Origin of the sequence: Thiomicrospira sp. S5 (genome assembly GCF_003991075.1) — a bacterium.
In the GTDB taxonomy this organism is placed as follows: domain Bacteria; phylum Pseudomonadota; class Gammaproteobacteria; order Thiomicrospirales; family Thiomicrospiraceae; genus Hydrogenovibrio; species Hydrogenovibrio thermophilus.
The window spans coordinates 804,015-1,034,700 of sequence record NZ_CP014470.1; the positions used below are offsets into that span (position 1 = coordinate 804,015).

The 230,686-nt window shown below is 52.0% G+C and carries 203 protein-coding genes, 5 tRNA genes and 3 rRNA genes (1 of these 211 running past the window's edge); 106 read left to right on the top strand and 105 right to left on the bottom strand.

The window, feature by feature from the left end; genetic code table 11:
* Positions 1-49, top strand: the final stretch of a protein-coding gene (locus AYJ59_RS03625; protein ID WP_127119256.1) for a YajQ family cyclic di-GMP-binding protein. It extends 437 nt beyond the left edge of the window; the window shows 49 of its 486 coding nt (coding positions 438-486); the start codon falls outside the window, past its left edge; its stop codon occupies positions 47-49.
* Between the two features lie 192 nt (positions 50-241).
* The gene (locus tag AYJ59_RS03630) at positions 242-1,549 is read left to right on the top strand and encodes a hypothetical protein (protein WP_127119257.1); all 1,308 of its coding nucleotides are present in this window, start codon (positions 242-244) and stop codon (positions 1,547-1,549) included.
* A gap of 22 nt (positions 1,550-1,571) precedes the next feature.
* Here the strand turns inward: AYJ59_RS03630 and AYJ59_RS03635 are convergent, their stop codons facing one another.
* The gene (locus tag AYJ59_RS03635) at positions 1,572-2,120 is read right to left on the bottom strand and encodes a YbjN domain-containing protein (protein WP_127119258.1); all 549 of its coding nucleotides are present in this window, start codon (positions 2,118-2,120) and stop codon (positions 1,572-1,574) included.
* Positions 2,121-2,263: 143 nt separating this feature from the next.
* Between AYJ59_RS03635 and argB the strand changes: the two genes are divergently transcribed.
* Together argB and AYJ59_RS03645 are read left to right on the top strand one after the other, a co-directional pair.
* Positions 2,264-3,178: an acetylglutamate kinase gene (gene argB / locus AYJ59_RS03640; RefSeq protein WP_029938852.1), complete on the top strand. Its 915-nt coding sequence runs from the start codon at positions 2,264-2,266 to the stop codon at positions 3,176-3,178.
* A gap of 35 nt (positions 3,179-3,213) precedes the next feature.
* Complete coding sequence (locus AYJ59_RS03645) at positions 3,214-3,969, top strand: sulfite exporter TauE/SafE family protein (protein WP_029938851.1); 756 nt, start codon at positions 3,214-3,216, stop codon at positions 3,967-3,969.
* A 99-nt stretch (positions 3,970-4,068) separates the two neighbouring features.
* Here AYJ59_RS03645 and AYJ59_RS03650 read toward each other — a convergent pair whose 3' ends face one another.
* The 3 genes from AYJ59_RS03650 to pyrE form a co-directional block, all read right to left on the bottom strand.
* Positions 4,069-7,575 carry a methyl-accepting chemotaxis protein gene (locus tag AYJ59_RS03650; RefSeq protein ID WP_127119259.1) on the bottom strand — a complete coding sequence of 1,169 codons (3,507 nt, stop codon included), beginning with the start codon at positions 7,573-7,575 and terminating at the stop codon, positions 4,069-4,071.
* Between the two features lie 92 nt (positions 7,576-7,667).
* A complete protein-coding gene (locus AYJ59_RS03655; RefSeq protein ID WP_127119260.1) occupies positions 7,668-8,207 on the bottom strand; it encodes a SixA phosphatase family protein in 540 nt (179 codons plus the stop codon).
* Between the two features lie 32 nt (positions 8,208-8,239).
* Positions 8,240-8,881, bottom strand: coding sequence for an orotate phosphoribosyltransferase (gene pyrE, locus AYJ59_RS03660; protein WP_127119261.1), 642 nt, complete (start codon positions 8,879-8,881; stop codon positions 8,240-8,242).
* A 274-nt stretch (positions 8,882-9,155) separates the two neighbouring features.
* On the opposite strand from pyrE, the gene AYJ59_RS03665 reads away from it, so the two are divergent.
* Entirely contained in the window at positions 9,156-9,653 is a 498-nt protein-coding gene (locus AYJ59_RS03665) for a hypothetical protein (RefSeq protein WP_029938847.1), read from the top strand.
* 108 nt (positions 9,654-9,761) lie between these two features.
* On the top strand, positions 9,762-10,859 hold the full coding sequence (locus AYJ59_RS03670; protein WP_127119262.1) for a hypothetical protein: 1,098 nt from the start codon (positions 9,762-9,764) through the stop codon (positions 10,857-10,859).
* A gap of 8 nt (positions 10,860-10,867) precedes the next feature.
* Here AYJ59_RS03670 and ppx read toward each other — a convergent pair whose 3' ends face one another.
* From ppx to yidD, 3 genes are all read right to left on the bottom strand, one after another.
* Positions 10,868-12,382 (bottom strand): exopolyphosphatase, encoded by a 1,515-nt coding sequence (gene ppx / locus AYJ59_RS03675; RefSeq protein WP_127119263.1) that lies wholly within the window; start codon positions 12,380-12,382, stop codon positions 10,868-10,870.
* Between the two features lie 175 nt (positions 12,383-12,557).
* Positions 12,558-14,669, bottom strand: coding sequence for a polyphosphate kinase 1 (gene ppk1, locus AYJ59_RS03680; RefSeq protein WP_127119264.1), 2,112 nt, complete (start codon positions 14,667-14,669; stop codon positions 12,558-12,560).
* Positions 14,670-14,842: 173 nt separating this feature from the next.
* On the bottom strand, positions 14,843-15,151 hold the full coding sequence (gene yidD, locus AYJ59_RS03685; RefSeq protein ID WP_127119265.1) for a membrane protein insertion efficiency factor YidD: 309 nt from the start codon (positions 15,149-15,151) through the stop codon (positions 14,843-14,845).
* 165 nt (positions 15,152-15,316) lie between these two features.
* Here yidD and AYJ59_RS03690 point away from each other — a divergent pair, with 165 nt between their 5' ends.
* On the top strand, positions 15,317-16,651 hold the full coding sequence (locus AYJ59_RS03690; RefSeq protein WP_127120363.1) for a dihydroorotase: 1,335 nt from the start codon (positions 15,317-15,319) through the stop codon (positions 16,649-16,651).
* On the opposite strand, the gene AYJ59_RS12925 is transcribed toward AYJ59_RS03690, so the two are convergent.
* Positions 16,641-16,844, bottom strand: a complete 204-nt coding sequence (locus AYJ59_RS12925; protein ID WP_164730730.1) for a hypothetical protein — start codon at positions 16,842-16,844, stop codon at positions 16,641-16,643. The genes AYJ59_RS03690 and AYJ59_RS12925 overlap by 11 nt on opposite strands.
* Here AYJ59_RS12925 and AYJ59_RS03695 point away from each other — a divergent pair.
* From AYJ59_RS03695 to AYJ59_RS03705, 3 genes are read left to right on the top strand one after another with little or no spacing between them, the layout of a single operon-like run.
* The gene (locus AYJ59_RS03695; RefSeq protein ID WP_127119266.1) at positions 16,843-18,045 is read left to right on the top strand and encodes an EAL and HDOD domain-containing protein; all 1,203 of its coding nucleotides are present in this window, start codon (positions 16,843-16,845) and stop codon (positions 18,043-18,045) included. The genes AYJ59_RS12925 and AYJ59_RS03695 overlap by 2 nt on opposite strands.
* Positions 17,963-19,486: an NAD-dependent succinate-semialdehyde dehydrogenase gene (locus AYJ59_RS03700; protein ID WP_257791234.1), complete on the top strand. Its 1,524-nt coding sequence runs from the start codon at positions 17,963-17,965 to the stop codon at positions 19,484-19,486. Before AYJ59_RS03695 ends, AYJ59_RS03700 begins: the two co-directional genes overlap by 83 nt.
* Positions 19,486-20,268, top strand: a complete 783-nt coding sequence (locus tag AYJ59_RS03705; protein ID WP_029938839.1) for an EI24 domain-containing protein — start codon at positions 19,486-19,488, stop codon at positions 20,266-20,268. Before AYJ59_RS03700 ends, AYJ59_RS03705 begins: the two co-directional genes overlap by 1 nt.
* Positions 20,269-20,363: 95 nt before the next feature.
* Here AYJ59_RS03705 and AYJ59_RS03710 read toward each other — a convergent pair whose 3' ends face one another.
* From AYJ59_RS03710 to ppnN, 6 genes are all read right to left on the bottom strand, one after another.
* Entirely contained in the window at positions 20,364-20,813 is a 450-nt protein-coding gene (locus AYJ59_RS03710) for a hypothetical protein (RefSeq protein ID WP_029938838.1), read from the bottom strand.
* Position 20,814: 1 nt separating this feature from the next.
* Complete coding sequence (locus tag AYJ59_RS03715) at positions 20,815-21,441, bottom strand: TetR/AcrR family transcriptional regulator (protein WP_029938837.1); 627 nt, start codon at positions 21,439-21,441, stop codon at positions 20,815-20,817.
* A gap of 109 nt (positions 21,442-21,550) precedes the next feature.
* Positions 21,551-24,673: an efflux RND transporter permease subunit gene (locus tag AYJ59_RS03720; protein ID WP_029938836.1), complete on the bottom strand. Its 3,123-nt coding sequence runs from the start codon at positions 24,671-24,673 to the stop codon at positions 21,551-21,553.
* Positions 24,670-26,037, bottom strand: coding sequence for an efflux RND transporter periplasmic adaptor subunit (locus tag AYJ59_RS03725; protein WP_029938835.1), 1,368 nt, complete (start codon positions 26,035-26,037; stop codon positions 24,670-24,672). The genes AYJ59_RS03720 and AYJ59_RS03725 overlap by 4 nt, the downstream gene beginning before the upstream one ends.
* Positions 26,038-26,179: 142 nt before the next feature.
* Entirely contained in the window at positions 26,180-27,388 is a 1,209-nt protein-coding gene (locus AYJ59_RS03730; RefSeq protein ID WP_029938834.1) for a DEAD/DEAH box helicase, read from the bottom strand.
* 69 nt (positions 27,389-27,457) lie between these two features.
* The gene (gene ppnN, locus AYJ59_RS03735; RefSeq protein ID WP_127119268.1) at positions 27,458-28,834 is read right to left on the bottom strand and encodes a nucleotide 5'-monophosphate nucleosidase PpnN; all 1,377 of its coding nucleotides are present in this window, start codon (positions 28,832-28,834) and stop codon (positions 27,458-27,460) included.
* A 38-nt stretch (positions 28,835-28,872) separates the two neighbouring features.
* On the opposite strand from ppnN, the gene AYJ59_RS03740 reads away from it, so the two are divergent.
* Both AYJ59_RS03740 and AYJ59_RS03745 read left to right on the top strand, forming a co-directional pair.
* Positions 28,873-29,976 (top strand): AI-2E family transporter, encoded by a 1,104-nt coding sequence (locus AYJ59_RS03740; RefSeq protein ID WP_127119269.1) that lies wholly within the window; start codon positions 28,873-28,875, stop codon positions 29,974-29,976.
* Positions 29,977-30,155: 179 nt separating this feature from the next.
* Positions 30,156-31,253: an MBL fold metallo-hydrolase gene (locus AYJ59_RS03745; RefSeq protein WP_127119270.1), complete on the top strand. Its 1,098-nt coding sequence runs from the start codon at positions 30,156-30,158 to the stop codon at positions 31,251-31,253.
* 172 nt (positions 31,254-31,425) lie between these two features.
* Here the strand turns inward: AYJ59_RS03745 and AYJ59_RS03750 are convergent, their stop codons facing one another.
* The 3 genes from AYJ59_RS03750 to AYJ59_RS03760 form a co-directional block, all read right to left on the bottom strand.
* Complete coding sequence (locus AYJ59_RS03750; RefSeq protein ID WP_127119271.1) at positions 31,426-34,251, bottom strand: bifunctional diguanylate cyclase/phosphodiesterase; 2,826 nt, start codon at positions 34,249-34,251, stop codon at positions 31,426-31,428.
* 200 nt (positions 34,252-34,451) lie between these two features.
* Complete coding sequence (locus AYJ59_RS03755) at positions 34,452-35,327, bottom strand: SMP-30/gluconolactonase/LRE family protein (RefSeq protein WP_127119272.1); 876 nt, start codon at positions 35,325-35,327, stop codon at positions 34,452-34,454.
* Positions 35,328-35,663: 336 nt separating this feature from the next.
* Positions 35,664-37,295: a 2-isopropylmalate synthase gene (locus tag AYJ59_RS03760; RefSeq protein WP_237260367.1), complete on the bottom strand. Its 1,632-nt coding sequence runs from the start codon at positions 37,293-37,295 to the stop codon at positions 35,664-35,666.
* 376 nt (positions 37,296-37,671) lie between these two features.
* Here AYJ59_RS03760 and AYJ59_RS03765 point away from each other — a divergent pair, with 376 nt between their 5' ends.
* Positions 37,672-38,142: an Lrp/AsnC family transcriptional regulator gene (locus tag AYJ59_RS03765; RefSeq protein WP_206197895.1), complete on the top strand. Its 471-nt coding sequence runs from the start codon at positions 37,672-37,674 to the stop codon at positions 38,140-38,142.
* Between the two features lie 99 nt (positions 38,143-38,241).
* On the opposite strand, the gene AYJ59_RS03770 is transcribed toward AYJ59_RS03765, so the two are convergent.
* From AYJ59_RS03770 to AYJ59_RS03790, 5 genes are all read right to left on the bottom strand, one after another.
* Entirely contained in the window at positions 38,242-40,314 is a 2,073-nt protein-coding gene (locus AYJ59_RS03770; RefSeq protein ID WP_029938827.1) for a BCCT family transporter, read from the bottom strand.
* A 303-nt stretch (positions 40,315-40,617) separates the two neighbouring features.
* The gene (gene folE2, locus AYJ59_RS03775) at positions 40,618-41,568 is read right to left on the bottom strand and encodes a GTP cyclohydrolase FolE2 (RefSeq protein ID WP_029938826.1); all 951 of its coding nucleotides are present in this window, start codon (positions 41,566-41,568) and stop codon (positions 40,618-40,620) included.
* Between the two features lie 167 nt (positions 41,569-41,735).
* Entirely contained in the window at positions 41,736-42,776 is a 1,041-nt protein-coding gene (locus AYJ59_RS03780; protein ID WP_051673426.1) for a CobW family GTP-binding protein, read from the bottom strand.
* On the bottom strand, positions 42,760-44,100 hold the full coding sequence (locus AYJ59_RS03785) for an FAD-dependent oxidoreductase (RefSeq protein ID WP_127119273.1): 1,341 nt from the start codon (positions 44,098-44,100) through the stop codon (positions 42,760-42,762). Before AYJ59_RS03785 ends, AYJ59_RS03780 begins: the two co-directional genes overlap by 17 nt.
* 119 nt (positions 44,101-44,219) lie before the next feature.
* Complete coding sequence (locus tag AYJ59_RS03790; RefSeq protein ID WP_127119274.1) at positions 44,220-44,573, bottom strand: ArsR/SmtB family transcription factor; 354 nt, start codon at positions 44,571-44,573, stop codon at positions 44,220-44,222.
* A 234-nt stretch (positions 44,574-44,807) separates the two neighbouring features.
* Here AYJ59_RS03790 and AYJ59_RS03795 point away from each other — a divergent pair, with 234 nt between their 5' ends.
* From AYJ59_RS03795 to folM, 5 genes are all read left to right on the top strand, one after another.
* Entirely contained in the window at positions 44,808-45,773 is a 966-nt protein-coding gene (locus AYJ59_RS03795; RefSeq protein ID WP_127119275.1) for a permease, read from the top strand.
* A 70-nt stretch (positions 45,774-45,843) separates the two neighbouring features.
* Positions 45,844-46,428, top strand: a complete 585-nt coding sequence (locus AYJ59_RS03800) for an MTH895/ArsE family thioredoxin-like protein (RefSeq protein WP_127119276.1) — start codon at positions 45,844-45,846, stop codon at positions 46,426-46,428.
* A 69-nt stretch (positions 46,429-46,497) separates the two neighbouring features.
* Positions 46,498-47,523 carry an ArsJ-associated glyceraldehyde-3-phosphate dehydrogenase gene (locus AYJ59_RS03805; protein WP_127119277.1) on the top strand — a complete coding sequence of 342 codons (1,026 nt, stop codon included), beginning with the start codon at positions 46,498-46,500 and terminating at the stop codon, positions 47,521-47,523.
* An 11-nt stretch (positions 47,524-47,534) separates the two neighbouring features.
* Positions 47,535-48,743 (top strand): organoarsenical effux MFS transporter ArsJ, encoded by a 1,209-nt coding sequence (gene arsJ, locus AYJ59_RS03810; RefSeq protein WP_127120365.1) that lies wholly within the window; start codon positions 47,535-47,537, stop codon positions 48,741-48,743.
* Positions 48,744-48,862: 119 nt separating this feature from the next.
* Positions 48,863-49,570, top strand: a complete 708-nt coding sequence (folM, locus tag AYJ59_RS03815) for a dihydromonapterin reductase (RefSeq protein ID WP_127120366.1) — start codon at positions 48,863-48,865, stop codon at positions 49,568-49,570.
* Positions 49,571-49,615: 45 nt separating this feature from the next.
* Here folM and hemH read toward each other — a convergent pair whose 3' ends face one another.
* Positions 49,616-50,734 (bottom strand): ferrochelatase, encoded by a 1,119-nt coding sequence (gene hemH / locus AYJ59_RS03820; protein ID WP_127119278.1) that lies wholly within the window; start codon positions 50,732-50,734, stop codon positions 49,616-49,618.
* Between the two features lie 213 nt (positions 50,735-50,947).
* On the opposite strand from hemH, the gene AYJ59_RS03825 reads away from it, so the two are divergent.
* From AYJ59_RS03825 to AYJ59_RS03885, 13 genes are all read left to right on the top strand, one after another.
* Positions 50,948-51,955 carry a YbgA family protein gene (locus AYJ59_RS03825; protein WP_127119279.1) on the top strand — a complete coding sequence of 336 codons (1,008 nt, stop codon included), beginning with the start codon at positions 50,948-50,950 and terminating at the stop codon, positions 51,953-51,955.
* A gap of 195 nt (positions 51,956-52,150) precedes the next feature.
* Positions 52,151-52,360 carry a cold-shock protein gene (locus tag AYJ59_RS03830; protein ID WP_029938814.1) on the top strand — a complete coding sequence of 70 codons (210 nt, stop codon included), beginning with the start codon at positions 52,151-52,153 and terminating at the stop codon, positions 52,358-52,360.
* 498 nt (positions 52,361-52,858) lie between these two features.
* On the top strand, positions 52,859-53,710 hold the full coding sequence (gene purU / locus AYJ59_RS03835) for a formyltetrahydrofolate deformylase (RefSeq protein ID WP_029938813.1): 852 nt from the start codon (positions 52,859-52,861) through the stop codon (positions 53,708-53,710).
* 9 nt (positions 53,711-53,719) lie between these two features.
* A complete protein-coding gene (locus AYJ59_RS03840; RefSeq protein ID WP_029938812.1) occupies positions 53,720-54,961 on the top strand; it encodes an FAD-dependent oxidoreductase in 1,242 nt (413 codons plus the stop codon).
* 9 nt (positions 54,962-54,970) lie between these two features.
* Positions 54,971-55,240, top strand: a complete 270-nt coding sequence (locus tag AYJ59_RS03845; RefSeq protein WP_127119280.1) for a sarcosine oxidase subunit delta — start codon at positions 54,971-54,973, stop codon at positions 55,238-55,240.
* On the top strand, positions 55,230-58,115 hold the full coding sequence (locus AYJ59_RS03850; protein ID WP_127119281.1) for a 2Fe-2S iron-sulfur cluster-binding protein: 2,886 nt from the start codon (positions 55,230-55,232) through the stop codon (positions 58,113-58,115). Before AYJ59_RS03845 ends, AYJ59_RS03850 begins: the two co-directional genes overlap by 11 nt.
* Complete coding sequence (locus AYJ59_RS03855) at positions 58,112-58,600, top strand: hypothetical protein (protein ID WP_127119282.1); 489 nt, start codon at positions 58,112-58,114, stop codon at positions 58,598-58,600. Before AYJ59_RS03850 ends, AYJ59_RS03855 begins: the two co-directional genes overlap by 4 nt.
* On the top strand, positions 58,590-59,924 hold the full coding sequence (glnT, locus tag AYJ59_RS03860; protein ID WP_127119283.1) for a type III glutamate--ammonia ligase: 1,335 nt from the start codon (positions 58,590-58,592) through the stop codon (positions 59,922-59,924). Before AYJ59_RS03855 ends, glnT (AYJ59_RS03860) begins: the two co-directional genes overlap by 11 nt.
* 30 nt (positions 59,925-59,954) lie before the next feature.
* Positions 59,955-60,854, top strand: a complete 900-nt coding sequence (locus AYJ59_RS03865) for a class II glutamine amidotransferase (protein WP_127119284.1) — start codon at positions 59,955-59,957, stop codon at positions 60,852-60,854.
* A gap of 199 nt (positions 60,855-61,053) precedes the next feature.
* Positions 61,054-61,731, top strand: coding sequence for a protein glxC (locus tag AYJ59_RS03870; protein ID WP_127119285.1), 678 nt, complete (start codon positions 61,054-61,056; stop codon positions 61,729-61,731).
* 29 nt (positions 61,732-61,760) lie between these two features.
* Positions 61,761-63,083: an FMN-binding glutamate synthase family protein gene (locus tag AYJ59_RS03875; protein ID WP_029938805.1), complete on the top strand. Its 1,323-nt coding sequence runs from the start codon at positions 61,761-61,763 to the stop codon at positions 63,081-63,083.
* A 10-nt stretch (positions 63,084-63,093) separates the two neighbouring features.
* A complete protein-coding gene (gene folD, locus AYJ59_RS03880; protein ID WP_029938804.1) occupies positions 63,094-63,948 on the top strand; it encodes a bifunctional methylenetetrahydrofolate dehydrogenase/methenyltetrahydrofolate cyclohydrolase FolD in 855 nt (284 codons plus the stop codon).
* 154 nt (positions 63,949-64,102) lie between these two features.
* Positions 64,103-64,795: a type 1 glutamine amidotransferase gene (locus AYJ59_RS03885; protein WP_127119286.1), complete on the top strand. Its 693-nt coding sequence runs from the start codon at positions 64,103-64,105 to the stop codon at positions 64,793-64,795.
* Between the two features lie 66 nt (positions 64,796-64,861).
* Here the strand turns inward: AYJ59_RS03885 and AYJ59_RS03890 are convergent, their stop codons facing one another.
* The 5 genes from AYJ59_RS03890 to AYJ59_RS03910 all read right to left on the bottom strand — a co-directional run bounded on the left by AYJ59_RS03890 (position 64,862) and on the right by AYJ59_RS03910 (position 68,086).
* Positions 64,862-65,314: a GNAT family N-acetyltransferase gene (locus AYJ59_RS03890; RefSeq protein ID WP_029938802.1), complete on the bottom strand. Its 453-nt coding sequence runs from the start codon at positions 65,312-65,314 to the stop codon at positions 64,862-64,864.
* A 122-nt stretch (positions 65,315-65,436) separates the two neighbouring features.
* Complete coding sequence (locus AYJ59_RS03895; RefSeq protein ID WP_029938801.1) at positions 65,437-66,690, bottom strand: ammonium transporter; 1,254 nt, start codon at positions 66,688-66,690, stop codon at positions 65,437-65,439.
* 24 nt (positions 66,691-66,714) lie between these two features.
* Entirely contained in the window at positions 66,715-67,053 is a 339-nt protein-coding gene (locus AYJ59_RS03900; RefSeq protein ID WP_029938800.1) for a P-II family nitrogen regulator, read from the bottom strand.
* 223 nt (positions 67,054-67,276) lie between these two features.
* Positions 67,277-67,873, bottom strand: coding sequence for a helix-turn-helix domain-containing protein (locus AYJ59_RS03905; RefSeq protein ID WP_029938799.1), 597 nt, complete (start codon positions 67,871-67,873; stop codon positions 67,277-67,279).
* 136 nt (positions 67,874-68,009) lie between these two features.
* A tRNA-Arg gene (locus AYJ59_RS03910) sits at positions 68,010-68,086 on the bottom strand.
* Between the two features lie 192 nt (positions 68,087-68,278).
* Here AYJ59_RS03910 and AYJ59_RS03915 point away from each other — a divergent pair.
* From AYJ59_RS03915 to AYJ59_RS03935, 5 genes are all read left to right on the top strand, one after another.
* Positions 68,279-69,850, top strand: coding sequence for a pyruvate kinase (locus AYJ59_RS03915; RefSeq protein ID WP_127119287.1), 1,572 nt, complete (start codon positions 68,279-68,281; stop codon positions 69,848-69,850).
* A 167-nt stretch (positions 69,851-70,017) separates the two neighbouring features.
* Positions 70,018-71,865 carry a sensor domain-containing diguanylate cyclase gene (locus AYJ59_RS03920; RefSeq protein WP_127119288.1) on the top strand — a complete coding sequence of 616 codons (1,848 nt, stop codon included), beginning with the start codon at positions 70,018-70,020 and terminating at the stop codon, positions 71,863-71,865.
* 134 nt (positions 71,866-71,999) lie between these two features.
* Positions 72,000-72,386: a glycine cleavage system protein GcvH gene (gene gcvH / locus AYJ59_RS03925; protein WP_127119289.1), complete on the top strand. Its 387-nt coding sequence runs from the start codon at positions 72,000-72,002 to the stop codon at positions 72,384-72,386.
* Positions 72,387-72,494: 108 nt separating this feature from the next.
* A complete protein-coding gene (locus AYJ59_RS03930) occupies positions 72,495-73,691 on the top strand; it encodes a class I SAM-dependent rRNA methyltransferase (RefSeq protein WP_127119290.1) in 1,197 nt (398 codons plus the stop codon).
* A gap of 11 nt (positions 73,692-73,702) precedes the next feature.
* Positions 73,703-74,866 (top strand): hypothetical protein, encoded by a 1,164-nt coding sequence (locus tag AYJ59_RS03935; protein ID WP_237260368.1) that lies wholly within the window; start codon positions 73,703-73,705, stop codon positions 74,864-74,866.
* A gap of 19 nt (positions 74,867-74,885) precedes the next feature.
* On the opposite strand, the gene lysA is transcribed toward AYJ59_RS03935, so the two are convergent.
* Both lysA and lptM read right to left on the bottom strand, forming a co-directional pair.
* Positions 74,886-76,151: a diaminopimelate decarboxylase gene (gene lysA, locus AYJ59_RS03940; RefSeq protein ID WP_127119291.1), complete on the bottom strand. Its 1,266-nt coding sequence runs from the start codon at positions 76,149-76,151 to the stop codon at positions 74,886-74,888.
* A complete protein-coding gene (lptM, locus tag AYJ59_RS03945; RefSeq protein ID WP_127119292.1) occupies positions 76,148-76,414 on the bottom strand; it encodes an LPS translocon maturation chaperone LptM in 267 nt (88 codons plus the stop codon). The genes lysA and lptM overlap by 4 nt, the downstream gene beginning before the upstream one ends.
* Before the next feature lie 157 nt (positions 76,415-76,571).
* Between lptM and AYJ59_RS03950 the strand changes: the two genes are divergently transcribed.
* Both AYJ59_RS03950 and AYJ59_RS03955 read left to right on the top strand, forming a co-directional pair.
* Entirely contained in the window at positions 76,572-77,246 is a 675-nt protein-coding gene (locus tag AYJ59_RS03950) for an alpha/beta hydrolase (RefSeq protein ID WP_127119293.1), read from the top strand.
* Positions 77,247-77,321: 75 nt separating this feature from the next.
* Entirely contained in the window at positions 77,322-78,254 is a 933-nt protein-coding gene (locus AYJ59_RS03955) for a PilZ domain-containing protein (RefSeq protein ID WP_127119294.1), read from the top strand.
* A gap of 44 nt (positions 78,255-78,298) precedes the next feature.
* Here AYJ59_RS03955 and AYJ59_RS03960 read toward each other — a convergent pair whose 3' ends face one another.
* From AYJ59_RS03960 to AYJ59_RS04010, 11 genes are all read right to left on the bottom strand, one after another.
* Positions 78,299-78,724 carry a hypothetical protein gene (locus AYJ59_RS03960; RefSeq protein ID WP_029938790.1) on the bottom strand — a complete coding sequence of 142 codons (426 nt, stop codon included), beginning with the start codon at positions 78,722-78,724 and terminating at the stop codon, positions 78,299-78,301.
* A gap of 17 nt (positions 78,725-78,741) precedes the next feature.
* Positions 78,742-79,686 carry a PilZ domain-containing protein gene (locus AYJ59_RS03965; RefSeq protein WP_127119295.1) on the bottom strand — a complete coding sequence of 315 codons (945 nt, stop codon included), beginning with the start codon at positions 79,684-79,686 and terminating at the stop codon, positions 78,742-78,744.
* 359 nt (positions 79,687-80,045) lie between these two features.
* Entirely contained in the window at positions 80,046-80,327 is a 282-nt protein-coding gene (locus tag AYJ59_RS03970; RefSeq protein ID WP_127119296.1) for a FeoC-like transcriptional regulator, read from the bottom strand.
* 15 nt (positions 80,328-80,342) lie between these two features.
* Positions 80,343-82,655 carry a Fe(2+) transporter permease subunit FeoB gene (gene feoB, locus AYJ59_RS03975; RefSeq protein ID WP_127119297.1) on the bottom strand — a complete coding sequence of 771 codons (2,313 nt, stop codon included), beginning with the start codon at positions 82,653-82,655 and terminating at the stop codon, positions 80,343-80,345.
* Positions 82,652-82,906, bottom strand: a complete 255-nt coding sequence (locus AYJ59_RS03980; RefSeq protein WP_029938786.1) for a FeoA family protein — start codon at positions 82,904-82,906, stop codon at positions 82,652-82,654. The genes feoB and AYJ59_RS03980 overlap by 4 nt, the downstream gene beginning before the upstream one ends.
* A gap of 77 nt (positions 82,907-82,983) precedes the next feature.
* The gene (gene metW / locus AYJ59_RS03985; protein ID WP_127119298.1) at positions 82,984-83,598 is read right to left on the bottom strand and encodes a methionine biosynthesis protein MetW; all 615 of its coding nucleotides are present in this window, start codon (positions 83,596-83,598) and stop codon (positions 82,984-82,986) included.
* Complete coding sequence (gene metX, locus AYJ59_RS03990) at positions 83,595-84,755, bottom strand: homoserine O-succinyltransferase MetX (RefSeq protein ID WP_127119299.1); 1,161 nt, start codon at positions 84,753-84,755, stop codon at positions 83,595-83,597. Before metX ends, metW begins: the two co-directional genes overlap by 4 nt.
* 99 nt (positions 84,756-84,854) lie before the next feature.
* Positions 84,855-85,421, bottom strand: a complete 567-nt coding sequence (locus tag AYJ59_RS03995) for a YggT family protein (RefSeq protein ID WP_029938783.1) — start codon at positions 85,419-85,421, stop codon at positions 84,855-84,857.
* Positions 85,422-85,442: 21 nt separating this feature from the next.
* Positions 85,443-86,279, bottom strand: a complete 837-nt coding sequence (gene proC / locus AYJ59_RS04000) for a pyrroline-5-carboxylate reductase (protein ID WP_029938782.1) — start codon at positions 86,277-86,279, stop codon at positions 85,443-85,445.
* A 134-nt stretch (positions 86,280-86,413) separates the two neighbouring features.
* Entirely contained in the window at positions 86,414-87,691 is a 1,278-nt protein-coding gene (locus tag AYJ59_RS04005; protein WP_029938781.1) for a Glu/Leu/Phe/Val family dehydrogenase, read from the bottom strand.
* A 139-nt stretch (positions 87,692-87,830) separates the two neighbouring features.
* Positions 87,831-90,605: a methyl-accepting chemotaxis protein gene (locus AYJ59_RS04010; protein ID WP_127119300.1), complete on the bottom strand. Its 2,775-nt coding sequence runs from the start codon at positions 90,603-90,605 to the stop codon at positions 87,831-87,833.
* A gap of 398 nt (positions 90,606-91,003) precedes the next feature.
* Between AYJ59_RS04010 and AYJ59_RS04015 the strand changes: the two genes are divergently transcribed.
* On the top strand, positions 91,004-92,020 hold the full coding sequence (locus AYJ59_RS04015; RefSeq protein ID WP_127119301.1) for a hypothetical protein: 1,017 nt from the start codon (positions 91,004-91,006) through the stop codon (positions 92,018-92,020).
* Positions 92,021-92,180: 160 nt separating this feature from the next.
* Here the strand turns inward: AYJ59_RS04015 and AYJ59_RS04020 are convergent, their stop codons facing one another.
* Positions 92,181-92,870 carry a YggS family pyridoxal phosphate-dependent enzyme gene (locus tag AYJ59_RS04020; protein ID WP_127119302.1) on the bottom strand — a complete coding sequence of 230 codons (690 nt, stop codon included), beginning with the start codon at positions 92,868-92,870 and terminating at the stop codon, positions 92,181-92,183.
* Between the two features lie 236 nt (positions 92,871-93,106).
* Between AYJ59_RS04020 and ppk2 the strand changes: the two genes are divergently transcribed.
* Together ppk2 and AYJ59_RS04030 are read left to right on the top strand one after the other, a co-directional pair.
* Positions 93,107-93,898 (top strand): polyphosphate kinase 2, encoded by a 792-nt coding sequence (gene ppk2, locus AYJ59_RS04025; RefSeq protein ID WP_029938777.1) that lies wholly within the window; start codon positions 93,107-93,109, stop codon positions 93,896-93,898.
* A gap of 35 nt (positions 93,899-93,933) precedes the next feature.
* Entirely contained in the window at positions 93,934-94,161 is a 228-nt protein-coding gene (locus AYJ59_RS04030) for a hypothetical protein (RefSeq protein ID WP_029938776.1), read from the top strand.
* Between the two features lie 74 nt (positions 94,162-94,235).
* On the opposite strand, the gene AYJ59_RS04035 is transcribed toward AYJ59_RS04030, so the two are convergent.
* The 6 genes from AYJ59_RS04035 to AYJ59_RS04060 form a co-directional block, all read right to left on the bottom strand.
* A complete protein-coding gene (locus AYJ59_RS04035; RefSeq protein WP_127119303.1) occupies positions 94,236-94,823 on the bottom strand; it encodes a hypothetical protein in 588 nt (195 codons plus the stop codon).
* Between the two features lie 9 nt (positions 94,824-94,832).
* On the bottom strand, positions 94,833-96,119 hold the full coding sequence (locus AYJ59_RS04040; RefSeq protein ID WP_029938774.1) for a dihydroorotase: 1,287 nt from the start codon (positions 96,117-96,119) through the stop codon (positions 94,833-94,835).
* Positions 96,116-97,135 (bottom strand): aspartate carbamoyltransferase catalytic subunit, encoded by a 1,020-nt coding sequence (locus tag AYJ59_RS04045; RefSeq protein ID WP_029938773.1) that lies wholly within the window; start codon positions 97,133-97,135, stop codon positions 96,116-96,118. The genes AYJ59_RS04040 and AYJ59_RS04045 overlap by 4 nt, the downstream gene beginning before the upstream one ends.
* Positions 97,132-97,581, bottom strand: coding sequence for a Holliday junction resolvase RuvX (gene ruvX, locus AYJ59_RS04050; protein ID WP_029938772.1), 450 nt, complete (start codon positions 97,579-97,581; stop codon positions 97,132-97,134). Before ruvX ends, AYJ59_RS04045 begins: the two co-directional genes overlap by 4 nt.
* Positions 97,574-98,140 carry a YqgE/AlgH family protein gene (locus tag AYJ59_RS04055; protein WP_029938771.1) on the bottom strand — a complete coding sequence of 189 codons (567 nt, stop codon included), beginning with the start codon at positions 98,138-98,140 and terminating at the stop codon, positions 97,574-97,576. Before AYJ59_RS04055 ends, ruvX begins: the two co-directional genes overlap by 8 nt.
* Before the next feature lie 65 nt (positions 98,141-98,205).
* Complete coding sequence (locus AYJ59_RS04060; RefSeq protein ID WP_127119304.1) at positions 98,206-99,249, bottom strand: FAD:protein FMN transferase; 1,044 nt, start codon at positions 99,247-99,249, stop codon at positions 98,206-98,208.
* A gap of 206 nt (positions 99,250-99,455) precedes the next feature.
* Here AYJ59_RS04060 and AYJ59_RS04065 point away from each other — a divergent pair, with 206 nt between their 5' ends.
* A complete protein-coding gene (locus tag AYJ59_RS04065; protein ID WP_127119305.1) occupies positions 99,456-102,104 on the top strand; it encodes a methyl-accepting chemotaxis protein in 2,649 nt (882 codons plus the stop codon).
* Between the two features lie 71 nt (positions 102,105-102,175).
* Here the strand turns inward: AYJ59_RS04065 and gshB are convergent, their stop codons facing one another.
* The 5 genes from gshB to metK form a co-directional block, all read right to left on the bottom strand.
* Positions 102,176-103,147, bottom strand: a complete 972-nt coding sequence (gshB, locus tag AYJ59_RS04070) for a glutathione synthase (RefSeq protein ID WP_029938768.1) — start codon at positions 103,145-103,147, stop codon at positions 102,176-102,178.
* Positions 103,144-104,463 (bottom strand): glutamate--cysteine ligase, encoded by a 1,320-nt coding sequence (gshA, locus tag AYJ59_RS04075; protein WP_029938767.1) that lies wholly within the window; start codon positions 104,461-104,463, stop codon positions 103,144-103,146. Before gshA ends, gshB begins: the two co-directional genes overlap by 4 nt.
* Before the next feature lie 233 nt (positions 104,464-104,696).
* Positions 104,697-105,452: a 16S rRNA (uracil(1498)-N(3))-methyltransferase gene (locus AYJ59_RS04080; RefSeq protein WP_127119306.1), complete on the bottom strand. Its 756-nt coding sequence runs from the start codon at positions 105,450-105,452 to the stop codon at positions 104,697-104,699.
* Positions 105,453-105,465: 13 nt separating this feature from the next.
* Positions 105,466-106,323: a methylenetetrahydrofolate reductase [NAD(P)H] gene (metF, locus tag AYJ59_RS04085; protein ID WP_127119307.1), complete on the bottom strand. Its 858-nt coding sequence runs from the start codon at positions 106,321-106,323 to the stop codon at positions 105,466-105,468.
* 85 nt (positions 106,324-106,408) lie between these two features.
* Positions 106,409-107,566: a methionine adenosyltransferase gene (metK, locus tag AYJ59_RS04090; protein ID WP_127119308.1), complete on the bottom strand. Its 1,158-nt coding sequence runs from the start codon at positions 107,564-107,566 to the stop codon at positions 106,409-106,411.
* Between the two features lie 398 nt (positions 107,567-107,964).
* On the opposite strand from metK, the gene AYJ59_RS04095 reads away from it, so the two are divergent.
* The 3 genes from AYJ59_RS04095 to AYJ59_RS04105 all read left to right on the top strand — a co-directional run bounded on the left by AYJ59_RS04095 (position 107,965) and on the right by AYJ59_RS04105 (position 111,756).
* Positions 107,965-109,764, top strand: coding sequence for a GGDEF domain-containing protein (locus AYJ59_RS04095; protein ID WP_127119309.1), 1,800 nt, complete (start codon positions 107,965-107,967; stop codon positions 109,762-109,764).
* 196 nt (positions 109,765-109,960) lie between these two features.
* Positions 109,961-110,473, top strand: a complete 513-nt coding sequence (gene purE, locus AYJ59_RS04100; protein ID WP_029938762.1) for a 5-(carboxyamino)imidazole ribonucleotide mutase — start codon at positions 109,961-109,963, stop codon at positions 110,471-110,473.
* 164 nt (positions 110,474-110,637) lie between these two features.
* Positions 110,638-111,756, top strand: a complete 1,119-nt coding sequence (locus AYJ59_RS04105; RefSeq protein WP_127119310.1) for a 5-(carboxyamino)imidazole ribonucleotide synthase — start codon at positions 110,638-110,640, stop codon at positions 111,754-111,756.
* A gap of 19 nt (positions 111,757-111,775) precedes the next feature.
* On the opposite strand, the gene AYJ59_RS04110 is transcribed toward AYJ59_RS04105, so the two are convergent.
* From AYJ59_RS04110 to AYJ59_RS04120, 3 genes are all read right to left on the bottom strand, one after another.
* A complete protein-coding gene (locus tag AYJ59_RS04110) occupies positions 111,776-113,260 on the bottom strand; it encodes an NAD(P)H-hydrate dehydratase (RefSeq protein ID WP_127119311.1) in 1,485 nt (494 codons plus the stop codon).
* An 87-nt stretch (positions 113,261-113,347) separates the two neighbouring features.
* The gene (locus tag AYJ59_RS04115; protein WP_206197896.1) at positions 113,348-114,157 is read right to left on the bottom strand and encodes an undecaprenyl-diphosphate phosphatase; all 810 of its coding nucleotides are present in this window, start codon (positions 114,155-114,157) and stop codon (positions 113,348-113,350) included.
* A gap of 42 nt (positions 114,158-114,199) precedes the next feature.
* A complete protein-coding gene (locus tag AYJ59_RS04120; protein ID WP_127119312.1) occupies positions 114,200-115,384 on the bottom strand; it encodes a class I SAM-dependent methyltransferase in 1,185 nt (394 codons plus the stop codon).
* A 182-nt stretch (positions 115,385-115,566) separates the two neighbouring features.
* Here AYJ59_RS04120 and AYJ59_RS04125 point away from each other — a divergent pair, with 182 nt between their 5' ends.
* Together AYJ59_RS04125 and AYJ59_RS04130 are read left to right on the top strand one after the other, a co-directional pair.
* A complete protein-coding gene (locus AYJ59_RS04125; RefSeq protein WP_127119313.1) occupies positions 115,567-116,031 on the top strand; it encodes a FliG C-terminal domain-containing protein in 465 nt (154 codons plus the stop codon).
* Positions 116,032-116,039: 8 nt separating this feature from the next.
* Positions 116,040-116,501, top strand: coding sequence for a FliG C-terminal domain-containing protein (locus AYJ59_RS04130; RefSeq protein ID WP_127119314.1), 462 nt, complete (start codon positions 116,040-116,042; stop codon positions 116,499-116,501).
* 59 nt (positions 116,502-116,560) lie between these two features.
* On the opposite strand, the gene folB is transcribed toward AYJ59_RS04130, so the two are convergent.
* Positions 116,561-116,920, bottom strand: a complete 360-nt coding sequence (gene folB / locus AYJ59_RS04135) for a dihydroneopterin aldolase (protein ID WP_127119315.1) — start codon at positions 116,918-116,920, stop codon at positions 116,561-116,563.
* A 182-nt stretch (positions 116,921-117,102) separates the two neighbouring features.
* Between folB and plsY the strand changes: the two genes are divergently transcribed.
* Positions 117,103-117,702: a glycerol-3-phosphate 1-O-acyltransferase PlsY gene (gene plsY, locus AYJ59_RS04140; protein WP_127120369.1), complete on the top strand. Its 600-nt coding sequence runs from the start codon at positions 117,103-117,105 to the stop codon at positions 117,700-117,702.
* A 39-nt stretch (positions 117,703-117,741) separates the two neighbouring features.
* Here the strand turns inward: plsY and tsaD are convergent, their stop codons facing one another.
* Complete coding sequence (gene tsaD, locus AYJ59_RS04145; protein WP_127119316.1) at positions 117,742-118,809, bottom strand: tRNA (adenosine(37)-N6)-threonylcarbamoyltransferase complex transferase subunit TsaD; 1,068 nt, start codon at positions 118,807-118,809, stop codon at positions 117,742-117,744.
* 229 nt (positions 118,810-119,038) lie between these two features.
* Here tsaD and rpsU point away from each other — a divergent pair, with 229 nt between their 5' ends.
* The 14 genes from rpsU (at position 119,039) to glnT (AYJ59_RS04215) (ending at position 132,724) form a co-directional block, all read left to right on the top strand.
* Complete coding sequence (rpsU, locus tag AYJ59_RS04150) at positions 119,039-119,254, top strand: 30S ribosomal protein S21 (RefSeq protein WP_011371230.1); 216 nt, start codon at positions 119,039-119,041, stop codon at positions 119,252-119,254.
* Between the two features lie 23 nt (positions 119,255-119,277).
* Complete coding sequence (locus AYJ59_RS04155; RefSeq protein ID WP_127119317.1) at positions 119,278-119,727, top strand: GatB/YqeY domain-containing protein; 450 nt, start codon at positions 119,278-119,280, stop codon at positions 119,725-119,727.
* A gap of 134 nt (positions 119,728-119,861) precedes the next feature.
* Positions 119,862-121,601: a DNA primase gene (gene dnaG / locus AYJ59_RS04160; RefSeq protein ID WP_206197897.1), complete on the top strand. Its 1,740-nt coding sequence runs from the start codon at positions 119,862-119,864 to the stop codon at positions 121,599-121,601.
* Positions 121,602-121,741: 140 nt separating this feature from the next.
* Complete coding sequence (gene rpoD, locus AYJ59_RS04165; protein ID WP_029938749.1) at positions 121,742-123,526, top strand: RNA polymerase sigma factor RpoD; 1,785 nt, start codon at positions 121,742-121,744, stop codon at positions 123,524-123,526.
* 241 nt (positions 123,527-123,767) lie between these two features.
* Entirely contained in the window at positions 123,768-124,127 is a 360-nt protein-coding gene (locus AYJ59_RS04170; protein WP_127119318.1) for a hypothetical protein, read from the top strand.
* Between the two features lie 75 nt (positions 124,128-124,202).
* Positions 124,203-124,589 carry a transporter substrate-binding domain-containing protein gene (locus tag AYJ59_RS04175; protein ID WP_127119319.1) on the top strand — a complete coding sequence of 129 codons (387 nt, stop codon included), beginning with the start codon at positions 124,203-124,205 and terminating at the stop codon, positions 124,587-124,589.
* A 15-nt stretch (positions 124,590-124,604) separates the two neighbouring features.
* Positions 124,605-125,972 carry a diguanylate cyclase gene (locus tag AYJ59_RS04180; protein ID WP_127119320.1) on the top strand — a complete coding sequence of 456 codons (1,368 nt, stop codon included), beginning with the start codon at positions 124,605-124,607 and terminating at the stop codon, positions 125,970-125,972.
* Between the two features lie 188 nt (positions 125,973-126,160).
* A tRNA-Ile gene (locus tag AYJ59_RS04185) sits at positions 126,161-126,237 on the top strand.
* Positions 126,238-126,494: 257 nt separating this feature from the next.
* The gene (locus AYJ59_RS04190) at positions 126,495-127,517 is read left to right on the top strand and encodes a fatty acid desaturase (protein ID WP_127119321.1); all 1,023 of its coding nucleotides are present in this window, start codon (positions 126,495-126,497) and stop codon (positions 127,515-127,517) included.
* A gap of 18 nt (positions 127,518-127,535) precedes the next feature.
* On the top strand, positions 127,536-128,318 hold the full coding sequence (locus tag AYJ59_RS04195) for an N-acyl homoserine lactonase family protein (RefSeq protein ID WP_127119322.1): 783 nt from the start codon (positions 127,536-127,538) through the stop codon (positions 128,316-128,318).
* Between the two features lie 97 nt (positions 128,319-128,415).
* Positions 128,416-129,276 (top strand): DMT family transporter, encoded by an 861-nt coding sequence (locus tag AYJ59_RS04200; RefSeq protein WP_068649300.1) that lies wholly within the window; start codon positions 128,416-128,418, stop codon positions 129,274-129,276.
* Between the two features lie 181 nt (positions 129,277-129,457).
* A complete protein-coding gene (locus tag AYJ59_RS04205; RefSeq protein WP_127119323.1) occupies positions 129,458-130,435 on the top strand; it encodes an ABC transporter substrate-binding protein in 978 nt (325 codons plus the stop codon).
* A gap of 147 nt (positions 130,436-130,582) precedes the next feature.
* Positions 130,583-131,350 carry a creatininase family protein gene (locus tag AYJ59_RS04210; protein ID WP_127119324.1) on the top strand — a complete coding sequence of 256 codons (768 nt, stop codon included), beginning with the start codon at positions 130,583-130,585 and terminating at the stop codon, positions 131,348-131,350.
* Positions 131,351-131,362: 12 nt separating this feature from the next.
* Complete coding sequence (gene glnT / locus AYJ59_RS04215; protein ID WP_029938737.1) at positions 131,363-132,724, top strand: type III glutamate--ammonia ligase; 1,362 nt, start codon at positions 131,363-131,365, stop codon at positions 132,722-132,724.
* Between the two features lie 69 nt (positions 132,725-132,793).
* On the opposite strand, the gene AYJ59_RS04220 is transcribed toward glnT (AYJ59_RS04215), so the two are convergent.
* A complete protein-coding gene (locus tag AYJ59_RS04220; RefSeq protein WP_127119325.1) occupies positions 132,794-133,579 on the bottom strand; it encodes a DeoR/GlpR family DNA-binding transcription regulator in 786 nt (261 codons plus the stop codon).
* 263 nt (positions 133,580-133,842) lie between these two features.
* On the opposite strand from AYJ59_RS04220, the gene AYJ59_RS04225 reads away from it, so the two are divergent.
* From AYJ59_RS04225 to eutC, 10 genes are read left to right on the top strand one after another with little or no spacing between them, the layout of a single operon-like run.
* Positions 133,843-135,000: an ABC transporter substrate-binding protein gene (locus AYJ59_RS04225; RefSeq protein WP_051673416.1), complete on the top strand. Its 1,158-nt coding sequence runs from the start codon at positions 133,843-133,845 to the stop codon at positions 134,998-135,000.
* Positions 135,001-135,058: 58 nt separating this feature from the next.
* Positions 135,059-136,117 (top strand): ABC transporter ATP-binding protein, encoded by a 1,059-nt coding sequence (locus AYJ59_RS04230; protein ID WP_029938734.1) that lies wholly within the window; start codon positions 135,059-135,061, stop codon positions 136,115-136,117.
* An 8-nt stretch (positions 136,118-136,125) separates the two neighbouring features.
* Complete coding sequence (locus AYJ59_RS04235; protein WP_127119326.1) at positions 136,126-137,043, top strand: ABC transporter permease; 918 nt, start codon at positions 136,126-136,128, stop codon at positions 137,041-137,043.
* Between the two features lie 9 nt (positions 137,044-137,052).
* Complete coding sequence (locus AYJ59_RS04240) at positions 137,053-137,877, top strand: ABC transporter permease (RefSeq protein WP_206197898.1); 825 nt, start codon at positions 137,053-137,055, stop codon at positions 137,875-137,877.
* A gap of 17 nt (positions 137,878-137,894) precedes the next feature.
* Positions 137,895-138,896 carry a phosphotransferase enzyme family protein gene (locus AYJ59_RS04245; protein ID WP_127119327.1) on the top strand — a complete coding sequence of 334 codons (1,002 nt, stop codon included), beginning with the start codon at positions 137,895-137,897 and terminating at the stop codon, positions 138,894-138,896.
* A 29-nt stretch (positions 138,897-138,925) separates the two neighbouring features.
* The gene (locus AYJ59_RS04250) at positions 138,926-140,182 is read left to right on the top strand and encodes a class-III pyridoxal-phosphate-dependent aminotransferase (RefSeq protein ID WP_029938730.1); all 1,257 of its coding nucleotides are present in this window, start codon (positions 138,926-138,928) and stop codon (positions 140,180-140,182) included.
* Between the two features lie 32 nt (positions 140,183-140,214).
* Complete coding sequence (gene fabG / locus AYJ59_RS04255; RefSeq protein WP_029938729.1) at positions 140,215-140,988, top strand: 3-oxoacyl-ACP reductase FabG; 774 nt, start codon at positions 140,215-140,217, stop codon at positions 140,986-140,988.
* A gap of 25 nt (positions 140,989-141,013) precedes the next feature.
* Positions 141,014-141,967, top strand: a complete 954-nt coding sequence (locus AYJ59_RS04260) for an acetamidase/formamidase family protein (protein ID WP_127119328.1) — start codon at positions 141,014-141,016, stop codon at positions 141,965-141,967.
* Positions 141,968-141,981: 14 nt separating this feature from the next.
* On the top strand, positions 141,982-143,376 hold the full coding sequence (locus tag AYJ59_RS04265) for an ethanolamine ammonia-lyase subunit EutB (protein WP_127119329.1): 1,395 nt from the start codon (positions 141,982-141,984) through the stop codon (positions 143,374-143,376).
* On the top strand, positions 143,373-144,149 hold the full coding sequence (gene eutC, locus AYJ59_RS04270; RefSeq protein ID WP_127119330.1) for an ethanolamine ammonia-lyase subunit EutC: 777 nt from the start codon (positions 143,373-143,375) through the stop codon (positions 144,147-144,149). The genes AYJ59_RS04265 and eutC overlap by 4 nt, the downstream gene beginning before the upstream one ends.
* A 51-nt stretch (positions 144,150-144,200) precedes the next feature.
* Here the strand turns inward: eutC and AYJ59_RS04275 are convergent, their stop codons facing one another.
* From AYJ59_RS04275 to AYJ59_RS04295, 5 genes are all read right to left on the bottom strand, one after another.
* A complete protein-coding gene (locus tag AYJ59_RS04275) occupies positions 144,201-146,156 on the bottom strand; it encodes an amylosucrase (RefSeq protein ID WP_029938725.1) in 1,956 nt (651 codons plus the stop codon).
* Between the two features lie 44 nt (positions 146,157-146,200).
* Positions 146,201-147,085, bottom strand: a complete 885-nt coding sequence (locus AYJ59_RS04280) for a PfkB family carbohydrate kinase (RefSeq protein ID WP_127119331.1) — start codon at positions 147,083-147,085, stop codon at positions 146,201-146,203.
* Positions 147,082-147,954, bottom strand: coding sequence for an HAD-IIB family hydrolase (locus AYJ59_RS04285; RefSeq protein WP_127119332.1), 873 nt, complete (start codon positions 147,952-147,954; stop codon positions 147,082-147,084). The genes AYJ59_RS04280 and AYJ59_RS04285 overlap by 4 nt, the downstream gene beginning before the upstream one ends.
* Positions 147,951-150,131 carry an HAD-IIB family hydrolase gene (locus tag AYJ59_RS04290; protein ID WP_127119333.1) on the bottom strand — a complete coding sequence of 727 codons (2,181 nt, stop codon included), beginning with the start codon at positions 150,129-150,131 and terminating at the stop codon, positions 147,951-147,953. Before AYJ59_RS04290 ends, AYJ59_RS04285 begins: the two co-directional genes overlap by 4 nt.
* Before the next feature lie 264 nt (positions 150,132-150,395).
* Positions 150,396-151,241 (bottom strand): sugar phosphate isomerase/epimerase family protein, encoded by an 846-nt coding sequence (locus AYJ59_RS04295; RefSeq protein ID WP_127119334.1) that lies wholly within the window; start codon positions 151,239-151,241, stop codon positions 150,396-150,398.
* A 75-nt stretch (positions 151,242-151,316) separates the two neighbouring features.
* Here AYJ59_RS04295 and AYJ59_RS04300 point away from each other — a divergent pair, with 75 nt between their 5' ends.
* Positions 151,317-151,697: a hypothetical protein gene (locus AYJ59_RS04300; protein ID WP_029938720.1), complete on the top strand. Its 381-nt coding sequence runs from the start codon at positions 151,317-151,319 to the stop codon at positions 151,695-151,697.
* A gap of 9 nt (positions 151,698-151,706) precedes the next feature.
* On the opposite strand, the gene atzF is transcribed toward AYJ59_RS04300, so the two are convergent.
* From atzF to AYJ59_RS04350, 10 genes are all read right to left on the bottom strand, one after another.
* The gene (gene atzF / locus AYJ59_RS04305) at positions 151,707-153,509 is read right to left on the bottom strand and encodes an allophanate hydrolase (RefSeq protein ID WP_164730731.1); all 1,803 of its coding nucleotides are present in this window, start codon (positions 153,507-153,509) and stop codon (positions 151,707-151,709) included.
* On the bottom strand, positions 153,506-157,129 hold the full coding sequence (gene uca / locus AYJ59_RS04310; RefSeq protein ID WP_127119335.1) for an urea carboxylase: 3,624 nt from the start codon (positions 157,127-157,129) through the stop codon (positions 153,506-153,508). The genes atzF and uca overlap by 4 nt, the downstream gene beginning before the upstream one ends.
* Positions 157,130-157,178: 49 nt before the next feature.
* The gene (locus tag AYJ59_RS04315) at positions 157,179-157,823 is read right to left on the bottom strand and encodes an urea amidolyase associated protein UAAP2 (RefSeq protein ID WP_029938717.1); all 645 of its coding nucleotides are present in this window, start codon (positions 157,821-157,823) and stop codon (positions 157,179-157,181) included.
* The gene (locus AYJ59_RS04320) at positions 157,810-158,577 is read right to left on the bottom strand and encodes an urea amidolyase associated protein UAAP1 (protein ID WP_127119336.1); all 768 of its coding nucleotides are present in this window, start codon (positions 158,575-158,577) and stop codon (positions 157,810-157,812) included. Before AYJ59_RS04320 ends, AYJ59_RS04315 begins: the two co-directional genes overlap by 14 nt.
* Positions 158,570-159,043, bottom strand: a complete 474-nt coding sequence (locus AYJ59_RS04325; protein WP_029938715.1) for a CopG family ribbon-helix-helix protein — start codon at positions 159,041-159,043, stop codon at positions 158,570-158,572. The genes AYJ59_RS04320 and AYJ59_RS04325 overlap by 8 nt, the downstream gene beginning before the upstream one ends.
* Complete coding sequence (locus AYJ59_RS04330; RefSeq protein WP_127119337.1) at positions 159,044-159,955, bottom strand: ABC transporter ATP-binding protein; 912 nt, start codon at positions 159,953-159,955, stop codon at positions 159,044-159,046.
* Positions 159,956-159,965: 10 nt separating this feature from the next.
* Complete coding sequence (locus AYJ59_RS04335; RefSeq protein WP_029938713.1) at positions 159,966-160,946, bottom strand: ABC transporter permease; 981 nt, start codon at positions 160,944-160,946, stop codon at positions 159,966-159,968.
* Positions 160,947-161,152: 206 nt separating this feature from the next.
* The gene (locus AYJ59_RS04340; protein ID WP_237260369.1) at positions 161,153-161,995 is read right to left on the bottom strand and encodes an amidohydrolase family protein; all 843 of its coding nucleotides are present in this window, start codon (positions 161,993-161,995) and stop codon (positions 161,153-161,155) included.
* A 14-nt stretch (positions 161,996-162,009) separates the two neighbouring features.
* A complete protein-coding gene (locus AYJ59_RS04345) occupies positions 162,010-163,155 on the bottom strand; it encodes a histone deacetylase family protein (RefSeq protein ID WP_127119339.1) in 1,146 nt (381 codons plus the stop codon).
* A gap of 9 nt (positions 163,156-163,164) precedes the next feature.
* Positions 163,165-163,596, bottom strand: a complete 432-nt coding sequence (locus AYJ59_RS04350) for a hypothetical protein (protein WP_127119340.1) — start codon at positions 163,594-163,596, stop codon at positions 163,165-163,167.
* 704 nt (positions 163,597-164,300) lie between these two features.
* On the opposite strand from AYJ59_RS04350, the gene AYJ59_RS04355 reads away from it, so the two are divergent.
* From AYJ59_RS04355 to rrf, 5 genes are all read left to right on the top strand, one after another.
* A 16S ribosomal RNA gene (locus tag AYJ59_RS04355) occupies positions 164,301-165,857 on the top strand.
* Positions 165,858-165,935: 78 nt separating this feature from the next.
* A tRNA-Ile gene (locus tag AYJ59_RS04360) sits at positions 165,936-166,012 on the top strand.
* A 6-nt stretch (positions 166,013-166,018) separates the two neighbouring features.
* A tRNA-Ala gene (locus AYJ59_RS04365) sits at positions 166,019-166,094 on the top strand.
* Positions 166,095-166,536: 442 nt separating this feature from the next.
* Positions 166,537-169,399, top strand: a 23S ribosomal RNA gene (locus tag AYJ59_RS04370).
* Positions 169,400-169,600: 201 nt separating this feature from the next.
* Positions 169,601-169,715, top strand: a 5S ribosomal RNA gene (gene rrf / locus AYJ59_RS04375).
* The 16S, 23S and 5S rRNA genes sit together here with 2 tRNA genes alongside, the layout of an rRNA operon.
* Positions 169,716-169,963: 248 nt before the next feature.
* Here the strand turns inward: rrf and AYJ59_RS04380 are convergent.
* The gene (locus tag AYJ59_RS04380; RefSeq protein ID WP_127119341.1) at positions 169,964-170,824 is read right to left on the bottom strand and encodes an HDOD domain-containing protein; all 861 of its coding nucleotides are present in this window, start codon (positions 170,822-170,824) and stop codon (positions 169,964-169,966) included.
* A gap of 180 nt (positions 170,825-171,004) precedes the next feature.
* Between AYJ59_RS04380 and AYJ59_RS04385 the strand changes: the two genes are divergently transcribed.
* On the top strand, positions 171,005-171,808 hold the full coding sequence (locus AYJ59_RS04385; protein WP_206197899.1) for a putative metalloprotease CJM1_0395 family protein: 804 nt from the start codon (positions 171,005-171,007) through the stop codon (positions 171,806-171,808).
* Between the two features lie 7 nt (positions 171,809-171,815).
* Here the strand turns inward: AYJ59_RS04385 and AYJ59_RS04390 are convergent, their stop codons facing one another.
* The gene (locus tag AYJ59_RS04390) at positions 171,816-172,124 is read right to left on the bottom strand and encodes an ArsR/SmtB family transcription factor (RefSeq protein WP_029938707.1); all 309 of its coding nucleotides are present in this window, start codon (positions 172,122-172,124) and stop codon (positions 171,816-171,818) included.
* 202 nt (positions 172,125-172,326) lie between these two features.
* On the opposite strand from AYJ59_RS04390, the gene AYJ59_RS04395 reads away from it, so the two are divergent.
* Positions 172,327-173,655 (top strand): S41 family peptidase, encoded by a 1,329-nt coding sequence (locus AYJ59_RS04395; RefSeq protein ID WP_029938706.1) that lies wholly within the window; start codon positions 172,327-172,329, stop codon positions 173,653-173,655.
* A gap of 6 nt (positions 173,656-173,661) precedes the next feature.
* On the top strand, positions 173,662-174,219 hold the full coding sequence (locus AYJ59_RS04400) for a DJ-1 family glyoxalase III (protein ID WP_127119342.1): 558 nt from the start codon (positions 173,662-173,664) through the stop codon (positions 174,217-174,219).
* Here the strand turns inward: AYJ59_RS04400 and AYJ59_RS12930 are convergent.
* Positions 174,212-174,373 carry a hypothetical protein gene (locus AYJ59_RS12930; RefSeq protein WP_160326963.1) on the bottom strand — a complete coding sequence of 54 codons (162 nt, stop codon included), beginning with the start codon at positions 174,371-174,373 and terminating at the stop codon, positions 174,212-174,214. The genes AYJ59_RS04400 and AYJ59_RS12930 overlap by 8 nt on opposite strands.
* 171 nt (positions 174,374-174,544) lie before the next feature.
* Here AYJ59_RS12930 and AYJ59_RS04405 point away from each other — a divergent pair, with 171 nt between their 5' ends.
* The 7 genes from AYJ59_RS04405 to AYJ59_RS04435 all read left to right on the top strand — a co-directional run bounded on the left by AYJ59_RS04405 (position 174,545) and on the right by AYJ59_RS04435 (position 183,207).
* A complete protein-coding gene (locus AYJ59_RS04405; RefSeq protein ID WP_127119343.1) occupies positions 174,545-174,970 on the top strand; it encodes a hypothetical protein in 426 nt (141 codons plus the stop codon).
* 104 nt (positions 174,971-175,074) lie between these two features.
* Complete coding sequence (locus AYJ59_RS04410) at positions 175,075-176,418, top strand: efflux RND transporter periplasmic adaptor subunit (RefSeq protein ID WP_127119344.1); 1,344 nt, start codon at positions 175,075-175,077, stop codon at positions 176,416-176,418.
* Positions 176,419-176,427: 9 nt separating this feature from the next.
* Entirely contained in the window at positions 176,428-179,598 is a 3,171-nt protein-coding gene (locus tag AYJ59_RS04415) for an efflux RND transporter permease subunit (RefSeq protein ID WP_127119345.1), read from the top strand.
* Complete coding sequence (locus AYJ59_RS04420; RefSeq protein WP_127119346.1) at positions 179,595-180,944, top strand: TolC family protein; 1,350 nt, start codon at positions 179,595-179,597, stop codon at positions 180,942-180,944. The genes AYJ59_RS04415 and AYJ59_RS04420 overlap by 4 nt, the downstream gene beginning before the upstream one ends.
* A gap of 87 nt (positions 180,945-181,031) precedes the next feature.
* Positions 181,032-181,379 (top strand): HvfA family oxazolone/thioamide-modified RiPP metallophore, encoded by a 348-nt coding sequence (locus tag AYJ59_RS04425; protein WP_127119347.1) that lies wholly within the window; start codon positions 181,032-181,034, stop codon positions 181,377-181,379.
* Positions 181,380-181,483: 104 nt separating this feature from the next.
* Positions 181,484-182,362 carry an HvfB family MNIO-type RiPP peptide maturase gene (locus AYJ59_RS04430; RefSeq protein ID WP_127119348.1) on the top strand — a complete coding sequence of 293 codons (879 nt, stop codon included), beginning with the start codon at positions 181,484-181,486 and terminating at the stop codon, positions 182,360-182,362.
* A complete protein-coding gene (locus AYJ59_RS04435) occupies positions 182,362-183,207 on the top strand; it encodes an HvfC family RiPP maturation protein (RefSeq protein ID WP_127119349.1) in 846 nt (281 codons plus the stop codon). Before AYJ59_RS04430 ends, AYJ59_RS04435 begins: the two co-directional genes overlap by 1 nt.
* 24 nt (positions 183,208-183,231) lie before the next feature.
* Here the strand turns inward: AYJ59_RS04435 and AYJ59_RS04440 are convergent, their stop codons facing one another.
* Positions 183,232-185,598 (bottom strand): putative bifunctional diguanylate cyclase/phosphodiesterase, encoded by a 2,367-nt coding sequence (locus tag AYJ59_RS04440; RefSeq protein ID WP_127119350.1) that lies wholly within the window; start codon positions 185,596-185,598, stop codon positions 183,232-183,234.
* A 117-nt stretch (positions 185,599-185,715) separates the two neighbouring features.
* Here AYJ59_RS04440 and AYJ59_RS04445 point away from each other — a divergent pair, with 117 nt between their 5' ends.
* The 3 genes from AYJ59_RS04445 to AYJ59_RS04455 all read left to right on the top strand — a co-directional run bounded on the left by AYJ59_RS04445 (position 185,716) and on the right by AYJ59_RS04455 (position 187,919).
* Complete coding sequence (locus AYJ59_RS04445; RefSeq protein ID WP_127119351.1) at positions 185,716-186,534, top strand: YihY family inner membrane protein; 819 nt, start codon at positions 185,716-185,718, stop codon at positions 186,532-186,534.
* A gap of 111 nt (positions 186,535-186,645) precedes the next feature.
* Positions 186,646-187,167, top strand: a complete 522-nt coding sequence (locus AYJ59_RS04450; RefSeq protein WP_127119352.1) for a sigma-70 family RNA polymerase sigma factor — start codon at positions 186,646-186,648, stop codon at positions 187,165-187,167.
* Positions 187,164-187,919, top strand: coding sequence for a DUF3379 family protein (locus AYJ59_RS04455; RefSeq protein ID WP_127119353.1), 756 nt, complete (start codon positions 187,164-187,166; stop codon positions 187,917-187,919). The genes AYJ59_RS04450 and AYJ59_RS04455 overlap by 4 nt, the downstream gene beginning before the upstream one ends.
* Positions 187,920-187,926: 7 nt before the next feature.
* On the opposite strand, the gene AYJ59_RS04460 is transcribed toward AYJ59_RS04455, so the two are convergent.
* The 7 genes from AYJ59_RS04460 to nrdB form a co-directional block, all read right to left on the bottom strand.
* Entirely contained in the window at positions 187,927-189,054 is a 1,128-nt protein-coding gene (locus AYJ59_RS04460; RefSeq protein WP_164730732.1) for an HprK-related kinase B, read from the bottom strand.
* A 38-nt stretch (positions 189,055-189,092) separates the two neighbouring features.
* On the bottom strand, positions 189,093-189,995 hold the full coding sequence (locus tag AYJ59_RS04465; protein WP_127119355.1) for a GAK system ATP-grasp enzyme: 903 nt from the start codon (positions 189,993-189,995) through the stop codon (positions 189,093-189,095).
* On the bottom strand, positions 189,988-191,625 hold the full coding sequence (locus AYJ59_RS04470) for a phosphotransferase family protein (RefSeq protein WP_127119356.1): 1,638 nt from the start codon (positions 191,623-191,625) through the stop codon (positions 189,988-189,990). The genes AYJ59_RS04465 and AYJ59_RS04470 overlap by 8 nt, the downstream gene beginning before the upstream one ends.
* A gap of 25 nt (positions 191,626-191,650) precedes the next feature.
* Positions 191,651-191,938: an amphi-Trp domain-containing protein gene (locus AYJ59_RS04475; RefSeq protein WP_068650510.1), complete on the bottom strand. Its 288-nt coding sequence runs from the start codon at positions 191,936-191,938 to the stop codon at positions 191,651-191,653.
* Between the two features lie 10 nt (positions 191,939-191,948).
* Positions 191,949-193,166 carry a metallophosphoesterase gene (locus AYJ59_RS04480; protein ID WP_127119357.1) on the bottom strand — a complete coding sequence of 406 codons (1,218 nt, stop codon included), beginning with the start codon at positions 193,164-193,166 and terminating at the stop codon, positions 191,949-191,951.
* A gap of 12 nt (positions 193,167-193,178) precedes the next feature.
* Positions 193,179-193,895, bottom strand: coding sequence for a histidine phosphatase family protein (locus AYJ59_RS04485; protein WP_127119358.1), 717 nt, complete (start codon positions 193,893-193,895; stop codon positions 193,179-193,181).
* Between the two features lie 130 nt (positions 193,896-194,025).
* A complete protein-coding gene (nrdB, locus tag AYJ59_RS04490; protein WP_029938687.1) occupies positions 194,026-195,159 on the bottom strand; it encodes a class Ia ribonucleoside-diphosphate reductase subunit beta in 1,134 nt (377 codons plus the stop codon).
* Positions 195,160-195,544: 385 nt separating this feature from the next.
* Between nrdB and AYJ59_RS04495 the strand changes: the two genes are divergently transcribed.
* On the top strand, positions 195,545-196,021 hold the full coding sequence (locus tag AYJ59_RS04495; RefSeq protein ID WP_127119359.1) for a hypothetical protein: 477 nt from the start codon (positions 195,545-195,547) through the stop codon (positions 196,019-196,021).
* Positions 196,022-196,042: 21 nt separating this feature from the next.
* Here the strand turns inward: AYJ59_RS04495 and AYJ59_RS04500 are convergent, their stop codons facing one another.
* From AYJ59_RS04500 to AYJ59_RS04515, 4 genes are all read right to left on the bottom strand, one after another.
* Entirely contained in the window at positions 196,043-197,983 is a 1,941-nt protein-coding gene (locus AYJ59_RS04500) for an ATP-binding cassette domain-containing protein (protein WP_127119360.1), read from the bottom strand.
* A 61-nt stretch (positions 197,984-198,044) separates the two neighbouring features.
* Complete coding sequence (locus AYJ59_RS04505) at positions 198,045-199,262, bottom strand: PAS domain-containing protein (RefSeq protein WP_127119361.1); 1,218 nt, start codon at positions 199,260-199,262, stop codon at positions 198,045-198,047.
* Between the two features lie 15 nt (positions 199,263-199,277).
* Positions 199,278-199,967 carry a spermidine synthase gene (locus tag AYJ59_RS04510; protein WP_127119362.1) on the bottom strand — a complete coding sequence of 230 codons (690 nt, stop codon included), beginning with the start codon at positions 199,965-199,967 and terminating at the stop codon, positions 199,278-199,280.
* Entirely contained in the window at positions 199,952-200,500 is a 549-nt protein-coding gene (locus AYJ59_RS04515; RefSeq protein WP_127119363.1) for a protein disulfide oxidoreductase, read from the bottom strand. Before AYJ59_RS04515 ends, AYJ59_RS04510 begins: the two co-directional genes overlap by 16 nt.
* A gap of 96 nt (positions 200,501-200,596) precedes the next feature.
* On the opposite strand from AYJ59_RS04515, the gene tmpT reads away from it, so the two are divergent.
* Entirely contained in the window at positions 200,597-201,238 is a 642-nt protein-coding gene (gene tmpT / locus AYJ59_RS04520) for a thiopurine S-methyltransferase (protein WP_127119364.1), read from the top strand.
* On the opposite strand, the gene yrfG is transcribed toward tmpT, so the two are convergent.
* Entirely contained in the window at positions 201,225-201,908 is a 684-nt protein-coding gene (gene yrfG / locus AYJ59_RS04525) for a GMP/IMP nucleotidase (protein WP_127119365.1), read from the bottom strand. The genes tmpT and yrfG overlap by 14 nt on opposite strands.
* A 30-nt stretch (positions 201,909-201,938) precedes the next feature.
* Here yrfG and nudE point away from each other — a divergent pair, with 30 nt between their 5' ends.
* Positions 201,939-202,487, top strand: coding sequence for an ADP compounds hydrolase NudE (gene nudE, locus AYJ59_RS04530; protein WP_127119366.1), 549 nt, complete (start codon positions 201,939-201,941; stop codon positions 202,485-202,487).
* Between the two features lie 137 nt (positions 202,488-202,624).
* On the opposite strand, the gene AYJ59_RS04535 is transcribed toward nudE, so the two are convergent.
* The gene (locus AYJ59_RS04535) at positions 202,625-203,809 is read right to left on the bottom strand and encodes a pyridoxal phosphate-dependent aminotransferase (RefSeq protein WP_127119367.1); all 1,185 of its coding nucleotides are present in this window, start codon (positions 203,807-203,809) and stop codon (positions 202,625-202,627) included.
* Positions 203,810-204,119: 310 nt separating this feature from the next.
* Here AYJ59_RS04535 and uvrB point away from each other — a divergent pair, with 310 nt between their 5' ends.
* The 3 genes from uvrB to AYJ59_RS04550 all read left to right on the top strand — a co-directional run bounded on the left by uvrB (position 204,120) and on the right by AYJ59_RS04550 (position 208,209).
* On the top strand, positions 204,120-206,156 hold the full coding sequence (uvrB, locus tag AYJ59_RS04540; RefSeq protein WP_127119368.1) for an excinuclease ABC subunit UvrB: 2,037 nt from the start codon (positions 204,120-204,122) through the stop codon (positions 206,154-206,156).
* A gap of 63 nt (positions 206,157-206,219) precedes the next feature.
* Positions 206,220-207,062 (top strand): nuclear transport factor 2 family protein, encoded by an 843-nt coding sequence (locus AYJ59_RS04545; RefSeq protein ID WP_127119369.1) that lies wholly within the window; start codon positions 206,220-206,222, stop codon positions 207,060-207,062.
* A complete protein-coding gene (locus AYJ59_RS04550; RefSeq protein ID WP_127119370.1) occupies positions 207,055-208,209 on the top strand; it encodes a L,D-transpeptidase family protein in 1,155 nt (384 codons plus the stop codon). The genes AYJ59_RS04545 and AYJ59_RS04550 overlap by 8 nt, the downstream gene beginning before the upstream one ends.
* 39 nt (positions 208,210-208,248) lie before the next feature.
* Here the strand turns inward: AYJ59_RS04550 and AYJ59_RS04555 are convergent, their stop codons facing one another.
* The 3 genes from AYJ59_RS04555 to AYJ59_RS04565 are packed head-to-tail and all read right to left on the bottom strand — an operon-like array spanning position 208,249 to position 211,187.
* Positions 208,249-209,202: a M14 family zinc carboxypeptidase gene (locus AYJ59_RS04555; protein ID WP_237260370.1), complete on the bottom strand. Its 954-nt coding sequence runs from the start codon at positions 209,200-209,202 to the stop codon at positions 208,249-208,251.
* 52 nt (positions 209,203-209,254) lie between these two features.
* Positions 209,255-209,689 (bottom strand): DNA polymerase III subunit chi, encoded by a 435-nt coding sequence (locus AYJ59_RS04560; RefSeq protein ID WP_127119371.1) that lies wholly within the window; start codon positions 209,687-209,689, stop codon positions 209,255-209,257.
* A 13-nt stretch (positions 209,690-209,702) separates the two neighbouring features.
* Positions 209,703-211,187: a leucyl aminopeptidase gene (locus AYJ59_RS04565; protein ID WP_127119372.1), complete on the bottom strand. Its 1,485-nt coding sequence runs from the start codon at positions 211,185-211,187 to the stop codon at positions 209,703-209,705.
* 60 nt (positions 211,188-211,247) lie between these two features.
* Between AYJ59_RS04565 and lptF the strand changes: the two genes are divergently transcribed.
* Together lptF and lptG are read left to right on the top strand one after the other, a co-directional pair.
* On the top strand, positions 211,248-212,450 hold the full coding sequence (gene lptF / locus AYJ59_RS04570) for an LPS export ABC transporter permease LptF (RefSeq protein WP_237260371.1): 1,203 nt from the start codon (positions 211,248-211,250) through the stop codon (positions 212,448-212,450).
* Positions 212,447-213,562 carry an LPS export ABC transporter permease LptG gene (gene lptG, locus AYJ59_RS04575; protein WP_237260372.1) on the top strand — a complete coding sequence of 372 codons (1,116 nt, stop codon included), beginning with the start codon at positions 212,447-212,449 and terminating at the stop codon, positions 213,560-213,562. The genes lptF and lptG overlap by 4 nt, the downstream gene beginning before the upstream one ends.
* Positions 213,563-213,631: 69 nt before the next feature.
* Here lptG and AYJ59_RS04580 read toward each other — a convergent pair whose 3' ends face one another.
* The 4 genes from AYJ59_RS04580 to epmB form a co-directional block, all read right to left on the bottom strand.
* Entirely contained in the window at positions 213,632-214,846 is a 1,215-nt protein-coding gene (locus tag AYJ59_RS04580; RefSeq protein WP_127119373.1) for a glycosyltransferase family 9 protein, read from the bottom strand.
* Positions 214,847-214,920: 74 nt separating this feature from the next.
* Complete coding sequence (locus AYJ59_RS04585; protein ID WP_068650475.1) at positions 214,921-215,829, bottom strand: lysylphosphatidylglycerol synthase transmembrane domain-containing protein; 909 nt, start codon at positions 215,827-215,829, stop codon at positions 214,921-214,923.
* Between the two features lie 116 nt (positions 215,830-215,945).
* Complete coding sequence (locus AYJ59_RS04590) at positions 215,946-217,475, bottom strand: ArnT family glycosyltransferase (RefSeq protein WP_068650473.1); 1,530 nt, start codon at positions 217,473-217,475, stop codon at positions 215,946-215,948.
* Between the two features lie 22 nt (positions 217,476-217,497).
* Positions 217,498-218,445, bottom strand: coding sequence for an EF-P beta-lysylation protein EpmB (gene epmB / locus AYJ59_RS04595; RefSeq protein ID WP_127119374.1), 948 nt, complete (start codon positions 218,443-218,445; stop codon positions 217,498-217,500).
* 246 nt (positions 218,446-218,691) lie between these two features.
* On the opposite strand from epmB, the gene efp reads away from it, so the two are divergent.
* From efp to AYJ59_RS04615, 4 genes are all read left to right on the top strand, one after another.
* On the top strand, positions 218,692-219,258 hold the full coding sequence (efp, locus tag AYJ59_RS04600; RefSeq protein ID WP_029938665.1) for an elongation factor P: 567 nt from the start codon (positions 218,692-218,694) through the stop codon (positions 219,256-219,258).
* A 27-nt stretch (positions 219,259-219,285) separates the two neighbouring features.
* On the top strand, positions 219,286-220,245 hold the full coding sequence (gene epmA, locus AYJ59_RS04605; RefSeq protein ID WP_127119375.1) for an EF-P lysine aminoacylase EpmA: 960 nt from the start codon (positions 219,286-219,288) through the stop codon (positions 220,243-220,245).
* A 125-nt stretch (positions 220,246-220,370) separates the two neighbouring features.
* Positions 220,371-221,012 (top strand): glutathione S-transferase N-terminal domain-containing protein, encoded by a 642-nt coding sequence (locus AYJ59_RS04610; protein WP_029938663.1) that lies wholly within the window; start codon positions 220,371-220,373, stop codon positions 221,010-221,012.
* A gap of 12 nt (positions 221,013-221,024) precedes the next feature.
* Positions 221,025-221,510, top strand: coding sequence for a ClpXP protease specificity-enhancing factor (locus tag AYJ59_RS04615; protein ID WP_127119376.1), 486 nt, complete (start codon positions 221,025-221,027; stop codon positions 221,508-221,510).
* A 16-nt stretch (positions 221,511-221,526) separates the two neighbouring features.
* Here the strand turns inward: AYJ59_RS04615 and mvaD are convergent, their stop codons facing one another.
* The 3 genes from mvaD to AYJ59_RS04630 form a co-directional block, all read right to left on the bottom strand.
* Complete coding sequence (mvaD, locus tag AYJ59_RS04620; RefSeq protein WP_127119377.1) at positions 221,527-222,516, bottom strand: diphosphomevalonate decarboxylase; 990 nt, start codon at positions 222,514-222,516, stop codon at positions 221,527-221,529.
* 66 nt (positions 222,517-222,582) lie between these two features.
* Positions 222,583-223,506: a mevalonate kinase family protein gene (locus AYJ59_RS04625; RefSeq protein WP_164730733.1), complete on the bottom strand. Its 924-nt coding sequence runs from the start codon at positions 223,504-223,506 to the stop codon at positions 222,583-222,585.
* Positions 223,490-224,530: a mevalonate kinase family protein gene (locus tag AYJ59_RS04630; RefSeq protein ID WP_029938659.1), complete on the bottom strand. Its 1,041-nt coding sequence runs from the start codon at positions 224,528-224,530 to the stop codon at positions 223,490-223,492. Before AYJ59_RS04630 ends, AYJ59_RS04625 begins: the two co-directional genes overlap by 17 nt.
* A 335-nt stretch (positions 224,531-224,865) precedes the next feature.
* Here AYJ59_RS04630 and AYJ59_RS04635 point away from each other — a divergent pair, with 335 nt between their 5' ends.
* Positions 224,866-225,366, top strand: coding sequence for a GlcG/HbpS family heme-binding protein (locus AYJ59_RS04635; protein WP_038151688.1), 501 nt, complete (start codon positions 224,866-224,868; stop codon positions 225,364-225,366).
* Positions 225,367-225,567: 201 nt separating this feature from the next.
* A tRNA-Ser gene (locus AYJ59_RS04640) sits at positions 225,568-225,658 on the top strand.
* Positions 225,659-225,701: 43 nt separating this feature from the next.
* Here AYJ59_RS04640 and AYJ59_RS04645 read toward each other — a convergent pair.
* The 4 genes from AYJ59_RS04645 to AYJ59_RS04660 form a co-directional block, all read right to left on the bottom strand.
* Positions 225,702-226,652, bottom strand: a complete 951-nt coding sequence (locus tag AYJ59_RS04645) for an AEC family transporter (protein WP_127119379.1) — start codon at positions 226,650-226,652, stop codon at positions 225,702-225,704.
* Positions 226,653-226,763: 111 nt separating this feature from the next.
* The gene (locus tag AYJ59_RS04650) at positions 226,764-227,939 is read right to left on the bottom strand and encodes a hydroxymethylglutaryl-CoA synthase (protein WP_127119380.1); all 1,176 of its coding nucleotides are present in this window, start codon (positions 227,937-227,939) and stop codon (positions 226,764-226,766) included.
* 19 nt (positions 227,940-227,958) lie between these two features.
* On the bottom strand, positions 227,959-228,990 hold the full coding sequence (gene fni / locus AYJ59_RS04655; protein ID WP_127119381.1) for a type 2 isopentenyl-diphosphate Delta-isomerase: 1,032 nt from the start codon (positions 228,988-228,990) through the stop codon (positions 227,959-227,961).
* Between the two features lie 10 nt (positions 228,991-229,000).
* Positions 229,001-230,071 carry a hydroxymethylglutaryl-CoA reductase gene (locus AYJ59_RS04660; RefSeq protein WP_029938638.1) on the bottom strand — a complete coding sequence of 357 codons (1,071 nt, stop codon included), beginning with the start codon at positions 230,069-230,071 and terminating at the stop codon, positions 229,001-229,003.
* A 117-nt stretch (positions 230,072-230,188) separates the two neighbouring features.
* On the opposite strand from AYJ59_RS04660, the gene AYJ59_RS04665 reads away from it, so the two are divergent.
* A complete protein-coding gene (locus tag AYJ59_RS04665) occupies positions 230,189-230,470 on the top strand; it encodes a peptidylprolyl isomerase (protein ID WP_068650448.1) in 282 nt (93 codons plus the stop codon).
* The last annotated feature ends 216 nt before the right edge of the window (positions 230,471-230,686 follow it).

Genomic DNA, 230,686 nt, shown 5'->3' on the forward strand with positions numbered 1-230,686 from the left:
CATGGAAGACCTGGAAATGCCATTACAGTTTAATAATTTCCGCGATTGATACTCAATAAAATCCTCCGACGGTCGATATAGACATCAGGCTTGGTGATTAATAATACACAGAGAGGCTAACCTCCAAACGCCAGGCTGTCACAGTTCATCGACCAGAAATGAAAATGTGATTCTACGATTCACGGTGTGTGGTGCCGTGATTTAAACAAGGGAAAGTTGTTTAATATCGTGGAGTACACTTATGATTATCCAATCTTCTGCTGTTCAGCTCGAGCAGTATCATCGCTATGACGCGCAACGCTCGGATAAAACCGTGGTGGCCGTCGGCGAGAGCATCAATACGGCGCCAGGTGGTTTGAGAGCCTTGAACCTGAGTGTCAATTTTCAGCAATCCGAGCAATTCCATTATCGTAACGATTCCCGTCAGAGATTTGAGTCGGCGTCCGAAGTCACTGATGGTGACGTTCAAACCGTACACCAGCGCGAGTACTTGACGAAACAGCTCGTTCAAGTCAGTTTGGCCGGCGAAGCCGCCAGCATCGCCAACCAGAGAGTGTTTCCGGCCGGAGACGGTCCGAATTTGAGTGTCAGTGGTGAGGTGACCTTCGAATTTGCGCATCAATTGACGATTCAGACCCAGTCCTATTCCGCTATGTCAGCCGGAGGTCAGGTGACACTGGCCGATGGCCGCAGCATCAATTTCAATTTGTTTACCTCGCATACCTCGATGACAAGTATTTCCGCCGAGACCAAAGCCACCATGAGCGCTCAGGTGATGAGCGACCCGTTGGTCATCAATTTCGGAACGGATTCGGTGGCCTTGAGCGATCAATATTTCGAGTTTGATTTAAATGGTGACGGCGACGAACAGTCGCTGGCGCAGTTGGGAAGTGGCAGCGGCTACCTGGTGCTGGACCTAAATGGCGACGGTCAGGTGAATGATGGCTCCGAGCTGTTCGGCACCGAAAGCGGTAACGGTTTCACCGATTTGGCGAAGTATGATGTCGACGGCAACGGCTGGATTGATGAGGCCGACCCGATTTTTAAACAATTACAACTTTGGACGGATCAATCGAACGACGCTCAATTGGTGAGTTTGGCTTCCAAAGGCGTGGGCGCGATTTATTTGGGTAACGTTGAACAAAGCGGCGATTTACGTAGCTCACAAGGGGAACTGTTGGGGCAGGTAAAAGCCGCCGGGATGGTCTTGATGGAAGACGGCGAGGTGCGAACGGCACAGTCCATCGATTTGAGTGATCGTGTCTCGGATGATGAGTTGGACGTCGAAGCGACGGGTTTGTTTTCGGAGCGTCAGGTGGAGCAGTTTGAAGCTTTTTCGGTGGCGATGAACCAAATGCAGCAGGCTCAGAATAGCTGGCAGGCACGTCTGAATCAAGCCGGTCAATCGATATTTGATACCACCGAATCGGACAAGCCCGACGACGCGAAAAACTTTTTCGAACAGTTATTCGAATACATTCGACAGGCTATCGCCGAGCGAAAGGCGTTGCTGGAAAAAATCGAAAGCCGCTATTCCGACGGAACCTGATTCGCACACCGTCGGTGAGTGTTTACTGGCGGGAGGTGTGCTTGATCATGTCCAGCGCTTCGCGCGGAACCATCTGTTTGACTTCCGCCAAGCTGTCGTCGAACCAGGCAATGAATTGCTTGATTTCATCCAATGATACGGTTTCGTGGGCGAAGGTGATGGCGGTTTGCACATGGCCGGCCCGGTTACCGGGCAGAATCGAGAATTTGGCAAAGTTCAGATCGCGGTTCAAGGAGGTCACGAGGACAAACAGTTTCGGCGAGTGCTGATATTCTTCTTTGATTTCAAACAAACGGCTGACCACGATGCGGCTCAAGCTGTTTTTCATCAATTTCGGTTCCAGAATGTAATTATGCTGGTTATAGGTCACGATGAATTGATCCTGGGAGACTTTGCGCACGGTGTAGCCGTTATCCTGCAAGACATTGGACAGAATTTTGGTGGCATCGGCATTGTTTTTGTCTTTGAGGTCAATCATGACGTCATCTTGCGGAGAAGACGGTTGTTTGGAAAGGCTTTCGCAGCCGGTGACGAGCATTGTGGCCGTCAGAAGTAAGGCGAGGAGTCGCATACATGCATCCTAAATTTGTGTGAATGCTTGCATTGTAGCGATGCTCAGGCTTTGACTCAAGCAAAAGCCAATCGGTTTAAGGGGTTGACGGCGCTCAAAAATGGTAGAATAAGCGCTTTAACCCCTTTTGTTAAGAGTCCGTCATGAGAGTTCAGAACACCATGAATTTAAATAAAGCTCAAGCTCAGAACATCGCTTCCGTTCTTGCGGAGGCCTTGCCTTATATTCAACGATTTGCCGGTAAAACCATCGTGGTGAAATATGGCGGCAATGCCATGACGGAAGAATCGTTGAAAAACGGCTTTGCGCGTGACATTGTTTTGATGAAGCTGGTGGGTATGAACCCGGTGGTGGTGCATGGCGGCGGCCCACAAATCGGCAACCTGTTGGAGAGAGTGGGTAAGGAATCCGAATTCATCCAGGGGATGCGTGTAACCGACTCGGAAACCATGGACATCGTGGAAATGGTGTTGGGCGGTATGGTCAATAAAGAAATCGTTAACCTCATTCACCAGCATAAGGGGAATGCCGTGGGATTGACCGGCAAGGACGGTAATTTGATTCAGGCCCGTAAACTGGAAATGACCACCTTTAACGAATCCTTGAATGCGCCGGAGTTAATTGATTTGGGGCATGTCGGTGAAGTGGTGCGCATCAATACTAAGGTCTTGGATATGTTGATTCAGGACGATTTTATTCCGGTCATCGCACCGGTCGGGGTCGACTACGAAGGTCATTCCTATAACATCAATGCCGATTTGGTGGCGGGCAAGGTCGCGGAAGCGCTGCAAGCCGAGAAACTGATGTTGTTGACCAATACCCCGGGCTTGTTGGACAAGCAAGGTGAATTGCTCACCGGGTTGAATGCCAGCACGGTGGACGCGTTGATTCAAGACGGGACTATTTACGGCGGTATGCTGCCGAAAATCCAGTGTGCATTGGATGCGGTGCAAAGCGGCGTGAAATCGGCCCACATTATCGACGGGCGTGTCGAACATGCGGTGATGCTGGAAGTCTTCACCGATGAAGGTGTTGGCACCTTAATCACTTCGCGATAGTGGTTCGATTTAACGGCTGGAACGGGTAACGACACATGCAGGATCAGTTGCTGTTATTCGTTATTTCGTTTGTGGCCAATCTATTATCCGCCTTGGCGGGCGGGGGCGCCGGTCTGTTACAGCTACCGGCGTTATTGTTTTTGGGGTTGCCGTTCAGCGTGGCCCTTGCGACTCATAAAGTCGCCAGTGTGTTTCTCGGGCTGGGCGCCACGGCCCGGCATTTGCAATCCTCTCAATTTGATGTCCGTTTTGTCGGTTTGATCCTGCTGTCAGGCTTGCCGGGTGTGCTGCTAGGCGCCAACCTCATTTTGCAGGTGGATGACCGTTGGGCGCAATTGGCGCTGGGAATATTGACGCTGAGTCTGGGAGCTTACTCTTATTTTAAACCCGATTTAGGGCATGTGTCCGATCCTAAACACCGAAACCTGCCAGGCCTGCTGTTGGGCGGTTTGGTCCTGTTTGCAATCGGTGCCGTGAATGGCTCTCTGACATCCGGTTCCGGGCTGTTCGTCACCCTTTGGTTGATTGTGTGGTTTGGTTTGGACTATAAGGCCGCGGTGGCTTATACGTTGGTATTGGTGGGGATTTTTTGGAACGGCTTTGGTGCCGCCACGTTAGGATGGCTTGGCCACATTCAATGGGATTGGTTGCCGGCCCTGATTCTGGGGTCGCTAATTGGTGGCTATCTGGGCGCGCATTTTTCAATTATCAAAGGCAATCAACTGGTGAAACGCAGTTTTGAAGTGGTCACGGTGTGTGTTGGTGTCGCTTTGATTGTAAGAGCCGTTTGAGCCAGTCAATTTAGTCGTGTCTATGTTATAAAAAAGCCCCTTCAGATTTCTGAAGGGGCTTTTTTGTTTGCGGGTTGAAATGGGCTAAGCAATGAGGTTTTAGAATTCACCCCATTCATCACCCTCATCTTGCTTGGGTTGTGAAGGTGCCGGTTTTTGCAAGCCTGTTTCTGGAGTCGAAGGCATCGGCTGACGATAAACGGTTTCCGGCTTATCCTCTGGTTTGGCGACCGGTTTTTCCGATTTGATTTTCGGAGTATTGGACGTGCTCAGTTTGGGAGTCGGGCGACCGTTAACCGCAGAAGGCGGCATGGTGTTTTCATGGGTTCTAGCTTCTCGGGCCACGGCTTTTTCGGCCAAGGACAAGTGTTTAATGACTTCTTCACTGGCTTGGTCGAGATTACGGAATTCACGTTTGATGGCTTCGGTGTCGCCGACTTTATTGGCTTCCAAGATGCGTTTAATGACAGCGTGCAACTCGGCGTGCCATTTCTCAACATCTTTCATTTCCTGAAGGTGCATGTATTTCTGACCTTCCGGGCCGTAATACCATTGACCGAGCGCACATTTGTGGTGGTCGGTGGCGGCTGCGTGGTCAAATTCAATGTCAAGGCCTTCCACATAAGCGGTGATGATGCCTTTCCATTGACGGTGGGCGCGGCGTGCGTGGGCAAAGGTAAAGATACCGCTTTCCATCGCCGTCCGGAAAGCGATTTGATCCAAATCGATTTTGAAGGTGCCAATCAATTCATCGACACTTTCGGCCAAGCGACTCATTTCCGTGGTTCGGTCGGCGGTTTCATCGACCAGCGTGGAGTTTTGTTGTGTGACCTGGTCAATACTGCTGATAGCGATATTGACCTGTTCAACCCCTTTGGCTTGCTCGGCTGTTGTTTGTGAAATCTCACTGACGTAACTGCCAATGCGGGCAATGGAATCGTTAATCAGTTCTAATGCCTTACCGGATTCATCCGCCAGCTTTGCGCCTTCATGGACTTTTTCAACCGTATTGTCGATCAATTGACGAATGTCTTTTGCGGCATCGGCCGATTTTCCGGCCAGCGTTCGTACCTCACCCGCCACGACGGCAAAACCGCGACCGTGGTCGCCGGCACGCGCGGCTTCCACTGCGGCGTTCAATGCCAGCAGGTTGGTTTGGAAAGCGATGCTGTCGATCAAGGTGGTGATTTCGGAAATTTTGGCACTGGCTTCGTTGATTTCATTGATGGACTCAATGGTTTTGTGTACCACCTGATTGGCTTCGCGCGCTTCCGATAAAGATGCCGTGGCGGCTTCATTGGCTTCTTTCGCGTTGTTAGCGGTCTGCTGGATGGTGGAGGTGATTTGTTCCATACTCGCGGCGGTTTCTTCCAATGACGCGGCCTGCTGCTGAGTGCGAGCTGACAAGTCGGAGATGTCGTTGGAAATCTTGATGGTTCCATCGGACAGTTTTTTAATGGAATAGGTCGATTGTGACAGTAAGCTGGCAATATTGGTGACGGAGTTATTGATACCTGCTTTTAGTACGGCTAAAGTACCGTCGGTTTCCATGTCAATGCGGGTCCGTAAATCACCGGTGCCTTGGGCAATCATGACTTGAGTGGTCTGCTGAATGATGCTTTCCAGCTTGTCCAAGGAGGCATTAATGTTGTCCTTCAATTCTTGAATTTCACCTTCGGCTTTGGAGGTGATTCGGCGTCCGAAGAAACCTTCCGCAACTTGACTCATCAGTTCGTTGACTTCGTAGAAAACCCCTTTCAGGATGGTCATGGCCGCTTGGGCGTCTTTCATAGCGTCGCTGAAATCGCCGCGGGTCTGGTGGTGTGTTTCGTAGTTGAAGTTACCGGCACGGATTTCTTTAAGAATGCCGCGAACTTCGCCAAAGGTTTCCTGCAAGGCTTTGGAGGCATTGTTCAGGTTGGTTTTCATCACCTGATAATCACCGGTCATCGGAATGATGGTTTCGGTTTTCAGGCGGCCTTCGGAGATGTCTTTCATCATGCGGCCAGCTTCACCCAGTGAGACTTGTGCGGATTGCATCTGGTTGTTATAAGCTTCGGCCAACTGCCCCATTTCATCTTTATGGGACGCGTCGACACGGGTACTCAAATCGCCGGATTCCGTGGCGTGAGTCATGACGTCGACAATACGCTTCAACGGACGAATGACATTGGTTTTGATGAGTAATAGGAAGATGATGATCAGTGCCAGCATTGAAACGCCGACATTGACGACCGAATCGATGGCCGCGTTGGCGGCCGCTTTGTTTAAGCCATTGAGTTTGGCCATGTCCTCAATGAAAATGTGGTAACCGATCATATCTCCATTGGTATCGGTAATCGGCTTCAACGCGTAGAAAGCGCCGTTGGCAATCAACTGACCTTTATCAATCAAGCGATTGATATCGATGGCTTTCAATTTTTCGACGGTTTCCGGTGCGAAATCCGTGGTGCTGGCCAGCGTCAGGTTACCGAATTTCGGATTGTCTTTGGCTTTGACCGCGATATCCAACGCGTTAGGGGTGAACAGTGAAACGTAATCAATGGCGTCGTTTTGTAAAAACTTCACCAGAGATTTAATGCTGGAGACGATTTCGACGGAACCGAGGAACGTGGAGCCGTCTTCGCTGAAGATTGGTGACAAGCTGCGGATAGCGGCACCGGCACGGCCCAGCTCAATGCCGGTCACGGCTGTTTGGCGTTCGCGAACCTGGTTGACGGTATAGCGGAACGATTTCAGGTCGTCACCGGATTTATCGCGCCAGGAACGTAGGAAAGAGTGGCCGCGTGCATCATGGATGTGAGCACGAACCGTTTGACCGGATACCTTTTTAATCAAATTGAAATCTTCGTCCAAGGCTTTTTTGGCGAGACGGTTATCGCCGCTTTCCAGTGAACGAATCACATCCGGGTTGGCGGCTAATCCGATGGCTGTATTCAAGCTGACGAGTTCATATTTGGAGACGTAGTTGTCGAGATCGCGAACAATCTGTTCTTTACGAATTTGTGCGTTTTCGTCTTCCGCCTTTAAGTAGTCGATTTCCGCAAGCGTGGCGCTGATGGCAAAACCGAGCACCACCAAAATCAAACCGGTGACCGCCAGTTTGCTCATGATTTTCATGCGGTTAAACGGATTGAGTTGGTCGAAACGATAACGGGATGGTGTTTGGATTTTGCCGCGGTGAATGACTAGGCGCCCGGCATTAATGCCTTTATAGGCCGCCGAGGCGGTGGCGATTTCTTCTTTGGTGGCGGGCGTGCGGACGGAAATGTAACCGACGGATTTGCCGTTTTCAACAATCGGAGCGGCGTTGTCCTTGACCCAATAGTGGCGACCGTCTTTAGTGCGGTTTTTGACGATTTGCGTCCAGGAAAGTCCGGCTTTCAGCGTATCCCAAAAGTCCTTGAAGACGGCTTTTGGCACGTCCGGGTGACGCAAAATGTTGTGGGGTTGGCCGATGATTTCATCGGCGGGATAGCCACTGACCTCGATGAATTCGGAATTGGCTTCCAAGATGGTTCCTTGAAGGTCGGTTCGGGAAATGATCCGATAGTAATCCGGAATTTCGACTTGTTCATCGATAAGGTGTCTGTTTGCTTGTGTCATACCGGTGCCTCTGACAGTTTTATTGAGTTGTTATCGTTGTTATTGTCTTATTGAATCAATCGCTTAGCATAAAGTATGCCCAGCCAAATTTGTCAGCTTGCGGGAGCGTCCTTTTCCTTGCAGGGCCGAGCGATGTCTTTCGGGCGGGTTATGTGCGATAAACGTCCGTCACCCGCGGATAAATGTTGCCAGTTATGGCCTAATACCATTTGTGCTAACGCCGCCGTCGGCAGTAATTTGGTACCGTCTTCTTTCGGGTCGCCAATGAGAAAATGAATCAAGTCCTCAAAGCCGGGGTTGTGGCCAATCAGCAACACCCGCTCGAATCCATCCGGTATCTTGGCCAATAAGGCCAGCAGTTGGGTTCGATCGGCCATATACAAGGCGTCCTGGGTTTCGACCGGAATGTCTTTTGGCAAATTCAGGCGCTTGAGCGTTTGTTGCGCACGTTTGGCCGGTGAGACCCACACCAGGTCTGGCCAAATGTTCTGTTCGCCGAACCAATGAGCGATTTTGCAGGCGGCTTTTTTTCCTTTATCGGAAATCGGGCGGTCGATGTCGGCCGTGTCCGGTTTTTTCCAGTCGGATTTCGCATGCCGCAATAACAGCAGCTCTCGAAGTTTATTTGCCACGTCGTCGCTTACTCACTGGTTGTTTACATTCGTCAGGCGTCAATGCCGTAGTTGGCACGGTAATCTTTCATGGATGCCAAAATGGTCGAATCATCGCTTTGTTCGGTCAAAAAGTCGATGATATCGTTCAGGTCAATCACGCTGAAGACCGGAATGCCATATTCCGCTTCCACTTCCTGAATGGCGGATTGGGTTCCCTGGCCGCGTTCCATTCGATCCAATGCAACCACCACGCCGGCCGGCCGGGCACCGTGCGAACGGATGATTTCCATCGATTCGCGAATCGCCGTACCGGCGGTGATGACATCATCAATAATCAGCACATCGCCTTCCAACGGGTGGCCGACAATGGTGCCGCCTTCACCATGATCCTTCGCTTCTTTGCGGTTAAACGCATAGGGTTTGTCCAAAGCAAAATCTTTCGCCAATGCGACGCTGGTGGTGGCCGCCAGCGGAATGCCCTTATAAGCGGGGCCGAAGAGAACGTCGAACCCGACACCGCTGTCGGAGATGGTGGCCGCGTAAGCTTCCGCCAACTGGGCAAGTTGCCCGCCGGTGTTGAAGAGACCGGCATTAAAAAAATAAGGGCTCTTACGGCCCGATTTCAATGTGAATTCGCCCAGCTTCAAGACGCCGGCTTCCATGATAAATTCAATAAATTTTGCTTTGTTCATTCGTGTGTATTCATTCCTTTTCGTCAGGTTATCTTAACCATGCGGTTTTTTTTTCTCAAGCACTTTAGGGATAAAGTTTTTTGCCACTGAAATCATATATTTTTTTATGCATTTATGTCCGCTCGAAAGGCGCTCTATCAGGCATTCGTTAAATCGCGTAGTGCAGAAAAAACGAAATTGGCACACATCCTGCAAGTGATGTCACAAAGACAATTCAGGTGACGGAATATTGACACTTTTTGTCACCTCGCATCACTCATAAAAGGACGGAAAAATGGCTATTGACCTCAGTAAAGTGGAACCTCTCGGCTCGAAAAGCGTGTTGTTGGAACAGGCGCTCAGACGTCATCGTGCCCAGAACCAGGCGGAGGAGTTCAATTCGATTGATATGGAAGACATGGTTTCGCCGGATTTCGAGTGGCTGAAAGACGATAAAGTGGCGATTCAAAGTCTGGTCAAACAGATGGATGCCTCCATTGGTCAGTTGGCGAAACAAATGCATGACCTGGAAGCGGTTTCCGAAAAGTCGCGTGATAAGGTCGAAAAAGAGCAGCAATTACTGTTCAAGCAGATTCGGACCTTGAACAGTTTGCTGAAAAAACAAGTCGATATTTTCGCCGCCGTCGAGCGTCAAATGTCCGACATCGAAATCAAAAACAATAACCTGATTCCGCAGGTCGGTATCGGGTTGATTTCCGGGTTGATGTCGGCGGTGACCATTCTGGCCACTGCGCCGTGGCTCAGTGTGTTGATTGAAAACCTGCGTGGCTGATTCAGACCGATTTCTTTTTTGTATCCTTATTACTCTCTTGGCAACGGTTTTGTAAAAAAGCCGTTGCATCCTATAATGGATGGCCAACACGAATCGTGAGGACATTCCATGCAAGCCAAAGTGCTATTCAACGAACTTTTGACGCCTGACCATCCGGAAAAAGATGTGTTTCACATCGGTCTGGAAACCGAAGACGCGCTCGATTACCTGCCAGGAGACTGGTTGATGGTGTCGGCCGAAAATTCCCCCGAGCTGGTCGAGTTGGTGTTGCAGAAACTGGAACTGTCCGGCGACGAACGGATTGAGCTACGGCGGTTGGGTGAAATGCCGGTGCGCGAAGCCTTGCATTATCATCTGGAACTGACGCAGTTGAGTCCGGCGATTTTGAACAAGCTCAAACGTCACGAAGGATTGGACGATTGGGCCGACCGTGCGGAGATGATGGCGTACGCCGAAGGGCGCGACATCGTCGATCTGCTGGAGGCGTATCCTCAATTCAAAGGCTTGTCCTTTTGTGAACTGTTGGCGCCCTTGGCTCCACGATATTATTCCATTGCTTCCGCCCCGAAGGCGGTGGGCGACAAACGCGTGGATTTGGTGTATCGCAAGGTGGCGTTCGAGCGCGCCGAGCGGGAACGCAAAGGGTTAGTCACCACGGCGTTGAGTGCGTTGCAGTCGGGTGACGTCATTGATGTCGCCTTGAGCAAAAACCGTAACTTCAAATTGCCGCATGCTTTGGAAGATGCGTTGTGTGAACCGGCGCCGATCATTATGGTGGGTGCGGGTACCGGTATTGCGCCGTTTATCGGTTTTTTGCAGGAGTGGTTTCTGGAAGAGCGTTGTGTGCAAAATCACCAGGCCTGGCTGTTTTTCGGGGAAACCCATCGAGATAAAAGCCATCTGTTCGAGACCACTCTGGCGGAGTGGGAAACCCAAGGCTTGCATTTACGCACCGCCTTTTCCCGCGACCAGGCGCATAAAGTGTATGTGCAGGATCGACTTTGGGAAGACCGTGCTGCGGTTTGGAAATTATTGTCGGACGGAGCGTTCTTTTATTTGTGCGGCGACAAAAACCAGCTCAAAGTGGGTGTGGAAAGCGTGTTGCTGAAGATATTGCAAACCGAGGGCGGGTTGGACGAAGCGGCCGCCGAAGCACTGTGGCACGACTGGAAAAAGAGCCGACGGGTGCAGTTCGACGTTTACTGATTGTGATTCTACTGATACGTCAGTTCAAAACCGGCGGCGGCCAAACGCCCGGCTTCGACATCCAAGTCAAGCTGGGTGAGCGGGTGCTCCGGCAGCCAGTCGTTTTCGAATTGCAGGCGAATGCTGCGCTCGTCTTCAATGTAGAGCAGAATGTCCGGAATGTCGGTTTCACGCCCGCGGTGAATACGCACCGCCAAGCGCAGCAAGACGGTCAGGTATTTGAGTTTGTTGTTGTGCGGCGCATCGAACTTGTCGTAGACATCCGGCACGAACTTGCCGCGATGGTTCAATAACATGGCCGACAGCATCTGCTTTTCTTCCTGGGTGAAACCCGCCAATTCGGAATTTTCAATCAAATAGGCACTGTGATGGCGGTAACGCTTGTAGCTCAGCGCCATGCCGGCTTCGTGCAGGCGCGCCGCCCAGTTCAATAACTTTTCATAACTGTAATCGCCGTCGTGCAATTGCCAACTGTTGTGCGCCTGTTTGTACAGCATCTCGCTGGTACGGGCGATGGCGTTGGCCTGTTGTAAGTCGATTTTTAACCAGGCCTGGGCGGCAGCGACACTGGTTTCGCGCACGTCTTCCGCGAACAGGCGGCCAAGGGTGTCGAATATCAGGCCTTCGCGCAAGGCGTTGGAAGACACCTGCATCTGATCGATTTTCAGTTCCTCAAAGGTGGCGATGAGAATTGCCAAGCCGCCCGGCAACACCGGCACCCGTTCGTCTTTCAAGCCTTGAATGCCGGAAGTGGCCAGCGAGTCCGAGGCAATCATCGCGTCCCGCAACTGGTACATGCCGTCTAAGGTGATACCGGAAGGGCTCCAGTCATTGTCTTTCAGGATGGTGCCGATGGCCTTGATGGTGCCGGAAGCGCCCAGAGCGCAGTCCCAGCCAAGGCGTGTCAGTTTTAACAGGTGCGGGCGGATGATTTGACGGCAGGCGGAAATCGCTTTGTTCATGCGTTTTTCCGTAATGTCTTCTTTGGAAAAGAACTTTTGGGTGATGCTGACACAGCCCATTTCGGTGCTGGTGAGGTGACTGTAGGTGAAGTTCTGACCAATGATGTATTCGGTACTGCCGCCGCCGATGTCCATCACCAGGCGTTGTTCGTCGTTTTGCGGCAGACCGTGCGCCACGCCGAGGTAAATCAGGCGAGCCTCTTCCTGTCCGGCGATGATTTGGATGCTGTGGCCAAGGGCTTGTCGCGCCTGGCTGAGAAACTCATGGCTGTTCTTGGCGTTGCGCAGGGTATTGGTGCCGACGGCGCGGACTTGGTGGGACGGAATGTTTTTAATCAACTGGCCGAAACGTTCTAGGCATTCGATGCCGTTTTGAAAGGCCTGCGGGGTCAAATAACCTTTTTTGTCCAGGCCTGACCGCAACCGAATCATCTCTTTATGCTTGTCGATGATCTGGAGCTGACCGTGGACTTCGCGAGCGATGACCATGTGGAAACTGTTGGAGCCGAGGTCGATGGCGGCGTAGATATTTTGATTCGGTTCGGCGGTCGTTTCTGTCATTTTAAGCTACTGAGTTGGCGAAAAAGGGGCATAGTTTACTCGCTTTTGGCGAAAATGAAAATCGGCCGTCCCTGACCTGTCTGTTACAGCTTACTGTGAAAGTGGATGATTCGCAAACGATGAACCACGCCGACTGACCGTCGGCGCTCAGTCGGTTAATGGCGGGTCAGCCGTTTTAGCTGGAATATTTTTCAATCAGCCAGCGCTGGGCGTTGAAGGGTTCTTCGCCGTCGGCCGGGGCTTTTTGAGTGTAGGAGCCATCGGCCTGCAGTTGCCAGGCGCCGGTGTTGTCGTTCAGGTAAATGGCCAACCCTTCGGTATAGACTTGCTGGAAGTGTTTTTTGTCCAGAATCGGGAAGCAGGTTTCCACGCGCGAGAAGAGGTTGCGGCGCATCCAATCGGCACTGGAACAGAAAAGTTCCGGCTCGCTCTGGCTGTTTTCGAAGTAATAGACGCGGTGGTGTTCCAGGAAACGACCGATGATGCTGGTGACCCGAATGTTTTCCGATAAGCCCGGCACGCCGGGGCGTAAGCTGCAAATGCCGCGCACGATTAAGTCGATTTCCACGCCGGCCTGCGAGGCTTCGTAGAGAGCGTCAATCATGCCTTGTTCCTGCAAGCCGTTCATTTTGGCAATGATGCGCGCCGGTTTGCCCTGTCGGGCGTTTTCCGCTTCGCGTTGAATGCGTTCAACCATGCCGCTCTGTAAGGTGAACGGGGACTGCAACAGCACCTGCAAGTTTTTGGTGTCGCCCAAACTGGTCAGTTGTTGGAAGATTTTTGAGACATCACGTCCCATTTCCGGGTGGGCGGAAAACAACCCGAAATCGGTGTAAAAACGTGTGGTGATGTGGTGATAGTTACCAGTGCCGAGATGGACGTAATGGCGTAACTGCTCGCCTTCGCGGCGCACCACCAGAATCATTTTGGCGTGGGTCTTGTAACCGACCACGCCGTAAACCACATTGACCCCGGCATCCTGCAGGCGGTTGGCCTGAATGATGTTGTTATCCTCGTCGAAGCGGGCACGCAGTTCCACCACGGCGGTGACTTCCTTGCCGTTTTTGGCGGCTTTTTCCAAGGCGTCGATAATCGCCGATTTTTCACCGGTTCGGTAAAGGGTCATGCGAATCGCCAGTACGTTCGGGTCTTTGGCGGCCTGTTGCAGGAACTCGATGACCGGCGTGAAAGAATCGTACGGGTGGTGCAACAGGATGTCGCGCTGTTGAATTTGGTCAAACAGGGTTTGCGGCGCCTTGTTGCGGGTAAAGAGTTTAAACGCGCCTTGTTTGGCTTCCTTGACCGTCAACTGTCTCGGTGAATAAGGTTCGAACAGCAGGTCTGGTCGTTTGGCCAAATCCGGCACGGCGTTGAGACGGTGCAGGTTCACCGGACCGTTGACCTGATAGAGTTGTTCTTCGTTCAGGTTGAAGCGGTCCATCAGGTATTCGTACATGTTTTTCGGACACTTGTCGGAGACCTCCAGACGAATGGCGCCGCCGTATTGACGGCTGCTCAGTTCGCCTTCCAGTGCGCTCATAATGTCGTCCACTTCCTCTTCGTCGATGAACAAATTGGTGTTACGGGTGATACGGAATTGGTGACAGCCGGTCACGGTCATACCCGGGAAGAGGTTGGAGACGTTGGAGTGCAACACGGATGATAGGAAAACGAAATCGTTCGAACCGTCGGTGGCTTCCGGCGGCAGTTTGATGATGCGCGGCAAGGAACGCGGTACCTGTACGATGGCTAAACCGTTGGAGCGTCCGAAAGCGTCTTTGCCTTCCAACGAGACGATGAAGTTCAAACTTTTGTTGAGCAGTCTCGGGAACGGATGCGACGGATCGAGCCCCATCGGGCTCATGACCGGTTGCAGGGATTTGACGAAATAGTCGCGAATCCACTCCTTTTGTTGTTCGGTCCAGTGGTTGCGGCGCAGAAAACGAATGCCTTCCTTTTCCAACTCGGGAATCAGTATGTGGTTTAAGGTGTGGTACTGGTCGTCCACCAATTCATGCGCTACGTCCGACAACACTTCAATGGCGTCGTGCGGCGTCAGATTGTCGGGTTGGGTGCGTGCGGACGGATCTTTGCACAACTCATACAGACTGGCCAGGCGCACCTCAAAAAATTCATCCATGTTGCTGCTGGAAATACATAGAAATTTCAAGCGTTCCAACAATGGAATGTCGGGGTTTTTCGCTTGGGCCAAAACGCGACGGTTAAACTCGAGTAAGCTTCGTTCTTGGTTGATGTAAGGGGTGTCAATCGTCGTTTCGGTTTCCATGGCGTCCTCTGATATTGTTGTTATGGTCGACTGTGCAGCTGGCCGAGTGCCAACCTTCATATTTTCCTCTTTCTAGGCCGATTTACAAGAGGGATTCGGTGTGGCGTTGCAAAGACAGCCGTTCGTGACAGGCAGTATAGAGCCGCTAGATGACGATAAAATGAAATTTGCGTTCAGTCTTTCGAACGGTCTTCGTGTTCTGGTACGGAAGCCGGGACCTTGTCGGCGGTCGAAGCCTTCTTGTCATGATGCGAGCAACCGCATTCCGGCACCGGGTCAACACCGCCAGGGTTGCCGGGATGGCATTTGGAGACCCGTTTGACGCCCAGCCATAATCCACACAAGACACCGTGTTGTTGTATCGCTTCAATGGTGTAGTGAGAGCAGCTTGGGTAAAAGCGACAGCGCGGCCCCAGTAATGGACTGATGAACAACTGGTAAAAGCGAATCGGCAATATGGCCAGCCATTTGAACGGGTTCATGGTCGAAGCGGTTTTCTCCGTTTAGGATAAAATGTTACTTTATCACATTTGATATTGTGCCAAGATGATTTTACCAGGATACGAAATTTTCATGGGTTTTCTCTATGCAAATCGGTTCAAGGGTTTAAAATGATGCCATTCGCATTGCAATACAAGAGTCCGTTTATGAAAAGTCTATTGATTACCCAAGCCAAAATCGTTAACGAAGGCCGAATTTTTGAAGCCGATGTGTTCATTCAAGATGGTGTGATTGCGCAAATCGCACCGCAGTTGTCGGTGGCGGCGGACGTGACCATCGACGCGGCCGGCCAACATTTATTGCCTGGGTTTATCGATGACCAAGTGCATTTTCGCGACCCTGGGTTCCCGGCCAAAGGCAGTATTGCGACTGAATCGAAAGCGGCGATCGCGGGCGGTACAACGACCTTTATGGACATGCCGAACGTGAAACCGACCACCACCACGTTGGAAAATTTGGAAGCCAAGTATGAACTGGCCGCCAAAACCGCTTGGGCCAATCACTCGTTTTATCTGGGCGCCACCAACGACAACATCGAAGAAGTCAAAGCACTGGATCCGAACGCGACCTGCGGAGTTAAGATTTTCATGGGAGCGTCCACCGGGAACATGCTGGTGGATCGTGAGCAGGCGTTGACCGATATTTTCACCCACAGTCCGACCTTGATTACCACACATTGCGAAGACACGCCGATGATTAAAGAACAGGAAGCCTTGTATCGCGAAAAATACGGTGATGCGATTCCGATGCAATACCATCCGGACATTCGTTGTCGAGAAGCCTGTTACAAGTCGTCGTCTTTTGCGGTCGATTTGGCGAAGAAAACCGGGGCCGATTTGCACATTCTGCATTTGACCACCGCCGAAGAAATGGCGTTGTTTGCACCGGGGCCGGTCGAAGGCAAAAAAATCACCGCCGAAGCCTGTGTGCACCATTTGTGGTTTACCGCCGACGATTACATGGAAAAAGGCAGTTTGATCAAATGTAACCCGGCCATCAAACAACAGTCCGATCGTGATGCCATTCGCCAAGCGGTGAAAGAAGGGCGGATCGACATTATTGCCACCGACCATGCGCCGCACACCTGGGAAGAAAAACAAAGTGACTCCTACTTCGGCACGCCGGCCGGTTTGCCGCAGGTGCAGCAATCGCTGACGGCCTTGCTGGACATGGTGCATGACGGGGTGTTCGATTTGGAAACCGTGGTGCAGAAAACCTCGCACAATGTCGCGATTCGTTACCAGATTGAAAAGCGTGGCTTTATCCGTGAAGGGTATGCCGCCGATTTGGTGTTGGTGGACATGAACCGTCCGCATACCGACACGCGTGACAACAACCTTTATCAATGCGGTTGGTCGCCTTGGGAAGGTCACACCTTCAAATCGTCGGTGATGAGCACCATCGTCAATGGTGAATTGAAGTATCACCAAGGCAAGTTTGCCGAGTTCACACCGGGGCAACGCCTGACATTTACCCGTTAAGCGGAATCCGAATTTCCACCAGGCCTGGCGGAAAGTCAGATGATTTGGCCCAACTTTCGGATTGGCCCAACCATTTTTGCTTGCGTTCGTTCTGGCTCGGCGTTAAAGTTTGAAGTACGCGTGAAAACGTATCAAACATAACAATATCGTCGTCGACGAAAGCGTCACTCTGAGTGCAATAGGAATGAATCATGTCAGAAGTTTTTATTGGCCGCCAACCGATTCTTGATCGTAATATGAAAGTCTTTGCGTATGAGCTGGAATTTCATCAAGGACTGAACCCCAACCAAACCACCATTGAAGCCACTGAACAATTGTTGGAAAAGACCGAATCCGAAATCGGGTTTCAGTCGATTGTCGGTTCTCATGCGGCGGTGATGCAGTTGCCGCGCGAGTTGATTGCCAAAGCGAAATGGCCGAGTTTCGACCAGAATCATAACATCGTGTTGGAAATCCCCAACGACGTGAATAAGGACGTCGAGATTCTCAAAAGCTTGAAGGCCTTGAAGCTGGAAGGTTCCGCCATTGCGCTGGATAACTTTATCGATGATGAATCCAGTGTCAAGCTGGCCTCGATCAGCGATTTCGTGAAAATCGATAACGAAGCCCACTCCGAAGTCAAAATGAAGTCCATGTTGCAAGATTTGCATGAAAAAGGCGTCAAGGTGATTGCGGAACGGGTGGAAACCGAAGAGATGTTCAATTATCTCAAACGTATCGGTTTCGATTATTTTCAGGGCTACTTTTTCACCAATCCCGTGGTGATGAACGGTCAGAAATTGACCGGCAACAAGCTGACCTTGTTGCAGTTGATGTCCAAAATCAACGACCCCAAAACCAAATTCGAAGAACTGTCCGGCATTTTGAGCCAGGATGTCGCCTTGACGCACAAGTTATTGGTGGCGGTGAACAATCCGGCGACCATGATTCCCATCAAGGTCGAGTCGGTTTCCGATGCTTTGAAATACATGGGGCTGAAGCGTTTGAAGTTCTGGGTCAATATGATGATGCTTGGCGATTTGGAAGATGCGCCGAAAGAACTCTTGACCACTTCGTTGATGCGCGCCAATTTTTGTGAAAAACTGGCCGAGAAAACCGGCCATGCCCGTGAACGCGACACGTTCTTTCTGGTGGGGCTGTTTTCCAATTTAGGCGCGTTTTTCCGCGCCCCGATTGCCGAAATTCTTGACGAAATGCCTTTGTCCGATGAAGTGAAAGAGGCCTTGATTCATTATCGTGGCCCGATGGGGGAAGCTCTGTCGTGCTTGAAACAATTGGAAAGTGCCGGAGAGACCGTCGCCAACCTGCGTTATGGCGAAGTCGGCATTTCCGATTTGGCCAATTTGCTGTTATCGGCTTCGGCCTGGGCACAGCAAGCCATGGATAACCCTTAACCTTTTCGGCGGCGAGTCCGCCATCCCGAATGGACCGCATTTACGTTCGGCCGTAACCAAAGAAGGAACGACTATGATGCAATCAATCAATCCCGCAACCAATGAACTGTTAGCCGAATTCGATACCTGGGATCAGGCCACACTCGACGAGGTGGTCACGCAAGCCGGTTACGGCTTTGCCGACTGGTCGAAACTGACGCCGCTGTCCGACCGTATCGCATTGTTGAATCGTTTGGGTGATGTGTTGTTGGACGACAAGGAAGTCCTGGCGGAGTTGATTACGCTGGAGATGGGGAAACGCTATTCCGAAGCCGTGGCGGAAATCGAAAAGTGCGCCTGGTTGTGCGATTACTATGCCGAAAATGCCGAGCGGTTTCTGGCCGATGAAATGATTGAAACCGATGCCAGCAAAAGCTATGTGGCCTATTTACCGCTGGGCGTGGTGCTGGGTGTAATGCCGTGGAACTTCCCGTTCTGGCAGGCATTGCGGTTTGCGGTACCGACCGTCACCGCCGGTAACATCGGTTTGTTGAAACACGCTTCCAACGTACCGCAGTGTGCTTTGGCGATTGAAGAAGTGTTCCGTAAGGCCGGATACCCGGACGGGGTCTTCACGACCTTGATGATCGGTTCCGATAAGGTGGAGTCGGTGATTCGCCATCCGGCGGTCAAAGCCGTGTCTTTGACGGGGAGCGAACCGGCCGGCCGCAAAGTGGCGAGTGTCGCCGGGGAAGAATTGAAAAAATCCGTGCTGGAATTGGGCGGCTCCGATGCCTTTATCGTGCTGGATAACGCCGATATTCAAACCGCGGTGGAAAATGCGGTGAAAGGGCGTTTCATGAATATGGGGCAAAGTTGTATCGCTTCCAAGCGCTTTATCGTGGACGCGGGGATTATCGATGACTTTATCGAGCGTTTTAAAACGGCGGTGGAGTCACAGTTCGAAGCGGGTGATCCGATGGAACCGGATGCGACCTTGGCGCCGATGGCGCGCCAGGATTTGCTCGACGAGTTGCATCAACAAGTCACCAAATCGGTTGAAATGGGGGCGAAAATCGTCACCGGCGGTTATCAGTTGGATCGTCCGGGCTGTTATTATGCGCCCACCATTCTGACGGATGTGACCAGCAATATGCCGGCGTTCAGCGAGGAGTTTTTCGGGCCAGTCGCCATTGTATTGAAAGCCACCGAGCCGGCGCATGCACTTGGGCTGGCCAATGCCACCGACTTCGGTTTGGGCGGTTCCATCTGGTCGAATGATTCGGCCACGGCGGAAACCATGGCACGTGGCATGGAATCGGGCGCGACCTTTGTTAACAGCATTACCTTTTCCGACCCGCGCATGCCGTTTGGAGGCATTAAGCATTCCGGTTACGGGCGTGAACTGTCGGGACAAGGCATTCGCGAATTCACTAATATTAAAAGCATTTGGATTAAATAATGACATTGCTCTGGAAAACCCTGGTCGATTTGAAAGAACCGACCATTCTGATTCGGCTGTTTATTCCGTTCGCCGTTGGCCTGGTTTTGGTCTCGTTGATGGGGTATGGCGTATTCGGCCTGTTGTTGACGAGTGACTTTATTACGCAGAGTGCGTTTGTACAGGACTTTGAAAGTTGGAAGCTTCAAGCCGAGAATACCATCGGCGCGATTCCTCTGGTGGGCGGATTGGTGCTCTGGTTTTTGGGCTTTACCGTCGCGGTGATTGCCGGGTTGCTGGGCATTGTGCTCGGCAGTTATCTGGTGCTGTTGTTCGCGATGATCGTGACCGGTTTTATGACCGATTCGCTGGTGAAAGCGGTGCATGACAAACATTACCCGCACACCGAATACCACGGTCACGGCTCGATGTTGGGCATGATTTGGAAACTGGTGAAATTCGGGTTGTTGATTTTGCTGCTGTTGATTGTGACTTTCCCGCTGCTGTTTGTGCCGCTCATCAACGTGGTGTGGTTCTGGCTGATCGGGTTCTTGTTTTTCCGTTATGCCGTGGTGCTGGATGTGGGGCAGGTGATTCTGCCGGAAGCCTTGTTCAGCCGCTTGAAGCCGTTGACGAACTGGCCGCCGACTTTTGCCGTCGGGGTGCTCTATGCCTTGAGTGTGTTTCCGATTATCAGCTTTTTCGCGCCGGTACTGGCGGTCATCGCCTTGTCGCATTATTATTTCGACCAGCTGTCATTGGAACCTGGATTGAAAAGCGATGCGGATACCATTATCGATTAACGACTCATCGTTTTCCGGTTCGTTTCGTGAACCGATTCACCATTTCAACGTCCGATGAAGTTGGGCGTTGAAATGGCAATTCTGACCAGGCCTGGTCACTTTTCAGTCAAGGTTGCCGTGGCTTTTACTTGATACGCTGCGTGGCAGGCGATGCAGTTTTTTTGCAGTTGCGCGAGGCGTTCCAATATCACCGTTGAATCTCCAAGGGTTTCCGCCTCGTTGGCAATGGCTTCGAACCCGCGATGCACCTTGGGCCCTAGAGCTTTAAAGCCTTTTGGCAGTTTGGCTCTCAAGCTGGGCGGTGTCGAGCGCATTTGCTGAATGCCGACGTTACGAGCGGTTGCTTCAACCGTTTCCATGTCATCTTTCAAGCTGGCCGCTAGAATTTTTTGGCTGGCAACCAAAAACTGGCGCATTTCGCTGAGCAACATGGCTTGTTCTTCTTCGTTGAGCCAGACGACGGTTCGGTTATCGGCTGAGAATGCAGGAAGTGAGATTAGAGTGAGCAGGGTGCTTAATGCGAGGCGTTGTAATACGGTTTTCATGTCATGCTCCTTTGGTGGTTTTGGCCAGGCCTGATTGTAAAATTCGAATCAGTTGGTGCGTAAATTCGTTCAGTTCCGGGTCGATCTTTTCCGGGCTGTCGATGCGATCGCGCATGGGTTGGCTGGTGAGGAAAAAGCACAGACTGCCAATGACCATGAAATGCGGTGTCAAAGCATTGAATGACTCGAATATAGCTTCTTGTTGTCCCTGGTTTAATAGGTTTTTCAAGGTCGAGAGTAAACGCTGCATTTGTTGACGCGCGGTATCGGGCATGTGTTGGCCTCCGGAAGCGATTTCGCGCATTAATATCGACGGCATGGCGGGTTTTTCACGGGCTTGTTCGGCAAAGCTTTGAATGAAGATTGCAAGTTTTTCATCGGGCGTTGAAGCCTGGTCGACGGCATCGGCAACCGGGGCGGCCACGCTGGCGAACAGTTGGGTCAGGCAATGTTCATAGAGCGTGGCTTTGTCGCGGAAATGGTAGTAAATACTGGCCTTGTTGACTCCGGTTCGCTCCGTCAACTCATCCATGATGGTGCCTTCATATCCTTTTTCAGCAAACATTTCGGTCGCACAAAGCTGGATTTTCAGGGCGGTTGCGTTGGGTTTTCGGGTGTTTGGTTTCATAACAATCTTTAAAAAAATTAAAGGCCTTTGGATAAAAAACTTTTAACAAGTGGTTATATATTAATATCTCATTGCTTAATGAACTATGCTAGCTGATCAGTGTTTTGAATTATTTTTGCTTTGAACTTTTAAACACGATAGGGGTTACTAGACCAACATCATCTAAAATTACATATAAAGCTGGTAAAACCAAAAGTACGAGTACAGTGGACGTCAGTAGTCCAAATACAACGGCAATTACTAGCGGAATAATAGCAACGGCTTGTGTTGATGTTTCAGCTAAAAGTGGTAATAACCCTGCAATAGTCGTTGATGACGAAATAAATATGGCGCGCATGCGTGCTCGGCTTGCTTTACCGGCTGCGCTAATAATATCCAACTTTTCTTTATCGCGATAATGTTTAATGAAATAAATTAAGAGAATGGCATTATTAACTACAATCCCCGCCAATGAAGCTGCACCCACCAACGAAGGCATGGAAAGATTGTAACCCATGATTGCATGCCCCCAAATTGCGCCGAGAAAGGCCATTGGAATCGACACCATTACAATCAAAGGTTCAATGTAACTGCGAAATTGGTAGGATAGAATCAAAAATACTCCCAGTAACCCGATCAGTAATCCACGAACAATTGATTGTTTGGTCTCGGCAGATCTAGCAACTTGCCCTTCGTAGGTGATATTAATGTCCGGATATTTATTTAATATATTTGAAGCGTGGTTGTTTTTAAAATCTTTAATTATGGCTTCGGCATTGTTTCGTTGCACGTCTACATCCGCTGATATGGTCACAGTCCGATCGCCATTGATTCTGGTGATTTGTCCCCATTGTCGTACCGATTTAATATCGACAAGCTCAATCAAGGGAATGGGGCTTCCTTTTGGAGAAATAATAATGGATTGTTCAAGAAAATCTGGACGTGATCGTTCGGATTGAATTTGGCGAACAACTAGATCGACGGGTTGATCGCCAATTTGAAGTGTTGTTAGACGTTCACCAAGCAAGCCTGTTCGCAGTTGGTTCGCGATTTCTTCTGCGGTAAATCCTTTTGCGTAAGTACCAGAGGTTAGGCTTAACTGTTGTTGTGGTTTACCCGGCCGTAAGTCGTCAATTACATTATAGACCCCTACGTATTTTTTCAGAGTGTTCTGGGTTTCTATAGAAGCTTGTTTTAGCTGGTTTAGATTGCTGCCTGCCAAACGAATTTCAATGGGAATCCCCGCTGGACCGAAACCAGGTTCTTGAATATTTAAACTGATCAAACCATAGATAGTCGGAATTTTCTCTTGCCAGGCCGAGGTTAATTCATCGAGTGTTACTGTACGTTTTTCGGCCGTTAACAAGTCGACAGAAACCGTTGCTACATGTGGACCACTTTCATTGGCGCTGGCATTTTGACCAAAGTGAACTTGAATGCCTTCTATTAACCCTTTTTCGTCAGCTCGTTTGAATTTGTTGTTTTCAACTTGTTGGATAGCCTCAACGACTTGCTGAGTAACCTCTTCGGTGCGAGATAAAGGTGTACCTTGAGGCATTAAAATACGTGCTTCCAAGACGTCTCCATCAATGTCTGGCATGGCTTCCATTTGGATGTTACCACCTGCAATAAAACCAATTGATCCCAGTAAAATCACTATCAAGCTTGCAGCCGTAATATAGCGTCGGCGAATTGCTAGGTCTGCGGTTCGCCCTACTTTCTCCTTAAACCGTTCAAAACCGCGATGGAAACTTCCATAAAAGCCAGGAGCCTGTAAAGGGTCTTGGGTGAAATCATGGTGTTCAGCGCTTTGTTTTAAGTGATGAGGTAAAATCCAAAAGGCTTCAATTAAACTAGCTGTTAACGCTGCAATTAATACGACTGGAAGCACCTGAAGTACAGCTCCAAGTTCCCCGGCTAGAAAAGATAAGGGTGCAAACACGGCAACTGTTGTTAAGAATGAAGAAAGCACTCCAGGGAGTATTTGGCGAGTACCCAACGTGACGGCTTCTAAGGTTGAAGAAGTGTTTTTGAGTTGTTTTACGATCTGATCGGTCAGAACTACGGAATCATCCATAACAATTCCTACCGCCATCAATAGAGCAACTAAAGTAATCATATTGAGTGATAAGCCAAACAGGTTCATGGCAATTATGGCGCCTGCAAAAGCGGCGGGGAGACCCATAATGGCCCAGAGTGCTAGACGAGGTCGAAAAAATAGACTCATTACCAATGCAACCAGAGCCAGCCCTGTTATGCCGTTTTTTACAAGCATTTGTAATCTATCTTCTACCAAAGATGTCATATCTTGTGTAATCGACAGAAAGATGGTGTCTCCTTTCTTTATGCGCTCTTCTCTAAGGAATTGACGTAAATCCGCCATTACGGTCAAAGCGTCATCTTCTCGGTTTTTAAAGACTTCAAGTACTATGGCTCGGTGGCCATTATAGTCGACTCGTTTTTCTGGACGCTCGTAGCGTATGCTTATGTTTGCAATGTCACCTAATGTGATTTCTGCTCCAGAGTCAGAACGAATAACCGGTAAGCTTGATAAGGCGTCAACATTGCGACGTTGATCAACGAAACGAAGCTGAATTTCCTTATCATTTGTTTCGATGGTTCCGATAGGTAGATCAATATTTTGGCGTTGGATTGTTTGGGCAATATCTTTTATAGACAGCCCGTGTTGTTGCAATTGGTCTCGTGAAACTTGAATTTCCCACCGACGATCTGAAAGTCCTGATAACTCGATGTCATTGACACCGTTAATGTTTCGAAGCTTTGCCTCCAGTTGCCGAGCATAACTCTCTAGGTGAGGTAGAGACGTTTGAGCATGAATTGCGATGGCGGCAACCAAATCTTTACGATGTCGTTCACGGATAATAGGCGGCCTTGCTCGCTCGGGAAAATCGATGATTGTGTCTATTTCTGTGCGAAGATCATCTAAAAACTGGCTGCTATTACCACTGGGTTTCATTTTAGCGTTCGCGTCAGCAAGATTATCTTGAGCACGGCAGGTCAATTCTTCCAGGTGATTGACGCCGCTGAGAGCATTTATTAAACGTAAGCATATGTTTTCTTCAACGTCGACGGCTGTGGCACCGCGATATTCGATAGAAATATTGGCTTCGACCGGTTCGTAATCAGGAAAGGTTTCGCGTTTTAGATTAGGTGCACTGATTAGTCCTGCTGCCAAGATTAATATGAGTAGTAGGTTCGCAGCAGTTGGATGATTGGCAAACCAACTGATCATGATTGAATTTCCTTAACTTGGTTGGCAAGTTTTTCGGCTTCGTCTGTTGCATGAGTGGTTGACAAGGGCATGCCTTCTATTGCTGGGACAAGGTCATCAAGAATTACTTTGTCTCCTTGATTAAGGCCAGAATAGACTAATACCCAATTACCTTGGGGAAGGGAGGTTTTGACAGCCTGTCGTTGGAGTCGATTTTTTTTATCCACCAAGTAAACGAAACCTTGGTGGACTGTATGCGTGGGGATGACTAACTGTGGTTGGCTTACAGTTCGAGATAAGACTCCTTCTACAAAATCTCCAGAAATCAATGGTGGTAGACTAGGAGGGTTAGCCTTTCGATAAGGTTCTTCAACACTTAAAATAACTTGTAAGGTACGTGCATCAGGGTCAACTTCTTCAGCTATTCGAGTGATTTTGGCAGGCCAAAAAAAATGTCGGTTATTTGTTGGGTAAATCCGGGCTTCGATTTGTCTCAGAGCTTGAATGGAAAGAAGAAGGTCATTCATGTTAACGGCACCCGGCTCAAAAGTGGCCATGAGTTCCTGTATGAGGTCCAAAGTAATCTGAACTGGTACTTCGGCTGTTTCGATGCCCTCGCTATCGAATAAAAGCTGAGTTTGATTGACTTGCTGTCCCTTCTGAACTTTAACGCTTCCGATACGCAAGTCAAACGGTGCGTATATCTGTGTGTCTTCAAGGTCTTTTGTGGCCAGCATGCGTTGTATTTCGAGCTGGGCTTGTTTCGATTTTAGTTTTTCAAGCTTTATCGGGATCTGGTTTAGCTGGTTTTGCAGAGTTTGAGTGGATTGACGTTGCTGTAACGTTGCACGTTTCTGAATATCTACTTGGTTCTCTGACATCATATCGCGTTTTGCTAATGATTGGATACGTGCTAATTCTTGTTCTGCTAAAGATAGTCGATCGCTTTCCAGCTGGTAGAGCGCTTGGGTATTTTTCTTTTCTTGGTTGAGTTCTTTCAGATCGGCATTAATTCCTCTGAGGTCAGCAATGATCTGTTCAAGCTTAAGTTGATAACGACTAGGGTCAACGGTTAAAAGATGGGTTCCTGCCTTCACAAAGGCACCGTTTTTAAGTAGCGAACTAAATTCAGTGATGCGGCCGGAAACATTAGCAATGGCCTGCCATGGTCGGGCGGACTGGACAACTCCATATCCGCGAACGCTGAGTTTGGCAACCATCGGGCGTGCTTCTATATACCTGACAGGGGTCGAAGAATTTGTATCCGGTATTTTTGGTGGGGGTTGGCGGGTAAAAATAAAAATAGCCAAAATTAAGGCTCCGACGATTAGTCCGGCGGTAATCGTAACGTAACGAGTGGTAGATTGTTTAAAAGCTTCTAGCATGTGTGGATTCTCTTGAATCTGTTGGCGGCATTAAATTAAATGAATTACAACTTTTTTATTTGACTATATAGTTTAACTATTTAGTTAAATTTTTCCAGCCGAAAAGTGTGAAAGAAATGTGCAGGGAAAAGTGGGAGAGGTTTTAGCGTTTTTTCTTCGCTTTGGTGTCTTTTTTCTTTTTCTTCTTCGGTTTTTTCAGGGTGTCTTTGAGCTTGAAGTTGGGCTCCAACCCCGGGATTTTGGCCAGCGGAATGCGCTGTTTGAGATGATATTCGATGCGTTGCAGGTTGGATAGGTCATGGCGTTCCACCAGATTGATGGCGATGCCGACTTGTTGTGCGCGGCCGGTTCGACCGATGCGGTGGATATAAGTGTCTCCACGGAAAGGCACGTCGTAGTTGATGACGTGGGTGACATTGAGAATGTCCAAGCCGCGAGCGGCGACATCGGTGGCGACCAGCACCTTGATTTTGCCTTGTTTGAATTTATTGGTCTTTTCCAGTCGTTTGGCCTGGATAAAGTCGCCATGCAGAACGGTGCTGGACACGCCTTCGGCCTGTAACCAATCCGCCAGTTCGATAGCGCGGTCTTTTTTGTTGCAGAAGACAATCGCGCTCTGGCAGGTGTCGTCGTTTAGAATCGCTTTCAGTAAGGCTTGCTTATGTGCCTTATCATTCGCGAGATAGGCGAATTGCTGGATTTGGTCGGATTGTTGGTTCGGCGCATTCACTTGAATGACGCTGGGTTCATCCAAAATCTCTTCGGCGAATTTCGCCAGGCCTGACCCGCCGAGGGTGGCGGAAAAGCAGGCGGCTTGAAAATCGCCGGGAATGGCTTCAATCAAGGCCAGCACATCCGGTCCTTGTCCCATATCGAGCATGCGATCGGCTTCATCAATGATGAGCAGCTCCACATCGGACAAATCGATGAATTCCTTGGTCATGATGTTGAGCAGACGGCCCGGCGTGGCGACCAGTATGTCCATGTTGGACTGTAAAACGTTCAATTGTTTGTCGGAAGCAAACCCTCCGGTAATGATGTTGGATTCGAATGGGCAATGCGTACCGAGTTGTTTAACCACTTTGTGAATTTGGAAGGCCAATTCACGTGTTGGAGCCAGAATCAACACGCGAGGGTGTCGGCTGGGTTTGGGGGTGTCCAACAGAAATTGTAGGGCCGGTAAGACAAAAGCGGCGGTTTTCCCCGTACCCGTCGCGGCTCCGGCCAGGACATCTTTACATAACAGCATTTCGGGGATGGCTTCCGCCTGAATCGGCGTGGGTTTGTGGAAATGCTGTTCTTCGATGGCGCTGAGCAACGCCGGGTCAAGGTCTAATTCTTCAAATGTCATGCTGGACTCACGTGATGGCTTGAGCACGGTTGATCGGTCGGGCTTGTAAAATAAACGCGTTTCGTTTGCTTATTGACCCGTGACGATATTATAGCAGGGCTCGTAATGTTCCGTGCCTAATTTCATGCGGCGCTGGGCCACGAATGATTTGAGCAGTTTGTCCATGCGTTCCATGATTTCCGGATCACCATTGATTTCAAAAGGACCTCGTTCATTGATTTGTGCGATGCCTTCGCTTTTGACATTACCGGCCACGATGGCGGAGAACACATTGCGTAACTGCCCCGCCAAATGGTAAGTCGGTTGGTCTTTGTGCAGCTCCAGCGCGGCCACGCTGTCATGCGTCGGCACGAAGGGTTGTTGCAGTTCGTAAGGAATGTGCAGATTCCAATTGTAATAGTAAGCGTCGCTGGTGGCTTTGCGGAAGGCCTTGACGTCCTGGATGCCTTCTTCGATGAAGTCGGCGACTTCCTCCGGGCGATCGATGAGAACGGTCAGTTTGCGCACCGCTTCTTTTCCGAGGGCATGTTCGATGAACTCCAGTACCGCATCGAAGTAGGCCCGGCCGGACTCGGGTGCGGTCAGGGCCACTGGGAAAGGAATATTGTTGTTTTGCGGGTGTAATAATACGCTCAGCAAGTAAAGGATTTCTTCCATGGTGCCGGCGCCGCCCGGGAAGATAATGATGCTATGCCCCAGCCGCATAAAGGCTTCCAGACGCTTTTCGATGTCGGGGAAGATCGCCAGTTCGGTGACAATGGCATTCGGCGCTTCGGCGGCAATGATGCCCGGCTCGGTCAGGCCGATGAAACGGGCGTGTTTGTAACGTTGTTTACCGTGGCCGAGTACCGCGCCTTTCATCGGTCCTTTCATGGCACCCGGTCCGCAGCCGGTACAGATGTCTAAACGGCGTAAGCCGAGGTGATAGCCCATTTGTTTGGTGTATTTGTATTCTTCCAACGGAATGGAGTGGCCGCCCCAGCAGGTGACGATGTTTGGATCGAGATCAGGTTTCATCAAACAGGCGTTGCGGGCAATGTGGAAAATGGCATTGGTCAGACCAAATGGCGTTTCCAAATCGAATTCCTGGCTATCGATGATTTCGTTTTGGGCGTAAATCAAATCTCGAATGACGGCTGTCAGGTGTTCTTGCAGACCTTCAATCATCTCGCCGTTTACAAAGGCGTTTTCCGGTGCATTATCGATTTCAATCTGCAAGCCGCGGCCTTTGGTGTGTACCTGTATTTGAAAGTCCGGATGGGCCTCCAATAAGGCCAGGCCGTTGTCGTCTTTGGTGCCGGTGTTCAGAACCGCCAAACTGCAACGACGGAAGACTTCGTTCAAGCCTGTTTCGGTCTGGTCACAAAGCTGTTGGGCTTCTTTGTAGGAAAGGATTTGCAGGGCGCCGGCCGGGCGAATTAAAACTTTTTTGATAATGCTGTTCATGATAGATTAGTGCTTGTTTTCTCTGACAGGTTGATATTATGCGCTCAAACGCACCCTACGAAGAAGGTTTTTTGATCCTTTTGTTGCTGACGGCCATCATTGGATTGCTGTGGCTCTTCTCGCCGTTTCTGGAAGCGTTGTTGTTCGCGATGATTCTGGCGACCGCGACCTATACAATGTATTTGAAGATTCTACCCAAAGTCAACCGTTCGGAAACTTATGCGTCGGCGATCATGAGCACGGTGGTGTTTTTGACGGTGATTGTACCGGTCACCTATTTGCTGCTGGAAGTGGGCTTGCAGGTAGGGCATATCTTCGGTCAGGCACAGCAATGGTTATCCCAGCAAACGCCGGACAGTTTTGCTCGGTTGAACCAAAATCTGGTTAATATCATTCCGATTCCGGCGGATACTCAGGCCCAGTTGATTGAACAGTTGCGTGAGAATTCCGGCAAGATCATTAAGTTCGCACAGGACACCATCGTGTTTTTGGTCAGTGGGGTTTTTGGCAGTACCACGTCGTTTCTGACCTTTGTTTTGCTGGCGGTGTTCGCTTTGTTCTTTTTCTATCGTGATGGGCACCGTATCGCCCACCATCTGAAAGTCTTGTCGCCGTTGGAAAACTACTACGACACCATGATAATGAACCGCTTTGCCAATCTGTCGAGTATCTTGCTGTTGTCGGTGTTGGGCATTGCGTTGCTGCAAGGACTGGTGTTTGCGTTTGTTTCCTGGGGGCTTGGTTTGCCCGGCCTGTTTATCGGAATGGCGATTGCCATCACGTCTTTTATTCCGATTGTCGGTGCCGCACTGGTTTGGATTCCGTTGACGTTGGTATTGCTTGCGCAAGGGAATTATGTCGGTGCCGGAGTGGTGGTGTTTTTCGGGGCCTTGGTGAACGGGTTTGTTATTGATAACATTGTGCGCCCCATGCTGATTCAGAAAATTGCCCGCTCCATCGGCAGCGGAACGGATGATTTGGCGGTTGCCAACCATACTCTGATTACGGTGTTGTCCACCTTTGCCGGGTTGATTCATTTCGGCATGATCGGTTTATTCTTCGGGCCGGTGATTGCGGCCATGGCGATTACCATCTTTGATGTTTACGCCCATAAAAACTCCGATTTGCTCGACCGGACCTGATGGAATCATTTTCTTTAGGACTTTGACCCATCGAAAACTTTTGTTAGCGATTAAAAACATCAATGGGGATAAGGCATTACGAATGTTATCATGCCTGTAACTGAACCTGTTTCAGCCCTAGGTTATTTAATAGATAAAAGATGTGAATTCACACACAAAAGACAATAGATGGAGGAAAGATGAAAGTCATTTCCAAGTTAGGTACGATCATTCTGATCAGCAGTGCTCTGGTCAGTCCGCAGACGTTTTCGGCCGATACGGAAGACCCTTATACCGCCGGGTTTGAAGCCTGGGCTAAAGAGATGGGGAATGGTAACGTAGCTGCCAGCGCGGCCAATACCTATGTGAATGAAGTCAAATCGACCATGAAGAAAGCCGGTTACATTGGCGACGAATTGCCGTTGCCGAAAGCGGTGAAAGTGACCGATGGTGTGTACACCATTGTCGGCAGTCAAATCTGGCATAATCCGTCCAACTTTGGACTGAACAATAATATTTCCTTTGTCCTTTTCAAGGATGGTGTGTTTGTTTTTAACGCTGGGGCCAATCCGGCGATTGCCTACAGCGTGCATCAGCAAATCAAGCGCATCACCAATAAACCGGTTAAGTGGGTCGCGGTCGAAAACAACCAGGGCCACGCCTATCTGGGGGCCAGTTATTGGTGGGATGTGGGCGTGAAACACCTGTATTCCAGCGATTTGGCCAATATGCAGTTCGGTCAGTCGTTCGACGCCATCAAGTCGGAGTGGGCTTTGCGAGTCGGGAACTCCATCACCAATATGGCGCGAAATGTCTCCGATAAGTTCACTACCTTCAATAACAAGTTGAGCGTCGATGTCGGCGGTGGCGAACAGTTCATCTTGATGGATTTCGGGCCGGGGCATACGCCCGCTTCCACCAGCGTGTACATTCCGAGTCGTAAGGTGTTGATGACCGGGGATTTGGGCTTTAACGAGCGGATGCCGGTGATGTTTGCTTACACCAACAGCATGGACTGGGTGGCGTCTTTTGAGAATATGATGTCGCAGATTCCGTCCGATGTGTATGTTATCCCTGGGCACGGAACGCCGACCGATATGGCGACGGTGAAAAAGCAAACCTACGATTACTTCAAGTATGTGCAGAAAGAAGTGCAGAAAGTCGTGGATAACGGGGGTAACCAGGAAGAGGCTGAAAACATCGATCAGTCGATGTATAAAGATCGTCCGGTCTTCGACCAGGCGGCGAAAAACAATGCTCGACGCATTTACAATGAAATCACCGGCGGTGATTTTTAAGTCAATGTTTTGAGTTCGATACGAATAAAAAAGGGCCGGAAGGCCCTTTTTTTTGCCTGGCGGATTGATGCGGCGAATGAAAAATGCACCAGGTCTGGTCGGTTTGGGAATCTAAAAGGGTTGACAGACCAGGGCTTCAAAAGAAGTGGCTTCTAATGCGAGGTTCTAAAACTCATGAGTGGTTTTGAATAAAGTCGCAAACTTCCTTCAATGGCATGGGCTTGGCGTAATAATAGCCTTGAATAATGTCACAGTTCAGTTCTTTGAGTACCTTGAGTTGTTCTTGGGTTTCAACGCCTTCTGCAATCACTTGTTTTCCAAGCGCGTGCGCCATGGATATGGTAGCGGAGACGATGGCATAGTCATCCGCATTGCAATGCACTTCGTCAATAAAGGCTTTGTCGATTTTCAGATGGCTGGAATGAAACTGACGCAGAGAGACTAAAGACGAGTAGCCGGTTCCAAAATCATCAATGCCCATTTCGAGCCCTTGTTTTTCAAGACTTTCCAAGACAGAAATTTCAGCCGACGAAAGTTTCGCATAGGCGGTTTCGGTGATTTCAAAGGCCAGTTGCTCAAAGGATAAGTTATTGTGTTCAATGACTTCCAGAAGTTCCACTAGATTTTCGATGTGGCTGAGCAGTTCGCCGGAAATGTTAATGGCGATTCGACCATTTAAGCCGGCCGCTTGAATGGCTTGCATTTCTTTGACCAGTTGACCAAATTGCCAAAGCGTAATGTCGTGAATCATGCCCCGTGTTTCGGCTACGGGAATAAAGTGGCTGGGAGAGCTTAGGGGCACTGTTATGTCGGCTTTTGGAAACCAGCGCAGTAAGAGCTCTATGCCAATGACCTTTTCGGTTTGAGTGTGAATTTGCGGTTGGTAATAAAGCTGGAATGAGTGGTTTTGAATCGCTTGTTTAAGTTCATTGTATATTTTGACATCTTCATGCACTTTGGCAGACATTTCCGGTTCGTAATAGATAAAGTTGTTTCGTCCGTTGTATTTCGCTTCGTAAAGTGCAATATCGGCTTGGGAAATAATATCGTCTGCCGAATATTGGGGTTCGCAAAAGGCAATGCCAATGCTGGTACTGATGGGAATGGATAAGTGGCGTATTTGAAAGGGCCGTTTAAACAGCTCTAAAATGCGTTCTGCCAGTTGTGTGGCTTCCACCGTTGCAGTGGCTTCTTGCATGAGAATGGCAAATTCATCTCCCCCTAAACGGGCAAAAATGTCATTTGGTCGTAAAATGTTGCCAATGCGTTTTGTAATCGCTTTAAGTAATTCATCCCCAACAGGGTGCCCTAGCGTGTCGTTAATGTCTTTAAAGTGGTCGATGTCCAGCATCATTAACACTGGGTGGCTGGATGAGTTCGAAGCTTGTTTTAATTGCTTTTGGAGATGTTCATTAAAAAAGCGACGATTAAATAACCCCGTTAAGTCATCGTGAAACGCCAAGTATTTGATGCGTTGTTCCCGTGCACGGCGATATGAAATATCGTGAAAGGTGATGACGCCACCGACAACTTGATTGTTGCGCCGGATAGGGTTGACGTGATATTCCACTGGCAGGTGTGAGCCATCTTTTCGCCATAATATATCGTGAGCGCCGTGTTCAGTTTTTCCGCTGGTCACGGAGCGGATGATACGGCAGTTGGCAGGTGAGATTTCTGCGCCCGTTTCATCTGTGTGGTGCAAAAAGGTGTGAATATCCTGCCCAATGAGTTCGGATTCTTCGTAGCCGAGCATTTTCAGCGCGGCTGGGTTAACGAAAGTGGCTCGTCCTTTGGTATCAATGCCCAAAATGCCTTCATTTGTCGTGCTGAGCAGTAAACGACTAAATTCTTGAGCCTTGAGGTAATCGGTCATATCGATTAAATAACCGTAGATCGCTTGAATATCTCCGTTGGGGGCATATTCGATCAGCGAGTAATCGTAAACTTTGCGGTATTCACCCGAGTAGGTTTTTAATTGATAGGTTTGTTCAAACCGATGGCGTCGGTTGATTTGGTGATTTTTAAACTCTTGGGTAATTTTGTCCAAGTCGTCGGGATGGATTAAATCCGCGAACACCAGCTTGTGGCTGAGAAAATCATCCGGGGGGTAGCCGAAAGTCTTTTGCACATTCGGTGAAACATATTCAACTGGCCAGCCAGGCTCTGGGCGCCATCGAAAAATAACGGTTGGGCCATCTTGAAATAATTGACGCTCTAAATTGAGATTGGTTTCCGTCGCTTTAATGTCCGAAATGTCATCCACCACCCAGACCACGCCTTTGCTTAAATCGGCCGGCTGGCTTTTATCCAACGCCATACCGCTGAGGCGACACCAGACAGGGGAACCATCTTTTCTACGCAGTTCATAATCCACATGCAGGTTTTTATGATCACTTAGGGTGTCGTAATTATCTTTTCCGTAGGCTTCAAAGCGCTCTTTGGATAGGTGGAGGGCTTCCATTGACAGCCCAATCATTTCTTCTGGGGTGTCGTACCCAAGGATTTCCGCCAGTCGCTGATTGGCTTGGTGCAAAATGCGATAGCCTTTGAGCAGCATAATGCCCACTTGGGAGTTGTTGAATAAGGCTTCATATTCTTGGGTTTTTTCGGTTAATGCCTTAAGAGCTTGCTGTCGTTGTTTAATCGGGGTAAAGACCGCTACCATCAAACATTGGGTGTTTTGTTCCAGCAGGTTAGCGGTGATTTCGACAGGGAGCTCTTGTCCATCGGCTGTGAGAATGACATCTTCGGTTTGTTCAATCTGATGATGTTCGCGTAATTGTTTCTGATGTTGATGGAAAGTGTTGGGACGATTTTTGGGGTGTAGTATCGTTTGAGGCTTTCCTGCCAGTTCGGCGTGTCCGCGTCCAAAGAGTTTTTCGGCTTGCGGGTTCACATAGAGGATTTCCCCCGTTTCACAGTCGGCCACGGCAACGGCGGCTGGCAAGGGGGTTAACAGATTCAAAAGTGCTGAAAGTTGCAACTGAGGTTCGGTCATATATGTTTTTCTATTTGTTTATGCCGTAGAGAAGAGGGTGCGCTTAATTTTAGAATGAATCATAATTTTACTCTGAAACCTTGAGAGGGTGAGAAAAAATGATTCAAACAGTTTCCCTGAGGTGAGTGTTTTGTGGCTAGACCTAAATGAATCAAAGGCCTGAGACAACTTAAAATCACCAGGCCTGGATCGCAGAGTCTTTAGTCGTCCAGTGAGTAAATGACCACTTCGTCCTTCAGGAACAACGGAATCAACAAGCGGTTGCGTTGGCTGTCGTAGCCCAAGTCCGCCGGAGATTCCAGGTCGCCGACAATCAATTCCAAATGGTCGTCCGGGGTGATTTCGTAAACCCCTTTGGCTTTCCAGCTGGAGGTGATGAGGCGGTTGTCATTGGTCACAATCAAACCGTCCAGACGATTGAACGGTAAGGTCATGCGCGATTTTTCCGTGCCGTCCAGCGTCATGGTGCGTAGTTGGCCGGAACCGAGGGTGACCATCCAGAGAGTATCGCCTTTGGCGTAAACACCGTTCGGGTGGCCGAGTTTACCGCGTTTCAGTTGGGTGACCTTGCCATTGGCATCGACCTTATAAAGCGCTTCGGTGCCCGAGGGTTTAAAGCCGGGGGCCATGCCGCTGTCGGTGACGTATAAGCCGCCGTCCGGTGCCGGGCTGACACCGTTAATGAAGCTACTGCCGGGAAAGACGATGTCGTCCAATTGTTTTTTGCTGCTCAAATCGAACACGCGCAAACGGTCAATGTCGGCCACATAAAGCTTGCCGTCTTGCGTCACCATGCCTTTCGGCGCGTTGAGTGCGATGTCGTCGCTGGCGCCATCCAGCCATTTCAATTCAATCACTTTGCCGTCCGGTGACAACTTGGAAATAAAGCCGTTGTCGTCTTTTTCAAACGGGCTACCGTTGATGTTGGCGACCAGGTAGGTGTCGCTGTCGGCGTCGTATTCCATCGCTTCCGGTGTGGCGAATCCGACGTCTTTAATGTGAATCGTTTCAGCCTGCACTGAAAACGGCAGAGTGACGGCCAACAACCAAGGTAAAGCGGCGTGTTTGAATATCATGGTGTTTCCTTTCCGTAAGTGAAAAAACGTTGCCAATCTGATTTTAGCAAAAATCCTTCAAGCTTTATGCAACGAATATGAAATCACACAAACCGCCAGGCCTGGGGAAAAGCTGATTTGAACCACAGAGGCACTGAGGCATTTATGCCCTCTGGGTACAGAGTTTTAAAACGGTGTCATGCCGAACCTCACGGCGGTCATGTTGAGCGAAGTCGAAACATCTCACGCCGACAAACGTAAACCGTTCAGACGATGCCACCCTGCTTGAGACCCTTCGGCTTCGCTCAGGGTGACGCGGCTTGTGGCCAGGCCTGGCAAAAAGAACGGTTTTGGCCATCACGTTTTGACGGTGGACAGCAGCGCCTGAATCATGGCCGAAACGGTGTCGTCCGCCGTGGCGATGCCGATGGTGTTTTGCGATTTCTGTTTCACATACACATAGGCGATGGCTTTCGCTTCCTTGCCTTGCTGCATGGCATGTTCGCTGTAGTCCAACACGTCCACTTGCTGTCCGGTGCGTCTTTGCCAGGCATCACACAGCGCGCTCAAAGTGCCGTTGCCTTGTCCTTGCCAGGTTTCGCCGTTGACCTCCACGCTCAAATGTTCTTTGCCGTCTTTTCGGGACAGTTGGTAATTGTTCAAGGTGGCTTGCGGTTGGTTGATGCCGTAATGACGGTTGAAGGCCTCGAACAGCGTTTGATGACTGACAATGCCGCCGGCGTCTTCCGCCACCGATTGTGCGACGGGCGCGAAATCCTGCTGAACCCATTTCGGCAGATTCAATCCGTATTCCTGCGTCAGTACAAAGGCGGCACCGGCTTTGCCGGATTGGCTGTTGACGCGGATAATCGCTTCGTAACTGCGATGGATGTCCATCGGGTCGATCGGTAAATAGGCCACGTTCCAGGGTTGGTCGTCCTGTTGGCGCATCAAGCATTTTCGGATGGCGTCCTGATGACTACCGGAATAGGCGGTGTAAACCGCTTCGCCGACCCACGGGTGTCGAATATGGGTGTCGATGCGGGTGACTTCCTCCAATACCGGAATCCAATCGTCGGGGCGCGACAAATCCAATTGCGGGTCGATGCCTTCGCTGTAAAGGTTCATCGCCAGCGTGACAATGTCCATATTGCCGGTGCGTTCGCCGTTGCCCAGCAAGGTGCCTTCCACGCGTTCGGCCCCGGCCAATATCGCCAGTTCCGCAGCGGCCACGGCGCAACCACGGTCATTGTGAGTGTGGACCGAAATAATCGCCGCATCGCGGTTTTTCAAATGGGTCACGAAATACTCGATCTGGTCGGCATAACGGTTGGGCGAGGTGCTTTCCACGGTGGACGGCAGGTTCAAAATGCAACGGTTATGCACCGTCGGTTGCCAAACGTCCATGACGGCCTGGCAGACCTCCACGGCGTAATCGGTTTCGGTTTGGGAAAAGCTTTCCGGGGAATATTCAAAGGTCCATTGGGTTTCCGGGGTTTGCTCGGCATAGGCTTTCACCCACTGCGCGCCCTGAATGGCCATGGTTTTGATATCCGCTTTCGATTTGCAGAAAACGTTTTCGCGTTGTACGGTAGACGTGGTGTTGTAAACATGCACCACGGCTTGTTTCACGCCTTTCAGCGCTTCATAGGTGCGTTTGATCAAATGCTCCCTGGCCTGGACCAGAACCTGAACGGTCACGTCCTCGGGGATGCGATTTTCCTCAATCAAACGGCGGGTAAAGTCGAACTCCAATTGGCTGGCCGACGGAAAGCCGATTTCAATGGTTTTGAAGCCAATCGCAATCAATTGATCCCACAGCTTCAGCTTTTGCTCGACAGTCATCGGGTTGGCTAAGGCTTGGTTGCCGTCTCGTAAGTCGACACTCACCCAAATCGGCGCCTGGGTAAGGCGACGGTCCGGCCACTGACGATTGGGTAAATCGGGTGTCTCGGTTGGGCGATATTTTTCAGGTCTCATGCGGTTCATCGGTTTTCCTGTCGCTTTAAAAATTGGAGTTCTGTTAAAGGGAGCCGTTATTGATTCATGAACAGGCATCTTGAGTCCAAAATTCGTTCTATCTGCGTTGGAAATCTTCGCAATAGCTGGCTATTACGTGCGATTCCCGCCTTGAGAGCACAAATTTTGACTCTCAATCTGCTCCGTCCAGAATCAATAGCGGTTCCCTAATAGAGTTCGCAAGTTCTTTGCTCTCTGGAAAAAAATTGTAACAACTTCTTGAAGCGATTAAATTGTGAAAACGTGATTAAAAAACACCTTTTTAGCAATTTAATTCCAATTTTATCTATTTATTTGATATTTTATTTCTAGGATAAAAATAAACGTTAAATAAATGGTTAAGACTATGCTTAATAAGCTGGATAAATACGACAAAGCCATCCTCAATGCGTTGCAAAATAACGGCCGCTTGAGCAACCAGGAATTGGCCGACCAAATCGGTTTGTCGCCGTCGGCGTGTCTGCGCCGTTTTAAAGCTTTGGAAACCGCCGGGGTGATTCTCGGCTATCGTGCGCTGTTGGACGCGCGTTCATTGGGGTTGGACTTAATGGCGTTGGTGCACATTTCCATGGATAAACACACACATGAACGGTTTGAAGCGTTTGACGATGCGATACAAGCCTTGCCGAATGTGGTGGAGTGTCTGCTGCTCACCGGCCAAACCGCCGATTACCAGTTGAAGGTGGTGGTGAAGGATTTGGAAGCCTATCAGGATTTGCTGCTGAATCATATTACCCAAATCGAAGGCGTCAGCGGGGTGCACACCAGTTTTGTGTTGCGTAAGGTAGTGGATAAAACAGCCTTGCCTATTGGGTGATGGCGTTTTGGCCATAACAATGAAAACGACCAGACCTGGGGATTTGCTCAGTGTTTTGCCCAGGCCTGGTGGTTTGTTGCACAGTTCTTGCAAGGTTTTTTAAGTTTTTTCCTCGTCGCTCTCGGGTTTGGGTTGCAACTGTTCGTCGTGTTGCTCCATACGCCAAGGCAGCAGGCCTGGTGAATTGTTTAAAAAGTGCAGATAGCGTTCGAAGTGATCCAAAATGTCGCTGATGATGTCGTTACGGTCATAACCGTACACATCATAGGCTTGTCCACCGCGACGCAGGAAGACTTCAGCACGATAATAAAGGGATACGTCTTCACTTTCCGCCTCCATTTCGGGGTAGGCGAACAGTGGAATGGTAAATTCGCACAGACGAATTTCGTAGATGAAATCCATCTGATCCTCTTTCAACACTTCAATGCGGACTCTGAGAGGGGCTTCTTCATGATGAATCTGGGCTTCCCAGCCGCGTCGTGACAGCTCTTTCTGCACACTGTTCATAGCCGGTAATGCGGTTTCTGTAATAAATTGGCTGACGGTGGTTTCGTCCGGGTAGTCCACCAGACTGTCCAGACGGTCTTTCCAGCCATACCCTTTGCGCTGATGAAAGTGCCGACTTTGCTGCAAGGCCTGCTCCAGGCTGCTGTCGCGGTGGGTTTCAATGCTGAGCGCTCGCCACATGCCGAAAGCGGCAATCAGCATAATCACCGCAAACGGCAGGGCGCTGACAATGGACGCGGTCTGCAGGGCTTTCAGGCCACCGGCCAGCAACAGCACGGCGGCGACAGTGCCCAGTAAACCCGCCCAGAAAATACGCTGCCACACGGGTGTTTCCATGGCACCACCGGAGGCCAGCGAGTCCACCACTAGTGAGCCGGAATCGGCCGAGGTGACGAAAAAGGTAATGATGAGCAGTACCGCCAACGTCGAGGTGACAGTTGATAACGGCAGGTGTTCAAACAACTGGAATAACGCAATGGCGGTGTCGTTCTGAACTTCGCCGATTAAGGCGGTATAGCCTTCTTGCATAATCATGTAGAGTGCGGTGTCTCCAAAGACGGAAAACCAGAAGAAGGTGAAGGTGGTGGGCACCAGCAAAACGCCGAACACGAATTGGCGAATGGTGCGCCCTCGGCTGATTTTGGCGATAAACAGCCCGACAAAGGGCGCCCAAGCAATGGTCCAGCCAAAGATAAATAGGGTCCAGTTACCAATCCAGTCACTGTGGACATAAGCTTGTAGGTTAAAAGTGCGTTCTACAATGCCGCTTAAGTAGCTGCCGGTGTTTTGTAAAAATGTTTCTAAAATAAAAATGGTTGGGCCGGTCAAAAATACGAAAATCATTAACGCCACGGCGAGACCGATATTGATGAGCGAAAGCCGTTTAATGCCTTTGTCCATGCCGGCGACTACGGAAATGGTGGCCAGCAAGGTAATAACGGCCAGCGCCAGTATCTGTACATTTACCGAGACAGGAATGGATGGAATCAAATAATTCAGTCCAGTGTTGATTTGCGCCACCGATAACCCTAGGGTAGTGGCTAAGCCGAAGACGGTGCCGAGAATGGCAAAGGTGTCCACCGTGTGCCCCATCGGGCCATGAATGCGGTCCCCAATTAATGGAAACAGCGTTGAGCGCATGGACAGTGGCAGGCCGTGACGAAACGCAAAATACGCCAGTGTCAGTCCGACCAATCCATAAATGCCCCAGATATGAAATCCCCAGTGAAAAAAAGCAATCTGCATGGCTTGTTTTGCGGAGTCGATGCTTTCGGGCGAGCCTTGTGGTGGGGTGGCATAGTGTAAAACCGGTTCGGCGACGCCAAAAAATAACAGGGCAATACCGTAACCGGCGGAAAACAGCATCGCAAACCAGGCGGTGAAGCTGTACTGGGGTTCGGCATGGTCTGGCCCCAGTTTGATTTTGCCCCAAGGTGAGGCCGCCACCGCAAAAATAAACACCAGGAAAATGGCGACAGACAGCATATAAAACCAGCCGAAATTCTGGGTGATGCTGGCCAGCACCTCAGCAAACAGCTCGCCTGCCAGTTGCGGATTGCTGAGGGTGCCGATAATCATTAGAAAAATGACACTGACAGCCGGAATGAAAACCGGCAACAGCAGGGCGGATTTGAATTTATGGGAGGGTGTTGGTGCGGTGTCCAAATTAGAATCCTTTCTGCTTTAAATGGATTAAAAGCGACGTTTATTAGGGTTGAAATCGTAAGTGTTTTTTCTAAAAACTTGCCTTGATGTGAAGATTGTAACAAAGTTAAAATGAGTTTGCGATTACGCCTGTTTGCTGGGGTATTGACCCAATTTCGGCAAAGCTCTCATAAATGTAAGGTAAAAAGGATTGGGCAAGTCCTGGAGTCAGCTTTAAGGTGTTTAAGCCTGTGCAGGCAAAAAAAGACAAAACCGCAGTCAGCGGTTTTGCGATGGCTTTAATGCAAGATTAAGTACTCGAGTTTAGTGCTCGAAACGATCCATAAAGTTGGGTTCGTCGGTGTAACCGCCCGGCACGTTTTTGGTGACAATCGCCACCGCATCGTGCGGGTGCAGGCTTTCCAAGTGGTTGACGCGCACCCAGTAGTCTTGATATTCGGTGCAGCTTTCCAGTTTGGCTTGCATGCGACGCGCGGCGTCTTCACAGAACATCAGGTTGGTGGCGTTCAAACGGGCAAATTCCTGTTCGTCTTCACGTTTGACGGTGGATTGCACCGGCGTTTTCACCGCGTCTTCAATCTGATTGATGACGGTGGAGAGGTTCAGGTCGTGCGACGCATCCACTTTCAGTTTGATCTGCGCATAAGAGCGCTGGCTGTGCGGTGTGGCGCAGATGCCTTCCGGCGTGCCGAGCCATTCCAGCACCTGATTGTAGTCCAGTGCCTGACCGTTGAATTGCTGTTCGAAGGCTTCCTGAATCAATTGACGAGACAGGGCCGCAGAACACGGGCAGGTGGAGGAATAGGGCACGCTGATGCTGACTTCGCATTCGTATTGTCCGTCGCGCATTTCACCGCGCATCGTACAGGGATAGTGTTTCCAGCCGGAGTTATCGGATTTCAGGGAGCGGCGTCTTTCGTAATAGTCGAAACGGAATTCGACAAAAGCGTTTTGGCTGAGCCCCTGATGCGATTCGATAAAGGCTTGTAGCATGCTTTGGATGCTGGCCGGTGTTAACGGCGCTTTCGAGCCGGTTTCATCCAAAATCAGATACAGGCGCGACATGTGGATACCTTTGCTTAAAGGGTCGTCCAAACTGACGTAGGCTTGTACCTGCGAGGATAGGGTTAGGGTGTTTTGCGAATCTTGTTGTAGCTGGATTGGCAGTTCAATGCCACTCATTCCGACCCAGTTGAGTTTTCCCTGTGGGTCTTGGTGGGGTTGGCAAGCGATATCGGGCATGTGCTTCGTCATGCAATTTCCTTCGGCTTTGATTGAGGTCTTTGTTCGGTCCGCCCGGATAAAACAAAGTTGAGCTCATATTTTAAAAAAGAGGAGAAGTATACCATATCTTGTGGGAATGGGTATCATTTACTGTGAAAATAATTCATGATAATAAATAAATTTTCTCATAAGTGATTTTAAGAACGGTCGATCAGGCAGGTGCTGAGAGCCGTTTCCAGCTGGTCGATAAGGGTATTCGAGTCGTTTTCTGAGGCGGTGTCCGAAGCGGTTTCGAGCAATAATTCCAGCCGGCTGTCCTGCCGCCAGGCGATATCTTGCCATCGGATTTGGTTATTAATCACATTCAGCAATTGCCATTCGTTGCCGGTGCGCAGGATGCCTTTGGCGCGAATCAGATGAGTGTGCTGTTCGATAAACGCTTTGAGCGCCACGCGGTTGAACTGGATGTGGGCGTCGAACTGCCAACCAACGCTGGTGGTGTGGCCGGTTTGCACTTGGCGTTGCAGGCAATGCGACAGTTTGGATTCGCCGGGGAGAGCGCAGGTTTCGGTTTGTTGCTGGTGTTCATGCAGGCCGCTGAGTAAGGTAAAGGCCGGTTTGGTTTGTTTAAAATCCACCAGGCCTGGTGGAAAGTCACATTCGGCATTCAAACGGGTGTGCAAAATCGATTCTTTCGGCGGGTAGGTTTGTTGCAACAGTTGTTCGGCCTGGCGGATGTCGTCGTCATTGGCGAGGTCGGTTTTATTAAGCAGAACCGTATCGGCGAGGTTGACCAGGTCGCGCATCACGGCAGATTTGGCCCAGCGTTCCGGCGTAAGTTGTTGCGGGGTGATGACCAGCAATACACCGGCGATGCGAATATGCGGTTGGAATTGTTTTAAGGTGTCGATAACCTGCGCCGGATGACCGAGCCCGGTGGGTTCGACCAAAATGCGGTCCAGTGGATGCTGTAACAGCTTTTGCAAAGCTTGGCGATAGCCGAACTGAGCGCTGCAACAGATGCAACCGCCGGTGACGTCTTCAATCCATGGGCTATCGGCATTGAGCGTGGCGGCGTCAATGCCGATCTCGCCGAATTCGTTGATGAGCAGCCCCCAGTTTTCACCGGCGGGGCGCTGTTGCAACAGCCGGTGAATGGCGGTGGTTTTGCCACTGCCGAGCAATCCCGTTACCAGCGTAACGGGAATGGGGACGTCCTGCTTATAGGTCTTTGCCATCCAACAGATCGTTGACGAGTTCGTCGTGTTTCAGATTTACGCCGAGACGTTCACAAATGATTTTGGCGTCGCGATAGGCGTTGCCCAGGCAGGTGGTGGCACCTGGCGACGGTGTCATATTAAAGATGATGTTGTCGTGCTCGGGTACGATGCTGGCTTCACCCAGTTTCAATTCTTTGGTGGTCTTGTCGATGACCTGTGGGCGCACACCGCCGTAACCTTCCGCATAAGTCAGGTCTTTGGTGGTCAAATCCGGTAGGATTTTGCGGGCATCTTTGACAAACAATTTTTTGTTCAACCACGGCACTTCAAACAGGAAGTTGCGGAAAATGTAATTGCGGATGGTGCCGTCTTTCATCAAATCCCAGAACACGCGCAAGACTTTGGTGTCCAGTTTCAACGAGCGCCAGAAGTCCATATAGGTGCCGCCGGTGTAGCGTTCCAGTTTTGGCAGAACCAGGGCGGTTGGCCCTAGGCGGGTTTTGTCCGGCTCGGTTAAGTCGGGGTCGCCATGCAGTGCGGCGAACGGCAGTTTGTCGTTTTGCATGGTGTAGACCTTGCCGTTCAGCATTTTCGGTGCGAAATAGAAACTTCCGGCCATCGGCAAGGTGGACAGGTTCATGCCATGCCCGAGTTGGTTGGCCAGTAACAAACTGTGCGCTCCGGCGGACACCACGGCAAAACGGCCGACATAAGTGCCGTGCGCGGTTTGTAGTTCGTAGTGGTCTTCCAGTTCGATGATGCGGTCCACTTTGGAGCTGAGGGAAACCCGGATGTCCTTGCCGGTTTTACGGGCGCTGTCGATAAAGGATTTTGACAGGTTGCCGTAGTTGACGGCGGAATATTCGTCGGTACAACCGCTGGCTAAAATGCGTTCCGGGCGTGGTTTGCCGTCTTTCAGCGCAACCTTGGGTTCGACTTCGGCGATTTTTTCGGCGTCCCACAGTTCCATGTACGGGAAGCCTTCCTTGAATTCTTCGTGGCGTTTTTCCAGACGCTCGCATTCATCGTCGCCGACGGCGAGAATCATTTTCGGGAACTTATACAGGAAATCGTTTTTATCGACCTGTTCGGCATACTTCACCAGCATATTGGCGGTACGCTTGACGGAAATGGCTTTTTCCAAAGTGTAGTTGGTTTCGATGTCGCCGCAGTGCAACGTTTGGCTGTTGCTGCGCGCATTGGAGTTTAACGGGGATAAAGAGCCGTATTTTTCCAGGATGGCGATGGACTTGATGTCGGTGTATTTAGCCAGTGTATAGGCGAGCGCGGTTCCGGTGATACCACCGCCGACGATCACGACATCAAATGTACGATTTTGCATAGGAATTTCAATCCATTCGAATTCAGGGAGCCAAGTATTATATAAAATTCTTTAGGGTTTGACTAATCGCGATGAATGCGAATTTTCTGATGTCGTTGGATTGAATGCGGTTATGGGGTTCAGCTGAGCTGGCAGCTACGGGGTTGAATTTTCTCATATTCTTGCAAAGCGGCGAAGTCGGTTTCGCATTCCGGCAACTGGGTCAGGTGGTTTTTCAGGGTTTCGAAGGACAGCGGAGCCGGGGTGTTATTGACCAGTTCGTAATGCATCCAGGTGCCTTCTCGCCAGGATTTCACCAGGCCTGCGTTTTTCAGATACGTGAGGTGGCGCGAAATGGTGCTTTGCCCTTGTTCTAAAACGGTAACCAAGTCACAAACGCACAGAGAATCCCGGAGCAACAGCAAATGCAGGATACGCAAACGCAGCGGTTCGGAGAGAGCTTTAAAAATCTGTGCAGTTCGGTCTAAGGCCACGGGTGGAATTCCTATGTTGTGCTAGCGTTTATCATAGCGCCGGATAGCCATTTGAGCAAATATACCCACAGGTCTGGCTCGGCAAAACAGTATTAATTGTTACGTTATTGTATCAATTTTGTGATTGATTTGATTGTATTTTCCGTTAAGAGGTTTTAATATATCTGTTTATGCAGATTTAGTGTTGTTTAAAAGCGCTTTCTGATTTGTGCGGCGTGCTTATGGAGAAATGGAATGTTTGACATGATCGGAAACCAGGTTGCGTTCGAATGGCTGGGGCTTGGGAAAGAATCCGCTCTGGGCAGTGCCGTTCAGTTTTTTGTGATGGATACCCTGAAAATTTTTGTCATGCTGGTGGTGATTATTTATTTGATGGGGCTGTTACGGGCCTTTGTCTCGACCGAAAAGGTGCGTGAAGTCGTGGCCGGCAAGCCGAAGTGGCTGGGCCGTTCGTTGGCGATTGGGCTGGGCGGTGTGACGCCGTTCTGTTCCTGTTCTTCCGTGCCGTTGTTCATCGGTTTTGTGGAAGCGCGTATTCCGCTGGGCATCACCTTCGCGTTTTTGATTGCCAGCCCGATGATTAACGAAGTGGCGGTGGTGTTGCTGATCGGCATTCTCGGCTGGGAAGTGGCGTTGTTGTATGTGTTGGCCGGCGTGGTAGTGGCTTATGTCGGCTCGATGGTGATGGAATGGTTCAAACCGGAGCGCTGGGTGGAAGCCTATGTCTGGGACATTAAAATGCGTCAGGTGCAGGAAGCTCAGGCACAAAGCGGCGGCTTTTCGCAACGGCATGCATTCGCGTGGAACGAAGTGAAAGTCATCGTCAAACGCATTTGGCTTTGGGTCTTTGCCGGTATCGGTATCGGGGCGGCTTTTCACGGTTATGTGCCGCAGGCCTGGATCGAATCCACTTTGGCCGATGCGGGCCACTGGTGGAGTGTGCCCGCGGCCGTGCTGGTCGGTGTGCCGCTGTATTCGAATGCGACCGGAGTGATTCCGATTATCGAGGCCATGTTGAATAAAGGCGTGCCCATCGGCACCAGTTTGGCGCTGATGATGAGTATTGCCACCTTGTCGCTGCCGGAATTGCTGATTTTGCGAAAAGTGATTCGCTGGCCGGCGCTGGCCGTGTTCGCCGGTGTCTTGACGGTGGCGTTTATTTTGGTCGGTTATGGCTTTAACGCCGCTTTTACGGTGTGACCGAAGTTTGGTTGATTTTAGCCAGGCCTGGGCGATTTAGAGAGTGTTGAATGATTAGGAGAGTGAAACAATGAAAGGGAACTTAATGGTGCGGATGATGACGTTGATGGTGTTGTTGGCGATTGCGTTGGCGCACGCCACCGGGCAAACCGATTTGACGCGCTGGAATTGGCTGTGGCTAGCGGTGTTTGCCGCAGGGATGGGCTTGCAGGCGACTTTCACGGGCTGGTGTCCGTCGAATCTGGTGGGCAAGCTGTCGAAAACCGGCGAATGCTGTCCCAGCGGGAGTTGTGATACTTCTGGCTCAAAGGCGTCTTCCAAATCAGCAGCGGCGTTGGATGAGACGCCGTGTTGCGGAGGTGATACAGGTGCGGATGAATCATCGGTGCAAACCACGGCCTGTGGTGCGACCTATGATGACAATGCCAAGGTGGTGAAAGTGCTGGGCAGTGGTTGCGCCAATTGCGAAACCACCGCGAGATTGATTCAGGCGGTGGCCGAAGAGAAAGGCGTGGCCATTGAGTTGGAAAAGGTGGAAGACATCGCCGAAATCGCCGGTTACGGTGTGATGAGCACGCCAGGCGTGGTCATTGACGAAGTGGTGGTGCATACCGGCAGCGTACCGGATCGGCAACGTATCGCCAGCTGGTTTTAATCAAATCGTCATTTCTGGATGACGGCAAAGCCGTAAACTCGAAACGGATTGAAATTGAGGAGACAAAAGATGGTCAAGGTGGCAATCAACGGATTCGGACGCATGGGCCGCTTGGCCTTGCGTGAGGCCTACGACTGGCCGGATGTGGAATTTGTGCACATCAATGAGACGGCGACCGATGCTGAAGGCTCGGCGCATTTGCTGCATTTTGATTCGGCGCATGGACGCTGGTGGCATGACGCCGAAGCGGAGGACGGCGGCATTCGGGTGGAGGAATCGCTGATCGGTTACTCCTCGAATGAGGCGGTGGCCGACACGCCTTGGGGCGAGCTGGGCGTGGATGTGGTGATTGAGGCCACCGGGCGATTCCGTACGCGTGAAAGTTTGCAGCCGTATTTCGACCAGGGCGTTAAGCAAGTGATTGTCGCCGCACCGATGCAGGAAGGGGTGAAAAACATCGTCATGGGCATCAACGATGCGGTGTTTTCACCAGGCCTGGACCCGATTATCACGGCGGCTTCCTGCACCACCAACTGCATTGCGCCGGTGATTAAGGTGATGCACGAACAAATCGGCATCAAGCACGGCACCATCACCACCATGCACGACCGCACCAACACGCAGAAGGTGGTGGATCACGGCCATAAGGATTTGCGCCGCGCGCGTGCCTCGTTTGAATCGCTGATTCCAACCTCCACCGGGTCGGCCAAAGCTATCGGCACGATTTTTCCGGAACTCAACGGCAAGCTGAACGGTTTGGCGGTTCGGGTGCCGTTTATGAATGCCTCTTTGACGGACTTGGTGTTGGAGATGCAACGGGAAACCTCGGTGGACGAAGTTAACCGGATGTTGAAAGCGGCTTCGGAAACCTATTTGGACGGTATTCTCGGCTACGAAGAACGCCCATTGGTGTCGGTGGATTATGAAGGCGAAAGCTGTTCGTCGGTGATTGATGCGCCTTCCACGATGGTGGTGAACGGCACTCAAGTGAAGCTGCTGGCTTGGTACGACAATGAGATCGGCTATGTCACTCGCATGATGGAACTGGCGGTGAAGGTCGGGGATCTGAATCAGCGGGTGGCAGAGCAGGAGTAAGACGGATGGCGATGTCTTTGAAACAACAATACGGCTTGATTACCGCGAATTATTGGGCCTTTACCATCACCGACGGCGCTTTGCGTATGTTGGTGTTGTTGTTTTTCTACCAGTTGGGTTACAGCCCGCTGGAAATTGCCATGCTGTTTTTGTTCTATGAGTTTTTCGGCATTGTTACCAATTTGTTTGGCGGTTGGTTGGGCGCTCGTCTGGGCCTGAATGTGACCATGAACATCGGTCTGGGTTTGCAGGTCATCGCCTTGATGATGTTGGCGGTGTCGCCGGAATGGTTGTCGGTGGCTTATGTGATGGCGGCGCAGGCCTTGTCCGGCATTGCCAAAGACCTCAATAAAATGTCGGCGAAAAGTGCGATTAAAAGTCTGGCACCGGATACGGACGGGCAGTTATATCGTTGGGTGTCGGTGCTGACCGGTTCGAAAAACGCCTTGAAAGGGGTTGGCTTTTTTATCGGTGCCGTGTTGCTGGGCGCGGTGGGCTTTCAGTATGCGTTGTTCGTGTTGGTGATGTTGATTCTGGTGCCGCTGTTCTTTTCGATTATTTATCTGGACGGGCAATTGGGCAAGGCGCAAAACAAACCGAAATTCCAGGAAATGTTTTCCAAGTCGCCGGCCATTAACTGGTTGTCCGGCGCGCGCTTCTTTTTGTTCGGCGCACGCGATGTGTGGTTTGTGGTGGCTTTGCCGGTGTATCTGCAAGGCGTGTTGCAATGGTCGCACACCGAAGTGGGCACCTTTATGGCGCTGTGGATTATCGGTTATGGCGTGGTGCAGGCGACCACACCGAAATGGACCGGGTTGAAAAAGGGGCGCGACGCCGACCAAGAACACAACCCGACGCGCACCACGGCGATGAAACTGGCCTTGGCCTTAGCCGTTGTGCCCGCGCTGATGGCGGCGACCTTGTCCTATTCACCGCAAGTGATTTTGGTGGGCGGTTTACTGGTGTTCGGGGTGGTGTTTGCCTTGAACTCGGCGGTGCATTCGTATTTGATTGTGTCGTATGCCGATGCGGACGGCACTTCTAAAGACGTCGGTTTCTACTATATGGCCAATGCCGCCGGGCGGTTGGCGGGCACGGTATTATCCGGCTGGGTGTATCAGGTGTCGGGTATGGAAATGACGTTATGGTTGTCGGCGTTGATGGTGTTGTCGGCCGGGCTGTTGGTGCTGAAAGCGCAGCCGATGCCAAAAACCGCATAAAAGGGCGCATAAAGTCGTTAGAATAGGGCAATATGAACTTTGCCCAGGCCTGGCGAAAATGCTTAAACGGCCTTGGCTGGAAAATGGTCTGGAAATAAGGAGCTGTCGCATTGACTGCCATGCTAAAAGACGCCGTTTTGATTACCGGAGCCGGGCAGCGCATCGGCTTGTATCTGGCGAAACAATTTTTGGCGCAAGGCCAAGTGGTGGTCTTTACGTACCGCACCGAACGTCCGGCGGTGGATGAGCTGAAAGCGCAGGGCGCTTTGGGGTTTCAAGTGGATTTCACCGATTCCGCTTCTTTGAACACCTTCTTACAATGTTTGCCGCAGCAGGTCGCGAGCTTGCGTGCGGTGGTTCACAATGCATCGCTCTGGGCGACCGATGTGCAAGTGGACGCCAACCCGGGCTTGCTGGCCGATTTGCTGGCGGTGCATGTGGAAGCGCCGTATCGAATCAACCAGGCCTGCCGCCCGTTACTGGAAAAAACGTCCGCGGCCACGGCGGATATTGTGGCGTTGACGGATGTGAAAGTGGCAGACGGCCATGCCGATTATGCAGCTTATCTGGCGTCGAAGGCGGGTTTGGCCTCCTTGACCCAATCGTTTGCCCAGGCGTTTGCGCCGCACATTAAAGTCAATAACATTGCACCCGGCCTGGTGATTTTTCATCCTGAAGATTCCGACGCGTATCGCCAGAAGCGTTTGGCGGAAAGCGCCATTCCGGTGGAACCGGGCGAGGCATCGATTTGGCAAGCGGTGCGATTTCTGATGGACAGCCCGAATGCTACGGGCTCGACCGTGTCACTCGGGCAGAAAAAAGCGTAACGCCGTTTCGTTTAACGCGCTTGTCGAACGTCGGTGGAATGCCTTTTAATGCTTCGCGCCTTGCGCACGGGTCAGCTTGGCTTGCAATTCCCGTTCGGCCTGCGCGGCCGCTTCGTCAAAACCGTCTCTTTCCGGCCAGCCTTTGGTCTGTTGCAAAATTACTTCCATTAAGGCGCTGGTGTGATCGTCGCGGTCGTTCAACGCCGGGATGTAGCTGAAGGTTTCGCCACCGGCTTCTTCGAAATACTCGCGGTTTTCCTGGTCGATTTCTTCGATGGTTTCCAAACAATCGGCGGAGAAGCCCGGGCAGATGACTTGCAGGTGTTTGACGCCTTTGGCCGGTAAGCCTTTCAAGGTGGCGTCGGTGTAAGGCTTGACCCATTCCTCTTTCCCGAACAGCGACTGGAAGGTGACCATGTAATCGTCCGGGCCAATACCGAGTTCTTCGGCCACCAGTCGTGAGGTGGCGCGGCATTCGCATGGGTAAGGGTCGCCATTATCGAAATAACGTTTCGGGATGCCGTGGTATGACATCACCAGTAAATCCGGTTTGCCGTGCTTTTCCTGGTGTTCGCGGATGCTGTTCGCCAGCGCTTTGATGTAGCCGGGATGCTTATGGTAGTTGCGCACAAAGCGCATTTCCGGAATCCAGCGCCAGGTTTGCAGTTCGGCGGTGACAGCGTCGAAGGTGGAGGCGGTGGTGGCACCGGCGTATTGTGGATACAGCGGCAACACAATCAGGCGTTGCACATTGCGTTCCTGTAAGGATTTGAGTGCATCGGCAATCGACGGATTGCCGTAACGCATGCCCAGCGCAAATTCAACGCGACCGCTAAAATGGCCGCGCACCTTTTCTTCGATGTCGGCTAACTGACGGTTGCTGATGTCCAATAAAGGCGAGCCTTCGCCGTAATGTCCCCAAACTTCTTCATAGGCTTCCGCCGATTTCGCCGGGCGGGTGTTCAGAATGATGAGGTTCAGAATCAATTTCCATAACCAGCGCGCCGGTGGCGGTTCCACGACGCGGGGATCCATCAGGAATTCTTTTAAATAGGGTTTCAGCGCTTCTTTGGTGGGGGCGTCGGGTGTGCCCAGGTTGGTGATCAGAACGCCGACAGCGGGTTCCGAACCGTGTTGGTAAGCGGTGTAGTTTTTGTATTCCATAAGGGGTCCTGTACTGGTTCCGGATAAGGGCTTGCGCCATTTTAGACCGATTTTACCGTCAGGTAAACGGCGCGACGGTTTCCTTTCGCTTGGGAAGGATGTCAGTCGATGAGAAAAGAGTATAATTGAATTGTAGTGGTTGTACAATATTGTATATGTTTTGTATAACATATCATTCTTGGAATGATTTTGTCATATTGTAAGGAGCCGATTATGCCGACGTCGACGTCATTGCCCGCTTCCGGGGAACACTTTCCGAGATTGAAAATTGCCGTGTCCGACTGCTTGCGGGGAACGGAATGCCGTTATAACGGTGGTCATGCTCAGGACGACTTTATCAATCAGGCTTTGGCGAAATACGCCGACTTTTTGCCGTTCTGCCCGGAAGCGCCGGTGCTGGGGACACCAAGAGAGACCATTCGGCTGGTGAATGTCGACGGTACGATTCGTGTGCGTGGCACGCGCACCGAGCAGGATGTGACCGAGGGCATTCAACGTTATAACGACAAAATGGTGCCGAAGCTGTTGCAGCAAGGGGTTGACGGCGCCGTGGTGAAGTCGCGTTCACCCACTTGCGGGCTGGAACGCATCAAGATTTATCGTCCGAGCGGGGAATGGTTCGGTTCGCAAGATAAAATGGGCCAGGGGTTGTTTACCGCGGAATTGCAACGTCAGTCACCTGAATTGGCGGTGGAGGAAGAAGGCCGTTTGCAGGATGCCTGGTTGCGGGAAAACTTTATGATGCGGGTCTTCACCACCGCGCGCTGGCGTGAGTTCATGTCGGGGCATCCTTCGGTGGTGGATTTTCAGGCCTTTCATCGTGATCATAAATATCTGCTGTTGTCGAAGTCTGAATCGATTTATCGGGAGATGGGGCCGATTGTGGCGGAGACCACTCAGGAAAACCTGGCGGATTGTTTGAAAGCGTATGAAACCAAATTGCATGCGTTATTGGCACACCGCTCCAAGCGCGGCAGTGTGATTAATGTGCTGGACCATCTTTACGGCTACTTCAAAAAACAGCTGACCGAACAGGAAAAGACACATTATCGGGAAACGGTTGAGGAGTTCCGCAATGGTATTGTGCCGTTGATTGCGGTGATTAAGGTGTTGCAGCAGTTCTTGAGTCATTATGGTTCCGACTATCTGGAAACACAGGTGTTTTTCCAGCCTTATCCGGCGGAGTTGGCTTTGCGGTCCGAAATCACTGCTTATCGTTAGAGGGTATTCAGCGGTTAAGCTGTTGTTCTGTGGCTTTTTTACGACACTTTTGACTTTTTTCGGAAATACGAAAAATTAATAAGAATTTCTATGGATTTTCCTTATAATGAAATTTCCTAAGTTTTTGACAAGTTTAAATTTTTTAAATTTCAGTCAGGGTTTGGGAGTTGTTTTATTTGTTAGAAAGGAAAAAGCATGTCAGATTTAGTTACAGGCAAAGTTAAGTGGTTCAACGATGAGAAAGGCTTCGGCTTCATCGAGCAAGAGGGCGGAAAGGATGTGTTCGTTCACTTCTCAGCCATTAACGGAACCGGCCGCAAGACATTGGCCGAAGGTCAATCGGTTACCATGGAAGTGACGCAAGGTCAGAAAGGACCACAAGCAGAGAACGTTACCGCCGTATAATCTCTGTTTTACATTCTTAAGCCCTTTTATTGGTTCTCAATACGAGGGTTTTTTTGTGCCCGCATTTCAGCGTCCGGTTACTCTTCCCCCATTTTCAAAAGCATTTTATTGTCCCGTTATTAAGAAGACGTACAGTCTGCTAAGGGCCTTTCCATAAAGCGCCTCTCTTTTATATTCACTCTCTTATACATTTATATAACTGTCTATATAACGAGACTGTCGATATTTTAATCGTCAAACGGTCGGTATACCTTTTTGGGTGTTTCATTTTCGTTTTAACCGACCTTATATAAGTCATCATCATTTGTTTTTTTCGACGTTTCTTCTTTCAAGCCCTGTCTAACCGGGCGGTCTCGCTATTCATTTCCTTCTCCTTAATCTTTGGTTCAGTCCGGCATTTCGTTACGTTAAAAATATTTTCATAAAATGAACAAAAAGTTCTTGAAATGAAAATGAAGAAGTCTTAATATATGAATCAAAGTTTCTCGGGGGGAAATAATGCAGCAAAATTCATATGTTTTAACCATCTCATGCCCGGATCGTGTGGGAATCGTCGCCAAAGTGTCGACTTTTTTGGCGGAAAACGATTGCATGATCGCCGAGGCGAATCATCACGCGGATAGACACACCGGTCAGTTTTTTATGCGTAACGAAATCACCGACATCCAAATGGATGAAACGGCGTTTCGCGAAGCCTTTTCCAAAATCGCCGACGAATTCGACATGAAGTGGCAGTTGACGGCCTCAAGCCGTAAAAAACGAGTGTTGATTATGGTGAGTAAGCAGGATCACTGTCTGGCGGATTTGTTGTATCGCTGGAGCAGTGGCGAAATCGACTGCGAGATTCCGTGCGTGATTTCCAACCATTTGGATATGAAAGGCTTGGTCGAATGGTACGGCATTCCGTATCTGCATATTCCGGTGACGCCTGAGAACAAACCGCAGGTGTTTGACGAGGTCGTCAACTGGGTGGATCACTATCAAGCGGATACCATCGTGTTGGCGCGTTACATGCAAATCATTCCGCCGGCGTTATGCCAAAAATACCCAGGCCAGATTATCAATATCCACCACAGTTTCCTGCCGTCGTTTATCGGGGCCAAGCCTTATCATCAAGCGTACGAGCGCGGGGTGAAGCTGATTGGGGCGACTTGTCATTATGTCACCGAAGATCTGGATGCCGGACCGATTATCGAGCAGGACGTGGCGCGCGTGTCGCACAGCGAGTCCGCCGAAGAGATGGTGGTGCTCGGGAAAGATGTTGAAAAGAATGTATTGGCACGCGGCTTGAAGTACCACTTGCAAGACCGAGTGTTGGTTTACGGCAATAAAACCGTTGTGTTCGCTTAGGAGACTTGAATGCCACTCAGATTACTGAAATACGCCTGGAAAAAATCGGAAGACGAACCGCGTTTTTTCCCGGAAGAAAAGCCGCTGAAAAAGGCTTATGACGTCGTGATTATCGGCGGCGGCGGTCATGGAATGGCCTGTGCTTATTACCTGGCTAAAGAACACGGTATCACCAATGTGGCGGTTTTGGAGCAGGGGTATATCGGCGGCGGAAACACAGGTCGTAATACCACCATCGTACGCTCGAATTACCTGACGTCTGAAGGGGTTAAGTTCTACGACGAAAGCCTGAAATTGTTCGAGGATTTGAGCGACGATTTCGATTTGAACATCTTCTATTCGACGCGTGGCCATTTTACCTTGGCGCACACCGATAGTGCGATGCGCACCATGAGATGGCGTGCAGAGGTGAATAAACATCACGGCATCGACAGTGAAGTCGTCGATGTGGATACCATCAAAAAAGAAGTGCCTTACATGGACATGTCCTGTAACGGTCAGCATCCGGTGATGGGCGCTTTGTACCATGCACCGGGTTCGGTGGCGCGTCATGATGCGGTGGCCTGGGGGTATGCCCGAGGCGCGCAAATGCGTGGGGTGGAAATTCATCAGAAAACCCAGGTGACGGATATTAAAACCAAAGGCGGCAAGGTTGTCGGCGTGGAAACGGACAAAGGGTTTGTCGAGGCCAAGAAAGTGATTTCGATGGTGGCAGGTTCCACGCCACGCATCACCGAAATGCTGGACATTAAAACCCCGATTGAGATTTTCCCGTTGCAGGCCTGCGTGACCGAACCGGTGAAGCCGTTTATGGACACGATTGTGGTATCCGGCAGTTTGCACGTTTACGTCAGTCAGTCGTCGCGCGGTGAGTTGGTCATGGGGGCGTCGGTGGATCCGGCGGAATTGCATTCGACCCGATCGACCCTGGATTTTGTGGAAGGTCTGACCGACCAGATGATGGATTTGTTCCCGTTCACCAGTCGCTTGAAAATCATGCGTCAGTGGGCCGGGATGAGTGATATCACACCGGATTTCGCACCGATTATGGGTAAAACCGATGTGGAAGGGTTCTATCTGGATGCCGGTTGGGGAACCTGGGGCTTTAAAGCGACACCGGTCAGCGGAAAAACCATGGCGCATACCGTGGCCACCGATTCGACACACGAATTGATCAAGCCGTTCAGTCTGGATCGCTACGCCAAGTTTGAGTTGGTGGGTGAGAAAGGCGCGGCGTCGGTCGGTCACTAAGGAGACAGTATGAAATTTGTTACGTGTCCAAGTTTGGGAAGAAGAGCCTTGAGTGAGTTCACTTACGGTGGGCGACTTGAACGTGAACCGGATCAGGAAGCCGTGTCGGAAAAAGAATGGGCGGATTATGTTTTCTACCATAACGGCGCGCCGCAAACCCAGACCGAATGGTGGTATCACCGTCCGACGGGAATCTGGTTTTTATTTGAACGAAATACGTTGACCGATCAAATCACACAGGTCGATTTTGCGAATAAAGGAATTGCACATGAAGCTTAGACTCGCGCCACAGCCATTGGAATGGATTGATCGCAAAGCGTCGGTTACCTTCGAATTCGAAGGTAAACCGGTCAAAGGTTTCAAGGGAGATGTGATCAGTAGCGCTTTATGGGCCGAGGGCACGAAAGTGTTGGGCCGCAGTTTTAAATACCACCGTCGTCGCGGCGTGATGAGTTTGGCCAACCACGACGTCAATGCTTTGTTTCAGGCCGAGGACAGACCGAATGTCCGCGGTGATGTGGTGGCGCCGGAAAATGGCATGTCACTGACCGCTGTCAACACCTTTGGCTCTTTGGCGAACGACAAGGGTGCATTGGTGGAGTTAATCGGAAAGTTTCTGCCGGTCGGTTTCTACTATAAAGCCTTTTATTCGCCGAAATTTCTGTTCCCGAAATGGGAGCGTTTGATTCGTGAAATGGCAGGCCTGGGCAAAGTGGATACTCGCTGGACTGAAGAGCGTAAGCCAAAGCGTTATCGTCATTGTGACGTCGCGGTCATCGGCGCCGGGCCTTCGGGGATGGCGGCGGCCATTCAAGCGGCCAAGCAAGGCGTGGATGTCTGTTTGATTGACGAAAATCCACACATCGGCGGTTCGTTGGATTATCAGTTTGTGAACGAAAGTGCGCAGACATTGAACCGCCATTACTTGAAAGAAACCATCGAATCCACACCGAATATCCATGTAATCACATCGGCCTATGTGGCCGGGTATTACGGCGACCATTGGTTGTCGATCAATACCAATGACGGTTTGATTAAATTGTCGGCGCAGTCCGTGGTGGTCGCCACGGGCGTGTTCGAGCAACCGGCGGTGTTCCGTAATAATGATTTACCGGGGGTGATGAATGCTTCCGCCGCGCAACGTCTGATGACGCGTTATGCCGTCGCCCCTTGTACCGAATCGGTGGTGCTGACCGCTAATGCCGAAGGCTATCGTGCCGCGCTCGACTTGCATCAGAACGGTTTGGTGGTGAAGGCGATTATCGATACCGGGCGCACCGAAGGCGAGTGGGTCGAGCAAGCCAAACAGGCCGGCATGGTGGTGTATGAAAACGCGGAAATGGTCGAAGCGCTGGGGCGCAAACAACTGGAAGGGGTGATTTTCAAAACCAACGGCACGGAAAAACGTTTGTTGTGTGACGGCTTGTTGATGAGCGTGGGCTGGGCACCGGCCGGCGCACCTTTGTATCAGGCGGGCGCTAAATTCGGTTACAACGCCACCGTGGAGCAGTTGTTGCCGGTGACCTTGCCGGAAGGTGTGTTCGCGTGCGGCCGCATCAACGGTGTTTACGACATTGAAAACCGGATTAAGGACGGTGAACAAGCTGGGCTGGCGGCGGCTTTATATATGAAAGGCCAGGCATTGCCGGAAGTTGAAGATTACCGTGCCACAGCCGCGCATTCGCATCCGTACCCGATTTGGGCGCATCCGAAAGGCAAAGAGTTTGTCGACTTCGATGAAGATATTCAGATCAAGGATTTGAAAGGGGCGATTGCGCAAGGGTTCGACAATATCGAGTTGATGAAACGTTTCTCAACCATCGGTATGGGGCCAAGCCAAGGCAAACACAGCAATATGAACGGCATCCGCATGTTGGCGAAACTGACGGGGAAAACCATCGACCAAACCGGTTCCACGACCGCGAGACCGATGTTTCACCCAACACCGGTTTCGCACTTGGGTGGGATGCGTTTCCGTCCGGAGCGTTTGACGCCGATCCATCCGTTTCACGAAGAAGAAAATGCCTGTTTTATGGAAGCCGGTAACTGGTTGAGACCGGAATATTATCCAACCGAAATGACCCGTGAAACCTCGATTCAGGCTGAAGTCGAAGCGGTACGGAATTCCGTCGGGTTGATTGACGTTTCGACGCTGGGCAAGCTGGATGTTTTCGGACGGGATGCCGGGGAGTTGATGGACCGACTGTACACCATGCGCATGTCGAATATGGCGATTGGCGCCAGCCGTTATGCCTTGATGGTGGACGATTCCGGAGTGGTCATCGACGATGGTGTCGCGATTCGCTATTCCGACGAACATTTTTATGTGACCACCACGACGTCAACGTCGGATTCGGCCTACCGCTTGATTCAGAAAAAAGTCATCGAGTGGGGCTTGAAGGTCACGGTATTGAACCGCACCGGGCAGATTGGTGCCATGAACCTGGCCGGTCCGAACAGCCGCAAGATTCTGGAAAAGCTTTGTGATATTGATTTATCGACGGAAGCCTTCCCGTATCTGGCGATGCGCCAAGGCAAAATGCTGGGGTTGGATGTCACCTTGATTCGGGTCGGTTTCGTGGGCGAATTGGGGTATGAAATCCATACCGATTCGCAATCGGCATTGACCATTTGGAAGGCGCTGATGAGTGCCGGTCAAGCCTATGGTATCAAGCCGTTCGGTGTGGAAGCGCAACGACTGCTTCGTTTGGAGAAAGGCCACATCATTGTCGGCCAGGATACCGATGGCTTGACCAACCCGTTCGAGGCCAATATGCCATGGGCGGTGCATTTCAAAAAACCGTATTTCCTTGGCAAACCGAGTTTGGTGAGATTGAAAGAAACCAAGATGCGTACCTTGGTTGGGTTCGAATTGTTGTCTGACAACCCGAACGACCAGCCGCTGGAATCAAACCTTGTGATTGAAGCCGACGAGATGATTGGGCGTGTGACCAGTATCGGTAGCAGTGCCACACTGAAAAAGGTCATCGGTTTGGCGATGATTTCAACCGATTATTCAATGGCGAATAATGTGCTGAGCATCAAATTGACCGACGGTCGATTTGTGAAGGCAAAAGTGGTTAAAACCCCTTTCTATGATCCGGAAGGGTTAATGCAAAAACCGGACGAAACAGCAGAAGGAGACGCGGCATGAGTTTACAGATTACACCGAAGACAATGCCGACTCTAATGCATTTTCGCGGGGAAGGCCTTAATGATGTTTTGGCTTCCTTCGGGGCGTCAGGCCTGGAGGTTTTTCAATATCAATCGGTGGCGAAAGACCAATTCGTCGCCAAATTGGGTGAAGAAGAACTCTATGTCTGCGTTGAACAACCGTTGGAGGCTGTATCCGAAAACAACCAATATGCATTCCAAAGAGGGGATGCGATTTTTGAACTGTCGGGCAACTGGAAAGCTTTGATGTCGGAAGTGTGTATTTACGACTTCCGTCAAAGTCAGCCGGGTGATTTCCTGATGGTCTCGATTGCGGGTGTCTCGGCCTGGCTGTTGGTTCCAGAAGCCGATGCACCGCTCATTCTTGGGTGTGATCCGACTTTTGGATACTACTTCCAGGAAACCTTGAGCCAGCAAATACAAAAATCCCCTTTTTTAAAAATGGAGTGCCAAGATGACGATTGAAGAAGCCAAAAAATTCCTTGAAGACAACCAGATTAAATACATTCTGGCCCAGTTTGTCGATATCCACGGTGTCGCCAAAACCAAGTCGGTTCCGGCCAGTTGCCTGGAGTCGATTGTGGAAGACGGTGCCGGGTTTGCCGGGTTCGCCGTTTGGGGCTTGGGCATGGAACCGCATGATGGCGATTATATGGCCAAAGCGGATTTAAGCACTTTGAGTATCGTCCCTTGGCAACCGGGGTATGCGCGTGTGGCCTGTACCGGTCACGTGCATGATAAGCCTTACGAATACGATACGCGCCACATCATGTTGAAACAAATCGAGCGTTTGAGCGAAAAAGGCTGGACCTTGAACACTGGGATCGAGCCGGAATTCAGCTTGCTGAAACGCAATGAAGACGGGCATTTGATGCCGTATGACGAAAGCGATACCTTGGACAAGCCATGTTACGACTATAAAGGGTTGTCGCGTTCCCGTGCGTTTTTGGAAAAATTCGTCGATTCCCTGCAGCAGGTCGGATTCGATGTTTATCAGATTGACCACGAAGACGCCAACGGTCAGTTCGAAATCAACTACACCTATTCCGACGCGAAAACTTCGGCAGACCGCATCACTTTTGTGCGCATGGCCGGCAGCGAAATCGCCAATGAAATGGGCATGATCTGCTCCTTCATGCCGAAACCGAACGCCAACCGCACCGGGAACGGGTTCCATTTCCACTTGTCGATTACCGATGACCAAGGAAATAACCTGTTCAAAGACGATTCCGACAAAAATAACATGGGATTGTCGGAACTGGCTTATGACTTCTTGGGCGGATTGATGCATCACGCGAAAGCGTTGTGTGCGTTTGCCGCGCCGACGGTGAACTCCTATAAGCGTCTGGTCGTCGGGCGTTCGCTGTCCGGCGCGACTTGGGCACCGGCGTTTATCAGTTACGGCGACAACAACCGTTCGGCGATGGTCCGCGTGCCTTACGGGCGTTTGGAATTCCGTTTGCCGGATACCGGGTGCAACCCGTATCTGGTGACCGCCGCCATCATTGCCGCCGGTTTGGACGGTGTGGCGAAAAAATTGAACCCAGGCGAGCCGCAAAACATCAACCACTACGGCTTGTCGTTGGATGAAATCAAGGCAAGAGGGATTGATACCCTGCCGCAATCCTTGTCGGAAGCCTTGGACGAGTTGGAAGAAGATTCGTTGTTCGTCGAACAGTTCGGCGAAAACTTCATGAAAGAATTCATTGATATCAAACGCATGGAATGGGTCGAATACCAGCGCCATGTGTCCGATTGGGAGTTAAACCGATATGCAGAATATTTTTAAGCCGCAGAGTATTTTTAAAGGAGAAGGCTCATGTGTGGAATTGTAGGGTTATATTTAAAAAACAGCGCACTTGAGAGTCAACTCGGCAAGCTGTTCGAGCCGATGCTGATTGCCATGACTGGGCGCGGACCGGACAGTGCCGGGTTCGCGATTTACGGGGACGAAGTGTCCGACGATATGATTAAGCTGACGCTGCAGCATGAAGATGAGCATTATCCTTGGCATATGTTGGCCGAAAAGCTTGAAGAAACCTATAGCACGCCGGTTTCGGTGATGCACAACGCCAATGCGGCGGTGCTGAAAATGAAAGCCGAAGAAGCGCCGGTACGTGAAACCATCGCTGAATTCGATTCGACTATCCGCATCATGAGCGTGGGGCGTTCCATTGAGATTTTGAAAGAAGTCGGCTTGCCGGAAAACATCGCCGAGCGTTTCAATTTGGCAGGCATGAAAGGGTCGCACATTGTGGGCCACACCCGTATGGCCACCGAAAGTGGCGTGACGATGGAAGGGTCGCATCCGTTTTCGACCGGGATGGATTTGTGCCTGGTGCACAACGGTTCCTTGTCGAACCATAACCGTTTGCGTGAAGAGCTGGAGCACAAAGGTATCCAGTTCGAAACCGAAAACGATTCCGAAGTGGCGGCCGGTTACCTGACCTGGCGTTTGCGTGAAGGCGCCAGCGTAAAAGAAGCGTTGGAAGGGGCCATTGAAGATTTGGACGGTTTTTTCACTTTTACGGTCGGAACCAAAGACGGGTTTGCGGTGGTGCGTGACCCAATCGCGTGTAAGCCGGCGGTCATGGCGGAAACGGACGATTACGTGGCCATGGCGTCTGAGTACCATGCGTTGTCCTCCTTGCCGGGCATCGAGAACGCTAAATTGTGGGAACCCGATCCAGGAAAAGTGTATTTCTGGGGTAAAGGCTGATTGAGAAACAAACGAGAGCTTTGCAGGAGGTGGATGCACGGATAAAAATGGCTAAAATTTCCCTGAATGTCGTTGAAAAACTGGCGAATAGCTCGCTATTCGCTGCGTTTTCCGCCTAATTCAGAAAAATTTTATCTCATTTTTCTATCGCGCCCCACTCATGCAAAGCTCTCAAAACGAATAAGAAAAAGGAATTGCCATGGAATTTGATTTGAAAACACAAACGGTCAGAGAGGTGAATCAAGCCTTGCATGATTTGCCGAAAGACAAAACCACGGAAGTGGTGGTGAACGGCATCAGTGGTGACCACAACCTGGCGGTCGGGATGGACCAGCCTGCGAAGATTACTTTGAACGGTCATGCCGGTTACTATTGCGCGGGCATGAACAAAGAAGCGGAAATCATCGTTAACGGTAACGCCGGTCAAGGCGTGGCGGAAAATATGATGTCCGGTAAGGTGCACGTCAAAGGCAATGCCAGCCAGTCGGCTGCAGCCACGGCACATGGCGGCCTGTTGGTGGTGGATGGCGATGCCGCCGCCCGTTGCGGTATTTCCATGAAAGGCGTCAACATCGTTGTGAAAGGCTCGGTCGGTCACATGAGTGCCTTTATGGGGCAGTCGGGTTGTTTGGTTGTCTGTGGTGACGCCGGTGAGGCGTTGGGGGATTCCTTGTATGAAGCCCATTTGTATGTCAAAGGTAAGGTCGAGTCCCTGGGCGCGGATTGCATTCAGAAAGAAATGCGTCCGGAGCACATCGAGGAACTGTCCGCATTGTTGAAAGAAGCCGGTAGTGATGAGGACCCGAACAGCTTTACCCGTTACGGTTCAGCTCGCCAGCTGTATACCTTTAAAGTCGATAACGCCTCGGCGTATTAAGGCATTAACCTAATTGCAAGGAGTCAGATATGACGATGAAACAACCTGGATTAATCGAATCCGCAACTTTTAGCCGTGACGTGATTCATGAAATTCAACGTGCGGCGGAAACGGGCATCTACGACATTCGCGGTTTCGGTGCGAAGCGTAAAGTACCGCATTTCGATGATTTATTGTTCTTGGGCGCCAGTATGTCGCGTTATCCGTTGGAAGGCTACCGTGAGAAATGCGGTACCGACGTGACCTTGGGCACGCGTTTCGCCAAGAACCCGATTAAGTTGGATATTCCGGTGACCATTGCCGGGATGAGTTTCGGTGCCTTGTCCGCCAATGCCAAAGAAGCTCTGGGACGCGGTGCCAACATGGTGGGCACCAGTACCACGACCGGTGACGGCGGGATGACGCCGGAAGAGCGTAAAACGTCCAAAACGCTAGTTTATCAATACTTGCCGTCTCGTTACGGGATGAACCCGGATGATTTGCGTAAGGCCGACGCCATTGAGGTGGTATTGGGGCAGGGCGCCAAGCCGGGCGGCGGTGGGATGCTGTTGGGGCAAAAAATTACCGACCGTGTCGCGCAGATGCGTAACCTGCCGAAAGGCATCGACCAACGCAGTGCCTGTCGTCACCCGGACTGGACCGGACCGGACGATTTGGCCATCAAGATTCAGGAATTGCGTGAAATCACCGATTGGCAAGTACCGATTTACATCAAAGTGGGTGCAACGCGTACTTACTACGACGTGAAGTTGGCGGTGAAAGCCGGTGCGGACGTCATCGTTGTCGATGGTATGCAAGGCGGTACGGCGGCGACGCAAGACGTCTTTATCGAGCACGTCGGGATTCCGACCATGGCGGCGATTCCACAGGCGGTTCGTGCCTTGCAGGAAATGGACATGCACCGTAAGGTTCAGTTGATTGTTTCCGGCGGGATTCGCAGTGGCGCCGATGTGGCGAAAGCCATGGCGTTGGGCGCGGACGCTGTCGCCATCGGAACGGCTGCATTGGTGGCGTTGGGCTGTAACCACCCGAAATGGGATGCCGAGTACCAAAAAATCGGTTCAGCGGCCGGTTTCTACGACGATTACCACGAAGGTAAATGCCCAGCGGGGATTTCCACGCAAGACACCGAATTGGCGGCGCGTCTGAATCCGGAAGAAGCTGGTAAGCGTTTGGCCAACTATCTGCAAGTGCTGACGATGGAAGCGCAAACGCTGGCGCGCGCCTGTGGTAAGTCCCACTTGCACAACCTGGAACCGGAAGATCTGGTGGCTTTGAATGTGGAAGCGGCGGCCATGGCCGGTGTGCCTTTGGCAGGAACAGGCTGGATTCCGGGTAAATCAAACTATTAAAGGTTGAGCCATGAGCGCAAAGATTATTGACGGTAAGGCTGTCTCAAAAGCGGTTCGCGACAAAATCAAAGATCAGGTCGATATGCGTTTGTCGCAGGGCTTGAGAGCGCCAGGCCTGGCCGTTATTCTGATTGGTGACGATCCGGCGTCGTCGGTTTACGTGAACAACAAGAAACGGGCGTGTGAGGAAGTGGGCTTCGTGTCCAAGTCCTGGCATTGGCCGTCTTCGACCACGCAAACCGAGCTATTGGATTTGATTCGCCAATTGAACGACGACAGTTCGATTGACGGGATTCTGGTTCAGTTGCCGTTACCGGAACACATCGATGCCGAAACCGTGATTGAAAACATCCATCCCGATAAGGATGTGGATGGTTTCCACCCGTATAACATCGGCCGTTTGACGGTGCGGATGCCGACCTTGCGTCCCTGTACGCCATACGGTTGCATGACGCTGTTGAACCATTACGGTTTGTCCGCCAAAGGCAAGCATGCGGTGATTGTCGGGGCTTCCAATATCGTGGGCCGCCCGATGTCGCTGGAGCTGTTGTTGGCCGGTGCGACAACCACGGTTTGCCACCGCTTCACGGCGGACTTGAAAACCCACGTCGCCATGGCCGACATCCTGGTGGTGGCGGTCGGTAAGCCGGGCTTTATTCCGGCGGATTGGTTGAAACCGGGCTGCATCGTTATCGATGTGGGCATCAACCGTTTGGAAGACGGCTCCCTGACTGGCGATGTCGATAAGGCGGCAATGGACGTGGCGGCGCATGTCACGCCAGTACCGGGTGGTGTGGGGCCGATGACCATTGCGACCCTGCTGGAAAACACCTTGATCGCTTGCGAGCGACATCAACTGTCTTAAAAATGATGGTTTCTTCATAAGCTTGTATTTTTCGTTTCGTTTGCCGTGTTAGCCATTTCATGAGTGTGGCGCACGGCTTTTTTGTTTTAGGCGGTTAGGATTTTTGATTAATATGTGTCTGATAAACAGGCAATGACTTGATAGGAGATGGGGCATGAATGTGGTGGTGTTAAAGCACGCGCCGTTTGAACGGCTCGGGCAAATCGAGGTATGGTTGCAGGCGAAATCGGCCTCGGTCGAAACCGTGGTTTTGTATGAACCCAACGTGCGTTATCCTGATTTGGCATCCACGGACCTGGTGATTGCATTAGGCGGTCCGATGAGCGTGAATGACGAGGTCAATTACCCTTGGTTGGTGGCGGAGAAGCAGTATATTCGCGATGTGATTGAAGCCGATATTCCGTTATTGGGCATTTGCCTGGGCGGGCAATTGATTGCCACGGCACTGGGCGCGAAAGTCACCGATAGCCCGGAAGTGGAAATCGGTTGGCATACCGTCTCGAATGTGAGCGACAATGCGACGGTTTTCCGCTTTCCGGACGCGCTGGAGATTTTCAACTGGCACGGTGAAACCTTTGCGTTGCCGGAAGGTGCCAAGCGTCTGATTGAAAGTAAAGTTTGTCCGAATCAAGGGTTCCAGCTTGGTGAACGCATCATCGGTTTGCAATGCCATCCGGAAGTGACGCCGATGATTATTCAAGAGTGGGTTGATGAAATCGGTGAGCAGATGACGGAAGGGGATTATGTTCAGCAACCCGACGTGATGTTGGCCGAACCGGAAGTTAAAATGCTGACGGTGCGGCCGGTATTGTTCGATTTGCTCGATTATCTGGTTCGGGACGCTTGAGGCGTTCTGTCGGAACTTCTTTAAATTTGTGATACATGGCGCTCGAGATTCCTCGGGCGTTTCTTGTTACTCGGCCGGGTGAATCTTCAAAACGCCGAGATTCGTCATTTGCCAGCCGGCTTTCTCATAAAACGCAATGGCGTTGGTGTTGTCTTTGTCATACACCAGTTGTGCTCTCGTGCAGCCCTGCTGTTCACACCAGTCCAGTATCGCGTTCAATAACAGTTTGCCGATCCCTTTGCCTTGATGGGTCGGGTGGACGATCAGATCTTCGATCCAGGCGGATTTGGCGCCTTCCGAAGTGGAATACACCCATTGTGCACTGCAGATGCCGATGACGTGGTTATTCGATTCGGCCACCAGATAACAGCAATCCTTGTTCTCGATGATGAAACCGATTCCTTTGACTTGCTTGTCGATATCGAAATCGAAATCGGCTTCCAGCGCGAATAAGGATTTGAGTAGGACGACCATTTCGGGAATGTCCTGAAAAGAGGCTTGTCTGATCTGCGTTGACATCTATTGTAGTTACCTTTTAAAAACACTTAATAAAAAATCCCGTTTTTATTAAGGGCTTTCAAAAATGAAAAAACCGCCGTATGAGAACGGCGGTTTTTCGTTTCTTTACATCTAAGTCGGACTTAGTTTTTCTGGTTGAATTCTGGGTAAGCTTCCATACCACATTCTTCAACGTCCAAGCCTTCTTGTTCTTGTTCTTCAGTTGGGCGTAGGCCAACCGCTTTCTTGATGATGTAAAGAACAATGAACGAAGCGATGAACATCCAAGCGAATGTTGCAACCGTACCGATCAACTGACCCATGAAAGTCGCGTCGGAGTTGCTGAACAATACCGCGAAGATACCCCAGATACCGGCGGTACCGTGAACGGAGATCGCACCGACTGGATCGTCAAGCTTCATTTTGTCCATACCGATGATGGAAAGTACCACGATGATACCACCGACCATACCGATGATCAGAGCTAGACCAGGTGTTGGCGCTAGCGGTTCAGCCGTGATGGATACCAGACCGGCCAAGGCACCGTTGATCGCCATGGTCAAGTCGGTCTTACCGAACATGAAGCGTCCCAACAATGCAGCGGCAATCATACCACCGGCAGCAGCCGCATTCGTGTTTACGAAGATCGCAGCAACGGCGTTCGCTTCGTCAACATTGGAGATCATCAGCTCAGAACCACCGTTGAACCCGAACCAGCCCATCCAAAGAATGAACATACCTAGGGTTGCCATCGGAAGGTTCGCACCTGGAATCGCACGGACTTCACCGTTAGGACCGTATTTACCAAGACGTGGTCCGACCAGGATTACAGCAGCCAAAGCGGCAGCGGCACCAGCCATGTGAACAACAACGGAACCAGCGAAGTCTTGGAAGCCTAGCTGATCCAACCAGCCGCCGCCCCATTTCCAGTAACCTTCCATAGGGTAGATGAACGCTGTCATGACAACTGCGAACACCAAGAAAGGCCAAAGCTTCATACGCTCAGCAATCGCACCGGAAACAATCGACATCGTCGCAGCCGCGAAAACCGCTTGGAAGATGAAGTCAGACATACCTGAGTAGTAAGGTGCACCGTCTCCGCCAGCGACTACGGCGTCAACCGCATTGTCCGCGCCCAACAGGAACGAGATGTTAGGTAGGTAAGCGCTGATTGGGTCGCCAGGGTACATGAAGTTATACCCGACAATCAGGTACATAGTACAGGCAACACTGTAAAGCAGTGCGTTTTTGGTTAAGATTTCAACCGTGTTCTTGCTGCGAACCAGACCGGCTTCCAGCATGGCAAACCCGGCGGCCATCCACATGACGAGCACGGCGCTCATCAAAAAGTAAAACGTATCCAGTGCATAGGATAGTTGTAAAAAATTTCCTTCCATAAAATTACTCCATGTTCACTTCTTTTATAAAGCGTCATCTCCCGTTTCAGCGGTACGAACTCTGATGACTTCTTCGATTGGCATGACAAAAATTTTGCCATCTCCCACTTTCCCGGTTCTGGCTGTTTCGGATATGCAAGCCACGACACTGTCGAGCGCATCGTCCGAAATCGCCAATTCAATCATAATCTTGGGTACATAAGAGATTTCGTATTCTGCACCGCGATAGATTTCCTTTTGTCCTTTTTGACGACCATAACCCTTCACTTCCGTTGTGGTCAGTCCGTAGCTTCCTAAATCGGAAAGCGCGTCACGGACATCATTCAACTTGTAAGGATTAATGATCGCTTTCACTAACTTCATATGCGACCTCCCCTGAACGAGAAACTAAAAAGAACCAAATTACCTTTGATAGCAAAGGTAATTTGGTTAAGTTTTTTTAGGTATGGAACAAATACCTGCGAGGAAGAAAGGAAGTTTAGTACCAAGAATTAAATTGTATTTAATTTCAAGGTATTAGTTTTAATCTGAAAGGAATTTGAGATGAAATCGGAAAGTTGTTGCACCGGGTTGGAAACGGAGTTTTTTATTCTGGTGCACTCTGGTTGTAGTAGATGATGTTGAGAAATTTAATCGGCACTTGCAGTAATTCTTCCGGTCCGTGGGAGATTTGTGCGTTGTAGGTCAAGGAGTCGCCCGGCTTCATGTGATAGGTCTGTTTGCCGTGACGATAGATCATTTCACCTTCCAACAGATACATGAACACCGAACCTTCGTGCGCAAAGGTCGGGAAGATCTCGCTTTTGTTATCCAAGGAAATTAAGAAAGGCTCGAAGGTTTTGTGAGGGCCCGAGTCGTAAGCCAGCAGGTGATAAGTGTGCCCGACTTTGGTGCCGCGACGAACCACCTCAAGCGCTTCTTCCGCTTTCACCAGTTGAGCGCCTCCTTCCTCCGAATCGAATTCCTTGAAGAACGCCGAAATCGGCACGCCGAGCGCGCGTGAGATTTTCAACAACGAGTCCAGACTTGGGGACACCTGTCCGTTTTCAATCTTGCTCAACATCCCACGGCTGACGCCGGACTGCTCGGAAATTTCCGCGATGGTCAGGCCTTGTTTTTTACGAACGTTATTGATGATTTTGCCGATGTAGAGGTCAAGGGATTGATTGTCTTTTGCGCTCATTGAATCTGTCTTTTCTTGGAGGTAATGGCGATATTATACCCAATCTGGCACGCTAGAAAACTAAGTAATTTTTTATAGCACGGCTAGGGGAGAGTATGGCCGAATGCGTTATTGATGGATAAGAAAGGCTGTGTAATGGCGCGCCCGAAGGGATTCGAACCCCAGACCTTTGCCTCCGGAGGGCAACGCTCTATCCAGCTGAGCTACGGGCGCGTTTGGGAAGTGTTTTTGAAACGCGCTCATTATAAGGGTTTCGTCAGCGTATTAACAGCAGAATCCATCGAAAAGCGCAGAACCGCTGTTAAGTGTGTTGTCGTGAAGGCTGGCGAAAACCCAATAGGTTTCATTTGGTTGTCAATTTCGGTGGCTATTCTGAAATCATGTTGGGTTGAGTGCGAGGCGGCTATGACGCATTTTGAAATGAAACCGGGGGAAGACGTTTCCCTGGAAAGTTTATTCGTTCGGTTGAAAGCTTTGAGGGCGCGTATCCTTGGCGAGACGCAAACCGAGCTGCAATCAATCGATGTGCAAACAAACGACGACGGGCGGTTGTTCAGTTTGCACAATTTGCTCAATTATCAGGTCATGCGCCGGGAAAATCTTCATGCGTTGCAATCGGGGTTGGCGGCGGCCGGGTTGTCGTCCTTGGGGCGAGTGGAGCCGCATGTGCTGTCCAATATCGATGCGGTGCTGAATGTCCTATCGCTTGCGGTGGACGGCGTGGCTTATGTCCCCGAAAAGGCCGAATGGTGCCTGGGATATGAAGCCGGTTATCATGCGTTGCAAAAGCGGGCAGGTCGTTTGTTCGGTGCTCGGCCAGAAAACCGGAGCGAATACATTTTGGTGACTTTGCCTTCCGAAGCGGCCGATCACCCGGCCTTGGTGGAATCGCTCTTGGCGGCGGGCATGAATTGCGCCCGTATTAATTGTGCACATGATAATGACCAGGCCTGGTCAAAAATGGTTCGTCATATTCGTGGTCAGGCCAAGGCGTTGGGTGTGACCTGTCCGATTTTGATGGACTTGGCGGGGCACAAAATCCGCACCGGGGACATTCAGGTCGGCCAGGCGGCATCGCAAAAAACACGTGAAAAATTCGCAAGCGGGCAAAAGGGCCAAAAAGGTGTTTACCCGAAAGTTCACCGACATGACAAAGTATTATTGTGCCGTGATCAAGCGCGTTTTTCCGAGATGGAAGCGGTTTTTGGCCTGTCGGTGCATGCCATGGTAACGGTCACTTGCCCGGATGTGATTGCGATGGTGTCCATCGGTGACAGCGTCTGGTTTGATGATGGCAAAATGGGCGGTGAGGTGATGGATAAACGGGATGAGGCCCTGTTGATCGATATAACTCAGGTGGGGCCGGGCGGCGTCCGTTTGAAACCGGAAAAGGGCCTCAACTTTCCGAATACGGATTTGGCGTTACCGACGCTCAGCGACAAAGATGAGCATGATCTCGATTTCGTTTGTCAGCATGCGGATATGGTCGGTCTGTCGTTTACCGAATGCGCGGAGGATGTTTTACGGTTACACAACCGGATGTGTGAAAAAGGTGTGGAACCTTTGCCGATTCTGGCGAAAATCGAAACGGCGAAAGCCGTGCGTCAGCTCCCGACGATTTTGGCCGTCAGCTTGGCGCGGAATATCGAACTGGGCGTGATGTTGGCGCGGGGGGATTTGGCAGTGGAGCTAGGCAGTGTTCGCATGGCCGGGGTGCAAGACCAGATTTTAAGGGTGTGTGAGGCGGCCCATATTCCCGTTGTCTGGGCCACACAAGTGATGGAATCCTTTGTCAAAGACGGGCGTATTTCGCGCCCGGAAATCACTGATGCCGCTATGTCGCAACGTGCTGAATGCGTGATGTTGAATAAAGGTCCGTACATTACCGAGGCGGTACGGTTATTGAGTGACGTTTTGCAAAAAATGGAATCTCAGCAGTTCAAAAGTCATACCCATATGGATGTCTTGCAGCTATGAACTGCGTTCGGTGATTCAGGTACTTGGCGATAAGGCTTGGGGCTGACAGGTTCAAGAAGCTGGTCAAGGGAGTAAAATTAGTTTATTTTATTCTTGTACTTTAGTCTTTTATTGGACGCGGGAGCCGAAAAACAGGACAATTTCCTTTATTTTTTAAAGCCTATTCTATGCCGAACTTTTTTCGCCTGATCAACCAGCATTTGTATTGGCTGATGCTATTGGGAACTTTGTTGCTTTCCCCGGTAGTCTATATGCTCTACGCATGGCAGGTCGACGAGGCGCGCAATCAGGAATTCCAATTCTATCAATCGTCCCTGATTGAAAAAGTCGATGTCTTGATCAAAGAAAAGCAAAACACTACCCAGGCGTTGGCCGTGGCGATGACCTCGCCGCCGAATTTCAAAAATGCTTTGCTCAACGGTGACCCGGATTTACAGAAAAAACTGGCTCATTACACCCATCAGTTAAAGACCCTGACCAAATACAAAGGGGTGTGGATTCAGTTGGTGGACAAAAACGGTGTGAGTTTGGCGCGGAGTTGGACCACTAAAAAAGGCGACAACCTGACTCCGGTGCGAAAAGATATCGCTTCCATGATTGAAAACCCGCGCCGGATCAATAACTTCAGTGTCGGAAAGTTTGCTTTGACGTTTAAATCCATGGTGCCGATTTTCGATGATAACGACCGGTTTTTGGGGATGGTGGATGTGATTTCGCAAATCGACTCCATCGACCAGGCCTTGTCGGAAATGAGTCATGTCCATTCGGTGGTGCTGGTGGATAAACGCTATCGTAAGCAATTGACCAACGCCTTCACGGGCAAATTCATCGATGATTATTATGTGGCGAATATCGATGCCACCGAACCGGATGTCGCGTTGATTGAACGTTACGGGGTCGAGCGTGCGTTTAAGCACTCCGGTTATATGGTGTTTGACGGTTATCTGGTGGTGACTCGTCATATTTCCGATCTCAGCGGTCAACCGATGGCGACCTGGGTCACCTTGAAGCCGTTGGACAGCTTTGAATTCATCCACGTGTACGATACCCAGAAGCAGTTCATCGTTATGACGCTGTTCATCGTACTGTTGCTGATTTTCCTGCTGGCGATGATGTATTTCAAGCGTCAGGCCGAGCTGGAAAAACGCTTTTTCTTCGAGGTGTTCGATACGTCGACGGAAATCGTGTATGTCTCGAACCATCGCCGCATTCTGTTCGCCAATCGTCGGTTTTTCGAATTCTTCGATACCTTTCAGAACGTCGAGGAATTTCATCAGTCGTATCATTGCATCTGCGAGCTGTTCGTGCCGGAAGAGGGCTATTTGCGGCGCTATATGGACGGCACCTACTGGTTTGATTATGTGGTGGAAAACAAGGATAAATCGCACTACGCCAAGATTCGATGGCACGACCGGGATTACATTTTTTTGGTCAAAGCCACCGATATTTCGTCGCACTTCGGAACCGATTACGTCAGTGTGCTGATGACCGACATCACCGAAGAAGAACATTATAAGAGCCGCTTGGAACACTTGATTGTGCACGACGAATTGACCGGTGTGCACAATCGGCATTATTTCAATCAATACCTTCAGAAGGTCATGGCGGAACGTCCGAACCCTTTCTGTATGGTCTTCCTGGATGTCGACCACTTCAAACAGGTGAACGATGCCCACGGTCACGATATGGGCGATAAGGTGCTGGTGGAAGTGGCGCAAACCCTGAAAAGTCTGTTGCGTGCCCGAGACGAAGTCTGCCGGGTCGGTGGTGAAGAATTCGCCGTCATGCTGCCGGACACTCAGTTGGAAAGCGCCTTGATTCTGGCGGAACGCTATCGTGAAGCCGTGGCGGATTTGGCGGTCGATAAAGGGCAGCTTTCGGTCACCATCAGTCTCGGGGTGGTGCAGCTTCAGGCCAATGACAGCCTGCAAAGCTTCTATAAACGCGCCGACCGAGCGCTGTACCTGGCCAAGCAGCAAGGCCGTAACCGGGTGGAAATCGACCGTACCCTGTAACCTCCCTTTCGTCCGAAAACCACCAGGCCTGGTGGTTTTTTCGCTGGATTCCGCTTCCGGTCTTTATCGGTTTTTTATCGCGTTTTTTGGTATGATTTGCGGCAGATTCGAATTTAATTGTATGGAGTGTCGCCGTGAGCGTTTTACCAAATCATTTGAAGTATGCGGAGTCGCATGAATGGGTGTATATCAATGAATCCGGTGAAGCCGTTGTCGGTATCACCGATTTCGCTCAGGAGTCGTTGGGCGATTTGATGGCGGCGCACCTGCCGGAAGTCGGTACCGACATTTCCCAGGGCGAAGAAATCATGTCGTTGGAATCGGTGAAGGCCGCTTCCGATATCTTTGCGCCTTTGAGCGGTGAAATCGTCGAGGTGAATACCGAATTGGAAGACGAGCCGGAACTGGTCAACGACGAACCTTACGATGGCGGCTGGCTGTTCAAAATCGCCCCGCACGATGCGTCCGAATTGGACAACCTTCTATCGGACCAAGACTATCAAGCGATGATCGACCAGTAAGTCGACGTTCGTCGCATTATTTCAAAAGGGCATAAAGCCTCGCGGCCGTTGCGCTGCGGGCTCGATGCCCTTTTTGTTTAGGGCACCACATTCACTTAAGGAAACACTATGACCGAAGCGGTTTTAAGACTGAAAAAGAACGAAGAAAAACGTCTCAAACAAGGCCATCTGTGGATTTTCAGTAACGAGGTCGACACGCAGGTCTCACCGTTGAAAAACTTCGAACCCGGGCAGGTGGTGACGGTGGAAGCCGCCAACGGAAAAGCCATCGGTGTGGCCTACATCAATCCGAATACCTTGATTTGCGGGCGTCTGTTGAGCCGTAACCCGAAAGTATCGTTCAATCAGGCGTTTTTGAAAAAACGCATTCAAGCCGCGCAAGCTCTGCGTGAACTGAATTACGATGCGCCTTATTATCGTTTGGTCTTTGGTGAATCCGACGGTTTGCCGGGCTTGGTCATCGACCGTTTCGGCGACGTTTTCGTGGCGCAAATCACCACGGCGGGTATGGAAGCCATGAAAGACGAACTGGTGCAAACCATCGAGAACCTGTATCACCCACAGGCGTTGGTGTTGCGTAATGATACCGGCAGTCGTGGACTGGAAGGTCTGCCGCTGTACACGGAAGTGGCCATCGGAACCTTACCGGAATCCATTCAGATGCAAGAAAACGGCGCCCGTTTTGTGATTCCCGCCGAAGACGGTCAGAAGACCGGATGGTTTTACGACCACCGTTCGGCGCGTTCACGCTTGCAGTCATTGGTGAAAGGCAAGACGGTGCTGGACGTGTTCAGTTATTTGGGCGGCTGGGGCGTGGAAGCGGCCGTGGCGGGTGCTTCGGAAGTTACCTGTGTGGATGCTTCGGCCTTTGCACTGGACGGTTTGGAACAAAACGCCGTGCTGAACGAGGTGATTGATCGTGTCATCACCGTCGAAGGCAATGCGTTTGATGTGTTGAAAGCCTTGTTGGCCGAAGCGCATAAATACGACGTGGTCATCGTCGATCCTCCGGCGTTCGTCAAACGCAAGAAAGATTTCAAGGCCGGTTCGGAAGGCTATCGCCGCATCAATGAATTGGCCATGCGTTTATTGAACACCGATGGGATTCTGGTGTCGGCTTCCTGTTCGCATCATATGAGCCGAGACGCTTTGCTGAATCAAATTCAGCAGGCCAGCCGTCATGTCGACCGTCAAATCCAGTTGTTCGACCAATGTCATCAGGCGCCGGATCATCCGGTGCATCCGGCGATTCCGGAAACCGAATACCTCAAGTCCTTCTTCTTTAAAGTCGGCAAAAGCTGGTAAGACGGAGTCCTATGATGAAACCCGCCTTGTCCATTCAACAGAAACAGTTAGCCAAACACTGTTATTGGGATGTCGATGCCCAAGTGCTTTGGGTGGATGGGCGTCAGTGGATGCCGAAAATGGGGGTTTTAGGCATTCCCGGCTGGGACAATATGATGGTCGGTTCCGAACCGGTGCCGGACTATCCTGACGACTTGGCCGTCTTGAGTTGGCCGGATTACGGTCAACTCGGTGCCTGGCGAAAACAGATTCCGAATTGGGTCAAAGACAGTTGTGCCTTGTTCCCGACCCATCAATTGGCGCTGTTGCATTATGTGGGGCGCTATCCGCAATTGCTGGAGCTATTGGACCATTCCCCGATGCTGGCGTGGCGACTGGTTGCCTCCGGGTTGCCGGAGGCGGAAATCGTTGCATTGTTGAATGATAAACGTACTCAGATGGTGGCGGAAATCGGCTGGCCGGGCAAGCAGGAAACCGTGCAGTTTCTACGCAAGTTGCGCTTACGGTATGTGACCGAAGAAATTTCCGATTTTGTGGAAGTCTGCGTGATGGATGAAGACCGTTTGGAGGGCTTGCAAACCTTGCCAAGGGTGAATTCCATGGCCTTGTCCTTGGCAGCGCGCTTTCCGCAACTGATTGGTTCCCGCTTGCATCGTTCCCTGGCGCAATTGCCGTGTCGGCCGATGCAATGCCAAAGCCTGATTGCCCAGTTGGAGGATGTTTATCGCGCGGCCGAATGGTTACACGTATCGGCGTCCGAATTGGATGCCATCGGTGCTTGTCGTTATCTGGTGGATGTGGAGAAAATCTACCAGGCCTGGTGGTTTTCCGAATCCGCATCGCACGCGTTGCCGCCGGAGGACTTGTGCAGTCATCCGGTGCGTTTGACGCAAAAAGCCGAATGGGAGGCCTTGAGCCATTTGCAGAAACATTACTGGTTGACTGATTGGCCGGATTACGAAGCCGGTAAAGCCGCGTTATGGGTATGGCAGTTGCATGGCGAGTTGGTGGGCATCTTGTTGCACCTGTCCGAAACGGCGTCGAAGGGAGACGCGCCGGGAGAAATGCTCAAGCTGGCGCGGGTGCGTCAGGGAGAAAACCAACTGCCGACGCCCGAGCAACTCAGTGCCATTCATCTTTGGTTGGCCGGGCGTTATGAAACCCCGGCAAACTAGCCCGGAAATTTCTTATCTTTTAGACGGTCGGTAATAATTTTTCCGATCCCATCAAGTCGTCGTAGGTTTCGCGCGGACGGATTTCATAAGCCTGGTCGCCGTCCACCAACACTTCGGCCGCGCGCGGGCGAGTATTGTAGTTCGAACTCATCGTGAAACCGTAGGCGCCGGATGACATGACCGCCAAAATGTCTCCGGCTTTCAAGTTCAAGCGGCGGTCTTTGCCTAAAAAGTCGCCGGTTTCGCATACCGGCCCCACGATATCCCATTCGGCCTCGTCACCGTCTTTGCGTTGTGTAACCGGCTGAATGGTCTGGTAGGACTGATACAGTGCCGGGCGAATCAGGTCATTCATGGCGGCATCGATAATGGCGAAATTCTTGTGCTCGGTCGGTTTAAGGTATTCGACTTCCGTCAGCAGAACGCCGGCGTTTCCGGCAATAGCCCGGCCCGGCTCGATAATGACTTCAATCGACGGGTCATTCAATTTGGTGAGAATCGCCTGGATGTAATCGCGCACCGCCGGCGGCTGCTCGTCGGTGTATTGGATGCCCAAGCCGCCGCCCAAGTCCAGATGGTGCAGGTGAATGCCTTGTGCTTCCAAAGCGGCTTTCAGCTTCAAAACTCGTTCCAGCGCATCGACAAACGGGGTGATTTCAGTCAGTTGCGAACCGATGTGGCAGTCGATGCCGATGATATCGATATGAGACAGTTTTTGGGCATCGGCATAGAGTTGCGGGGCGGTGTTGATGTCCACTCCGAACTTGTTATCTTTCAAGCCGGTCGAAATATACGGGTGGGTTTTGGCGTCGACATCCGGGTTGACGCGAATTGAAATCGGCGCAACGATGTCGAGGCGCTGCGCGACCGATTGGATGCGGTCCAACTCGGCGTGGGATTCGATATTGAAGCAGCGGATGCCGACGGTCAAGGCGCGTTCGATTTCAGCCGGTTTTTTCGCCACACCGGAAAACACCACTTTGGCCGGATCGCCGCCGGCTTTCAAGACGCGTTCCAACTCGCCTTGCGAGACGATGTCGAAGCCGGAACCCAGGCGTGCCAGAAGGTTCAAAATCGCCAGATTGGAGTTGGTCTTGACCGCGTAGCAGACCAGATGCGGTTGGTCGCCGAAAGCGGTGTCGAACGCTTGCCAGCGTTCTTCAAAGGCTTCACGCGAGTAAACGTACAGCGGGGTCCCGTATTGCTGAGCCAGACTCTCCAGCGGGCAGCCTTCGGCATAAAGGGTGTCGTTCTGATAATGGAAAGGTTGTGGGATTTGGCTCATGGTGTTTCCTGTTTGGGTTCGGTCGATTGTTCGGTCAGTTCTGTATCCGGCGCTACGGCTGCCGCGTTGTCGGTGGCCGTCTCGGTTGTGGGCGATTCCTCGGTCACTTCCTGCGGTTTTTCAGGCAGGTATAAAGGCCCTTTTTTTCCGCAGCCGGAGAGGCTGATGCTGCCAATGGCAAGCAAAAGAACGCCGAATAACGCTTTGATGGCCGTTGCCCGGCGCGTCATGTGTTGAGAACCTGCATTTTGGAAGCGAAACATGGTCGGCCATCCCCGGTGTGATTAAAGGCGCTATTTTAGCCTATCCGTACCGCAAATGAAAAACATTGCATCTTGCGCCGGAAAGTTGGCGGAGCAGGCGCGGGTTTGGGTAAAATATCGACAATCAACGGACGTGAACAGGGAATGAGGAACTCGAATGCCGGAAGGAAACCCGCCCATTATCATTGAACCCCGCCAAGGAACCGCCTCCGCCTGCGTGATTTGGCTGCATGGTCTGGGAGCCGACGGTCATGACTTTGAAGGGTTGTTGCCGCACCTGGGGTTACCGGAAAACCACGGCATTCGTTTTGTGTTTCCGAATGCTCCGGTGCAGCCGGTCACCGTGAACTTGGGGGAACCCATGACGGCCTGGTATGACATTAAGACCATTCATCTAACGGAACAGGTTGATTGGCCGGGTATTGAGCAAAGTCTGGCCCAAGTACACGATTGGATTCGGGCGGAACAGGCGAAAGGGATTCCAAGCGAGCGCATTCTGCTGGCTGGGTTTTCGCAAGGCGGGGTGATTGTCCTGCAAGCCGGGTTGCGTTATGAAGCGCCGCTGGCCGGTATCATGGGGTTGTCGACTTATTTTCCGCATCAGGATGCGCTGGCGGATGCTTATGTCCAGCCGGATGCCTGCCCGATTTTTCTGGGGCATGGGACGGCCGATCCGATTTGCCCTTTCACCGTGGCCGAGTCGTCACGCGACGCCTTGCAAACGCTCGGGCGGGCGGTGGAGTGGCACGTCTATCCGGGGATGCCGCATCAGGTGTGTGCCGAAGAAGTCCGTGATATTGCCCATTTCATTCAACGCCATTTGCTGATATAAAAATACAGTGGTCGAAAAATGACCAGGCCTGGCTAGAATCACGATTAAGCAAGCATAATAAAGGACGGCCCAAGAGTGGCGAATGTAAGACGTTTTTTTCGATACGATGTGGAGATTCCGCTGTATTTTGAAACAGTGGATGTGCAGGGCCGTCATTTGCGCGTGAATCGCGATAAGCTGATTAAACGTCAGGAAGCGTTTCATCTTGAAGAACTGGATCATGACATTCGGGAGTTGTTGAGCGAGGCTTTTTCGCCGACATCCGATGCGTTACGAATTTTCCACATGCTGAATCACCGCATCGATTACATGGCCTGGTTGCTGGACGACATCATCGAAGGGCACGATCCGCGTTTACGCCACGACTATAAGTTCCGGTTACGCGAAGACCGCAAAATCACTCCGCCGGAAGTCAGTAACGTTTCCAAGGTCGGCCCGTTGATCGAGGGCTTTTATCTACAGGTCAGCGATCACCTTCATGAGTTGATTGAGTCGGTGCAGAACAGCATCGACGGTAAAATTTTCCTGTTTCCGCGTAAAATCAAACCGAACTTCGACGAGACCGATTACGTATCCAATTTAGGTGAATTAAGCGAACGCGGCATTTTGCCCGCCAAAGCACTGGAATTATTGATTCAAAAACTCAATTTTTACGAAACCGTTTTCGCCCGCTTGAAAGAGGCTTACCATTCGATTTCCGATCCGGGCTCCTGGCCGGTGATGTCGGTCAATATCAGTGCGGGCGGTTTCAGTTTAAATACCAACGAGACTTTCGAAAAGTTCGCGCACATGAATATTTTCATGCAATTGGACGATAATATTTTGGTGTGCCGCGGCAAAATCGTATTGAATAAGGCGCTGAAAAACAGCGAGTTTGCCTATAAGATCGGAGTGGAGTTCGAGTTTCTCAGCCGTGAGCACGCCGAAATCATCACACTGTTCGAGCAGCACCGTGAACTGCAGGATGCCATGTCTTTGGCGTCAAAGAACGGCTTGGCACTGTTCTGACATTTTCTCTTGATTGTTGGAGCCACTGATTGAATCAGAGGTTGCTAGAGCAGGCCTTTGGCTTTGGCGTGTTTGACGAACTCCATACGAACTTCCTGCACTTGTTTCAGCCAGTCGGCGAAAAAATGATAATCCTTTTCCACCAGTTGGTAAATTTCCGATAAAGGCGCGCCGGGATGGTGTAACGCAAACGCGGTGATTTCCAACAGTTTGTTGATGTGTTTGGGGCTCATTTGGGTGGTGACGTCGAAATAACTTACTTTGGTGAGGATGACGGCGTCCAAAATTTCAAACCACTGTATCGGTTTCAGGTCGAAGCGATCCTGCACTTCCGGGTAAACGCCGTTCTGGCGCATGTCCAGCAATTGACTCAGACGATAGAAATGCAGGAGGTCGGCGGCCGCGTCTCGGTAAGAGGCGGGGAGGGCGTCCAAAAATCCGGCTTCGACTGTGTGATTGCGACCTGGCATAGTGTAATCAAATTCCTCTAAGCGAAGTTAAAGTGCATGCATTCTTCGATTTCGAAGCGCTGAATTTCATTTTGCAGGAAATCCTGACTCTTGCCATCCGGAAATTCAAAGTTGATGGCGACCCGTTCCTTGTAAGCATCGTCGATGGTACGGATATCGACAATATTGCCGCTGAACTGCAAGGTTTTGTCGTGGGACGGGAAATAGAAAAACACATCGACCTTTTCGAAAGGCCGAAAACGCTTATTCAGTAAAACCGCCAGGCCTGAGGCGCTGACGTTGGCTTGTTGCAGTCGCCATTCTTGCGGGTATTGCCGCATCACATTGTCGTCGTTGATCTGGCGATAGGCTTCCAGATAGGTATCCATCAGGGAGCACAGCGAATAAATGGATTGCACCAGCGGAATTTTGGCGAATTTCTCGTTTTTGAACAGCTCGATGGTTTCGTCGATTTTAAAGGCGTAGGGCAGTTGGATGTTCGCTTCGAACTGGCTGGCCGTGGAGTGGGTGATGCTGTGGATCATCGACTCCAGAAACGTCATGTATTTCTCTTCAATCATCTTGAAATAACGGTAGGTCTTTGGTGACGACTGGTGAAGCGCCTCGACCTTTTGGAAGCCTTGTTTCTTCTGATTGATCTGCACCCAGTACTTTGGGTCCAGACGGGGGTTGATGCCTTGGGAAAGTGACTTGGCGCACTCGCCGAAAAACTCCACAAAGTCGATGACCTCGTTGAACAATTCGGTGACCAGGACTTTTTGGTCTTGGATGCGGCCCAGCCAATACAAGGTGTCGCTTTTTTGTTCGGCAATCAGCTTTTGGACAATCGGCGGAAAATAATCGACGCCGGTGGCATAAATTTCCCGATCCTTAATCGGAGACGACGGGGTGATGAAAAGCCGAACCGGCATGTCGATTCGGAAAAACCGTCTGGAATTGCCTTTTTGAAACCATCTATTCATGGGAGCGGTGCTACTTCGTTTCGTTGTAGGATTAGGGCACCTCGATTAACCCCCAATGAATTCTGGCAACGCCAAGTTTGTCAGATCAAGGCGTGAACGTGAAGGAATGTCTAGACCTTGCAAACGTTCACAACGTAGAACTGGCGAACTTGGCTAAGCCCCTTCGGGCGGGGCTTAAAGACCACTTCTTCGTTGTTACGACTCTTGGCCATAGAATGACTAAGACCGGCGAGTCGCGCCTAGAATAAGTGACCTTTAAGTCCCGCAGAATTTTATTCGGGGTTAATCGAGGTGCCCATTATAGTTGTCCAACCTACATGCAAAGTCAATGCCAATTCCCGGAATGGGGTAAAAAATTTTTAATGGGCGGCGGGTTGGATTTCCAATGGAATCGTCAGGGATTTGTGGCGTTTGTCGGTCCAGAAGTAGTGTTTGTCGGCGTCATTGTGTCCGCAGCCGGATTGGCATTGTCCGCTGGCGCAACTGGCTTGGGCGAAAGACTCCTTGATGTGGCCTTGGTCGATGAGGGGGCGAATCAAGCCTTCCAGCGTATCGGGGGAGATGTCAAAATGGTTCAGAATGTTTTCTTCTGTGACATTTTGGTGTGTTCGGATGTAACGTTTCAGCTCCAATAGAATCATTGGACCCCACCTTGGTTAAAATTGGGTATTAATCGAATGATACGACTTTTGGCCGATGCGTTTCAAGAGGGCGTATAGTAATAGATAACCGGCGGCGAAAATCCCCAGCCAAACACTGCTGGTAACCGGGTGCGCATTGAACGTCATGATTTGATAGAAGCTTACGGCCACGCTGTAACCGAGGAAGAGGCTCCAAACGCCGCTGTAACTTGCCCAGCGCCAGCCCAGTTCTTTTTTGATGGCGGCGAAGGTCGCCACGCACGGGAAGTACAGCAGGACCAACAGCAAATAGGCATAAGCGGCGACTTCACCGTTGAAGTGTTTGACCATCTTATCCAATGTCGTGGCGGCGATGTCCAGTTCTTCGGCCGCTTTTTCGGAATCGGAGGTGCTGGTGAGGGCTTCCAAACCAAGTGGATCGGTCAGGTCGGTGATGAATTTTTGCAGGTTTTCCGGAATCGTCTGGAAAGCGGCGGCGATTTCACCCCAGAAATCGTATTCGTCGGTGGTTTCCGCTTGCGGCACTTCGTCCATGGATTGATACAACGCATCCAGCGCGCCGACCACGACTTCTTTGGCGAGAATCCCGGTCAACAAGCCGACGGTCGCCGGCCAGTTGTCCTCATTCACGCCCAGCGGTTCGACGATAGGGGTCGCGGTTTTGGCAATGCTGCTCAAGACCGAATCCGACTGGTTTTCATGCCCGAACGAGCCGTCCGTGCCCAGGCTGTTGAAGACATTAATCAGTAAAACGATGACAACGATGATTTTACCCGCGCCGAAAATAAAGCCTTTCATTTTGTTGTAGGTGTTCAGCCCGATGTTCATCAGTGACGGACGGTGGTAAGTCGGCAGTTCCATCAGCAGCGGAGCGGTTTCGCCTTGCAGCAAAGTGTGTTTCAGCAAAAGCGCGGTGACGACCGCGGCTAAGATTCCGATCAGGTACAGCGAGAACACGAGCAGTGTGGCGTTATCGGCGAAGAAGGCGGTGGCAAACAGCACATAAACCGTCAAACGGGCGCTGCAAGACATAAACGGCGTCATCATAACGGTCATGATGCGAACCCGTTCGTCCGGCAAGGTGCGGCTGGCGAGCACGGCCGGAATGTTACAGCCAAAACCGACCACCAGCGGAATGAACGCTTGGCCGGACAGGCCGAGTCGGCGCATGAAGCGGTCCATGATAAAAGCGGCGCGTTGCATGTAACCGGTTTCTTCGAGTATCGATAAGAGCAGGAATAGGCCGCCGATGACCGGGATGAACGTCGCTACGACTTGCAAGCCGCCGCCAACACCCTGGGTCAGTAATACTGTCAGCCATTCGGGGCTGTGCAGAGCGTTCATCACCTGAGCCGGGCCATCTACGAATAAGGCTTGAGCGCCGATGTCGAAAAAGTCGATGAAGACGTTACCGATGGTAATCGACAAGGCGAAAATCAAGTACATGATGCCGAGGAAAATCGGCATGCCCAGCCAGGGGTGTAGCGCCCAATGGTCGATAATCGAGGTGGTGTCGCGGGTGAATTTGTCGGTATGGGTTTGACTGGTGTGCGCAGCCTCGTGGGCGAATTGAAAATATAAATCGGCCGCAATCAGAGCCAGTTCTTCATCGTAATGGTCTTCCAGGCGCTGTTTTTCGTCCGCGGCAAAGGTCCGTAACGAAAAGGGCGCTTTGTTCGGGTCAATCAAGTATTGCAACGCCAGCCAGCAGGACTCGGCACTGGGCTCGTCATACAAACGGTCGCGGATGCTGTGAACCGAGTGGTGCAGGGCATCCGGCAGGTCGAAATGCAGGGGTGTATGCTTTTCCGCCAGGCCTGGTAGATTTTCTTTTAATTCGTCGATGCCTTGATTGTAATAGGCGGAAATCGGTAGAACCGGGCAACCGAGTTTTTCGGACAAGGTGTCGATGTCAATCTCGAGGTGGGCCTTTTCCAAGCGGTCCATGCGGTTCAACGCCACCACTACCGGCAGCCCCATGTGCAGCAGTTGTGCGGTCAGGAACAGTTGGCGCTCCAGACAAGTGGCGTCGACCACATTGATGAGTAAATCCAGGTGTTCGTGTTGCAGGAAGTCGCGCGCGACCTGTTCGTCCAGCCCTGAATGGGAGGAGTTTTCCAGGCTGTAAATGCCCGGTAGGTCGGTCAGTTGATAAGCTTCATGGCCGACTTGAAAATGACCGACTTTTTTCTCGACGGTCACACCCGGCCAGTTGCCGGTGGTCTGGTTGGCCCCGGTCAAGCGGTTGAAAAGCGTGGTTTTCCCGGAATTCGGGCTGCCGATCAACGCGATATGATGCGGCGTTGCATTCGGAAGCGGTCGTTTCATGAAAGCAGTTGGACCTGGATATTCTTGGCGAGGCTGGCATCCAATGCAAAACGGCTACCGTCCACGGAAACAATGTAGCACTGATTGCGAATCATGCTGAGTTTCAGGTGGCTGTCGGTATGAAAGCCCAGGTTGACCAGGTGCAGTTTGCAGGCCAAATCGCCGGTCAACGCAAGGATGCGGCAGGTCTGATCCTGGCGGCAATCCGCGAGGCTGACGGTTTCCTGATTGAGCTTTGTAATTGGATTCATAAAATAAATGATAATTATTATTGATTTTGGATGTGAAATCTTAACAAAAATTTCATGTTTGTCAAATGACAAAAACTTTATTTACGCTGGATTTGATACAGGGCAATTTCACCCAGCCAGTTCGGCGCAAACTTCATTGCCAAAGACGGCTGGTGTTTGCTGTTGACCACGGTTCGGGCCACGACTTCGATGTCTTTTTCTTCGCAGAGGTCTTCGAAATCGTTGAAGGTGCAGAGATGGATATTGGGTGTGTTATACCAGGGGTTCGGCAAGCTGGCGTTCTGCGGCATACGTCCGCCGAAGAACAGTTGCGCGCGGTTGCGCCAATGCGCGAAGTTCGGGAAGGTGATGATGCTTTGTTTGCCGACGGTGAGCATTTCGTCCAGCAATAAGTCGGGGCGGCTGACCACTTGCAGTGCCTGGGTCATGATGACGAAATCGAATGAGTCTTCATCGAAATAATCGCAAATATCGTGGCTGTTCAGATTGCTTTGAATGACGTTGATGCCATTCTCAATCGCCTTGATGTTGTTTTGCGGGTCGATTTCCATGCCATAGCCGGTGATGTTATGGGTCTGTTTCAAATAGGCCAATAATTGACCTTCGCCACAGCCCAAGTCCAGCACGCGGCTGTTGGGTTCAATCCAGTCGGCGATCAATTTGAATTCGGGGGAGATGTGATTGAAAGTCATGCGCGCTCCTCCGTGCCGGACGTTTCCTGAATATCGGTCAGCACCCGCTTCATGTAGGTGCGGAAGACGCCTTCGTAATGGTCGTTCGGCAATAAAAAGGCGTCGTGACCGTGCTGCGAACTGACTTCGGCGTAACAGACGTCGGCATCGTTATCGAGCAACGCCTTGACGATTTCATGCGAACGTTCCGGCGAAAAACGCCAGTCGGTGGTGAAGGAGACCACCAGGAATTTCGCCGTGGCACCCGCTAGGGCTTCGGTGAGGTTGTCGTCGTATTCCGACGCCGGATCGAAGTAGTCCAGGGCTTTGGTCATCAGCAGGTAGGTGTTGGCGTCGAAGTTTTGTTTGGTGGCAAATTTTTCGCCTTGGTAACGCAAGTAACTTTCCACCTGGAATTCGACGTCGAAATTGTATTTGAGTTTGCCTTCGCGTAATTCTCGACCAAACTTCGAGCCCATCATGTCGTCCGACAAATAGGTAAGATGCCCCAACATGCGAGCCAGCGCCAAGCCACGTTTCGGGGTGGTGTTCATTTCAATGAAACGCCCGTTGTGGAAATCCGGGTCGGTCATAATGGCGCGGCGCGCCACTTCATTAAAGGCGATGTTTTGCGCGGAAAGTTTCGGGGCCGAAGCGATCACGACAGCGTGGCGGATTTTATCCGGATAGTCCATGGCCCACTGCATGACCTGCATGCCGCCCATCGAACCGCCGATGACCGCGGCCCAGCGATCAATGTTCAAATGCTCGCGTAGGGTGTTTTGACTGTGTACCCAGTCCTTACAGGTGACAATCGGAAAGTCCGGGCCGTAGACCTTACCGGTTTCCGGGTTGATGCTGGCCGGGCCGGTGGAACCGTGGCAACCGCCCAGATTGTTGGAGCACACCACGAAAAATTGATCGGTATCGATCGGTTTGCCGGGACCGATATAGCCGTCCCACCAGCCGCGGGCTTTTTCGCCTTCGTATTGACCGGCGACATGGTGGTTGCCGCTGAGGGCGTGACAGATGAGCACGGCATTGGAGGCATCGTCATTCAAGGTGCCATAGGTTTCGTACACCAGGTCGTATTCCGGCAATACGGAACCGCTGACCATTTCCAGAGGGGTCGAAACATGCATTGTTTGAGGCGCGACGAGGCCAATCGAATCTGTCATCTGTTGCGTTACAATCTTCGTTGAGTTAAGGGTTCATCCATGAACGTGCCATGAGACGGGGTGGCCGACGGTTTGCCAGAAACCGCCAGCGTGGCGTTATTATAGTAAGCTTTGCCCCAGTTGAGCAATGGACCCCACCACAATAATTTGGGTCAGCTTGATGGCGATGATGGCCACAATCGGCGATAAGTCCAGGCCGCCGATCGGCGGAATCACTTTCTGGAAAGGGCGCAGAATCGGTTCGGCCAGTTGATAGAAAATCGCCGTATTCGGGTTGTAACCTTGCGATACCCAGCTTAACACCACTTGAATGATGATCAGCCAGAACATCATGTCGAGCATTTGATTGAGAATTTCCGTCACCGAGGAAATCGCAATCAGTCCGACGGAGAAGCTGCGGTCGGTTAAGAAGCCCAGTAGTACGACGAACAAAGCTTGAACAATCATGGCTGTGAGCAACGCACTCCAGTCCCAGCGGCCCGGTTTCGGTAACACCAGATTCAAGGGCGCGCACAGCGGGTTGGTGACTTTGGCGACAAAGTTGACGATCGGGTGGCGCCAGTCCACATGCGTGGCACGCATGAAAAAGCGCAGAATCAAGACGAAAATCACCAGGCCTGCTAAAAATTGAATGAGAAATAAACCGCCTTCACCGACTGGGGACATGCTTTGCTCCTGTGTACTCGATTAGGAATTGTTGTGGGTCGTGCCCAATTCATCGGCCAGACTGATGGCGCGATCTTTCGCGGCGGTCATGGCCTCCTCAATGATAGCACGTAAGTCGTGCTGTTCGAATGTCTGAATGGCTTTTTCCGTGGTACCGTTCGGCGACGTCACTTTCTGGCGCAAGGTGGCGCAATCATCTGGACTTTCCAGGGCCATTTTCGCCGCGCCGAATGCGGTCTGAATCGTTAGCAGACGGGCGGTGGACTCATCCAGTCCGAGTTTCTGGCCGGCGGCTTGCATGGCTTCCATAAACAGAAAATAGTAAGCCGGGCCGCTGCCGGAGATGGCGGTGACAATGTCCAGGTCGCTTTCCTGTGGTACCCAAACCGTCAGGCCAGCAGCGCGCAGAATGTTTTCGGCCTGGTCTTTCTGAGCGTCGGAGACCGACGCCGTGGCGAACAGGCCGGTGGCGCCGCTGCGAATCAAGGCCGGGGTGTTGGGCATGGTGCGGACGATGGCCGCTTCGCCGCCTAGCCAGAAAGCGATGTCACTGGTTCGGACACCCGCCGCGATGGAAATCACCAGTGCGCCTTTCGCTTTCACCGTGTCGGCCAGTTCCTTGCAGACCGGTTCCAACTGTTGCGGTTTGACCGCCAGCAGGATGATGTCGGCCTGAGCGGCCGTTTCGGTATTGCTTTCCAGACAGGGGATACCGAGTGACTGGGTGACTTCCTGGCGTCGATCCGCGCTGGGGTCGGTCGCCAGAATTTTATCCTTCGGGTAGCCGCTGGCCAGCAAGCCGCCCATGAGGCTGAGGGACATATTGCCCGCACCGATAAAGCAGATTGTCGAATCCATAGAAATCACCTCGTGTCTGTCGTTGGCTGGTTGGGCGTTTCACGGTCTGTACCGTTTTCCGAGCCTGTCCAAATGGGAATGGGTGTCTATTATAGCGGCAACGGACTGAAAAAACAGTCCGTCGGATGGGGGAATCAGATAGGTTTTTTGAAGAGTTTATGATTGCCGCGTTGATCGATGGCGCCGGCCAGGCGGTCGATGCCGTGAATGTAGGCGGCGGTTCTTAAGCTGGTTTGATAGCGAATCGCTAAATCGTAAATCACGTTGGCTTCGCGTCGCATGATTTTATCGAGGCGCCGTTCCACTTCGTCGGCGTCCCAATAAAAACCGGAACGATTCTGGACCCATTCGAAGTAACTGACCGTCACCCCACCGGAGTTGGCGAGTACGTCGGGAATGACTTGGGTGCCTTTCGCTTGCAGGATTTCATCCGCTTGAGGGGAAATGGGGCCGTTGGCGATTTCCAATAGGGTTTTCGCACGAATTTTATCGGCGTTTTCCTGAGTGATTTGGTTCTCCATAGCGGCCAGCACCAAAACATCGACGTCCATTTCCAACAGTTCTTCATTGGTGAGGGTTTCGTGTTCGATCACATTGCAGACCGAGCCGTCGCAATAGACGGAATTCAATTCACTGGTTTCGTCTTTGAATTGTTTGATGTCGTCGATGTTCAGTCCGCTGGCGGTGCAAACCGCCCCTTTTGAATCGGACACGGCAATGACGCGATAGCCGGCCTGTTGCGCCAGACGGGCAAAATGGTAACCGGCGTTACCGAAGCCTTGCACGGCGATGGTGGTGTTTTGAATGTCCCAGCCTTGGCGGCGGGCGTATTCGCTCAGACAGAACAAGGCACCTTGTCCGGTGGCTTGGGTGCGGCCTTCCGAACCATTCAAGTGCAGCGGTTTTCCGGTGATGATGCCGGGAATCTGGCGGCGGGCGATGACGGAATATTCGTCGGCCATCCACCCCATGATGGTGGCGTTGGTGTACATGTCCGGTGCGGGAATGTCCCGCGTTTCCCCCAGCACATCGGCAAAGGCGCGAATGTAGCCTCGTGACAAACGTTCGATTTCCAATTGCGACAGTTCTTTCGGGTTGACGGTGATGCCGCCTTTGGCGCCGCCGAAGGGTAACCCGGCCACGGCGCATTTGACTGTCATCCAGAAACTCAGGGAGGTGACCTCGTCCAGATTGACGCGCGGGTGATAACGAATGCCGCCCTTTGTCGGGCCGCGAGTGTCGTCGTATTGCACGCGGTAACCGGTGAATATTTGCAAACTGCCGTCATCCATTCGTACCGGGATACTGGCTTTGATGGAACGTTTCGGAACCGATAACCGGTTGATGACCTCTTCGTCCACTTCAATGTGTTTGAAGACTTCTCCTAATCGCTGCTTTGCAATTTCGAACATGCACACTCTCCGTAATCGGGTAAAACGGTTTAAACTAAGACGGTCTAAGCATAAGGGAAAATACGGCGTTTGCAAACAAAAACGCCCCTTAAATCCATCTTTCAGGGGCGTTTTTCACTTTGAGGAACAAATGTGGTTTTTAAAAATCGTTCCAGTCGTCCTCCGGTTCCGAGGGGGACTGGGGCGTGGCGGCGGCGAGATCCAGGTCTGGGTGTTCTTGTTTAATCGGCGCCGAGGCCTGGTGGATTCGCGTAACCTTGTTCGGCTGTGTTTGACTGGATTCAGGCGCTTGAATTTCGGGTTTAATGGCCGTTTGCGGTCGGCTTTCACCCATTGATATTTCATCTTCCAGTGCATGAATGTGCTCAATCACTTCGAGACTGAGGCCTTCCAGTTTTTGCATTTCGTCATTGGCTTGTTCCATATCGCCGATGTCTTTCAAATCGAAAATGCGGCCGATGAAGGCATGCAGGTTGGCGTGGGATTTTTCCAGTACCTGAAAAGACGGCAAGCTTTGATACGTCTGACCTTCTTGATAGAGCCAGGTGCCGAGGGGGCAGAGCGTCGGGTCATCGGCCGATTGTCGGTTGAAGTCGATCTCGAAGTCGTTCAGGTAAGCACGTACTTTGACTCGCCACTGGCGGTGCGCCCGGCGAGCCGCGGCAAAGTCGAAGTTACCGACTTTCAGGGCATTGTGTTCGTGTGTGGGCGGTTTCAAGGTAAATTGGGCGACATTGGATTCCATGGACTCGGCCATGCCGCTGAGGTCTTCGGCCATGGCGGTGGTTTCCTCGACCAGTGCCGCATTTTCCTGAACGGCACTGTCGATGTCGGCGATGGCCTGGTTGGCTTGTTTGACGCCTTCCGATTGCTCGTGGCTGGACACGGCAATGTCGTCAATCATTTCGTTAACGTTTTCGATGGCGGCGACAATGTTATGCAGTTCTTCGCCGGAGGCACGAACCTGGTCGGTGCCTTCCGATACTTTGGAAACCGTGTCTTCAATCAACTGGCGAATATCGCGTGCCGCTTCCGAACTTTTACCCGCCAAACTGCGCACTTCGCCGGCGACGACGGCAAAGCCTTTGCCGTGCTCGCCGGCACGGGCGGCTTCCACGGCGGCGTTCAGCGCCAATAGGTTGGTTTGGAAAGCGATGCTGTCGATCAAACCGATGATTTCGTTTATTTTCTGGCTGGATTCGTGAATTTGCTTCATCGAGTCTTCCGCTTTGCTCATGACGGTTTCACTTTGCGCCGCTTGGCGTGCGGTGGTCTGGGTGACCTGACTCGATTTGCCGGCATTATCGGCGTTTTGTTGTACGGCTGAGGTCATCTGTTCCATGCTGGCGGCGGTTTGCTGCAAAGAGGCGGCCTGGGACTGAGTACGCTCGTTCAAACTCAAACTGGATTGGCTGATTTCATTGGCGCAGGTGTTGACATTATGGATGGCGATGCGGGTCTGGTTCATCATATTGGAGAGATTTTCCACGGCAACATTCAGACTGTCTTGTAATAGGGCGAATCGGCCTTTGAATTCACCTTGCATGTGCTGGGTCAAATTGCCTTCCGAGAGCGCGACCCCTAGGTCCACAGCTTGGCTGATCGGGTGTTCGATGGTTTCCATCATTTCATTGATGGCGCCGCTCAGTTCGCGGGCCAACCCCGACACACGGCTCAGGTCGATGCGTTGATCCAAGAGTCCGTTTTTGGCCGCGTTGACCGTTTTCTGTACCTGGTTAATCAACTGGATTTCCTGGGTTTTATCTCGCCATTCCGCCAAGGTGGCGGTGCGACTGCCGGCACGATTGAAAATGGGGATGGTGTTCACTTCCAAATGGGTGTCGCCGATTTGGATGTTGGCGACATAAGGTTCTTTCAATTCGTTGAGCAATTGACGTTGATGCTGGGCGTTGCGGTGAAAAATATCGATGTTCTGGCCAATGAGGTCGCTGGCCTCGAATTGTGGGAGATACTCTTTGAGCTTGGCTTCTTCCGTCTGCATGAAACGCTGCATTTCATCGTTCATGTAAACGATGTTGAGGTTGGCGTCGGTAATCATTAAGTTGCTGGAAATCTGGTTGATGGCGGTTTGCAGTTTGGCCGCTTCATCGACTTTGGCCTGATTGTCTTCAATCGCATAGCGAATCGAAATGGCGGCTGAAATTACCGGGTTGATGAGTTGCCCGACGAAGTGTTTAGGACGATGGCAGCTCATATTGATGGGTTCGTTGGCGGAGACATTTTGCAGGGCTTTTTGAATGCTTTGTTGAAAACGGGACAGCCGTAAACCGTAAAGAAAGGCGGGAATCAACATCATGGCGCTGATGGCTGCCAATAATCCGACGGACAAAAAGTGTTGCGTCAGCCAGATAAACGGGATGACGGCAAAAATTGTCATCAAGAGCGTCAGTTGCCATTGCGGCGCCATTTGAGCCATCCAATTCAGCTGCGGCCAGTTGATGCCTTGATAGACTTTACCGTACTGGATATGACGTTTTCCGGCATTGATTTGGCGGTAGGCTTCGGCTGTGGCGGCTTTCTCGGATTCCGAGACGTGGGTCCGAAACGATAGATACCCGACGTGCCGGTTGTTTTCATAAATGGGCGACACATTGGCTTTGACCCAGTAGTAACCGCCGTCTTTGCGGCGGTTTTTCACCACTTGAGACCAGGTGGCCCCCATTTTCAAGGTGTGCCACATGTCTTTGAACACCCGCTTGGGTACGTCCGGGTGGCGTACGATGCTGTGAGGTTGGCCGATCAATTCCTCCCGGCTGAAACCGCTGGCCAGCTCAAAGGCATCATTCACTTCGGTAATGGTGCCGTGCAGGTCGGTCTTGGAGACGAGAGCGATATTGTCGGGAACGAGGTATTCGTTTTCAGGGGCGTGTGTTTCAGGGTGTGCTGGGTTCATGTTGCCGTCCATCCTGTCGCAGGTTGTTATGCGTTGATTATTATGGAATTTTTTATATAAGCATATTAGCGTAGGTTGATAAATTCATCAATGAAGTTAAGGTTTTTATTTCTTATTGATTAATAAAGAAAATTAATATTTGATTCGAAAAAGTGCGGATGTTCGAATTTGAACGTCGCCTTAAAACCTTATAGAATGGGCGTTGGAAAGGGACTTAAATCTAATTGATTGATTTTAATGAAAAATCGTTAAAGTCTTTTTCGTTTTGGCCGTTAAAACCGATACACACCGAAAATATAATCAAATGGTGTCGAATAATAACAATAGCCCAGTGTGGTTTCCGAGCCTTGTCATGAACGAGTGTTATCGTGAAACATTGTCAGAAAAGGAAGATTAGTATGTCACTCATTAAGCCACAAAACGATTACATCAGTTCGTTGCTGAATGGTGCGTCGAACAACAAGTCCGCCAATGGTTTGGAAGGATTGTTCAAAGCCAGTCAGCAAGCCGATGAAAAGGCGCTGGAAAACAGTCAGGCACTGCCGAACCTGTCGGATTTCTTTTCCGCTTCCTCTCAAGGTTTGCAGGCGGTTTCCGGCAGTACCCAATACCAGCAATCTTACGCCTACAGTCAAACCATGACGATGCAGATTCAAACGCAGGAAGGCGATACGGTTCAGGTCGACTTCCGTCAGTTGTATGCTCAATACCAATCCTACAAAAGTGAATACGGTCAGGAAGAAGGACCGTCCGGCGCACGTTATTTTGAAAGCACCGAAGAAATGGAAGCCACCGCGTTTGAAGAACGTTTTGGTTTTTCGGTACAAGGTGATTTGAACGAAGACGAACTGAATGCCATTTTCGATGTGTTCGAGAAAGTGGATGCCTTGTCGAATGAATTCTTCAACGGCGATATCGAAAAGGCCTTTGCCAAAGCGCAAGAGCTTGAAATCGATTTCGGGCAGATTCAATCCTTCAGTCTGGATATGCAGAAAACCGAAATGTATGCGGCTAATTATCAGCAGGCTCAGGCGTATCAGGGTGTGCAGGATACCGAAACCGGTGACGCCGTTTCGGGTGGTCAAATCGCTCAGTTACCGCCTTATCTACAGAATATGCAGGATGCTGTCGAGAAGCTGGACGAGTTCTTTGCCAACGCACGTGAAAAATTCGATGAATGGCTGGCCGACAGTTTGGCGCAGCGTGCCGGAGAAGAAGGTCAGGCTGCAACCTGGTATGACCGTGTGAAAGAATTCCACGACCAGTTGGCGAACGCGGCCGGGTTGGATACGGTCACCTTGAAGCCGAGTGGTATTGAAGTGCCGGCCGGCCCGACGTTTGATTCAATGGATGACGCTTCCGGCAACGAAAGCGCCGAGAGTGAAGCGGCTGAAACCACTCAAGATACCGAGTAATCGGCCGATAACATTATTAATCGGGATACGTGCCGCATTTAGAAAAGGCACGATGTCGATGGCCGGTATGGCGGTTTTCGTGCCGGTTCAAAAAGGAGAGCGCCGAACAGAAATGTTCGGCTTTTTCGTTTTTGGATTTTGGTTTCGGATTTTTGGTGGACTAGGCGTAGTTGCGTGCGCCGAAAATATCGGTTCCAATCCGTACCAGGGTGCTGCCTTCCATAATCGCCGCTTCCAGATCGGCGGACATGCCCATCGACAAAGTGTCCAATGGCGCCTGCGGAAAGCGCTGTTGCATTTCCGTCAGCAACTCGCGCAGTTGGCGAAAGGGCCGGCGCTGCGCTTCCATTGACTCGGTACGGGCCGGAATCGCCATCAAACCACGCAACGAGAGGTTTGGCAGCGCCATCACTTCTTCGGTCACGTCGAGGATTTCCTCCGGCCGGAATCCGGACTTGGAGGCTTCCTCGCTGACGTTCACTTCAAGTAATATCTGCAAATCGCCCAGGCCTGGTGGTCTTTGCGCCGACAGACGTTTGGCGATTTTCAAACGATCCACGCTGTGTACCCATTGGAAATGCTCGGCAATAGGCTTGGTTTTATTGGACTGGATGGGGCCGATAAAATGCCATTCCAAATCCGGTCGTTGAGCGATTTTTTCCAAGGCTTCCTGCACATAGTTTTCACCGAAGGCTTTTTGTCCGGCCTCGGCCAGGGCTTCGATGTCGGCCAGCGGTTTGGTTTTGCTGACGGCCAGCAGAGTGACCGGGTCATGGCGACCGCTGTCTTTACGGGCGGTTTCGATTCGGTTTAAAACCTGTTGATAGCGGCTGAGCAATGTGTTGTTCATCTCGTTTCCTGCGGATTGGAAGGCGTGAATCATGAATAATCTTAACGTTCATTTTAACATTTCCAAGGTCGGCTGTCGGCTTCTTGCCGGGATAAGCGCGCCTTATTCCGGACAATTGAATGGTTTTTATGGTACTGAGCGGTCGGCGGGCGTAAAATGAAAAAAATACACCTAAAAAAATTGGTTGCATCGGTTGCGGTCATTCATCGAAAACGTTTTGAGTCAGAGGAAGCTTCATGAAGAAAATCAAATCCAGCGACGTAAATTATCCCTATAAAGAAAAATTGAGCCGTTCGGAATACGAAGAAACCAAAGAACAGTTGCAAATCGAGTTGTTGAAATTGCAGAAGTGGATCAAGCACAATGGCGAGCGCTTGATCATTTTGTTCGAAGGTCGTGACGCGGCCGGGAAGGGTGGCACCATCAAACGGATTATGGAGCACCTTAATCCTCGTGGCGCACGTGTGGTGGCGTTGGACAAGCCCAGCGAAACCGAAAAGGGACAATGGTACTTTCAACGCTACATTCAGCACCTGCCGACCTCTGGCGAAATGGTTTTGTTCGACCGTTCCTGGTATAACCGTGCGGGCGTGGAGCGGGTCATGGGATTTTGTACCCCGCCGCAATACAATCAGTTCATGCACCAGGCACCGGAGTTCGAACGGATGATCACCGCCAGCGGGATTCATTTGATGAAGTTTTGGTTTTCGGTGGGGCGTGACGAGCAACTACGCCGGTTTAACGCACGCAAAAACGATCCGTTGAAACAATGGAAGTTGAGTCCAATGGACTTGGCGTCCCTGGATCGATGGGAGGACTACACGCGTGCCAAGGAAGACATGTTTTTTTACACGAATACCAATGAAGCGCCTTGGACGGTCATCAAGTCGAACGATAAGAAACGCGCGCGCTTGGAAGCCATGCGTTATGTGTTGAACTATTTCCCTTACGACGATAAGAACGAAGACATTTTGCAACCTGATCCGTTGATTCTCAGCAGCGGCGAAGACGTATTTAAAGAAGACTGAAGCCAAGGCTTCATTTGAACGAAAGGAATTTCATCATGACGAAAATGCATTATCACGGCCATGCGAAAGAAGTGGTGGCCCGTTTTCAACGGATGTTGAACCAGGAACAAAAAGACGCCATCGGCGAAGAGCATTTCGAAGAGCTGGAGATGCTGATCAGCGCCGCTTTGGGGGTGGTGCATTCGGAACAGTCGCATCGCGCCGCCAAGTTGTTGGAAGAATACGCCCACGAGTTGCGACGTCAGTCCAGCGAAGTGGAATAAGCCGACAAATAAGCCATATCGATTTCCGCAATCCGTGACAGCCGGTCGAATTGTTTAGACGATGTTGGTCGGTCTCACGCGGTGGTGGGCAGGTGGTCGCAGTCCACTTGCTGCCAATGCGGCGGTGGTGTCCATTGTGACCAAAGGTCGCCGAGGCGGCCATCGAAACAGCCCGGTAACGCGGCTTCACTGCACAGTCGGTTGGGGATTTTCCAATCCTCCAACAGGGTCGCGGCACCAATGGCCTGAGCCGGAAAATCCGGGAACAGGAAACGGGCCGGTTTCACCACAAAGGGAAAGGCCGATTCGCTGGCCAATACCGCGCGGACATCAAACGTTTCCCGGAGCCGGTCGGCCAGATAAAATACCGTGGCTAAGGCTTGATGGCTTCCGGTAATTAACACCGGTTGCGATGGGGATAAGCTTACGGTGAGGTCGTTTAAAAACACCCAGGCCTGGGCGTTTTTCGGTTGTAATTCGGTGGGTTCGGGAAAAGGCTGTTCGGTCATGAACAGCAGTTTATTCCCCTGTTGCCTGAATAAAATCGCCTGTCGTTCGCCGTCGGTGACGGCGAAGTTGACCGGACGTTCGGTCTCGTCGTCTTGTTCAACCTCAATCAGATAAAAGCCGTTCGGCTGTTCCTGTTGCCCAATCCAACGCACGTTATCGTCTCAGACCTGGTTGTTGCGGTAGACCGGACGGCCTTGGAAGTAAGTGGCTTCGATTTCACCATTGAACTCCCAACCGCTGAAGGGTGAATTGTCGCCCTGGCTAATCATTTCCGAGCGCTCCAGCGTCCAGATGGCCTCCGGGTTATACAGGCTGAAGTCGGCGTAATGCCCCTCGATTAAACTGCCGTTTTGAATGCCGAGAATGTCGGCCGGACGCTGTGTCAAAGCCGCCAGTGCGGTGTGAATGTCCAAAACGCCTTCCTGTACCAGTTTCATGGTCAACGGCAACAGGGTTTCCAATCCGCTGATGCCCGGTTCGCTTTCGCCGAACGGTAATAGTTTGACGTCGCGGTCAAGCGGCGTATGGTCGCTGACGATGGCGTCGATGATGCCGGTTTTGACGCCGAGACGCAACGCTTCCTTGTCTTCATGGGTGCGTAGCGGAGGCGAAACATGGAACAGGGAATCAAAGTCCATCACATCGTATTCGGTCAGGTGCAGTTGGTGAATTGCCACGTCGCAGGTGACTTGCATGCCGCGCTTTTTCGCATCGGCAATCATTTCCACCGAACGAGCGGTGGAAATTTGCGATATGTGGATGCGTGCGCCGGTTTCCTCGGCGAGAATCAGATTACGCGCCAGCGCGGTGGTTTCCGCCGAGGCTGGGATTTCAGGCAAACCGAGACGACTGCTGATGACGCCGCTGTGCACTACGCCCTTGTTTTTCAGTTGCGAGTTTTCACAGCGCATCATCAAGAGCACGTCATTACTGACGGCATAGGCCATGGCGTTTTTCAGCGTCAAGGCATTCTGAATCGGTTGGGCGGCTTGGCTTAAGGCGATGCAGCCGGCGTTTTTCAATGCCGCCATATTGCTGAGCATTTTGCCTTCCAATCCTTGCGTGATGGCACCCAGCGGCAGAACGAAAGCTGTGGCGGCCTGGCGCGCACGGCGCTGGATCAGTTCGGTCACCGCCTGGGTGTCGTTGACCGGGTTGGTGTCCGGCGGGCAGCAGATGGTGGTGATGCCGCCGGCGACGGCGGCTTTGGTTTCGGAGGCGATGCTGCCTTCGTAACGACTGCCGGGTTCGGCCAGACGAGCATGCAAATCCACCAGGCCTGGGAAAATCCACTTGCCGGTGCCGTCAATCGTTTGGTCCGGCGAGAAGCCTTCCGGTGCCGTGTCGCTGATGGCTTGGATGCGGCCGCGTGCAATATACAGATTGGTGACCTGGTCAAGTGACTGACTGGGGTCGATGATTCGTGCATTTTCGATTAACAGTCTCAAGCTTCTGTCTCCTCTGTCGCTTTCGCTTCACTCAGCTTGCTTTCGTTCAATTGTCTCGCGTTTTCGATGATGACACTCATCACCGCCATGCGCACGGCGATGCCGTAGGTGACCTGTTCGAGTATCACCGATTGGTGTCCGTCCACGACTTCGGAGTCGATTTCCACCCCGCGGTTGACCGGGCCGGGATGCATCACGATGGCGTCGGGCTTGGCGTAGCCCAGACGTTCCTTGGTCAGGCCGTACAGGTTGAAAAATTCCTTGCCGCTGGGTAGCAGGGCGCTTTTCATGCGTTCGCTCTGCAGGCGGACGTTGATGATGACATCCACGCCGTCCAGGCCTTCTTCAATGTGTTCATAGACGTGGACGCCGAGCGCTTCCGGATGTGATGGCATCAGGGTTTTCGGGCCGATGACGCGGATTTCGCGCGCTTCGAGAATGCTCAAGGCTTGAATTTGTGAGCGCACCACGCGGGAATGTTGCACGTCCCCGATGATGGCGACCTTCAGGTCGTAGATATCGCCTTTGTGTTTGCGGATGGTGAACATGTCGAGCATCGCCTGAGTTGGGTGGGCGTGCTGGCCGTCACCGGCATTGACCACGTGGACGTGAGGGGCGACGTGTTTTGCGATGAAATGGGCGGCGCCGCTTTCGCTGTGACGCACCACGAAGACATCGGCCAGCATGGCTTCCAGATTCCAAAGGGTGTCCAGCAGGGTTTCCCCTTTTTTGGTGGACGAGGTTTCGATATTGAGGTTCACCACATCGGCGGACAAACGTTTTTCGGCGATTTCGAAAGTGGTCAGCGTGCGCGTGCTGGGCTCGAAAAACAGGTTCATGATGGTCTTACCGTGCAGGTTCGGCACTTTTTTGATTTGGCCGGTGGCCGGGTCGATGAAACTTTCCGCAACGTCCAGGATTTCCGTCAAATGATGTTGCTTGAGGCCTTCCAGTGTCAGGAAATGGCGCAGCTTTCCTTGTTCATTGAGTTGGATGTTGGGGGTTGTGAGTCTCATGATGTTTCCTTCTGTGTCGTGAGCGCGTCTAACCAGTTTTCAAGAATAATTTGGGCCGCATGGTCGTCAATCGGTTGGGTCGTGTTTTTGGCGCCGGCGTTGCGTTGTTCCGCTTCGATCGAGCTGAGTTGTTCTTCGATATAAAACACCGGCGTATGGTAGCGGCCGCTGAGGCGCTGGCCGAATTTTCGGGCCGGTTGCGTCAAGGCCTGTTCTTCGCCGTTCAATCGCATGGGTAATCCCACCACCACCGCCTGGGGCTGCCAGGTTTCGAACAGGCGAGTGATGTGTTCCCAGTCCGGTTTGCCGTCCCGGCTCTGAACGATGGCTTCCGGCGTGGCGGTGCGGGTAATGGTTTGGCCAACGGCCACACCGATGCGCCGCAAACCGAAGTCGAACCCCAGAATAACGCCGTCGAGCGTTTGGGGATCGATGGCCTTAGTCATGGCCGGCGTCCATGCTGAGAGATTCCGGTGAAATCCCCAGTGTGTTGAGTGCGACTTGCCATTTTTTCTTGGTCGGCACATCAAACAGCAGGGCTTCGTTATAGGGAATCGTCAGCCAGTTGTTGGCTTGGATTTCTTCATTGAGTTGTCCCGCTTCCCATCCGGCGAAGCCAAGACAGACCACCAGTTTCTCGGGCGCATCACCGCTGGCGAGTGACTTGAGAAAGTCTTCCGAGACGGTCATCGCCAATCGGTCGCGTAATGGCAGGCTTTTTTGCCAGTGCCCTTGCGGTTCGTGCAGGATAAAGCCGTGCTCCATGTCGATGGGGCCGCCCATCATGATGTTCTGTTCCAAAAGCGGCGACGGATGCTCAATGGTGAGCTCAAAATGTTCCAGCAATTGTTCGACGGTCAAACCGTGTTCCAGGTTGACGACCAGTCCCATCGAACCATGTTCGTTGTCCTCAACGATGTACACCAGCGTTTTGTCGAACCAGCTGTCGGCCAGGTTCGGCATGGCGATGAGAAAATGATGTTCGAGAGAGTTCAGCTGTTCCATAGCCGTAAATTATATCAGCTTGCCAAATCGCGTTGATTTTTTAGTGGCCGGTTTTGACGGTTTTTTTACGAGTTTTTCGCATCCAGTAAGTGCAAACGTTTTTTCATGGTCGGTGTGGCGTAGGTTTGACGGTTTTCGTCCACCATAAAGGCTTCGTTGATGCCCATCTGACGGGCGATTTTTTCCCAGCCGGACGGCCCGGCAATCATCAGGGCCGTGGCGGCGGCGTCGGCGGTGGTCGCATCCGGGTGCACCACCGTGACGGAAATGAAGTGATCCGCCGGGTAACCGGTATTCGGGTTGATGATGTGGCTGTAACGCTTGCCTTTCCAGGTGAAATAACGCTGATAGGTGCCGGACGTGACGATGCTTTCGTCGCCGTTGATTTGCAAGCTCGCCAAGGCGGTGTTCGGGTGGTCCGGGTCTTGGATGCCGATGCGCCAGGCCTGGTGGTTTTCCGGGTTTTTCGAACCGATGATGCGCATGTCACCGCCGATGTTGACGATGGCGTTTTCAATGCCGGCGTGCAATAAACTTTCAATCGCCAAGTCGAGCGCCAATCCTTTGGCATTGCCGCCGAAGTCGAGACGCACATTCGAGTTTCGACTGTAAAGGGTGTTGCCTTTGAAATAAATGTCGCGAATGGACGGGCGCGATTTTAGCCAGGCCTGGAGGGTTTCTTCATTGGGCGGCGGCCCGTGCCAGTCTTCGGAGTGAAAGCCCCAGAGCTCAATCAATTGTCCGATGCCGGGATCGAACAGATAATCCGATTCGGCGGCGAGGGTTTGCGATTTGAGAATAAAGCGTTTGACGCTGTCGGCAATGGTAATCGGTTGCCGGGCGGCGATGGCGTCGTTGATGTTGCCGAGAATGCCGCCTTTTTCCCAGGCGTGCCAATCCTGATTGAATTGCTGGAAGGTGGCTTCGATGCCCTGAATGGCGTGTTCGGCTTTGGCTTGCGGCGCGTCGACGATTTCGACCCGCACTTCGGTGCCGAACACGTAAAACACTTCCTGAACGGTTTGGGGGGGCGGAGAACAGGTGGTCAGTCCCCAAAAGGCGAGGACAGCGATGGTGAAGTGTTTGAATGGAAAACCGTTGAATTTCATATGGAATTTACTTGAAATGTATTGGATAAAACAAAATTTGGGTTTTTATAAAATATGTTTATAATGAGAAAAGGTTCATCCGCGTAAACAAATATTCGTGATTGTTAAAACGTATTAACCCTCGAATTTCCGATGAAAATGTCCGCGATGACCAGAGTATTCAGTGTGGTTATTCTAACCCTTAAAGGGTGAAAGAACGGTTAAAAATGAAAAAAGTAGAGCTGACAGGAAACGAACGAGAGGTGAAGCCGGGGTCGACGATTATTTCGACGACGGATTTGAACGGAACCATTGTTGAGTGTAATGACGACTTTGTCGACATCTCCGGTTATACCCGCCAGGAGTTGATAGGGCAGCCGCACAATATTTTGCGGCACCCGGATGTTCCGGCGGCGGTGTTCAAAGATTTATGGCAAACGCTCAAGCAAGGCAAACCCTGGACGCAGTATGTCAAAAACCGTTGTAAGAATGGCGATTTCTATTGGGTGAAAGCCAACATCACGCCGGTATTGCGAGCCAACGAGCTGGTTGGGTATCAATCGGTTCGGACACGCATTTCCGATGCGGAAAAGGCCTCGGCCGAGGCGCTTTACAAACAGATTCAAAATGGCAAGGCGTCGATTCGTCAGGGCTATTTGATGAGCCCGTCCCGACGTTTCAATCTCTTCCATCACATTCATCCGGTCAACGTCATGGTGTCGTTGATTGTGTTCTTAATCGCCTTGCAAGCCGTGACGTCGGCCGGGTTGTTGACGATTCCGGCGGCGGTCGGTTTGCCCGTCGCGGCGATTCTGTTGGTGGGCACCTTTATGGGGCGGCGTTATGTTTTCTCCCGCTTGAAGAAAGCGCGCCAAATCATGACGCAAGTGCGCAGCGGCAATTTCCATTCCGATTTGGAGACCTACGGTTTTCATTCCCTGAGCGGGGTGTTGGCCTCGGTGAAAATGATGCAGACGCAAGTCGGTGCGGAAACCGCACAACGCACCCGCCAGCTGCATGAAAACACCCGATTGAAGGTTGCGCTCGACAGCGCCACCACTAATATGATGGTGGCCGACCAGAATAACGACGTCATCTATTTGAACCACGCCCTCCACGATTTATTGAAACGTCACGCCTCGGCGATTGCCGAAGAAGTGCCCGGGTTCGATGCCGATAATTTGGTGGGTAAATCGATTGATGTGTTCCATCGCCATCCCCAGCATCAAAAACAGTTGTTGGCGAATTTGACCGATAAGCATGTGGCGGAAATTTCGGTCGGAAATTTGATTTTGAAATTGACCATGCAGCCGGTCATCAATGATGAACAAAAACGCATCGGCACCATTGTCGAGTGGATGGATTTAACACAGCAACGTAGCATTGAAGAGACTTTGAACAATGCTTTGTCATTGGCGTCGAAAGGGCATACCGATATTAAGTTGAACACTCAGGGGCTGGAAGGGTTTTTCCACACCACGGCGACGGACATCAATGCCTTGTTGGCGACCATGAACGGGGCTTTGGAAGACATGGTCGGGGTGATGGTCAATCTGGCGTCCGGCAATATGACCACGCGGGTGGAAAAAGATTTGCAAGGTTCTTTGGCGGCGATGAAAGGCGCGATGAATGTGTCGCTGGATAATTTGAGCGTCATCATGCTGCAAATCAAAGAAGTGGCGGCGTCGGCCAGTAATGCGTCCAGCGATTCGGCCAAGGCCGCCAACGATTTGTCGGTGCGTACTCAGCAAGCGGCCGCCACGCTGGAAGAGTTGAACGCCACCATGCAGAACATCAACCAGTTGCAGATTGAAAACACCCAATCCTTAACCGAAGTATCCGGCTTGACGCGGGAAACCATGCAGGAAAACGATAAGGCCGGCGAAGTGATGTTGGCGTCGGTGGAAGCGATGGAAAGCATTCGTGAAACCTCCGCCAAAATCGGCGACATCATCGGCATGATCGACAGCATCGCTTTCCAAACCAATTTGCTGGCGTTGAACGCTGCGGTGGAAGCGGCGCGTGCCGGAGAGCATGGGCGCGGTTTTGCGGTGGTGGCGAATGAGGTGCGCACGCTGGCGGCCAAATCCGCCGATGCCGCGCAGGAAATCAAAAAACTGATTGAGGATTCCGGGCAACGCATCAATGAGGGTGCCGACCGGGTTCAGCAATCGCATGAAGTGTTCAAACAAGTCAATGAGAGTGTCGCCAAAATCGGAAGCACTCTGGAGACGGTGACGGCTTCCATCAGCGACCAGCAACAAAGTGTGTCGGAAGTGACCCGCGCCCTCGGGTCCTTGGATGAAAACATTCAAAACAACGCCGCGCTGGTGGAAGAAACCTCGGCGTCGGCGGAATCCTTACATGACCAAGCCAGTCTACTGACCAATGAAGTACAGAAGTTCCAAATCAGTGAAAGCCTGATGCAGGGGAAAGCGCAAAGTTATCCGGCGGTACACGGTGTCCGGCTGTCCGAAGCCCGTCAGAAAATGCGCATCTGGCGTACGATGGTTCAGTCTTATCTGTGCGGTATGGAGGTGGACATCGATTTGCAGGCGGCGGTGGATCCGACGCGCTGCAGTGTCGGCCAGGCATTGGGGCAGTTATTGAGCGCCGACCCGTCTCTGGAAGCCTTGGATCAAATGAAGGAAGTCATGGAGTTGCACGTCCGGCAGCATAATCTGGTGAAATTGGTGCTGGAGTGTCGTGACGCCAAGTGTCTGCCGGAAGATTTCAACACCTTGTCCCTGCAGGACGGCATGTTGGATGAGTTCGTTATCGTCACCGAGAAGCTCGACAAGGCGCTCGGCGTTTTGGAACAGGTGGTGTTCGAGCATAGTCGCACCGAACCGCTTCCGGCGTTACGCGCCGGATAAACGGAAAAACGCCCAGGCCTGGGCGTTTTTCATCTTCGGATTCAACAAACGTAATCGGTGAGCAATCGGTTTTAAGCCGGTGGCATTAAGCTTTCGAGATGGTCGAACAGTGCACCGGCGATGTTCAACCCATATTGTTCGTCCAACTCCCGAATGCAGGTCGGGCTGGTGACGTTGATTTCGGTGATGTAATCGCCGATGACGTCCAATCCCACAAAGTGCAGCCCTTTACGACGCAAGGTCGGCGCAATCTGTTCACATAACCATTCATCCCGTTCCGTTAAAGCTACGCCCACGCCTTGGCCGCCGGCGGCAATGTTGCCGCGGGTTTCCCCTTCGGCGGGAATGCGCGCCAGCGCATACGGCATGGGTTCGCCATTCACCAATAGAATACGTTTGTCACCCTGTTTGATTTCCGGTAGATAAATTTGCGCCATAATGTGATGACGCCCGTGATCGGTCATGGTTTCGATAATGACGTTGATGTTCGGGTCTTGTGCGGTGACCCGGAAAATCGACGCGCCGCCCATTGCATCCAAAGGTTTCAAGATGACATCCTGGTGGTCTTGGATGAATTGCTTCAAGCGAGCGGCATCGGCAGCGACCAGTGTCGGCGGAATGCACTGCGGGAACCAGCTGGCGAACAGCTTTTCATTGGCGTCGCGCAGGGACTGCGGTTTGTTGACCACCAGTACGCCCTGTGCTTCAGCCAGCTCCAGCATATGGGTGGCGTATAGATAGTCGTTATTGAACGGCGGATCCTGACGAATCAAAATAATATCCAATTCGTTCAAATCGGTTTCATGGCTAGCACCGAAACCATAGAACTGTGAGGTGGTGTCGCTTTTGGCTCGGTCCCAGACTTTCAGTTCGGTGGTTTCGGCAAAGGGCCGACCGTTCTTTAAAAACAAGTCGGTCGGTTCCATATAGTGCAGTTGGTGGCCGCGGCGTTGGGCTTCCAGCAGCATGGCGAAGGAACTGTCTTTATAAGGTTTGATGTCCGCGATCGGGTCCATCACGATGCCGACGTTCAGTAAACTCATGAGGCGGCCTTTTTTTCGTCGGAAGCTTCGCGTTTGGCATCGGCGATTTCACGTGCCGCGGCCAGCAAGGCCAGACGGGCCACTACGCCGTAGGCATAAAAGCGGTTCGGGCTGGCATCCGGAGCCTGGGTTTGGTCCGGCATCACGCAGGAAGTCGCAAACGAAAGGGATTCGAAATGCATGCCCGGGGAATTCAAATTGTCGGTGGCGGTTTTACCGGTGTGCACTCGGTAAAAGCCTCCGACCACTTGGTTATGAATCATGTAGACCACCGGCTCCGCCACGGCGTCATTGATGGTTTCGTGGGTGTAAACACCTTCCTGCACCAGCATTTGTTTGGCAACCAATCCTTCCTTGGCGGAGGACATCTTGTTGCGTTGTTTGCGGTTGAGGTTCAGAACGTCTTCCGGGGTATCGACCGACATGATGGCCATGCCATAAGTGCCGCTGTCGGATTTGACGATGGCAAACGGCTTACAGGCGATGTCGTGCTGGTCATAATAACGTTGGGTTTCCTGCAAGACGGTATTGACCGCGCCGGCCAGACATTCCAACCCTTCACGCTCCTTAAAGTCCACCGGACCGCATTGCATCGACATGGGGTTAATCAACCAAGGGTCGATGTCGACCATTTTCGAAAATTCGTTGGAGACGTTTTTGTAGTGGTCGAAATGCTCGGTTTTAAAGCGATCGGCCCAGCCCAGGTCCAGCGGCGGCAGTAAGGTTTGATCGATGTTCTCCAGGATTTCCGGGCGGCCGCTGGACAAATCGTTGTTCAACAGGACGGCGCATGGAAAGAAGTCGTCGACCCCGACGCGGTCGTCCTGTTTTTCCAGAGGACGAAGCACCAGCGTTTTGCCGGACGGCAGCTCGATTTCGGTGCGCTCGGTGATTTCTGGGTTCAGGCTGCCGATGTGCACTTCGTAGCCGGCGGCAATCAGGATTTCCTGCAAGACGGCGAGGTTCTCCAGATAAAACTGGTTTCGGGTATGGTTCTCCGGAATCAGCAGAACGCCGTCGGCAATCGGACAGGCTTGGGTGACGGCGCTTTGCGCGGCTTGAATCGCCAAAGGGCGTAAGTCGGGGTGTAGGTTGTTGAAACCGGCCGGGAACAGATTGGTATCAACCGGTGCCAGTTTATAACCGGCGTTGCGCAAATCCACCGATGCATAGAAAGGCGCGGGCGTTTCTTTAAATTGTTTTCGGAACCAGCATTCGATGTCCGCCTGGTGATTAAGCAAATGTTCTTCCAGTTCCAGAAGGGGACCGGTGAGGGCCGTTTGCAGGTGGGGGACTTGATTGGTTGATAATGGCATAGTGTTCTCGAATGTTAAACAGTAAAGGTTATGAGAGCTTTGTACGAGATGATTACACGGATAAAAATGGTTAAAAACCGCCTGATTGTCGTTGTAAAACTTGCCAATAGCGAGCTATTAGCTGCGTTTTACGCCTTGATCAGTCAGTTTTTTCCTCATTTTTCTCTCGCATCTCACTCATGCAAAGTTCTCATTATACAAAATCGTTTCCGGTTTGCAGGTCGCTGTTTGCGTCATGAGGCGGTCATCGGGGTGTTGAAATCCCCCCATAGCGTTTGCAAGGCGGCGAGAATCACCGGGGCGGCGGTTTCGGTGCGCAAAATGCGCGGCCCAAGTTGGATGGCCGTCAAGCCCGCGGCCACGGCTTGGTCGACTTCATCATCCGTCAAGCCGCCTTCCGGCCCGATGAGCAAGTGAATGGGACTTTCCGCCAAACTTGGGTTTAATGTGGTCAGGGAGTGCTCCGCCGTAGGGCTGAGCACCAGTCCGCTCGGAGCGTTCGCGGCTTTCAGCCAGGCCTGGTAGGTTTCGGGTTGGGCAATTTCCGGCACCACATTGCGGTTGGATTGCTCACAGGCGTTGATGGCGATGTCTTGCCATTGACGACGTTTCTTGTCCTGTTTGTCGCCGCTCAGCTTCACATCACAGCGTTCGGTGAACAGCGGTTGAATGCGGGTCACGCCGAGTTCCACCGCTTTCTGGATGCTGTAATCCATACGGTCGCCTTTGGAGATGCCTTGCAATAAAACCGTTTCCAACGGCGATTCGGTCACCGGTGACGCCGTACTTTCGATGACTACGTCGGCGGTGCGGCGGCTGGTGTGCAATAGTGTGGCTTGGGCACAGGTGCCGCGCCCGTCAAAGACTTCGACCGGTCGGTCATGTTTCAAGCGCAACACCGTCAGAGCGTAATGCGCCTGATCCTTGTCCAAAGACAGGGTTTGCCCGGCGGTCAGGTCGGCGGGCAGATAGAAACGCGGAATTCTCATGATGCGCCCGAAATCAGCGGTCTTTAAACGTCAGTTGGTTAACGATATTCAACACCGGTTTGGATTGGTTCATGCTGTAAAAGTGCAGACCGGGGGCACCGGCGTCCAGCAAACGTTGTGACAGTTCCGTGACCACGTCTTCACCGAATGCTAGCAAACTTTCCTGGTCGTCTTCAAAGCTTTCCAGACGACATTTCAACCAACGGGGCACTTCCGCGCCACAGCCTTCGGAGAAACGCACCAGGTTTTCATAGTTGGTGATCGGCATGATGCCCGGCACAATCGGAAGGTCGATGCCGGAGCGCTCGCAGTTGTCGATGAAATACAGGTAGCTGTCGACATTGTAAAAATATTGGGTGATGGCGGAGTCGGCACCTTGTTCCACCTTGTGTTTGAACCATTTGATGCCGATGTTGCAGTTACGCGCTTGCGGATGGGTTTCCGGGTAGGCGGCCACTTCCAGCTTGAAGGTATCGCCACGCTCGCGTCGGATGAAGGCGATGAGGTCGCTGGCGTATTTGAATTCGCCCGGATCCATCATGCCGGACGGCAGGTCGCCGCGCAGAGCGACGATGCGCTTGATGCCCATGGCTTCGTAAGTGTCGAGCAACTCCAGAACACTTTCCTCGGACGCGCCGATGCAGGTCAAGTGTGGCGCCGCTTCGTTATCGGTTTCGGTTTGGATGTAACGCACCGTATCGATGGTACGGCTTTGGGTGGTGCCGCCGGCACCGTAAGTCACGGACATGTATTCCGGCTGAATCGGTGAGAGTTCCTGAATAACGGTTTTCAGCTTTTCCATGCCTTTTTCGGTACGGGGCGGGAAGAATTCCAAGCTGATTTTTTGTTCATATTGTTGTTGTGACTGCATGTGTTTTCCTTGCGCTTTTCTGGATGATCGCCGTATTAAACGGCGGTCAGGCGATGAGGCGGCCGGGGTCAGCGAAACAGGTCGCTTAGAGTCCGGCGTCGGCTTTCAGGGCCTCGGCTTTGTCGGTCTTTTCCCAGGTGAAATCCGGCAATTCGCGGCCGAAATGGCCGTAGGACGCCGTCTGGCGATAAATCGGACGATACAGGTCGAGCATCGCGATCAGGCCTTTCGGACGCAAATCGAAATGTTCGCGCACCAGTTGTTCGATGCGGCTGACCGGAATGCGTTCGGTGCCGAAGGTGTCGATGCTGATGGAGGTCGGTTCCGCGACGCCGATGGCGTAGGAGACCTGAATCTCGCATTTGTCTGCCAAACCGGCCGCGACGATGTTTTTCGCCACATAACGACCGGCATAGGCCGCGGAGCGGTCCACTTTGGATGGGTCTTTGCCCGAGAAGGCTCCGCCGCCGTGACGGGCCATGCCGCCGTAGGTGTCGACAATGATTTTACGGCCGGTCAAACCGGCATCGCCCACCGGTCCACCGATGACGAAACGCCCGGTCGGGTTGATGTGGTATTGAGTATCGGCATGGAGCCATTCGGCCGGGAGCACCGGCTTGATGATTTCTTCCATGACCGCTTCGTGCAGGTGTTTGTTGTCGATGTCCGGCGAATGCTGGGTGGACAATACCACGGCATCAATGGCGACCGGTTGGCCGTTTTCATAGCGCAAGGTTACTTGGCTTTTGGCGTCCGGTCTCAGCCAGTTCAATTGGCCGGATTTGCGGCAGTCGGCTTGTTTTTCCATCAAGCGGTGAGCATAAAAAATCGGCGCCGGCATCAATACCTCAGTTTCGTTGGAGGCGTAACCGAACATTAAGCCCTGATCGCCCGCACCTTGTTCGTGGTCATTGGATTCGTCCACGCCCTGGGCGATTTCCGGGGACTGTTTACCGATGGAACTCAGTACCGCGCAGGTGCTGCCGTCAAAGCCCAGGTCGCCGTGGTTGTAGCCGATGTCATTCACGACTTTTCGTACGAGTTCTTCCTGGTCGACCCAGGCTTCGGTGGTGATTTCCCCGCCCAGCATGACCATGCCGGTTTTGACAAAGGTTTCGCAGGCGACGCGTGCTTTCGGGTCCTGTTTTAGGATGGCGTCCAGCATGGCATCTGAAATTTGGTCGGCGATTTTGTCTGGGTGGCCTTCGGAAACGGATTCAGACGTAAATACAGTGGTGGTCATGGATAACTGTCCTCAAGTTTTAGTATTGCAAAGTTGAGATACGGAATATCAGGCGGGAAAGGATGAAACGTCTCCTCGCTTTAGCCGTACTTATTTAGGCGCCCGCAAGCTGATGAGTCAAATCGGCGCTAGGCGCAATTTTCGTTAAATTGTGCGGTAGATGCAAGTTTTTTATCGAATTTTGGGGAATTTAGACTTGGTTTTATTGGGGAAATGTCTGGAATTGCTGGGCCTAAAAACCGTAAGGTGTTTACTCTGAATGCTATGGTATGCCGTGAATGGCGGGGGAGTATCATCAAACTGTCATATTGGCGTGACTGGCATTTTGTTACCATTCGCTTCAAATTGGGTCTTTGGGCGCAGGTGCCGGAGGCAGAGAAATTGAAACGGAGTGAGTCGTGGAAAGAGTGACTTTGCCGGACGAAAAATGTTCCGGCTTACAACATTCGCCATTGGGCCGGGAATTGAAAGATATTTTCGATCACCAGCGGATTCAAACGCATTTTCAGCCGATTGTGGGCCTGAAAACGCGTTCCGTGTTTGCGTTTGAAGCTTTAACGCGCGGCCCGGATAATTCCGCCTTGTATTCACCCGCCCATCTGTTCCGTTTGGCGTCGGATCACGGCTGCTTGCTGGAAATGGATTTGATGGCGCGCCGGGTGTCCATTAAAAACTTTATGAAAGCGGTGGCACAGCATCAGAACCAGGCTAAGCTGTTTCTGAATGTGTCGGTCAGCTCGTTGATGAATGTCGACCACCGTTCCGGCCTGACACTGGATTGCTTGAATTATTATGGTTTGAATATTCATCAGGTGGTGATTGAAATTACCGAATTGCAGCCGGTGGAGGACAGCGGCCTGTTTCTGAACGCCATTCAACATTACCGCAAGATGGGGTTCAAGGTCGCTATTGATGATTTAGGGTCCGGTTATAACGGCTTGAAGCTGTGGTCGGAGGTCAAACCCGATTTCGTAAAAATCGATAAACACTTTATTGCCAACATCGACAAGCAAGCCGACAAATATCGGTTTATGGAAACCATTCTGACTCTGGCGAAAAGCATGGGAACCAAGATCATTGCAGAAGGCGTGGAAACCGAAGCCGAATTGCAGATTTTGGAAAAACTGGGCGTGGATTTTGTGCAAGGGTATTTGTTGAAACGCCCGTCGCCGTCCACGGCCCTGACATTGGATTACAAGTGGAACGAAGTCGTTCAGGATGTGACTAATCCGAAAGAAACGGTGAAGTTGTTGTGTCGGGAAGCGTTCACCATGCCTTTGAGCACGACGATTGATCAGATGACGGACGAGTTGTTACAGCGCCCGGGAGTGGATTATGTGCCGATTGTCGAGAAGGGGCAAGTGCATGGCATGGTGTGGCGGCGCGAATTGACCGAGCTGCTGGCCAGTAAATTTGGGCGCGATTTGCACGGCCGCAAAAACATCGCTAAATTGATGGACCCGTCGCCGCTGGTGTTCGATATCAATACGCCATTGGTGGAAGCGAGTCGGGAAATCACCGAAAACGGTTCCTACGATAAGGGCACCTTTATTTTGACCGATAAGGGCAATTACAAAGGCTGTGGTTCCTTTATGGAATTGTTGCGGGTCATCACCGACTTGAAAATCCGCAGTGCGCAGTACGCCAATCCGCTGTCCGGTTTACCGGGCAATGTGCCGATTCAGAATATGATTCAGGAATACCTCGATCGTCAGTCGCCGTTTGTGGTGATTTACGTCGACGTCGATAATTTCAAGCCGTATAACGATTATTACAGTTTCGAACAGGGGGATCAGGTCATCAGCGCGGTGGCGCGGGTGTTGAAAGAGTCCCTCGGTGTGCAGGAAGCCTTTATCGGGCATGTCGGTGGGGACGATTTTGTGGTGGTGATGCCGGATATGCAATATGAAATGGTGTGTCAGCGCATTTTGAAAGGCTTCCAGTTCGCCAGTTTGAATTTTTACACTCAGGAAGACCGTCATCGCGGCGGCATTTATGCCGAGGACCGAGCGGGTGAAAAGGTTTTCTTTCCAATGATGTCGTTATCGCTGGGGGTGTTGCTGGTGCATCCCGGCGTGTTCGACCACACTCAAAAACTATCGTCTTACGCCACGCGCGCCAAAAAAGGTGCCAAATCCCAAGGGGGCAACACCTATTATGTGGTGGACTCCCGTCAAGTCGGGCTGATGCGCGCCTGACCGAGTCAATTCACTTCTTTTAAGCTTGTTTGAATCGTGTGATAGGATGTTGCTTTTGGCCAGGCCTGGTCGGTTTTGGTCTTTTAAAAAATCAGTCATAACAAAGACTTGGGTTTTACCCGTTGAATCTTTTTTGCTTGCAAAGTGGTCAGGTTCATGTAAAATTAGCCGCTTTTTTCAAAACAGGTACGAAATTATGTCGACCGTGAAAACTGAAAATCAAACACCGTTGGTCGGTGTCATTATGGGGTCCAAATCGGACTGGCCTACCATGAAAAACGCCGTGGACATGCTGGAGCAATTCGGTGTGCCTTATGAGGTCAAGGTGGTGTCCGCGCACCGAACGCCGGATTTGATGTTTGAATACGCCCAAACGGCTGAAGCCCGTGGCTTGCAAGTCATCATTGCCGGTGCCGGCGGTGCGGCGCATTTGCCGGGCATGGTTGCCGCCAAGACCATCGTGCCTGTTTTGGGTGTGCCGGTTCAATCTCGTGCCTTGAGCGGTGAAGATTCGCTGTTGTCCATCGTGCAGATGCCGGGCGGCATTCCGGTCGGTACCTTGGCCATCGGCGACGCCGGTGCCAAGAACGCCGGTATCCTGGCGTCGCAAATGGTCGGCACACATATCCCGGCTGTGCGTGAAGCCGTGCGCGCTTTCCGTGAAGCACAAACCCAGTTCGTGTTGGATAACCCGGATCCGCGCGACTGACGTTTCGCGAGTAGATTCCCTACCCAGTTCGCGGCTTTTCACGTAAAATACCTGTCTTGTCCTTTTCCGGTCGAATAACCGGAAAAGGCGCTCAATGTCATGCATGACCATCGGTCGAATGAATAAGTCATCACCACAGCAAACAACGGAAATTGAGGAGCGATATGACGCCTATCACAAAGAAAATCGGTGTTTTGGGAGCCGGCCAATTGGGCCGTATGTTGGCGATTGCCGGCTATCCGCTCGGGCAGAAGTTCGGTTTTTTGGGCACCAGTCATGACGAACCATCCGCCTTGCTGGGGCAGATGTACACTGATGAAGTCGAGTCCTTGAAAGACCTGGTCAAGTTTTCCGATGTGATGACCTATGAAAGCGAGAACACCTCGGTGGAAATGGTGCGTGAAATCGCTCGTAGCATTCCGGTGTATCCGGGCGAAAAGTCGTTGTATTATTCTCAGCATCGCGGCCGTGAAAAAGGCTTATTCGATGAACTGAGCATTCCGTGTGCGCCTTACCAAGTGGTGGATTCGTTGGAAAACCTGACTCAGGCGGTGGAAGAAATCGGGTTGCCGGCCATTCTGAAAACCACCACCGAAGGGTATGATGGCAAGGGGCAATTCGTCCTCAAGGAAAAGTCGCAAATCGACCAGGCCTGGAAAGCCATCGGCGGCCGGGAATTGATTCTGGAAGGATTCATCGATTTCAGTCGCGAATTGTCGATTGTCGCGGTGCGCAATGCCGATAACGAGCACGTTTACTATCCGTTGGTGCAGAACGTTCATCATGAGGGCATTTTGCGTTACACCATTGCGCCGGCTCGGCAAATTTCCGAGACCGTCCAGACGCAGGCTGAAGCCTATATGAAGGCCTTGCTGGACAAGCTGGATCATGTTGGCGTGCTGACGTTGGAGTTATTCGAAACGGTTGATGGGTTAGTCGCGAATGAAATGGCGCCGCGTGTGCATAATTCCGGCCACTGGACCATTGAAGGTGCTTTGACCAGCCAGTTCGAAAACCATGTGCGGGCCATCACCGGACTGCCGTTGGGCGATACGTCGCCGCGTCAACCGGTGGCGGCGATGATTAACATCATCGGCGAAACCGGCCCGGTGGCGGAGGTGTTGAAAATGCCGAACGCTTTCCTGCATTTATACGATAAAGCCGAAAGAGCGGGGCGCAAGCTGGGGCACATCAATCTAGTTGCTGATTCGGAAGACGCGCTGTACGAACAGATCAAACAGTTGAGCGCATTTTTGCCTGCCGAGGACAAGAGCGAATCTTAAGCAGAGACGTCCGATTTGGTTACGACTGGGTATAACTGAGCAGTTGACTCATGGTCAACGCCAGGTCGGACGGAATCACGCCGGCCTGGCTGGTTTGGTTTGCCAGCACGTCACCGCTGTGGGCGTGTAACGACACGCCCAAACACGCCGCTTCAAACAAATCCATGCCTTGCGCCAGAAAGCTGGTGATGGCGCCAGTCAATACATCGCCCATGCCGCCGACTGCCATACCGGCGTTGCCCGCCGTACACAGTTCCATACGTCTCCCGTCATACACCAAAGTGCCGTTGCCTTTTAACACCACCACGCCGCCGTAACGTTTTTGCAATGCCATCACTGCTTTGAAACGGTCTCGCTGGATGTCTGCAGTATCGGTGCCGAGCAAGCGGGCAGCTTCGCCCGGATGTGGTGTCAGCACCCAGTTAGGTTGTGTTTGCGGCTGCTTGGCCAGTAGGTTCAGTGCATCGGCATCCATGACTTTGGGAATGGATTGGGATGATTCAGCGTCCAGAATACATTGGAATAAGGCCTGCGCCCAGTCGTCCTGACCGAGGCCGGGGCCCAATCCGATGGCGCTGGTTTGCGGCAGAAGATCGGTTAAATCGTTTGGTAAATAGGTCATCAATTCCGGTTGCGCTTGGGTGAGCGCGACCAAGTGTTCCGGTTGCGTGACAATTTTCACCAGGCCTGCTCCGCTGGTTAAGCTGGCCAAACCGGCCAGTTGGATGGCGCCCATCATATGGTGATTGCCGCCCGCTAATAATACGGTGCCTTGGCGGCCTTTATGGCTGGAAGCGGTGACCGGCGGTCGTTTCGCCAGCCAGTCTTTCAAAGAGTGGTTGTGCGCGATGGGCGTTTGCGCTTGGTAGCTGTCCCGGCTGAGGAATAGCGGGCTGAAATGAATCTTGCCGGCGGTTTCCGGGCCCATATGGGTGTATAACCCAGGTTTCTGGGTGATGAAGGTGCAGGTGTGCGACGCGCGGATGGCGGTGCCGAGAATGTGGCCGGTGTCGGCGTGTAGGCCACTGGGAATATCGATGGCCAGCACCGGTTTGTGGGCGTCGTTCACCTGTTGGAATATCTCGGCGAAGTCGCCGGAAACCGGCTGATTCAAGCCGGTACCGAAAACCGCGTCCACGACGATATCGGCATCCTGTAACCGGTTGCTGTCAAAGGGAGTGGGCGACAAGCCGAGCGCTTTGAGCTCCTGTAACGCCGCGAGGGCATCGCCGCGAATCTTCGTTTCATCCCCTAACAGTACCGCCGTGACCTGACGTCCTTCCAGCAGGGCGTATTGCGCCAGCACCCAGCCGTCGCCGCCGTTATTGCCACTGCCGCACAGCAGGAGAATTTTTTCGGCGTTCGGTTGGGTTTCTTTCAATGTCTGGTAGGCGAAATAGGCGGCACGCTTCATCAGCAGCAGGCCTGGCTGTTTTTGGGTTTCGATGGCGTAGCGGTCGATGGCGCGGCTTTGGGCCGCAGTGTAAAAATCAATGGTCGGCATTCGGCACCTGCTGAGTTTGGAAGCGTGGCGGAAAAGACGATCGCGGTTTACGCGTCGTCATGTTGTTCATTATACGCTGGGTACCTTTTAAATAAACAGGGCGATGAGTATTGCGCCGAGAATAAAGCGATACCAAGCAAAAGGCGCCATGCCGATGGAATTAATCCATTTCAGAAAGAGTGCAATCACGGCGTAAGCCGTCAGGCCGGACAGAATGACGCCGCCGATCATGGCATCCCATTGCACCGGGTGGGCGCTGTCGAGAAGGTCTTTTAGTTTTAACAGACCGGCGCCGAGGATAATCGGAATGGACAATAGGAAAGAGAAGCGGGCCGCCGCTTCACGTGTCAACCCGACCATCAGCGCGGCGGTGATGGTGATGCCGGAGCGCGAGGTGCCGGGAATCAGCGCCAAAGCCTGTGCAAACCCGATGATGAGGATGTCTTTGAAACTTAAGCTGCGTTCGTCGCGAATGCGTTTACCTTTGACGTCCGACCACCAGAGCAGAGCGCCGAACCCGATGGTGGTTGCGGCGATAATCAGCGGGTCGCGTAGCGCTTCTTCCAAACCGTTGTTGACGATGAATCCGAAAATGACGGCCGGTAAGGTGGCGAAAATCACCCACCAGGCTAGGCGACTGTTGCTGGTGGGTTGACGGGTGACTAACGAGGTGCTCCAGTCGCGGGTCATGAGCCAGACGTCCTGTCGGAAATACAGTAACACGGCGGACAAGGTACCGATGTGAACCGCGACGTCGAATGCCAAGCCCTGGTCTTGCCAGCCGAAAAGCTGGGGGATGAGGATCAAATGCCCGGAGCTGGAAATCGGCAGAAACTCGGTCAGGCCCTGAATGATGGCGAGAAAAGTGATTTGAATCCAGTCCAGTGTTTGTTCCATGCCGCGTCCTTGTATGAATGGTTTGTTTGGGGCTTTGTCGGTTTAGAGTTGGTGTCTTAAATCGCGGAGCTTAAAGCCCATCAACGACAGGTCGCACCCTTTGGTGAGGGCGATGACTTTGAAGCTTTCGCCCATTTCATCCGGCAGGGTCAGGGTTTTGATTTGCTGGGCGATTTTCAACGATTCGGTAATGTCCATTTCCGGGTCGCCCGACATTTCCAGTAAGCCGCTGCCCATTAAAAAATGCGCTTGGGTGGTGAAGCCGGCTACCTTGAAACCGGCGCCGAAAGCGGATTCCGCCACGGCGGTGAAATCGACGTGGGCGGTGATGTCTTGCAGGCCTGGGTAAAAGAAAGGGTCGCTGTGGGCGCGGTGCTGATAATGGCATCGTAAGGTACCCATGCGGCGGGCCGGCTGGTAGTACTCGCGTCGCGTGTAGCCGTAATCCACCAGCAGTAAAGCGCCGTGGCTCAGAAAGTCGGAAATGGATTGCAGCCAAGGTTGAATGTTGAGGTTGATTTCAGTTTCATAGCCTTGTGACGGTGGGTGGCCGATCTGGTTGAGAATGCCGTTGGCGGCCTTTTGCAAGGTCGGGTCCGTTACCGGATGATACTCCCATTCGAAGCGTTGTTTGCTTTCGTTGTAGGCGACGTAGCCGCGCAGGCTTTGTTCGGCCTCTAAACGTAATTTTTCAACCGGCATGGCATCCAGCACTTCGTTGGCGATGACAACGCCTTCCATGGGCTTTTTGGGTAGCTGATCCAGCCAGACGACTTTTTCGAACAGGGCTTCCGGCAAGGTTTTCAGGGTGGCTTCTTGCCGGGCGCGCAAATCGGCACTGAGTTCGACGATAAAGTAGTGTTCAACCGGTTGTTGCAAAGCGTCCAATTCCAGCAGGATATCCTTGGCCATGGTGCCTTTTCCGGCGCCGAATTCGATGACGTTGGGTTGTTCCAATGATGCCAGAACCTGTGCGGCTTGGCGAGCCAGACAGCGCGAAAAAATCGGTGAAATTTCCGGCGCGGTGATGAAGTCGCCTTGCGCGCCGATTTTAGGTAAACCGCTGGAATAATAGCCCAGGCCGGGTGTATAGAGCGCCATCTGCATGAAGTGGGCGAACGATAAAGAACCGTGGCGTTTGAGCGTTTGGCGGATTTTCTGGGCCAGGGCGTCGCTGCGTTCTTGGTTTTCGGGGGGCGGGGTTGGAAGCTGGTGATTCGGTTTCATGCGAGGCCATTCGATATTTAAATTTACAGGGCAAGTCAATTAAATTCCGCAGAATCTCACTGGGGATTAATCGAACTGCCCTATTATAGTATAGTATCCGTTGAGATTGGATTGGGATTTGGCCGTCTTTTTGCTTAGTCATTATTCAGTCAGAATTTATAGTGCATGAGGCTTGAGCAGACATGAAGTTAGGGATTAAAAAAGTCCATGAAAACGAGTGGTTGGTGCATATCGGTTATGCGTCGATTCGGCTTGACCGTTTTTCGGTGGAATTGCTGAACATCACCTTGGAGCACTTGGTGGCGTTGGAGCATGGCCAAACCCACTCGACCCTGACAAGTTATATTAAACTGGGGTGCCGTATCCGAGAGTTGGACGATGCCGGTGTGCAGTTGCTGGTGCGAGGTGTCGATAACCAGGATTTATTGAAATTGATGGTGATCGCTCAGGACGAGGAATTGAACGAGGCGGTGCTGCGGAATGTCGGCGGCATTCTCGCCAAACAATTGAAAGCGGATATGGCCAACCCGGTACCGCCCAATAATGACGAAGCCAAAGCCGCCATCAAACGGGTGGTCGAAAAGATGTTTGAATTGGAATGTCTGGGCAAAATTGAGTTTTTTGATAAAAATACGCAGTACATTTAGGAAGACGCATGGATATTACCGCCAAACGAGATCACGACGGTCAATACATACTGGAAATGGGACCAGTGTTTTTTGAATTGCCGTTGGAGTCACTGGAATTGTTGCACAAACTGGTCGATGAACGTCTTGGCGGCCAAGCCTCCGACGACATGGAGGGTTTGAATAAAAAATTGAACGCTTATCGTGCGTTGGCAAGCAAGTTGGTGTCGATGGATGACCGCGTATTACAGAAGTTGGCGACGGAAGTGACGCCTGAACAACTGGTGACCATGGTGCGCCTGGCCGATGGCGAGCGCTTGTTTCATAAAGTGATTCGCAATTTATCGCGCCAGAATGGTCAGCAATTCCAGCAGGATTATCACGACTTAAACAAAATTACCGTGCATCAGGCGTCCTTGTATATGGAGCAGGCGGTGCCGAAAATTCGCCAAGCCGCTCAAGAGCAGAAAGCGTTGATGGGACAAGGTTGATAACCGGTTGGGTGTGATTGTGAAAAACGCCCAGGCCTGGGCGTTTTTTGGGTTAGGCTTCAGCGTTGACGTCGGATTTTCAGCCCCACTGAGTCAGCTTCGATAACGGCATTGGGTTTGTGCAATGTCAGTTCAATGGCCGACACGCCGGCATGGTGTTCAAAAAGGTGTTGGCAGATGGCTTCTGCCAGAGATTCAATCAATTCAAAACGGCTGGCGGCGACCAGTTCGATGATTTCATCGCTAATGGCTTTGTAATTAACGGTGTCCGCCAGTCGGTCGGAATTCGCCGCCGCACGCAAATCGGTGCTGAGTGCCAAGTCGAAAATCAGAGGTTGCCTGAATTGTTTTTCCCAATCGTACACTCCGATGATGGCTTGGGTTTTTAAGCCTTGTACGAAGATAGTGTCCTGTGTCATAAATCCCTTCTTATGCCGTTCTGGTCAATCATTTGGTTCGTCTTGCCGGGGAGAACCATGAATTCTATTCGAAATTATCGCATATTTCGTTAAAATAGCGCTTCCAAATCATGGACGAATGTCTCGATTAACCGAGATCAAGACAAATATTAAAAGGATTCTTTAGAGTGGATTTTACAACAATGCAATGGTTGGCGATTTTGGCGGCTTACGGTCTGGGATCGATTTCTTCGGCGATAATCGTTTGTCGGCTGATGGGCTTGGGCGACCCCCGTCAGGACGGTTCCGGGAACCCGGGGGCGACCAATGTTAAGCGGTTGTACGGCTCTAAGCCGGCGGCGGTGACCTTGTTGGGGGATATTCTGAAAGGTTTTGTGCCCGTCGCGTTGGCAAATTATGCCGGTTGGTCTCCGCTTTTGGTGATTTTGATCGGTGTCGCGAGTTTTCTCGGGCATTTGTATCCGGTGTTTTTCGGCTTTCGTGGTGGCAAAGGGGTCGCCACCATGTTGGGGGTGATGTTCGGTTTGTCCTTTCCAATCGGCATTGCCGTGGCGGGGACTTGGCTGTTCGTGGCCAAGGTGTTGAAAATTTCCTCCTTGTCGGCGTTGGTCGCCACGGCTTTGGCGCCTTTGTATATTTATTTTCTGTCGGATGGCGAAATGAGTTGGGTCGGGTTGACGACCTTGATGACGTTGATTCTGTTCTGGCGCCACCGCAGTAATATCCAGCGCCTGCTGAAAGGCGAAGAAGATTTGATTAAAAAAACGCCCAAACCGGATTAAGTTTGGGCGTTTGATGGGGGCTTTAAGTTGGTGTTTGGTTCAGTCGGCTACGTTGTCGATGGGCGCGAGGGATTCCAGGTCCCAGCGCGGTTGGCAGGCAAAGTTTAAATCGTCCGCTTGACCGGCCGCCAAACGTTTTGACCCAGCGTAAGCGATCATGGCCCCGTTGTCGGTGCAGAATTCTAAACGTGGGAAAAAGACTTCGCCGTGGCGTTTGTCCATCAGAGCGCTGAGTTGTTCGCGAATTTCACGGTTGGCGCTGACGCCGCCCGACACCACCAAACGGTTCAAGCCTTCCTGTTCCAAAGCGCGTTTGCATTTAATGCGCAAAGTGTCGGCCACCGCCATTTCGAAGGCTCGGCAAATGTCGGCTTGCGTTTGTTCGGTGGCATCGTTTTCGTTTTTTGCTTTTAACCAAGTGTTCAATGTGTAGGTTTTTAAACCACTGAAGCTCATGTCCAGGCCGGGACGGTCCACCATCGGACGTGGGAATTTGTAGCGGTCCGAAGCACCCTGCAAGGCGCGTTTCGAGACTTCCGGGCCGCCCGGATAGCCCAGCCCGAGCATTTTGGCGGTTTTGTCGAAGGCTTCACCGGCGGCGTCGTCAAGGGTGTCGCCCAGTAAGCGGTAACGACCAATGCCGTCCACGCGGATAATCATGCTGTGGCCGCCGGAGACCAATAAACAAATAAACGGGAATTCGGGCTGGGTGTCTTCCAGCATGGGGGCGAGCAAATGGCCTTCCATATGGTGGACGCCAACGGCGGGAAGCTGCCAGGCAAAGGCCAGACTGCGCGCGACCGCTGCGCCGGAGAGTAGTGCGCCCATTAACCCGGGGCCGCGTGTGTAAGCAATGCCGGTGATGTCTGACGGTTGGATCTGGGCTTTGTCCAATGTTTCACGTACCAGCGGAAGGATTTTACGAACATGGTCGCGCGAGGCCAGTTCCGGCACCACACCGCCGTATTCGGCATGTAATTTGACCTGGCTGTACAGGGAATGTGCCAACAAGCCTTTTTCGGAATGGTAGAGGGCAATGCCCGTTTCGTCGCAAGAAGTCTCAATGCCCAGTGTCAAGGACGGCGTGTTGGTGTCGGTTGTTTGCATAATCAATGGTGGTTGTGAATTGGTTTTATTAAGCGGTGGCCGTTGGGGGATATTCCATCAATTCCATTCCGGCAGCGCTTTTGTTGTTTGAAAGACTCGGAATTTTAACAAAAACACCGGAAATGTCCGAAGTTTTGTTTGCAAAATTAGAAGGTTAATTTTATAATTCGCGTTTTCCTGGTTTTCCTATTGAAAATCGTTAAACGAATTTAAAAGTAAAGAGTAGATTATGCCAAGCGTAAAAGTAAGAGATACCGAACCATTTGACGTAGCCCTACGTCGTTTCAAACGTGCTTGCGAAAAAGCCGGTGTATTGACCGAGTCTCGTAAGCGTGAGTTTTATGAAAAGCCTACTTGGGCTAGAAAGCGCATGAAAGCCGCGGCTGTTAAGCGTCTGGCTAAGCGTTTGTCGCGTGAAAACCGTCGTACGACTCGTATGTACTAAGCATCGGTTTCAGGATTGAATTGATGTCAGAATTAAAAGCGACACTGACTTCCTCGATGAAGGAAGCCATGAAGGCGAAGGAAAAAGAGCGCCTGGCGGTAATCCGTTCCATGCTGGCGGCCATCAAACAAGTTGAAGTGGATAAACAAACCACACTTGAAGACGATGCCGAAGTATTGCCGATTTTGGATAAAATGTTGAAGCAAAGACGGGATTCGCACCAACAATATTTGGATGCGGATCGACCGGAGTTGGCTGAACAGGAAGCCTTTGAGATGACGATCATCCAGGACTTCTTGCCACAAGCTTTGACGGAAGCGGAAATCGCTCAAATGATTGATGAAGCGATTGCGGAAGTGTCTGCCAGCTCCATGCAGGACATGGGCAAAGTCATGGGGCTGTTAAAGCCGAAAATGCAAGGCCGCGCCGATATGGCCGAAGTGAGCAAGTTGATTAAGTCGAAGCTCGGCTAAGCGCTTTTAGTTCAAAAATTGGTTACAATCGTATAAACCCGCAGGTGTGAGCACTGGCGGGTTTTTTGCGTTTAAGGGGTGTGTATTTTTCTGTGGATAAGCTGTGTTCAGATCAAATGAAGGAGCGACGTTAAGTGGCTGGAAAATCGCCTAAGGGCAGTATCCCACGTTCTTTTATCGAAGATTTGCTGGCGCGCGCCGATATTGTGCAAGTCATCAATCAGCGCGTGCCATTGAAAAAGGCCGGTAGCACCTATAAAGCCTGTTGTCCGTTCCACGACGAAAAAACGCCGTCTTTTAATGTCAATCCGCAGAAGCAGTTTTACCACTGTTTTGGTTGTGGCGCCAGCGGGGATGCCATCAAGTTCCTGACGGAATATGACGGTTTGACGTTTGTCGAAGCCGTGGAGACTCTGGCGGCCATGAACGGTATGGAAGTGCCGCGCGAAAAGCTTTCACCGAAAGAAGCCAAACAGCAACAGGCGACGCGTGATTTATACGATGTCATGCATTCGGTCACTAAATTCTACCGCCAGCAACTCAAAAGCCACCCGGCTTCCGAAGAAGCCAAGCAGTACCTCAAACAACGTGGTCTGACGTCCGATATCGCCAAAACCTTCGTCATTGGGTTTGCGCCACCTGGATGGGATAGTTTGGTGTCAGGCCTCAAAGCCGACAATACATTGAAAAAGCAGTTGGTGGAAACCGGCATGTTGGTGCAAAAAGACGATGGTAAGACCTACGATCGTTTTCGCCATCGCATTATGTTCCCGATTCGGGACGGTCGGGGGCGGGTTGTGGCGTTCGGCGGGCGCGTTCTCACCCCGGAAGATCAACCCAAGTACTTGAATTCGCCAGAAACGCCCATATTTCATAAGACATACACGCTTTATGGTCTGTACGAAATGCGCCAGTCGCGCGAAAACCCCGACCATATTCTCGTTGTGGAAGGCTATATGGATGTGGTGGCGTTGGCGCAGTTTGGCATTCGTAATGCCGTCGCCACCTTGGGCACCGCGATTACGGCGGAGCATTTAGATATTCTGTTCCGTCAAGTGAACGAAGTGGTGTTCTGTTTCGACGGGGATGAGGCTGGCAAAAAAGCGGCCTGGAAAGCCTTGGAACTGGCCTTGCCCAATATGGTCGGCACTCGTTCGGTGCGGTTTTTGTTTTTGGACCAGGGCGAAGACCCGGATTCCACTGTTCGCAAAGAAGGCGTGGATGGCTTCAACGCACGGGTCAAGCAATCCATGACCCTGTCCGACTTTTTGTTTAAGGGGTTAATTGGGCGCCTGGGATTGCCATTGACGAGTGCAGAAGGGCAGCAGCAATTAATTGCCCTGGCCAAACCTTACATAACATCCGCGCCGGATGCGATGCCGGATTTGTTAACCAAGATTCTGTCGGATTACGTGGAAATGCCGGTGTGGCGTCTGGGGCAGGTAATGGGCATTCGGGTCTCGTCGACGGCGAAGACGTCAGCGAAACGATCCGAAAAACCGGTGAGTTTAAAAGCGACCAGCGTGGTGTTGAAATTGATTCGCTTGCTGTTGGCTCGGCCTTCGTGGGGCGGCGTGTTTTCCGAGGCTTTGATTGCGGATTTGAAGCGCTCCGATAATGCCGAATACCGCTTTTTGGCACAATTGGTACAGGTATTGCAGGCCAATAATTATGTGCCGGAAGCCGTCACGGCCTGGTTGGGTGAAGCCCCGCGTGAACGGGTGTTGAAGCAGGTTCACGGCATTGAAATACAAAACGACGATACGTTTATCGAAAATGAATTTAAAGCCATCGTGCTGAGAATTGGAACCGAGCTGCAGAAAGAGCGCGACAGAAAGGCCCTGACGGAAAAGTTAATGGGCAAAAACGATTGAGATTCGCGCGGTTTAATTCAGTCTGTTTCCAGGTTTGATTTTGATGAAAATTCAAAATCTTATTGAAAATCTAGTATAATATTCTGTTCTATTTTTTGGAGGGTTCGGTTCCTTCCTTAGAATCTAAAATTGAGGCAAAGATGACAAGAGTAGAAAGAAAGCAGCAGTTAATCGACTTGATTGAAAGAGCCAAGGATCTGGGTTACTTGACGTTTTCCGACGTGAACGATGTTCTGCCGGATGACATCGAGGAAGATCAGCTTGGACAAGTATTAACGATTCTAAGGGATTTCGGGATTCAATTGTTCGAATCCGCGCCGGACTCCGACGAACTTTTGACCAAAGAAGGTGAAACCTTCGACGATGCCGCCGCTGAGGCCGCGATTTTGGCACTGGCGGAAGTCGATGCCGAATTCGGTCGTACCACCGATCCGGTGCGTATGTACATGCGCGAAATGGGGTCGGTCGAACTGTTGACGCGTCAGGGCGAGGTTGAGATTGCCAAGCGTATCGAATACGGCATCCGCGACATGCTGGAAGCCATGGCGAAATACCCGGTGGTTGCGACCGATTTGTTGAACTCTTTCTCTCGCATCGACGAAGGGGAAGGGAAAACCGCCGACTTGATTCAAGGGTTTGTGCGTCCGTCAGACCTGGTGGATATTCCGATTGAAGAATTGTCGCCGGATAACGATTCCGGTGAACCGAAAGAAGACGGTATCAATCAGGAAGAGCTGGACGAGTTCTTGAAAAATCTCGACAAGCTGAATACCGAAACGTTAAAGATGGAGGCCGAAAAAGGCTATTCCGATCCGAAGTCGGTCAAGCAGCGTGCGAAAGTCGTTGAATTGTTGGCGACGGTCAAATTGTCGCCGGTGTTCGTCAACCGTACGATCAAGACCATCAAAATGAAAATCGCCGGCATTCGCGAGCAGGAGCGTAACATCGTAAACGCGGCGATGCGTCAAGCCGGTGTGCCGCGTCCTAGCTTCTTGAAACTGTTCGTCGGTTCCGAAACCGATTACGAATTGATTGATCGTTTGAAAGAAGCGCATTCGGATAAAGCTGATGCGTTGGAAGCGGTGCGTTCCGAAGTGAAGCGGGCGCAAAAGCGTTTGGCGATGATTGAAAAATCGGAAAAAATGCCGATCAACGAATTCAAAACCATCTACAAGGATTTGAGCAAGGCCGAGAGTCAGGCACGTGTCGCCAAGCGTGAAATGATTGAGGCCAACCTGCGTCTGGTTATTTCCATCGCCAAAAAATACACCAACCGTGGTCTGCAATTCCTGGACTTGATTCAGGAAGGCAACATCGGCTTGATGAAAGCGGTGGAAAAGTTCGAATATCGTCGTGGTTACAAGTTCTCCACTTACGCGACTTGGTGGATTCGTCAGGCCATCACCCGTTCGATTGCCGACCAGGCGCGTACCATCCGTATTCCGGTGCACATGATTGAAACCATCAACAAGCTGAACCGAATCCAGCGTCAGTTGTTGCAAAAAATGGGTCGTGAACCGACGCCGGAAGAACTGGCCGAAGAAATGGAAATGCCGGAAGACAAGGTTCGCAAAGTGATGAAAATCGCCAAAGAACCGATTTCCATGGAAACCCCGGTCGGCGACGATGAAGATTCCTCATTGGGCGACTTTATCGAAGATTCCAATATCCTGTCTCCGCAGGATTCCGCCGATTTGGAAGGCATGGGCGAAACCGTTCGTGAAATGCTCAGCACCTTGACGCCGCGCGAAGCTAAAGTGTTGCGTATGCGTTTCGGCTTGGGCATGAACACCGACCACACGTTGGAAGAGGTTGGTAAACAGTTTGACGTAACGCGTGAGCGTATCCGTCAAATCGAAGCCAAAGCCTTGCGCAAACTGCGCCACCCAAGCCGTGCCGAGCGTTTAAAAAGCTTTTTGGACTGATTTCCAAACCGCCTAAAACACGGCAAACATTATGGGCTCGTTCGTAATGGGCCTCTGAAAAACCACCAGGCCTGGTGGTTTTTTCATTTCTTTCCAACGTTTTCATTTCTGACCTGTTCTCGCCTCTAACGCCATTTTATTCGGTCAATGAATCACGCATTTCATTCGAAATAACTCTTATGGAAGTATTCGGGTGGAAACCCTATAATGGAAAAACCTTACTTTTATTTGGAGTATCACCATGCGTGCGCAAGCCAAGCAACCCCAAACCTCTCTGAGCTTCGGCTTGATATTGACCTGTCTTATGGTCATTCTCCCCACTTATGCGTTTTCGGATACCCTTCGCATCGCGACCGATGAATGGTGCCCTTACGACTGCATTCCCAGTCAAAACCAAGGCAAGGTCGGTTATTTGGGCGATTTGATGGAGGAGGCACTGAAAGCGAGAGGGCATGAGGTGGAGTTTGTCGAGGTTTCTTATTACCGAGGTTTGCAACTGATTAGAGAAGGCAAGCTGGACGGCACCATGGCCTGCTTCCGAGAAGAAGCGCCGGATTTCGTGTTTCCCGATTTTCCGTTAGGGATGTGTATTAGGGGCTAAAGCAACAGCACCTTTTTCAGTCAGAAAGACGCGTCCTGGCGTTATACCGGAACCGACTCGCTCAAGCAAGCGAAAATGATCGGCATCATCAAAGGGTACGATTATGTGGATCCGACGGTGATGGACTACATTAATCAAAATCCGGAAAATGTTCTGGCCATTACCGGCGAAAAGCCTCTGGAAAGATTGATTGAAATGCTCATCAATGGCCGTTTGACCGCCATCATTGAAGATAAAATCGTCTTGGAATATAAGGCCAAACAAATGGGCAAATCGGACCAAGTGAAAGTGTCCGGCACCACCAGCGCGGTGATTGATGTTTACAGCAGTTTCTCGCCGAAAAACCCTAAGTCCGAGGAATACGCCAAAATTCTCTCGGAAGAAACCCTGAAAATGCGAAAAAGCGGTCGTTTACAAGAATTGCTGGAGCGTTACGGCATTCAAGATTGGCAAGCACAATAAAGAATGATGACTTAAATGCGTGGCTTACTGAATCGTTATCGCCAATCCATTGCGCTCCACCTGTTGACCGTCATCTTCGGGTTTTATTTTTTGGTGGCGGTATTGGTGACGGTGATTCAGCTTTACAAAGAATACGAAAACACCAAAAAAGAGTTTTATGAAGAAATCCAAACCTTACCGGCCACCTTTGGTAAGGGCATTTCCGATTCGGTTTGGACGTACAATCAAGAACTGTTGCGCTCCATTTTACAAGGCATGTACAACCTTCCCATCGTGGTGGGGGTTAAAATCGAATCGCTCGACCACAAGATGGACTTGCAGATCGGCACCGTATTCAATGAACAAAACGAAGTCACCTACTTTGACTCGATGGGCAACCCCACTGAGCAGCAGCTTTTCGGCCTGGGCGCCAAATCGCTTTTCGATTACCAATTCCCCATTCATTATCAAGGCCCGGCGTTTGACGAAGATATTCCCTTAGGAAAGGTGACACTTTATTCCAATGACCATCTGGTATTCGAACGGGTCAAATACGGCTTCTTTCTGATTCTGATTAACTCCTTAATCAAAACCTTCGCGCTTTGGTTCATTATTTATTTCTTCATCAGAAAATATTTAGGGCGCCCGCTGCAGGAATTCACCCTGAAGATTCAGCAGCAAAACACTCAATCCCCGCAGTCCATTGACTTGGAAATTCCGTGGACGGATAAAAATGAACTGCTTATTTTAAAAGACAGTTACAATCAAATGATCCGGCGATTGAACGGTCATCAACACGAGTTGTTAAAGCTGAACCAAGAGCTGGATGAAAAGGTCAAGGCTCGTACGCTCGATTTAGAACAGGCCAAAGAAAGCGCGGAAAAACTGGCGTACAGCGATCCGCTAACACAGCTCAGCAACCGCCGTGCGTTTTTTGATTTTGGGCAACGGATGTTGGATCAAGCGTATCAGCAAAAAATGCCGTTGAGTTTGATTATGTTGGATATCGATTATTTTAAAAAACTCAACGACACCTATGGCCACGCTTTGGGGGACAAAGCATTGCAAGCGTTTGCCAACACGCTTCAAAACCATCTACGTCCGGCCGATTTGTTGGGTCGGTTAGGCGGGGAAGAATTTGCGGTGCTGTTGCCTAATACCGCTGAAACGGAAGCATTGGCTATAGCGCAAACTCTTCGCCAGCAAATCAGTCAAATCGAGTTAGAACATAATCAGCAGTTTATTCAATTTACCGTCAGTCTAGGGGTGGTTGAAAGTAACCGGGAAAGCGCCAATATCGATGGACTACTTGCTCAAGCGGATAAAGCGCTGTATGTCTCAAAAGATAAAGGGCGCAATCAGGTCACCGCGTATTCTGAAATCGACCATGATTCGATGCCATAAACCTTGATAAGGCGTCCTTGCGAAATAGGATTAGCGCCCTGTTTTTGAGTGCGTTTTATGAGAGCGATTTGGGTGCTCGCCAAAAAACATGATGAAAACCCTGTTATTTTCTTTATAATATCGTCCTTTTCAATCGCTGTATCTGTCATCCTGTATCAATCAGGATTTCAAAAATTGCACGTCAATCTGCCTCCTTAGCTCAGTTGGTTAGAGCACCCGACTCATAATCGGTAGGTCCTGTGTTCAAGTCACAGAGGAGGCACCATTTTCATTCATGGTCTTTTTTGTTTCATGAGTGTGTTTGTCTAGCACCAGTTTAGTGCGTTTTAGAATGGTACTCATCTGTACTTTTTAACTTAACCTTTCAAAATCAATCGCTTAATTCTATGGCATGCAAAATGCTTGCAGATTTGCACATAATTTTATTATTACTAAATTTAACTTTCATAATAATGTGTGAATCGACTGAATAATCACCAGGCCTGGCGGTTTTGGGAAATCAGTGGATTAAGTGAGGCGAAGATGGTGAAAACAAATAAGGCAACCGGTTTGTTCCGGCATGACGATGCAGCCTTGCCGAATGCGTTGGCATTTGGGTATGTGTTATTGACCTATGGATTCGGGTTGTATTTTATGCTGTCCGATTCGGGCTGGCTGAATGCGGTGGGGGTTTTGGCGCTGGCGCATTCGATGGTGATTGCGGCCTACTTGATTCATGAAACGGCGCATTTGAGTTTGTTCCGGAAAAAGGAGCATAACCAGTGGTTTGCAGAAATTCTGTTGTGGATTACCGGCACCAGTTATTCGCATTTCGACGATATTCGTAATAAACATAACCGCCATCATATCGACCGGGCGGATGTGGTGTCGTTCGACTTTCGTCCGTTGTTGGAAAAGCATCCACGATTTTTGAAACTGTTGAAAACTCTGGAATGGTTTTACATTCCGGCGTTGGAAGTCTGGATGCATTTTCTGGTCATCGTCTTGCCGTTCATTAAAGAAAGCCGTCGTTCCAGACGGGCGCGCGTGGTGTTCTTTTTGGTCGTTCGCGTGGCGTTTTTCTGGGCGCTGGCTTCGGTGTCGATCGATGTGTTGTGGCTGTATCCGATTGCGTATTTGATGTTCTTGACGGTGATGCGCTTTATGGATGTGCATCAGCATACTTATGAGGTGTATGAAACTCTGGATCAAAAGCGCGGGCCGGAAGCGCGTCTGCGCGACGCTCAGTTCGAGCACGACAATACCTATTCCAATCTGCTGTCGGAAAAGTATCCTTGGGTGAACTTGCTGGTGCTGAATTTCTGTTACCACAATGTCCATCATGACAGCATGTTGCAGCCCTGGTATCGATTGCCGAAATTGCACCAGGAATCCTATGGCGATGATGATCGTCAAGTGCTGACGTTCCGCCACCTCATGAAAAGTTTCCACCGTTATCGTGTGCCGCGCATTTTAAACGCCGACCCTGTCAATTTGCCGGTGAAGCAGGATGAAGGCGAGAGCTTTATCGGTGTGGATGGCGTGTCTTTCCTGACCGCGCATTAAAACGAGATTGGAGCGAATATGACCCAAGTAACCAAATTTTGGCCAATTCTCACCGGCCGTCATACCTATGAAAAAACCTTGTCCACGCGTGGGCGCGGACAGGGTGAAATCATTCAGGCGCCGATTTTGGCCTATTTGATTGAAACCAAAAACGGTCGCATTCTGTTTGATGTGGGCTGTGATTATCAAAAAATTCAGCAAAAAGAGCAGCGTGCCCATTATTACGAGCACGACGGTTTTCCATTCGGGCCACCGGAAATGGATGAGGAAGAACGTTTGCCGAATCGTTTGCAGGAACTGGGGTTGAAAACCGAAGATGTGGATTTGGTGTTTTGCAGTCATTTGCATTTCGACCATGCCGGCGGCTTATGCGAATTCTGCCATGCCGAAGTGCATGTCCACGCTCAGGAAATGGCGGCGGCGAAAGAGCCGGCGGACGATGCTTATTTTGCGTCCGATTTCGAGTTGCCCTTGAATTGGAAGTTGCAAACCGGCGAGTACGAGTTAACCGACGGAGTCAGCGCGATTGAAACTCCGGGCCATACTGCGGGGCATATGTCGATGCTGGTGGAGTTGCCGAAAGGTCCGCCGATTTTGTTGGCAGGCGATGCGGCGGACTTGACGGAGAATATCGAAGACGAAGTCGCGCCCGGTTTGTGCTGGCAGGATAACGAGCAATTGGCGATCGAGAGTATCCGTAAATTGAAATACCTCAGTGAAAAACAGCAGGCGGCGCTTTGGCCGAATCATGATTGGGCATTTTTCCAGCGCCATAATCGATTCCCGAACTTTTTCGAATAGAAAGGCGGAGCCGTCAGGCCCGCTTTACGTTAGTAACTTACCCGGCAGCGTCACGCTGTCTTTTTTTTGGATGATGGATTTTTAAGGATTTTAGGTTATGGAACTTGTCGCCACGGTGGTGCTGTTTTTTTCCTCGGTGTTATGGGGCCTGGCTTGGTTGCCGTTGAAGTATTTGCATGAAATGGGGTTTGACGGGATTCCGCTGACCTTGTTTTTGTACACCATTATGTTGGTGGTGATTTTGCCGTGGATTTGGCGCAAACGTTCGGAAATTCGCCCGTCCTGGAAAATCTTGCTGGCCATCGGTGTGCTGGGCGGCGGGGCGCAGTTGGCGTTCAATACCGCGATGATTTACGGCGAAGTGATTCGGGTCATGGTGCTGTTTTATCTCTTGCCGGTTTGGGGTGTGATTGGCGGCCGTCTGTTTTTGGGGGAAGCCATCGACCGGGTGCGTTGGTTGGGATTGGGGCTGGCGGTGTCCGGCGCCTTCTTGGTGGTGGGCGGTTGGAAAGCCCTGGAATCGCCGCCGTCCTGGATTGATGCGCTGGCGCTGTTGTCCGGTTTTTTGTTTGCCATGAATAACATTGCTTTCCGAGTGTCGCCGAAGGTGGATGTGTCGCTGAAGTTGGCCTTTATGTTCGGCGGTTCGGTGTTGATGGCCAGCGGGGTCATTCAGGTGATGTCCTTGCCGACCTTGCCGGATGTCAGCCTTCAGGCCTGGGGAATTTTGTTCTTGTTCGGCGCGGTTTGGATGATGATGGCCAACCTCGGAACGCAATGGGCGGTGACGCACATGGAAGCCGGACGTTCTTCAATCATCATTATTATGGAGCTGGTGACGGCGGTCTTGTCGGCCAGTATTCTGTTGAATGAAACCATGAGTCCGACGGAAATGGTCGGCGGCTTGTTAATTGTGGTGGCCGCGTTCCTGGAAGCACGTCGTGCAAACGGGCACTGAATTGCACCATATGAAAAATATTTGACCCAAAGTAATGCGATTTAACCGATCTTAGGGTTGGTTAAAATCACGTTATTTTTGTTATATTGTTGAAAAATAAAGACAAAAAGTTTTTTGGTTCGACCTGTGTTTATAAATTATTACCTTTCTCTTAAATTGTAATAACTAAGGTGGTGTAATCATGTTCTCATATAAAAAGCTATTAGGTGGTCTTGCGGGGCTGTTGCTTTCCGTTCAAGCGATGTCGGTCAGTGCCGAGCCGTTGAAGATTGGATACAGTGACTGGCCAGGATGGGTGGCTTGGCAGGTCGCAATCGAAAAAGATTGGTTTAAAGAAGAAGGCGTGGACGTCAAATTCGAATGGTTTGACTATGTGGCGTCAATGGATGCCTTCGCGGCCGGACAGTTGGACGCGGTTGGCATGACCAACGGTGATGCGTTGGTAACCGGTGCGACCGGTGCGCGCAGCGTCATGTTCTTAATGAACGACTACAGTAACGGTAACGATATGGTGATCGGTGCGCCGGGCATTGAATCCGTTAAGGATTTGAAAGGCAAGAAAGTCGGCGTGGAAGTCGGTTTCGTGAGCCACCTGTTGTTGCTGAACGCTTTGAAAGCCAATGGCATGAGCGAAGGTGATGTGGAGTTGGTGAATGTGCCGACCAATGAAACCCCACAAGTCTTGGCGTCCGGTCAAGTGGATGCGATTGTCGCTTGGCAACCAAGCTCCGGTTCGGCATTGAACTTGGTACCGGGTTCGAAAGCCATCTATACCAGTAAGGATGAGCCAGGTTTGATTTACGATATGTTGTGTGTCTCGCCAAGCAGTTTGTCGGCGAATCGCGACGATTGGGTAAAAGTGGCCAAAGTCTGGTATCGCGTTGTGGACTTCATCAAGGATCCGAAGCACTATGACGAAGCCATCGAAATCATGTCTTCTCGTGTCGGTCTGTCTCCGGACGAGTACAAAGGGTTTGTGGACGGCACCAAAATCCTGACCTTGGAAGAAGCGAAGAAACACTTCCAAAAAGGGGATGGTTTCAGTTCTCTGTATGGTTCGACGCAATTGTCTGATGACTTCAACGTCGCCAACAAAGTTTACGATACGCCACAAGACGTGAACGCTTATATTGACCCTTCCATCACAACGGGTCTGTAATCGGCTGAACGGCTGAAGCGGACTCAAAAGGCCACTGGTTCCAGTGGCCTTGTCTTTTAACACCTCTCTGTTTTCTGTTATTCGCAACGTACCTGATATGGGGTAAGGGCTGCGGCTGACTTGAAAACCGAGTTGAAGGAGAAAACCATGAAGTTATGGCATGACCTGACGTGGGAAGAAATCGGCGAGTTGGTCGAACAGGGTATGGATGCCGCATTGCTGCCGGTCGGTGCGACCGAGCAGCATGGCCCGCACCTAGGGTGTGGCATGGATTCGGAAATTGCCCGCCACTTGAGTGAGCAGGTCTCGGCCAAAACCCAGGTTGCGGTGCTGCCGACTTTGCCTTACGGCTGTTCCATCGGGCACTCGCATCGCTGGCCGGGCACCATTGCCTTGCAGCCGAAAACCTTGATTGATGTGGTTAAGGAAATCGGCGATTGGGTGGCGGCTTCCGGGTTCAAGCGCCTGTTCATTCTCAACAGTCATGTGTCCAATTTCGCACCGTTACGCTGCGCGTTGGAAATGCTGCGTGCCGAACACGACGGCTTTATGGTGGCGCTGATTAATTCGTCCACCGTCAGTGAACGCGTCAAGGCGCGGCATTTCGACGATGCCGAGGATTGGCACGCTAATGAGGCGGAAACGTCATTGATGATGGCGTTGGCGCCGAACCTGGTGCGGGACGATAAGTTAGCAACCAGTGATGACCCGGATCGGACGGAAGACTGCGTGTTTTCCCATCCGGTGAATCGCACCAGTTTGAATGGCGTGACCGGAAAACCGAGCGACGCTTCGGTTGAAAAAGGCCGGGAGCTGTTCGATTGGATGGTGGATGACCTCAGCGCTCTGGTGATGAAAGGTTTACAAGAAGAGGCGCCTTTGCCTCACGGCTATTTTGATCAAACAAAGGGATAAAAGGATAAACAAATGAATTCGAAAATTGATGTGGATGCCATGCAACGCCGCTTAAAGGACATGGGCATCAAATATTGTTTGGGCGCTTACGTGGACATTCACGGGATACCGAAAGGCAAATTCGTGCCAATCGATCATTTGCACCATATGGTGGAAGGGTCGGAATTGTACACGGGGTACGCGCTGGATGGTTTGGGGCAGATGCCGAACGACGATGAAATCGCTTCGGTGCCGGATCTGGACAGTTTGATTCAACTGCCTTGGCAACCGGAGGTGGCTTGGATGGCGGCCGACAATACCTTGCACGGCGAGCCTTATGAAATCAACACGCGTGTTGCTTTGAAGAAAGTCTTGGCGGAAGCCGAAGAAATGGGCTTTGGGTTTAACCTCGGCATCGAGTGCGAGTTGTTCGTGCTGAAAGAGGAAGAAGACGGCTCCTTGTCCGTACCGGATAAGGACGATAAGCTTATCAAGCCGTGTTACGACGTGCGCAGCTTTATGAACCGCTTCAGCTGGCTGGATAAGATGGCGACCACCATCAACGATTTGGGCTGGGATTTGTACTCGCTCGATCATGAAGACGCCAACGGTCAGTATGAATTCGATTTCAAATTCAGTGATGCGCTGACCATGTGTGACCGTTTTATTTTCTTCCGTTACATGGCGAAACACTATGCGCAGGAAGAAGGCTTGCTGGCGACCTTTATGCCGAAGCCGTTTGCAAATAAAACCGGTAACGGGGCGCATTTCAATATGTCGCTGTTCGATAAGGATACCGGCGAAAATGTCTTTGCCTGTGATCCGAAAGACGATCCGCGCGGTTTGGGCTTGACCGAAATCGGTTATCACTTCATCGCCGGTGTTTTGAAGCACGGTCCGGCTTTGTGTGCGGTTTTCTCGCCGACGGTCAACAGTTACAAGCGCTTGATTCGCCAAGGAGCGATGGCAACCTTCTCCTGGGCGCCGGTGTTCAATTCCTTCGGTTCCAATAACCGAACCAATTCGGTGCGAGTGCCGATGGGCGGCGGGCGTTTCGAGTCGCGTAATGCCGACGGCTCGGTGAATCCGTATCTGGCGGCGACGTTGGTGTTGGCGGCCGGTTTGCAAGGGGTGCGTGAGAAATTGGATCCTGGTATGCCGCAGGAAGACAATCTGTATGAGTTGTCGGAAGCCGAGCGTTTGGAAAGAGGCATTGAGTTCTTGCCGCAAAACCTGGCGGAAGCGGTGGAAGCCTTTGCGGCAGATCCGTTTGTCGAGGAAGTGCTGGGTTCCGAACTGCGCAACGAGTTCATTAAATACAAAACCGAAGAATGGGAGGAGTACCACCGCACGATTTCCGAATGGGAAATCAAGCGTTACAGCCACTTGTTCTGATTGGCTGTATTCGATTCATTCTGTTCAGCTCGGGCCAAGGCGGGAAATCGCCAGGCCTGGGCGTTTTGGTTATTTGACCACGGTCCAGCTGACGTCGTTCTGATTCAGCGCTTTGGTGACCGCTTCCGGCATCGGTTGGTCGGTGATCAATAAATCCACGTCTTCAAACCCGCAAACTCGTTCCAATTTCCCCAATCCGAATTTTGAATGGTCCGCCAGTATCGATGTTTGGCGTGAGCGTTTAATCATTTCCCGTTTTAACGCGGCCACGTCTTGGTCGTACTCGGTAATGCCTTCCAATGTAATCGAGCCGCAGCTCGAAAAACAATGATCGGCATTGAATTGCTGGACGGCGGAAACCGTCGCGGCGCCATAGCAACTGCCTTCCGATGCACGGTATTGGCCGGGCAGCATGATGATTTGATGGGTCGGGTTTTCCGACAGCGCGATGGCGATGGAAAAGCTGTTGGTGATGACCGTCAGTTCCTTTTTGGTGATGGCGAGGCGATTCGCCAGAAAGGTGCAGGTCACGCTGGAATCGAACATTAACACTTGCCCGTCGCTCACTTGCTTTTCCGCTTCCTTGGCGATGCGCATACGCTCTTCCGGAAAAATATTCTTGCGTTGATTCAGTACGCCTTCCTTGGCGGTCGACATATTCGCGGCACCGCCGTGGGTACGCTGCAACAGCGATTGTTCGGCTAAAGCATCAATGTCGCGTCGAATGGTTTCGATGGAGACATTGAATTCCTGCGCCAATTCGGAAATCAGCACCACCGGCTTGATTTGCAGCAGATGCAAGATGCGTTCGTGCCGTTGGTTTTTGTTTAAACGAGCGGGAGCGATGGGTTGCATGTCGAAGTCCGTAACAATTGATTTGTGCTTATCTTACCGTATTTAGGTGGAATATTTTGTGGTGATTACAACATTTTTATGTAAATTTTGGTGCAAAAGCGGGCATAAAATGTGGCATTAATATGGTTCATATTGAGATGAAAAATATTAATATGTTGATTTAAATGAATTATTTTTTATTTGGGTGCATGTTTGCTTTTTTGCTCAAAACCAAGTTTTTGTGGTTTTTACCAATTTTATTGATGTCTCATAGGAGGTTTGCAATGGCAAGTTCTAATTTTGGAAGACGTGATTTTCTGAAAGCTGCAGCGGCAATGTCGGCGACGGCGGCAATTCCAGGGTTGTTTCCAGGGGTGGCGAATGCCGCTCGTACCAACGAATTGAATATTTTGGTGTGGGAAGGTTACAACTCGGACAATGTTCTAGACCCGTTTCGTCGTGAGTTCGACACCAAAGTGTCGGCGGAAAACGTCATTTCCGACCCGGATGCCGTGAATAAACTGCGCGCCGGCGAAACCAAGGTATGGGATTTGATTAACCTGAACAACCCTTGGGCACGGGAACTTCTCTATCCGGAAGGGTTGATCAAACCACTGGATCAGGAACGGTTTAAACCCTATTTCGACAAGATGATGGACGAGTTCAAGTGGCCTTACAAGTGGGCCATGAGTCTGGACAACAAAGAGCTGTTGGGGATGACGCAACGTTTCGGGCCTTTGTCTTTTGTAGTGAACACCGATGTGATTTCGCGCCCGATGGCGGAAGACCAAGGGTTCAACCTGTTTATGGATCCTAAGATGAAAGGGCGTTACGGGATTCTGACCTGGGCGAACTGGAACATCTACCACATGTGTATCACGGCCGGCTTCTCGCCGTTCAGAAAACACACCAAGGAAGAAATGCAGAAGTTCAAGGAAGTGGCGACTTACATCTTCAAAAACGCCAAGCTGGCGTCGGATGACCATTTGGCGATGAACCAGGCCTTGATTACCGGCGAAATCGACGCTTACTTTACCGGCGGAACCTATTCGTGCTCCGTGGCGCGTTACGACGGTTTCTCAAATGTTCGAGGCATTACGCCGAAAGAAGGGCCGATTGATGGCAAGGGTGGGATTGTCTGGGTGGAAGTGACGTCCATCGTGAATAACCCGAACCTGTCCACCAAAGCGGAAGATTTCCTGGAGTACGTGCAAAGACCGGATGTGTCCAAGAACGTAGCGTTTGCGGAAGGGTCTCATAACCCGGTTACCCAAATGGGGATTCCGGAAGTCATGAACGCTTTCACCAAGAAAGAATTGGATGCGATTCAGTTCGACAGCCTGGAATGGGAGTTGGAGCATTGCGCCGATTACGACGTGAACCCGGATTACGCCGAAATGTTGGAGCTGTACACGGCCGCGCGTCGTGAAGCGAAAGGATAAATCGTAATTGAAACTGGCGGGCACGTCTAACGTGCCCGGCTTGAAAGAGAGATGGACTATGGATCAAGAAACGGTTCTGAAGTTAAAAGACGTCGACAAATTCTTTAACGATTTTGTGGCGGTCGACCGAATCAATCTCGATGTGAAAGACGGTGAATTTTTTACCATCGTCGGGCCGTCGGGCAGTGGGAAAACCACCATGATTCGTATGTTGGTCGGCATGGACAAACCGACAAATGGCGAAATTTCGCTGCGAGGCAAGGTCATCAACGACGTGCCGGCCAATAAACGGCCGACCTGCATGGTGTTCCAGTCTCTGGCGCTGTTTCCACATAAAACGGTCGGTGAAAACATCGAGTTCCCGATGAAAATCAAGGGCGAACTCAAGAATTACCGCAAGGCACGAGCCATCGAGTTGCTCGAGCAATTGCACCTGTCGGAAAGTTATTACGACAAGATGATTACCGAATGTTCGGGTGGGGAAAGACAACGTGTCGCTTTGGCGCGTGCCCTGGCATTCGACCCGGAGATTTTGTTCTTCGACGAACCTTTGTCGGCACTGGATTACCGTCTGCGTAAGACGCTGGAAAAAGAGCTGAAAGACATTCAACGTAAGACCGGCAAAACCTTTATTTACATCACCCACTCATTGGAAGAGGCGATGGTGATGAGTGACCGCATCGGCATTATGCGCCGCGGTCGACTGATTCAAGTGGGCACGCCCGAAGAAATCTACAACAGCCCGGTGAATGGCTTTGTGGCGCAGTTCATGGGTGAGGTCAATCAATTTGAAGTGGATGTGCGCGGCGACGAACTGGCCGACTCGAAAATGTTGGCGACCTACCGTTCGCCGAATCCGGCTTACGACAATTCTTCGGGCATTCTGATTGTGCGTCCGGAAGACATGCGTTTGCTGTCGCCGGAAGACACGGCGGAAAACGAACTGGAAGGCACGTTGGTGAACCAGTATTCGCTGGGCTCACGCACCCAATACCAAGTGATGGTCAACGGCAAGACGCTGCTGGTGGAAATGCTCGGTGCCGGTGTTGATGTATCCGAAGGGGATGAGGTTAAGGTGGGCTGGTCCACCGACAGCGCCATCCTGTTGAAAGAATAAGGTGTGTTATGAAAACGACATCCGTAAAAGAAGAAAGCAGCGCCGAAACGCCTAAGCGTTTTCGCCAGGCCTGGCTGAAAGACTGGTTGAAGCAGACCGGGTTCTTGTTGTCGCTGCCGGTGATGATTCTGTTTTTCGCCGGCTTCATCGGGCCTTTACTGTTGGTCGGCATCTACAGTTTCATGCCGTCGAAAGAATTCGGACTGGACCATCTGCCGACGCTGGAAAACTACGCCGATATTTTCAGCAGCAGTTATTACCTGTCGTTCGGTTGGTCGCTGATTCTGGCGTTGGTGACCACGGTGTTGTTGATTCTGATCAGCTGGCCGGTCGCCTATGGTTTGGCGAAAAGCTTTAAGCGCTCGATGATTTTGACGCTGATTTTGGTGTTGCCGTTATTCGTATCGGAAAACGTGCGTCTGTTCGGCTGGGTGCTGATGCTGGTGAATCACGGGGTGCTGGACGGCTCCCTGAACGCCATGTTCGGCGTGGATTTGCCGAGTTTGCTGTACAACGTGCCGGTGATTCTGCTGGGCCTGTTGTACACCTATCTGCCGTTCATGTTGTTCCCGATGGTGTTGGGCATTTCCATGATTCCGGAATCCTGTCGCGAGGCCAGTTTTGACATGGGCGCCAACCGCTGGCAGGTGTTCAAGGAAATTGAATTGCCGCTGGCGATGCCGGGCATTCTTATCGGTTCCCTCTTGACCTTCGTGTTGGTGATGGGGTCGATTTCCGAAGCCAAAATCTTGGGCGGCCAATCCATCATCATGATTTCGCACGATATCGAAACCGCGTTTACCTATGCGCAGAACTGGCCGTTAGGATCCGCATTGGCGACCCTGTTGATTTTGTTGATCGGGGCTTTGGTTCTGACTCTGTTGTCGAAACTGGATTTAGACCGTTTGTTCGGTCGTAAGAAATAAGGAAATCGTATGTCAGCCATGTATCAAAGTCGATTCACCTCCGCCAACCAGAAGCTGATGCGCTGGTGGACGGTGATTGTCATTTTGTTCCTGTATATGCCGATGCTGGCCGTGGTGTTGGCATCTTTCTCGAAGATCAAGTTTTTCATGTTCCCGGTGAATATTTGGTCGACCAAATGGTATGAATCGGTCTTCAATTCTTTGTCGATTCGGGAGTATGTTTTCACTTCTTTGAGTATCGCCGCCGTGGTCACCGTGATTTCGGTGGTGATGGCCATTTTTGGCGCCCTGGCGTTTGCGCGTTATGACTGGAAAGGGCGCAGCATCTACCAAAAAATGATTCTGTTGCCGATTTTCTTTCCGCAGGCGGTGTTGGGCTTGGCGATTCTGTTGTGGACGTCCTCATTAGGCATTACGCCGACCTGGCACACCGCGATTTTCGCGCACCTGGTGTGGATTGTGCCGATCGTCACACTGGTCATCGCCATTCAGGTCTACGGTTTCGACCCGTCGGTGGAGGAAGCGGCTTATGACCTGGGCGCATCCCGTGTGCAGGTCTTCAAGGAAATAACTTTGCCGATTCTGTGGCCGGGCATTTTTTCCGGTGCCTTGTTCGCTTTCTTATTGTCCTGGGGGAATTTCCCGCTGTCCACCTACACCACCGGGGCCGATCAAACCGCGCCGGAATGGCTCTACGCCAAAATGGTGGCCGGTTATACCCCGCAGGTTCCGGCATTGGGATCGCTGACCGTGTTGATGGCAGCAATCATTCTGTTCGGCAGTTATTGGCTGGGCATGCATTTTAAAAAGAAAAAACAACGAGCAAAGACGTGAGGTAGCCGTAAGGATCTATGTTTGAACAAATGAGTTATGACGCGCAACTGGCCTATCTGCAAGGCGTTGCGGAAAAAGCGTTGCAAAAGTGGGCGCTGCCCGAACCGACCGGTTTGAAGCTGTTGAGTTTGTCGGAAAACGCCACTTACCGTGTCGATTTACCGGATCGTGATCCGTTGATTTTGCGGGTACACCGCACCGACTACCATTCCCGCGATGGGATTCAGACCGAGTTGGATTGGATGAAAGCCTTGCAGGAAGACGCCGGTATCCAAACGCCACAGTCCATCGACGGTCGTGACGGTTCCGCGATTCAGGAAGTGGTGTCGGCGGCTTTGGACGAAGTGCGTTATGTGACGTTATTTCATTTTATCGACGGCGACGAACCGGATGAATCGGACCTGATCGAACCCTTCAAAAAGTTGGGCGAAGTCACCGGAAAAATGCACAACCACGCACGCGGCTGGACGTTGCCGAGTTATTTTGACCGTTTGGTGTGGGATTACGATGGTTGCATCGGCGACACGCCCAATTGGGGCGACTGGCGAAAAGGGCCAGGCCTGAAGCCGGAAGATGTCGGAACACTGGAAGCGGTCTCCGATTTGATTAAACAGCGGCTGGCGGCCTTCGGGCAATCGCCGCAACGTTTCGGCTTGATTCACTCCGATATTCGCTTGGCGAATCTGCTGATTTGCGGTGACGACACCCGAGTCATCGATTTTGACGATTGCGGGTTGGGCTGGTTTTTATATGACTTGGCATCTGCGGTCAGCTTTATCGAAACCAACCCTGGGTTGGATAAGGTGATTGACGCGTGGGTGGAAGGCTATCGACGTAGCGCATCGCTTTCCGAAGAAGAGGAACGGGAAATTCCGACCTTCATCATGATGCGGCGTTTAACGTTATTCGCCTGGCTGGGCTCGCACCCGACGGCGGATTTGGCTCAGGAGTTAGGCGATTCATTCGCACAGGGTACGGTGGAGTTGGGTAACGCCTACCTGACACAATTTCAATCATAACGCAGTGATTTAATGTAAGGATTTGACTAATGGCAAGTGAACAAAAACAGGCCTTTTTAGAGAGAACCAAAAAGGTTTGGAACCCGGGGAAAACCCAGGATTGGATCGATACCGGCGTCGATATTGTCATCGACCGACGCGAAGGCTATTGCTTTTGGGATATGGACGGGCACCGTCTGATCAATATGCATTTGAACGGCGGGGTCTATAACCTCGGGCATCGCAACCCGGAAGTGATTCAGGCGGTGACCGACGCCATGGCGCATTTCGACATCGGTAACCACCATTTTCCGTCTTTGATGCGTACCGAACTGGCGGAAAAACTGCTGGCGACGGCACCGGACAATATGCAATACGCCATCTTTGCCAGCGGCGGAGGTGAGGCGATCGACATCGCTTTGAAATCGGCACGCCATGCCACCGGCAAGAAGAAAATCGTGTCGTTGCAGAACTGTTACCACGGTCATACCGGTCTGTCGGTGAAAACCGGCGCGCCGCGTTTCAATGAGATTTTCTTAACCGAACCCGAAGCCGACCAGTTCGTTCAGGTGCCGTTTAATGATTTGGACGCAATGGAAGAAGCGTTGTCCGGGCGGGATGTGGCTTGTGTCATCATCGAAAGCATTCCGGCGACTTACGGTTTCCCGATGCCGGCACCCGGCTATTTACAAGCGGTGAAGACCCTGTGTGAAAAATACCAGGCCTTGTATGTGGCGGATGAAGTACAGACCGGCCTGATGCGAACCGGCCAGATGTGGTGTTGCACCGGCTATGGTGTGGAACCGGATTTACTGGTCACCGGTAAAGGCTTGTCCGGCGGGATTTATCCGATTGCCGCGGTGTTGGTGACCGAGCAGTCCGGCCAATGGTTGACCGAAGACGGTTGGGCGCATATGTCCACTTTCGGTGGCTCGGAAATCGGTTGCGCGGCCGCCATCAAAACCTTGGAAGTGGCGCAGCGCCCGGAAACATTGGAAAACATTCAACGTATCAGCGATTATTTTGATCAGGCGCTGGCCGATTTGCAGGCCAAGTACCCGGATTTCTTCGTCGGTGTTCGTAAGAACGGCCTGGTGATGGGGCTGGAATTCGATTACCCGAGAGGGGCTGAACTGGTGATGCAGGAACTTTATAAACAGGGCGTTTGGGCGATTTATTCTGCGCTGGACCCGAGAGTGTTGCAGTTCAAAGCCGGTTTGTTGATGTCGTTGGAGTTATCGAAAGAGGTCATGGACATTCTGGAATGTTCCATTGACGCAGTGGTGAAATCGTTACCGAAGACCTAAGCCGTTATTGAAGTCGTTTAAAAGGAGGTTATATGTTGACATCCATTCAAGGAAAAACCGTTTTAATCACCGGTGCCAGTAAGGGCATCGGGCGTGGCATTGCCAAAGTGTTCGCCAAGCAAGGCGCCAATACCGTCATCGTAGCGCGGCATTTAGACGCCGCTCAAGCCGTGGCCGATGAATTAAAGGCCGCCGGTTACGAAGCCATGGGCGTGGCCGCCGATGTGGCCGACAAGGCTTCATTGCAATCCGCGGTGCAAACCGCGGTTGAAGCCTACGGCGGTTTGGATATTCTGTGTGCCAATGCCGGGATTTTCCCGTCCGCCAGTTTGGAAGAAATGACCGAAGAGGATTGGGATACGGTGATGAACACCAACCTGAAAGGGACATTGTTCAGTGTGCAAACCTGTTTGCCGGAATTGAAAAAATCCGGGGCCGGACGGGTGGTGATTACGTCGTCGATTACCGGGCCGATTACCGGATTCCCCGGCTGGAGCCATTATGGTGCCTCCAAAGCCGGGCAGCTCGGTTTTATTCGCACCGCCGCCATCGAATTGGCGAAATACGGTATCACTGTGAATGCCGTCATGCCGGGCAATATTTTGACCGAGGGTCTGGAAGACATGGGCGACGATTACCTGACGCAAATGGCTTCCTCGATTCCGCTGAAACGTTTGGGGTCGGTTGAGGACATCGCCAATGCCATGTTGTATTTCGCGTCGGAAGAAGCGGGTTACGTCACCGGGCAAACCATCGTCGTCGACGGCGGACAAGTGTTGCCGGAATCTCTGGAAGCGGTCGGTTAACCGCTAAACGGATTGGGATAACATTATGTGTCAATGCGGCCAACATACGATTCATGCGCTGGGCAAACAGCAAAGCCATTGCGGATGGGATTGTGATAATCGTCCGGAATTGACGGTGGTGTCCGGCGATTGTCTCGACATAGAGGTGCACGATGCGTCGGGCGGTCAGTTATCGTTGGATTCCGGCGTGGACGATGTCATTAATTTCGATTTCGATCGAATCAACCCAGTCACCGGACCGGTTTGGGTGGAAGGGGCCGAACCCGGCGATGCCTTGAAGGTCACGTTGCTGGATTACGAGCCGTCCGGCTGGGGCTGGACCGCCAATATTCCGGGATTCGGGCTATTGGCGGACGAGTTCGAAGACGCGGCCTTGCATCTTTGGCAGTATGATCCGGACAGCTTGTCGCCGGCGTTATTCAATGAATTTGCGAAAGTGCCCTTGAAACCCTTTGCCGGCACCATTGGCGTGGCGCCGCCGGAAAAAGGGTTTCACAGCATCGTACCGCCGCGGCGTTGGGGCGGAAACATGGATATTCGTGACCTTGCCAAAGGCAGCGAGCTTTGGTTGCCGGTCGGTGTTGAAGGCGCCTTGTTCTCCATCGGCGATACCCACGCCGCGCAAGGCGACGGTGAGGTGTGTGGCACCGCGATTGAAAGTCCGATGACGGTATCGGTGAAGCTGGAGTTGGAAAAAGCGCAGAATCTGCCCGCGCCGAAATTTGCCACACCGGGGCCGGTCACGCGCCATTTGGATGCCGAAGGGTATCACGTCACCACCGGCGTCAATCATGACTTGATGACCGCCGCCCGCGATGCGGTGCGTTACATGATCGACGAGTTGCAAAAACAGCATCAGTTGGCGGCGATGGATGCTTATATGTTGTGCAGTGTGTGCGGCGATCTGAGAATCAGTGAAATCGTCGATGCCCCCAACTGGATCGTCTCGTTTTATTTTCCGAAATCGGTTTTCTCATAGGTTTTTCGCAATTTATGGCTCAGTATCACTACACTTTAGGGCAACTGGTCTATCGCTTTGACGACTTGAAGGATTTGATGGCGAAAGCCACCCCCATGCGTTCCGGCGATGTGTTGGCGCAAGTGGCGGCCAAAACCGAAGAGGAACGGATGGCGGCCCGTTTCGCGTTGGCGGAACTGCCGTTGAAAACGTTTGTGAATGAAGCCGTGGTGCCTTACGAATCGGATGAGGTGACGCGCTTGATTATGGACGATTGGGACGAAACCGCGTTTGAACCGATTGCCCATTTGACGGTGGGCGACTTCCGGGACTGGTTGTTGGATTATGATACCGATGCCGCGGCCTTGGCGACGGTGGAAGCCGGGTTGACTCCGGAAATGGTGGCGGCGGTCTCGAAGCTGATGCGCAACCAGGATTTGATTCTGGTGGCCAGCAAAAAAGAGGTGGTCACGCGTTTCCGGAATACCATCGGCTTGAAAGGCGGGCTGTCGACACGTCTGCAACCCAATCATCCGACCGACAGCACGCAAGGCATCATTGCCTCGACCTTGGACGGCTTGCTGAACGGTTCGGGCGATGCGGTCATCGGCATCAATCCGGCCACCGACAACGTTCAGGCGGCCTCGGCTTTGATTCGGTTGCTGGATGAAGTGCGGCAACGTTACGACATTCCGATGCAGTCTTGCGTATTGACGCACGTCACCAACAGCATGGTGATGATGGAACGGAACGAGCCGGTGGATTTGGTGTTTCAGTCGATTGCCGGAACCGAAGGCGCCAATAAAACCTTCGGCATTGATTTGGCGGTGCTGGCCGAAGCGCATGAGGCGGCCTTGTCGCTGAAACGGGGCACGGTTGGCGATAATGTGATGTATTTCGAAACCGGTCAGGGCAGCGCCCTGTCGTCCGGATTTTTTCATGGCGTCGATCAGCAAACGTTGGAAACGCGAGCCTACGCCGTGGCGCGCAAGTTCCGACCGTTGTTGGTGAATACGGTGGTCGGTTTTATCGGCCCGGAATATCTGTTCGACGGTAAGCAGATTATCCGCGCCGGGCTGGAAGACCATTTCTGCGGCAAGCTGCTGGGCGTGCCGATGGGGTGCGATATTTGTTACACCAATCACGCCGAAGCTGACCAGAACGATATGGATAACCTGCTGACGTTGCTTGGCACGGCCGGGGTCAATTTCATTATGGGCATTCCCGGCGCCGACGATATCATGCTCAATTATCAGACCACGTCCTTCCACGATGCCAATTACTTGCGGCAGGTGTTGGGCAAAAAACCGGCACCGGAGTTCGAGCGCTGGCTACGAGATATGGGTATTCAAGATGCGGCCGGGCACCTGTTACCCGAAAATCAGCCGACGCCGTTATTGACGAATCAAACGTTTGGGGGCGAAGTATGAAGGCGTCTCAGCCGCAGGTTTTACAGGACTTGGCGAAACTCAAACACATCACCGAGGCGCGCATCGGTTTGAAGCGAGCGGGTTCCAGTCTGGCGTCGAAAGAGGTGCTGACGTTCGATTTGGACCACGCCCGTGCGCGCGATGCGGTGCATTTGCCGTTTCAACCCGAAGCCTTGGCAGAGCCAATCGAGGCGTTGGGCGTGTCGACCCTGACGATTCAATCCGCCGCCGTGGACCGCATGACTTATTTACAGCGCCCGGATTTGGGACGTAAGCTGGGGTTGGAGTCTCGTACTTTGTTGCAGGAGCAAACACAGGCAGAAGAAAGTACGGAAGCCGATGTCTGCATTGTGATCGGGGATGGCTTGTCGTCCAAGGCGATTCAACAGAATGCCGTGCCCTTTTTATCGGTTTTGTTGCCGTTGTGTCGGGCCAAAGGCTGGCGACTGACGCCGGTGCATCTCGCCACTCAGGCGCGTGTGGCCTTGGCGGATGAAGTGGGAGAGCAGTACGGTGCGAAGTTGGCGGTGATTCTGATTGGCGAACGCCCCGGTTTGAGTGCGGCCAACAGTATGGGCATTTACATGACTTACGAGCCGCGTGTCGGCCGTTCCGATGCCGAGCGCAACTGCATTTCCAATATCCGACCGGGCGGGCAAAGTTACGAGCAGGCGGCGGATTTGCTGGTGCGGTTGATGGAAGGTGCTTTGCAAAAGCGGTTGTCCGGCGTCGGTTTGAAAGACGATTTCGAAGAAACGCCGTTGATTGAATAAACACCCGCGCGAAAAACGATTCACTCAAAACGGCCAGGCCTGGCCGTTTGATTACATCTCGTATAACCAATAGAAACTGAAACCGGGAATGACCAGGGTGTTGTTAAAGATTTCCGGTTTGTGGCGTGTCACCAGATCAATCAATTGACCTTCCGAATAGGTGCCCCAGCCCGCGACTTCCTCCATATTCAGGTTTTGCGGTTTGCCATTGAAATTGGCCACCACCAGAACCCGGTCCGTGTATTTATGCGGGTCGAAGCGGTTGATGACGAACAGATTCGGATTTGCGACGTCAATCAATTCACGGTTGTTGAAATCGGCAAAGACGTGGATGTCTTTACGCACGGCAATCAATTTTTTGATGGCGCTGAAAATTTCGTATTCGACCGCACCCGGTGTATTGCGTCGTTCGGCCTTTTCCCAGTTGATGGAGGGACGATGCACCCAACGGTTATCATCCATTTTATTCGGGTCGGACAAATAGGAGTCGTCGTTGAGAGTGCCGATTTCATCGCCATAATACAGCAGCGGCATGCCGCCGAACGAGAAAATCATGCTGTGCATCAGAATAATCAGTTTGATGGCGTCGTCTAGGGCTTCGATATCGCCGGTTTCCAGCGCGTATTGCAACCCGACCAAGGAGGCGAGTGAACCGGAAATACGCGCGTCGCCGGTTTTGGCATTGGCGGCAAACGGTAAGCCTCGGGCGTGGGAGTTGTCGAATTTCCCGATCAGATAGTCGATGAGGAAACGGCGGTGCGAATGCGGTTCGTATCCGGCGCGGATGATGTCTTTGTCGTCAAACCCGAGGCCGATGTCATCGTGGCAGCGCACGTAATTCAGCCAGGTGGCTCTTTCCAGCTTGACCGGCAGGCTCTTGATGCCTTGATTGAGCAGCTTGGCGTTTTTGGTGGCGACGGCATCCCACATCAAGGCCATAAAGGTAGCGTTGTAGGCGATTTCGCACTCTTTGGCGATGACGGCGTCTTCACCGAAGTATTTGGTGACTTCCACCGGCGCGACGATGGCTTCGGCAATGAACAACACACCCGGTGCCGTGACTTGGCAGCAATCTTTCAACAGTTGCAGAATCAAATGGGCTTCGTGTTCGTTTTGGCAGGTGCTGCCGATTTTCTTCCAAAGGAAAGCCACCGCATCCAGGCGCAGAATGTCCGCGCCCTGGTTGGCCCAGAACAGAATGACATCGAGCATCTCGATGAACACGGCCGGGTTACTGTAATTCAAATCCCACTGATAGTCGTTGAAAACCGTCATCACCCAGCGTTGCATTTCCTCGTCCCAAGTGAAATTGCCGGGCGAGGTTTCCGGAAAGACCTCCGGCATGCTTTGCTCGAACATATCCGGGATATTGCGCGATTCGAAGGTGTAGTAGTAGTCCTGATATTTGGCGTCACCGGCACGGGCTTTCTGGGCCCATTCGTGTTCGTCCGAGGTGTGGTTCAAGACCACGTCCAACGCCAGCAGCATGTCGCGGTCGCGCATTTCACCGGACAGGGTGGTGAGGTCGTCCAATGTGCCGGCGCGCTCGTCGATTTCACGGAAATCGCTGACCGCATAGCCGCCGTCGCTTTCGCCTTCCGGGCATCGCATGATCGGCATGATGTGCACCATGTTCACGCCGAGCTCCTGAAAATACGGCAGGTGGGTTTGCATGCCGTTGAGGTCGCCGGCGAAACCGTGCGCGTACATGGCCATGCCGACCCATTTTTGGCTGAGGAACCAGTTGTAGTCCTTTTCACGTTCGATATCGAGGTCTTTCAGACAATCGGGACGCTTGATGTATTGGCGTGCCATGGTTTCCACCAGACGCAGCGCCTGGTCGTTGAAGTCTGGCCGGTGGCCGTACAAGCGTTCGAATAAGGAATGAATGGCGTAGAAGTTTGCGCCCAGTCGGGTGTAGAAATGCCGCAGGTCTTCTTCGTAGATATCCGGTTTAATTTTATTGAGGATATCGTTCAGCAGCGAATGTGAGATTTGCTCGTACATAGCTTCCCCGGTGCGAGAGTTTGAGGGCCTGTCGTCGCGAAGACTCAGGCGTGCATTTCGAGAATCGTTTTATAAAAGGCCCGGTTGTCGGGCGTCGCGCCGCGTAAACCGATGACTTGACTCGCAAACGCCTGTGCTGCGATCAAGGTGTCTTGAATAGGCCAGGATTCTATTAGACCATGAATGAAAACCGCCGTAAAGGCGTCTCCGGCGCCGACGGTATCGACAAATTCGGGAATCTCGCCCGGTGTCTGGCTGAAGAAACCTTCGGGGGTGAGGACGGAGGCGCCTTCCGAACCGCGGGTGACAATGACCTGCTCCAGTTCGAACTGGGTTTGGAAATTACGCATTGCCACTTCCAACACAGGTTCCTGAAAGCCGAGTTCACGCAGTTCGTCGACATTGAGTTTGACCCAGCGCGCGGACTGAATCCAGTCGAACAGGCTGGCTTGATCCCACCAGGGCGCACGGAGGTTGACGTCCAAAAACACCGACCAGTCGCCGGATTCGCGCAAGGTTTTGAATTGCTGTTGGGCATAAGGGCTTCTCAGCGCCAGAGAGCCGTGGTAGAGCAGGCCGCTGCGTTTGGTCAGTTGAACCGATTGCGCGGAAATGAAATCGTAGGCGCTGCCCGGCGTGATGTCGTAATGGGGTTCATCGTCGTGGACGGTGATGTCGACACGTCCGGTGGGGTGGGCTTGGTCAATTTGAATGTTGTCGGTTCGCAAGCCCCAGGCCTGGGCGTTTTTTAAAATGGTTTTGCCGAGGGTGTCGTCGCCGATTCGGGAGATGAATGTCGGGTCGTCGCCCAATGCCTGTAAATGCCAGGCGACATTGAAGGGCGCACCGCCCAATACCTGTTTGCCATTGGGAAAGCAGTCGAATAAGACTTCGCCGAAAACGGTGATGGATGAAGGATTCGCATTCATAAAGGCAGGACCTGTTCGTTCAGAGTGGGTTGAAAACGGGGCGCGTAATAGCCGACGCCTTGCAACACGCCGGCGGCATAGTTGCCGTTGTGGTCTTGAAGGTTTTGGGCTTGATAGAACGCCGATTCGGTATGGCGTTGCACACATGCTTGCCAGGCTTGGTGTTTGATGTCTTCCGAGGCGTTGGCCACCAGCACCGATTGTATGTGGCTGGTGAGTACCGGTAGGTCGTTGCCGCTGTCACCGGCGAAAATCACGTCCGCTAATGCGAAGTCCAATTGCTGTTGCAGAAATTCGATGGCGTGCAGTTTGGTGGCGTTTTGCGGTAAAACGTCCAACAAACCCACATCGGCGGCTTCGTCGATGCTCCAAATCAAGCTGGCCCGAATGTTTAACGGTGCGAGGGCGGCCTCGGCCCGAGCGAGGTAGTCGGATTCGCTGGCCGCGGACAAATCGGCGTAAAAACTGACTTTGTGAGTGTTTTGTTTTTCGCTTTCCTGCAGTGTCAGACCGTCCAATTGCATTAAGGGTTGGGCGATGTCATCGTGTCGGCAATTCCCCCAGGCCTGGCCGATTTCGGTTTCCCATTCCTCGACGGCTTGCCAGTGGCCGTTTTCACGGTGACGAATTTTGGTGCCGACATCGGTGATGGCGTAATCGGGTTGTGGCAAGTCATAAGCATGAATGGCTTCTTCCATCAGTGCGAGATGCCGCCCGGTAACGTACACCAAGGTGATTTCCGGCTGTTGGCAAAAGGCTTTGAAGGCCGCGCGTGCGTGCGGATGCTCCGGTTGCGCGCCATTGGGAATGACGGTGCGGTCCATGTCGGTGCAGAGCAATAAGGTCGAAGCGTTTTGTGATGCGGTCATGCGTCCTCCACCACTTTTTCGTATGTGTGCTCTGTCTCCGGCGGACGGCAGCTGTCGAAAAAGTCATAGTATTCAAGTGCTTCGAGAATGCCTTCTTCATACGGTTTTTTGGCGAAATAGATGCGGTCGATGTCAATCAATTGCGACAGTTCTTCATCGTGCCGGTTCGCCACCACCGCCGCAAGGGCGTTACCGCGCATCATGTCCTCATCCGCGCCGGAACCGCCTGCCACCAGAATGCGTTCCAGCGGAATTTCCCAGCGGTCGGCCACGTAACGTAAGGCCATGCCCTTCGAGGCCCGAATCGGCAGGATGTCGAGGTATTGGCCGAATGAGAGTTGTACGTTGACGGATTGTTCTTCCTGATGGAGATAGCGTTTGATTTCTTCCAAATCGGCGATTTCCGGGTCGATGTAGTAACTGATTTTGAAACGGTTCTGTTCCGATTTCGGTTGGCGCTCCAATCCGGGGTAATTATCCAGCAAAGAGCGCACTTTGTGCGGCACCCAGTGGTAATCGATGTGCTCTTCCCAAGCGGTGTCGGTGGTCAGCTTCGGTGCGTAGCTGATTTCCGTGCCGCTACTGGAAATGAGAATGTCCGGTTCGGGAATATTGTGCTGTTTCATCAGGCGTAAGGCCGAATCGAGGCGGCGGCCGGTGGCGACAATGAACAGCGTGGACTTTTTATGCGCTTTCATTTCCGCCAGTAAGACTTTCAAGGCATCTGGATTACCCATAAGGTTTTGGTCAAGGCTACTGACAAAGGCCCGGTCGCGGTACAGGCCAGCACGACGCGAAATATGGCGGCGTTCCAGACGCTCGGATTCCTTGACAATTGGGCAAATCAAATCGAGATAACGATCGGCGTGGGCTTGCCAGGCATAATGTTCCAGAACGCCGACCAGGCCTTTGTGAATGAATTCCTGTTGTGTTTTCGGTGACTTGAGAATCGTAAGCAGGGCATCGGTAATGGTTTTCGGTTCCAGCGGGTCGATGAGCAGACCGTTGTGGCAGTTGCCGATGATGTCGCGCGGACCACCGTCTTCGGTGGCGACAATCGGTAGGCCCGACGCGGCCGCTTCTATCAAGGTGAGGCCGAAGGGTTCGGTCAGTGCCGGGTTGACGAAGACGCCGCCGGAGGCGGCGGCAATACGGTAAATCATCGGTACGTCGTTTCGGCAATGGTGTTTGGGCAAAGCGACTTTGCCGTAAAGGTCATGGCGGTCGATGGCGGCCCAGAGTTCGTGGAACACTTGTTGTGCACCGGGCTCCAGGTCTTCGACGTCGTCGCGATTCCCGGCGATGATGACGAGATTCGCGCGGTCTTGTAAGTCTTTCGATTGGCCGTAGGCTTCAATCAATGAAGCGATATTTTTGCGATGGTCAGGTCGAGAGAGCGCTAGGATAATCGGTTTGTCCGGTTCCTTGAGATGCTTGACCAGCATCTGATAAAGGTCGCTGTTGAGTTCGTTGCCCATCGGCGGCATGAAATGTTTGAGGTTGGTGCCGGGCGGCAGCACGCGCATTTGTTCGGGTTGATAGAAGTCGTAGAGCTCGTATTGCTCTTCGATTTCCTGATAGGTACTGGTAATCACGCGTTCCGCCGAGGCCAGCGTGTGTTCTTCGGCGTCAATGCGTCGCGCCATATTGTAACGTTGTTCGATTTCTTCCGCGCTCAGGCCGCCGGCAATCAAGCGGGCACGTTTGACCCGACCCAATGAATGGCCGGTGTGGATCAGCGGAATCGAGAGCTGGTGCGCCAGATGGGAACCGACGTAACCGGCATCGGCATAATGGCTGTGGACGATGTCCGGGGTGCGCTCTTGTTGACGGAAATAGTCCGCCATATTGTCGGCGAAGGTGTCGAGGTGATCCCAAAGTTGTTCTTTGTGGATGTATTCGTCCGGCCCGGCTTCGATGCGAACAATTTGTAAGGTATCGGACAGTTTTTCAAACGGTTCGGCGTATTCGGGTGAGACGTGTTCGTCCCGAACCAAGCGGGTGAAGAGTTCGACGCGCGCCACGCCGGGTTTTTCGGCGAGGGCTTGCGCCAGTTCTAATACATAAAGCGTTTGCCCCCCGGTATCCGCGTCGCGGCCGAGTTCCAGATTGTTGCCACGGATCAGTCCGTGGACACTGATTAAGGCGATGTAAAGACCACCTGTGGTTGGGTTCATAATGTTTTCGGTACGTTACGTTAAAGAAGCCCGTTAGGGGCGCAGTTTGATGTTATGGCAATTCAATGAAACGGTTAAATGCGTTGCCGTTTTCGGCATTTGTTTGACGCAAAAGAAGAGTTGAAAGTGTCGGAAAATCAAGTGTTTCCGAATGCTGTTATGAACGAAACTTTAAAAGAGCTTTAGAATGATTGTACAAAACCCGGCGCAGAAAACAAGCCCAATCCGTTATTTGACCAGGCCTGGATGTTTCGGGCATTGGTGTTAAGCGGTTCGGGACCAGTCCGCAAAATGCGTCGTTTGACGTTGGCCCATCCATTGGTTGATTTCCCAGAGATCGCCGACCGGCATATCGGTGAACGGTAAGGTGTGCAAATACCCATCCGGACCGAACTCGGGGGTGAGGGTGCTGATTTCGTAACCTTGGGCTTGTTGGGCTTGCCATAGGGTTTCCCATGCGCGTTCGTGAGACGCCAGCGCGTCAGCGTATTCCGGCGCGGCCGGGTGCGGAACCTGTGGGCCTTGGTCGTAACCGACGCGACCGTGGATGTGGTGGGCGTTGGGTGCGATTTCCTCAATGACGTCCCATTCGCTGTCCATGAGTCGTTCGCAGACCACCGCCCAATGGCTGAAGTCGCAGGTGATTTTCAGCTCCGGTAAGGCGCGTAACACGTCGCGTGTGACCCAGGGGGTGAAAAAGGAGCGGCTTCGATGGGTTTCAAAACTGCAGAGCAGATCGTGTTTTTCGGCCAATGCCTGTGCGCGCTGGAAAAAATCGATTTGGGTGTCGAGCGGCCAGGCATCGCAGCCGCCGATCACGTTGCAAAACTGTGGTGATAATTCGCGGCTGAGCTGTAACTTTTTTTCCAAGGACGCCAGGTGTTCGTCCGGCGTCGCTCGGCGGTCCGGCACGTAGCTGCCGGCGGTGCAAATTTCGGCAATGTAATCCAGCCGGTTGTCGGCGAGCACTTGCCCCAATTGCGCCAGCTGGTTATGATTATCCGGTGCGGGGGCTTCCAGACCGTTGAAATCGGCGGCCAACGCCATGTCGGCCGCTTCTTGATAGGTGCCGTCATGGCCCCAAAGGGTTTTGAATAATGTCAGTTTCATGGAACTGTCTCCGGTTTGGATGTTTCAAGCAATCAATCAGTTTCGGCCGTTGCCCGATAGACGAAAGGACGTGGAATGACCACACACGACAAGACGGAACAACATCGCATCAGGGCGGCGGAAGCCATCTTCAATATCGATATCTTCTGGGCGGAAACCTTTGCCGATACCGATATGCGCGATTTGAACTACTGCGATCTTTTGAGCCAGCTGTGGATTCACCGTCACGAAGCGCCGAAAACCAAGACCGAGCTGTATGATCTCATGCCGAACATCAGTCGCCGAACGGCGGTGAAATACGTTCAGAAAGCCATTGAGCAGGGGTTTCTGGCGGAAACACCTTGCGAGGCGGATCGCCGTATCCGGCTCATCACCTTGACGCCGATGGCACTCGAAAAAATCGAAGTGTTCCTCGATTATTCCAGTCGTTGTTTTTTGGCCGTTCAGCCGAGCTGAGCGCGAGGGTTACAAACCCTTCGCTTCGCGTTCTTTCATCCAGTTGCGCCAACCGCCGGTATGGGTGATGTCGGTGGCGCCTTCAATGCCGTAAGGTTCGCAGATAAAGCCGACCACTTGTGAACCGTCAATCAACTTCACTTTGCCCAGCCCCAGCGGGGAAGGAATCAACGCCAAAAAGGTGCCAAGATGTTGCTTGGGCATGGACCAGACTTCCACTTCGATACTGGCGCCGTCAGTACCGGTTTTCACCAGGCCTGGCTTCAGAATCGGGCCGCCGGCCAGTTGGTAAAAACGGTATTTCGGTGCGGTTTGGGTGGTTTGCAACAAGGTTGCACCGCGTTCGATTAATTGTCCGTTCAATGGAAATCCGACCAAATGGGCGCCGACCACCGCCAATGAAATGGTGTGTGGCGTGTCGAACAATTCGGCTTTTGGAGCCGGAATCGGCAGTGCTTTGGCGCCCGCCGTTTTGTTGAACTGGTTGTGTAATGCGTCGGTTAGTTTCAACAGGGCGCGATCACTGCCGGCGGGGGCGAAAAAGGTTACACCGGTCGGTAAGCCATCGTTTCGCAAGCCGCTAGGCATGGCGACGGCGGCGTAATCCAATAAATTCATGAAATTGGTGTAGGTGCCGAGCACCGAATTCAGCCCCACCGGGTCTTGTTCGATTTGCTCGGTGCTGAAAATGGTCGGCGTGGTCGGCGTCATGAAACAATCGATGTCCTGCCACACGGCGCGGGTATCGCGTTGCGCCTGCTGCAGGGCATAGCTGCCTTTGTAGGCATCGGCGGCACTTAAGTTGCGCGCACCGGCGATAATGCCGCCCACCGTCGGGTCGAGTTGGGTTTCATGGGCTTCGAAAAACGTTTCGATGGCGGCGTAGCGCTCCGCCACCCAAGCGCCACCGTATAAGAGTTTGGCGGTTTCCAGCCACAAGGTGAAATCGATTTCCTTGATTTCAAAGCCTTGGCTTTTCAGTTGTGTGACCGTGGCCTCAAAATTGGCTTGCGCCTCGTGGTCGTCATAAAAGATCAAACCAGCGGCGTCGGGAATGCCGATGACGGGTTTGGCTGCCCAGGCTGGGGGTGTCAGGGCCATTTCGTCTCGGCTGAATTCGTCGGTGTCATCCGGCTGAGCGGCGACGTCAAACACTTCGTAAGCGTCCTGGGCATTCAAGGCAAAAATGCTCACCACATCCTGCGAGCGAACCGCAGGCACCACGCCGGACGTACTCAAAAGGCCTTTGGACGGTTTTAGGCCAATCAGGTTGTTGAACGCGGCGGGCACTCGACCGGAACCGGCGGTGTCTGTGCCCAGCGAAAAACTGCATAAATTCAACGCCAGCGAGGCGGCCGAACCGGAGCTGGACCCGCCGGAAATCATGTTGAAATCAAACGCATTGTGGCACACGCCGTAAGGCGAACGGGTGCCGACCAAGCCGGTGGCAAATTGGTCCATATTGGTTTTGGCAAGCGGAATGGCACCGGCGTCAATCAACAGTTGCACCACCGTGGCGGAGTGCTCCGGCACGTAGGCGAATTCTTCACAGGCCGCCGTGGTGGGAATGCCCGCCAAATCGATGTTGTCTTTGATCATAAACGGAATGCCCCACAGCGGCAGGCTGTTGGGTTCCGATTGCTCCAATCGGTTCAGGTAAGGCGCCAGTTCTTCATCCGTCAACACATGGATGAAAAGGTTGTAATCCGTGTAATGGCTCGCCTGTTGATGCAAGCTCTCGACCACTTGACGCGGCGTGAGTTGGCCTTCGCCATAGGCCTGGCGTAACGACGCGATGCGACAATCGATCATTCCGATACCTCCATGACCAATAAGGCCTGGCCATTTTGAATCAAATCCCCCTCGTTGATGAGAATTTCGGTGACGGTGCCGTCGTATTCCGCTTCAATCGGAATTTCGATTTTCATGGTTTCCAGAATGGCGATGACATCGCCTTCGGCCACCGCATCGCCCGGTTTGACCTGAATTTTCCAGACGCTGCCGGTAATCGGCGACAGGGCGGCTTCAAAGCCTTCCGGGATTTCGGCCATCGGTTCGTTTTGAATTTCCTCTTGGGATGACGTGTCTTCGTAGTTGGCTTGGCCGTTGGCTTCCCAACGTTGGCGTTCGGCTTCGAAAGCGGCTTTTTGCTTGGTCTGGAATTCGGCGATGCTGTCGGCTTCTTCGGCCAGGAACGCCTGATAATCGGCCAGAGACAAGGTGGTTTCTTCAATGTCTATGTCGAAACGGCCCAACGGGAAGTCGTGGCGTGCCTGTTTCAACTCGTCTTCACTGACCGGATAGAACTGAATCTGGTCGAAGAAATCCAGCAACCAAGGTTTGCCCTGTGGGAAATATTGGGTGTTGCGATAGGCGTTCCACATTTGGATAGTGCGCCCCACAAACTGATAACCGCCTGGGCCTTCCATGCCGTAAACACACATATAAGCGCCGCCGATGCCCACGGCATTTTCCGGCGTCCAGGTTCTGGCCGGGTTGTATTTGGTGGTGACCAAGCGATGGCGCGGGTCTAATGGCGTGGAGACCGGCGCACCAAGGTAAACGTCGCCCAACCCCATGACCAGATACTTGGCTTCGAAAACGATGCGTTTGACGTCTTCAATCGAATCCAACCCGTTAATGCGGCGGATGAACTCGATATTGCTCGGGCACCAAGGCGCATCCGGGCGCACCGAATTCATGTATTTTTCGATGGCCAGGCGGGTGCTCGGATCATCCCATGACAACGGTAATTTGACGATGCGGCTTTTCACCGTGAGGTCTTTGGCGGATGAAATCTCCGCTTCCAGATCGACCAGCTTTTGAATCAGATCGTTTTGGGCAATTTGGCGCGGGTTGTAGTGCACCTGCAAGGAACGGATACCCGGCGTTAAATCCTTCAAAAACGCCCAGGCCTGGTCGTTTTTGAGTTCTTTCAATTTGTCGGTCAGCACCTGAATGCGGAAGCGCAACGCCAAGTCCAGTTCCATGGCGCCGTATTCGATGAGCACATGGCTGTCGCCGGAACGACGGTATTTGACGCCGAATTCGTGTTCGCCGGCGGGCAGTTCTTTCGCCAAGCAGGGTTGTTCGGTCGGTTCCGACAGATAGGTCAGGTCGGAAACGGTCGTGGCCTCCAAGGCGTTGATGGCGGCGTCCTGCGCTTTGAGTGCGGCTTCGGCGGTGTCGATGGACACCGGCTTGAAGCGCACGGTGTCGCCGGGACGTAATTGCCCCATTTTCCATTGCTCGGCTTCGATGATGGTGGCGGGGCAGACAAACCCGCCCAAGCTCGGGCCGTCCTGCGCCAGGATGACCGGCATGTCGCCGGTGAAGTCGATGGCACCGATGGCGTAAGCGTTGTCGTGAATGTTGGATGGATGCAGACCGGCTTCGCCACCGTCCGTTCGCGCCCAGGTCGGTTTCGGACCGATCAGGCGGATGCCGGTTCGGCTGGAGTTGTAGTGGACTTCCCAAGCGGTGGAGAAGAAGGTGTTGATGTCGCCTTCGGTGAAGAAATCCGGTGAGCCTTGCGGACCATAAATCACCGCGATTTCCACCTCGTTTTCCAGGTTGGGAATCAGTTCGGCCGGAATCGGCTGGGTGGCGCTGATGCCGGCGGTGTCCGCCGGAATGTGCAGGACGTCGCCGGCGCGCAGCAACCGTCCGGCATGGCCGCCGAAGCCGCCCAGCGAGAAGGTGGTTTTACTGCCCATGTAATCCGGTACGCTGAAGCCGCCTTGGATGGCGAGATACGCCCGCTGTCCCAAGGATTTGATGACTTTGGATTTCAGTTGTTGACCGGCTTTCACTTCCACGGCTTGCCACTGCGGAATTGGCTGTTTATCCAGCGTCGGTTGCACATCGGCCCCGGTGATGCAGATGACGGCATCGCGGTCGAAGGTCATGCTGACGCCGGATACGGTCATTTCGATGGTTGCAGCGTCATCGGCATTGCCCAGACAGCGGTTGGCCAATCGGTGTGATAGGGCGTCCATCGGCCCGGACGGCGGCACGCCGATGTCCCAATAACCGGTTCGGCCCGGATAACTAATGAGCATGGAGTGGGTGCCGGCGTTGGTGATCTCGACCGTATCGGGCTGATGGGTAAAACCGTTCAAAAAGCGCGTATAGAGGTTTTCGGCTTTGATGAACGCTTCGGCATGGCTGAGGGTTTTCAAATAAGTCGCATTGGTTTCGAAACCGTCGATGCGGGTTTCGTTCATGGCGGTTTGCAGTTTGGCCACGGCGTCGTCACGGTTTTGGCCTTTGACGATGATTTTTGCCAGCATCGGGTCGTAGAAGGAGCTGACTTCCTGACCGCTGCTGCACCAGGTATCCACTCGGCAGTCACTCGGCATTTTCCAGCCGGTGAGACGGCCGGAACTTGGCTGGAAATTCTTGAACGGGTCTTCGGCGTAAACACGGACTTCAATGGCGTGGCCTTGCGCCGGTTTGACCAGGCCTGGGAAAGTTTGGTCAAAGGCGACTTGAATCATCCATTCCACCAAGTCGACGTCGCGCACCGCTTCGGTGATGCCGTGTTCGACCTGCAAACGCGTGTTCACTTCGAGGAAATAGTATTGTTCGGTGTCGGCGTCATAAACGTATTCCACCGTGCCGGCGGAGCGGTAGCTGACCAGCTCGCCGAGGCGCACGGCGTGGGCTTCCATTTCCGCGACCTGTTCGCGGGAAATGCCCACGGCCGGGGTTTCTTCAACGACCTTTTGGTTACGGCGCTGCAAGGAACAGTCACGCTCGCCGAAGGAAACGACTTGGCCCAGACCGTCACCGAAAATTTGGATTTCGATGTGACGGGCGTTGACGACGAATTTCTCCAGAAAAATGCCGCTTTGGCCGAAGGCGTTTTGGCTCAAACGCGCAACCTGTTCAAACGCTTCGGAAAGCGCGTCGGCGTCGTCGCAACGCTGCATGCCGATGCCACCACCGCCGGCCGTGCTTTTCAGCATGACCGGGTAACCGATGCGCTCGGCCTCTTCTAATGCCGCTTCGAGCGATTCGAGCAAATCGGAGCCGGGCAGTAGGGGCACTTCGGCTTTAATGGCCAGTTCGCGTGCGGTGTGTTTTAAACCGAAATCGCGGATGTGTTCGGGCGTGGGGCCGATGAATCGGATGCCCATGCTTTCACAGGTTTCGGCGAAACCGGCGTTCTCACTTAAAAAACCGTAGCCCGGATGGATTGCTTCGACGCCCAATTCCTGAGCGTGCTCCAGAATCAGCGGCACGTTCAAGTAGGTTTCGGTGGCGACATTGCCCGGTAGGGAAATGACTTCGTCGGCTTCCAGCACGTGCAGCGATGTACGGTCGGCGTCGGACGCCAGCACCACCGATTGGATGCCCATGGCGCGAAGTGTGCGGATAATCCGGGTAGCGATGGCGCCACGGTTGGCGATGAGAACTTTCTTAAACATGTGTTTTCCTTTTCAGCGCGTTCTGAAGAGTGTTGGGAAGCGTATTGCGTTATTCCCAGATAATCATTTCAACCGGTGTCGGGTTGTAGCCGTTACAAGGGTTGTTCAATTGCGGGCAATTGGACACCAACACCAACACATCCATATGGGCTTTCATTTCCACATAGCGCCCCGGTGCGGAAATGCCGTCGTCGAAATCGAGATGGCCGTCCGGTGAAACGGGCACGTTCATAAAGAAATTGATGTTGCTGGCGAGGTCATCCTTGGTCATTTGCTGACCGTGGTTGCATTCACATTCTCCCAACGCCATCAGGAAGGAATCACGGCACGAGTGCATGTGGCGTTTTTCAATGGCGTAGCGCACGGTGTTGCTCTCCGCCGAACAGGCACCGCCGATGGTATCGTGGCGGCCACAGGTGTCGTCGGTGATGGTCAGCATCGGGTTGACCAAGTTGGATTGCAGTACCGAACCGGTGGTCAAATAAATATTGCCTTGTTCGCGGATGGTGTCCGCCGCCGAATAGCGCTCGCTGTGGTCGTGGGCGTTGTAAAACAGGGTATCGACCGCCTGGTTACCTTCCAGGTCTACAATGCGGAAATGTTGCCCGGCTTTGACTTCGTGCATCCATGGTTTACCCGCTTCGACCACTTCGCGATAGACAATACGGCTTTCATCAACGTTAGATGTCGTCATTTGGGTTTTCTCCATAGTAAATTTTGGTGTTGTAGTAAGCGCGTTCGTTTTCGGCACGGTGGAGGCGACTGGCGTCGTCCTGCGTGACCGGTTGCGCTTTGAACACGGTCAGTTGAATCGGTTTCGGAGCGTATTCCGGGTTCGGATCCAACGGATGTTGTGCGGTGGATAAAGAGACGATGCTGTCCATTTCAAAGCGCAAATCGACGTAGTCGCCCGCTTTGGAGTTGTTCGGGACAAAAGTCATTTGGCCGTCGTCTTCGACGCGCACTTTGCTGAACCAGTTGATGTTCGGCATGATGTCGCTGGCGTTTAGGCCCCATTTGCCAAGCTCGTTCAACAGGCTGTCGTAGCCGTTTTTGTAGTAGTCGTTGTGGGCTTCCTGGTAAGACTTATCGCCGTATTTTTTATGCACCAATGCCGCGTGCGACAAGCCGCCGATGGTGTCGTGCCAGCCGCAGGTGTCTTCGATAATCGAGCACATCACGCGCCCCATATCGCTGAAACACATGTTCGGTCGGGTCAGGAAAGCGGTTTTCTGCGCTTTCAATGTGTCCGGCATGTTGTAGCGTTCGTTTTTGACTTCCAGGTTGTTGATGAGCATGGCGACATTGGCGCCGCCTTCCACATCGGTTAAACGCAAAACGGTGCCGCGGCGAATGACGCCGGACCAGTGGCCGCCACCCGGCAAGCTTTCTTGCCAGATGAAATCACCAGGCCTGGTGGTGGTTTTGAATGAAGTGTTGTCAGTCATTTTGAGTCTCCTGTGACGAGTCGGTGACCGAGGTGTGAATCGGTGGCAGGGCCGAATGGGTCAAGTAAAGGTTGCCGGTTTTCACGCCCCGGTTGGAAATCATTTCGTGGCTGATGCGGTTCAGCTGGTCGGCCGCGCCTTGCATCAGATTGACCTCCAAGGTGTGGTGGTCCATTAATTGAATTTGGGTGGAGGAGATGATTTCCGCCACGTATTGATGCTTAAGCTGATTCAGCTTGACCTGCAAGCCAGGCACGGCGTGGTCATACACCAGTGTCAGGGTGCCGGCCATGACTTCGTTGGTGTAGTCTTGGCGATACGCCGAGACTTCCTTTTGAATCATTTCCGCCAGGAGGGCGGAGCGGTTATTGAAACCGCGGTCGATCACGAGCTGATCCAGGTCTTCCAGTACCTTGGCAGGTAGGGAAGCGCTGGTGCGGACAAGGCCTTTGTTGTTCTGAGTCATTTAAAATACATCCGGAACTTCTGCGTTAACGGGAACGAGGCGGACCATGCTGAGTTTTTCCTCAAAGTCCAGCTCGGGCTCGGGGGGATGCACGAGGCTTTCCAAATATTCTTTGGTGGCCATGAACGCCGGGCTGAGCAGCGTGTCGTCTGCTCTCGGACGCGGTAATGGCACATTGACCACTTCGCGCACCCGGCCCGGGTTGGCATCCAATACCAGGATTCGGTCGGCCAGATAAATGGCTTCGTCCAAATCGTGGGTGATAAAGAAAATGGTGATGTCGATGTTCTGCCAGATTTCCAGCAGATACTGTTGCATCTTTAAACGGTTCTGCGGATCCAGCGCCGCGAAAGGTTCGTCCATCAGCAGGATTTTCGGTTGGTTGGCCAGGGCGCGGATAATCGCGACACGTTGCTTCATGCCGCCCGACAGTTGGTGCGGATAGGCTTCGGCGAACTTCTCCAGCCCGACCAGGTCAATCCATTGCAACGCCTCGGTTTCGGCGGTGTTTTTCGACATGCCGCCTTGGGTGAGACCGAACATGACGTTTTCTTTTACCGACATCCACGGGAAAAGCGAGTAGCTTTGGAAAACCATGCCGCGATCCGGGCCGGGCTCGACCACTTGTTTGTTTTCCACCAGAATGTCGCCGCTGTCCTTGGTTTCCAAACCGGCGATGAGGCGAGCCAAGGTCGATTTACCGCAGCCGGATGGCCCGACCACGCAGACGAATTCACGCTTGAAAGCGGTGAAATCGATGCCGCCCAGAACTTTGTTGGTTTTGCCTTTATGTTCGAAAGACATTTCCAGGTTTTGGATTTCAAGCGCCTTGGGACGTTTGAGAATGCGTTGGTTACGGTCCTGGATTTCCGGCGTTTGCCATGTGTCTAAGGGATGTTGTGCTTGTGTCATTCTATGCTCCTTAGTGTGAACCGTGCCAAGGGAAAAGGCGTTTGCCGATGCGGGCCAGAACCAGGTCGGTCACCAGGCCGATAATCCCGATAATTAAAATCGCGGCGAAAACATTGTCGAAGTTTTTGTAACGGGCTTGCTGGGTAATAAACCAGGTAATCCCGGAGCTGGTGCCGATGAGCTCGGCGACGATCAAGTAAGTCCAAGCCCAGCCCAGCAGAATACGCATGTCGCGATACAGATCCGGCAGAATGCCAGGAATGATCACACGGCGAATCAGGGAAAGCCCTTTGCAGCCCAACGTCAGCGAGGCTTCGATGAGCGCCATATTCAGTTTGCGTGTGGTGTTGGCGGTAATCAACACCATTTGGAAAAAGGTTCCGATGAAAATAATGGCGATTTTCGGGGCGTCGTAAATCCCTAAAATGGCCACGGCCAAGGCGCCGAAGGCCGGAGCCGGTAAGTAACGGAAAAATTCGGTGAACGGTTCGATAACACGTGACGCCGATTCATAGGTGCCGGCCAGAATGCCGAGCGGCAAACCAAAGACCATTGACCAGAAAAAGCCCCAAGCGATGACTTGAATCGAATGTCCCAGGCTTTCGTGAAACCAAGGCTCGTTACTGCGTTTGGGCGGGGTCGTGAAGGCCGTGTAAAGCGCGGTCAGCACTTCGTGTGGTGCGGGCAGGTAAACCGGGTTGGACGGAACGCCTTGCGGCAGCTTGACCTCAGCTTGTTCTTCCGCCTGTTTGGTCAGCAGTTTGTCCATTTCGCGATAATAGATTTCTTTATCAATCAGGCTGTCTTTGCGGAAGTAGGAAACATCGCCGGGATCGGAGATTTTCATTTGCGGATGCCAGATGTAAGGCGAGTAGCTCACCAATGACCAAAGCAGAATCGGAATGGCGAAGCTGGCGAAGGTCAGCCAGATTCGCGATGTTTTATCTAAGGGAACGCGAGGCGTTGTCCAGGATTTTGAAAATAATGCCATAGCTTGCTCTCTCTCGAAATGCTTATTTATGCCTTCTGCTTCGGAGGATAAATTTATTACGTTTTTCTTTAATCGTAATAAGCAATCGCTGTACCAAGCTAGTTATTGTTTGTTTTTCAATAGTTTATGTGTTTTGGGTGATATTTTGAATGCGGTGCTGCATTCTTTTGGTGCCCCTGTGTGATGCATTGGGGCAGGTTTGGGGGTTAGGGCGTTAAGTCCGGGCGATCGAATAGCTTCAGTGCATTTTGGTAGGCAATTTTATGGGCTACATCCGGTGGCAATTGGCTCAGCCAGCGGCGCATTTTCGATAAGGTATGGCCGACGGTGAGCCAGCGTAGTGTGCTGAAGGTGTCGACGGCGGCCAGTAATCGATCTTGGTGTTGGATGAAAAAACCTTCCCATTCGGGGTTAAGACGACCTCGGTCGTCAAAAAACTCGCCATCTCGTACCGAGGTGTCAATGTATAGGTTTTGGGGGTGACGCTTCAGGAGCGAAGCCAGAAAGTCCGGTGTCGGTTTGGTGCCGAGGTGGGCCCAAATGACTTGAGCATTGGGTGAGATCTCGAATATGCGGTCGACGATTTCCGCATCGCCGTGGATTTGCAGCATTAAGCTGCGCTCGTCAGCGATTTGAATGATGCGTTTTAAAACCGGGCTGTAAGTGTCTTGCTTGAAGATGTGGAACTCGCCGATGCCTTGGTAAGGGAAGGCATCAAGTTGGGCTTCAATGTCGTTTAAGGTATTGAGGTCCAGCATCCAGTTGGGTTTGTTGGCTTTGGTTTTGTATAAGCTCAAAAACGGAATAATGCGTTTGGGGGCGTGTTGATACAGCAATTCGGCTTTCGATGTCGGGGTGCTGGAAATCACGGCGCCGATGACATTGTACTTGTCATAGCGCGAAATGATTTGCGCCGGGCTGAGAACGCGGCTGTCGGCCAAGGAGTAATGCGAGTGGCTGTCGAAAATCGGCAGGGTGTTGGCCTGGCTCGCTGGTATCAATGCAGCCAGGCTGGTTATCAATAAGGTGTGTCGCAAAAAAGCTTTCATGGTCATCGTGTTGTTTAGGTTTTGAGATGGTGCTGAGCCAGTTTTTGAATGGTTTGGCTGTAATCGGCTTCGGGCGTCGGCGACTCACCCAGCGGGTTGAGACGTTTTTCCGGGTTGTTCAATAATGTGTGGAAAGTGCCGACGGTGCAGTGTGCCAAGGGTTCCAGATTATAGCCTCCACCCAGAGAAAAACTGATGCGGCCTTTACATAAGGTGTCGGCCGAGTTCAGGCACTTTTCCACCAGTTGATTGAAACCGGCCACCGAGAGTTGGTGTTCGGCCAGTGGGTCCTGCCAGTGGGCGTCGTAACCGGCGAATACAATAATATGATCTGGCTTGAAGGCTTCGAGTTTGGGTTGGATGACTTCATCGTAAACCGATAAATAAGTCGTATTGCCGGCCTTTTTTTGGAAGGGGCAATTGACGACTGTGCCTTCCGCGCCGTCTTTACCTGTGAATTTGGCACCGCCGGTCATTGGCCAGTAAGGGTGCTGGTGGATGGAAATCGCCATAATGGAAGGGTCGTCCGCGACCAAGTCTTGTGTGCCATTGCCGTGGTGGACGTCGAAGTCGATGATGGCGACCCGCTCGACATCACGGTATTTCTGGAGCACGCGGGCGGCGATGATGTCGGAATTGAAAATACAGAAGCCCATGGCTTTATTCGTCAAGGCGTGGTGTCCGGGTGGGCGTAATAAGGCGAAACCACGGTCAACTTGGCGGTCGTATACGGCCAGGTTCAGGTTGATATTGCTTCCGGCCGCCATTTTAGCGGCATCGAAGGTGGCGTGGTTTAAATAGGTGTCTTGATTATAAGCGTCATAGAAGCCGCCGCCACCTTTGCTTAGGATTTCGATTTCATGGATGTAGTTCTGCTGGTGGGCGAAACGTAACTCTTCCTGTGTCGCCATGCGCGTGTCGACCGGTGTCAATTGTTCCCAGATTTTCTGGCGTTCCATCTCGTCGTTGATGGCGACCAGCCGTTGGGCGGTTTCCGGATGCTTGGGTAAATCGTGTTTCAGAAACAACGGGTCAAGCACCACGCCGACCGAATAATCGCCAGGCCTGGCCGGTTTGCCATAACTGATGGGGCTAAAGGCTGTTGCTCCCAGTGCGCCGAAGGCGGCCAGCTGTTTGATGAATGCGCGTCTTCCTGACATAACCACTCCTTAAAAGCAAAGAGATTCATTCGAGGTAAGTAAATAGTTTAGCCCTTTCAGAGAAAATGTATAGTCGTATTCCCCTAAGGAGTGATGTGCGATTTTAATATGAAGGGTTTGACCGTTTTTCAACTGATTGAGTAATTGTTGATAACTTTGCTGCAATTGTTGGAAAGTGCCGATTTGTTGGGTTGGAATTTCCAGACGAATTCGATTCTGTTTTAGATTGTTTTGTGATTGGATTTTTAAAATGCCTTGTAACGGAATCGGCGCGCGCTTGTCGGATGGTCGAATTTGATATTGGACGGTCATTAATTTCGGGGTTGGGCTGATGACCGCCTTATTTAATAATAGGATTTGCAAAGCAGGTAATGAATTTCCCGCGCTGCAGGTGAGACCGAAGAAAGCCTCGCTGGAGGCCTGTTTCGTGAATAATTCCACTTGGTCGGGTTCTTGGGTGTAGGGGTTTAAGTAAGTCGTTAGACTGTAGTCTTCGTGAAACGTTTGCGTCGCTTTGGCAAAAGAGTGCGTGGATAACAATAAAGAGAGGGGTAAAGTAAAATACTGTGATGCGTGTCATGGGTTGATAACCGTTTATGAATATGGATTGAATGTCATGTGACAGGATTGTATCGTTTTACACCAAACAATGACATCCTGTGGATAACTTTTTGGATAAAATCCTGAAATTCACCGAATTTGAGGTGGGTTTTAAAAAAGTGATAAAAAAATGTCAAAAAAGTGCAAAAAGCTATTGCAAAAAACTGGAGAGGCTATAGAATACGCATCTCTTTCACGGAGACGCCAAAACAACACTGTAAAGGGAGTTGAATTGAGCGGAAACGGGGAAGAAAAAAAAGCGTAAAAAAAGCTTGACGGAAACAAAATCAAGCGCCTATAATACGCGGCTTACCGAGACAGGGTGCGACGCACTGAGTTGAGGAAAAGCAAGACCAAGAGTTCTTTAAAAATCAGGTAATTCAGAGATAATTTATGTGGAAGTTGCTTAGGTAAGTGGCTGTCCAAAAATAAATATCTCGACAACTATGTATATGGTTAATCACATTTATGTGAAACATGTACCTGTTAATTTCGAGTGTTTAATTCGTGCAGACAAGCACACAAAAAAATCGAGTAAAAAGATTAAACTGAAGAGTTTGATCCTGGCTCAGAATGAACGCTGGCGGCAGGCCTAACACATGCAAGTCGAACGGAAACGACAAGAACAAACTCTTCGGAGGGCGATCTTGGGCGTCGAGTGGCGGACGGGTGAGTAACGCGTGGGAATCTACCCTTTAGTTGGGGACAACATATGGAAACGTATGCTAATACCGAATATGCTCTACGGAGTAAAGGTGGCCTCTACTTGTAAGCTATCGCTAAAGGATGAGCCCGCGTTAGATTAGCTAGTTGGTGGGGTAAAGGCCTACCAAGGCGACGATCTATAGCTGGTTTGAGAGGATGATCAGCCACACTGGGACTGAGACACGGCCCAGACTCCTACGGGAGGCAGCAGTGGGGAATATTGCACAATGAGGGAAACCTTGATGCAGCCATGCCGCGTGTGTGAAGAAGGCCCGAGGGTTGTAAAGCACTTTCAATTGTGAGGAAAGGTTAGTCGCTAATATCGGCTAGCTGTGACGTTAACTTTAGAAGAAGCACCGGCTAACTCTGTGCCAGCAGCCGCGGTAATACAGAGGGTGCAAGCGTTATTCGGAATTACTGGGCGTAAAGCGCGCGTAGGCGGACTGTTAAGTCGGTTGTGAAAGCCCTGGGCTCAACCTAGGAATTGCATCCGATACTGGCAATCTAGAGTTTAGGAGAGGGAAGTGGAATTCCTGGTGTAGCAGTGAAATGCGTAGATATCAGGAGGAACATCAGTGGCGAAGGCGACTTCCTGGCCTAAAACTGACGCTGAGGTGCGAAAGCGTGGGTAGCGAACGGGATTAGATACCCCGGTAGTCCACGCCGTAAACGATGTCAACTAGCTGTTGGCCTTATTAAAAAGGTTAGTAGCGTAGCTAACGCGCTAAGTTGACCGCCTGGGGGAGTACGGTCGCAAGATTAAAACTCAAAGGAATTGACGGGGGCCCGCACAAGCGGTGGAGCATGTGGTTTAATTCGATGCAACGCGAAGAACCTTACCATCCCTTGACATCCTGCGAACTTTCTAGAGATAGATTGGTGCCTTCGGGAACGCAGTGACAGGTGCTGCATGGCTGTCGTCAGCTCGTGTCGTGAGATGTTGGGTTAAGTCCCGCAACGAGCGCAACCCTTATCTTTAGTTGCTACCATTTAGTTGAGAACTCTAAAGAGACTGCCGGTGATAAACCGGAGGAAGGCGGGGACGACGTCAAGTCATCATGGCCCTTATGGGATGGGCTACACACGTGCTACAATGGGGGGTACAAAGAGCAGCTAGCTGGCGACAGTGCGCGAATCTCATAAAACCTCTCGTAGTCCGGATCGGAGTCTGCAACTCGACTCCGTGAAGTCGGAATCGCTAGTAATCGTGAATCAGAATGTCACGGTGAATACGTTCCCGGGCCTTGTACACACCGCCCGTCACACCATGGGAGTGGGTTGCAAAAGAAGTGGGTAGTCTAACCTTCGGGAGGGCGCTCACCACTTTGTGATTCATGACTGGGGTGAAGTCGTAACAAGGTAGCCCTAGCGGAAGCTGGGGCTGGATCACCTCCTTTAAGACAAAGACGGCCGCGAGCCTAAGTTAGCTTTCACATAAATTGTCTCTGAATTACTGAGAAAAACGAGAACGACCTGGGTCTGTAGCTCAGTTGGTTAGAGCGCACCCCTGATAAGGGTGAGGTCGGTGGTTCAAATCCACCCAGACCCACCAATGAATGGGGCTATAGCTCAGCTGGGAGAGCGCCTGCCTTGCACGCAGGAGGTCTGCGGTTCGATCCCGCATAGCTCCACCACTACACCTGTGAATAGGTTCTGACTTTAAGTCTAAAGCAGAGGTTATTCACAGTCGTATTGGTGACAATAGACTGAAGAAAGAAATAGATCTTTAACAATTAGGAAAAATCTCTAAGTGACTGTCGAGCGTCACGTTTGGTTTAACAATTTTAAAAAGTTAAATTGAAAAGACGCACGACAGTGTAGTTAGAAACATACAGAATACCGACATATTCTGTATGACCGGCATTCAAGCAACTCCAACAGCTTGAATGCCAAGGTAACAATGTATCTTAAAGAGTTCAAACACACGCAAGTGTGATGATACAAACTCAAGCGAGAACATGTCAGCGTAAAACTTTAGTCATTGCAGCGAAATAGGCTTTGATTGAGACATGGTTTTTTATGTATTTAAAAGATGATGGATCAACACAAAAGGTCAAGGTTATTTTTGAGTTGTATAGTTAAGTGACTAAGCGTACACGGTGGATGCCTAGGCGGTAGAAGGCGACGAAGGACGTAGTAACTTGCGATAAGCCACGGGGAGTTAGTAAACAAGCTTTGATCCGTGGATTTCCGAATGGGAAAACCCATCCTTTATGGATATCCCCTTGGTGGGAGGCTAACCCGGAGAACTGAAACATCTAAGTACCCGGAGGAAAAGAAATCAACCGAGATTCCCCAAGTAGCGGCGAGCGAACGGGGACCAGCCCTAAAGCATTTATTAAGATAGCAGAACAGTCTGGAAAGTCTGACGATACAAGGTGATAGTCCTGTATGCGAAATCTTATTAAGTGTTATTCGAGTAGGACGGAACACGTGAAATTCTGTCTGAACATGGGGGGACCACCCTCCAAGGCTAAATACTCTCTACCGACCGATAGTGAACCAGTACCGTGAGGGAAAGGCGAAAAGAACCCCTGGAGGGGAGTGAAATAGAACCTGAAACCGTGTACGTACAAGCAGTAGGAGCCCTTCGGGGTGACTGCGTACCTTTTGTATAATGGGTCAGCGACTTACGTTATGTTGCGAGGTTAACTGAATAAGGGAGCCGAAGGGAAACCGAGTCTTAAATGGGCGACTAGTAGCATGGCGTAGACCCGAAACCGGGCGATCTATCCATGGCCAGGTTGAAGGTGCCGTAACAGGTACTGGAGGACCGAACCCACGTATGTTGAAAAATGCGGGGATGAGCTGTGGATCGGAGTGAAAGGCTAATCAAGCCCGGAGATAGCTGGTTCTCCTCGAAATCTATTTAGGTAGAGCCTCATGTCTCACTGCTGGGGGTAGAGCACTGTTATGGTCTAGCGGGCCGTCAAGGCTTAGCAGCCCATTGCAAACTCCGAATACCAGCAAGTGCAATCATGGGAGACAGACTGCGGGTGCTAACGTCCGTAGTCAAGAGGGAAACAACCCAGACCACCAGCTAAGGTCCCTAAACACTACTCAGTGGAAAAAGGATGTGGGAAGGCTTAGACAGTCAGGAGGATTGGCTTAGAAGCAGCCACCCTTTAAGAAAAAGCGTAATAGCTCACTGATCGAGTCGGCCTGCGCCGAAGATTTAACGGGGCTAAGTAGTGTACCGAAGCTGTGGATGCCATTTATGGCATGGTAGAGGAGCGTCGTGTAAGCCTGCGAAGGGGTGTTGTAAAGCATCCTGGAGGTATCACGAGTGCGAATGCTGACATGAGTAGCGATAAAGGGAGTGAAAAGCTCCCTCGCCGAAAGACCAAGGTTTCCTACGCAACGTTAATCGACGTAGGGTTAGTCGACCCCTAAGACGAGGCCGAGAGGCGTAGTCGATGGGAAGCAGGTTAATATTCCTGCACTTTTTATAACTGCGATGGAGGGACGGAGAAGGCTAAACTAGCTTGCTGATGGTTGCAAGTTTAAGGTAGTAGGCAGAGATCTTAGGCAAATCCGGGATCTTAATGCTGAGAACTGATGACGAGTCCTCTTTTGGACGAAGTAGTTGATGCCATGCTTCCAAGAAAAGCTTCTAAGCTTCAGGTTATAAAGAATCGTACCCCAAACCAACACAGGTGGTCAGGATGAGAATTCCAAGGCGCTTGAGAGAACTCGGGTGAAGGAACTAGGCAAAATAACACCGTAACTTCGGGAGAAGGTGTGCCCCTGCCGGTGATGAGACTTGCTCTCTAAGCTAGTGGGGGTTGCAGAGACCAGGTGGCTGCAACTGTTTACTAAAAACATAGCACTGTGCAAAATCGAAAGATGACGTATACGGTGTGACGCCTGCCCGGTGCCGGAAGGTTAATTGATGGGGTTAGCTTAGGCGAAGCTCTTGATCGAAGCCCCGGTAAACGGCGGCCGTAACTATAACGGTCCTAAGGTAGCGAAATTCCTTGTCGGGTAAGTTCCGACCTGCACGAATGGCGTAATGATGGCCACACTGTCTCCACCCGAGACTCAGCGAAATTGAACTCGCAGTTAAGATGCTGCGTACCCGCGGCTAGACGGAAAGACCCCGTGAACCTTTACTACAGCTTTGCACTGGACTTTGATACTATCTGTGTAGGATAGGTGGGAGGCTTTGAAGCAGTGACGCCAGTCATTGTGGAGCCATCCTTGAAATACCACCCTGATATTATTGAGGTTCTAACCTAGGGCAGTGAATCCTGCTCAGGGACAGTGTATGGTGGGTAGTTTGACTGGGGCGGTCTCCTCCCAAAGTGTAACGGAGGAGCGCGAAGGTACCCTCAGCACGGTCGGACATCGTGCAATGAGCGCAAGAGTAAAAGGGTGCTTGACTGCGAGACAGACACGTCGAGCAGGTGCGAAAGCAGGTTCTAGTGATCCGGTGGTTCTGTGTGGAAGGGCCATCGCTCAACGGATAAAAGGTACTCCGGGGATAACAGGCTGATACCGCCCAAGAGTTCATATCGACGGCGGTGTTTGGCACCTCGATGTCGGCTCATCACATCCTGGGGCTGAAGTCGGTCCCAAGGGTATGGCTGTTCGCCATTTAAAGTGGTACGCGAGCTGGGTTTAGAACGTCGTGAGACAGTTCGGTCCCTATCTGCCGTGGGCGTTGGAGAATTGAGAGGGGCTGCTCCTAGTACGAGAGGACCGGAGTGGACGAACCTCTGGTGTTCCGGTTGTCACGCCAGTGGCACTGCCGGGTAGCTATGTTCGGAAAGGATAACCGCTGAAAGCATCTAAGTGGGAAACCTGCCTCGAGATAAGTTCTCCCTAGACTTTAAGTCTTCTTAAGGGCCGTTAAAGACTATGACGTTGATAGGCTGGGTGTGGAAGTTCAGTAATGGATGAAGCTAACCAGTACTAATTACCCGTGAGGCTTAACTATACAACTCAAAAGTAACTTTTGAGCAATGACTCGAAGTATGACGTGAAGACGTGTTCGAGCTTGAGTTTAGTATTAAGAACGCTTTAAGCGCATTGTGACATCATGTGAGATAGCATGAGATAAGCTGACTCGAAAAGCTTAAGAGATTTTTCCGAATTCAGTGAGCTGTCTGTTTAATAGACAACTTACATAACCAAATTGCTTGGGGACCATAGCGAGATGGAACCACCTGATTCCATTCCGAACTCAGTAGTGAAACGTCTTAGCGCCGATGGTAGTGTGGGAGGTCCCATGTGAGAGTAGGTCATCCCCAAGCTTATATTCCTAAAAACCCGTCTTTATGATGGGTTTTTTTTTGCCTCGGATTTATATCTTAACGGCTTATATTGTCTTCTTCGCCTTCTTCTTCCGGTCGAGTTTTGGGTTCTTGGTTCTTCCTTCCGCTTTTTAGGTCTCGCGTGTCCATTCGCTTCTTTTTTAAGCTCTTCTGTGTGGAGGTCCGTTCTTTACGATACTTGTTTGCCTACTGATGAAGGCTATGGAGGACGTCTAATCTGGTAAGCTTTAATGGCTGGCGGAAACGAGACCACTGCTGTTGCCCCACTTGGTAACGGCGGCCATTGCCGAACTGTAGGCGTTATCGGGGAGCTCCAAGACCTGTTTAGCACTGTCTCGATAGTCTTTGAGTTCTTGAGTGATGAAGTGTTCGTCTTCACAGACACTGACTACATAATTGCTCAGTATGGTCAGAGCCGTAAGGTGTTTGATTTGGCTGTTGCCAATGGTCTTGAGACCGAAGTCCAAGTCATGATGAAAGAGGAGTGCTTTGTAGATAAGCGGGTTGATTTGCCATTTCTTGCCAAGCAAGCCGCCAATGTGTACGTGGCTTGTTTGGTAACGCTCCAGTTCTTTTTGGTAGCCACTGACCGGGTTACTGAGTTCACCCGCGAACATGTCAGGGTAGGAGTCGGGGTGTTGGCGATAAAGGTAAATGGCACCGACATTTTGCATTAACCCCGCGATATAGGCTTCAGTACGTGAGACATCGAATACCCAGTAAGAAAGCTCAGCCGCTGCTAAACCTGCTTTCGCGCCGTGTAGGAGAATGGAACGCTCATAGTCGTTTTCGGCCAAGATGTGGCTGAGCACCGATGACAAAAAAAGATTATAGATTTCTTGTAAGCCGAGCAGGTTAACGGCTACTTTGGCATCCTGAATAGGGTTTTTCTCTTGCGTGAGGTTGGTATTGGCCAGATTCAGGAAGTTAGCCAATAATTCCGGGTTGTGGCTTATCAGCTGTGCAACGGTTACGGTATTCGGATATTTTTTATTGAGCTCGGCTTTTAGCTCCAGTAGTTCCAGGGGAATGGATGGCGTGTGTTGCCGGGCAAGAATATCGGCGGCTACTTTGAGCGCTTGTTGCATAACTTAGGCCACTTTAAACGGTGTAAAGAAATTTTACCTCCTTTTTGAGGTGTGACCAAGGTTTTACTTAAAATTCCGTAATAAAGGGTGGGTTGAATCTTAAATCCTTGTTTTTATTGTTTTTTAAATTATAAAGGATGGTGGTATACTATTCTCACATGACTCTAGTTTGGTGGGAAAATGGATATCGCGGCAACATCAAATTCGGCTTTATACAGCATGACGTCGGCTTCACAAGCGCCGATGGATGTTCTGTCGTCCATTCCTGCTAAATCCATTCAGGTTTCAACCTCCTCATCCTCGACGGCTTCTCAAAATAATACCTCCTCCAACCGTGAAAGAGATTCTCAGGCTGGACGTAGTAATACCATTTCACAAGCGGAAAAGGCACCAACCGAAAAGTCTGCTTCTTCAGATCAGCAGGTTGAGCGCGAAGTACAGCGTGTTATTTCGGAACTCAAATCACGCGACAGAGAAGTGAAAGCCCATGAGCAGGCGCATTTAGCGGCCGGTGGGCAACACGTCACCGGTGGCGCCAATTATTCATATCAAACCGGCCCGGACGGACGGCGTTATGCGATTGGCGGTGAAGTCGGAATCGATACCAGCCCAGTGTCGGGAGACCCTCAGGCCACTTTAGCAAAAGCCCAGCAGATTCGGGCTGCGGCTTTGGCACCGGCCGAACCGTCCTCTCAAGACCGTAAAGTGGCGGCACAAGCATCGCAAATGGCTGCGGAAGCACGGGCCGACATAATGGATACCAAACAAGAAGAGCGGACGGAAGGGGTTGAGGATACGGAATCCACTAATGAAAGGCCTTTGTCTGAGAGTTCTGAGCGTGACATCCAAAGCAACCCCTTGTTGAGTGACACTCAAAACGAAAACCGTTTGGAAATGTCGGTGTCACCTGAGAACAGGTTGATGTCGTCGGCGGTCAGTGAACGGAATCAATTTGAAATTCGCCTGATGAACCAGGCGAGTTAAAAGGGAATTAAACCGGACAGAATGTTTGTTGCATGGCTTCCAGCAGGTTCAAAATCTGTGGGTCTCGCACTTTGCACAGAATTTTGCTGCCATCGCGGCGAGAGGTGATGATTTCTTTCTCTCTCAGGATGTCGATATGCTGGGAAATGTTGCTTTGAGTGGTTCCGACTTTTGAAACGATGTCCATGACTGGAAGTTCGCTGTCTCCAAGTACACATAAAATCTTGAGTCTTAGAGGGTGGCCCATGGCTTTGAGCGCCTTCGAGGCCTTTTCGATATTTTCTTCTTTTATCGCTAACGGGTTGATTTCTTCCATTCCTTTGTCACCGCTTAATTGTTATTTTGTCAGAATATGTTTAAATGTGTAGATGTCTGTAATTCTAATTAAATAGTTCTCTAATGTCACTTAAACTTCACTTATAATGAAGTAAATTAATTTTTTAGCAGCACTTTTGAATACAAAAATGAACATTCTGGAGTAAAGAGTGAAAATAACTTGGGTGAAAAAAAGTTTTTGGATGTTTTACGGTGCCGTCTTGGGCGCCACTATCGTTGTCGGCACCAGCGTTTGGGCCGAGAGCGAAAATGAAAAGAAAGCCTCACCGGATGCCAGCCCCCAAGCGGTTTTACCTCTTGAAGAATTACGTTCGTTTGTTGAAGTGTTTGATCGCATCTCCACCGATTATGTGGAACCGGTCGAAAATAAAGAGCTTCTGGAGGGAGCCATCAGTGGCATGTTGTCCAGTTTGGACCCGCACTCGGCTTACCTGCCACCTAAGAATTACAAGAAAATGGAAGAGCACACCACCGGTGAATTCGGCGGTCTTGGAATGGAAGTCGGGATGGAAGACGGGTTCGTGAAAGTCATTTCCCCGATTGATGATACGCCGGCGCAAAAAGCCGGTGTGAAAGCGGGCGATTTGATTATTAAGCTCGACGATCATCCGGTGAAAGGAAAATCTCTGGCCGACGCCGTCAAAATCATGCGGGGTAAACCGGGGTCGAAAATCACTCTGACGATTGTGCGTCAAGGCGAAGACAAGCCGATTGTAAAAGAATTGACCCGTGCGATTATCAAGGTCAAAAGCGTCAAGGAGCAATTGTTGAACGACGGTATGGGGTATGTCCGTATCAGCCAGTTCCAAATGCGTACCGGCGAAGACTTGGTGAAAGCCATAGAAAAACTGGAAAAAGAAAACAAGGGGCCTTTGAACGGCTTGGTATTGGACTTGCGTAACAATCCGGGCGGCGTATTGCGGGCGGCAGTTGAAGTTTCCGATGCGTTTCTGAATGACGGGTTGATCGTTTACACCAAGGGACGTGTGAAAAATTCGGAGATGAATTTTGAAGCCGAAGCGGGCGACTTGATGGAAGGCAAGCCAATTGTGGTATTGATTAACGAAGGGTCGGCGTCCGCTTCGGAAATCGTTTCCGGTGCTCTGCAAGACCAGAAGCGTGCGTTGATCGCTGGCCGTACCAGTTTCGGTAAAGGGTCCGTCCAGACCTTGATTCCGTTGAACAACGGCGGCGCCATTAAGGTGACTACTGCCCGTTACTACACGCCGTCCGGTCGTTCGATTCAAGCGGAAGGCATCAAGCCGGACATTGAAATCGACCAGGTGAAAGTGGAAAAATTGCAGGCACCGGACTTCACCCGCATCAAGGAAAAAGATTTGAGCGGACACCTGGATGGTGAAAATGAAGACGAAGAGTCGACCAAAAAACTGACCAAAGAGCAAAAAGCTTCTCAGAAGGCTTTGGAAGAGTTGTTGGCGAACGACTACGAACTGCATGAAGCCTTGAGCTTGCTGAAAGGGATGTATTTCACACAGCAAATGAAACAGTGAGGGTGTATGACAAAACGTGTATTGGTTCCATTGGCGCAAGGGTGTGAAGAACTTGAAGCCGTAACCATTATCGATTTGTTGACGCGTGCCGGTGTAGACGTGGTGACGGCTAGTCTGGACGATAACCGAACCATCACCGCCAGCCGTGGCGTGCAACTGGTGGCGCAGACCACCTTGGCTGATGTCGAATCGGACAGGTTTGACGTGATTGCCTTGCCTGGCGGTCTACCGGGCGCGAATCACTTGAATGAGGATGCACGTTTGCATCGTATGTTGCGGCAAACGGTCCAGCAAGGTGGATTGTCCGCGGCCATTTGTGCCGCGCCGAAGGTCTTGGTCTCGGCCGGGCTGTTGGATGGTAAAAAAGCCACCAGCTTCCCCGGTGTGATTGAACAGCAACCGGCGGAAAACATGACGTTTGTGGATGAAGCGGTGGTTCAGGACGGTCAGGTCGTGACATCGAAAGGACCGGGAACCGCCATTCCATTTGCACTGACACTGATTGAAAATCTACTGGGGCCGGACAAACGGCACGAAGTCGAAAGCGGTCTCCAGCTCAGTTGAGGTGTTGGCGCAGCAGCTTTTTGATGCGCAAGGCTAACTGCTTGGCCTGTTCGTCCGTCAAGTGTGTGGTTTGACCGGCTTTGGGGTCGGAACGAATCTGGTTCAGCAAGGCTTTCAACGCCTGTTCATCCTGTGGTTGTTTGTCGCTTCCCATCTTCTAAACACTCTTCATTGAATTGCTATTGAATCGACTTTTCACCAGGCCTGGCAGATTTGGGTTGATTGTCGTTGACAGTCCATTTAAGTCGCTAAAAATCGATTTTACTTATTAAAACACAAAAATATTTATTTGTAATTGCCCGGGGTTTTCATTAGACTCGAAATTATGAAACTGTCTTATGTGTTTTTAATCATCGCGTTTTTATTCGGTCAACTGCAAGTGGCCGGCGCATCTGTGCCTGCGCAAAAGATGTCGAGCGAAGCACCCGCACACGCTTGTTGCGATGAAATGACGGGAATGCACCATGACATGCATTCCGCACACAAGACAGCCAATCAGATGTCATCCCATTCCACACAGACCACTGGCCACGCTAGTTGTGACCATACCATGGCGTCTGCCGGTTGCCCGATGTGTGGCGATCAATGCGATTGTGGTGTGACTTGCCATATCACCAGCCATTCCTTCGGTGTGATTCAAACCGTGGCTATTCGTATGGCGCCGATGGTTGTTAAAACCGTCGAACCTTCCGACTTTTCATTTGTTTCCGCAGAACTTGCGCTGGAAAAACGCCCTCCAAAACACGCTTAAACTCCTCTGACGCTTGACCGATATCGTTGTGCTCCGTGCAGACGGTATGGATTTCGATTATCAGCTGATCGGCCTCAACAACAGACCGATTAAAGGATTTTAAGATGACACCTTCCACACGTTTTTTATGGCCAGGCCTGGCGCTTTGGCTCTCTTTGTCCGGTTGTTCGGCTTTCGCCGCCGATTTGCCGGATATTGCTCAGGAAGCCCATACGCATGAGGCGGGCGCTTCAACTGAAAACCCTTCTACCGAAGCAAATGCTTCGGATACACAGCACACCGATACAGCGGTGTATAAATACGTCTGTCCGATGCACCCGCAAATCGTTCGGGATCATGAGGGGACTTGTCCCATCTGTGGTATGGCACTGGTCAAACAATTGTTTGACGCCTCCGAATCGGCGCCGGAAGTCCACGTGAAAGGCAGTGCTTCCGCTGACGGTTCCTTGAGACAAACGTTCGCGGTACGGACGGCCGAAGTCCAGCGGACCACTCTTTGGAAATACATTGAAACCTTCGGGAAAGTGGTGCCGGATGAAACGCAAGTGGTTCATATTCACCCGCGTGCTTCAGGGTGGATCAGCGACTTGAGTGTTCGCAGTAATGGCGATTTCGTCAAGAAAGGTGCTTTGTTATATCGTATCTACTCGCCGGAGATCGTATCGGCGCAACAGGATTTTCTACAAGCTTTGCAAAGCCAGCGCAAACTGGGTAACAGCGCTCAATCGATTGTCGAATCGGCACGGGTCCGGTTATCGCTGCTGGGGGTCGACGATCAGACCGTTCAGGTTTTGCAACGTAAGCGTCGGGTGATGGAACAGATTCCAGTGTATGCACCGCAAAGCGGTTACGTGAGCGAAATGGCGGTGCAAAACGGCATGTACATCCAGCCGCAGACCGAGTTGATGAGTCTGATTGGTTTGAACAGCGTTTGGGTTGAGGCGGAAGTCCTGCCTTTACAGCAGGCCTGGGTAAAACAAGGACTCACGGTTGAAGTGGCCACCGATGCGTATCCCGGCCAAACCTGGGAAAGCCGGATTGATTATTTGTATCCGACGGCCGACCCGGTTTTGCAAGCCCTGAAAGTGCGTATTCCGTTGCAAAATACGGACGAACAGCGCTTCAAACCAAATATGCTGGTGGACGTCACCATCTACGGTGGGCCGAAGCATTCGGTGCTGGCCATCCCGATGGAAGCGGTGATTCAAGACGGCACTCAGTCACGCGTGGTGGTGGAACAACCCAACGGCGGTTACCGGGTGGCGGAAATCGTCACCGGCATGGAAACCCGTAATTGGGTGGAAGTGTTGTCGGGTTTGAAAGCCGGGGAACGTATTGTCACGTCCGGTCAGTTCCTGATCGATTCGGAAAGTCAGATCCAGTCCAACCTAAAACGCATGGCCGGCTCATCGGATTCCGGTGCGGCTAACCACGCGCATGCGCATTAGGAGGTGGTTATGATTCGTTCGATTATTGCCGCCTCCATTGCGAACCGGTTTTTGGTGCTGCTGTTCAGCCTGGTGCTGGCAGTCTGGGGCTGGAAAGCGGTTCAAAATACGCCATTGGACGCGATTCCCGATTTATCCGATGTGCAGGTCATTGTCAAAACGCCTTTTGCCGGGCAAAGTCCGCAGTTGGTTGAAGACCAGGTGACCTATCCGATTTCCAGTCTGATGATGTCGGTGCCTAAAGCCAAAGCGGTGCGCGGTTATTCCTTTTTCGGGGATTCCTACGTTTATATTCTGTTTGAGGAGGGCACCGATCCTTATTGGGCTCGCTCCCGGGTGCTCGAATATCTCAATCAAGTGAAACCGCAATTGCCCGACGGGGTGCAGCCGCGATTGGGGCCGGACGCTTCCGGGGTGGGTTGGGTGTATCAATATGCGTTGGTGGACCGAACCCACTCGACCGATTTGGCCGAACTGCGCAGTTTGCAGGATTGGTTTTTGAAGTACGAACTGCAATCGGTGCCCGGCGTGTCGGAAGTCGCGTCCGTCGGCGGGATGGTCAAACAATATCAAGTGGTGGTGGACCCGAACAAATTGCGGGGCTATAACCTGACCCTGGAACAAGTGCAGCAAGCGATTCGTCAAAGCGCGACGGAAATGGGCGCGTCGGTCATCGAGCTGGCGGAAGCCGAATACATGGTTGGCGTGAAAGGCTATGTCACCCGCTTAAAGGACTTGCAGCAGGTGCCGGTGGGCGGTCTGTCGGCCGACGGTACCCCGTTGCTGTTGAAGGACATCGCTCGGGTTCAGTTGGGTGCGAAGCCGCGCCGCGGCATTGCAGAACTGAATGGCGAAGGCGAGGTGGTCGGCGGCATTGTGGTGATGCGTTCCGGTGAAAACGCCTTGAATGTGATTCAGGCGGTGAAAGCCAAATTGGACGATATTCGCCCAGGCCTGCCGGAAGGCGTGGACTTGGTTGAAGTCTATAATCGCTCCGGGCTGATCGAGCGTTCCGTGGCGACACTTAAAGATAAGCTGCTGGAAGAAATGATTGTGGTGGCCTTGGTCTCGCTGGTGTTCTTGTTCCACTTGCGCTCCGCTTTGGTGGCGGTGGTTTCTTTACCGCTCGGGATTCTCGGCGCTTTCATCATTATGGAAGCCATGGGCGTCACCGCCAATATCATGAGTTTGGGCGGCATCGCCATCGCCATTGGCACCATGGTGGATGCAGCGATTGTAATGATCGAGAATGCCCACAAGCATTTGGAGGCCTATCGTCGTGAAACGGGCGAACCCGCTCAAGGGCGCGATCATTGGCGTTTGGTTCGGGAATCGGCTCAGGAAGTCGGCTTGCCGTTATTTCTGTCGCTGTTAATCATCGCGTTGAGTTTTGTGCCGATTTTTGCCCTGCAAGAGCAGGCCGGACGCCTTTTCACGCCATTGGCTTTGACCAAAACCCTGGCGATGGCCGTGGCGGCGGGGCTGGCGATTACGCTGGTGCCGGTGTTGATGGGGTGGTTTATTCGCGGGCGCTTGCCGAGTGAATCCGCCAATCCCCTGAACCGTTGGCTGGTGGCGTTGTATCGTCCGGTCTTACAGTGGGCGTTGCGTTTTCCAAAAAGCGTCTTGGTTGCGGCGTTGGTGTTGTTGGTCAGTGCGGCGTATCCTTGGCAGCATATCGGTTCCGAATTCATGCCGGAACTGGAGGAAGGCGATTTGCTTTACATGCCGACCACCTTGCCTGGTTTATCGATTGGTAATGCGCAAAGTTTGCTGCAGCAAACCGACCGCATCATCAAGTCCTTCCCGGAAGTGAAGACGGTGTTCGGCAAAATCGGTCGGGCCGATACCGCGACCGATCCGGCGCCTTTGACGATGATTGAAACCACCATTCAGTTGAAGGACAAGTCGGAATGGCGTGAGGGCATGACCTTGCCGAAATTAATTCAAGCCTTGAACGAGGCGGTGGCGATTCCCGGCTTGACCAATGCTTGGGTGCAGCCTATCAAAACCCGCATCGACATGTTGTCCACCGGGATCAAAACGCCCATTGGCATTAAAATCGCCGGGGACGACTTGGCCGAGATTCAAGCCGTCGGCGAACAGGTCGAATCGGCGGTCTCGAAAGTGCCGGGCACCTTGTCGGCCTTTTCCGACCGATCCGAAGGCGGGCGCTATATTGATATCTTGCCGAAGCGTGCACAAGCGGCCCGTTATGGTTTGAGTGTGGCGCAAGTGGCCAATATCGTCGCGTCGGCGGTCGGTGGTCAGGTGTTGCAACAGACCATTGAAGGGCGGGAACGTTACAGTTTGAATCTACGGTATCCCCAGGCCTGGCGGAATTCGGTGGAATCCTTGAAGTTGTTGCCGATTGTGACCGCTTCCGGTGCGCAGATTCAACTGGGCATGATTGCCGATATCAAAATCCGCATGGGGCCGCCGATGATCAAGTCGGAAAACGCACGCCTCAACGGTTGGACGTTTGTCGACTTGGATAAAGGCACCGATCTGGTGGATTACATTCAGCGTGCCAAACAAGCGGTGGCCGACGCCGTGCCCTTGCCGCCGGGGATCAGTGTGCAGTGGACCGGGCAGTATGAATACCTGCTCAAAGCACAGCAAACCTTATATAACATCGTGCCGCTGACGCTCATCATTATCTTCGTGCTGCTGTACATCATCTTCAAGCAAGTGGCGGAAGCTTTGATGATTCTGTTGGTGATTCCATTCGCGCTGCTCGGCTCGGTCTGGTTCTTGTGGTGGTTGGGTTACGACTACTCGATTGCCGTGGCCGTGGGAATGATTGCTTTGGCCGGTGTGGCGACCGAATTCGGTGTGGTGATGTTGTTGTATCTGAAACAGGCGATTCACAAAGCCGAAACGGAAGGGCAACTGAATAACCGTAACGATTTGGCCGCCGCCATTATGCAAGGCGCGGTGCAGCGCGTGCGGCCGAAAGCCATGACGGTGAGTGTCATCGTCATCGGGTTGTTGCCGATTTTATTCGCCAACGGCACCGGCGCGGAAGTGATGAAACGCATTGCCGCACCGATGGTCGGCGGCATGATTTCGGCGCCGCTGGTGTCGATGCTGTTGATTCCGTTGTTGACGTATTTACTGTATGCCGCCAAGGGGTTCGGAGCCGAGAAGGCCGCCGAAGCCAAAGGAGACGCTGTATGAAGGGTTTAACTTGTTTTTCAAAAAGCTTATTCAAGCTGCTTTCAGTTCGGTTCGGTGGCTTGATTCTGGCGGCCGTCATCGGGTCGTCGCCGGCGTCGGCTTCACAGTTGCAACAACTGTTTGAAGTCGCACTGGCCAACAATCCGCAATTGTCGGCGGCCGAAGCCGACAGTGCGGCGGCTATGAGCGATGTACAGCAGGCCGAGTCCGAAGAAAACCTCACCGTCAATCTGAAAAGTGAGCTGAGTTACGCTTGGATGAAGGAAAGTTCTTTCTCCCGAACCGCCAACCAGCTGGTGGCGACCTATCCGTTGTACCAGCCGGAACAGAGCGATTTGAATGCCGCGGCCAGTCAGCAACACAGCAGTCGTCAATATCAACTGGATGCCACGCGCCAACAGTTGTTATTGCAGGTGGCTCTGACGTATTTTCGTTATTGGTCGCAGCAGGAAGATTTGCACTTTCTGCAAAAGGAGCGCCGTTCCATCGAATCGATTTTGCAACAGGTCAAACAACGCTTTCAGGTCGGCTATCAGGATTTGAACGACATCGTCGAGATACAGGCGCGGCTGGACATGAACCATGCCGATGCACTGGAAGCGCGACAGTCGCTGGAACGCACGCGTCAGAATCTGGCGGCCTTGTTGGGCGTGGACAATCTGGACGCCATCCCGCAAACGGCTTTCGGGTTTCCGGTGGATGTCGGTGATGAAGTGACGCAGTTGGCGCAGCGGTATGGGTTGGCGAATTCAAAAAATCGCCAGGCCTGGTCGGAATTGGTGTCGCATCATCCGAGTCTGTTCGCGTTGCAGGCCTCCGCCGATGCGTTGCGCAACGAGGCGGAATACCGCAAAAACAAGGACACCTTCCAACTGGATGCGTTCGGCACCCTGGTGTACAACGATTCCGGCAATCATTACTACGATGATATGGAAGGCGCCCGCGGCGGGGTGCAATTGACCGTGCCGTTGTATTTGGGCGGACGCACCGAATCGTCGGTGTCCAAAGCCCGGCATCAGTCGCAAAAACGCTTGGCGCAAAAACGCGAACAGCAATTGAAGCTGGAAGCGGAAGCGAAAAACGCCTGGCTGGGGTTGCAGACCGGCGTGGCACGGGTCAAGGCTTTGCAGTCGGCGTTGGTGTCGAACCGGGCGGCCTTGAAAGCCACCGAGCAAGGGTTGCAGACCGGACGACGCAATATTTTGGACTTGCTCAATGCGCAGCGCAGTTTGCACAAAACCGAGCGGGACTTACCGGTTTTGAAAGCGCAAATCGGTGAAGACCTGGCGAAATTTTATTGGGCCATAGGAAAAATGAGTGAAGAAAACAACTTATGGCAGAAATAAAGTTGAGTAAACTGGGTCTACTAAATGAATGTTTTTTAAGTGTTTGAACCAACAATGTTTTTTATGAAAACAACAGGAGTAAAGCGTATGTCTAAGCAAAATCGAAGAGACTTTTTGAAGATGGCGGGTGCCGCCACTGCGGCGACCTTGACCGGTAACGTTCTGGCGTCCGACAACCCGTTCGGCTTCAAGGAAATGGCCGGGGGCTATCAGCAGGTCGCCGAAGGCAAATGCGGCGGCATGAAGGATAAAGAAGGTAAATGTGGCGGCATGAAAGATAAGGAAGGCAAGTGCGGCGGTAAGGCGAACAAATCCATGGAAGGCAAGTGTGGTGAGGGCAAATGCGGCGAAGGCAAGTGTGGCGGTCAGCCCAAGCAACCCAAACCGGCCATGGAAGGTAAATGCGGTGAGGGCAAATGCGGCGGCATGAAATGATGGCCCCGTAACGCCTGACCCCAAAAGCCGCCCATTTGAGCGGCTTTTTATTTTAAGATGAACAAAGATGAATGTGCCTTTATGATTTGTGTAAGGAAGTGTGGATGAGTTTACGATTTGAACCCGCTTTGCAGGGCGTCGGCTTGGGGCTGCGTCGCGACTTTTTCGACGAGATTCTCGCCGACCCGGATTTCGACATCGATTTTCTCGAAATCGCACCGGAAAACTGGCTGCGGTTTGGTGGGCGTCAAGGCCGTGCATTGCGCCAATTGACCGAGCGTTATCCGTTCGCCTGTCACGGTTTGTCGCTCGACCTGGGCGGCCCGCACCCACTTGACGAGGCTTATGTGCTGGAACTCAAAGCATTTTTCGAACAACACGATGTCCGCGTGTACACCGAGCATTTAAGCTATTGTGGCGATTCTGGCCACATGTATGACCTGATGCCGATTCCGTTTACCGAAGAGGCGGTGTATTACGTGGCCGACCGCATTAAACGGGTACAAGATTTGTTGGAAAGGCCCATCGGCGTGGAAAACGTGTCTTTTTACGCCATGCCGAGCAATGAGCTGACCGAGGCCGAGTTTATCAATGCGGTGGTGTCGGAAGCCGATTGTGGGCTCTTGTTCGACGTTAACAACACCTACGTCAACAGCATCAACCATCGTTATGATGCGCTTGAGTTCATGCGGCAAATGCCGACCGAACGGATGATGTATTTTCACATGGCCGGGCATTTCGACGAAGCCGAAGATTTGAAAATCGATACCCACGGTCAGGACGTCAAGCAGGCCGTCTGGGAGTTGCTGGATGAAACCTATGCTCAGCAGGGCGTTTTTCCCACCTTGTTGGAACGGGATTTCAATATTCCGCCGTTGGCGGAACTGATGCAGGAAGTGGCACAAATTCGAACCGCCCAGGCAAAAGTGGTCACAAAAACCGCTGCCAATGGCCCGGCGGAACACATTAGAAAGGAAGGCTGATGGACGAACTGGATTGGCAGGCATTGCCGGACTTTCAAAAAATGCAATATCGTTTCGCGGCACGTATACGTGACCCGCAAGGAACGGCGGACGCTAGCGGTGATTTGGCCGAGAAGTCACCAGGCTTGGTGGAAACCGAGGTGGATCCGACCTTGCCGATTGAAGAACGTCGCTGGAAGGCCTACGAGGATTTGTTTTTCAATAATGTGCAGGAATTCTTTTCCAAATTGTTTCCGGTGCTGAAGTCGGTGGTCGGTGAAACGCGGTGGGCCGAGCTGGTGCGCGAGTATATGCAGAAACACCGTGCCCGGACGCCGTTGTTTCACGAGCTGGGCGAAGAATTTTTAGTGTTCCTGCAACAAGGGTATGACCCTCAGCCGCAGGACCCGGCGTTTATGTTGCCGTTGGCGCATTACGAGTGGGTGGAACTGGCCTTATCGGTGGATGAAGCCGATGGTTTTGAGAATCCGCCAGGTCTGACGGCCGATTTGGATGCGGTGTACGAGTTGTCGCCGGTGGCGTGGCCTTTGGCCTATGATTGGCCGGTGCATGAATTGGGACCGGATTTTATGCCTGAGGCACCACCGGAAATGGTCACCACGCTGTTGGTGTATCGGGGTGCGGACGATGCCATTCAGTTTATGGTGTTGTCACCGGTGTTATACGAGTTCATCCAGCGTTTGGCGAATCCGGACGTCGTTGAAATCGTCGAGAGGCCGACGGCCCGAACCGTATTACAGGGCTTGGCCGAGGCGTTGCAGGTTCCGGTGGCGGATTTGGAGGGCTTTGCTCAGTCGGTATTGCAGGACTTGATCGACCGTCAGGTGTTACGCCCCGTCGTGTGATTACGGTTCGAGTAAAGCTTTGGTTTAGGCCGATAGACACTTCATTTCGAATTTGGCGGCATCCAGCGGTTTACTGAACAAATAGCCTTGGCCTTCGTCGCATTCCAACGCCTTGAGAATATCCAATTGGTTGGGGGTTTCAATGCCCTCGGCCAGCACTTTCATGCCCAGACTGTGCCCCATCTTGATAATGGCTCGGACGATGGAACGTGCTTCTTTATTGAATTCGATGTCGTCGATAAAGCTTTTGTCGATTTTGATGCGGTCCACATTCAAATGTTTGATGTAGGACAGCGACGAATAGCCGGTGCCGAAATCGTCGATGGAAATTTCCAGCCCTTTTTCCTGAAGGGTGCTCAGGCAGTTGGCGTTTTCGTTGTTGCCGTTGCGCTCAATGTTTTTCATCATCACCGATTCGGTGACCTCGATGTCGATGCGGTTCGCGGTGAGTTGGTTTTCCTGCAAGATACGTTCCACCACGTCACCGAAATTACCGGCCAGCAGTTGGGTGGAGGAAGTGTTAACCGCGACCCGGGGCAATTCGATTTTGCAATGTGACCAGGCCTGGAGCTGACGCGCGGCGGTCTCGAACACGAATTCGCCGATGGCACTGATGAGGCCGAATTTTTCCGCCAGTGGAATGAACTCACCCGGCGAGACCATGCGGTCGCTTCTCGGCCAGCGTACCAGGGCTTCGGCACCGACCAACTTCAGGGAGTGCAGGCTGTATTGCGGTTGGTAATGGACCTGGAATTCTTTTTCCCGCACCGCTCGGTGCAAGCTTTCTTCGATTTCATGTAGATAACTGAGTTGCTGGCGCATGTCTTTCGAGAACAGACAATATGGCGTGTGCTGTACTTTTTTGGCGGTGTACATGGCGTAGTCGGCATGCTTGATCAGCGATTCGGGGGTGGTGCCGTGCTGAGGGTAAGAGGCGATGCCGATGCTGCAACTGACTTCGTGGTTGGAGTGATGAATGTGGTTGATTTTCTTCACTTGCAGGAACAGTTGATTGGCCAGTTCAGCCAATTCGGACGGTGTATGGAGTGAGGTGAGCAGGACAGCGAATTCGTCGCCGCCGAGGCGCGCCAGAAATTCGCCTTCCGGAACCGCTTCCTTGAAAGCTTGGCCGACGTGCCAGAGGAACTCGTCCCCGATGGTATGCCCTAAATGGTCGTTGACCCATTTGAAGTCGTTGAGGTCGATGTAGTAGAGATGAAAGCTTTCCTCAGCGTGTTTTTCAATCATTTCCTGGATTTGATGATTGAAAGAGTAACGGTTCGGCAAATGCGTCACCGCATCGTAGTTGGCGGTATAGGACAACTGGTTCTGAATGTTCTTCAGTTCGGAAATATCGGTCAGGATGATGGAATAATAGCTGTCCGGCAAACTGCGGTCTTGCAGTTTGTTGATGTCGATCATCATGTATTGATGCCGATAATGGTTGACGGCCGCTTCACCGCGCCAAGATTTGTGGATGGCTAAATACTCCTGAATGGCAGGGAGGTTGAGTTCGTGGAAAGCCTTTTCCAGCATTTCCCAGACCGATAGGGTATCGCCCAAGTCGCTCGCCAGCCGCATTTCAGTGAGCTTTTTGTTACTGATCTGCAAGTGACCTTCTTCGTTGAAGATGCCGATGGCTTCGTTCAGGTTTTGCATGAGGTTGCGGTCCAGCAGCAGTTCGTGGGTGCGCTGGTGTACGCGCTCTTCCAGGTGGTCGCGCAGGGCTTCCTGATTTCGCGCATAGCGTTTGAGTTGGTCGATGGTCAGCAGGGCAATGATCAACAAACTGACGATAATCGGCACGGCGACCCACAGAATCATATTGCGCATGTCCGATAGGATGGCCGCAAAGTTGGCTTCCGAGCGCTGTGAAGCGGCTTGATAATCGGCCTCCAAGCGGTTCAAGGTGCTGATGACCTGCTTTTGAAGCGGCAGGGTGACATCCACCAGTTGCTTGAGCGCGGCGTCTTTCTGGTCGTCCATCAACAGACTGTAAACGGTCTCCTGAAACCGACGATTTCGGGTCATGATCTCGCCGGCGTCTTCAATGATATCAATCTGAGAGGGGGCGAATGCATTTTCACGCAACGTGCTCAGGTTTTGGATGACAATTTGCTCGTAGCGGAACATGTCCATGTGAAGGGCATCAATTTCAAACGGGTCTTTGGCATTGATCATGCGCACCATCAGGATACTGCGCTGGGTGGCGGCATTGAACAGGGCGTCCAGATTGCTCTGGTAAGCGGTGTTTTCCTGGTGGTTTTCGAAGGCGTTGGCGATTTTACTTTCGTAGTTGAAGAAAATGCCGGAAGAGATGGCCACCAGGATGATGACGAGGCTGTAGCCGATGACCAGAAAGTGAATGAAATTGCTAGAATTCTTATACATAGCGGGTATTTTGATAGAATGAATTTTCAGAAGCAATTTAAAAAAATTAATGATGATATGTGAAATTGTTGGTGCGTCAAAAGCCTGATTTCACGACGTTTCTTAAGGAATTAACGCATGGCCGAAACGGAAAACCGTTTGTATAAGATCGCCTTTTGGATTCAGGCAGCTCAGAATTTCATTCGTAAGGACGGTTTGGATGCGGTGACGGTTTTGGCTTATGCCTCCTTGGTCGGGTTAGTGCCGTTTCTGACCATCATGCTCAGCGTGTTTTCGATGTCGGACAGTTTTCAAGCTTTCGAAGAGGCGGTGATGGACAAGGTGTTCCATTATCTGTTGCCGGCCTCGACACCGATGGTGGAATCTTACCTGCTTCAGTTTTCCCAGCAGGCGAGTAAGTTGCACGGCATCGGTATCTTCAGCATGTTGGTGATTGCCTTGCTGTTGCTGTGGACCATCGACCAAAAAATCAATGCCATGTGGGACAAGCACTTGCAACGCAGTTGGTGGGTGAGCTTATTGCATTACATCGGCATCAGTGTGGTCGGGCCGGTGTTACTTGGCGGCAGTCTGGTGTTGAGTTCGGTGTTGCTGGCGGCCCCCGTTTTGCCAGGGGTGCCGCTGGAAACGGTGTTTTTGAATCAATTGCCGATTCTGATCAATGTAATCGGTTTCTGGTTCTTATACCGTTTCGTGCCATTGCATCGTGTCCCTTGGCGTTATGCGTTGGTTGGGGCTATTTTAGCCACCTTTGAATTGGAATTGTTGAAATACGGTTTTGGACTGTATGTGAAATGGTTCCCGACCTATAACCTGATTTATGGTGCGTTTGCGGTGATTCCGCTGTTTTTGCTGTGGCTGTATCTGCTCTGGTTGATTCTGGTCTTCAATGCCTCGGTGGTGCACCAGATGATGGTGAAGCCGAAAGCGGCTTGAGGCGCGATTATTTCGAACGGTTTTGAAACAATTCGAGGAAAGGGCGGTCTTATTAAGGAACCTTTGGTTTAAACCAACGGTTACAAAGGTAATCCAACGGGATGGAATCGAATGTCGAATAAAACGCTGTTTTTTGATCAATTGGTCCGCGCTTACGCCAAAGACCTGTATCGCTATGCGTTTTGGATGAGCAAGGACGCGAATGTGGCCGAGGATTTGGTGCAGGAAACCTTTTCCCGTGCCTGGAAAGCCTTGGACAAGTTGCAGGACGAGCAAGCCGCCAAAGCCTGGTTGATGACGATTCTGCGCCGTGAAAATGCCCGTCGTTTTGAAAAGCAATCACCGGAGTGGGTGGCAATGGAAGAGGCGATGATCGCCGACAGCGTCGATCGGGAGCCGGAACGGCAAATGGAACGACAGGCGCTGTACCAGGCTATTCTGTCGCTGGATGCACAATTTAAGGAACCTTTGTTGTTACAGGTGTTGTGGGGGTTCAGCGGCGATGAAATCGCCGACCAACTCGGACTGAAACTGGTGACGGTCAACACCCGTCTGTTTCGGGCCCGGCAGCAACTCAAACAACAATTGGAACGGCCGTCCGCGACGGTCGGTTTGAAAGGAAATCGCACATGACCGAACTGGAATTTCGACGCAGACTGTTGGAGTCGCCGAACCAATTGGACGAGGCGATGCAAGCGTATTTGGCCGAACATCCCGACAAAGCGGCCGACGTCAAGGCACAAAAAGCCTTTGAAGCGGAATTGAAGCAGGCAATGCGGGTGATGCCGCCGGAGGGGCTGGAAGAGCGTATTCTCTTAAAAAGCCGTTTCGAAGAACCGCCACAAAACGATGGTGGCTGGTTCGGGAACTTGACGGCATTTGCGGCGTCGTTTGCTTTGGTGGCGGTTTTTGCGATTTGGCAGTGGCCGTTACAGCCGGGAACCGGTTCAGTCGAACATTCCGTGGCGAGTGCGCAGGAAGTTTTGCTGGAACAGGCGGTGGTGGATCACATTATTGACCACGCTCGGGAAGCGCCGGACTTGATGAAAGCGCAACCGTTGGATCAAGACGAAGCTTCTTTGCAGAAATTGTTTGCCAAGGTGGGGGCGGTGTTGGACAAGCCGGTGGATTTCATGAGTTATGCCGGAGAGTGCGAGGTGAACGGTCAGAAAGGACTGCATCTGGTGTTACAGGAAGAAGCCGGGCCGGTGACCATTATTGTGCTGCCGGGCAAACAGCTCACCACCATGCAGGCGTTTAATCGCTCCGGTTTCCAGGGGCAGATGATTCCGGTCAAAGGGGCGATGGTGGCGATTGTCGGCGATTCGTACCAGGAATTGGCGATGGCGCAAATGCACTTCTTCAAAGCGGTTCGCTTCGGTTAAGCGCCCATTATTGACGGCGGGCGGCCTCTTCGACCAGACGGACGGCGGCGGCAAAATCGACGTTGCCATTTAATTCCCAGCACGGCAAATCGCCTAGCATGGCCAGATAAGGCGCGGTGTCCGGTTCGATTTGATTCGGCAGAAAGACATTTTGGCGGTCGGCATAGAAAGGACCGGGGCTTTTGATAATGGCCGGTAACAGATGCGGGCTGTCGTTCAGCGTGGTTTCGGTCAGGCGTGTGGCGTCGTCGGAGCCGGGCTGCCAGTTGAGAATGACCAATGCACTCAAAGGACTTTCGGCTTTGAAGCAGTTCGGGTGGTAAAGCCGGTTGACGTCGGCATCGTATTTTTCTTCCAGTTGGCGCAGTTCTTCGCGGGGTAGTTGCAGTAATTCGGCGCGTCGCTCGGCCGGAATTAAAGCGTGCAGCCGCGGGTTGTGAACGATGGTGCCGGGGTTGATGCGGGGCTGTTTTGGAATGCCGCGCATCCATAATTCACCAGGCCTGGCCGATTCGGTGATTGTCGAGTCGGCGAACAACAAACGGTCATTGCTGATGAAGTGTTCGCCGTTTTCCAATAAATGTAACATCAAGGTCGATTTTCCGCCGCCGGACAGGCCGGCAATCGCGAGGCCGCGGCCGTTTAGTTGCAAGCCAGCGGCGTGGCCCAGCAACCAATCGCGGCGCAGGTGTTCATTCAGGTATTGGGTGAGGATGAAGTTGATGATTTGGTTCGGGTGGCTTTCGGTGGGACCGAATGCCATCGGTTGGTCATGGCGTTGCCAGAACAGCATCCCGGTTTTGACTTTATAGATGAAACGCTGCGCTTCCAGGCCATTGTCGAAATCCAAAAATGCATCTTTACGCCCGGTTTTTCCGGTTTCCCGCTTCCAGTCCTCCCAGTGGAGCCCCTGATTCAAAAACTGATCGGTTTCGTAAGCGGTGATGGTTTGATCTGCTTGAGCGGCACTCTCGCTCAGAAGATCGCCGAAATAGTGCTGCAGGGTGGTCAGCAGGGTTTTGGAATTGGATTCGATGGCCAGCGTCCAGCCGGGTAAGCTCAGGGAGAGCCGTTGCGGTTGCAACGGCGTGTTTTCTTGAAATTGGCGAATCTGTTGAACGAGATTGAGGGGCAAAACAGTTTCCTTGTTCGGTTTTTTTGGTTTCAGGGTTGTTAAGAGGCCGTACTCAGTGTCTGAATGACGTAATCGGCATATTCCTTGGCCATATTCAAGCCCAACCCTTCGTGTGCGCCTTTGAAACCACCAAAAGCGGAAACCTCGAAACAGACCGGTCCGTCTTCGGTTTCGGCGATGTCGACGGTGGTGTAGCTCAAGTCGAATTGTGATTGGGCACGATACGCCATGTCGATGATGTCATCCGACGGTTGCGCTTCGGCGTATTTGCCACCGGAGTGAATGGTGGTGTTCCAACTGTCGTTGCCGGAGACACGGGCGTAAGCACCGCGATATTCACCGCCCAGAAACACCAGCCCCATATCCTTGCCGGGCAGGGCGAGTTTTTTCTGCAAGTAAAAGAAGCCCTGTTTGTCGTAATAGTCTTTCAGGCGCTGTTTAACGGCTTTTTTGCCATCGTCGCAGCACAGGACTTCCATGCCCCGGGCTTTGGTGGAAAATAACGGTTTGAGAATGGCTTCGCCAAATTTTTCCACATGGTCGAAAGCGGCGTCCAAATCTTCGGTGATGATGGTCGGCGGCATCGGGATATCGGCTTTGGCCAGCGATACGGTGCAACTCATGCGGTCTACCAGACGGATGATTTCCTGGGGCTTGGAGAAAATCTGCACGCCGCACTTTTCCACAAAGCGCAGAATTTCCAAACGATCGATGACCGTTGGACTGTAGGTCTGGGAAATCTTTTTGATGATGATGCCGTCCAGTTGACACAGGCAACGTCCTTCGTAACGCACCGACGGTTCGCTGAGGTCGGCCACGACTTTTTCAATGTCGATGACCCAGCGAAAGCCGGTTTGGGCTTCGATTTCATCGGCCAATACTTCGGTGGACCATTTGCCGGGAATGCCCACCACCGCGATTTTTAGATCGTCTTTAATCATGGAAAATCTCTTTCGGTATCCGGTAGGTCATTCGTTCTGCTTCCGTCAGACGAATGACTTGTTCAATCAGGTAACGACCTCGAAAATGCATGGCTTTGGCGTGCTGTTTATCCAGCACGAAACGCGTGGAGGTCAAAAAAGAACGGCTTAATCCTAAAGCCATCCGAAGGTGGTAACTGGTGTCGTCGATGTGTTCGGCGTAATCCTGGCCGAATTCGTAAATCGCCTGCATGGTTTGAGCGATCAGTTTGCGGACTTGCGGGTCAAAATTCGACAGACGATAGGCCGACACCATCAGAACCGATAAGTCCTGCACGAAGTCGAGGTACTCGGAACGGTGTAGGTCGATGAAATTGATGTCGTTATCGACCGGGTCGTAAATGATGTTGTCGAGATTGAAATCGCCGTGGATGTAAACACCCAGCGGACAGGGCAGTTCGGATTCCAGCGCTTCGGCGTCATCGACCAGGGCTTCAAGTGTCGGACTTTTTACGCCGTTGATGCTGACCGATGGTGCTTGGAATTCGGGGTGGACTTCGTAAACGTCTTTCAAGCGTTTGCGCAACTGGGCCATGAAGTTGGCCGGATAGGGTTGGTCGGCACGGGTTTCTTCCCAGATTTGCGTCAGGGTTTCAAACAGTCGGTTCAGCGCCGCTTTCAGGGTTTTACGGTTTTTCTGCAACAGGAGTTTGTCGAAGGTTTCGCCGGTCAGGTATTCGAACAGCAGGGCGGCTTTGTTGCCGCTTTTATGATAGGAATAGACCTGTGGGGCGATGCCGGGAAACTTCTCGTGCCAGCTTTCGATCCCGGTTTTTTCTTCCTTGAGTTTGGCTTTGTCGCCTTCTTTGAAGACGGCGAGCATCTGGCCTTCCGACTCTTCGGCAGTCATGACACCGGAAATGGTGCAACCGGATTTGGTTTCGCCCATGGCGCGAATGGTGAGATCGTCTTCCTGCGGGTTGAGTTGCAGGGCGGTCAGGGTCGCTTCCAGCGAATGGTAGCGGTCGATCTGGATCATCTGGCCCATATTGGCGGAGATGATGCCTTCGCCGATGCGCAGCAGGGCTTCGCCCATATCACTGATGTCGCGGATAATGAAGCTGGCGTGCAATAAGGCCTCGGTTTGTTGACCTTTTTTAAGCCGGATTTTGTATTTTTCGAGTTGCTGATCGCAGCGTTTGTCGATGTGGACTTTCAAACGGCAAATGTCGATGGCGAGCATGGAACCCTCGGATTCGATGGCCGGTTCAATCAGTTCCAGACCGACCTGCAAATCGTTGAGGGCGCGGAACACATTTTTTTTGCGCAGCAGCTTCAACGCGGTGCTGGACTGCTTGGCCTGGAAAATAATCGCCTGCAACTGACGGGAAAGGGATTTCAAACCGTGATTGATGTGTTCGTAACTTTGAACGGTGATGCGGATGTCTTTGTCGGTTTGCTCGCCGAGATAGGTGGCGGCGCGGTTGAGCAGGTTGACGTGGTAGTTGTCGATGTAATCCACGCGTTTTTGGCCGTTTTCAGCTTGTCGCAAATCGCCCGTTTCCAAAAACAGGGTGACGGAATCGAGTTGTTTTTGCACTTCGATAATCAAAAAGCGCAAAGGGTCGTAAAGTTCCGTGAGTGGTTGCATCTGGCTGTTCGGCTACTGAATTAGGTTATTTTTTCGGTTTTTTCGGGTCGATAAACAGCGGCGACTCTTCGAAGTCGGAGCTTTGATCGGAAGACCAGCTGATTTTGATGTTCAGCGTCTGGCCTTTTTTCGATTTATCGGCTTTGATTTTGAGGTTCGCCAGTTTTTGCGGGGTCAGCATGAATTCTTCCTCTTCATCACTGAACTCGATGGCGCCTTTTTTGAACCCCTGCGTGATGGCTTTTAAATAGCTGATGATGGCATCGTTGTCTTGCAGAGACTCGTGTTCGAAGTATTTACTTTTTTTAGCCATACCCTACCTTCTATTGCTGTTTCAGCTGTTTGGGGTGGAATTGTTTGGTCATGGGAAAATCGCTGCTGAGCGCAGAGACCATGCCGTCGGCATAGAAAATTGTAACAGCTTCGCCCGGGGTTTGTAGGTTAGATTTACGGCGGCAATTGGCGTTGAGCTGGGTGTCGCACTCGAAATTCAACAGACCTTGGCGCAGAAACAACTGTTGGCCTTCGCGGTGGCTGCGGTGGCCGTTGACGATGGCGAAGATGTGGTTGCGGCGCAAAATGTCGCTGCCACGTTCGGTCAAAGGCCAGTCGTTGGCGCGGTATTTGGTGCGGAACACATTGCCGAATTCGCTGTAGTACATTTCGAAAATCCGGCCTTGATTCATTTGCTCGCGAAAGGTCTGGTTGAGTTCGTCGGCACTGTGCGCCACCAGTTTTTCGGCGAACTGGTCGTCCAGGCCGGCGTGGCTGAAACAATAGCTGCCGGCGAGGTGAATCAAGTCCAGCGCTTGGAAAAACCAAGCGAATTCGCCATCCGGTGACAGGAAGAGTTGCTTAGCTTTGGCAACGGCCTGGTAAATTTCCGGCAGGCTTAAACCGTGTTCGCCGCAGGCCTGGATGAAATCGTCCTGTTTTTTGCGAATCTGTTTCAGTTCTTTATCGATTTTGCTTTTCGGCATGGTGTGTTGCGCATAGGACGGAAAGAAATCGAACCAGTCTTCGGATGGAAACAAACGTTGGCGAATCACCGAATCAGCCAGGCCTGGCAGTTTTTCGCCCTGACAATAATGGCGGTGGATTTCGGCAAACAAGCTGGCGGTTTTGCGTCCCATGCGTACGAAAAAGTGGGCTTGGCGCAGGTCGTCCATGAAGTCGGTCGCCAGCAAACCGGCGTAGATGCGGATGTCGTGATTGCCGGCCAGCAGCACCAGATCGCATTCGGCATGCTTAAGCTCGGCAATCAGGCGGAACAGGGCCAGGTTGCTCGGCCCTTTATCGAAGCAGTCGCCGCCGATGATGATTTGCCCGCTGCGGCCTTTGGTGGTGAGGGTGATGCGCTCGACGGTGCTGTCGAGCGTGACCAGATAACTCAGTTTCAGCGAACGTAAAAAGGCGTCGGCATCGGCGTGCAAATCACAGAAAAAATAGGTGTCTTTTGCCGGTGCCATCCAGTTTTCGGTTGGGAAAGGCGTTTGGGGGTGTGGCTGAGGTTGCCAAGCGGTTGCGGTCGCGGCGTACATAATCCATTCTCCTCAATCAATCATTGACGGGTTGGCGCGGGCGCGCTGTTTCCATTCGCCGTGACGGTGTCGCCAGTCTTGCGAACGGGTTCGGTATTCAAAATAAAGTGGGCGGGCGTGGTGCATGGACTTTTGGGCGATGTCCTCAAACGACAGCAGGCCGAGCAGAAACGCGGCGTGTCGAAAGGAAGCCCCGTGCCCCACGATGATTTTCAAGGTCGGTTGCGTTTCGGTTTGCGCCAGTGACGCGAACGTTCGGTTGAGGTGTCCAGCAACCCGCTCCCCGGCGGACAATAAGGATTCCGCACCGTGTACCGGTAAGCGGTAATGACTGTCGGATTTCCAGTTGAGCGGGGGAGATTCGACTCTTGGATCCTGCTCCAAAATGTGCTCGATTTCGGTGACGGATAAGTTCGCCAGGGCACCGACGGAACGTTCGTGTAGGGTTTTCTGCTCGACGATACGTCCTTGAAAACCGGCTTGGCGTTTGAGTGTTTGCTTCAAGGCGTCGGCGGTCTGCCAGGCACGTAACGAATGCGAGGTGTCGATTTCCGGGTGAAGTCTCAAGCCGTGCGCCTGGGCGTAATGATACACGTCTTCGGCGGCGCGAGCGGCCTGTTGTTGGCCTAAGGTCGTCAGAGCACCGTGTTGTAACGCGCTGGGCGTATTGGGTTTTTGATGGTATTCTCCGTGACGGAGGAACGCCAGAATGTGTGTCGCTTCGTTCATTCCGGCCAGTTTAGAGTGCTTATTTGAAAATCAAGTGATAAGCGGATGACAGTTTTGTAACAAGATTGACGGGGGCGAAAAACCAAAAAGCCCGCAGAAGCGGGCTTTGGGATATGATGAGTACGGCTGTTTACAGCGCGAAATCGTTGAAGTCGTCTTTGCCGACGGTGGAGTCCACCTGGCCGACCAGATAGGAACTGATTTCCGATTCCTGTGGTGCGACCTGAACGTTGTCGGACACCAGCCAGTTGTTCATCCACGGAAGTGGATTGCTTTTCTGTTCGAAAATCGGATCCAGTTTCACGGCGCGAATACGCGTATTGGTGATGTACTCGACGTAGTCTTTCAAAATGCCGGCATTCAAACCGATCATGGAACCGTCTTTGAACAGATAGTCGGCCCATTCTTTTTCCTGTTCGGCGGCTTCGCGGAAAATCTGATAGACCATGTCTTCGTTTTCCTTGGCTATTTGCATCATTTCCGGGTCGTCTTTGCCTTCGCGCATCAAGTTGATGATGTGCTGGGTACCGGACAAATGCAGGGCTTCGTCACGGGCGATCAGCTTGATGACTTTGGCGTTGCCTTCCATCAAGGAGCGTTCGGCGAAGGAGAAGCTGCAAGCGAAGGAGACGTAGAAACGAATCGCTTCCAACACGTTGACCGATACGATGGTCAGGAACAAGGCGGTTTTCACTTCTTTACGGAAGGCGTCGTCTTTTTCCAGATCGATTTCTTCGGCGTACATGCGGTTGGTCAGGTAAATCAAACGGTCGTAATGTTCGGTGACGCTGATGGCGCGTTTGACGATTTCGTCATTGGTGACGATGTCGTCGAACACCAATGACGGATCCGAGACGATGTTGCGAATAATGTGGGTGTAGGAGCGGCTGTGGATGGTTTCCGAGAAGGACCAGGTTTCAATCCAGGTTTCCAGTTCCGGAATGGATACCAACGGCAACAGCGCCACATTCGGCGAACGGCCCTGTACCGAATCCAGCAGGGTTTGGTATTTCAGGTTGCTGATGAAAACATGTTTTTCGTGATCCGGCAGATCGGCGTATTCCCCTCGGTCGCTCGACAGGTCGATTTCCTCCGGTCGCCAGAAAAAGCTTAATTGCTTTTCAATCAGTTTTTCGAAAATCGGGTGCTTTTGCTGGTCGTAACGTGCCACGTTGACGTTTTGGCCAAAGAACATCGGTTCTTTCAACGCATTGTTGGAAGAACGGCAAAAGGTAGAATAAGTATGTTTTTCGTTACAGCTCATAAAGAAGTTTTCCTGCCAAAAATAAGCAAAAATAAAAGGGTTTTCCAGCGTGGGATTTCGATTACGCAATAGAATAAAATTGTAGCGTATTTTTTGCGATGGTGACATCATGTTTTTCGCAAAAGCGAGTCTAGCATTCTACGCGAAATTTATATAATTGCAATTAAGAATTATTATTATTTATGACGGATGGAATGGGCGGTCACCGTTTAGGATTGGCTTGGTCGCGTCGGCGGAAATAGCGCACAGAGGTCATCTGTTTGTCATTTTAAAGCCACACCGAGGCAACGGATTTTTTGGTAATATAAAAAATAAAACCGAATTTTCAGCGGGTTCCGACCGGGAACAAGTCTCGAATCCGCCTTGACCGTGTGGACTGACAAAAATGGGATTCAAAAAAGAATTGAAATGGCTGAAAGGCCGACGCATTGCCGTATGCGAACCGGATGCGCAACGTTTTGCCGATATTGAACAGTTTCTGAAACGCTATGGCATCAGTGTCGCGGCCTTTAATGACGTTGATGCGGTGGTCTCGGAAATTGAAAAGCGTCGCTATTCCACCCACCGGGTGTATTTGGCGATTCTCATCGATTTTCAATTGGCCAATCAGGTCGAGCAGGCCTGGCAGGAAACGACCCATAACAACCCGACCATTTTGAAAACGCCGGTGGTGTTGATGCGGCGGGATGACGAGTTGGCCGCGGCTTTGCCGCTCATCAATAAGGGCTATTTCCGCTTTCAACTGGCGCAACCGGTGCAACCCAAAGCGATGTTGCGATTATTGAATCGCTTGAACCGCTGGAAAAAGTGGCGCGAAGAGTTGTCGATGCCGCCCAGACCAAGCGCTGTGCTCGGTCACTGACCTTCGCCAACTCTGATATGCCTAGTCTTCGAGTTGGGCTTCCAAAATTTCCCAACGTTCGAAAGCGGCTTCCAATTCGGCCTCACACGCATTGAGGCGTTCCAAGACCGCCTCATGGCCGGTTTGTTGATAAAACTCCGGTTCGCTGATTTGCATTTGCAGTGCTTCCAACTCCGTTTCCAGTGTTTCGATGGTTTCCGGCAGGGCATCGTATTCCCGTTGGTCTTTGTAGCTCAACTTTTTCGGTTTTTTCGCTGCGGGTTTGTCGCTCGATTTGGCGGCTGGCGTTTCGGTCTTTTCGCCAGGCCTGGCGGATTCTTGGGTGTTTGTCCGAGTGCCGGTTTTTTGAGTTGGGGCGTCGTAGTGCGCCGGGCGCTGGCGTAACCAGTCGTCGTAACCACCGACGTATTCATTGACTTGGCCTGGTGCGTCGAACACGATGGAGCTGGTGACCACGCTGTTCAAAAAGGCCCGGTCGTGGCTGACGATGAGCACGGTGCCCGGATAATCGAGCAGGAGTTCTTCCAGAAGTTCCAAGGTTTCAATGTCCAAGTCGTTGGTGGGTTCGTCCAGCACCAGCAGGTTGGACGGTTTGGCGAAGACGCGCGCCAGTAACAGACGGTTACGTTCGCCGCCGGACAGGGCTTTGACCGGTTGGCGGGCGCGTTCCGGACTGAAGAGGAAGTCGCCCAGATAGCCCATGATGTGCTTGCGTTGACCGTTGATTTCGATGTAGTCCGACTCTTCCAATACACTGTCGACCACCGCTTTGTTTTCGTCGAGCTGGTCGCGGTGTTGATCGAAATAGGCGATTTTCAGATTGGTGCCGAGTTTGATGTGACCGGATTGCGGTGACAGTTGGCCGAGTAGCAGCTTCAGCAGGGTGGACTTCCCGCAGCCGTTGGCACCGATAAAACCGACTTTGTCGCCGCGCAAAATCATGGTGGAGAAATGATCGATGACGACTTGGTCGGGCCAGGCAAAGTGAATGTCGTCCACTTCGATGACCTGTTTGCCGGAGTGGTTGGCCTGGTTGTATTGCAGGTTGGCTTTGCCTTGTTGCTGACGGCGCGCCTTGTGGGCTTCGCGCAGCTTTTCCAGCGCGCGAACCCGGCCTTCGTTTCGGGTGCGGCGTGCCTTGATGCCTTGACGAATCCAGGCTTCTTCCTGCGCCAGCTTTTTATCGAATTCGGCATTGGATTTGGCTTCGGATTCCAGTTGTGCGGCTTTGCGTTGCAGGTAGGTGGCGTAATCGCATTCCCAGTTATAAAGCTGGCCGCGATCCAGCTCCACGATGCGCGTCGCCAGCGCTTGCAGGAAGGAGCGGTCATGGGTAATGAATACCAGGCTGCAAGACAGGTTTTTCAAAAAGTCTTCCAGCCATTGGATGGAGGGGATGTCCAAATGGTTGGTCGGTTCGTCCAGCAGGAGAATGTCCGGGTCTTGGATCAGGGCCTGCGCCAGCAGAACTCGGCGCTTCATGCCGCCGGACAATTCGGAAAATTCGGCTTCGGCGGGTAATGAGAGTTTGGAAATCAGTGTTTCGACTTTCTGGTTCAGGTCCCAGCCGTCCTGGTCATCAATGGCTTGTTGGGTGCGGGTCAGTTCATTCAAGGTGTTTTCGGAACTGTCGTCGGCCAATGTCGCGGTCAATTGGTGGAAGCGTTCGATTAACTGACCGATGTTGCCCAGGCCTTGTGCGATGATGTGGAAGACACTGCCTTGGGTGTCATTGGGCACTTCCTGTTGCAGCTTGGCGATTTGCACGCCGTCTTGCAGAATTCGACTGCCATCGTCGGCTTGAACGCTGCCTTCAATGACTTTGAGCAGGGTGGATTTGCCTTCGCCGTTGCGTCCGACGATACAGACCCGTTCGTTGGGCTCGATTTTAAAATCGACGCCGTCCAAGAGGGTTTGGGTGCCGTAGCTGAGTTGGGTGTCGCGTAGGAAAAGCAGTGCCATAGAACAATAACGCCTTCAAGTTTGCAGGGTGGGTGAATGAGGACTCAAATAGGGGAGCATTTTAATCCAGTGGCGACGATTTCGCATCCATCTCTGTGTCTTTTTGTGTCGCCTCGGTGATGTCTTCGATATAGGAACACAGCACTCGGTCGTCGTTTTCCAGCGTGGTGACAAAACTGGTGATGCGTAATGTCAGCAGACGGCCGTCTTTATGAAACGCGCGTCGCTCGACGGTTTCCAGGTTCGGTGTGGCGTTGCGGATATGGCGCTCAATGGCTTCGATGCTGGCTTGACGGTCGTCCGGGTGGAAGAAACGAGTGTAGACTTGGCCGGTGAGCTCCTGGCTCTGGTAGCCGCAAAGTTCCACCATTTTAGGGTTGATTTCCACTTTGTTGGAATTGAGATTGAACAGAGACAGCGGTATCGGCGCGGTAGCGAAAGCACGTTGGTAAAGGGTTTCCGGGTGAAACTCGATGTCGGCCAGCGCCTGAAGTTGTTTCGGCAGCTTCTGCACCGCCGACAGATCGGTATGGGTGCCGATGATTTTATACGGATGGCCGTTGGCGTCGCGCTCGGCTTTGCCTCTGGCCAGAATCCAGACTTGATGACCTTGTTTGTGGCGCATGGGGAAAACGGCTTCGTACCATTCGGTTTTGCCGGACAGATGTTTTTCCAGATTTTTGTAGGCGGCGGTGACGTATTTGGGCGGCACGCGTTTTTCCCATTCGGCCATTTTGTCTTCGATTTCATAGGGTTCGTAGCCGAGTTGTTTTTTCCAGGTCGGCGAATAGAACACCGTGTTGGTGCCGAATAGAAATTCGAAAAAACCGACATTGAGCGAGTCCAACACCAAGTTGAACTGGTGTTTGTTTTCGCGGTTTTGCTGGTCTTCCAGATAACGCTTGGTGATGTCCTCCCAACTGAGTACCAGTTGTTGTTGGCCGTCACTGTCGTCGATCAGGACGAGTTCGCGTACCCATTTGATTTCACCGTTCTGGTTGAGGATGCGAAACGGCAAGCGTTCGAAACTCGGGGTTTCCGGCTGGGCGGCGTAAGCTTTCAACTCAAGTTGGTAGCGCTCACGGTCGTCCGGGTGAACCCAGTCGAGCAGGTGCATGGCGCTGTCGTCATCGGGTAAACGAATCAGTTTGCGTAACGCCACGGAGTGATAGTTCACTCGGTAAGGCGGCGTCAGTTCGCACAGCATACAGGCGATGCGGTGCTGGTTGAACAGGGTTTCAAACTGTTCGGAGTAGGCGCTGAGACTGGGAGCGGTCATGGTGTTCTCCTCGGGTTAACATGGTTTTACCGATAGAATCAGATTGTTGCTGGAGTGGATTTCGCGCATGGTGATTTCACAGTCGGTCATGTCTTCCCAAAAGCGGATGACTCTGAGGGTTTTTTCCGGCGTGCCTTTCCACAAATTGAATAACAATAATCCACCAGGCCTGGTCAGTTTTTGCAAAGCGAGCAGGAAGATTTCGTCGGTGAATTCGGGCGGCATGCTATCGCCGTCGTAAAGGTCGATGACGATGATATCGTAGCGTTCGGTTTCCTGCAGGACGAACATGTAGGCGTCGGCTTCTCGCGTGTCGATGTGTGGCGTTTCCGGCAGATGGAAATACCGATAAGCGATGTCGATGACTGCCGAGCGGAGTTCCACCACGGTTTGCTGGCATTTCGGAAAAATATGGTGCATTTGAGCGGGCAGGCTGCCGCCACCAAGCCCCAGCGTTAACAGGCGGTTGATGGCGGCCGGATGCTCCAGAATAGATTCCATCAACGCTTCCTGGTATTCGAACGCCAGCGTCATGGGGGCGTTGAAATACAGGCGACTTTGCTCGACGCGGGTGCCGAAATACAGGCTGCGTGCCACTTGAGTGTCGACGACTTCAATCAGGCCGAAGCCGTCCCGGACACTGTGGATGATTTGTCCTTTAGGCGTGTTTTTGCGGCGGAACTTGGATGCTATTGAAGCCACCATAGACGCGTTCTCAGCCCATAAGGCGTGGTGTAGCCGACTTCGACAAAAGAAACGTTGCCGTCCGGGCCGATAATAAAGGTGGCGGGGACGGCGCGGGCGCCGAAGGCTTTCATCAGTTGGCCGTCGAAATCGTTGACGATTTGGTTGGGGTTCATGCCGTGCTCTTCGGCAAAGGCAAGCAGGCCTTCGTCGTCCATGGACTGGGTGGCGATATTGATGACCGGGTAGTCTTTGGAAAGGCGTTCGACACTGTCGCGTTCCAGTTGGCAAATCGGGCACCAAGTGGCCCAGAAGTGGACCATGACGGGCTGGCCGCGATAATCGGCGAGTCGAATCGGCTGGCCGGTGATGGATTCGGTTTCGAAAGCCGGGGCCGGCCCTTTGACGACGTCACCTTGCATGAACGGACGCAAGGCGAGATAGACGATGATGAGTGCCAGCATGAACAAGAGATTTTTCACCCATTTGCGCTGTAAGAAAGCGCGGGTGGCTTGTAATCGGTTTTCCGGGACCGGTGGTTTCGACATTTTCATGGTTGTTGCAAACTTTTCGTCATCGATTTTGGGTAAAATTATTGCCAGCCATATTAGCGTAATTCAGGCGCAAAACAAAGGATAAACACGGAAAACATGAAAGCGGATTTTTGGCATCGAAAATGGGCGCGAGACGAAATCGGTTTCCATCAACCGGGGGTGAATGCCTTGCTGAAAACTTACTGGCCGATGCTGGGAGTCGCCCAAGGCGCGGCCGTGCTGGTGCCTTTATGCGGTAAGTCACAGGATATGGTGTGGCTGCATGCGGCCGGACATCCGGTTTTAGGTGTGGAGCTGAGCGAAAAAGCGCTGGCGGATTTTCTGACGGAAAACGGCTTGAACGGCCGACCGGCTCAGCATGACCGTTTTTGCGGTTACGAGCTGGAAGACATGACGTTATTCTGCGGGGATTTTTTCCATTTGTCCGCCGATGACTGTAAAGGGGTTCAAGCCGTCTATGACCGGGCGGCGTTGGTGGCGTTGCCCTCGGAAATGCGCCGTCGGTATGCCGAACACATGACAGTAATCCTGGGAGCTACGGTTCCGATGCTGCTGATCGGTTTGGAGTACGACCAGACGTTGAAAGCCGGGCCGCCGTTTTCGGTGCCGGAGCGTGAAATCCGTGATTTGTTCGGCAATCGCTACCAAATCGAGGTGCTACACTCGGAAACCTTTGAACGCAAAGGCGTGTCCACTACGGAAACCGTGTATCGGTTGACGCCGCTCAATCCGGCATGATTTGGTTGAAGTTCTCGAAGTAAGGAAAGGCTTTCGGGTCGATTTTGTCCATTTTCGGACTGACGTGAACCGCGGCCAGTTGATAGGCGATGCCGAAGGCTTGGGCGGATTCCAGCGCGTGGAGGTTGTCGTCCACCAGTAAGGTGTGTTTTGGGTCGAAATGCACCTTATTCTGAATCGCCGACCAAAGGGCGCCATCTTCTTTCGGCATACCGAAGTCGTGGGCGGAAATCATCTCATCGAAGTAGTCGCCGATTTCGGTCATTTCCAGTTTGATGGCGAGGCTGTCGCGGTGAGCGTTGGTGACCATGATGACGTGCTTGCCCAGCGCTTGCAGGCGTTGCAGGAAGGTGATGACTTCCGGGTGCGCCTGAATCATGTGTTTGAGCTCGTGTTTGAGCGCGGCAATGGGCAAGTCAAGCTGTTCGGTCCAGTAATCGAGGCAATACCAGTTCAAGGTGCCTTGCTGGGAGTGGATTTTCTCGCGGATGATGCGTTGGGCTTCGTCTTCGGTCATTTGATTACGCTCGGCGTACATCTGTGGAACGTAGGTCATCCAGAAGTGCCAGTCGAAGTGTAAATCGAGCAGTGTCCCGTCCATATCAAGCAAAACCGTCTCGATGTCATTCCAGGGGATGGCGGGGCCTTGAGCGGTGGTTTTAATTCGCATTTTAACTCCTATTCTCGTATGATGCTCGCTATGGAAACGAAAAAATCGCCCGTTATTCTAACGAAAAAAAAACTCGCTAACACGCGGATTTTCACCGTGGAAGGATTGGATATCCTCTATGGGAATGACACGCAAGTGCAGTTTGAGCGTTTGGTCAGCTCGGCGTACGGTGCGGTTTTGATTGTACCGGTTTTGGACGATGCCCTGGTGTTGATTCGCGAGTATGCGGCCGGGGTGGAGCGTTATGAACTCGGTTTCCCGAAAGGGAAAATCGACCCAGGCGAGGACTGGCAGCAGGCAGCGGTGCGCGAAAGCCAGGAAGAAATCGGCTTTTTCCCCGAACAGGTGTCTTTGTTGGACTCGCTCAGTTTGGCCGCCGGTTATATGACTCATCAAACGCATGTGGTGCTGGCGGAAGGGCTGCGTCCGCAGCAAGCGGAAGGTGATGAACCGGAGCCGTTGGAAGTGGTTCACTGGCCGTTATCTGATTGGAAAACCCTGTTAGAACACCCGGAGTTTTCAGAAGGCCGGGCTTATGCGGCTTTGATGTTGGTGTTACGTCACCTCAACCAGATTTGAACCCAGTACGTAGGTTGCGAGCGATTTTGCGTGTCCGATGGTTTGTCTTTAAAGATTCTTGAGCAAGTTCCCCTGAATACACAAAAACCGCCAGGCCTGGCGGTTTTTTGTTTAAGTCCTTTGACACGCGTTTTGCGTTAAGCCTTTTGCATGAAGCCGTCGATGCGATCCAGAGCATTCACCAAGTTGTCCATGCTGGTGGCGAAGGAGATACGCAAGTAGCCTTCGGCACCAAAGCCGGATCCCGGCACGGCGGCGACGTCGACCTCTTCCAGAATCGCCGTGGCGAAATCGGCATCCGTCTCAAACCCTTTCTGTTTCATGGCATCGCGGACGTCCATAAAGGCATAGAAAGCGCCGGCGGCCGGAATGCACTTGAAACCGGGAATTTGATTGATACGTTCCACCACGAAATCGTGGCGTTTTTTGAATTCCACCAACATGGTTTGAATGCAACCTTGGTCGCCGTTCAGGGCTTCCACCGATGCGGCCTGGGAAATCGAGCACGGGTTGGACGTGCTTTGGGATTGCACTTTTCGCATGGCTGCGATGATGTCTTTCGGGCCGCCGGCGTAACCGATGCGCCAGCCGGTCATCGAATAGGCTTTGGAGACGCCGTTCATGACCACGGTGCGGTCGGTCAGTTCCGGGCAAACTTCCAGGATGTTGGTGAACGGCGTGTCGGTGAGTAAAATGTGTTCATACATGTCGTCCGACGCAATCAGAATGTCCGGGTGCTTGGTGAGCACTTCGCCGAGGGCTTTCAGTTCTTCCGGCGTGTAGACGGCTCCGGTCGGGTTGGACGGGCTGTTGATGACCACCAGTTTGGTTTTCGGGGTAACCGCCGCTTCCAATTGTGATGCGGTGATTTTGAAGCCTTGCTCGATGCCGGCTTCAATAATGATCGGTTCGCCACCGGCCAGCAAAGCCATGTCCGGGTAAGACACCCAGTAAGGCGCAGGAATGATCACTTCGTCGCCGTCGTCCAAAATGCCTTGGCACAGATTGTAAAAACTCTGTTTCCCGCCAGACGATACCAGAATCTGGTCGGCCGCAAAGTTAAGATGATTGTCACGCTTGAATTTGGCGATGATGGCGTCTTTCAGTTCCGGTGTGCCGTCCACGGCAGTGTAACGGGTTTGGCCGTTTTCAATGGCGTGAATGCCGGCCGCTTTGATGTGGTCGGGGGTGTCGAAATCCGGTTCGCCGGCGCCCAAGCTGATGATGTCCTTCCCGGCGCGTTTCAGCTCGGCGGCTTTGGCGGTAATGACCAAGGTCAGGGAGGGTTTGACTCGATTAACACGATTGGACAGTCGGGACATAAATTTTCATCTCATTCAAGTTGGTGGACGGTGCCATACGAACCGGAAGCAGAACGGATTCGACATTGTTGGGCGATTCTTTTTCAGATTCCCAAGATTCCAATGGGTTTCGGTTTTGTTCTGCTCGGCACTCAGGTAAAATGTTACGGTCATTTTACAACCAATTCGGCCTTTTTTTAAGTGAAAAATTCAGTGTTTAGGGCGGTTTTGGCGTAAATTTTCTTTAATCGGTAATTGAATCGGATTGGCCGACAGTAAACTGACAACAAATTATTTTTTAACGAACCCGACGCGGAGTCTCAACGAGCCCATGGCCAAAGCATTTGAAATTGTTTCTTCCTACCAGCCGGCCGGTGACCAACCGACTGCCATCGCACAATTGGTGGAGGGATTGGAAGATGGTGAAGCCTTTCAAACCCTGCTGGGGGTGACCGGTTCCGGGAAGACGTTCACCATGGCGAATGTCATTGCACAGGTTCAGCGGCCAACCATTATTCTGGCGCACAATAAAACCTTGGCGGCGCAGTTGTATGGCGAGATGAAAAGTTTCTTCCCGCACAATGCGGTGGAATATTTCGTTTCCTACTACGATTATTATCAACCGGAAGCCTATGTGCCGGCTTCCGATACTTACATCGCCAAAGACTCCTCGGTGAACGAACAGATTGAGCAGTTGCGGTTGTCCGCCACCAAAGCGTTGATGGAACGCAATGACGTGGTGCTGATCGCGACCGTCTCGGCGATTTACGGCTTGGGTGATCCGGACCTGTATTTGAAGATGATTTTGCAATTGCGTTTGGGCGATGTCATCTCGCAGCGTGATATTCTGGAACGTTTGACGAGCATGCAGTACACCCGTAACGACGTCGAGCTGTGGCGGGGCTGTTTCCGGGTGCGGGGCGATGTCATCGATGTCTTTCCGGCCGAGGCGGAAGAGTATGCCATTCGCATAGAATTGTTCGATGACGAAGTCGATTCGCTGGCCTGGTTTGATCCTTTGACCGGCGAAGTCTTGAGTCGTCCGACCCGCATCACCGTTTATCCGAAATCCCATTACGTGACGCCGCGGGAACGGGTGTTGGAAACCATTGACAAAATCAAGGATGAGCTGGTGGTGCGCTTGCAGGAATTGCGGGACGCCAACAAGCTCGTCGAAGCCCAGCGTTTGGAAGAACGCACGCGTTTGGACATCGAAATGATGATGGAGCTGGGGTATTGTTCCGGCATCGAAAACTATTCGCGCTATCTATCCGGTCGGGGCCCGGGCGAACCGCCGCCGACTTTGCTGGATTACCTGCCGAAAAACGCCCTGATGTTCATCGACGAAAGCCACGTCACCATTCCGCAAATCGGCGGGATGTATAAAGGGGACCGTTCCCGTAAAGAGAATCTGGTCAACTTCGGTTTCCGTCTGCCGTCGGCGTTGGATAACCGGCCGATGCGGTTCGACGAATTCGAACGCATCATGCCGCAGACCATTTTCGTCTCCGCCACGCCGGCAAAGTATGAGGAAGAACATCAGTCGAAAATCGTCGAACAGGTGGTGCGGCCGACCGGTTTGCTGGACCCGGTTTTGGAAGTGCGCCCGGCGCTTACCCAGGTGGACGATTTGTTGGGCGAAATTGGGTTGCGGGTGGACAAGGAGGAGCGGGTATTGGTGACCACCTTGACCAAACGCATGGCGGAAAACCTCACTGAATACTTGGAAGAACACAATGTCCGGGTGCGGTACCTGCATTCGGATATCGACACGGTGGAACGAATTGAAATCATCCGCGATTTGCGGCTGGGCGAATTCGATGTGTTGGTCGGCATCAACCTGTTGCGGGAAGGGCTGGATATTCCCGAAGTCTCATTGGTGGCGATTCTGGATGCCGATAAAGAAGGGTTCTTGCGTTCCGAACGATCTCTGATTCAGACCATTGGCCGTGCGGCGCGAAATGTGGCCGGTAAGGCGATTCTGTATGGCGATAAAATCACCGATTCGATGCAGCGGGCCATTGACGAATCCGAACGCCGCCGCGCCAAACAGATCGAGTTCAATGAAATGCACGGCATCACCCCGCAAAAACTGAACAAAAAAGTCGCGGATATTTTGGAAGATTCACCGTACGCACCGCGTGCCGGTGCTTCCGCGGCGAAACTGAAAGCGGCCGAGTCAGAGGGCGATTATGATACGTCGAAAGCCAAGGCCATGACGCCGGCGGAATTGGCGTCGGCCATCAAGCGGTTGGAAAAACAGATGTACAAAGCGGCCAAGGATTTGGATTTCGAGCAGGCCGCCAAGTTGCGTGATGAAATCAAAGGCTTGAAAACTTCTATGGTTGGCGTGGGCGATTTACGTTAGAATACCTTAGTTTTTTAAAGAAATCTGACGGTTATACGTGCCCCGGTTCGCAAAAAAGGATTTATGAAACACGATAGCACCCATCTTCGAAAACGCCCCGGCGCCCTATTGACGACTCTTTTGTGGACTTGGGGGATAATCGCTCCCTTGACGATGTTTGCCGAGACGGCGGCAGCGGATGAGCAAGCGTATCAAACGCGTTTCGAACAGGCGATTCAGGCGTCTCAGTCCGGTGATATGGACGGCGCGATTCAACTGTTGCAAGGCCTGTTGAAAGATTACCCGCAGGACTTGGCGGCGAGTAATAACCTGGCGGCGGCCTACATCAAGCAACACGAGTACGACAAGGCGCAACAGGTTCTGGAGTCGGCATTGAACGCCGACCCGAAAATCGCCGCCTTGCGCAAGAACCTGAACCAGATTTACGCTTACCAGGCGCAGCAAGCGTATCAATCCGTGTTTAAAAAGTCGGAAGTGGATTTGCCGCAAGGGCAATGGATTCTGTCGGCTGGCACTGAGTTGAAAACGCCGGAGCAGGCGCAATTGGCGTTGGTGGAAAACAATATGAAACGGGTCGCGAACCGCGTCGAAAGCTGGCGTCAGGCCTGGGTGGAACAGGAAGTGTCCCGTTATCTTGATTATTACAGCCCGGATTACACCTCGGACAATTACAATAATCACCAGGCCTGGGCGAAAAGCCGGGATCGCAGTTTAACGCGTCCGAGCTACATCCGTATCCAGTTGGACGATGTTCAGGTAGTGCCGTTGACGCCGCAAACCATTCAAGTGACTTTCTGGCAAGCCTATGAATCCAATACGTTTAAGGATCGCGTACGCAAGAAACTGGTATGGCAGAACCAGGACGACCAATGGAAAATCGTACAGGAAAACGTGCTTTATGACTGAGAGCAAACGACCGGAACCTTTTCGGAAACCTCGCCCAATCTGGGGGGCGATGCTGTTATGCCTGAGCGCGATGGCGACGTCCGTTTCCGCGGAAGACGGCGCTTTGCAGGCCGAGCATTCCTTATTGTCCGGTTTGGGCGCGGTGAAAACGGCTTCATTCGATCAAGCCGTTTCCCAGGCGCAGACGCTCGCCAAAGATATGCCGGAATACAAACTGGCCCAACTGGTCAAAGCCGAACTCTATGCGATTCGCGCCGGTAAGGCCGATTGGATTCAGCAACAACGGCAACGCAATCAGCGCGAGGCGGAGTCCTTATTGTCCGAAGCCAAGGTGCGTTGGCAGCAACAGGAAAACGACGGCGTCAATCAAGATGCTACGTGGGATGCGCTTTTGGCGCAGTATGTTCTGAAAACCAGTGACGAACCCTACTTGGTGATTGTCGATTCCGAAGCACACCGCCTATTCCTATATCGTAAAAACGAAAACGGTTACCAGGAAGTGGTCAATTATTACGTCTCGTTGGGTGAAAAAGGCACCGGCAAGCAAGTGCGCGGCGACCTGAAAACCCCAATCGGCATCTACAAAATCGAAAAAGAACTACCGGACTCCAAATTGCCGGAATTGTATGGTGTGGCAGCTTTGACCTTGAATTACCCGAACAGTTGGGATAAGCAAAAAGGTCGAACCGGTTCCGGAATCTGGTTGCACGGTACGCCACGCAATACCTTTAGTCGAGCGCCGTTGGCCAGCCGTGGTTGTGTGGTGCTGAACAATCCGGCGATGGAGTCTTTGGTGTTCAAATACCGCTTGCTGCCGTCGACGCCGGTCATCATTGCGCAGAACATTCAGCGTAATTTCATTGAACGGAATGATGAAGACAAACAGCAGGTACTTTCGCAAATCAATCAATGGCTGCGCAGCCAGAATGATTATCGTGTGGATTGGGGTCACGTCAGTGTGTACGCCTATCCCGGGGAAGAAGGGGTTTATTACGTGAGCTTCCCAATCGACGAAGGGCGTAAACTGGTGGAGCAGTATTGGCAGCGTCAAAACGAAGGGCGTTGGCAGTTGGTGTTTGAAACCGAGCAGGAATCCAAAAACGCGCCGAGCGTGTCACAAAACCTGGCGTTATCCGGCAACCCTTAATCTATCCTTATTTCAAGGCGTCACGATTCGTGTGGCGTTTTAAAGATCCCACTCTTTTTGTTCGATTTTTTCGGTCACCCAAGTTTCCAGGTCATTCAGCATGTGGTTGATTTCGGTTTGGTTCGGCATGCGGCCAGCCGATTTCAACTCCAGTGTCAAAACCGGAATATTGAGGTGTTCGCCGGCATAACGACCGAGTGATCCCGGGTAGGTGCCTAGGGCACGGTGCTTGAGATGGCCGATTTTATTGGGTTGGGCATGTTCGGGACCGTCATAATCCAGCAGGCCGTAAGGTGCGTGAATTGAAATGATGGCGGTGGGTTTGAAGCGTTCAACCAATTGCACCATCCATTGTGTTTCCGGTTCACTGGCCGCGGTCGGACCGGGGTAACGACGCTTGTTCATGCGATAGTGGTTTTTCCAGGTGCGTATGGCCAGCTCGTCCCAGTCGGGCGACGGAAAGTTACGATTCAAGTCGACGCCGTCGGCATTCTGTCGGGTCGCCGGGCTTTGAAAAAGCCCATCCGGGTTGGCCAGCGGTAAAAACAGCCAATGGTATTGGGTTTGGCTCTCAGGGCTCAATAAGGTTTGAAGCCATAGGTAGCTGATACTGATGGCGGAGTATTCATCGCCGTGAATTCCGCTGATAAACAGGATGCGCCCTTTCGGTGGTTGATTATTGGCCGGTAGCACTTCCTTGTAGGTCAGGGGACGATGTTCGATGCTTTTATGTTCGATACTTTGATTCAAGTTGAGCGTCAAACACCCTTGGTAGTCCACGGTGCGCAGTTTATCGGCAAAGTCCTGACAGAATTTGGTGATAGCCGGTGGATTGTTCGGAGCGGGCGATGATACGACGGACGCCGACGCCGTTTGGCTCATGCTCATGAGGCCGCCGAGCAGGGCCAGGCGGAGAGCGGATGGCAGACGGGCTAAGCGTCGACCCGGTTTGACAAGCTGAGCGGTGCGTTTCATAAAAGCGTTTTTCGCCATTTTTGATGTTTTTCTTAGGAGGCTTATTTTAGCCCAAGGCTATGTCGGGGCGTTAAATTTTATGCACTACCGGCTCAAAGCCTTTGGCTTTATAGGTTTTCCAGCGCTCACGCCCCATTTGAATCAGCCGTTCGGACTGATCCAGTACCTCAATGGTCCGGCGGTATTGTTCGAAGGTTTCCGGAAAAACGGGGTGGATGTTGAGTAAGACGTCCTGACAGGGTTGGGCGATGTTCTCCGACCATAGGCGAATCGGCGCGGCAAGTTCGTTGACTTCTTCTCCGAGGACATGCGGGATGAACGCTTGTGGCTGGTATTGCCAAAGCTGCGTGTCGAAGCGTGTTCGAGCTTGCTCTTCGTCGAAACGAATGTCGCACAAGCGGTTTTCACGGTGAATTTTATTGACCAGTTTGGCGATGAAGGCTTCGCGTTCCGCATCGCCGTCACTGCTCAAAACATAGAACACCACATCTTGTTCTCCCGACATGATGCAACTCCGTTTACTGGCCGGCCTGAGCCATTAGAAAATCGACCACGGCCGGTACCGGGCGACCGGTGGCACCTTTGTTTTTGCCACTGACCCAAGCTGTGCCGGCAATGTCCAGATGCGCCCATTCCACATCCCGAGTATAACGTGCCAGGAATTGAGCGGCGGTGATGGTGCCGGCCGGGCGACCGCCGATGTTGGCCATGTCGGCGAAATTGGATTGCAGTTGCTCGTCGTATTCTTCGCTCAACGGCATTTGCCAGAAGCGGTCGTAGGTTTTCAAGCCGGAGGCCAGAAGGGCATCCACTAACGGTTGGTTGTTCCCCAGTACGGCGGACATTTGGTGGCCCAGTGCGATGATGCAGGCACCGGTCAAGGTTGCCATGTCGATGATTTTTTTCGGTTGATAGGTTTGCTGTGCATAGGTCAACGCATCACACAGGATCAAACGTCCTTCGGCATCGGTGTTGAGAATTTCGATGGTTTGACCGGAAAGCGATTTCACCACGTCGCCTGGCTTGGTGGCGTTGCCGGCCGGCATGTTTTCGGTGGATGGGATTACGCCGACGACGTTTACCTTAGGTTTCAAACGCCCCAAGGCTTCGAAAACGCCCAATACGGTGGCGGCACCGCCCATATCGTATTTCATTTCATCCATGGATTCGCCGGGTTTCAAGGAGATCCCGCCGGTGTCGAAAGTCACGCCTTTACCGACCAAGGCAATCGGGGCTTCGTCTCCGGCTCCCCGGTAGGACAGGCAAATCATTTTTGGCGGCGTATGCGCGCCTTGTGCCACCGCCATGAAAGCGCCCATGCCCATTTGAGTCATTTCGGCCTCGTCGAGGATATTGACGTCAAAGCCGTGCATTTCGCCCAGTTTCTGAGCGGTTTCCGCCAAATAGGTTGGGGTACAGAAGTTACTTGGCATGTTCGCCAGATCCTGGGTCAACGCCATGCCCAGAGCGGATGCTTGGGCTTGTTCCAGTTGTGACACATTTTCTGCGGACGCTTCAACCGGGAAGGTCATGCCGTTTAATTTCGGCGTCTTCGGGGTTTTCTTGTTGCGGCTTTCGTGTTCGTAATCGTATAGGCTGCGTTGGAAAGTCAAGGCATTTTGATAAACCGACCAGGCCTGGTCGGTTTCGGCCGGTTGTACGTCAATCAAGGAATTCAGCACTTCTTCCGCGCCGGAGTTGTCCAAGGCTTTGGCCGCGGCGTTCAAGCTTTCCAGATACGCTTTGACGGTCAGTTTGCCGATGTCGCCGAAGCCGACCAGCAGGACACGGCGGCATGGTACGCCCGTCGGCTGAAACACCATTTGGGTTTGCCCCGGTTTGGCCAGAAAATCCCCTTGTTCAAACAGGCTTTCGGTCAAGGTCGCCAATTGGGTGTCGGTGCCCAAATCGGTGGTTTGCCCCTTGTCGAACACCGGTAAAATCAAGGTGTCGAAAGCGTTCAGGTCGGCGTTTGAAGAGAGACTAAACTGGATTTGTTTCATGTCGCGGAATTCCTTCTTGTATAATCTTGAAAACAAATGAACCTTTCGTCTGGTGGCTGAATGTCAGCGAGCCAGATGCGCGTGTTTTCAATCGGTTGGATGGCGGTGTCGCCGTCTCGAAAATATCTCATTATTCTAACGCTTTGGTGGCTGTTTTTGCGAATTCTTGATAAATATCTCTACAAAGAATTGTTTGCGACCTTTTTTGCCGTTCTGTCGGTACTGTTGTTGATCACCTTTGGTACCGAGGCCACCAAACTGCTGGCCGTGGCCGTCGAAGGCACCATTCCGTCTTCCATTATCTTCAAGGTCTTACTGTATAAAATTCCACCGGCTTTGGAAGTGATTCTGCCGTTGGTCGCGCTGTTGAGTGTCATGCTGGCGGTGGGGCGTTTGTATCAGGATCAGGAAATGGTGGTGCTACAAAGTTGCGGCATCCCGACGCGTTATTTTCAGAAACGGGTGTTTTGGTTTTTGTTGCCGTTGGCCTTGCTGACGGCCTGGATTACCTTGTGGGTGACGCCTTGGAGTTATCAGCAGGAACGGCATCTGGTGGCGGAGGCGCAAGTGACCTCGCCGTTGGCGGCTTTGGTGCCGGGAAAATTCAACCCCTTGCCGAACGGCGAAGGGGTGTTTTACACCCGCACCATCGATGACGACGGCGACCTGTCGTCGGTCTGGTTACGATTGAAAACCGATGAGCAGGATGTGTTGATGACGGCACCGCAAGGCCGCTTCGAGTGGATTGACGGTAAGTTGGCTTTGGTGTTGTTGAACGGTCACAGTTATGAAGGGCTGGACAAAGGTGATGCCTTCACCGCCCGCGAATTCCGCCGGTTTGAAGGGTTTTTGCCGGAAATACAGGTGACCCCGCCAAGCCAGAAAAAATTTGAAATCGCCAGTATGCAGTTGTGGCAGTCGGATAACTTGGATTATCAGGCCTTGTTTCAATGGCGCCTGGTCACGCCGTTCAGTATTCTTGTCTTGGGGTTGCTGGGGTTGAAGATGAGTCGTTCCGGCCCGCGGGAAGGCCGGTTCGGTAAAGTGTTTTTCGCGTTGGTGCTGTATGTCGTTTACAACCAATTGTTGGTGACCTTCAAAGAAGCCATCGCCAACGAATCGTTGCCGACAACCATCGGGCTGTGGCCGGTGCCGGTGTTGTTTTTGGCCTATGCGTTGTATCAAGGCTCGCTGAAGCCGAGTTGGTTCGAGTGGCCGGATGTCGGTCGCTGGTTTAAGAAGCCCGCGGAGTCGAAATCATGAATATCAAGATGAACTTGATTGAACGTTACCTTGGCCGGGTTCTGGTCGGACATACCTTGTTGGTGCTGATGGTTTTGTTGGTGATTTTGGGCTTTTCGGAGTTCATGATTCAGGTTGGCAAACTGACCGATGAATACACGTTTGAAAAAGGTGCGTTGTACACGGTGTTGAAGTTGCCGGTGTACGGTTATGAGATTTTTCCGGTGGCGTTATTGATCGGTACCCTGATTGGGTTGGGCGGCCTGGCGAACCATGCTGAATTGACGATTTTGCGCGTCACCGGTTGGTCCATCGGGCGCATTTTCTGGGGCGTGATGAAGTCGGCGTTCATTCTGTGGATTTGCGCGGCCGTTATCGGGGAATGGGTGGCGCCGGCCAGTGAAAGTTACGCCAAGAAGATGCGCGGCGAAGCGCTCCATAAAAGCTTTTCCATCGGGGCGTCCGACGACTTCTGGATGCGGGAAGGGGAGCGCTATATTCATGTCGGACAAGTCATTTCCGACACTCAGTTCTACGATGTGCGCATTTACGATATGCAAGACGGTGAATTGAAGCAGACGATGTTTGCCAAAACCGCGCGTTTTGAAAAAGGTGAATGGCATTTGTTCAGTGTGGAAGGCAAACGCCTGGACTGGAAGATGGCTCCGTCCCGATTAGCGGACCGCCCGGAATGGAAACGTTTGGATTACATCGCCTTTAAGGATGTGTCGCTCCCGGTTTCCTTGCCGGTCACGCCGACGCTGTTGCAGACATTGCATGTTGAAACCCGTTATATGGGCATTTGGGATTTGTACCAATACATTGGTTTTTTGGAGGCCAATGCTTTGGATGCCGAACCTTATAAGCTGGCGTTTTGGCGCAAGGTGGCGATGCCGTTTGTGATTTTGGGGATGATCGCGTTGGTGTTCCCGTTGATTTTTGGGTCGCAACGTCAGGTGAGCATCGGGCAACGGGTGTTTGTCGGCATTATGATCGGCATGAGTTTCCATCTGTTGAATCAGATTTTCGGCAACCTCAGTGTCGTCTATCAGCTCCCGGCGATTGTCGGGGCGTTTCTACCGTCCATTGTACTGGTGTTGAGTGCGCTTTTCTTATTACGGCGTTTGCATTAAGCTTTGTTTATCACCGCCCGGCCGGTGGTTGTTTTATCTTTTGACCTGATCTTTAACTCAGGGTTCCGCTTAATAATTCAGTTCGATTTGAACCTGTTTGAAGACGGTATCAACCGTGATGGCGTCCATGCAGACCGGTTCGGTGCAGGGCGTTTTCCGGTGATTGGCGGCACTCACGCACGGTGAGCAGGCCAGTCCGGCGAAAATCGGCGTGCTGTTGCCCAGAGAACCGTACAGCTTCGGCGTTTCCGGGCCGAACAGAACAAAGGTTTTGAGTGGGGTAATGGCCGAAAAATGCCCAGGCCCGGAGTCATTGGTGACCATCAGGCGGGCGATGCTATACAAAATCGGCATTTGCAGCAGCTTCAATTGCCCTGCGAAGTTGATGCAACGTTCGTGGTCGACTTGTTCCAGAAGCTGTTGCGCTTCTTCGCGTTCGTTGGGCGCGCCGGTAATCAACACCAGCGCATTTGGATATTGAGTTAATACTTGTTGCATCAATGCGATGAAGTTGGCTTTCGGCCAACGGCGCTGCGGCAATAAGTCGCTGGCATTCGGGTTGATGAGCACCAGTTCGTGTGCGTCGCGGTCGTAACCGGCATAACAGTCGGCGACCTTTTGGTGCACAAATTCCTTTTCATCATCGCTGAAGGTGACTTGATCCAAGCGAATGTGGTCGTCGCTGATCAGTACCTTGGCATAAGGCACTTCCTGTTTCGGCGCTTCCAATGCATGAATGAGCGCCATGAAGTTTTTGGCGATGTGGATGTGCGGGTTGTAGCTGACTTTATGGGTCAGCATTTCACCACGATAGAGCCCTTCGCCGTGGAAATTATGGTAACCAATGCGGTTATTGGCGCCGCTGAAACCGGTCAGCAACGCCGATACCCGCGAGAAAAGTTCCAGGTCAATGGCGGTGTCGATACGGTTTTTTCGGCACCAGAACAGGTAACGCACGGCGTCGCGCATCAGCGTGAACAAGTTGTCTTCGCACAGGGTGAAGATGTTTTCCTGCGGGATGGTATTCAACAGATCCAGGCTGGGCTTGTTTTTACTGAAAATCACGAAAAACAGGTTGGCGTCAAAGACTTTTTGGGCGCGTTTCATGGCCGGGTCGGCAATGATGGTGCTGCCCATTTCCGAAAGCTCCACAAAGAGGATGTTTTTCGGCGTAGTGGGCTTTTTGCCTTTTAACCAATAAAGGGTTTTCAACACATAGGTGCTGACGAAGGTCAGCGGAATCCCCAGGTGGTGATCGATTTTTCGCATTAAATCTACATTCATGGCGTTATTGTAAGTCTTTTTATCTTGTTTCGGGAAATTGCTTGAGTCTTTTATGTTTTTACAAAAGGCTCTAATTAAAGGTATTTGTGTTGGCTGGTCAGGTAGAAATACAGCCCCGGCAGCGCGCTGAGAATCAGAATCAGGCCATAAAGCAGCGACATCGCCAACACCAGGTTTTCATCAATCCCAATCATCATGAATAACGCCACCAGCGCGCCTTCGCGCACGCCCCAGCCCGCGAAGGAAATCGGCAATAAGGTCAGCAAAATCGCAGGCGGAATAATCACTAAGTAAGCCACCAGCGGTTCGTTGATGCCCACACTGTGGCCGATGCCGAAAATCGCGACCATCGACAAAAGGTGAATCACAATCGACAAGCCGAGCTGCTGGCTGATGCGTTTCGGGGTTTTATAGATAAAGCGGAAGCGCTCGGATAATTCATAGAACAGGCGGGTCAGGCGGTAGCGTTTGAAAATGTCGAATTTATGAATCGCCATCAGTACGAAGAGGCCGAACAAGGAAGCGACCAAAATCACGTTGATGGTCATAAAGACTTCGTAGGGCATCAGGTTGGATTCAATCATATTGGCGAACAGGTTCAACAACAGCAAACCGACTAGGCCGACAACGCGGTCGATGAACACACCATAAAACGCTTCCTTGACCAAACCGCCGTGCGCGGTGACTTCGGCAATCCGATAGGCATCGCCGCCGATGCTGGTCGGCAAGACCTGGTTGAACAGGCTGCCTTTGAAATAACTGCGGAAGTAAAACCCGAAGCTGTGTTTGAACTTCAAGATGCCCATAATCAACGACCAGCGGTAGGCGGCCACGGTTTGGCTGAGCATCTGGACAGCTAAGGCGGCCAGCAGAAAGGCGCCATTGGCGTTGAGAATGGTGTCCCAAACCGCGCGGACATCGAACTTATACAAAATAAAGCCGATAATCGCGATGGAGAGACCGAGTTTTATGAGGTTGCCCAAACCGAGTTCCTTACGTCATGTGAGTTTTGGGAAGAAATTGCGGGGTATTATCGCAAAACCCAAACGAAACTGCGAGTCGGGTTGACCAACGGCGGTTATGAGGCGTGCAGTCATCGTCATTCCGCGGCCTGTACCAGTGGCAATTGCGCCGCCCAGCCGGAATATTGCACCGGTTGGAAACCTTGGCAGAGGTACAGGTGATAGGTCACGATGGTGATGTCGCCATGCAATGCGGGCATGACCGCCAAGGGTTGGCAGTGTTGAAAATGCCCAGGCCTGGCGGTTTCGGGCGGACGGTCTTCATAAGACGGCACCAGTAATAACCCCTCGGAACCGGCCGGCGGATTGCCATACCAAAGATCGAATTGGTCGAAACGGTTATCGGTCACGTACACCGGTTGCGGATAGGCATACCAGGCGATGCGGCTGCCTTGTGACCAGTTGGCCGCGAACAGTGGCGGCTGCTGTTGGTCGTTTTGAAAGCTTTTCGCCATGGCAACGGCCTGTGGCCAGCCGTGCAGTTCCCGCACCGGATTTTCATTGGCCGGGAACGGCATCCATGGCACGGCCAACTGGCTGTTGAGGGCGAGGCTGCCGGCCAGCGTAATGGCGGAACTGACGTAAACGAACACTCGAGCGGTTTTGTATTGCCAGCGTCGCCACAGCCAATACACCACGGCCGGGCTGATGAACAGCCAAGCCAGTTGTGTCCAGTGCGGCAGGCTCATTTCGTAACCGGAGTTCAGGGCAAAAAGCAGGATAATCGGCAGCGCGAAGGCGGCCAGCAGACGAGCATTTTCACGGTGCGGCTGGAACCAGGATGACACCATCAACCAAAGCCCAATCACGAATAGGGCCAACGAATAAACGCCCAATTGCGCCAACTGGGTGTTGACGGCTCTGAGCCAATCCCATTGGTCGTGATGTTGGCCGTGATTCAATTGGTACAGAAATGAAATCCAATCATGGGTGGCGTTCCAATACAAAACCGGCGTAATCATCAGTGCGGTTAGTGCCACGGCAAGCCAGAGGCCTTTGTCTTTCAGCCAGTAAAAACGCTTTTCCACCAACATGACCAGCAGCAAGGACAGCACCAGAGTAATCGCGGTGTATTTGGACAAAGCGGCCACGCCGAGCCAGAAACCGATCCATAACCAGTTTTTCAACGAGTCACGGGAGTTCAGCGGCGCTTCCCGCAGATTGAGCAGGTGCCAAAGCAACATCAGCCCCGCCAGCATCAGCGGCGTATCCGGTAACATCGAAATGCTCAATAGCTGGAACATAATGGCGCTGTTGACGAGCGCCAGCGTCCAGAAACCGATCCAGCTAAAGCTCGGGAACAGGCGTTTCGCCAGTTTGTAAAGCACCCAGTTGGCGAGCGCGAATAAGGTGGCCGGTAAGATTCGCAGCCCGAAGTCGGAATGGGTAAAGGGCACCATCAAAGCATTGAGCCAGCCCACCATTGGCGGATGGTCGAAGTAACTCCAGTCCGGTTTCAGGCCGTACAGCGCGTAATGGGCTTCATCGACACTCAAGTTCAATTGGCCGGCCAGCAATAAATGCCATACGCTGACCAGCAGCACCAGCCAGAAAGCCGCGCGTGCCGGACGGTCTAGGGATGAAAAAGCACTTGTCATCGGTTTCATAAATTCGGTCAATCCGTTTCGGTTAAAAGCGTTTTGTGAGCAATGTCTTATAGGGTTCGCCGGCAATTTCCTCGACAAATCGCGGCACCAAATAGCCCGGCAGGCGGCGGCGTAATTGTTCGAAAATCGACCAGGCCTGGTCGTTTTCGATGTCAAAGTCGCCCGCGCCCGCGACCTTATCCAATAGGTGACAATAATACGGTAAAACACCCTGGCAGAAGAGTTTTTTGCTCAAGGCCGCCAAGGTGTCGGCCGAATCGTTGACGCCTTTCAAGAGCACCGACTGGTTGAGTAATGTCACCCCGGCGTTACGGTACGCCTGCAAACAGGCGGCGGTTTGCTCGCTCAACTCGTTGGGGTGGTTGCAGTGCACGACAAGCACCGTTTGCAAACGGCTTTGCGACAGTTTTGCCAGCAGTTGCGGGCGATTGGCGCGCTCCGGTGCCACCACCGGCGTGCGGCTGTGAATGCGTAACGTTGTTAAATGCGGAATGGCTTCCAGTTCGCCGATTAAATCCATCAGGGCGTTTTCCGACAAGGTCATGGGGTCGCCGCCGCTGAGAATGACTTCTTCGATATCGGTCGCGTTTTTCAAGGTGTCGATGGCGGCTTGCCAGTGTTGTTTTTTGGCCTGTTCGTAAGGAAAGTGGCGGCGGAAACAGTAACGGCAGTGGATGTCGCAACGCGGGCTGGCAATCAACAGGGCACGGCCGTGGTATTTGTGAATCAACCCAGGTTGTGGGTTGGACTGCAAATCGCCCACCGGGTCGGCGACGAAACCGGGTACGGGCTGTCGTTCCGCCAGGTCTGGCAGAATTTGTCGTAACAAAGGGTCGTTTGGCTGACCTTTTTCAATCTGCTGCGCAAAGTGTTTGGGCACTTTCAGCGGAAAGGGGCTGTTAACGTCCAGCGCCAAGGCTTCCGGCGCGAGTTCGATTAAATCGCACAATTGTTCGATGGATTGAATCATGTGGTTCCGTGTTGCGCTGCCCGTGTTTATCCGTAACTTATCCGCAACGTTTTGCAGAGGAGCCGCGATGCTTCATGGCGTTGTGTTTGAAGCCCATGAACGATTCGCCCCGGTTTCCCGGTTTTGTGATAAGAAACTACCTTCACGGGCGGAGTTGCGTTAAAATATGCGGCTTATTTTACATGAAAAGAGTTCAATGCGCGCCGACTCCTGTTTTCTCGGCGTGAATCTAAGGGTGAAAAAATCATGGCAACAGTCAGTACGAACGAATTTAAAAACGGTTTGAAGTTTTTGATGGACGGTCAACCGTGTACCATTGTGGACAACCAAATTGTTCAACCGGGGAAAGGTCAGGCGTTTAACCGTGTGAAATTCCGTAACCTGATTACCGGGCGCGTGTTGGAAAAAACCTTCAAGTCCGGCGAAAAAGTCGAAGCGGCTGATGTCATGGACACCGAATTGCAATATTTGTACAACGACGGTGAGTTCTGGCACTTTATGGACCCGGCTTCGTTCGAGCAGTATCAAGCCAGCGAAGCCGCCGTGGCGGATGTCAGCAAATGGTTGATCGAACAGGATATCTGCACCGTGACTTTGTGGAACGGTGACCCGATTTCCGTACTGCCGCCGAAACAAGTGACTTTGGAAGTCACGGAAACCGATCCCGGCTTGAAAGGCGACACGGCCGGAACCGGCGGTAAGCCGGCGACTTTGTCCACCGGTGCTGTGGTGCAAGTGCCGTTGTTCATTCAAATCGGCGAACAGGTGGTGTGCAACACCCAGACCGGGGAATACGTTTCCCGCGCCAAGTAAGTTCACGGTTTTCAATCGAGGCAAAGTATGACATCGATTGACCACTTGAAAAAACGCTCGCAGGCTTTGAAAACCTTGCGGGCGTTTTTTTATGCCCGCTCGGTGATGGAAGTGGACACGCCGATGTTGTCGTCCGCCGCCACGCCGGACCTGCATTTGCGTTCGCTCAGCACTCAGGTTCAGGTGCCCGGTGAGGCCGATCCCCGCATCTTTTATTTGCACACCTCGCCGGAATACCCGATGAAGCGCTTGTTATGCGCCGGCAGTGGCGACATTTTCTATCTCGGCAAGGTGTTTCGAGATGGGGATGTCAGCCGTCGGCATCAAGTCGAGTTCACTCTGCTGGAATGGTATCGTCTGGGGTTTGATTTACGCGCGATGATGGACGAAACCGTCAAGGTCGTGCAATCCCTGCTCGGTGAGCGTCCGGTGGAAATGATTTCCTATGAAGAAGCGTTTGAATCCTATGCCGGGTTGGAAGCTGTTCATGACACCGGTGCGAAAAGTTGCCAGGCCTGCCTGGCCGAGCATCGGGTGCCGGAAATTGTCGGAGTGGACGCCGACGATAAACCTTTATGGGAACAATTGGTGCTGACCGAGGTCATTGAACCGCAATTGGGGCGGGGGAAAATTACCTGTTTGTATCATTACCCGTCGCGTGAAGCCGCCTTGGCGCAGCTTCATCCTCAGGACGAGCGTTTGGCGCTGCGGTTTGAAGTGTTTGTCGACGGCATGGAGCTGGCCAATGGGTATCAGGAGCTGGCCGACGCCGACGAGTATCGCCGTCGTTTCGAAGCCGACCTGGCCCAACGGTCGGAAAATGGCCTGCCGAATGTTCCAATGGATGAGGCCTTGTTGAGCGCCTTGGCGGTTGACGGCTTACCGCCCTGTTCGGGCGTGGCGCTGGGCGTGGACCGCTTGCTGATGTTGGCGTTTCAAGCCGACGATATTCGCGGTGTCCTGCCGTTTTCAATCGAAGAATCCTGACGCCGAAAGAGGGCTTGACAAGCCATGTATAATGGCTTTATAGAGCTTTAATCGGAAGCATTCGTGTTCGACGCTAAGGCTTTGAAAAACAACAATATTGACGATTCGATTTCCAGGAGAACTCCATGTCAGATTTGCCTATCACGCAAAGATCCGTAATGACCTTATTTTCAGATTCCAAAAGTCCGAGCTCGCACCGCGTGCGTTTGATGGCAAAAGAAAAAGACATCCCGTTGGAAATCATCGAAGTGGATACCTCCGAAGGCATTCCGGAGGATTTGCTGGAACTGAACCCTTACGGCACCTTGCCGACCTTGGTCGACCGTGATTTGGTGTTGTACGATCCACAAGTCATCGTCGAATATCTGGACGAGCGTTTCCCGCATCCGCCGTTGTTGTCGGTCGATCCGATTTCCAAAGCGCGTGCCCGCCAGATGCTGCGTCAAATCGAACAGGAGTGGTATCAGTTGGCCGACACCATCGCCAACAGCGACGATGAAAAAGAAGTCAAAGCCGCGCGCCGAGATTTGCAGGAGCGTTTGATTCAAATGATTCCGGTGTTCGAACATCAACCGTATTTCATGAGCGAGGAGTATTCCCTGGTGGACGTCAGCTTGGCGGTATTGATGTGGCGTTTGCCGTATTTGGGCATCGATTTGCCGAAGTCCGCCAAGCCGGTGGTCGATTACGCTGAAAAAGTGTTGGCGCGTGAAGAGTTCCCGGATAGCTTGTCCGACGACGAGTTGGACATGCGAGAAGTGGTTTGAGCGAGCGTAACGATGATTTCCAATCGCCCTTATATGATTCGTGCCATGTTCGACTGGATTGTCGATAACGACTGGACGCCGCATGTGCAAGTGGATGCCAATTATCCGGGCATCGAAGTGCCGATGGATTTTGCGCAGGACGGCGTCATCGTCTTGAATGTGCATCCCAATGCGATTCGTGAGTTACAGTTCGCGAATGACTGGTTCAGTTTCAAAGCGCGCTTTCAAGGTGTGGAAAGACGTTTAGGGTTTCCGCCGGAAGCGGTGTTGGCGATTTTTGCGCGTGAAAACGGGCAGGGCATGCCGTTCCCGCCGGAACCCTATCCGGAAGCCACGGATGAGTCGCCGAGCAAGCCGACCATGTCGGCGGTGAAGGATTCCGGTACGTCTGACGAGGCCTCTGAGAAAACCGCTCAAAAAGCCGACCAAGACGAGAAGTCCAAAAAGCCCAGAGCCAAAAAGTCCAAAAAAGGGTCGCACCTATCGGTGGTTAAATAAACGGTTTAAGGTCACTTTACGCAAACGGCTTCAAACATTTCATTTCCGGAAACGCCCGCATCAACGCGGGCGTTTCTGTTTCCAGAAACAACAGTTTCAAATTCGGTCCGGCATCCATGGTGAAATACACCGTTACACCTTCCTGGCGCAACTGCCAGACTCGGTGCATGGCGGCGACCGACTCCGGTTGCCAATACAGAATCGGCGGCCAGGTCGCGATCATGGTGGCGTGCATCGCCAAAGCATTGTTTTCGGCGGTCGCGCCGAGCGTTTGGAAATCCTTGTCCAGAATGGCACGGTGGATTGTCGCTAAATCCTGTTCCGCCTTTTTCGGCCAGGCCTGGTAAAGTTCACAATGATTGACCGTTTGCTGCATCCCTTGCGTTGAGCCGATTGGCTTGATGGAGGTGTCGATTTCCAGTAAGCCGATACAGAATTCCGGCCAGGCCTGGTCAATTTTTTCGGCGTAACTGTCCAAACCGTCTGCGCGCTCGCCTTTATGCCAAAGGGCAAACCCGTCATACAGCGAACGGCTGGCACTGCCACTGCCTAAACGGGCCAGTAAAGACAGCTCGCGTGGTGCAAGTTGCCATTGAAAACAGTCGTCCAATGCCTTGACTAAGGCCGCGTAACCGGATGCGGAGGATGCCAATCCCGCCGCCGTGGGCACGGTATTCAGTGTCTCGACGTCGAATCCGCCGTTGGCGTCCGGGCGAAAGAAATCCAAAAACCGGCTCAGGCGTTTGGCAAAGGGCGCTTCCGGTGCCATTTCCTCATTATTCAAGGTGATTTTGTCGGGACCGGTTTCATGCCAGCTCAAGCGGGTTTCGGTGCCGAGTTCCGGCAAACTGATGGACAGGCTGCCGTTGGTCGGCAGGTTGAGGGGCACATCCCGTTTTCCCCAGTATTTACTGAGTGCGATATTGACCGGGGCTTGCCCGTAACCGGTTTTGACCGGCGTATGGTTTGGGGGGAGGATGTGTTGGATAAAATCAATCGGTGTCATGTGGGTTTCTCAAACGGTTTCGGTCAATTTTTGTAAGCGATTCGGTTCATGTTGTGTCAGGTTGAATTACAACTTCTGGACTTCCAGGCCGCGTGAATCGATGGCAATTGGCAATGGCTCGAAGCCGGTCAGCGGCTCGGCCAGCCGTCCGAACCCTAACACACAGTCGCCCAAGCCGGAACCGGAAATCTTGCTGGCGGTAATGCCGGGGTCCTGACGCAGGCGAACAATCAAGTTCGATAACACCGGGTCGTTGACGCCCAAAGCGTCCATCAACCCCTGATACGTATTCACCAAACGATAAAACTCGGTCGTGTCGTCAGTTTTCAAGGCTTGGTAAGCCGCGTCGGTGGTTTGTCCCATCAAGCGGTAAAGCGCGGCCAGCAAATCGGGTTGATGTTGCCAGTCGTCGGCCACTTTTTGCAACACTTTGGCCGTCGGCGTCTTGTAGCCGCAATAGACCAGCGTGAGGGGGAATTCGACGGTCAGCGATTCGGTCTGGCGCACTTTCGGGTCAAACAGCACCACGCCGCCACTCAAGCTGGCGGCCAAATCGGTACCGGACCCGCGTCCCTGCAATTCGTGTATCAGATGCAATCCGGTGTCAAAGCGCGCTTTAAAGTCGGGAGCTCGATCGGTAATCGCATCGAGTCCCCCCAATAAAGCGGCCAACAATGCGGCGGAACTGCCCAGCCCCAGCGTGGATTTGAAGTCGCTTTCGATGGTGAGTGTCAAACCGTGCGATAAGGTCGGCTGATAATGGCGCAGGGCGGCGAGCACCCAAGTCAGTTTCGGATGAGGGGCCAGAGTGTCCAAGTCGGTTTCGTGGTCACCCAGTTCGGAACGGATAAGAATCCGTCGGTCGGTACGGCCTTGCCATTCGATGCGCAGCCGCTGGTTCAGGCCACAAGCGATGGCCTTTTCTCCGGCCACCACACTGTGTTCACCCATCAGCATGATATTGGCGGGAGCGCTAGTGATGTACTTCACATTGACTCCCGGTTTCATTGAGTTTCAAAGGGTAGTAATCGTAACCGTAAGCCTCGCAGACTTCCGACGGCGCATCCGGACCGATGCAAAGTACAACACCGGCTTGGTCGCCGCTGATACTGCCCGCACCGCAGATTTTGGCGGAGTAGCCGGTCTTGTGCAATGCCTGAATAAAGGTTTTCACTTTGTCCGGCACCACGCCGATGTGCTCCAACAACGCTTGATTGTCTCGGACGGCCTGATTCAGGCGTTCGGCATCCGAGGTGTCCCACGCCGATTCCATGTTTGAAGCCACCTGCTTGAAATCCTGCCAGATGGCACTTTGGTGGGTGAAGTGATTGTGAACATGGTTCACCGCTTGCCCGGTCGTGGAACTGGGCTTGCCGGTGTCAATCACCCAGGCATTGAAATTCTGGTGAGTCAGTTGTTGCAACGGCACGCCTTGTTGAAAACGCAATAAACCGCCGCGGAAAACCGTGGTCGGGTCCAACCCGCTGGAGGCGCCATGCTGGCGGGATTCCACCTGCTGGGCCAGTGCCAGAAGGTCGATTTCACTGATGTCGATTTGGTGGTGAACGAATAAGCTGTGCAGCAGACTGATGATAATGGAAGCCGAACTGCCCAGGCCTTTGCCGCTCAGATTGTGCGAACGTAATTTGATTTGCCAATGCCCCGGTTTCAATCGCTGCAGGTTGTGGAATTGCTGCAATGTCAGCAATACCAAATCCACGGGTTGCTGTAATACGGTTTGGATGGCGAGGGCATTCTTTTCATAGAGCGCATAACGTGATTCGATATGGGTGACACGTTTTTGCCAAGTCAGGTAGGGGTATGCCATTTTCTGGTTGAAATCGGCGAGTTCAATTTCCAGAAAAGGCTGGTGGTCCGCCGTTTCCAACGGGTTGAAATCAATCTCGCACACCGTGTCCAGCGCGACGGCCATACACAACGCCGGCGCACCGAACAAAACCGAGTGTTCGCCGGTCAGAATCAGCTTGGCGGGTGTGGTGCAGACTGTCTTCATGTGTGTTCCATTCAGGGTATTGGTCTTATTATAACGAATGCCGCCTGAAAACGAGTTGAGTTTCCTCCGAAACCACTGGAGGTTCCCTCGTATTGCGGCATTGCATAATCTTTTCACAATGTCCGTCAGCCCCCGAAAAACCTTTGTTTCATCGATAAAATGCCTTAAAGACAACCGCGATTTTCATCCGGGGAATCGGGTGGACGTTTTACAAGTGAGTAAAAATCTTTAGAATGAAAATCTGTATCTCCTAAATACGTTAGCACGGGACCACAATGTTGGCCGCCCGGCATGTAAACCTCAGTCTTTGACTTAAACAATACTTTGGAGCGAGTATGAAAATGAAAAAACTAACGCAATTGAGTTTGGCCGCCGCCATCGGTGTGTCCGCTGCTTTGCCTGTTCAAGCCGAAGAAATGGCCGTTAATGTCAGCCGTCTGTCGATGGATGTCGCCAATAAAATCGCCATGGCCACGATTGAAGCCTGCCGTGAGAAAGGCATCCCGGTTAGTGTGACCGTTGTCGAGCGTAACGGAATTCCGCAAGCGAAGTTACGTGACACCATGGCACCACCGGTTTCCTGGTCCATCAGTGAGAAAAAAGCTTATACGGCCGTTATGTTTAACGTGAAAGGTTCCCAGTTAAGTGGACGTGCCAACAGTCCGTTGCAAACCATGGGTGAAGGTTTGGCATTCATGGCCGGTTCCGTGCCGATTCAAGCCGGCGGTAAATTGTATGGCGCCGTGGGCGTCAGTGGTGCGCCGGATGGTATGGACGATGAAAAATGCGCCGCAGCCGGTGTGGAAGCGGTACAAATGGATTTAGAAATGATGTAATCACGTCATGATCGTGATTGAAGAAAACCGGCCAGGCCTGGTCGGTTTTGTTTCTCCTTAACCGGCCTTCGGGCCGGTTTTTTTATGCCGATTGAAAAGCGCCTGCACCGGGGATTTTCGACAAATACAAAACCCTGTGATAATTTTGCATTCGAGGCTAGACTTTGTAAGGATTTGACAGTAAAATACGCCACTTCTTTCGGATAGCTGTCTGAGCGGTTGAAGGAGCACGCCTGGAAAGCGTGTATAGGTTAATAGCCTATCGGGGGTTCGAATCCCCCGCTATCCGCCATTATTTTTCCCTTTCTTTTCTTTCCGACTTGTTCTTTTTAGAGTCATCCCAATATTGCCAATACCAGTAATATCGAACCGGCACTGACCAATGTGGTGACATAGACCAGTTTTGACGCCAATGGTGCATCGCAGCCGTAACGCGCCGCCAGAACAACGCTTAACAAGGCCGACGGCATGGCCGACTCCAATAAAATCACATCCATTTGCCAAGTCTGCAACGACATGGCCAGAGACGGTAACCAAACCAATAAGGGGCTGATTAGAAGCTTCAGCACAATCGCAACGGCTACCAAACCTGCCAACGCCTTCAAACCATGAAATTGCAACATCACGCCGATGGTGAGAATCACAAAAAAGGTATTGGCTTGCGCCACCAAATGCAACGCGGCAAACAGTTCTTTGAAAAACGGGCCCTCCACCGGTGCCTGAAACTGGCCGTAAGCTAGGCCCGCCAAAATGGACAGGAAAATCGGTGATTTGGCGAAGAGTCCAAGGCTTCGAAGCATGGAATTGGTCGAGTTGGTTGCCTGGCCGAAGTGAATGGCTACCAAGGTGCCGAGTGTGAATAAGCCGACGCCCACACCCAATTCGGAAATGAACACGGCTTCGGATAAGGCTTCGACATCATTCGGGAAAAGTTGTTCGACCAGCGCATAGCCGAGCAAGGCGGAACTGCCGAAGGCCGATACCAACATCAAACTGCCCAGTTGCGGGCGCGATAATTTGAGGGCTCGTCCCGTCAGCCAGGCGAGTAATAATAGCAAGGTTTCCGCGGCGAATAAGAACAGCACCACCAGCGCATAATCCCACTGCAAATCACGGGCATGGGCGAGCGCATAAAAGATGGTGGCCGGAAGTGTTAAGTAGGTCACGATACGGGCAAACAGTGGACCGTCGTCGGTTTTCAACAGGCCGGATGCGCGTAGGGCCACGACCAGCGAAATCAAGGCAATCAGTATGGCAATGGCGGGAAAGGTGTTTAAAGACGACATGCGTAAGCCTTATCGAAGCGGGATACGGTGAATTTTAGCAGAAGTGATGTCTGGACGTGAAAGGGGTGTGACCGCCCGGCTTGAAACGGTTGGGAATCGTTTAAGAACTGTTTAAGCCGGTTGGATATCCGATTCGTAACGACGGATGTGGTTTTCGATGCCCGCCAAACGGAAAGGACCTTTGTTGTTGTGCGGGAAGGTGATGTTCTCGACGTCGCTGTCCGTTTGGTGATAGAACGCTAGGTATTGTTGGTAATCCAACGGCTGGCGGGATTCAATTTGTTGGCGATGGCTTTCGGTCATCAAATGTTGTTGGTAGCCCGGTTGGATGATGCCGCTGAAGAATTCCGCCACACAACCGGAACCATAGCTGAAAAAGCCGAAACGTTTACCGGTCAAATCTTGGATGGCGTTATCCAGAAACGAGCAGAAACCGATGAATAAAGAGGCGCTGTAGCTGTTGCCCACAACGCGGTTGTAAACCTGGCCGGGCGCGGTCTGCTCACGAAAGGTCTCGGGTGTCAGTTTGGCTCCCACTTTTTTAACCAGCGTTTTATGTGCCTTCTCGGTCATGCGCGAAAAGGGAATGTGGTAACAGAAAGCGTCGAAGTCTTCAAAGTGACGGCCGGTTTCTTCCACGAAATGTTCCCAGGCCTGCTTCAAGCTGTTCAGGTAAACCTTGGTGGAGTATTTGCCGTCTACTAGGGCGGTGGTGCGTTTGTTCGGGCGCCAGAAATCCATGACGTCGTCGGTGTAATAACCGGAACCGGGTTCGATGGCGAGAATGCGCGGTTCCGCTTTGACCAGCATGGCCACCGCGCCGCAACCCTGGGTGGCTTCACCGGACGAATCGACATCGTATTTCGCGATGTCGGCGGCGATGACCAGAATGGTTTCTTTCGGGTTGGCCTTGACCATGGTGGTGGCCATTTGTAAGGCTGCGGTGCCGGCGTAGCAGGCGTGCTTGAATTCCACCACGCGGCATCGGTTGGAGAGTTTCAGCAACCCGTGCAAAAAAGCGCCGGCCGATTTGGACTGATCCACTCCGGATTCGGTGGCGAAAAGCACGGCGGTGATGTCGTTGCGGTCGATTTGATTGATGATCGGTGCCGCTGCTTTGGCGGAGAGAGTCACGATGTCTTCGTCCGGTGGGGCGATGGACATTTGTTCCTGCCCGATACCGATGTGGTATTTGTTGACGTCGGTTCCTTTTTCCTCGGCAAAAGTGTCCAGCCCCAGGGCGTAGTCCGAGGTCGCGAAGTGAATGAGATCAATACCTACTTTCATGCGTTAAAAGGAAATTCCGTTACGGCTCTATCAGTGAATCGTTTAAAAATACATCCGCCAGTGTCGGCGCACCCAGCAGGAATTGCGCGGTACGGAATTCCTGCTTCAATTGTTCTATCGTTGCCAGCGTTGCGGCGGTGGAATCCATGGCCGGTTTCAGTAACGGCGCGGCGACCCCGCAAATTTGGCCGCCCATTATAACCGATTTAATCATGTCGATGCCATTGCGAATTCCGCCACTGGCGATAAAGTGTGCGCGGTCCTGAAACGGGCGGGCTTGCAACAGGGCTTGCGGCGTGGTCAGGCCCCAGTCCTGGAAGGTTTCACCCAGGCTGGCCAACTGGCTGGAATGGGCGCGATGCGACTCGATGCGGCTCCAGGATGTGCCGCCGCGCCCGGCCAGGTCGAACCACCGAATGCCGGCCGACAAGCCGAGTTCGATGTCTCTGGCGGATAAGCCGCAGCCGACTTCTTTCAAAATGATGGGCACTGGTAAGGCTTCGGCCAGTTGTGCGATTTTATCGGTCAATTGGGCGAAGTTGGTGTTGCCTTCCGGTTGAATGACTTCCTGCAACGGGTTGAGGTGCAGGTAAAGCGCATCCGCTTCCAATACGTCCACCATGCGTTGCGCTTCGTCGAGGCCGAAACCGTAGTTCAACTGCACGGCACCCATATTGGCAATCAGCGGGATGGTCGGCGCGTATTGGCGCAGTTCGAAACTGGCGCGGGCTTGTGGGTCCTGAATCATGGCGCGTTGCGAACCGACCGCCATCGCCACGCCGGCGCTTTCGGCGGCTTCGGCCAGACGGCGGTTGATGGCTTGCAGCGTGGCGGCCGCCCCGCCGGTCATGGAGGAAATCAGTAACGGGCTGGACAGAGGCTTGCCGAGAAAGTCGGTGCCGCTGTCGATGTCCGCGAAATCGCATTCCGGCAGGCCGCGATGGGTCAGTCGGATACGTTCGAAGCCGGATTGCCCGCGTTCGATGTCGGCATCCTGCAAAAGAAAATGGATGTGATCCTGCTTGCGCTGTGTGATATTCGAATCGGTCATGGGGGAGCCGTTAATCGGAATCTGCTTGGCGTTCGAGTTTCAAATGGGCGGCCATCAATTCGCCGGGATTGGTTTGTGCCGCCAGCAATGACAGTTCGCCGCATAAAGCGGTGGCGCCGGCGATGCAGGCCAGGCGACGGGCATTTTGACCAGGCCTGGCGGTTTCGTCGTCACAGCCGAGTTGCTTGAGGTTGTCCAAAACGAAGTCCAGGCCTTTGCCGTTACCGACGGTGCCGACAATCAGATTCGGTAATGTGGTGGAAAAATATAAGTCGCCGTCCGGGGTGACTTCGGCGTGGTTGATGGCTTGCGAGCCTTCGACGATATTGGCGGCATCCTGGCCGGTGGCGAGGTAAAAGCCGAGCAGCATATTCGCCACATGGGCGTTGGCACTGCGCAAGCCGCCGGAAACGATGCTGCCGATCAGGTCTTTTTTGATGTGCAAATCCACCAGCGCTTCGGGGGTGGTTTTCAGAAAGCGCTGACAGAGTTTGCGCGGAATGGTGGTTTCGCACACCACGTTTTTACCGCGCCCTAGAATGCCGTTGACGGCGGAGACTTTTTTGTCCGTGCAGTAATTGGCCGAAATGGAAACGTAATCCAGTTCCGGATACTGTTGCAGAATCCACGGAATCAGACGGTCGGCGGCATTGGTGACCATGTTGTGCCCGGAGGCGTCGCCGGTGTGGAATTCCAAACGTAAATAAATCAGCTTGCCGACAATCTGCACATGGGTGTCCAGTAGTTTCGCGAAGCGGCTGGATTCCGATACCACGGCTTGCAAGTCGTCCTGGCGTTGTTGCAGGGCGCGGGTGTCGCGTAAGGCGATTTCGGCATTCGGCGCTTCCAGCAGGACCGAGCGGGTCATGCGCTCGTCGATGACGGTGACGCGAATGCCGCCGGCATGATGAGTGACGCGGGCGCCACGGGCCACTGACGGCCAAAGCGGCGATTCATACGTCGCCATAGGCACCATCAGGTCGTCGGTGTCCACCTCGCCGATGAGTTTGAACGGGCCGACCGATTGCATGGGAATCTGTGCAAAGTGCATGGCGGTTTTGTCGGATGATTCATTTTTCATATTGGGGTATTATATGCGAACTGAAGCAATGATTGATTGAAAAAATGGTGGTCGCTTTTGGGGTTCGGGCATTGCAATCGAACCGGAGCGACCATCGAAATGAAAAGGAAAGTAAAAATGGCATTAGCGACCGCAAGACACATTCTTGTCGACACCGAAGAAAAAGCGTTAGCGTTGAAAAAACAAATTGAAGAGGGTGCGGATTTTGCCGATGTGGCGCGTGATAATTCTCAGTGTCCATCCAGCCGTAGCGGTGGCGATTTAGGACAATTCGGACCGGGCATGATGGTGCCGGAATTTGATAAGGTCTGTTTTTCGGCTGAAGTCGGTTCTTTAGAAGGGCCAATCAAGACTCAATTCGGTTATCACCTGGTGGAAGTGACGGACAGAACCGAATAAACCATTCGGTTTGACTCACCTTTAAAAACGGCCAGGTCTGACCGTTTTTTATTTTGTGCCCTCGAAAAGAGAGTCATTTTCCTTCCTTATTTTTTGCGTTTGTCTTGTCGCGAATTTGCGCTATGATGATTCAATTGCCCCAGAGAGTTCGAATGAATTTAAAACTCTTTCCGGCACCCTTTTATCCGACGTTCACACACATTCAGCGTAAAGAAT

Bases quoted from the DNA above. Each gene is read 5' to 3' on its own strand.
- feoB (WP_127119297.1), bottom strand. From the start codon at position 82,655: ATGAAACGACCGCTTCCGAATGCAACGCCGCATCATATCGCGTTGATC.
- AYJ59_RS04475 (WP_068650510.1), bottom strand. From the start codon at position 191,938: ATGGCTAAAAAAAGTAAATACTTCGAACACGAGTCTCTGCAAGACAAC.
- AYJ59_RS04380 (WP_127119341.1), bottom strand. From the start codon at position 170,824: ATGCAACAAGCGCTCAAAGTAGCCGCCGATATTCTTGCCCGGCAACAC.
- AYJ59_RS04015 (WP_127119301.1), top strand. From the start codon at position 91,004: ATGTCACTCATTAAGCCACAAAACGATTACATCAGTTCGTTGCTGAAT.
- AYJ59_RS04405 (WP_127119343.1), top strand. From the start codon at position 174,545: ATGAAACTGTCTTATGTGTTTTTAATCATCGCGTTTTTATTCGGTCAA.
- AYJ59_RS03930 (WP_127119290.1), top strand. From the start codon at position 72,495: ATGACCGAAGCGGTTTTAAGACTGAAAAAGAACGAAGAAAAACGTCTC.
- AYJ59_RS04385 (WP_206197899.1), top strand. From the start codon at position 171,005: ATGGATATCGCGGCAACATCAAATTCGGCTTTATACAGCATGACGTCG.
- gshA (WP_029938767.1), bottom strand. From the start codon at position 104,463: ATGCCATTATCAACCAATCAAGTCCCCCACCTGCAAACGGCCCTCACC.
- AYJ59_RS04225 (WP_051673416.1), top strand. From the start codon at position 133,843: ATGGCAAGTTCTAATTTTGGAAGACGTGATTTTCTGAAAGCTGCAGCG.
- AYJ59_RS04400 (WP_127119342.1), top strand. From the start codon at position 173,662: ATGACAAAACGTGTATTGGTTCCATTGGCGCAAGGGTGTGAAGAACTT.
- AYJ59_RS04210 (WP_127119324.1), top strand. From the start codon at position 130,583: ATGAAGTTATGGCATGACCTGACGTGGGAAGAAATCGGCGAGTTGGTC.
- proC (WP_029938782.1), bottom strand. From the start codon at position 86,279: ATGGATTCGACAATCTGCTTTATCGGTGCGGGCAATATGTCCCTCAGC.
- plsY (WP_127120369.1), top strand. From the start codon at position 117,103: ATGCAATGGTTGGCGATTTTGGCGGCTTACGGTCTGGGATCGATTTCT.
- AYJ59_RS03745 (WP_127119270.1), top strand. From the start codon at position 30,156: ATGAAAGTCATTTCCAAGTTAGGTACGATCATTCTGATCAGCAGTGCT.
- glnT (WP_029938737.1), top strand. From the start codon at position 131,363: ATGAATTCGAAAATTGATGTGGATGCCATGCAACGCCGCTTAAAGGAC.
- AYJ59_RS04630 (WP_029938659.1), bottom strand. From the start codon at position 224,530: ATGAAGACAGTCTGCACCACACCCGCCAAGCTGATTCTGACCGGCGAA.
- AYJ59_RS04665 (WP_068650448.1), top strand. From the start codon at position 230,189: ATGGCATTAGCGACCGCAAGACACATTCTTGTCGACACCGAAGAAAAA.
- AYJ59_RS03995 (WP_029938783.1), bottom strand. From the start codon at position 85,421: ATGTCCCCAGTCGGTGAAGGCGGTTTATTTCTCATTCAATTTTTAGCA.
- AYJ59_RS04300 (WP_029938720.1), top strand. From the start codon at position 151,317: ATGACCACACACGACAAGACGGAACAACATCGCATCAGGGCGGCGGAA.
- metW (WP_127119298.1), bottom strand. From the start codon at position 83,598: ATGACTTTCAATCACATCTCCCCCGAATTCAAATTGATCGCCGACTGG.
- AYJ59_RS03830 (WP_029938814.1), top strand. From the start codon at position 52,151: ATGTCAGATTTAGTTACAGGCAAAGTTAAGTGGTTCAACGATGAGAAA.
- AYJ59_RS04465 (WP_127119355.1), bottom strand. From the start codon at position 189,995: ATGATTAAAGACGATCTAAAAATCGCGGTGGTGGGCATTCCCGGCAAA.
- ppk1 (WP_127119264.1), bottom strand. From the start codon at position 14,669: ATGGAAACCGAAACGACGATTGACACCCCTTACATCAACCAAGAACGA.
- AYJ59_RS03630 (WP_127119257.1), top strand. From the start codon at position 242: ATGATTATCCAATCTTCTGCTGTTCAGCTCGAGCAGTATCATCGCTAT.
- AYJ59_RS03760 (WP_237260367.1), bottom strand. From the start codon at position 37,295: ATGAACCGCATGAGACCTGAAAAATATCGCCCAACCGAGACACCCGAT.
- AYJ59_RS04590 (WP_068650473.1), bottom strand. From the start codon at position 217,475: ATGAAACCGATGACAAGTGCTTTTTCATCCCTAGACCGTCCGGCACGC.
- metF (WP_127119307.1), bottom strand. From the start codon at position 106,323: ATGCAGTCACAACAACAATATGAACAAAAAATCAGCTTGGAATTCTTC.
- AYJ59_RS03855 (WP_127119282.1), top strand. From the start codon at position 58,112: ATGAGTTTACAGATTACACCGAAGACAATGCCGACTCTAATGCATTTT.
- folM (WP_127120366.1), top strand. From the start codon at position 48,863: ATGCTAAAAGACGCCGTTTTGATTACCGGAGCCGGGCAGCGCATCGGC.
- uca (WP_127119335.1), bottom strand. From the start codon at position 157,129: ATGTTTAAGAAAGTTCTCATCGCCAACCGTGGCGCCATCGCTACCCGG.
- AYJ59_RS04480 (WP_127119357.1), bottom strand. From the start codon at position 193,166: ATGTACGCCGCGACCGCAACCGCTTGGCAACCTCAGCCACACCCCCAA.
- pyrE (WP_127119261.1), bottom strand. From the start codon at position 8,881: ATGAACAAAGCAAAATTTATTGAATTTATCATGGAAGCCGGCGTCTTG.
- AYJ59_RS04545 (WP_127119369.1), top strand. From the start codon at position 206,220: ATGAAACACGATAGCACCCATCTTCGAAAACGCCCCGGCGCCCTATTG.
- AYJ59_RS04175 (WP_127119319.1), top strand. From the start codon at position 124,203: ATGATCGGCATCATCAAAGGGTACGATTATGTGGATCCGACGGTGATG.
- AYJ59_RS04230 (WP_029938734.1), top strand. From the start codon at position 135,059: ATGGATCAAGAAACGGTTCTGAAGTTAAAAGACGTCGACAAATTCTTT.
- AYJ59_RS03720 (WP_029938836.1), bottom strand. From the start codon at position 24,673: ATGATCAGTTGGTTTGCCAATCATCCAACTGCTGCGAACCTACTACTC.
- AYJ59_RS03800 (WP_127119276.1), top strand. From the start codon at position 45,844: ATGAAAGGGAACTTAATGGTGCGGATGATGACGTTGATGGTGTTGTTG.
- AYJ59_RS04560 (WP_127119371.1), bottom strand. From the start codon at position 209,689: ATGTCGGGAGAACAAGATGTGGTGTTCTATGTTTTGAGCAGTGACGGC.
- AYJ59_RS04410 (WP_127119344.1), top strand. From the start codon at position 175,075: ATGACACCTTCCACACGTTTTTTATGGCCAGGCCTGGCGCTTTGGCTC.
- AYJ59_RS04180 (WP_127119320.1), top strand. From the start codon at position 124,605: ATGCGTGGCTTACTGAATCGTTATCGCCAATCCATTGCGCTCCACCTG.
- AYJ59_RS04005 (WP_029938781.1), bottom strand. From the start codon at position 87,691: ATGTTCGAAATTGCAAAGCAGCGATTAGGAGAAGTCTTCAAACACATT.
- AYJ59_RS03905 (WP_029938799.1), bottom strand. From the start codon at position 67,873: ATGAGCGCAAAAGACAATCAATCCCTTGACCTCTACATCGGCAAAATC.
- glnT (WP_127119283.1), top strand. From the start codon at position 58,590: ATGACGATTGAAGAAGCCAAAAAATTCCTTGAAGACAACCAGATTAAA.
- tsaD (WP_127119316.1), bottom strand. From the start codon at position 118,809: ATGCAAACAACCGACACCAACACGCCGTCCTTGACACTGGGCATTGAG.
- atzF (WP_164730731.1), bottom strand. From the start codon at position 153,509: ATGATCGATTGTCGCATCGCGTCGTTACGCCAGGCCTATGGCGAAGGC.
- uvrB (WP_127119368.1), top strand. From the start codon at position 204,120: ATGGCCAAAGCATTTGAAATTGTTTCTTCCTACCAGCCGGCCGGTGAC.
- AYJ59_RS04030 (WP_029938776.1), top strand. From the start codon at position 93,934: ATGACGAAAATGCATTATCACGGCCATGCGAAAGAAGTGGTGGCCCGT.
- AYJ59_RS04170 (WP_127119318.1), top strand. From the start codon at position 123,768: ATGCGTGCGCAAGCCAAGCAACCCCAAACCTCTCTGAGCTTCGGCTTG.
- AYJ59_RS04565 (WP_127119372.1), bottom strand. From the start codon at position 211,187: ATGAAACAAATCCAGTTTAGTCTCTCTTCAAACGCCGACCTGAACGCT.
- AYJ59_RS03765 (WP_206197895.1), top strand. From the start codon at position 37,672: ATGCTTAATAAGCTGGATAAATACGACAAAGCCATCCTCAATGCGTTG.
- AYJ59_RS04415 (WP_127119345.1), top strand. From the start codon at position 176,428: ATGATTCGTTCGATTATTGCCGCCTCCATTGCGAACCGGTTTTTGGTG.
- AYJ59_RS03915 (WP_127119287.1), top strand. From the start codon at position 68,279: ATGACGCATTTTGAAATGAAACCGGGGGAAGACGTTTCCCTGGAAAGT.
- AYJ59_RS04445 (WP_127119351.1), top strand. From the start codon at position 185,716: ATGGCCGAAACGGAAAACCGTTTGTATAAGATCGCCTTTTGGATTCAG.
- AYJ59_RS04505 (WP_127119361.1), bottom strand. From the start codon at position 199,262: ATGACCGCTCCCAGTCTCAGCGCCTACTCCGAACAGTTTGAAACCCTG.
- AYJ59_RS04580 (WP_127119373.1), bottom strand. From the start codon at position 214,846: ATGAATGTAGATTTAATGCGAAAAATCGATCACCACCTGGGGATTCCG.
- lptG (WP_237260372.1), top strand. From the start codon at position 212,447: ATGAATATCAAGATGAACTTGATTGAACGTTACCTTGGCCGGGTTCTG.
- AYJ59_RS04110 (WP_127119311.1), bottom strand. From the start codon at position 113,260: ATGCCGACCATTGATTTTTACACTGCGGCCCAAAGCCGCGCCATCGAC.
- AYJ59_RS04290 (WP_127119333.1), bottom strand. From the start codon at position 150,131: ATGAACCCAACCACAGGTGGTCTTTACATCGCCTTAATCAGTGTCCAC.
- lptF (WP_237260371.1), top strand. From the start codon at position 211,248: ATGTCAGCGAGCCAGATGCGCGTGTTTTCAATCGGTTGGATGGCGGTG.
- AYJ59_RS12925 (WP_164730730.1), bottom strand. From the start codon at position 16,844: ATGATTCATTCCTATTGCACTCAGAGTGACGCTTTCGTCGACGACGAT.
- AYJ59_RS03715 (WP_029938837.1), bottom strand. From the start codon at position 21,441: ATGAAACCAAACACCCGAAAACCCAACGCAACCGCCCTGAAAATCCAG.
- AYJ59_RS04450 (WP_127119352.1), top strand. From the start codon at position 186,646: ATGTCGAATAAAACGCTGTTTTTTGATCAATTGGTCCGCGCTTACGCC.
- AYJ59_RS04245 (WP_127119327.1), top strand. From the start codon at position 137,895: ATGTTTGAACAAATGAGTTATGACGCGCAACTGGCCTATCTGCAAGGC.
- eutC (WP_127119330.1), top strand. From the start codon at position 143,373: ATGAAGGCGTCTCAGCCGCAGGTTTTACAGGACTTGGCGAAACTCAAA.
- rpoD (WP_029938749.1), top strand. From the start codon at position 121,742: ATGACAAGAGTAGAAAGAAAGCAGCAGTTAATCGACTTGATTGAAAGA.
- AYJ59_RS04470 (WP_127119356.1), bottom strand. From the start codon at position 191,625: ATGCAACCACTCACGGAACTTTACGACCCTTTGCGCTTTTTGATTATC.
- AYJ59_RS03920 (WP_127119288.1), top strand. From the start codon at position 70,018: ATGCCGAACTTTTTTCGCCTGATCAACCAGCATTTGTATTGGCTGATG.
- folB (WP_127119315.1), bottom strand. From the start codon at position 116,920: ATGACACAGGACACTATCTTCGTACAAGGCTTAAAAACCCAAGCCATC.
- AYJ59_RS03980 (WP_029938786.1), bottom strand. From the start codon at position 82,906: ATGAATCCAATTACAAAGCTCAATCAGGAAACCGTCAGCCTCGCGGAT.
- AYJ59_RS04240 (WP_206197898.1), top strand. From the start codon at position 137,053: ATGTCAGCCATGTATCAAAGTCGATTCACCTCCGCCAACCAGAAGCTG.
- yrfG (WP_127119365.1), bottom strand. From the start codon at position 201,908: ATGCGAATTAAAACCACCGCTCAAGGCCCCGCCATCCCCTGGAATGAC.
- AYJ59_RS03890 (WP_029938802.1), bottom strand. From the start codon at position 65,314: ATGTCAACGCAGATCAGACAAGCCTCTTTTCAGGACATTCCCGAAATG.
- purE (WP_029938762.1), top strand. From the start codon at position 109,961: ATGTCGACCGTGAAAACTGAAAATCAAACACCGTTGGTCGGTGTCATT.
- ppk2 (WP_029938777.1), top strand. From the start codon at position 93,107: ATGAAGAAAATCAAATCCAGCGACGTAAATTATCCCTATAAAGAAAAA.
- AYJ59_RS04510 (WP_127119362.1), bottom strand. From the start codon at position 199,967: ATGGTGGCTTCAATAGCATCCAAGTTCCGCCGCAAAAACACGCCTAAA.
- AYJ59_RS04205 (WP_127119323.1), top strand. From the start codon at position 129,458: ATGTTCTCATATAAAAAGCTATTAGGTGGTCTTGCGGGGCTGTTGCTT.
- AYJ59_RS04195 (WP_127119322.1), top strand. From the start codon at position 127,536: ATGACCCAAGTAACCAAATTTTGGCCAATTCTCACCGGCCGTCATACC.
- AYJ59_RS04650 (WP_127119380.1), bottom strand. From the start codon at position 227,939: ATGAAAGTAGGTATTGATCTCATTCACTTCGCGACCTCGGACTACGCC.
- AYJ59_RS04250 (WP_029938730.1), top strand. From the start codon at position 138,926: ATGGCAAGTGAACAAAAACAGGCCTTTTTAGAGAGAACCAAAAAGGTT.
- AYJ59_RS03840 (WP_029938812.1), top strand. From the start codon at position 53,720: ATGCCACTCAGATTACTGAAATACGCCTGGAAAAAATCGGAAGACGAA.
- AYJ59_RS04660 (WP_029938638.1), bottom strand. From the start codon at position 230,071: ATGAAAAATGAATCATCCGACAAAACCGCCATGCACTTTGCACAGATT.
- AYJ59_RS04130 (WP_127119314.1), top strand. From the start codon at position 116,040: ATGGATATTACCGCCAAACGAGATCACGACGGTCAATACATACTGGAA.
- AYJ59_RS04555 (WP_237260370.1), bottom strand. From the start codon at position 209,202: ATGGCGAAAAACGCTTTTATGAAACGCACCGCTCAGCTTGTCAAACCG.
- yidD (WP_127119265.1), bottom strand. From the start codon at position 15,151: ATGAACCCGTTCAAATGGCTGGCCATATTGCCGATTCGCTTTTACCAG.
- AYJ59_RS04220 (WP_127119325.1), bottom strand. From the start codon at position 133,579: ATGCAACCCATCGCTCCCGCTCGTTTAAACAAAAACCAACGGCACGAA.
- folE2 (WP_029938826.1), bottom strand. From the start codon at position 41,568: ATGACGAAGCACATGCCCGATATCGCTTGCCAACCCCACCAAGACCCA.
- AYJ59_RS04080 (WP_127119306.1), bottom strand. From the start codon at position 105,452: ATGAGAATTCCGCGTTTCTATCTGCCCGCCGACCTGACCGCCGGGCAA.
- AYJ59_RS03935 (WP_237260368.1), top strand. From the start codon at position 73,703: ATGATGAAACCCGCCTTGTCCATTCAACAGAAACAGTTAGCCAAACAC.
- AYJ59_RS04435 (WP_127119349.1), top strand. From the start codon at position 182,362: ATGGACGAACTGGATTGGCAGGCATTGCCGGACTTTCAAAAAATGCAA.
- AYJ59_RS04010 (WP_127119300.1), bottom strand. From the start codon at position 90,605: ATGAACCCAGCACACCCTGAAACACACGCCCCTGAAAACGAATACCTC.
- AYJ59_RS04425 (WP_127119347.1), top strand. From the start codon at position 181,032: ATGTCTAAGCAAAATCGAAGAGACTTTTTGAAGATGGCGGGTGCCGCC.
- AYJ59_RS04260 (WP_127119328.1), top strand. From the start codon at position 141,014: ATGTGTCAATGCGGCCAACATACGATTCATGCGCTGGGCAAACAGCAA.
- AYJ59_RS04060 (WP_127119304.1), bottom strand. From the start codon at position 99,249: ATGAAATTCAACGGTTTTCCATTCAAACACTTCACCATCGCTGTCCTC.
- AYJ59_RS03705 (WP_029938839.1), top strand. From the start codon at position 19,486: ATGACATTGCTCTGGAAAACCCTGGTCGATTTGAAAGAACCGACCATT.
- AYJ59_RS03780 (WP_051673426.1), bottom strand. From the start codon at position 42,776: ATGGCAAAGACCTATAAGCAGGACGTCCCCATTCCCGTTACGCTGGTA.
- AYJ59_RS04190 (WP_127119321.1), top strand. From the start codon at position 126,495: ATGGTGAAAACAAATAAGGCAACCGGTTTGTTCCGGCATGACGATGCA.
- AYJ59_RS03710 (WP_029938838.1), bottom strand. From the start codon at position 20,813: ATGAAAACCGTATTACAACGCCTCGCATTAAGCACCCTGCTCACTCTA.
- AYJ59_RS04295 (WP_127119334.1), bottom strand. From the start codon at position 151,241: ATGAAACTGACATTATTCAAAACCCTTTGGGGCCATGACGGCACCTAT.
- fni (WP_127119381.1), bottom strand. From the start codon at position 228,990: ATGACCGATTCGAATATCACACAGCGCAAGCAGGATCACATCCATTTT.
- AYJ59_RS04390 (WP_029938707.1), bottom strand. From the start codon at position 172,124: ATGGAAGAAATCAACCCGTTAGCGATAAAAGAAGAAAATATCGAAAAG.
- AYJ59_RS03875 (WP_029938805.1), top strand. From the start codon at position 61,761: ATGACGATGAAACAACCTGGATTAATCGAATCCGCAACTTTTAGCCGT.
- AYJ59_RS04125 (WP_127119313.1), top strand. From the start codon at position 115,567: ATGAAGTTAGGGATTAAAAAAGTCCATGAAAACGAGTGGTTGGTGCAT.
- purU (WP_029938813.1), top strand. From the start codon at position 52,859: ATGCAGCAAAATTCATATGTTTTAACCATCTCATGCCCGGATCGTGTG.
- AYJ59_RS03795 (WP_127119275.1), top strand. From the start codon at position 44,808: ATGTTTGACATGATCGGAAACCAGGTTGCGTTCGAATGGCTGGGGCTT.
- AYJ59_RS03635 (WP_127119258.1), bottom strand. From the start codon at position 2,120: ATGCGACTCCTCGCCTTACTTCTGACGGCCACAATGCTCGTCACCGGC.
- hemH (WP_127119278.1), bottom strand. From the start codon at position 50,734: ATGGAATACAAAAACTACACCGCTTACCAACACGGTTCGGAACCCGCT.
- AYJ59_RS03900 (WP_029938800.1), bottom strand. From the start codon at position 67,053: ATGAAGTTAGTGAAAGCGATCATTAATCCTTACAAGTTGAATGATGTC.
- folD (WP_029938804.1), top strand. From the start codon at position 63,094: ATGAGCGCAAAGATTATTGACGGTAAGGCTGTCTCAAAAGCGGTTCGC.
- AYJ59_RS04340 (WP_237260369.1), bottom strand. From the start codon at position 161,995: ATGAAAGCTTTTTTGCGACACACCTTATTGATAACCAGCCTGGCTGCA.
- arsJ (WP_127120365.1), top strand. From the start codon at position 47,535: ATGTCTTTGAAACAACAATACGGCTTGATTACCGCGAATTATTGGGCC.
- AYJ59_RS03740 (WP_127119269.1), top strand. From the start codon at position 28,873: ATGCGCTCAAACGCACCCTACGAAGAAGGTTTTTTGATCCTTTTGTTG.
- argB (WP_029938852.1), top strand. From the start codon at position 2,264: ATGAGAGTTCAGAACACCATGAATTTAAATAAAGCTCAAGCTCAGAAC.
- AYJ59_RS03645 (WP_029938851.1), top strand. From the start codon at position 3,214: ATGCAGGATCAGTTGCTGTTATTCGTTATTTCGTTTGTGGCCAATCTA.
- AYJ59_RS04265 (WP_127119329.1), top strand. From the start codon at position 141,982: ATGGCTCAGTATCACTACACTTTAGGGCAACTGGTCTATCGCTTTGAC.
- AYJ59_RS04500 (WP_127119360.1), bottom strand. From the start codon at position 197,983: ATGGCACTGCTTTTCCTACGCGACACCCAACTCAGCTACGGCACCCAA.
- AYJ59_RS04430 (WP_127119348.1), top strand. From the start codon at position 181,484: ATGAGTTTACGATTTGAACCCGCTTTGCAGGGCGTCGGCTTGGGGCTG.
- AYJ59_RS04280 (WP_127119331.1), bottom strand. From the start codon at position 147,085: ATGAATGCGAATCCTTCATCCATCACCGTTTTCGGCGAAGTCTTATTC.
- AYJ59_RS04325 (WP_029938715.1), bottom strand. From the start codon at position 159,043: ATGACTCAGAACAACAAAGGCCTTGTCCGCACCAGCGCTTCCCTACCT.
- AYJ59_RS04115 (WP_206197896.1), bottom strand. From the start codon at position 114,157: ATGGAACAAACACTGGACTGGATTCAAATCACTTTTCTCGCCATCATT.
- epmB (WP_127119374.1), bottom strand. From the start codon at position 218,445: ATGATTCAATCCATCGAACAATTGTGCGATTTAATCGAACTCGCGCCG.
- AYJ59_RS03950 (WP_127119293.1), top strand. From the start codon at position 76,572: ATGCCGGAAGGAAACCCGCCCATTATCATTGAACCCCGCCAAGGAACC.
- AYJ59_RS04550 (WP_127119370.1), top strand. From the start codon at position 207,055: ATGACTGAGAGCAAACGACCGGAACCTTTTCGGAAACCTCGCCCAATC.
- tmpT (WP_127119364.1), top strand. From the start codon at position 200,597: ATGAAAGCGGATTTTTGGCATCGAAAATGGGCGCGAGACGAAATCGGT.
- nudE (WP_127119366.1), top strand. From the start codon at position 201,939: ATGGAAACGAAAAAATCGCCCGTTATTCTAACGAAAAAAAAACTCGCT.
- AYJ59_RS04200 (WP_068649300.1), top strand. From the start codon at position 128,416: ATGGAACTTGTCGCCACGGTGGTGCTGTTTTTTTCCTCGGTGTTATGG.
- AYJ59_RS03845 (WP_127119280.1), top strand. From the start codon at position 54,971: ATGAAATTTGTTACGTGTCCAAGTTTGGGAAGAAGAGCCTTGAGTGAG.
- AYJ59_RS04235 (WP_127119326.1), top strand. From the start codon at position 136,126: ATGAAAACGACATCCGTAAAAGAAGAAAGCAGCGCCGAAACGCCTAAG.
- AYJ59_RS04635 (WP_038151688.1), top strand. From the start codon at position 224,866: ATGAAAATGAAAAAACTAACGCAATTGAGTTTGGCCGCCGCCATCGGT.
- AYJ59_RS04535 (WP_127119367.1), bottom strand. From the start codon at position 203,809: ATGTCCCGACTGTCCAATCGTGTTAATCGAGTCAAACCCTCCCTGACC.
- gshB (WP_029938768.1), bottom strand. From the start codon at position 103,147: ATGAGTTTACTGAACGTCGGCATCGTGATGGACCCGATCGCGGACATC.
- AYJ59_RS03700 (WP_257791234.1), top strand. From the start codon at position 17,963: ATGGCGAAGTCGGCATTTCCGATTTGGCCAATTTGCTGTTATCGGCTT.
- AYJ59_RS03785 (WP_127119273.1), bottom strand. From the start codon at position 44,100: ATGCAAAATCGTACATTTGATGTCGTGATCGTCGGCGGTGGTATCACC.
- AYJ59_RS03750 (WP_127119271.1), bottom strand. From the start codon at position 34,251: ATGACCGAACCTCAGTTGCAACTTTCAGCACTTTTGAATCTGTTAACC.
- AYJ59_RS03665 (WP_029938847.1), top strand. From the start codon at position 9,156: ATGGCTATTGACCTCAGTAAAGTGGAACCTCTCGGCTCGAAAAGCGTG.
- AYJ59_RS04120 (WP_127119312.1), bottom strand. From the start codon at position 115,384: ATGAAACCGAATCACCAGCTTCCAACCCCGCCCCCCGAAAACCAAGAA.
- AYJ59_RS03885 (WP_127119286.1), top strand. From the start codon at position 64,103: ATGAATGTGGTGGTGTTAAAGCACGCGCCGTTTGAACGGCTCGGGCAA.
- AYJ59_RS03730 (WP_029938834.1), bottom strand. From the start codon at position 27,388: ATGACATTTGAAGAATTAGACCTTGACCCGGCGTTGCTCAGCGCCATC.
- mvaD (WP_127119377.1), bottom strand. From the start codon at position 222,516: ATGACACCGATTGATTTTATCCAACACATCCTCCCCCCAAACCATACG.
- AYJ59_RS03965 (WP_127119295.1), bottom strand. From the start codon at position 79,686: ATGAATAGATGGTTTCAAAAAGGCAATTCCAGACGGTTTTTCCGAATC.
- AYJ59_RS04485 (WP_127119358.1), bottom strand. From the start codon at position 193,895: ATGAACGAAGCGACACACATTCTGGCGTTCCTCCGTCACGGAGAATAC.
- ppx (WP_127119263.1), bottom strand. From the start codon at position 12,382: ATGACAGAAACGACCGCCGAACCGAATCAAAATATCTACGCCGCCATC.
- metK (WP_127119308.1), bottom strand. From the start codon at position 107,566: ATGACCACCACTGTATTTACGTCTGAATCCGTTTCCGAAGGCCACCCA.
- AYJ59_RS04105 (WP_127119310.1), top strand. From the start codon at position 110,638: ATGACGCCTATCACAAAGAAAATCGGTGTTTTGGGAGCCGGCCAATTG.
- AYJ59_RS03865 (WP_127119284.1), top strand. From the start codon at position 59,955: ATGTGTGGAATTGTAGGGTTATATTTAAAAAACAGCGCACTTGAGAGT.
- AYJ59_RS03690 (WP_127120363.1), top strand. From the start codon at position 15,317: ATGAAAAGTCTATTGATTACCCAAGCCAAAATCGTTAACGAAGGCCGA.
- AYJ59_RS03960 (WP_029938790.1), bottom strand. From the start codon at position 78,724: ATGCCAGGTCGCAATCACACAGTCGAAGCCGGATTTTTGGACGCCCTC.
- ppnN (WP_127119268.1), bottom strand. From the start codon at position 28,834: ATGAACAGCATTATCAAAAAAGTTTTAATTCGCCCGGCCGGCGCCCTG.
- AYJ59_RS04315 (WP_029938717.1), bottom strand. From the start codon at position 157,823: ATGACGACATCTAACGTTGATGAAAGCCGTATTGTCTATCGCGAAGTG.
- rpsU (WP_011371230.1), top strand. From the start codon at position 119,039: ATGCCAAGCGTAAAAGTAAGAGATACCGAACCATTTGACGTAGCCCTA.
- AYJ59_RS04065 (WP_127119305.1), top strand. From the start codon at position 99,456: ATGAAAAAAGTAGAGCTGACAGGAAACGAACGAGAGGTGAAGCCGGGG.
- metX (WP_127119299.1), bottom strand. From the start codon at position 84,755: ATGACAGATTCGATTGGCCTCGTCGCGCCTCAAACAATGCATGTTTCG.
- AYJ59_RS03895 (WP_029938801.1), bottom strand. From the start codon at position 66,690: ATGGAAGGAAATTTTTTACAACTATCCTATGCACTGGATACGTTTTAC.
- AYJ59_RS03850 (WP_127119281.1), top strand. From the start codon at position 55,230: ATGAAGCTTAGACTCGCGCCACAGCCATTGGAATGGATTGATCGCAAA.
- AYJ59_RS04610 (WP_029938663.1), top strand. From the start codon at position 220,371: ATGTCAGATTTGCCTATCACGCAAAGATCCGTAATGACCTTATTTTCA.
- AYJ59_RS04645 (WP_127119379.1), bottom strand. From the start codon at position 226,652: ATGTCGTCTTTAAACACCTTTCCCGCCATTGCCATACTGATTGCCTTG.
- AYJ59_RS03725 (WP_029938835.1), bottom strand. From the start codon at position 26,037: ATGCTAGAAGCTTTTAAACAATCTACCACTCGTTACGTTACGATTACC.
- lptM (WP_127119292.1), bottom strand. From the start codon at position 76,414: ATGTTTCGCTTCCAAAATGCAGGTTCTCAACACATGACGCGCCGGGCA.
- AYJ59_RS04045 (WP_029938773.1), bottom strand. From the start codon at position 97,135: ATGAGACTCACAACCCCCAACATCCAACTCAATGAACAAGGAAAGCTG.
- AYJ59_RS03670 (WP_127119262.1), top strand. From the start codon at position 9,762: ATGCAAGCCAAAGTGCTATTCAACGAACTTTTGACGCCTGACCATCCG.
- AYJ59_RS04615 (WP_127119376.1), top strand. From the start codon at position 221,025: ATGATTTCCAATCGCCCTTATATGATTCGTGCCATGTTCGACTGGATT.
- AYJ59_RS04330 (WP_127119337.1), bottom strand. From the start codon at position 159,955: ATGACACAAGCACAACATCCCTTAGACACATGGCAAACGCCGGAAATC.
- AYJ59_RS04055 (WP_029938771.1), bottom strand. From the start codon at position 98,140: ATGGAACAGCTGAACTCTCTCGAACATCATTTTCTCATCGCCATGCCG.
- AYJ59_RS04020 (WP_127119302.1), bottom strand. From the start codon at position 92,870: ATGAACAACACATTGCTCAGCCGCTATCAACAGGTTTTAAACCGAATC.
- AYJ59_RS03805 (WP_127119277.1), top strand. From the start codon at position 46,498: ATGGTCAAGGTGGCAATCAACGGATTCGGACGCATGGGCCGCTTGGCC.
- AYJ59_RS04155 (WP_127119317.1), top strand. From the start codon at position 119,278: ATGTCAGAATTAAAAGCGACACTGACTTCCTCGATGAAGGAAGCCATG.
- AYJ59_RS03870 (WP_127119285.1), top strand. From the start codon at position 61,054: ATGGAATTTGATTTGAAAACACAAACGGTCAGAGAGGTGAATCAAGCC.
- AYJ59_RS04420 (WP_127119346.1), top strand. From the start codon at position 179,595: ATGAAGGGTTTAACTTGTTTTTCAAAAAGCTTATTCAAGCTGCTTTCA.
- AYJ59_RS12930 (WP_160326963.1), bottom strand. From the start codon at position 174,373: ATGGGAAGCGACAAACAACCACAGGATGAACAGGCGTTGAAAGCCTTG.
- AYJ59_RS03695 (WP_127119266.1), top strand. From the start codon at position 16,843: ATGTCAGAAGTTTTTATTGGCCGCCAACCGATTCTTGATCGTAATATG.
- AYJ59_RS04395 (WP_029938706.1), top strand. From the start codon at position 172,327: ATGTTTTACGGTGCCGTCTTGGGCGCCACTATCGTTGTCGGCACCAGC.
- AYJ59_RS04335 (WP_029938713.1), bottom strand. From the start codon at position 160,946: ATGGCATTATTTTCAAAATCCTGGACAACGCCTCGCGTTCCCTTAGAT.
- fabG (WP_029938729.1), top strand. From the start codon at position 140,215: ATGTTGACATCCATTCAAGGAAAAACCGTTTTAATCACCGGTGCCAGT.
- ruvX (WP_029938772.1), bottom strand. From the start codon at position 97,581: ATGACTAAGGCCATCGATCCCCAAACGCTCGACGGCGTTATTCTGGGG.
- AYJ59_RS04285 (WP_127119332.1), bottom strand. From the start codon at position 147,954: ATGACCGCATCACAAAACGCTTCGACCTTATTGCTCTGCACCGACATG.
- AYJ59_RS03970 (WP_127119296.1), bottom strand. From the start codon at position 80,327: ATGATTCTATTGGAGCTGAAACGTTACATCCGAACACACCAAAATGTC.
- nrdB (WP_029938687.1), bottom strand. From the start codon at position 195,159: ATGAGCTGTAACGAAAAACATACTTATTCTACCTTTTGCCGTTCTTCC.
- AYJ59_RS04320 (WP_127119336.1), bottom strand. From the start codon at position 158,577: ATGACTGACAACACTTCATTCAAAACCACCACCAGGCCTGGTGATTTC.
- efp (WP_029938665.1), top strand. From the start codon at position 218,692: ATGGCAACAGTCAGTACGAACGAATTTAAAAACGGTTTGAAGTTTTTG.
- AYJ59_RS03755 (WP_127119272.1), bottom strand. From the start codon at position 35,327: ATGATATTCAAACACGCCGCTTTACCTTGGTTGTTGGCCGTCACTCTG.
- epmA (WP_127119375.1), top strand. From the start codon at position 219,286: ATGACATCGATTGACCACTTGAAAAAACGCTCGCAGGCTTTGAAAACC.
- AYJ59_RS04455 (WP_127119353.1), top strand. From the start codon at position 187,164: ATGACCGAACTGGAATTTCGACGCAGACTGTTGGAGTCGCCGAACCAA.
- lysA (WP_127119291.1), bottom strand. From the start codon at position 76,151: ATGAGCCAAATCCCACAACCTTTCCATTATCAGAACGACACCCTTTAT.
- AYJ59_RS04515 (WP_127119363.1), bottom strand. From the start codon at position 200,500: ATGAAAATGTCGAAACCACCGGTCCCGGAAAACCGATTACAAGCCACC.
- AYJ59_RS04495 (WP_127119359.1), top strand. From the start codon at position 195,545: ATGGGATTCAAAAAAGAATTGAAATGGCTGAAAGGCCGACGCATTGCC.
- AYJ59_RS03825 (WP_127119279.1), top strand. From the start codon at position 50,948: ATGCCGACGTCGACGTCATTGCCCGCTTCCGGGGAACACTTTCCGAGA.
- AYJ59_RS03650 (WP_127119259.1), bottom strand. From the start codon at position 7,575: ATGACACAAGCAAACAGACACCTTATCGATGAACAAGTCGAAATTCCG.
- AYJ59_RS04275 (WP_029938725.1), bottom strand. From the start codon at position 146,156: ATGTACGAGCAAATCTCACATTCGCTGCTGAACGATATCCTCAATAAA.
- AYJ59_RS04440 (WP_127119350.1), bottom strand. From the start codon at position 185,598: ATGTATAAGAATTCTAGCAATTTCATTCACTTTCTGGTCATCGGCTAC.
- AYJ59_RS04345 (WP_127119339.1), bottom strand. From the start codon at position 163,155: ATGTCAGGAAGACGCGCATTCATCAAACAGCTGGCCGCCTTCGGCGCA.